The organism is Curtobacterium sp. MCLR17_039, from assembly GCF_003234745.1.
In the GTDB taxonomy this organism is placed as follows: Bacteria; Actinomycetota; Actinomycetes; order Actinomycetales; family Microbacteriaceae; genus Curtobacterium; species Curtobacterium flaccumfaciens.
The window spans coordinates 1-166,878 of record NZ_QKTF01000008.1 but is presented as its reverse complement, the minus strand read 5'-3'; the positions used below and the strand labels follow the sequence as shown (position 1 = coordinate 166,878).

The following is a 166,878-nucleotide window of genomic DNA, read 5'->3' as shown; positions in this document are numbered from 1 at the left end:
GCCCCGGGTCGCACGTCGCCCCGGCCCCCGGTGGCCCCGCCCAGTCGTCCGCGCCGGCGTCGGCGCAGACCGCTCCGGCGTCTGCCCCGTCCGTCCCGGCGTCGGCGCCCGCGGCCGGTGTGCCGCCGTTCCCGCCTGCTTCCGCGACCGAGATCGTCCCCGGCAGCGGTGGGCTCACCCGTCGGCAGATCCGGCAGCTCCGCGCCGCCGAGCGCCAGGCGGTGCAGCCGGTCCCGCTGCAGGACCCCACGCCCCAGTCGTCCGACCGCACCGTCGAGGACGTCCTCGGGTCGGTGGACACGATCGACCCCACCGCCGGGCCGCAGAGTGCTCCGGACGCCGAGGCCGCGCACGACGAGCAGCCCGCTGCCCCGACGGTCCTCGACCAGGCCGCGGTCGCCCAGGCCACCGAGGCCGACGGTTCCCCGGACGCGCTCGAGCCCCTCGACGAAGCCGCCGCGCACGCCGAGGAGCCCCGCCGCCACCGGTCGACGTGGTCGCCGCCCGCCGACGTCACCGATTCCGACACGCCGGCGACCGACGTCCCCGAGTCGGATGCGCCGGTGAACGACGCCCCTGCGGACGAGACGACCGACGTCGCCCCGGCGGACGAGCCGTCCGAGGACGCACCCGCTCCCGCTGCCGGGTCGCAGCCCGCCGTCACGCCGGTGCCGATCCCGACGAACACCGCCGCAGCGACCCCCGCGGTGTTCCCGCTCTCGCTCGACGCCGAGGACGACGACACCAACGAGGTGCCGCTGCCCGAGCCCGCGACCGAGGCCCCGAAGGTCCCCGCCGCGTTCCAGCGTCCGACCGAGCCGAAGCCGGTGACCACGGCCTTCGCGCCGCCCGCCGGCCACTGGTCCCAGCAGGCGCACGACTCGAACGACTCCGAGGTGCACGACGCCGAGACCGGCACCCGTCGCGTCGCGGTGACGAACACGAACGCGATCATCCTGCCGAACTCGGCCCTGGCCGACCCCACCGGCGCCCTGAACGCGACGGGCGAGGTGATCCTGACGGGGTCGATCGACCTGCCGGCATCGCTGTCGTCGACGGGGTCGCACCGGCCGATCGACGGCGCCGAGGTCGACCGCCTGCTCGAGCAGCAGGACGAGCAGCCCGACACCGACGCCAGCCCGGTCCGGGCCAGCCGCGCGGTGTCCAGCCACACCTCGACCCGCCAGGTCGTGCTCGCCGCCGCCAAGCCGAAGGAGTCGCGCACGCCGCTGATCCTCGGTGTCACGGTCGGCGCGGTCGGACTGGCTGCGGCCGGTGTCATCATCACCGCACTGCTCACCACCCACGCGTTCGGCGGCTGACCGCTGCCGTCCCCGACGTCCGTTCTCCACCACCCCGCCGACCCTGGCCTGGCCGCTGTCGGCGGGGTGGCTTATGATCGTGACCCATCAAGCGAACCGGCTGTCCGTCGGTTCGACGACCGGAAGGAATCCGTGACCGCCTCCACTCGCGCACTGGAACTCGTGCAGGCCGCAGCACTCGCGGCCGACGCCAAGCAGGCCGAGGACCTCGTCGCTCTCGACGTGACCGGGCCGTTGCAGCTCACGGACGTGTTCCTGCTCGCAACCGGTCGGAACGAGCGCAACGTGCAGTCCATCGCCGATGCCGTCGAAGAACGCCTCCTCGAGCTCGGTGCCAAGACGCTCCGCCGCGAAGGCCGTACCGAGGGTCGCTGGGTCCTCATCGACTTCGGCGAGATCATCGTGCACGTCTTCCACGACGAAGACCGCCAGTACTACTCGCTCGAGCGTCTCTGGGCCGACTGCCCGACGATCCCGCTCGAGCTCCCGGTGGACCACACCGCCTGATCAGCGACGCGCCCGGGTGACGGCTTCGATTTCGTCGCCCGGCGTTCGCATGGTGTACGCTTCTATGGTGCCTCCGGGGAACCGGTTGGTACGAAAGCAACACGATCTGGGTCTGTGGCGCAGCTGGTAGCGCACCTGCATGGCATGCAGGGGGTCAGGGGTTCGAGTCCCCTCAGATCCACCCTCAACCCCGTCGTTCCTCGGAACGGCGGGGTTTTTCGTGCGCCCGTCAGGCCTCGGCGGCCCGATACGCTGAGCGCATGAGCAACGACGCGCCGCTGTCCGGGTCCCCGCTGACGATCGCCTCCGCCGGGTACACGGCCGACATCGCCACCGTCGGAGCGACACTGCGGACCCTGCGGCACGAGGGCCGAGACCTGGTCGTCCCGTTCGACGCCGACGAGGTCCGCCCGGTCTTCCGCGGTGCCGTCCTGGCCCCGTGGCCGAACCGGATCGTCGACGGCGAGTACTCCTTCGGCGGCGTCGACCACGAGCTGGCCCTCACCGAGCCCGCACGGCACCACGCCCTGCACGGACTCGTCGCGTGGACGGACTTCCGCGTGCAGGAGCAGGCGGACGACCGCGTGGTGCTCGCCACGACCGTGCAGGCGCAGCAGGGCTACCCGTACCGCGTCGAGGTCACCGTGGAGTACCGGCTCGACGCCGAGGGGCTGCACACCACGATCACCGGGACGAACACCGGCGCCGAGGACGCGCCGTGGGGGACCGGCCCGCACCCCTACCTCGTCGCGGGTGCCAGCACCGTCGACGACTGGACCCTGACGCTCCCCGCCGCCCAGGTGCTCGAGGTGACGCCGGACCGGCTCGTCCCGACGGACCTGGTCCCCGTGCACGACGAGTTCGACCTGCGCACGCCCACGCTGATCGGCGACCGGTTCATCGACCACGCCTTCACCGGCTTCGACCGTGACCCCGCCGGCCTCGCCACCATCGCGGTCACGGCGGCGGACGGTCACGGGGTCCGTGCGACCTTCGGGCCGGAGTGCGGCTGGGCCCAGGTGCACACCGCCGACCACGTCGTCCCCGAGTACCACCGCGCCGGTCTCGCCGTCGAGCCGATGACGTGCGCCCCGGACGCCTTCAACGACGGTGAGGACCGCGGCCTCGTGGTGCTCGCGCCCGGTGCCTCGCACGCCGCCGCATGGACGATCGCCGCGATCTGAGCACCCCCGACCCCGGCGTCCGCGTCGAGGTCCGCCGACTCGACCCGGTCCCCGACCTCGCGGCCCTGGCGGCGCAGGTCGCCGGGGACCTGGTGTGGCTCGACTCCGGCCTGCCCGACGGTGCTCCCGCCACGGCTCGGCCCCGGGCCCGCTGGTCCGTGCTGGCGTGGACGGACGGGCCGTTCGCCGCCCGGTTCCGGCACCAGGACCGTCGCGCGCACCTGACGGTCGCCCCGCCCGCCCAGGAGTGGTTCGGGCCCGCCCGATCCGAGGAGCGTCCGGCCTTCGCGGTGCTGGCGGACCTGCTCCGACGCACGCCCAGCCTGCCCGAGCCGGTCGTCGGGTGCGGGTTCGCGCTGGGCTGGGTCGGGTTCCTCGGCTACGAGCTCGGCCGCGAGTCCGGTGGCCCGGACCGCACCGCCGACGGGCACGCCGACGCCGAACTGCGGTTCGTCGACCGAGCCGTCGTCGTCGACCACACCGGTGGCGCCTGGGCGCTCGCGCTCGTCGCCGACGCGGAACCGGCGGCCAGCGCGCGGAACCGCTCGTGGCTCGAGGAGGTGCCCACCCCCGCGACGTCGGTCGGCGTCGTGGACGCGGCCACGGGCCTCCCGGCCGGGGTGTCCACGGCGACCGGACGCGTGACGCGTGCCGCCTACGAGCGGGCGGTCGACGTGTGCCGCGCGGAGATCCGCGAGGGGAACGCGTTCCAGGTCTGCCTCACCACCGCCTTCGCGGTCGGTCAGGAGGCCCGTGGCGGCCCCGGTACGGACCCGCACCTGGGCGAGTACCTGCGGATGCGGGCGTCCGACCCCGTCCCGTTCGGTGCGTTCCTGCGGCTCGGCCCGCTGCGCGTGGCGAGCCGGTCACCGGAGCGGTTCCTGCGGATCGACGCGGCCGGAGCGGTGCTCGCGGAGCCGATCAAGGGCACCCGGCGGCGGCTCGCCGACGCGGTGGCGGACGCGGCCGCGCGGGACGACCTGGCGGCGAGCCCGAAGGACCGCGCCGAGAACGTGATGATCGTCGACCTGCTGCGGAACGACCTGCTGCGGACCGCGGTGCCGGGGTCGGTGCACGTCGAGCGGCTGTGCGCCGTCGAGACGTACGCCAGCGTGCACCAGCTGGTCTCGACGATCGGGGCGGTGCTGCCGCCGGAGACGTCGCGGGCCGACGTGGTGCACGCGGCGTTCCCGCCGGGGTCGATGACCGGGGCGCCGAAGAGCAGTGCCACGGCGATCGCGGACCGGCTCGAGGGGGCGCCGCGCGGGGTGTACTCGGGCGCGATCGGGTACTTCTCGGCGAGCGGGGCGGTCGACCTGTCGGTGGCGATCCGTAGCCTCGTGACCGTGCTCGACGAGTCGGGTGCGGTGCGTTCCCGGACCCTCGGAGCCGGGGGAGCGGTGACCTGGTCGTCGGTGCCCGCGGACGAGGCGGACGAGGTCGAGACCAAGACGCGGTCGGTGCTCGGCGGAGTCGGGTCGGTCGCCAGCTGGTGAGCTGACGCCCTGATCCGAACACGTGTTCGACCAGGACTGTCCACGGATGTCGGACGCGATTGACATCATCGAACACATGTTCGAATATGAGGGCATGCAGACGGCGGCGGCACTCCGGTCGCCCACCCCGGACCGGGGCGGGCGGAGCGGTGCTGCACGCGGTGGCAGCGGTGCGGGCGGTGGCGGTGCGCGCCGTGGACCGGACCACCTGAGCGATGCCCGGGCCGCGCTCGACCGCATCACGTCCCTGCGGTCCCGGGTGGCCGACATGGAGTCCACCCGGGTCGACACCGCCGGGCTCCCCACGGCCCCGGCGCTCGAACCCCTGCTGCCCGGCGGCGCGATCCGGGTCGGTGGCACCTACGCCGTCCCCGAGTCGGTGCTGCTCGCGATCACGATGCTGCAGGCGGCCTCGGCTGCCGGGGCGTGGTGTGCGGTCGTCGGGGTGCCGTCCTTCGGGATCGAAGCCGCCGCCGCCGCGGGGATCGACCTCGAACGGCTCGTCCTCGTCCCCGATCCCGGTGACCAGTGGCTCGCCGTGACGGCGGCGATGGCCGACGTCGCCCAGATCGTCCTCACCCGACCACTCGGCCGGGTCGTGCCGGGCGACGTGGCACGGCTGTCGGCTCGGCTGCGACAGCGCGGTGGCGCACTCGTCGCGCTCGGCTCCTGGCCCGGGGCGGACGTCACGCTGCGGGTCACGTCCTCGACGTGGAGCGGCATCGGTCAGGGCCACGGCCACCTGACGGAGCGCCGGGCCACCGTGACCGCGACCGGGCGTGCCGGCGCGGTGCGTCCGGCGACCGCCGAGCTGCTCCTGCCCGCGGCCGACGGTGCGGTCCGGGCCGCCACACCGGTGCCGACGGTGGGCTCCGGGGACACCCGCGTGCTGCGGCCCGTGGCGGTGGCGTCGTGATCGCGTCCGGGCGCGTCCGGACCGACGCGATCACGCGTGGGGCGGCACTGCCCGAACCACCCCCGACCCGGACGATCGTGCTCTGGTGCCCGGACTGGCCGGTCATCGCGGCGGCTCGGGCCGGTGGCACCCCGCCGGAGCAGCCCCTCGCCCTGACCGCCAAGGGGCTCGTGTTCGCGAGCTCCGCGTCCGCGCGTGAGCAGGGTGTCGTGCGGGGACTCCGTGTGCGTGAGGCCCAGGCACGGTGCCCCGAGCTCCTCGTGCAGCCCTACGACGACGCCCTCGACCACCGCGCCTTCGAGCCCGTCATCCGTGCGGTCGAGGCGGCGGTCCCCGGGGTCGAGGTGCTGCGGCCGGGCACCCTCGCGCTCCGCGCCCGCGGCCCGGCCCGGTACTACGGCGGTGAGCGCGCGGCGGCGGCGACCCTTGCCGGCATCGCGGCCGACCACGGCGCCCCCGCGGTGCGGGCCGGGGTGGCCGACACCCCGTTCGCGGCGGACCAGGCCGCCCGGGCCCGTCCGGTGCGCCCCGGTGAACGGGTGCGGCTCGTGCCCGTCGGGGGATCGGCGGACTTCCTCGCGCACCTGCCGCTCGGTGTGCTCGGCGACCCCGACCTCACGACGGTGCTCGACCGGCTCGGCATCACCACGCTCGGCGACTTCGCGGCACTCGGCGACGAACAGGTGCGGGACCGCTTCGGCGTGGCCGGGGCGTTCCTGCACCGATTGGCCGGGGGCCGCGACCCCCGCGAGATCGCGGCGCGGGAGATCCCGCCGGAACTCCGGGTCGAGGCGTCGTTCGAACCCCCGCTGGACCGTGCCGACCAGATCGCGTTCGCGTTCCGGCGTTCCGCCGACGACTTCGCCGACCGACTCCGGGCCGCGGGGCTCGTGGCGACGACCATCCGCGTGGGGATCATCGACGAGCGCGACATCCTGCTCGAACGGACCTGGGCGCACCCGCGCTGGTTCGACGCTGCCGACGTGGTCGACCGGGTGCGGTGGCAGCTCGCCGGCGGGGTGGACCCCAGCGGGCTCGAGGCGCCGGTCACCTCGGTCGTGCTCGAGCCGGTCGCCGTCGACGACATGGCGAACCACGAGCGCGGGCTGTGGGGCTCCGGCCCGGACGAGCGCGTGCACCACGGCCTCGCCCGGATCCAGGGCATGGTCGGCCACGACGGTGTGGTCAGTCCGCGCATCGGTGGGGGCCGCACCCTGTCCGAGCGCGTGGTGCTCGTGCCGTGGGGCGACGCACCCGCCGGCGGTGAGCGAGCCCTGGCGACCGTCCGCGACCGCCCGTGGCCCGGCAAGCTGCCCGGCCCGCCCCCCGCCACCGTGCTCGAGCGCCCCCGACCGGTCGACGTCGTCGCCGTCGGTGGTGCGAGTGTCGACGTCGACGAGCGCGGCGTGCTGTCCGGCGCACCCGAACGGTTCCGTGCCGAGGGCGACCGGGGCGGCGGCTTCTCGGCCGTGACGGCCTGGGCGGGCCCGTGGCCGCTCGTCGTCCGGTGGTGGGAGTCCGGCGGTCGACGCCTGCACCGGCTGCAGCTCGTCGACGCCGAGGGGCGTGCCTGGTACCTGGTGCTGGCGGACCACCGCTGGTGGGCCGAGGCGATCGCGACGTGACCCCGACCACCACCACCGACAGGAGCGTGACCTGATGGGCTACAGCAACCCACCCATCCCGTGGTCGCAGTTCGAGCGCGCGCTGTCCGACAAGCGGAGCCCGGGCACGGCGCACGACGGCGACGGCGGCGACAGCCCCGCGTGGTCGCGGAAGCGCGAGCCGTACGTCCCGTCACCGCTCGACACCGACGGCGGGCCCGTGGTGCCGTACGCCGAACTGCACGCGCACTCGGCCTTCAGCTTCCTCGACGGCGCCAGTCAGCCCGAGCACCTGTTCGAAGAAGCTGCTCGGCTCCGACTGCACGCCCTCGCGCTCACCGACCACGACGGCTTCTACGGGGCCGCCCGGATGGCCGAGGTCGCCGAGTCGTACCCGCAGGTCGGCACCGTGTTCGGCACCGAGCTGTCCCTGGGGCTGACCGAACCGCAGAACGGTGTGCCCGACCCCGAGGGCTCGCACCTGCTCCTGCTCGCCGACGGTCAGGACGGCTACCACCGGCTCGCCGGCGCGGTGACGAGCGCACACCTGGCCGCCGGGTCCGAGAAGGGCAGCCCGCAGTACGACCTCGACGACCTCGCCGCGCGGGCGGACGGGCACTGGCGCGTCCTCACCGGGTGCCGGAAGGGCTCCGTTCGGCAGGCCCTCGAGCAGGGTGGCGAGCCCGCCGCCGAGACCGCGCTCCGGGTGCTGCTCGACCGGTTCGGCAGCCGCAACGTCGTCGTGGAGCTGCTCGACCACGGCGACCCGCTCGACAGCGCCCGCAACGACGCCCTGGCCGCCCTCGCCGCGAAGCACGCGCTGCCCCTGGTCGCCACCGGCAACGTGCACTACGCCACCCCCGACCGGTTCCCGGTGGCGACCGCGCTCGCGGCGGTGCGTGCCCGCCGCAGCCTCGACGAGATCGACGGCTGGCTGCCGGCCGCCGACACCGCCCACCTGCGCTCCGGCGCCGAGATGGCCAGACGGTTCGGGCGCTACCCCGGCGCGATCGAGCGGACCGTGGAACTCGCCGACGAGCTCGGGTTCCGGCTGAAGACCGTGCAGCCCGGGTTGCCCGACCTCGACGTCCCGGACGGACACACCGCGATGTCGTGGCTCCGCGAGCTCACGTGGACGGGTGCCCGGCGGTTCTACCCCGGCAGCGCCGACGGCGTCGACCCCCGCAAGCGGGAGCGCATCGAGCGGGAGCTGTCCGTGATCGAGGAGAAGAACTTCCCGGGGTACTTCCTGATCGTGCGCGACATGGTGCAGTACGCCCGCGGTCGGGGCATCCTCTGCCAGGGGCGGGGCTCGGCGGCGAACTCGGCGGTCTGCTACCTGCTCGAGATCACCGCGGTGGACTCGATCCGGTACGGATTGCCGTTCGAGCGGTTCCTGTCGGCGATGCGCGACGAGGAACCCGACATCGACGTCGACTTCGACTCGGACCGCCGCGAAGAGGTGATCCAGTACGTGTACGCCAAGTACGGTCGGCACAACGCCGCCCAGGTCGCGAACGTCATCACCTACCGGCCCAAGGGTGCGGTGCGTGACATGGCGAAGGCGCTCGGCCACAGCCCCGGGCAGCAGGACGCCTGGTCGAAGCAGGTCGAGCGGTGGGGCTCGGTGACCGAGAGCCAGGACCACGACATCCCGCCGGCGGTCGTCGGGCTCGCGAGCGACGTCCTCGGGTTCCCGCGGCACCTCGGCATCCACTCCGGCGGCATGGTGCTGACCGACCGCCCGGTGGGCGAGGTCGTGCCGATCGAGCACGCCCGGATGGACGGCCGCACCGTGCTGCAGTGGGACAAGGACGACTGCGCCTACATGGGGCTCGTGAAGTTCGACATGCTCGGGCTCGGCATGCTCGCGGCCCTGCAGTACTCGTTCGACCTGGCGGCAGAGCACTGCGGGGAGCGCTGGGAGATGCACTCCATCCCGAAGGAAGAACAGGGGGTCTACGACCAGCTGTGCCGCGCGGACACGATCGGGGTGTTCCAGGTGGAGTCCCGCGCCCAGATGGGCACCCTGCCCCGACTGCTCCCGCGGCGGTTCTACGACCTGGTGATCGAGGTCGCACTCGTCCGACCCGGGCCGATCCAGGGCGGCGCGGTGCACCCGTACATCCGCCGACGCACGGGCGAGGAACCGATCACCTACATGCACCCGGCGCTCGAACCCGTGCTCGAACGCACCCTCGGGGTCCCGCTGTTCCAGGAACAGCTCATGCAGATGGCGATCGCGGTCGGCAACTGCTCCGGTGACGACGCCGACCTGCTGCGACGAGCGATGGGGTCGAAGCGCGGGCACGAGAAGATCGACCGGCTGCGCGACAAGCTCTACACGGGGATGGCGGACAACGGCATCCACGGTGCGGACGCCGACGCCATCTACGCGAAGATCCAGGCCTTCGCGAACTTCGGCTTCGCGGAGAGCCACTCGATCAGCTTCGCCCTCATCGTCTACGCGAGCGCGTGGATGCGACTGCACTACCCGGGGGCGTTCCTGGCGGCCCTGCTCCGGGCGCAGCCGATGGGGTTCTACTCACCGCAGACCCTGGTCGCCGACGCCCGACGGCACGGCGTCCGCGTGCTGCGACCGGACATCCTGCGGTCCGGGGTCGACGCCACGCTCGAACCGCTGCCGGACGGGGATGCCCCTGCCGGTGACGACGCGTGCCTGGCCACCGAGCAGCCCCCGGTGCTGCCCTTCGACAAGGCGCTCCCCGACGACACCGCGAGCCACCGACGCGACGGTGCCTTCGCCGTGCGGCTCGGGCTCGCCGAGGTCGCGTCCCTCAGCCGGAAGAGCGCCGAGAAGATCGTCGCGGAGCGGGACGCGAACGGCCCCTTCCGCGACATGTCGGACCTGGCCCGACGGGTCGGGCTCACCACGCCGCAGCTCGAGGCACTCGCCGCTGCCGATGCCTTCGCCCCCTTCGACATCGACCGCCGCGGTGCGATGTGGTCGGCTGCCCAGGCGGCCGCCGAGCGCCCGGACCAGTTGCCGGACACGCAGGTGTTCGTGCAGCCGCCGCTGTTCGGGCAGATGACGAGCGGGGACGTGCTCATCGCCGACATGTGGTCGACGGGCATGACGACCGACGACCACCCCGTCCGGCACGTGCGCGACCGCCTCGCCGCCCGCCGGGTGCTCAGCGTGCAGGACACCGCGACCGCCGAGACCGGACGACGGGTCGAGGTCGGCGGGATCGTGACGCACCGGCAGCGTCCGGCGACGGCCTCCGGCATCACCTTCCTGAACGTCGAGGACGAGACCGGGCTGGTCAACGTCATCTGCAGCGTCGGGGTCTGGGGGCGCTTCCGCCGAGTGGCGCGGGAGTCCCCGGCGGTGATCGTCCGGGGCATCCTCGAGCGCTCGCCCGACGGGGTCGTCAACCTGGTGGCGGACCGCATCGAGCACCTGTCGCTGTCCGTCCGCACCCGCTCGCGGGACTTCCAGTGAGCGGTCGTGCTCAGCGCACCTCGGGCAGGCGGATCGTGACCTCGAGTCCACCGGCGGGCACGTTGCGGAGGGACGCCGTGCCTCCCGCCCGTTCCGCCACCGCACGCACGATCGCGAGTCCCAGCCCGGAGCCGCCGGGCAGGGCGCCGACACCGGTCGACGGGTCCGGGTTCGGGCGGGACGTCCGGGCCTCGTCCGGACGCGTGAAGCGGTCGAACGCCACGGGGATGAAGGACTCGGGCACGCCGGGGCCGTCGTCGGTGATCTGCAGGACGCCTTCGCCGCCGGTGCTCCGCCAGGACACGAAGATGCCGCCGCCACGGGGGAGTGCGGCCACGGCGTTGCCCGCGATGTTCGTGACGAGCTGCGCCATCCCACCGGTGTCGATCCGGTACCGCGGTTCGACGGTGCCGCCGCCGATGCCCGGGCCGGAACCGCCGACGGCGACGGGCGGCTCGAGGTCGAAGTCGACGGTGACGTCCTTCGCCGAGGCGATGAGCCGGACACGGTCGACCGCGGCCATCACCTCGTCGCCGAGGTCCGACCACGCGGTCTCGGGGCGTCGGTCGCCGTCCTGTTCACGGCGCTCGGACTCCTCGATCCGCGACAGCGCCAGCAGGTCGTTCGCCAGCCGCGACAACCGCGCGACGCTGTGCTTGGCGCGTTCGATGTGGGCGGCGAGGGCGGCGGCGTCGTTCCCGTCGAGCGAGGCGAGGTCGAGCTGGGTCGTCAGGATCGCCAGGGGTGTCCGGAGCTCGTGGCTGGCGTCCGACACCATCTGGCGTTCGCGCTCGGTCGCCTGCCGGGTCCGGGCGAGGAAGGCGTTGAGCGTGGTCGCCAGGGACGCCAGCTCGTCCTGTGCGGGGCCCACCGGCAGTTCGGCACGCTCCGGGGCGACGGAGAGCCGTTCGGCCTCGCGCCGCATCCGGTTCACCGGCCTCAGTGCGGTGGTCGCGAGCACCCAGGACGCCACGCCGAAGGCGAGCAGGATCGCCAGGCCGGTCAACGACAGGGTCGTCGTGAGGTCGTCGACGACGATGGCCTCGGCCTGCGAGTTGCGGGCGGCCACGACGGTCCAGCGGCCGGCCTCGTTGACGGGGTGCTCCACCACGACGCGGTACTCCGAGCCGGAGACGGTGATGATCGAGGTACCGGCAGGGGTGGACCGCAGACTGCCGAGCGCCTGCTCGACACGGTCGGGCATCGTCGACAGCACGATCTCGCCGGACGGGGACACGACGGCGACGAGCTGCGCGTTGCCCGGCGGCGACAGGTCGGGGTCGCTGTCGACCTCGAGCGTGGCGACGTAGGGGTCGGCGTCGGCGTCGAGCAGCGTGCGCGTCGCACTCGCGACGACGCTCACCACCTGGAACCGCATCACCAGGACGAGCAACAGGATGACGATCGCGGCGATCGCCGTCGAGCCGATCGTGATCCGGGCACGCAGCGACAGCAGACGCAGCGGCCGGATCGGACCGCCGCGTCGGCGGTCCGATCGTGGGGCGTCGTCGGCCCCGTTCACGCCCCGAGCAGATCCAGGCGGTACCCGCGACCGCGGACCGTGGCGATGGCGACGGTGGCCTCGTGCGCGGTGAGCTTCTTGCGGAGGTACGAGATGTACTGCTCGACCACGTTCGGGTCGACGTGCTGCGAACCGTCCCAGACCTCTTCGAGGATCTTCGGGCGGTCGACGACACTGCCGGCGGAGCGGGCGAGCAGTCGGAGCAGGGCGAACTCGGTGGGGCTCACGGCGACGCGCTGCCCCTTGATCGAGATGCGGCGGGCCTCGGAGTCGATCGACACGTCCCCGACCTCGATCGTGCGGGGAGCCCCGGCGGACTCGCGACGGCCGAGCGCACGCAGCCGGGCGGTGAGCTCGGCGAAGGCGAAGGGCTTGGTGAGGTAGTCGTCCGCGCCGGCGTCGAGCCCGAACACGCGGTCGTCGACGGCGTCGCGCGCGGTCACGAGCAGGATCCGCACGGGGTCCTCGCGTTCACGGATCCGCCGCGCGAGCTCGAAGCCGGACATGCCGGGCATCATCACGTCCACGACCGCCAGATCGAACGCCTGCTCGCCGAGGGCGATGAGCGCCTCGACACCGTTCTCGACGGCCGTGACCCGGTACCCCTCGGCCGCGAGTCCGCGTTCCATCAGGGCACGCATCTCGTCGTCGTCCTCGACCACCAACAGCCGCATAGTGGACCTCCTCGGACCCATCGTGGCATCGAACCGGCGCGGAGGGCCGTTCTCCGGGTCCGACTCGCTGAATCTCGTCACAGGACGAAGCAGAACGGTCTGTCCCACGTTCTAGGGACGTGAGCGCCGCTTGCTTCGTTGCTAGGCTCCGGCAGCGGACAGCGCGACCCGATGCGCCGCCCGCACTGGGGGATCATGAACGACTCGATCGACCACCCGGCCATCGTGCGCCTGCGCGCCGAACTGGACGCCGCGTGGAAGGGCATCGGCGCGCTCGCGCAGCTGGAGGACGCTCCGCGCGACCGCGTGGTCGCGGAGCTGCGGACGGCCGTGCCGGACGTGGCGAGCCGTGCTGCACGCGAGGTCGGCACCGAGGCCGTCGTCGCGGAGATCAGCCGGTACGCCGACGCCGGCATCCCGGGCGCGACCGCGACCGACGTCGTCCCGACCGCGGTGATCTGGTCGGACGTCGTCCGGACGGCGTCGGAAGCGGCCTGCGCTGCGCGCTGAAGCGGACCGAGCGGCCTGCGCAGCGCGCTGAACCGGACCGACTAGTCGTCCTCGCCGAGCAGCTCGCCACGCACCCGTCGGATGTCCTCGAGCAGTGCCCCGATGAGCACCCAGTGCCGGGAGTTCGGCCGCACCACCTCGAGCGGCGCGGTGAGCGCCGGCTCCGAGGCCTCCGCCCAGGGCTCCGCGTCCGGTCCGAAGGTGGCGGGGTCCGCTCGGCCGACCCCGTCCACCGGGTCGAGCCGTGTGGATTCGACCCGCGCACTGAGCGACCGGACGTCCGCACCGATCCGTGCCACCTCGGTCGCGATGCCGTGCACCACCGGGTCGTCGCGCAGGTCCGGTGCGGTGTTGTCGCGGATGGCCCGGGTCATCCCGGTGACCCGGGTCACCAGGACGCGCAGGTGGTCGGTGGTCACCACGTCGCGGTCGAGGATCGTCCGGTGCCGGCCGCCGCGCGGGTTCATCGTCAGGGACTCGCGCGCCGACCCCAGGGATGCCTCGGCCTTGGCGTGCTGCTGCCGCAGTGACCGAGCGGCGACGAGCGCCTCGTCCCAGCGCTCGCGGTCCCACCCTTCGGTCAGGCCGATCGCGATCCGCTCGAACGCCACCGCGGTGTCACGGGCGAGCCGGGCGACGGCGAGGTGTGCCGGTTCGAGCAGCACGGGCGGCACGATGAGCGCGTTCACGACCAGGGCCACGATCGCACCGATCACGGTCTCGAGGATCCGGTCGGCGGAGTAGTTCGGCGTCACGACCCCGGCGGTGAGCACGAGCATCCCGCTGATCCCGACCTGGGTGGCCGACGTCGGGGTGAGCCGGAGCGCCCAGGCGATGAGGATCGCGAGCACGATGACGAGCAGCACGACGAACACGCCGTCGCCGAGCAGCAGGTGGAACCCGGTGGCCAGCACGACACCGATCACGACGCCCGCGCTCCGCTCGAGCCCCTTCACGAACGACTGGTTGATGCTCGGCTGCACCACGAGCAGGGCAGCGATCGCCGCGAAGGTGGGGAACGGCCCCTGGATGACCAGTCGGCAGAGGAGCACGGCGGCGACCACCGCGACGGCGGTCTTCACGACCTGCAGGAACGGCGTGCGACTGGAGCTGCGGAGGCGCGCGACCGGGTTCACACGGACCACGGTAGCCACCGGCCGCGCGCCGAGCCGCGCACGAACGCGACGAAACCCGCGCGACACGGTTGACTGATGCCGTGTGGCCCAACCATGAGCGCGTCATCCCGCAGGCCTTCGCCGGCTCCGGGACCTCCGTGGTGGCCGCACGGGCGCACTCCGTCGAGCCCTCGGGCAACGGCTACCTGTACGGCTACGAGGTCGACACGGTGGACCGCAACGGCCAGCGCGCCACGGTCCTGACCTACGTCGACACCGGCGGCACCCACGACCAGAACAGCGCGATCGTCACCGATCCAGCGACGGGCGACCCGGTGTCGGTGTGGGCGTACCCGAACGACCCCGGCCTGCCGGTGCTGCCGCAGGTCACCTACCGCGACGCCGTCGCCGAGCTCCTGACCACGCTCGGCATGCCCGTCACCGACCCGGTGCTCACCGTGGCGGCGTACCGGCCCGGCAAGCGCGCGGTCGTGCGCGTCGACGCCCCCGAGCGCACCCTGTTCCTGAAGATCGTCCGTCCGCACCGGGTCGCACCGATCGTGCAGTCGCACGAGCAGTTCGTCGCGGCCGGTCTGCCCGTGCCGCGCGTGCTGTCCAGCCGTGGCGACGGCCTGCTCGTGCTCGAGCGCATCCGCGGCGTGCCCGCCGGCAGCCGCATCCTCGACATCGCCGACGACCCCCGCTTCGTGGCGTCGCTCGCCGCGCTGAGCGGCCGGGTCGCCACCGTCCCGATGACCCAGCAGGCGCGCGCCGACGCGATGGACCACGCCGACTGGCACCGTCGCACGCTCATCGCCGCCCTGCCGCGCGACGCCGAGGAGATCGACCGCCTGTACGACGCCATCGGCCGCCGCTCCATCGGCTGGTCGAGCTCGACCAAGCAGGTCGTGCACGGCGACCTGCACCTCGAGCAGGTGTTCGTCGACGAGGACGAGCCGTGGCGCATCTCCGGCCTGCTCGACATCGACACCGCGGGCTGGGGCTTCCCGGTCCGTGACGTCGGCGCCGTCGTCGCCCACCTCGTGGTCACCGGGCTCTGGCACCGGTCCCGCGGGGACGCCGAGCGCGGCGCCGCCGCCGAGCGCCTCGCCGACGCGATCGCCCGCGACTGGGTCGCGCGCAACCCGCGCGAGGCCGACCGCATCGGGCCCGCCATCGGCGCCCAGCTGCTCGCCCACGCCGGCGGTCAGGCGACCACCGGCTCCGCCAACGGGATCCAGACCGCCCAGCAGCTCCTCGCCGCGACGCAGGCCGCCCTGGCGGACGCGGCCCCGAGCCTCCCGACCGGTGGTTCGACCCGCCCGCGGTCCGCACCGCAGGTCTGAGAGGCGACCGGAGGACGGACCGGAGGCGCGGGTCGGGCCCGCCACGGGCCTCCCGTCCGCCGTCGCGACGCGCGCGGGCAACGCGTCGGTCGCCTCTGTCGGTGGTCCGGGAGTAAACTGAGCGCGCACGCACCGCGTTCCCGCGTGCCGCGTCGATTCCGGACGCAGCCGTCGATCACTTGATCGACGCGGGGACCGGGCCGTGACCGCCCCGAGGGGGCATCACGTGCGTGTGACGACGCCGGATCCCGGCGCGGACCGTCCGAACCTGCTCCCGGCAGGTGCTCGTGTGGAACGGCTCGCGGGAGTCCACCGGACGTCCCGATGCGGGGACCGGCGATGCGGTGGGCCACGGTGGCCCGCAGCCGAACCGGAGCCGCGCCAGGCCCCGGTGCAGGACTTCCCGCCCCACGGGCGGATCGCCCCGACGTGTGGGCGGAACAGGAGGAGCGTTGGCTCGATCAGGCACCCGGCGTGCTGCCGGCGGGACGCGGACCGCGTCACGTCGCACCAGGCCGCTGGACAACGACGGCGTCATCCCCGTCCTCGCCCGCGCTGTGCGCGAGGTCGAGGCCGCGGCACAGCGCGGACCGCTCAAGGCATCGAACCGGACGAAGTTCCAGGCGGTCGCCCTGCTCATGCGCGAAGAGCGCGCGCGGGTGAAGGCCGACACGGAGCTCACCGACGCGCAGCGCGCCGAGCAGCTCAAGCGGCTCGACGGCGTGGCCACGATCCTGGCGAAGACGGCGGCGCGGGACACCAGCGTCATCCAGCTCCTCGCCGAAGAGGTTCAGGTGTCCGAGGCGACGCGTGCGGTCAAGCGCGACATGATGATCGCCGGTGGCATGGAACTGCAGCCGGAGGACCTCGTCATCGCGTCCGAGCCCGCCGCGGTGGTCGAGACCCCGGTGCGGGCCGTCGTGCCGCAGGCGGTCGTGCAGCGTCAGCTCGCGAACCCGTTCATGCCGCCGGACTTCGCCCTCGCCGACCAGCCCGTCGCGCACCCGCGTCGCCTGGCGAACTGGGAACTGTTCGGACCGCTGTTCAAGTCGTTCGAGTACGGCGCGGGCGGGGGAGCGGCGTCGATGCCGCTGCCGGAGCCCACGACGCTGCACTCGCGCTCGGGCACCACGCTCATGAAGCACCAGGCGGAACTCGTCGCCGCCGCGGCGCAGGGGCACCGCACGTTCCTGCTCGCCGACGAGCCGGGCCTCGGCAAGACCGCACAGTCGCTGCTCGCCGCCGATGCCGCGAACGCGTTCCCGCTGCTCGTCGTCGTGCCGAACGTCGTCAAGACGAACTGGGCGCGTGAAGCCGAGCGCTGGGTGCCGAACCACCGCGCCACGGTGATCCACGGGGACGGCAACGACCTCGACGGGTTCGCCGACATCGTCATCGTGAACTACGAGATCCTCGACCGGCACGCCGGGTGGCTCGGCAACTTCGGGTTCAAGGGGATGGTCGTCGACGAGGCGCACTTCATCAAGAACAAGGACTCGCAGCGCGCCCGGTTCGTGCTGCAGATCGCCGAGCGGATCCGGCAGCGCACCGCGGCGCCGCTGCTCATGGCGCTGACCGGTACCCCGCTGATCAACTCGGTCGAGGACTTCCGCACCATCTGGGAGTACCTCGGCTGGATCGACGACAAGAAGCCGCGCGCGAAGCTCATGAACGAGCTCGAGGAGATCGGTCTGACGCCGGCCGATCCCGGGTTCTTCGTCGAGGCCCGCCGTGCCGTCATCGACCAGGGCATCGTCCGACGCCGCAAGGTCGACGTCGCCGCGGACATCCCGGCCCGCCGGATCGCCGACATCCCCGTCGAGCTCGACGGTGACGAGGGTCGCTCCATCCGCGACGCCGAGCGCGAGCTCACCGCGAAGCTCGTCCGTCGCTACCACCAGGCGCTCGACGCCCGCACCGGGCAGGACCCGGTCGTCGGCATCGACCACAAGCTGGTCCGCCAGGTCGCGCGCTGGGAGCTCGAGGACCAGGATGCCTCGTCGACCGGCGAGAACGTGTTCTCGATGGTCCGTCGCATCGGCCGGGCCAAGGCCCAGCTCGCGGCCGACTACGCGGCACAGCTCGCCTCGAACGTCGGCAAGGTCGTGTTCTTCGCGAAGCACCTCGACGTGATGGACCAGGCGGAAGAGGTGTTCGCCCGTCGCGGCCTGCGCACCGCCACGATCCGCGGCGACCAGACCCCGACGCAGCGCACGGCCGAGATCGACTCGTTTGTGAACGACCCCGACGTCGCCGTCATCGTCTGCTCACTGACCGCCGCCGGTGTCGGGCTGAACCTGCAGGTGTCGTCGAACGTCGTGCTCGCCGAGCTGTCGTGGACGAGCGCGGAGCAGACCCAGGCGATCGACCGTGTGCACCGCATCGGGCAGGAAGAGCCTGTCACCGCGTGGCGCATCATCGCCGCGCAGACGATCGACACCAAGATCGCCGAGCTCATCGACTCGAAGGCGTCCCTGGCCGCCCGCGCGCTCGACGGTTCGGACGAAGAGGTCGTCGACTCCGGTGACATCCAGCTCGACGCGATGGCTGCGCTGCTGACCGAGGCGCTCGGCGGCTAGCGCGGGCGCGTCCGGCGCGGCGCTGACAGCAAAACACCGGTGTTCGCACTCTGAACCGCGTCATGCGCGTGTTCGGAGCGTGAACACCGGTGTTTTGCGGAGGGCCGCCGCTCAGATGCGGGACTGCACCTCGGCCAGGGACGGGTTCGTCGCCGTCGTGCCGTCGGGGAACACGAGCGTCGGCACGGTCTGGTTGCCGCCGTTGACCTCGGCGACGAGCTCGGCGGTGCCCGGGGTCTGCTCGATGTCGACCTCGGTGAAGGGCACCCCGGCCTTCGACATCTGGTTCTTCAGCCGGGCGCAGTAGCCGCACCACGTGGTGGTGAACATCGTGACGCCGCCGGCTTCGGGCGTGAACTGCTCGCGGGTGATCGTGTCGCTCATCCCTGCAGGCTAACCCCGGGTGCGGGGAAACCTCGCAGTGCCTGGTAGACAAGAGCGTGTGAGCCACACGCACCTCGAGATCGAGCGCACCTACGACCTGCCCGAGGGCGGTGCCCTCCCCGACCTCGTCGGCGCGGGCGGCATCCTCCGCACCGAGCACCAGGAGCCGTTCGAACTGGACGCGACCTACTGGGACACCGAGCGGTACGACCTTGTGGCCGCACGGGTGACCGTGCGCCGCCGCACGGGCGGCCCCGACGCCGGCTGGCACATCAAGCGATCGGAGTCGGACACGGTCCGCCACGAGCAGCAGTTCCCCCTGACCGACGACGCCGACACGGTGCCCGACGAGGTCCTCGCCGCGCTCTTCACGGAGCGTCGCGGTCGCGGGCTGCGTCCCGTCGTCCGGATCACCACCACCCGCACCGTCACCCGACTGCTCGACGAGGACGGCGACCAGATCGCCGAGCTCGCCGACGACCAGGTCACCGCCCAGCGCCTCGACGACGATGCTCCGGAGACCCCGCGCACCTGGCGCGAGGTCGAGGTCGAGACCGTCGACGGCGTCGACCCGCAGATCGCCCACGAGCTGTTCGCGGCCCTCGACGGGCGCTTCGCGGCCGTCGGTGCCGGCCCCGCCGCCGTCGCGTCCAAGCTGGCACGCGGGCTTGCAGGAGCACCGGCACCGCGCCTCCAGACCGAGGAGAAGCCGGCCAAGGGCACGACCGCACGCATCCTGGCGAAGCGGGTGCGCAAGCTGCGCGTCGCGCTGCTCGGCCAGGAGGCCCGGCTCCGCTCCGGCGACACGGCCGACCTCCGGCAGGCGGCCGACACCACCCTCGAGATCGCCGCGATCCTGGGCGCCTACCGCCCGGCGTTCCCCGACGGCGAGGCCGTCGACCGCGCCGCCGAGGCGGCGGACGGCCTGGCGGGCGTCACCGCGCGTGCGGCGCTGGCCGAGTACCTGATCGACCGGCTGCCGCGGGCGTCGTCGCCGGCGCAGGACGACCTGGTCGACGCGATGACCCGCGAGCGCATCCTCGCCTCGACCCGGGAACGTCGCGACCAGGCGGTGCGGGACGTCGTCGCGTTCCTGCACGGCGAGCCGTTCCTCGAGCTGCTCGACGCCCTCGACGACGCTGCCGAGCGCCCGGCGCCGACGGCGTGGTCGCTCCGTGCACCGAAGCAGGTCGCGCAGGACGTCGGCGCCGACGTGAAGCCTCGTGTGCGCGAACTCGTCCGGGCCGCCGTGGCCGACGACACCTCGGACACCGCTGCCGAGCGCGAGGCCGCCGACCGGACCACCACCGAGGCCGCGTGGCAGGAGACGATGCGCGCCCGGATGGCGATGGACGTGCTCGGCGACGACGCGTTCCCGCACGCGCTGTGGAAGCGGATCGGCACCGCGGCCGACGTGCTGACCGAACGGGTGCGGTCCCTGCATGCCCTCGACATCCTGCGGGCGAACGCGGCGGTCGCGGAGCGCGGGGGTGAGGGCACGTTCGGGTACGGGGTGCTCGCGGGGGACCGGGTGCGCCTGGCCGAGGAGTCCTACGACGAGGCGGTGCACGCGCTCAACCGCGTGTGAGCGGGGTGCGTGCACCGCGTGCGCCGGGTGCGCCGGGAGCGCCGCTGTTCGCTTGGTGAGCAGAAGAGGTCGGGTCCCGCGTTCGGACCCGACCTCTTCTGCTCCCGAAGTGCGCGGCGCGGCTCAGCCCGCGGCGATCGGGTTGGCGGTCGCGGCGGCGGGCGTCTCGTCGGCGAGCCCGAGCACGTCGAGCAGCCAGGCGAGTTCGAACGCCCGCTCCTTCCACGACGCGTAGCGACCGCTGACACCACCGTGGCCGGCGGACATCTCGGTCTTCAGCAGCACCGGAGCGCCGACCTCGCGGAGCTTCGCGGTCCACTTCGCGGGCTCGACGTAGAGCACGCGGGTGTCGTTGATCGAGGTCACGGCGAGGATCTGCGGGTACTGCACGTCATCGCGGACGTTCTCGTACGGGGTGTACTCGCTCATGTAGCGGTAGACCTCGGCGTCGTGCAGCGGGTCGCCCCACTCGTCCCACTCGATGACGGTGAGGGGCAGGTCCGGGTCGAGGATGCTCGTCAGCGCGTCGACGAACGGCACGGCGGCCAGGATGCCGGCGAACCGCTCGGGTGCGAGGTTGGCGACCGCGCCCATCAAGAGTCCGCCCGCACTGCCGCCCTCGGCCACGAGCCGGTCGGCGCTCGTCCGGCCGGACTCGATCAGGTGCTCGGCGACCGCGACGAAGTCGGTGAACGTGTTCTTCTTCGTCAGGGTCTTGCCGTTCTCGTACCAGTGCCGGCCGAGCTCACCGCCACCACGGACGTGCGCGACGGCGAAGACGACACCGCGGTCGAGCATCGACAGGCGCATGACGCTGAAGCCGGGGTCGATCGAGTGCTCGTACGAGCCGTAGCCGTAGAGGTGCAGCGGTGCCGGGGTACCGTCCTCGACGGCGTCACGACGCCAGACGAGCGAGATCGGCACGCGGGTGCCGTCCGACGCGGTCGCCCAGTCGCGCTCCTGCACGTAGTCGGCCGGGTCGTAGCCGCCGAGCACGGGCTGGCGCTTCAGGACGGTGACCTCGCCGGTGGCCAGGTCGAGGTCGCTGACCTCGGAGGGGGTCACGAACGACGTGTACCCGATGCGGAGCGTCGGCTGCTCCCACTCCGGGTTGCCGCCGAGCCCCGCCGAGAACAGTGCTTCGTCGAAGGGGACCTCGTGCGCGTCGCCGTAGCCGTCGCCCTCGATCGGGATGATCGCGACGCGGGGGAGCGCCTCAGACCGGTACTCCAGGGCGAGGTGTCCGGCGAAGGCGTCGACCGACTCGATGCGGCGCTCGGTGTGGTGCGCCACGACGACGCGGCGGTCCCGCTCGGAGGTCGGGTCGTCGGCGGGGACGTCGACGAGCTCGAAGTTCTCGGCGCCGTCGTTGTGCAGCACCAGGAACCGGTCGCTGCCGCCGACGATGGCGTGCTCGATCTCGTACTCGACGCCCTCGCGGCGGGGCCAGACGACCTGGAACTCACCGGTCGGGTCCGCGGCGTCGAGGACGTGCGCCTCGGACGTGATCTTCGAGCCGAGCTCGATGACGATGTACTGCGAGGAGCGGGTGACACCGACGCCGACCCAGTAACGGTCGTCGGGCTCCTCGAACACCAGGACGTCCTCGGACGCCGCGGTGCCGACCGTGTGGCGCCAGATCTTGTCCGGACGCCAGGACTCGTCGACCGTGGGGTAGAACACGTAGCGCCCGGCCGGGTCGAACGTGGCGCCGGCCCCGGTGTTCGGGATGGCGTCGCCGAGGTCGGTCCCCGAGGCCAGGTCGCGCACGTGCAGGGTGTACCGCTCGTCACCCTCGACGTCGATGCCGTAGACCAGGCGGGTGCCGTCGTCGCTGATGTCATAGGTGCCGAGGGAGAAGAACTCGTGGCCGTCGGCCAGGGCGTTGCCGTCGAGGACCAGCTGCTCGCCGGGGAGCGTCGACTCGCCCTCGACGACGGCGGGCGGGGTCCAGTCGTCGGGGCCGGCGACGGGCACGCGGCAGTGCACGCCGTACTGGCTGCCCTCGGCGGTGCGGGTGAAGTACCACCAGTCGCCCATGCGGACCGGCACCGAGAGGTCGGTCTCCTGCACGCGGCTCTTCACCTCGGCGAAGATGCGGTCCCGCAGCGGCGCGAGGTGCGCGGTGGCGGCGTCGGTGTGGGCGTTCTCGGCTTCGAGGTACGCCAGGGTGTCGGGGGATTCCTTGTCCCGCAGCCACTCGTAGTCGTCGACGAAGTCGATGCCGTGGTGGGTCCGTGTCACGGGCCGCTTGGCGGCGCTGGGCGGGGTGGATGCGGTGTGCTCGTTGCTCACCGTCCCACCCTATTCGCCCGTACCCCCGGTCAGGCCGCCGTGCGCTCGCGGCCGCCCACAGCGGCGTGCACCCGCTGCTCGAACGCCTCGAGCTCGGCGACCACGACGGGTGCGACCCACGCGCGGTCACGGCGACGACCGGTGACCGGACGGAGCACTCCCGCCAGCACCAGGTCGTGCGTGACGCGCTCGACCTCGTCGGCGGTGAGCAGGGTGTCCAGGTGCGCTTCGGTCAGGACGGGGTCGTCGGCGAGTGCACGGCCGACCACGGCGTGCGGACCCGAGGCGCAGGGGCCGGCCGACAGGTCGGCGTCGTGCTCCTTGAGCAGCAGGGCGCTCAGCGTCGCCTCGTCGCACACCGTCCCGATCGCCAGGGCCAGGTCGACCACGAACCCGGTGACCCGGCCGTCGCGGTACTGCTCCAGGTGTCGGAAGTACCGCCGTCGGTCCGCCGCGAGCGCGGCGGACACCGGTGCCGTGACCGTGGTCGTCACCCCGCGTCGCCGGAGCACGGCCCCGATCAGCGCCCGCCCGATCCGACCGTTGCCGTCGGTGAACGGGTGGATCGACTCGAACTGCGCGTGGGCGATCGCGGCCTGGGCGATCGGGTGCAGGTCCACGCGGTGCACGAACGCGAACAGGTCGGCCATCAGCGGTGCCACGAGCTCGGGCGGCGGTGGCACGTGGACGGCGTCGCGGGGCGTGGCGCCGCCGCCGATCCAGTTCTGCACGTCTCGGTACCGGCCGGCGTACCGTCCGTCGACCGGGTCGTCGCGCATCAGCAGGCGGTGTGCCTCGAGCAGGGAGACCTCGGTGACGGTTCCCGAGTCCGCTCCGGACACCAGGTGCTCGACGGCTCCGCCGGCCCGGACGACCGCGGTGGCACCCGCGTTCGCGCGGATGCCGACGAGTGCCCGCGCCAGGTCGTCGATCGACGCGGACTCGTCCTCGATCCGCGACGACGCCAGGGCGTCGGTCCGGGCGAGCACGGACCCGAGCGGTGCGAGCCGCGAGCCGTGGTGGACGTCGAGGGCGCGCAGGGCCGTGGCGCTCCGGTCGAGCAGCGCGACGGTGTCGTCGTCAGGCGTCCACCGAGCCGTCGCGATGGACGGGGGCAGCGACACCTGCACGGTGGTCACCAGCCGGTCGTCGCGGCACCCGCGGACGGTGCTCCGCCACGGTCGCTCGCTGCGTTCGTGTGTGGGCCAGGTGTCGCTCCGGTGTGCCATCCCGCGACGGTAGAACCACCCGGACGCTCGACGCCAGGAATCGGTGTTCCGCCCGCTCGCCGCCGCCGCCGCCCGCCCGCTCGCGCCCTGCCCCCCGCGTACCGTTGGTGCCATGAGCAACTCCTTCGCGATCACCGGTGCCCACGTCGTCCCCGTCTCCGCTCCCGCCTTCGACGGCGGCGCGGTCGTCGTCGAGGACGGCCGGATCACCGCGATCGGTCCGGACGTCTCCCCGCCCGAGGGGATGACGGTCATCGACGCCGCGGGTTCGTGGCTCGTCCCCGGCTTCGTCGAGGCGCACGGCCACGTCGGCATCCACGAGGAGGCCAACGGCGAGGCCGGCAACGACACGAACGAGATGACCGCGCCGAACATGGCCGGCGTCCGGGCGATCGACGCGATCGACATCGACGACGAGGGCTTCCGGGATGCGCTCGCCGGCGGCATCACGAGCATCGTCGTCAAGCCCGGCTCCGGCAACCCGATCGGCGGTCAGAGCGTCGCCATCAAGACCTGGGGCGGCCGCACGATCGACGAGCAGCTCATCTCCGACTCGGTGAGCGTGAAGAGCGCCCTCGGCGAGAACCCGAAGCGCGTCTACGGCGGCAAGGGCCAGACACCCTCGACCCGGCTCGGCGTCGCGAAGATCATCCGCGACGCCTTCGTCGAGGCGCAGAACTACCGGGCCGCCCGTGACGCCGCCGCCGCGAAGGACGAGCCGTTCGCCCGCGACCTGACGAAGGAGACGCTCGTCCGGGTGCTCGACGGCGAGCTCGTCTGGGACCAGCACACGCACCGCCACGACGACATCGCCACCGCGATCCGCCTGTCCGAGGAGTTCGGCTACCGGCTCGTCGTGAACCACGGCACCGAGGCGCACAAGATCGCCGACGTGCTGGCCGCCAAGGACATCCCGGTCATCTACGGCCCGCTGTTCACCAGCCGCTCGAAGGTCGAGCTCCGCGACCGCGGCATCCCGAACCTCGCCGCCATCGCGGCGGCGGGGGTGCGGGTCGCCATCACGACGGACGCGCCGGTCGTGCCGATCAACATGCTCGTCGACCAGGCGACCGCCGCCGTGAAGGAGGGTCTGCCCGCCCAGACCGCGCTCGAGGCGCTCACGGTCAACCCGGCCGAGTTCCTCGGGTTCGGGGACCGCGTCGGTCGCCTGGCCGAGGGCTACGACGCCGACCTCGTGCTCTGGGACGGCGACCCGCTCGACGCGACCAGCCGCGCGACGCGCGTCTGGATCGACGGCAAGTCCGTCTTCACGTGGGCCGACGGAGCCGGCGTCACCACGCCGCGCTGGTAGCGAGCACGACACGGAAGTGGAGGCGCGGTGCCAGCTGGCACCGCGCCTCCAGTCCGTCGTGGGCCCACGCCCATTTCGCGGTGCGCGACACCTCACGCACGCTCCACCCCGTGACGTGTCGCTCAGCGCGAAACGCGCGCGGCACATGCGCCGGGGGCGCGCGTGCTCAGACCTCGCGCGCCAGCAGGAAGTCGTTGATCCGCGTCGTGAGCTCCGCGTCGATCGGCCGCGCGTCGCCGTTCACCGAACGGATCGGCGCAGCCTGCCGCACGCTCGACACGAGCCAGAGCGCGTCCGCCGCCGCCAGGTCAGCGAGCGTGACGAGCTCGTAGGCGGTCTCGATGCCCTCCTGCTCAGCGAAGCGGAACACGTCGGCCTGCGTCGTGCCGGCCAGGATCCCGATGTCGGTGCGCGGCGTGACGAGCCGGTCGCCGACCTTCATGATCAGGTTGGCGCGCGTGCCCTCGAGCACGTAGCCGTCGCTCGAGACGAACAGGGCGTCGTCGGCACCGCGGCGGACGGCCTCGCGCAGGGCGGCCATGTTCACGCCGTACGACAGCGTCTTCGCGCCCTGCAGCAGCCACGGCGAGGTGCGCTCGACGTCGTGCCGGTACCCCCGGTCCAGGACGACGACGGAGATGCCCTCGGTGCGTGCGGCCGTGGAGTCGCCCGACGGCGCGGCGTAGACCCACCCGGTCGGGCGGTCGGTGCCCTCGATGCCGCGGGTCAGGACGGTCTTGGCGAAGGCCTCGCGCACCGGGTCGAGGCGGGCGCAGACGGCCTCGATGGCCTGGCGCCAGGCCTCCGGGTCCGGGGCGGGCAGGTCGAGCATCGCGGCGGAGCGGCCGAAGCGGGCGAGGTGCGCCTCGAGGGCCTGGGGCCGACCGTCGATCACCGTGATCGTCTCGAACACGCCGTCGCCGCGCGTCACGCCGAGGTCCTGCACCTGGACGTGCTCCTCGAGCGGCTTCGCCCAGGTGAAGGCGTCGGCCGCGGGGTCGTGCGGCGCGGCGTCGCGGGAAGGCTGGTTGAGGACGGCGAGCACGGTTTCGGTCATGCATCCATCCAACCGCAGCTCAGCCCGCTTCGGGCAGCGCGCCCAGCAGCTTCCACACGGCGGGCGTCAGCTCGGGGTGCTGCAGCGCGATCCGGCGCAGCCGGTGGTACTCCTCGCCCAGCCTGGTGCCCTGCCCGGACGCCGGGTGGCTCGACCACTGCGCGTGCCGCTTGCCGATCGCCTCGTCCAGGTCGACGGCGTCCGCACGCAGGATCAGCACGACCTGCTCGTCGACGGTGGGGAGCGTCGGCATGAACTCCCACGGGTCCTCACCCTGACGGCTCCGGTGCTCGACGAGCATCGAGATCTCCTCGGCGGCCTCGGCGCGCAGCACTTCGAGGCTGCGCCCGGTCCTGCGGGGCTCAGCCATGGTGCCCCCGCAGCACGCCTGCCATGGGAAAAGCGTACGACACTCCATCGGTCACACTGGACGCGTGACCCTTCGCGACGAGAGCAAGTCCCAGCATCCCCGGGTGGTGGTCGTGTACCTGCTGCGCGACGGCGAGGCAGGCCCCGAGGTGCTGCTGGGGGAGAAGCGCCGTGGCCTCGGCACGGGCCGTCTGGTCGGCCCCGGCGGCAAGCGCGAGCCCGGCGAGTCGGCGGTCGAGACCGCCGTGCGCGAGGTGCGTGAGGAGGTCGGCCTGCGGCTCGACGCGGTCGACCTGGAGGCCCGTGGCACGTTGGACTACCGGTTCCCGTACCGGCCGTCCTGGTCCCAGGTCTCGGACGTCTTCGTCTGCCGCCGCTGGCAGGGAGACCCGTCGGGCTCCGACGAACTCGAGCCGCGGTGGATCCCCGTCGACACCGTGCCCTACGACGCGATGTGGGACGACGCCCGCTACTGGCTGCCGGGGGTGCTCGCCGGGGGCAGCGTCCGCGCGCGGTTCACGTTCGCCGAGGACGACGCGACGGTCGCCGGGTTCACCGGGACGGGCGTCGGCGTGGGCGACTAGCGGCTAGCGCGGCTGCTGGGTGCGGGTACTGCCGGTGCGCGCTTCCTCGGCGGCGGCCATGACGTCGGCGTCGCCGCTCCGGCCGCCCAGGGGCCGCACGAAGAAGTCGATGATGCCGACGACGATCGCGCCGATCATCGAGAACATCGCCCACCCGACGAACAGCCCGGCGGTACCGCGGCCGTCGGCGGGCGCGAGCAGGACGCTCGCGGCGTAGAAGCCGACCGTCAGCACGAGGAACACGACGACGACGGTGATGAGGACGCGGTGCCAGGTGATGCGGGGGTTCATCCGATCAGGATACGCGTCAGCGGCGCCTCACCGGTCCGCGTGCCGGCCGTGCGGCGGCTCGTCCGACGTGTCGGACCGAGCCGGCGCCCTGGAGCCCTCGGAGCGTGGGACGGGACGCGTGCGCGGTCCGGTCCCCGCGCCTCCCCCCACGTGCTCGGCCGTCACGTCGCTCCGCAGGCTCCGCGACGCGCCGGTACCGGCCCGCGTGGGCCCAGGCCGCTGCACCGGGCCGGTGCGGTCCCCGGGGCGCTGCACGGCGATGCGACCGGTCGGCGTCCCGCCGGGCTCCAGGCCGTCGCGACCGCCGGTGAAGACGTCACCGCCGGTGCGGTCGTCCTCCCAGTCGTCGTCCCGCAGCACGCTCAGGGTGCCGGTCTCGGTGGAGGTCAGGCCGTGGCGCTCGAGCTCGGCGTCGCGCTGCCCGCCGAGGAACTCGCGGTTGGCGGTGTTGGCGTCCTGGAACATCGTGGTCCGGCCGGTGACGATCGCCCGGATCCGTCGGCGCTCCCACCACTTCTTGCCGAAGTACATCAGCACCAGGCCGGCCGTGGCGTAGCAGGCCATCGTGATCAGGCCGCGAGCCGGGCCGGGGCCGACGCCGTAGACCTGGTGCTTGATCATGTCGACCATGCTCGAGCCGACGACGACGTTGTTCAGCCAGGCGAAGGGCTCGGGCATGAACCACTTCGGGTAGGCGCCGCCGGACGAGGGCATGGACAGGAAGACGAAGCAGATCATCGCGGGTGCGGCGATGAACCGGCCGACGAAGTAGCTCAGGCCGTTCACCGCCAGGCCGATCGCCACGATCCAGCCCCAGGCGATGAGCACGAGCTGGATCCAGTGCCCGTGGATGGCGCCGAGCACGGGCCCGGCGAGCGTGTTCGTGATGAGCGAGATGACGAGGCCGCCGACGACGATGACCGTCATCCGGGTGCGGTGCCGGAGCGGGCCACCCATGATGCCGATGAACATCGCGACCATGTAGCCGCCGATGCACCACGCGAGCATGACGTACATCGCGACGGTGCCGTACTCGTCCCACGCCGGCAGCGGTGCGAGCTCGGTGACCTTCGGGGTCGCCACGCCCAGGCCGGTCAGCACCGCGGTGAGGGTGGCCGGTACGAGGCTCGCGACCTGGAACTGGTGCGCGCTCGCCTTGAAGAACTCGTTCGCAGCGGGGTCGTACGCGACCGCCATCGAGCCACCCACCACGTCGCGCTTCGCCTGCGCGAGCGAGTCGTACGTGTGGAACACGAACTCGCCGGGCAACGCCTGCTGCACCGCCTGCACGAACGCCGGGTCGCTGCCGATCAGGGCGATCGGGACGTCGTGCGGGTGCGGGGCGTGGAACGCGAAGACGTAGCACAGGCAGAACCCGACGATGAAGAACAGCGGCATCCAGAGCTGCAGGCCGATCAGCTGGAGCGACGGGTGCAGGGTCGAGTACCACCGGCGGTAGGCGCCGTGCTGCTGGGGTGCGGGTACCGGAGCCTGTCGCCGGGGTCCCGAACGCGCGTGCCCGGCGACCTTGCCACCACGACGCGGCTTGGTCCCACGTGCGGAAGGCCGGGTCCCGCGCGGCTTCGGCGGTGTGGGACGGGAACCGCCGGGGCGCTCCGGTCCGTCGTCGTTCCTGGGGACGTCGTTCCGCGGCGTGCTCACTCGGCGCTCTGCTCCTGCTCTCGATCGGAGCGCCAGGATACGCCCGGGGTGCTCAGGAGCGACTGCGCGACGCCTGCGCCGAGTCCATCGCGAGCTCCTCGGCGTCGAGGGTCACGAGCACGCGGCGCATGACCTCCTCGTCGAGGTTCCCCTTCTCCCGCTCCTCGAGCACGATCTCGCGGCGGCGGTCGAGGAGCTCGCGCCGGATGTCCTGGATCTGCGAGCCACGCAGGCGCAGTGCGACGTTCCGCCCCTCGTCCTCTTCTTCTTCGGCGTCCTGACGGAACGTCTCGGCCTGACGCTCGAGTCGCGCCTTCAGCCGGTTGACCACCGAGTCGACGGCCTCCGAGCCGTACTGCTTCGCCCATGCCGGGCGCCGCTTCTCGAGCAGCTCGATCGCGGCCTCGGTGGTGCGCTGGTTGAGTCGCATCTCGCTGCGCACGTCCTCCTCGCCCTCGGCGGGGTCCTGCACCTTGAGCGCGCGGATGACGAACGGCAGGGTGAGTCCCTGCAGCAGCAGGGTGCCGACGGTCACGAAGAAGGCGATGATGAAGATCGTGTCCTGCGCCGGGATCTGCGTCGGGCTCGCGACGACGGAGACCGCAGCCGCCAGGGTCACCACCCCGCGCATGCCCGTCCACGAGATGACGGTGAGCTCTCGCCAGTTGAGCTTCGGCTCCGCGGAACCGCGCATCCACCGAAGCGAGGGGTGCCCGCGGGACAGCTTGATCCGCAGTGGCCGGAGCCACTTCCCGTTGAAGCGGTTGCGCGCGTAGGACTCGAACACGAACAGCGGCCGCACCAGGATCACGACGACGAGCACGACGGCCGCGGCGGTGAGGGTCTGCCCGAGACTCCGCTCGCTCTCGACCAGGTCCTGCACGACGGTGTTGAGCTGCAGGCCGATGAGCGCGAACACGAAGCCCTCGAGGATGACGTCGATGCTCGTCCAGAGCGGACGTTCCTGCAGGCGGGTGGCGTAGCCCTCCTTCGGCGAGTTGTAGCCGATGTACAGGCCGGCCGTGACGACCGCGATGACCCCGGAGCCGGACAGGTCCTCGGCGAGGATGTAGGCGACGAACGGCAGCAGGATGCTCATGATCGTCTCGACCACGGGGTCGTTGATGCGCATCCGGATCCAGTGCACGACGACGCCGAGCACGATGCCGACGACCAGACCGACGCCGATCGCCAGGCCGAAGATGCCGAGGTCCTGCCAGACGGTCAGTGACGTGCCCGCGATGATGAGCGTGAACACCCGCACCAGGGTCAGCGAGGCCGCGTCGTTGATCAGGCTCTCGCCGGACAGCACGGTCATGACGCGGCGGGGGAGTCCGAGCTTCCGGCCGATCGCGGCGGCGGACACCGCGTCCGGTGGGGCGACGATCGCGCCGAGCAGGATCGCCGCCGGCAGCGTCATGTCCGGGATGAGCAGGTACGCCACCCCGCCGACGACCAGGGCGGTGACGATCACCAGGAAGATGCCGAGCCGTCGGATCTGCTTGATCGAGCCGCGGAAGCTCTGCCACGACACGTCGAGGGCCGCCGAGTAGAGCAGCGGCGGCAGGATCACCGTGAGGATGACCTCGGAGTCGATCTCCATCGGCGGCAGCCCGGGCAGGAACGAGGCGGCCAGGGCGACCGCCGTGACGAGCAGCGGAGCGGGGAGCCCCTTGGCCCGGGCGAACCCCGTCACCGCGAGCGATCCGATCAGCAGGATGAGGAGCTCAGCGGTGTCCATGGACGCATTCTCCCATCGGCATGGTTCCGAAGCTGAACGAGTGTGAAGCTGCGGTGAACAACAGGTTGCCGATCAGGTTTGCTCGAAGGGCCGACGCCTGGGACACTTGCCCGCGGTGGACATCACACTCATAGTCGTCCTGGTCATCGCGTTGGCCCTCTTCTTCGACTTCACAAACGGTTTTCACGACACCGCCAACGCGATGGCGACCCCGATCGCGACCGGCGCCATGAAGCCCAAGGTGGCGGTCACCGTCGCTGCGGTGCTCAACCTGGTCGGTGCGTTCCTCAGCACCGCCGTGGCGACGTCGATCTCGCACGGGTTGATCAACGAGGGGCCCGGTGGCGTCGCCATCAGCCCGGAGATGATCTTCGCGGGCCTGATCGGGGCAGTCGTCTGGAACATGATCACGTGGCTCCGAGGGCTGCCGTCATCGTCGTCGCACGCACTGTTCGGCGGGCTCATCGGTGCCGCGATCGTCGGTGCCGGGTTCCAGTCGGTCAACTACGTCGCGCTGCTGACGGTGGTGATCATCCCGGCGTTCGCCTCGCCCGTGATCGCCGCGCTCGTGTCGTTCCTGTCGACGCGCATCGCGTACCGGATCACGAAGCGTCCGGTGTTCCCGAACGAGCGCGGCGGGTTCCGCATCGGGCAGGTCTTCACCAGCTCGATGGTGTCCCTCGCGCACGGCACCAACGACGCGCAGAAGACGATGGGCGTCATCACGCTGACCCTCATCGCCTCGGGCGCGCAGTCGTCGAACCAGGGCGTGCAGTTCTGGGTCGTCGTCGCCTGTGCCCTCGCGATCGCCCTCGGTACCTACACGGGCGGTTGGCGCATCATCCGCACCCTCGGCTCGGGCATCACCGAGATCCGCGCGACGCAGGGCTTCGCCGCCGAGGCCTCGACCGCCGCGACGATCCTCGCCTCCAGCCACCTCGGCTTCGCGCTGTCGACCACGCAGGTGTCCTCGGGCTCCATCATCGGTGCCGGTCTCGGCCGCCGCGGCTCGAAGATCCAGTGGTCGACCGCCGGCAAGATCGTCATCGCCTGGTTCATCACCCTGCCCGCGGCTGCCGCGGTCGGTGCGGTCGCCTCGGGCATCGCCCGCCTCGGCGTCATCGGGCTGGTACTCGACGCCGTGATCGGTGCCGTCGTCATCCTCGGCCTGTACCTGTGGTCGCTCCGCAAGCCGCACGAGCAGGCCTCCGCGATCGAGGTCGACGTCGCCGCGAACGCGGTCCTGACCCGCAAGGAGCTGCGTGACATGCAGCGCAAGAAGCGTGCCGACGCGGTCGCCCAGCGTCGTGCCGAACTGAGCCGCGAGCGCACGCTCCGTCGCATGGCGGCCCGCAAGGGAGGCCGTCGCTGATGGGCATCGACTGGTTTGCATTCCTCACCGTGGCGCTCGTCGCCGTGGTCTCGTCGTGCTTCGTCGTCGCCGTGTACTCGGTCGGCCTCCGTCTCTGGAGCGCCGCCGACACCCGCGAAGGCAAGTTCACCGTGAAGGACGACGGCACGATCGGCCCTGCCACCGCCGGCTTCCCGAACCCGGCCGGAGCCTCGGCAGCGGCACGTGCGCTCCGTGCCGCGGCCATCGCGTGCTTCGTCGTGTGCGGCGCCGTCGTGCTCTACGGCATCTACCTCATCGTCCCGCAGTTCCACTGAAGGGCCCGCTCACCGAGCGAGCAGAAGACGCCGGGCCGCCCTTCGCGACCCGGCGTCCTCTGCTCCCTCGTCGCGCGTGCGCCGCGTGCGCTGCGTGCGCTGCGCTGCGTGCGCTGCGCGAGCGGGCGAAATGCCCGCGTCTTCGCGCCCAGCAACCCCGCCATCTCGCCCGCTCGCGTCCGGGCGTGACCGCGGGTCGGACGGGAGGCCCGTGGCGGCCTGGCACCGCGCCTCCAGGCCGTCGCGGGCGAGCGGGCGAAATGCCGGCGTGCGTTGCCGAGGCGACCGTGGCATTTCGCCCGCTCGCGCGGGCGGCGCGTTCTTGGTGAGCAGAAGATGTCGGGTCGCCGTCTGGGACCCGACATCTTCTGCTCACGAAGTGCGAGCGAGGGCGTCCGGGCGTGCCCGCGGGTCGGACGGGAGGCCCGTGGCGGCCTGGCGCCGCGCCTCCGGGCCGTCGCTTGGCGAGCGGGCGGAATACCGGCGTGCGTTGCCGAGGCGACCGCGGCATTTCGCCCGCTTGCGCGGGCGGCGCGTTCGGTGAGCAGAAGATGTCGGGTCGCCGTCTGGGACCCGACACCTTCTGCTCACGAAGCGACGGGAGGCCCGTGGCGGCCTGGCACCGCGCCTCCAGGCCGTCCCGGGCGAGCGGGCGAAATGCCGGCGTGCGTTGCCGAGGCGACCGCGGCATTCCGCCCGCTCGCGCAGGAACGCGCCGGTCCCACCAGCCCCGGCGCGTTCCCGGACCGGCCGGACGGACGGGACTAGCCTCGACGTGTGACCGGCAACGAGGAGGCACCTGTGACGACGACGACGCGGACCGAGAGCGACTCGCTGGGATCACGGGAGGTCCCGAACGACGCGTACTGGGGCGTCAACACGTTGCGGGCGCTGGAGAACTTCCCGATCACCTCCGTCCCGATCGCCGTGTACCCGGACCTCATCGAGGCGCTCGTCACCGTGAAGCAGGCGGCGGCGCGGGCGAACCGGGCGATCGGTGTCCTCGACGAGGAGCGCGCCGATGCGATCGACCGCGCGGCGCAGGAGGTCCGCGACGGGGCGCTCCGCGAGCAGTTCGTCGTCGATGTCGTGCAGGGCGGCGCCGGGACGAGCACGAACATGAACACGAACGAGGTGCTCGCGAACCGGGCCCTCGAACTCCTCGGGCGTGAGCGGGGCGACTACGGGTACCTGCACCCGATCGACCACGTGAACCGCAGCCAGTCGACGAACGACACGTACCCGACGAGCATCAAGATCGCGATGATCTTCGGGGTCCGTCGTCTGATCGTGCAGCTCGAAGAACTGTCGGCGGCGTTCGCCGAACGGGGCCGCGCCTTCGCCGACGTGTTGAAGGTGGGCCGGACGCAGCTGCAGGACGCCGTGCCGATGACCCTCGGGCAGGAGTTCACCGGGTTCTCGCACACGATCCAGGAGGACGCGGACCTGCTCCGCAAGGTGATGCCGCTGCTCGCCGAGATGAACCTCGGCGCCACGGCGATCGGCACCGGGATCACCGCGGACCCGCTCTACCGCGACGAGGTCCGTCGGCAGCTGCAGGAGGCGAGCGGCATCGACGTCGTCACCGCCCCCGACCTCATCGAGGCGACGAGCGACGCCGGTGCGTTCATGACCCTGTCCGGCACGGTGAAGCGCAGCGCCGCGAAGCTCTCGAAGATCTGCAACGACCTGCGGCTGCTGTCGTCCGGTCCGCAGGCGGGTCTCGGTGAGATCACCCTGCCGGCTCGCCAGGCCGGCTCGTCGATCATGCCGGGCAAGGTCAACCCGGTGATCCCCGAGGTCGTGAACCAGATCGCCTACGCGGTCGCCGGGGCCGACACCACCGTGACGATGGCGGCGGAGAGCGGGCAGCTGCAGCTCAACGCCTTCGAGCCGATCATCGCCCACTCGATCCTGCAGTCGCTGCAGTGGATGTCCCGCGGCTGCGCGACCCTGCGCGAGCACTGCGTCGTCGGCATCGAGGCGAACGAGGCGAAGCTCGCGGCCCAGGTCGACACGAACGTCGGCGTCGTCACCGCGCTCACGCCGTACATCGGGTACGCGGCGGCTGCGTCGATCGCGCACACGGCGCTGACCACCTCGACGCCGATCTCGACGCTCGTCGTGGCCGCGGGGCTGATGGAGGAGGACCAGGTCATGCGGGTGCTCAGCCCGGCACGGCTGTCCGGCATCGAGCTGGCGACGGGTGCGATCCCGATCATCACCGAGGAGATGCTGGACGCCGAGGCGCGCAAGCGCTGACGCGGGGCGTCCGCGCCGACAAGCACGCGCGCCCACGCGCGCGCGCCCACACACACCCGTCAGGGCAGCGGCCGCTCGCCCACCCGCACCTGCTGCGCCATCGCCCGCAGGTGCTCCTCGCCCGGGTTCAGCTCGGCGTCCTCTTCCTCGGCCACCCGTGCGGCCTCGGCCCGCACGTGCTGCGCAGCCGCGATGTCCTGGTCCCGCCAGCGTGCGAGCGTGAAGTTCCGCGTGACGTCCCGCAGCGGCAGCCGGATCGACTCGTCCGCCTCGATGCCGGCGAGCAGCTGCCGCATGCGGATCACCTCGGAGTCGAGCTCCCCGCCGACCACGAGCACGAAGTTCGAGATGTACAGGTACACGAGCAGCAGGATCGCGCCACCGAGCCACCCGTAGGCGCGGTTCCCGCCACCGAGGGTCTCCACGTACAGCGCGAACCCCACCGTGGCGATGGCCCAGGTCACGATCGCGAACGCGGCACCGGCCGACACCCACCGCAGCTGCGGGGTCTTCACGTTCGGCGTCGCGTAGTAGAGCACCGCCACCATCACGACGAGGTCGGCCGCGAGCACCGGCCACTTCACCACGTTCCACACGTCGTCGATCCAGGGCGCCCACCCGAGCTGTCGGATGACGGCCTCGGAGATCGTCGGCGTGCCGAGCAGGATGACGATGGCGACGGCGCCGCCGACCATGACGAGCAGCGTGACGAGGAGCATCATGCTGCGGAACTTCCAGATCCGCCGGCCCTCCTCGACCTCGTAGGCGGTGTTCATCGCCCGCCCGAACGCCGTCGCGTAGCCGGACAGTGACCAGAGCGTCAGCACGACGCCGATCGTGAACCCGAGCCACGGGTTGTCCAGGGTCAGCAGCTGCCGGAGCGGCCCCTCGAGGTGCTCGGCGGTCTCCGGCCGGACGATGAACCCGAGGACCTCGACGATGTCGGTCAGGCTGTCGCCCTTGCGGTCGACGATCGACAGCGCCGACACGACCGCCAGCGCGGTCGGGAACACCGTCAGCAGCGCGAAGAACGTCAGCGACGCGGCCGCGTCGACGACGCGGTGCCGGATGACCGAGTGGTAGGTGCGCCGGACGACGGCGCGGACTCCGGTCCGCTGGAGGTCGCGCGATGCGCTGTCCGGCATGTGTCGTACGGTACCCGACACGTGCGGTCCTGGAGGCCCGTGGCGGCGCCGCCACGGGCCTCCCGACCGCCTGTTGGTCGCGCTGGTGCGCCGGCAAGACACCGGTGTTCACACTCCGCACCGCGGAACGCGTGTGTTCCACACGCGAACACCGGTGTTTTGCAGCCCCGACCCCGACCGCCCGAGGTCAGTTGGCGTGCGGGTGCAGGGCGTCGTAGCGGCGGAACGACGGGACCATCCGGAGGAGCAGCGCGACGAGGCCGATGATGAGCACGCCGCCGATCACCGGCGGGTACGCGATGCCGGCTGCGACGACCAGGCCGGCGTACAGGTCGCCGAGCCGCGGGCCCCCTGTGACGACGACGATGAAGATGCCCTGCAGCCGACCGCGCATGCCGTCTGGCGACGCCGCCTGCAGGATCGTGTTCCGGAACACCGAGCTGACGTTGTCCGCGCCGCCGGCCATCGCCAGGAACAGCGCCGCGAGCCCGAGGGCGGGCAGGATCTCGACGCCGAACGCCTCGCCCGAGCGGCCGCCGAGCACGTGCGCCAGCGCGATGACCACACCGAACGCCGCGATCGCCCCGCCGTACGCCGTGATGGCCCAGCCGACGGCCTCACCCTGGCGTCGGACGTGCCCGAGCGGCCCGGAGAACACGCTCGACAGCAGCGCCCCGATCGCGTACGCGGCGGTCAGGGTACCGACGGTGATCGACCCACCGCCGATGACGAGCGCGCCGATCGCGGGGAACAGCACACGCGGCTGCCCGAAGGTCATCGCGATGATGTCGAGCACGAACGTCATCGTGATGTTGCGCGACTGCCGCAGGAACTTCGCGCCCTCGATGAGCGAACCGAGCCCCGGCCGCAGTGCGTCGTGGTCGGCGGCCATCCGGGGCAGCGTGAACACCCCGAGGAACGCGAACGTGAACAGCACGACGTCGATCGTGTAGGTCGGCGCGAACCCGACGCTCGCGATGAGCACGCCGGCGATCGCCGGGCCCACGGTGACCTGGAACCCGGATGCGATCCCGCCCAGGGCGCTCGCCGCGGGCAGCAGATCGGTACCGACGAGCCGCGGGACGATGGCCGAGCGGGAGGCGTTGCTGACGGTGGCGGCCACCGCGTTGACCGTCGCGAGCACGTAGAGCAGTGCGACGCTGTGCAGGTCGAGCCAGGCGTGCGTGGCGATCAGGGCGACGGCGACCCAGGCGATGATCGACGACACGAGCGCGACGAGGCGTCGGTCGAAGGCGTCCGCGAGCATGCCGCCGTACAGGCCGGCGACGATCATCGGCACGAGCGCGATGACACCCACCAGGGCCACGGCGAACGTCGAGCGGGTGATCTCGTAGACCTCGAGCCCGACGGCGACGGTGGTCATCTGGGTGCCGATGCCGGCGATCGCGGTGCCGGCCCAGAGCCGGGCGAAGGCGGGGGAGCGGCGGAGCGGGGTGAGGTCGGCGAGCAGGCGGCGGCGCGGCGGTGCGGGAGTCGATGGTGTCACGGTGGAACCATTCTGCGGGCTGGACGCTCGTTGCGCGTGCCCGGTGCGCGCTCTGGTTGACTGATCGGCATGACTGACCTGAACAGCAAGCCCGAGTTCGACGCCCCCGAGGGCCCCGCCCCCACCGAGCTCGTCATCACCGACATCGTCGAGGGCTCCGGCGAGGAAGCGTCCGCCGGCTCGACCGTCAAGGTCCACTACGCCGGGGTCGAGTACGAGACCGGCGAGGAGTTCGACAGCTCCTGGAACCGCGGCGAGCCCATCGACTTCCCGCTCGCGGCCCTGGTGCGCGGCTGGCAGGAGGGCATCCCCGGCATGAAGGTCGGCGGTCGCCGCAAGCTCGTCGTCCCGCCGGAGCTCGCCTACGGCCCCGCCGGTGGCGGTCACTTCCTGTCCGGCAAGACCCTGATCTTCGTGATCGACCTGCTCGGGGTCCGCTGATGCAGGTCGGTGCCCCGACGATCGAGCTGAACGACGGCCACCGGTTCCCGGAGCTCGGGCTCGGCACCTACGGCCTGAACGGCGACGAGGGTGCTGCCGCGGTCGGCACAGCGATCGCGAGCGGCTACCGGCTGCTCGACACGGCGCTGAACTACGGCAACGAGGACGCCGTCGGCAAGGCCGTCCGCGAGTCCGAAGTGGCGCGCGAGGACCTCGTCGTCACGTCGAAGCTGCCCGGCCGGCACCACGGCTACGACGAGGCGCACCGCTCGATCGACGAGACCCTCGGCAACCTGGGGCTCGACCACGTCGACCTGTACCTGATCCACTGGCCGAACCCGTCGGTGGACAAGTTCGTCGACACCTGGAAGGCGTTCGTCGACCTCCGCGACAGCGGCAAGGTCCGCTCGATCGGCGTCTCGAACTTCACACCCGAGCACCTCCGCCGGATCGTCGACGCCACCGGGGTCGCCCCGGCCGTCAACCAGGTGGAGCTGCACCCGTACTTCCCCCAGGCGGAACTGCGGAAGGTCCACCAGGAGCTCGGCATCGTGACCGAGAGCTGGAGCCCGCTCGCGAAGCGGTCGGAACTGCTCACCGAGCAGCCGATCGTCGACGCCGCCGCGGCGCACGGTGTGGCCCCCGGCCAGGTCGTGCTGCGCTGGCACGTCCAGCTCGGTGCCGTGCCGGTGCCGAAGTCGGGCGACGCCGCCCGCCAGAAGGAGAACCTCGACGTCTTCGGCTTCGAGCTGACCGACGACGAGGTGCAGGCGATCTCCGCGCTCGAGCGCGGTCGTCTGTGGGACGGCGACCCGGACACGCACGAAGAGATGTGACTCCGACGCGACCCTTCGGGGACAGCGGGGCTCCCGGTGGGCAGTACACTGGTTCCCCCTCTTCCCGAAGGGTTGCGTGTGTCCGAACCGACCGAGATCGACCGTGAACGCGGCTACGTCGACGGCCTCTTCCGTCGTCTCGACGAGCTGACCGCCGAGGCCGAGCAGCGCCTCGCCGAGACCCGCCGACAGGCGGTCGGCGGGAACCACCAGAGCCGCAGCGAGCGCGACGCGTACGCGCGGCTCTACGAGGACACCGTCGCGACGCTCGAGCGGGTGGGGGACCGGCTGGTCTTCGGCCGGCTCGAGGTCGCCGAGCCCGACAACCCCGACGACACCTTCCGGTACATCGGCCGGGTGGGGCTGCGCGACGCCGAGCACCGGCCGCTGCTGCTCGACTGGCGCGTCCCCGGTGCGAGCGCCTTCTACCAGGCCACCGCAGCGCACCCGATGGGCATGCGGTCCCGTCGGCACCTGTCCCTGCAGGGCCGTCGCGTGGTCGGCGTCGAGGACGAGGTGTTCGACGCCTCGCTCTACGACGACGAGCGCACCCACCTGCAGGGCGAGGGGGCGCTGCTCGCCGCGGTGACCGCCGAGCGCACCGGCCGGATGACCGACATCGTCGCGACGATCCAGGGCGAGCAGGACCGCATCATCCGCTCCCCGCTCGAGGGCGTGCTCATCGTGCAGGGCGGCCCCGGCACCGGCAAGACCGCCGTGGCGCTGCACCGGGCCGCCTACCTGCTCTACTCGTACCGCGAGCGGCTGCGGGGCTCCGGCGTGCTCATGGTCGGTCCGTCCCCGGCGTTCCTGACGTACATCGAGCAGGTGCTCCCGTCGCTCGGCGAGACCGGTGTCGTGATGGCGTCGCTCGGCTCGCTCTACCCGGGCGTGCACGCGACGACGCACGACTCCCGCGACGTCGCCGCCGTGAAGGGCGCAGCGCAGATGGCGTCGCTCCTTCGGCGGGCCGTGCGCTCGCGCCAGGTCGTGCCGACCGAGTCGGTCACGCTCGACGTCGAGGGCGAGCGGCTCGTCGTGCCGCCGCAGCTCGTGGCCGACGCCATGAAGCGTGCGCAGGACCGCGGCAAGCCGCACAACGCCGCCCGTGTCACGTTCAACAAGACCGCCCTCGACGCGATGACCCGCCTGCTCGCCGAGCAGCTGCGGGAGCGCGGCACCACGGTGGACGAGGCCGACGAGAAGGTCCTGCGCGAGGACATCCGGAGTTCGTACGACGCCCGCGTGCTGCTCAACACCGCGTGGCTGCCGCTGCCGCCGGAGAAGTTCCTCGAGGACCTCTACGCCCGGCCGAACTGGCTCGCCTCGCTCACCCCCGACTGGACCCCGGAGCGCCGAGCCCTGCTGCAGCGCGCCCGAGGCGCAGCCTGGACCGTCGAGGACGTTCCCCTGCTCGACGAGGCCGCCGAACTGCTCGGCCCGTTCGACCCGACCGGCGGCGCCGCCAAGCGCGCGGCGAAGGCCAGCCGGAACCGTGACATCGAGAACGCCCGCCAGGCCATCGAGAACATGGGTGTCGAGGGCATCGTCAGCGCCGAGCAGGTCGCCGGCTCGTTCGCCGAGGGCGGCGACCCCCGCTCCACCGCCGAGCGCGCCGCCGACGACCGCGAGTGGACCTACGGGCACATCGTCGTCGACGAGGCGCAGGAGCTCTCGCCGATGCAGTGGCGCGTGCTCGCCCGCCGCAACCCGCTGCGCTCGTTCACGATCGTCGGCGACATGGCGCAGGGTTCCTCGCCGGGTGCCGCACGCACCTGGGACGACGTCATCGGAGCGCTCGCGCGTCGCCGACGCGGCCGTGCGCCGCAGGTGCCGCTCGACCACCGCATCGAGCAGCTCACGGTGAACTACCGCACCCCGCGCTCCATCGTCGAGGCCGCCGGGGCCTTCGCGGACAGCGCAGGCCTCACCGTCACGCGCAACGAGGCCGTGCGCGACGGCGACCCGGTCGAGCGTGTCCGCGTCGCCCGGGCCGACCTGCTCGACACCGTCGTGGCGGTCGCCGACGCCGAGCGTGCCCGGATCGGCTCCGGCACCATCGGCGTCATCGTCCCCGAGTCCCAGGTCGACACGATCCGGCAGCGGCTCGCCCGCACCGAGGCGGACGTCCGGGGGCTCGCCTCGCCGAACGCCGGCTCGCTCACGGTGCTGACGGGTGCGGACGCCAAGGGCCTGGAGTTCGACGGTGTGCTGCTCGTCGACCCGGACGGCGTGGGCGCCGACGCCGCCCGTGCCGCCGCCGCGGTGTACGTCGCGATGACGCGTCCGACCCGTCGCCTGACGGTCATCGACGTCGACTGACGGTCGTGCGCGCGTCCCCGCGCGCTTCGTGAGCAGGAACGGTCGGCTCCGTCGGTCCCACGCAACCGTTCCTGCGCACGATCGGTGGGTGGTGGCGTCACCGCGGGGCGGACGGGAGGCCCGGTGCGGGCCCGCCACGGGCCTCCCGGCTCAGGTCGGGTCGCCCTCGGAGCGCACACGCGCGACCAGGTCGGCCCACGGACCGTCGAGGCGGCGACCCGGGATCGTCACGGTGGTGCGCTCGACGGTGATCGTCCAGCTGAAGTCGTCGGGGACGGGCGCTGCCGTCGGCGCCGGGGTGCGCTGCAGCGCATCGACGACCTCGGACCACGCCGTGGGGTCGCTGCTCGTGTCGGTGTCGACCCGCCAGCGCCGTGTGGTGCCGGCGAAGCCCCCGGTGCGGCGGACCTCGATGCGCATGCCCTCGACGCTACGCCCGGGTGGCGCGGTCAGTCGAGCACGCCCACGCGCTGCCAGGCCTGACGCACCGCGGTCTGCTCGGCGGAGTCGTCCCCGAACCGCCGCCCGGCGACGTCGACGGTGACGGTGGCGAAGCCCGCGAAGTCGATCGAGGCAGTCACCTCGGGCGACGTCAGGGCGTCCCACCAGACCGCTCCGGCGCCCAGCCACGCGGGGCCGCCGATCGCCGTGGCCGCCAGGAAGAACGCGTGGTTCGGGATGCCGGAGTTCGTGTGGACCCCGCCGGCGTCGTCCGTGGTGTCGACGAACCCGGCCATGGTCGCCGGTTGCGGGTCCTTCCCGAGCACCGGGTCGTCGTACGCGGTGCCGGGGGCTCGCATCGACCGGAGCGCGTCGCCCTGCACGGCGTCGGTGAACAGCCCCTCGCCGATGAGCCAGCTCGCCTGGTCCGCCGTCTGCCCCGCCGCGTACTGGGCGACCAGGGAGCCGAAGACGTCGCTGATCGACTCGTTGAGGGCGCCCGACTGGCCCTGGTAGGTGAGGTCGGCGGTGTACTGCGTGACGCCGTGCGCGAGCTCGTGGCCGATGACGTCGAGCGCGACGGTGAAGCGGCGGAACACCTCGTCGTCGCCGTCGCCGAACACCATCCGGTTGCCGTCCCAGTAGGCGTTGTCGTAGTCCTGGCCGTAGTGCACGGTCGCGTCGAGGGGGAGCCCCGCGCCGTCGATCGACACCCGGTCGAACACCTCGAGCCAGAAGGCGTGCGTGGCGCCGAGGCCCGCGTACGCCTCGTCGACCGCGGCGTCACCGGAGTCGGCGTCGCCCTCGCGCCGGACGACGGTGCCGGGCAGCGTCGTGGTGCCGTGCGCGTCGGTGATCGTCCGCTGCGGGGAGCGGTCGACGGCGCCGCTGACGCCGCGCGGCGCGACCAGGTGCTCGTGCTTCGGCGCCTGCACGGCGTCGAGCGAGGCCAGTGCGGTGCGTGCCGCCGAGGCTGCCCGCGGGAACGCATCGGCATCGGCGACGGCGCGGAGCAGGTAGGGCGGGACGACGGAGCGGAGGCGGTCGGTCGCGGTCATGCGCACATGCAACCACCGGGCACCGACACGGCCCTGCGCGGGGTGTCTCGTGGCGTGGTCAGTCGCGCTTGCGGTGCTCGACGAGGGCCAGCGCGTACGACTCCCACCACTGGCCGGCCGCGGGGCCGCCGTTGCAGGTGCCGTCGCTGAGCCCCGGCGTCTTCACCCAGAGCAGGGCGTCGAGCCGGGTGCTGCCGCCGGTGACGTGCGGCTCCTGGCCGAGGCCGGCGCCCTCGGGGTTGCACCAGGTTCCCCGCCACCCCTGCCCGTTCCGGGAGACGTCGATGACGAAGTGCGGGTCACCGCCGATCGCGTCGGCGAGCTCGTCGGCGTACGCGCGCTCCTGGTCGACGCGGTAGAAGTTGGACACGTTCGTGAAGAACCCCTGCACCTCGTCGACGCCGGCCTGCCGCAGCCAGTCGGCCATGGTGGCGGTCGGCACACGGTTCTCGTTGCCGCCGTCCAGGTACACGGTGAGCCCGTGGCCGGTCAGCGCGTCGACGGCCTTCCGCAGCAGGGGCACGCGTTCGTCGCGCAGTCGCTCGCAGTTCTGGATCTGGGCGATCGAGTCGGGTTCGACGAGCACGACGGCGTGCGAACCGGCCATTGCACGGACGGCCGACCGGACCCACGGCAGGTAGGCGTCGTCCGCGGTGCCGCCCTTCGAGTAGCTGCCGCAGTCGCGGTCCGGGATGCTGTAGAGGACGAACACGGGGGTGCCGCCACGTTGCTTCGCCGTGCTGACCACCGACCGGATCGTCGAGCGGGTCTCGGCCTGCGAGGTGTTCGTCAGCCAGGTCGCGATCGGCTGGTCGGCGATCACGGCGATCTGCTCGGCGGTCGCGGCGTCGCCGGCGGCCCGTGCCTGTCGCTCGCGGATGCTGGCCTGGTTCACGGCGGTCGGCTGGCGCGCGACCCCGCCCGGGAACGCCTCGGCGGCGGACTTCCGCTCGGCGACGGTGCGCCCGCTGGGGGTGCCGTCGCCGTCCGGCTGGCCGCCGTTCCGCGGGCCGACGACCACGAGCGTCGTGACGACCGCGGCGACGACGACGGCGGCGACGGCGATCCACCCCCACTGCCGCGGGCCGCCGGTGCGACTGCGGCGTGGGGTGCTGGGTGCCTCGTGCTCCGGCATGCTGCGGTGCTCCTGATCTGCCCGTGCGGTGTCGGTGGTGCGGGCACCGATCGCGCCCCGACCCATGCTGGCAGGTGCGGGGGAGTCCTGACCAGCGCCGAGCCCGATCCCCCAGGAGTCGTACCGCCGCCTGACAGGAGCGCTCCAGCGACCGGCCAGGACCGTGCCGCACACTGTCCGGATGTTCCGTCGACTCCTCCTCCTCGCCCTGACCGCGGGCTACGCCTGGGTGATCTGGCGGATGACGCTGACCCCGCAGGTCTTCACCTCGGCCCAGAACTCGCTCGTGCTGCACGCGATCGCCTGGGTGCAGCAGCTGCCGCACGGTGCGTGGTTCACGTACGAGCGCACCGAGTTCCTCGCCAACATCGCCATGTTCGTGCCGGTGGGGGTGCTCGCGGCGCTGTGGCTGCCCCGGCGCTGGTGGATCCTCGGTGCGCTCGTCGCGGTCGCGCTGTCCACGGGCATCGAGTTCGCGCAGGCCACCTACCTGCCGTACCGCGTCGCGGACCCGCGCGACGTGCTGTCGAACGGCCTCGGCGGGCTGCTCGGCGCGACGCTGGTCGGACTCGTCCGCAGTCTGCTGCCGGAGCGTCGCCGCCGACGCCGTCTGCACCCCAGGACCGCCTAGGACTCTGGTAGTCTTGTGCGGTTGCCGTCGAACGGCCGCGGACAAAGAGCGCTCGTGCATCAGGCACGGGCACCGCGCAACGGACAGGAAGGGGATCACCATGGCACTTGACGCACAGGTCAAGCAGGAGATCATCGAAGAGTACGCGACCCACCCGGGCGACACCGGATCCCCCGAGGTCCAGGTCGCCGTTCTGACGCGTCGTATCAACGACCTGAACGAGCACCTCAAGGAGCACAAGCACGACCACCACTCGCGTCGTGGCCTGCTCCTCATGGTCGGTCAGCGTCGCCGTCTCCTCGGCTACCTCTCCGACGTCGACATCGCCCGCTACCGTACGCTCATCGAGCGCCTCGGCCTGCGTCGCTAGTCGACCGACACACGCTTGACCGAACGCCCCGGACCTCTTCGCGAGGACCGGGGCGTTCTTCGTTCCCGGGCCGGTCGACGCTCGGCGAGCCCCGTTCAGTCCGCGCTCCGTCCTCGGTCGGCCACCAGGTCGGTCACGATGCCGGTCACGATGCCGGTCACGACACGTCGCCCGCGCTCGTGCGGCGGTCACAGTTCGTCGGTTACCGCGGTCCCAGGCGACACTTCGTGACCGCTCCGCAGTCAGCACGCGGGGAGTCGTGACCGATCGGCACGCTGCTCGACGGTGGGAATGGTTGCGACGGTGACCCGGTTGGATGCTATGTTCATGCAAACGCATCGAAAGTCGGGAAGCCTCATGACCACCATCGCCGTCGTCTCCGCCGGACTCTCCGAGCCCAGCTCCACCCGCCTGCTCGCCGACCGTCTGGGCGAGGCCGCCGTGGCGTCGCTCGTCGCCGAGGGCACCCCGGCACACGTCGTGCACGTCGAACTCCGGCCGCTCGCGCACGAGATCACCGACGCGATGCTCACCGGCTTCGCTGCCCCGGCGCTCTCCGCAGCGATGGCCGCCGTGGTCGAGGCCGACGCCGTCGTGTTCGTCACGCCGATCTTCACCGCGGGCGTCAGCGGACTGGCGAAGTCGTTCCTGGACGTGCTCGACAAGGACTCGATGGCCGACATGCCCGTCCTGCTCGGGGCCACCGGCGGGACCTCGCGTCACTCGCTCGCGATCGACCACGCCCTGCGGCCCGTCTTCGCGTACCTGCGTGCGGCGATCGTGCCCACCGGGGTCTTCGCCGCGACCGACGACTGGGGGACCGACGGTGACGCGGCCGCCCTGGACGGTCGCATCCGCCGGGCCGGAGCCGACCTGGCCTGGGCGATCCGGGCCTCCAGGCGGGCCCCGCAGGAAGCCGACGCGCTCCCCGCGACACCGGACTTCGCGAGCCTGCTCGGCGGCCTCGGCCACTGACCGACGGTCCCGCCGCCGTCGCCGGGAGCACGCGCTCTTAGACGGACCACAGGGTTCGTACGGTCGGTGCGCGGCGGGTGCGCGGCTGGCTCATCGGTGCCCTCGGGAACCTCGTCATGACGACGAGGAGCACCGATGGACACCAGAGGCAGCGGCAGGCGATCCGCACGGATCACGAGTGCGCTCGTCAGCGTGGGCGGGCTCGTGGTGGCGATGGTCACCGGTGCGGGGCTCTGGCTCGGGCACGAGCAGGCGAGCACGAGCAGCGACACGAGCACGAGCAGCAGTGCCGACACGAGCGACTCGTCGACCCAGCCGACCGACGCCGCGACCGACTCGACGAGCGACTCCGACTCGTCGACCAGCTCCGGCACGACCGGCTCCGGCACGAGCGGCTCCGGCACGAGCGACTCCGGCACGAGTGACTCGGACGCCGGCGTCTCGCAGGGCACCACCGGCGGCGCCTCCGACACCACGACGACGGGGTCGTGACCGTGCGCGCCGCCACCGAGTGGGACCTCTGGACCACCACCGCCCGGGTCGTCCTCGACCACCGGGACCGTCGGCACCTCGCTGCCGCCGAGTCCTGCGTCCGGCAGGTCACCTCCGCCGTCGACGCCGCGTGCAGCCGCTTCCGCGACGACTCCGAACTCACCGCACGCGCCGACGACCTGGTGCGTGGCACCGAGGTGTCGCCGCTCCTCGCCGCGCTGGTGCACCAGGCCCTCGACGCAGCCCGGCTCTCCGACGGTGACGTCGACCCCACCCTCGGGCGCCGGATGGTGTCCCTCGGGTACGACGCCGCCTTCGCCGACGCCCGGCCGGTCCCGTCGCCCGAAGCCCTGTCGCGTGCACTCGACGACCGTCCGGCGTGGCAGCGCATCCTGCTGTCGGGCACGTTCCTGCGCATCCCCGAGGGCGTCACCCTCGACCTCGGTGCCACGGCGAAGGCCGCTGCCGCCGACATGGCCGCGGCGAGCATCACCGCACGGCTCGGCATCGGTGCGCTGGTGTCCCTCGGCGGTGACGTCGCGACCGCCGGCCCGGATCCGTCCGGCGGCTGGCAGGTGCGGGTGGAGGACCTCGAGGGTGACCCGGTCGACCACGTCCGGATCGCCTCGGGGTGGTCCGTGGCCACCTCGAGCACGCAGAAGCGCCGCTGGGAGCAGGACGGCGCCGCCCGGCACCACATCCTCGACCCGCGGTGGGGTCTGCCCGCCGAGCCGGTCTGGCGCACGGTGACCGTCGTCGCCCCGTCGTGCACCACCGCCAACACGATGACGACCGCCGCCGTGGTGCGTGGTCGCGCCGCCGCCGAGTGGCTCCGGCAGTGCGGACGCGCCGCCCGGCTCGTCGCCGCCGACGGCACGGTCGTGCGGCTCGGCGGCTGGCCCGACGACCGATCGGCGGTCGCCTGATGGACACCGCGCTCTGGGTGATCGGCCGGGGGACCGGGGTCACCGCCGTCCTGCTCCTCACCCTCACGGTGCTCCTCGGCATCGTCACCAGGGGCGGACGACCGCTGCCCGGACTGCCCCGGTTCGCCGTGCAGCTCGTGCACCGGGACGTCGCCCTCGCCGCCACCGTGTTCGTTGCGGTGCACGTGGGTTCGTTGCTGCTCGACACCGAGGCCGAGCTGCGCCTCCTCGACACGGTCGTGCCGTTCGTCGGCGCCTACCGGTGGTTCTGGCTGGGGCTCGGCACCCTGGCCGTCGACCTGCTCGTCGTGCTCGTCGTCACCGCACTGCTCCGCCGCGCGATCGGCCCGCGGGTCTTCCGCGCCGTGCACTGGGCGGCCTACGCAATGTGGCCGATCGCCCTGGCCCACGCGGTCGGCACGGGGACCGACGGCACCTCCGTGTGGTTCCTCGTACTCGCCGGCGTCTGCACCGCGGCGGTCGTCGTCGCCGTCGTCTGGCGCTGCACCGCCCGTGTCACCGAGTTCCGTTCCGCGAAGCTGGAGGTCGTCCGATGACCCTGACCCACCCCCGCACCGTCGTCCCGCCCACCGGCACCCGACGGCTCCTGGCCGCACCCGGTCCGACGCGCATCGACCACGAGGACACCTTCGGCCCGCTCCCGCAGCTCGGCCCGTGGGTGATCGACGAACTCGGCCGCGCCGGCGTCGACGGCCGCGGCGGAGCCGGGTTCCCGCTCGCCCGGAAGCTCGCCGCCGTGACCGCCCGCGGCCGCCGTCGGGGTCGGGGTGCGCCCCTCGTGGTCGCGAACGCCGCCGAGGGCGAACCCGCCAGCCGCAAGGACGCCGTCCTGCTCGAGCGCGCACCGCACCTGGTGCTCGACGGCCTCGTCGTCGCGGCCGCCGCGATCGGTGCCTCCGAGGCAGTGCTCGCCACGAGCGACCGACTCACCGGTCCGGTCCGCCGGGCCCTCGCGGAACGCGCCGACCGTGGTGCCGATCGCGGCGGCGACCCCGTGCCGATCAGCCTGCGGGTCCTGCCCCACGCCTCCTTCGTCTCCGGGGAGGCCAGCGCCCTCGCCTCGGCCGTCGCCGGTGGCCGGGGTGTGCCCGAGGACCGCGTGGTGCGGCTCGCCGAACGCGGGCCGAGCGGGCGACCGACCCTGGTGTCGAACGTCGAGACCCTCGCCCAGGCAGCACTCGTCGTGCGCTTCGGGGCGGCGTGGGCGCGGGGCGTCGGCAGCCCGAGTGCCCCCGGCACCCGGCTCGTCACGGTGAGCGACGTGACGGACCCGACCACCGCGGTGGTGCTGGAGACCGCCGGGGGTGCGCCGCTCGGGGAACTGCTGCGGGCCTCCCGGCTGCCCGTGACCGATCCGGCGCACACGCGCGCCGTACTGGTCGGCGGATGGGGCGGGACGTGGCTGCCGGCCGCGGCCCTCGACGCGTCCTTCGACCCCGAGGGACTGGCTCGGTGGGGTGCCGCGCCCGGGGCCGGGGTGCTCGCCGTGCTCGACGACCGGACCTGCCCGATCGCGGTGACGGCCCGGCTGGCGACGGCGCTCGCCGGAGCGTCGGCCGGACGGTGCGGACCCTGCGTGAACGGGCTGCCGCGGATCGCCGACATCGTCGGGGACCTGGCGTCGGGGCGAGCCGGCGTCGGGAGCGTCGCCTCGGGGCGATCCGCCCGTGACCTGGCGGGCGAGGTGCGTCGGGTCGCCGCGCTGGTGGACGGTCGCGGGGCGTGTCACCACCCGGACGGGGTGGCGCGAATGGTGCGGAGCGCGCTCGACGTGTTCCACGACGACGTGCAGGCGCACCTCGGTGGCCGGTGCCTGCTGGAGCGCGGGGGTGCGCGGTGAGCGCGGGCGTCGGCATGGGTGCGGGTGCGGGTGCGGGCGACGTCGCGCTGCACGTCGACTGGACGCGCTGCCGGGGCCGGGGGTTGTGCACGGAACTGTTCTCCGAGCAGCTCGAGCGCGACGAGTGGGGCTACCCGATCGCCCGGGCCGGCGACCCCGGCGACCCCGGCGATCCCGGTGCCCGGGCCGGCGACCCCGGCGACCCCGGTGCCCGGGCCGGCGACCCGGGCGACCCCGGCACCCCCGGTGCCGGCACCCGCGACGTCTCCGTCCGTCCGCACGAGCGGGCCGCTGCGGCCGACGCCGTCGCGATGTGCCCCCTGCAGGCGCTCCGACTGGTGGAGCGGTGAGCAGTCGGAGACCGGCGCCCGGCCGGCCCAGCGCTCAGTACCAGTGCGGGTTGACGCTCATCTCGTGACCCCACGCGCCGCAGGGTGAGCCGTAGGCGCTCTTGATGTACGCGAGCCCCCAGTCGATCTGCGTGTTCGCGTTGGTGCGCCAGTCGGCTCCGGCGACCGCCATCTTCTCGGCCGGCAGCGACTGCGGGATGCCGTAGGCACCGCTCGAGGAGTTGAGGGCGTTCGCCCGCCACCCGGACTCCTGCGTCCAGAGCGACACCAGGCACGAGAACTGGTCGGAGCCCCACCCGTACGACCCGAGCGCGCTCCGTGCGTAGGCCTGTGCGGCCGCGGGGTCCACGGCGACGCCCCCGGTGCTCGGGTAGGACGAGCCGGTGCCGCCGCTGGAAGCGCTGCTGCTGGCGTTCGCGGCGTTCGCGTTCGCCTCGGCCGCCGCCGCTGCGGCCCGCTTGCGCTGCTGTTCCGCCTTCTGCGCGGCGACCCGCTGGCCGAGCTCGTACCCGGCCTCCTGCTTCGCGGTGCTGTCCTTGAGCGACGCGAGCTGCGCGTACAGCTCGTCGCTGTGCTGCTCCGTCGACTCGACGGCGGCGTCCGCCGCCTGTTCCGCCGACTTCGCCGCGGCCGAGCGTTCCTCGGCCGCCTGCGCACGCGTCGCGCGTTCCGTCTCGGCCCGCTCGGCCTGCTCGTGCAGCGAGGACGCCGTGCCGGCCGCGACGGACGCCTCGTCCATCACGCCGGACCAGGTCTCCGACAGCTGGTCGAGCGCGCCGAGCTGGTAGAGCAGCTGGTCCGGGTTCTTCGCGGTCGCGATGCGGGTGGTCATCTGGTTCGTGCTGCCGTCGCGGTACAGGTTCGCGGCCAGTTGGCCGGCCCGCTGCTGGGCCCGGTCCGCCGTCTCGCTCGCGTGCTGCGCCTGGGCCTGGAGGCTCGTGGCGGCCTGGGTGGCCGACGCCAACTCCGACTCGGCCGCGTCCGCCTTCGACGAGGCCACCAGGGCGGCCTGTGACTTCGCGGCTGCTTCGTCCTGCGCCGACTGCAGCGCGGCCTGCACCTTCTGCACCTCGGCGCGCTTCGCGGTCTCGTTGCCCTTGGCGCGCTGGACGTCCTGCCACGTGGGGTACTCGGTGGCGTTCGCGGGGGCAGCGGTCAGGGCCGGGGCGACGAGCGCGCCGACGACCACGGCGGCCGCGACGAGCACGCCCCGCGAGGGGGTGAAGCGCATGTGGGCAGGCTACCGATGTTCACCAGGAGTCCAGCGAGCCGCGCCGCCGACAGCCTGAGGACTGGTAAAGTCCATCGTGTCCGAGGACTCATTCCCCGGACGTCACACACAACACTGCGCAGGCCGGGCACGGAGCTGGTCATCGGTGGTGGCTCGCGGGCCGGAACGGTTTCCCGAGTGCTTCTACTGCTGGCCAGACATGCGTCCGGAACGATCGGCGCGCACGCACCATCGAGTGCCGTCGCCATGGCCTGCCGGAAACACATCAAGGAGGCGCCCTTTTGGAGGGTCCCGAGATCAAGTTCGCCGAAGCTGTCATCGACAACGGCAAGTACGGCAAGCGCACCGTCCGGTTCGAGACCGGTCGGCTCGCACAGCAGGCCCAGGGCGCGGTCGCCGCGTACCTGGACGAGGAAACGATGCTCCTCTCGGCCACCAGCGCCGGCAAGCACCCGCGTGAGGGCTTCGACTTCTTCCCGCTGACCGTCGACGTCGAGGAACGCTCCTACGCCGCCGGCAAGATCCCCGGTTCGTTCTTCCGTCGTGAAGGCCGTCCGTCGACCGAGGCCATCCTCGTCTGCCGTCTCATCGACCGGCCGCTGCGTCCGTCGTTCGTCGACGGCCTCCGCAACGAGGTGCAGATCGTCATCACCGTCCTGAGCATCGCTCCGGACGAGTTCTACGACGCGCTGGCGATCAACGCCGCGTCCGCGTCGACGCAGATCTCCGGTCTGCCGTTCTCCGGCCCGATCGCCGGTGTGCGCCTCGCGCTCATCGGTGACCAGTGGGTCGCGTTCCCGAAGGCCTCGCAGCTCGCCGACGCCGTGTTCGACCTGACCGTCGCCGGTCGTGTCGTCACGGACGAGGCCGGCAACGAGGACGTCGCGATCATGATGGTCGAGGCCGAAGCCACCGAGCACGCCTGGGACCTCATCCAGGGCGGGGCCACCAAGCCCGACGAGGCCATCGTCGCCCAGGGTCTCGAGGCGGCGAAGCCGTTCCTCAAGTCCCTCGTCGACGCGCAGGCCAAGCTCGCCGCGCAGTCGGCCAAGGAGATCCAGGACTTCCCGGTCTTCCCGCCCTACGCGCCCGAGGTCTACTCGGCTGTCGAGGCACTCGCGCTCTCCGAGCTCGGCGACGTCTACAAGATCGCCGCCAAGACCGAGCGTCAGGACGCCGACGACGCGCTCAAGTCGCGCGTCAAGGCCGCCATCGCGGAGCAGGTCACCGCGGGCTCGCTGCCCGAGGTCGCCAACTCGCAGGTCAGCGCCGCCTACAAGTCGGTCACGAAGAAGGTCGTCCGCGGCCGCATCCTGACCGAGCAGATCCGCATGGACGGCCGCGGCCTCGCCGACATCCGTCCGCTCGACGCCGAGGTCGCCGTGATCCCGCGCGTCCACGGTTCGGCGATCTTCCAGCGCGGCGAGACGCAGATCCTCGGCGTCACCACGCTGAACATGCTCAAGATGGAGCAGCAGATCGACTCGCTGTCGCCCGTCACGAAGAAGCGCTACCTGCACCACTACAACTTCCCGCCCTACTCGACCGGTGAGACCGGCCGTGTGGGTTCGCCGAAGCGTCGCGAGATCGGGCACGGCTTCCTCGCCGAGCGCGCCCTCGTGCCGGTGCTGCCGTCGCGTGACGAGTTCCCCTACGCCATCCGTCAGGTCTCCGAGGCGCTCAGCTCCAACGGCTCGACCTCGATGGGTTCCGTCTGCGCCTCGACCCTCTCGCTGCTCAACGCCGGTGTGCCCCTCAAGGCCCCGGTCGCCGGCATCGCGATGGGCCTGGTCTCCGACACCGTCGACGGTCAGACCCGCTACGCGGCCCTGACCGACATCCTCGGCGCGGAAGACGCCCTCGGCGACATGGACTTCAAGGTCGCCGGTACCTCGGAGTTCGTCACCGCGATCCAGCTCGACACCAAGCTCGACGGCATCCCGTCGACGGTGCTCGACGCGGCGCTCAAGCAGGCCAAGGAGGCCCGCTCGGCCATCCTCGGTGTGCTGAACGAGGCTATCGACGCCCCCGACGAGATGGCGGACACCGCTCCTCGCGTCATCTCGGTGCAGATCCCCGTCGACAAGATCGGCGAGCTGATCGGCCCGAAGGGCAAGACGATCAACGGCATCCAGGACACCACCGGTGCCGACATCTCGATCGAGGACAACGGCACCGTCTACATCGGCGCCGTCGACGGTCCGTCGGCCGAGGCCGCTCGTGCCCAGGTCAACGCGATCGCCAACCCGACCAACCCGGAGATCGGGGACCAGTTCCTCGGCACCGTCGTGAAGATCGCCACCTTCGGCGCCTTCGTGTCGCTGCTCCCGGGCCGTGACGGTCTGCTCCACGTCTCCGAGGTGCGCAAGCTCGCCGGCGGCAAGCGTGTCGAGAACGTCGAGGACGTCCTGGGCGTCGGCCAGAAGGTCCTGGTCGAGGTCACCAAGGTGGACGACCGCGGCAAGCTGTCGCTCGCGCCGGTCGTGGCCGACGAGACCGAGGGTGACTCCACCTCGGCCGAGACGGTCCGCGCCCACGCCGAGGACCCGGCCGAGGGCTGATCCTCCTCCGCGTCCTGACGCACGAACGGCCGCCGTCCCTTCCGGGGCGGCGGCCGTTCGCCGTTGCGGGGCGTGTGTGCGTGTTGGCCGCGCGTGCTTTCGCGGCCGGCGACACCTCACGGGCACGGCGCCGCGTGAACTGTCGCTGTGCGCGAAAGACCGCCGCGCCGTGCCGCGTGCCGGTCAGGCCGCGGGGGTCTCCTGCGTGCCCATGAGCTGCGCGCGCCCGAGCAGGTGCCCACGGAGCATGAAGCCCACGACCGCGGGGGTCACGTCGGCGGGGACCTCGAGCACGGGGACGTCGAGGGCGCTCAGCGTGAAGAAGTAGCGGTGCGCACCGTGACCCGCGGGCGGAGCGGCCCCGAGGAACGTGTCCGTGCCGAACTCGTTGCGGCGACGGAGCGCCTCGGCGGGCAGCAGGGCGTCATCGGTACCGGCGCCGGCGGGGAGCGAGGTCGCCGAGCCCGGGATGTCGGTCAGGCTCCAGTGCCAGAAGCCGGAGCCGGTCGGGGCATCGGGGTCGTAGACGGTCAGGACGAAGCTCTTCGTGCCCTCGGGTGCGTCCGACCACTCGAGTGCGGGGGAGCGGTCCTCACCCCCGACGTCGGAGCCGCGTGCCGAGGTGGGCAGCTCGCCTCCGTCGGTGAAGTCGGGGCTCGTCAGGGTGAAGGACGGGACGTCGGGCAGGTTCCAGTTGGGGTCGTTGGCCATGCCCCAAGCCAACACCCGCCGGCTCGGGCTGCGCTCGGTGCGCGAGCGGGGCTGTGGGAGTTCGCACGCGACGGCCTGGAGGCACGGTGCGGGCCCGTCACGGGCCTCCCGTCCGATGGCGCTCGCCTCGACCGCCCCGCTGGAGCGACAGCGTCGGCGACAGCCGGGCGTCAGCCCGCGAGCACCCGGTCGACCACGCGGTTGAGCGCAGCGGTGGCGGCGATCGCGTCACCGGCGTACGCGCCGGCCATCGCACCGTCGCGCGCGAGCATGAGCTCGTCGGCACCGTCCCCGGGAAGGGGATGTCCGGCCTCCTGCAGCAGGGTCGCCAGTCGTTCGGTGTACCACTCGCGGTGCACGGCGACGACCTGGCGGACCGGGTCGCGCGGGTCGTGGTACTCGGCGGCGGCGTGCAGGAACGCACAGCCGCGGAACGCCGGGTCGTTGACGTCGTCGGCCAGTGCGGCGACCCACGCACGGACGGCCCGGTCGGGGGAGCCGGCGTCGGCGATCAGCTGCTCCATCCGCTCCTGCACGCGCTCGTGCTGGGTGCGGATGTAGGCGAGGATCAAGTTGTCCTTCGACCCGTAGTGCTTGTAGAACGTCGCCTTCGTGACGCTCGCCTCGGAGATGAGGCGGTCGACGCCGACGCCGTGGATGCCCTCTTCGTAGAAGAGTCGCGTGGCGGTCTCGAGGACACGGACCTTCGCGCCGCCGGAGCGGGGAGTCGGGGGGACGCTCGACCCGTCCGGCGACGCGAGGTTCGTGCTCGGGCCGGGGAGACGCTGGACGGCCGGTTGGGGGGAATCGACCGTCACAGCGTGTACTCCTCGGACTCATCGGCTCCGCGACCGGAGTGGGGGGACTCGGTGGTCGCGCAGGACTGATGTCCCGAGCCGCCGGATCGGAACTTAGGGGGGCTTTCGATCCGGCGTGGCCAACAGTAGCACAAGGAGGACAGACAGACGAGTCGGTCTGTCCACATTTTCTGTACCCCACTTCGAGTGGCACGCGACCGAGGCCGGGAAACTGGGCAGGAGGCATCGACGGATCAGTAGGCTCGTCTGCGATGAACCAGCCAGTGCCACTGCCGCTCGGGGCCCCGGACACGTCGTTCCTGACGTCCGGCGGGGCCTTCGTCCGTCGCACCGTGCTGCCCTCGGGTGTCCGTGTGCTGACCGAGGCGGTGCCGGGTGCCGCGTCGACGAGCATCGGGTTCTGGGTCGGCGTCGGTTCGCGTGACGAGCGCGACGGGCAGTTCGGGTCGACCCACTTCCTCGAACACCTGCTCTTCAAGGGCACCGAGACCCGATCGGCGCTCGACATCGCCATCGCGTTCGACTCGGTCGGCGGTGAGCACAACGCTGCGACCGCCAAGGAGTACACCTGCTACTACGCACGGGTCCGGGACACCGACGTCCCGATGGCCGTGAACGTCATCGGTGACATGGTCACCGGCTCGGTGCTCGAACCAGACGCCTTCGCCGTCGAGCGCGGGGTCATCCTCGAGGAACTCGCGATGGCCGCCGACGACCCGGCCGACGTCGCGGGCGAGGCGTTCTTCGCCGCGGCCTTCGGTGGACACCCCCTCGGCCGTCCCATCGGCGGGACCCCGGACAGCATCCGTGCGGTCCAGCGCGACGAGGTGCTGGCCCACTACCGCGAGCACTACGCACCGAACGGCATCGTCGTGACCGCCGCCGGTGCCGTCGACCACGACCGGTTCTGCGAACTCGTCGCCGGCGTCTTCCACGACGCCCCCGACGCCGAGCCGCTGCCGCGCCGCACGCCCGAGACCGTGGCCGACCCGGTCGAGGCGAAGCTGTCCGTGGTGCACCGCCCGACCGAGCAGGTCAGCATGCTCCGCGGCTCGCAGGGCCTCGACCTGCGCGACGACCGCCGTCCCTCGCTCAGCGTCCTGAACGCCGTGCTCGGTGGTGGCATGAGCTCGCGCCTGTTCCAGGAAGTGCGCGAGCGCCGCGGTCTGGCCTACGCGGTGTCGTCGTTCGCCCCCGCGTACCTGGACAACGGAGCCTTCGGTGTCTACGCCGGGTGCGCGCCGGACAACGTCGCCGGAGTCATCGACATCGTCGACGCCGAGTTCCGCCGGATGGTCGACCACGGCATCACCGACGACGAGCTCCGACGAGCCAAGGGCCAGATCGAGGGCGCGCTGACGCTCTCGCTCGAGGACTCCGACGCCCGCATGACCCGGCTCGGCCGTTCCGAGCTCGGCACCGGCGAGTACACCGACCTGTCGACGGCGCTCGAGCGTGTCGACGGTGTCACGACCGACGGCGTGCTCGAACTCGCGCGCGACCTGCTGACTCGGCCGACGATCACCTCGGTCGTCGGTGCCGTGCAGCAGGACGAACTCGCCGCGGCCATCGGGATCGGCAGCTGAGCACGGACATGTCGCATTACCTGTACCTCGTCCGGCACGGCGAACACCAGGACGCCGAACACGGCCTGCGGGACGGCAAGCTCTCCGAACGCGGCAAGCGTCAGGCGACCCTGATCGCGGACCGTCTCGGCGGCGTGCCCTTCGACGGCGTGTACCACTCGCCGCTCGAGGCCCCGAGCGAGACCGCCGCGTTCCTGTCGCAGCGCTTGCCGTCGATCCAGCCCGAGCCCTCGACGCTGCTGTTCGACTGCATCCCCTCGGGGCCGACCCCGGACATGCCGCACGCCTACCAGGGCTGGTACGGCGGCATCACCGAAGAGGAGATCGTCGCCGGGCAGGCCCAGATGGGCGACGCCGTGTCGGAGTGGTTCACCCCGGCGCGCGAGGACCGGCACGACCTGCTGATCACCCACAACGCCGTGATCGGCTGGTTCGTGCGCGAGGCGTTCCAGGCCCCCGAGTGGCGCTGGATGGGCACGAACGTCGCCCACACCGCGCTCACGATCATCCGGATCCGGTCGGCGAAGCCCGCCGAGGTCGTCACGCTGAACGACCTGGCCCACCTGCCGGTGGAGCTGCGCACGGGCCTGCCGGTCGACCAGCCCGTCTAGCGGCTGTCCGTCCGGTCCGCGGCGGCGCGGCCGGGAGGCCCGTGGCGGCTCAGACGATCGGCTTGCGGTACCAGGCGGTGGCGTTCGGGTTGTCGTTGAACGGCTCGACCCGCTGGTACCCGCGGCCGCGGTACATCGCGCCCGCCGCCACGAGCGAGTCGTTCGTGTCGAGGACGATGCTCGTCGCACCGAGGTCGGCCCCGGCCCGCTCGAGCAGGTCCATCAAGGCCGTCGCCACGCCCGTGCCGCGCCCGGCCGGCGCCACGAAGACGTGCTTGACCTCGAACCGGACGTCGACGGCACCGGTCGCGTCGACCCCGTCCGCGATCCGACGGAGGCCGCCACAGCCGACCGCGACGCCGTCGTCGTAGGCCACGGCGAACACCCCGTTCGGCGGCGTGAACTCGGCTGCGGGGGTGCGCTTCCGCGAGTACGTGCCCTGCGCGCTCGGGAACGTCGCCTCGCGCTCGTCCAGGTACGCATCGAGCAGCGCGTCGACCTCGGGCAGATCGGCCGGCACGGTCCTGACCTCGACTGACATGCGTCGATCCTAGGATGGACCGCATGGTCACTCCCGTCGCCGTCGTCGGCGCCACCGGTCGTCTCGGGGGCCTCATGGCGTCCGTCGTCGAGGAACTCCCGGAGTTCGAGCTCGTCGCCCGCCTGTCGTCGAAGGACGGCGCGCACGAGGCGCCGCCGTCGGTCTTCGGCGGCGCGGCCCTGGTGGTCGACGTGACGGTGCCGTCGCTCAGCCCGGCGATCGTGGAGAACGCGCTCTCGAGCGGCGCGAACGTGCTCGTCGGCACCTCCGGCTGGTCGCTCGACCGGCTCGCCAAGCTCCGCACCGGGCTGCAGGAACGCCCGGACCAGGGGGTGCTCGTGGTCCCGAACTTCTCGATCGGCTCCGTGCTCGGCACGCACCTGGCGACGATCGCGGCCCCGTGGTTCCCCGCCGCCGAGATCGTCGAGACCCACCACGCCGGCAAGATCGACTCGCCCTCGGGCACCGCGGTGCGCACCGCCGAGCTGATGGCCGACGCGCGGCGCGAGGTCGGTCCCGTGGACGCCCCGCACGTCGACCAGCGCGCCCGCGGCCAGCAGGTCGCCAGCGTGCCCATCCACTCGCTCCGGCTCCCCGGGGTGAAGGCCGTGCAGGACGTGGTGCTGAGCGGCCCCGGCGAGACACTGACGATCCGGCACGACACCAACGACGACGTTGCCTACGTCGCGGGTATCCGTGCCGCGCTGGCGAACGTGGTGTCGGCGCGGGGCCTCACCGTGGGCCTCGGCAGCGTCCTCGGGATCGGCTGAGGCGTCATGACTCGGATGGAGCGGGCCGGACGCACGATCCGCTCGCCGTTCTGGGGTGCGGCGCTGATGGCGGTGCTGCTCGCCCTGTACATCGTGCTCGTCGGGCAGCGCGCCGTCGCCTTCATCGCCACCGGGATCCCGATCGGCATCGGCATCGGCGTCGCGCTGTTCGTCGTCGCCGCGATCGGGGCGCTCCTGCTCGTGCTCGAGTTCCGCTTCGGCATCCGCATCACCCGGCTCGGCGCACGGCTCGAGGCTGAGGGCGGCACCCCGGACGACGTCGTCCCGGTGCGGCCGTCGGGCCGGCCGATCCGCGACGCCGCCGACGAGCTGTTCCCGCGGTACCGCGACGCGGTCGAGCAGGACCCCGCCGACTGGCGTGGCTGGTACCGGCTCGGCGTGGTCTACGACGCCGCCGGTGACCGCAAGCGTGCACGATCGGCGATGCGCACAGCCCTCGCGCGCGCCGCCGACCGCTGACCCCCGGGCCGGAGGCGGATCAGAAGACGGCGTCGATGGCGTCCGCCGCCTGCGTGTACCGGAACGTGTAGCCGGACTCGAGCAGCTTCGTCGGGACCATCCGCTGGCTCGACAGGAGCATGTCGTCGGCGGCGTCCCGCAGCGCCAGGCGCAGGGCGAACTCGGGGATCCGGAAGAGGTACGGGCGGTGCAGGACCTCGGCGACGTGCTTCGTGATGCGGTCGGCGACGACGGGCTCAGGACCCGCCAGGTTCACCGGGCCGGAGACGTCCGGGGCCGCGGTCGCCAGGTGCACGATCGCGCCCACCTCGTCCTCGAGCGCGATCCACGGCCAGTGCTGGCCACCGGTGCCCAGCCGGCTGCCGACGCCGAGCTTGGTCAGCGGGACGAGCGGCGCGAGCGCACCGCCGCCCTTGCCGATGACGATGCCGGTACGGAGCGTGACGACGCGGACCCCGGCGGGAGCGGCGTTCGCGGCGGCCTCCCACGCGGTGCAGACGTCGGCGAGGAATCCCGTGCCCGGGGCGGCGTCGTCCTGCAGCACGTCGGCCGGGCGGTCGCCGTACACGCCCGAGGCCGAGCCCGACAGAAACAGCGCCGGGGGAGTGGCGGCGTGCCGCATCGCCTCGACCAGGGTGTCGGTGGCGTCGATGCGCGAGCTGCGGATCTCCCTGCGGTAGGCGTCCGTCCACGGCAGCTTGCCGATGTTCGCACCGGCCAGGTTGATCACCACGTCGGCGCCGTCGAGGATCGCCGGGTCGAGCGGACGCCGCCCCGGCGCCCAGCGGAACTCGGTCGCGGTGCGCGCTTCGCGGCGGACGAGCGTGGTGACGTGGTGCCCCGCCTCGCGCAGGGCGCGGACGAGGGGCGTTCCGATGAACCCGGACGAGCCGGCCACCAGGATCGAGAGCGGTTGTTCCGTCGTGTCGGGCATGCCCGCAACGCTACTCACACCGACGTAGGCTTCTGTGTGTGACCGACAGCGAGACCGTACAGCCCGACGCCTCCGTCCCGACCCCCTACGAAGACCTGCTCCGCCGGGTCCTGACCGAGGGCTCGCCGAAGGGTGACCGCACCGGCACCGGCACCCGCAGCCTGTTCGGCGCGCAGCTCCGCTACGACCTGTCGAAGGGGTTCCCCCTCGTCAGCACGAAGCGCGTGCACTTCAAGTCGGTCGCGTACGAGCTCCTCTGGTTCCTGCGCGGCGAGGGGAACGCGACCTGGCTGCAGGAGCACGGTGTCCGGATCTGGAACGAGTGGGCGGACGCCGACGGCGACCTCGGCCCGGTGTACGGCGTGCAGTGGCGCTCGTGGCCCACCCCCTCGGGTGAGCACGTCGACCAGATCGCCCAGGTCATCGACCAGATCACGACCAACCCGGACAGCCGCCGGCTCATCGTCTCGGCGTGGAACGTCGCCGACGTGCCGGACATGGCGCTCGCCCCGTGCCACGCGTTCTTCCAGTTCTTCGTCAACGACGGCAAGCTCTCGTGCCAGCTCTACCAGCGGAGCGCCGACATGTTCCTCGGCGTCCCGTTCAACATCGCCTCGTACGCGCTGCTGACCCACATGATCGCGGCGCAGACCGGGCTCGAGGTCGGCGACTTCGTCTGGACCGGCGGTGACTGCCACATCTACGACAACCACGTCGAACAGGTCGAGGAGCAGCTGTCCCGCACGGCGTACCCGATGCCGACGCTCGAACTCGCACCGCGCGACTCGATCGACGACTACGAGTACGAGGACTTCACCGTCGTCGGCTACGAGCACCACCCGGCGATCAAGGCCGCGGTCGCCGTCTGATGATCGGCATGGTCTGGGCCCGCTCGACCACCGGTGTCATCGGTGCCGACGGCGGCATGCCCTGGCACGTGCCCGAAGACCTGGCGCACTTCAAGCAGGTCACCGGCGACGCGACCGTGCTGATGGGCCGACGCACCTGGGAGTCCCTGCCCGAGCGCTTCCGGCCGCTACCCGGTCGGCGCAACGTCGTGCTCACCCGGGACACGACGTGGACGGCCGACGGCGCCGAGGTCGTGCACGACCTGCACGCCGCCCTCGACACCGACGAGACCGTCTGGGTCATCGGCGGCGGCCAGGTGTACGACGCCGCACTCGACGCGGCCGACCACGTCTCCGAGACCCTGATCGACGTCGACGTCGTCGGCGACACCGTCGCACCCACGCTCGGCGAGGCTGCCGGCTGGACGCTCGCCGACGAGGGCCCCTGGCAGGAGTCCCGCACGGGCACCCGCTACCGGTTCCTGGAGTGGCAGCGCCGCGCCTGAGTGCCCGATGTCGCCGGGCGTGACCGGCGGGACGGACGTGATCCGGGCCTCCCGGCCGCGCCGCAGGCGATCCACCGTCCACACGGACGGCGGTCCTCGCGCGCATCCCCGGTACGCTGGTGCCCGTGTCCCCGCGTGAGAATCCCTTCGGTCAGGTCCTCGTCGCCCTCGTGACCCCGTTCGCGGCCGACGGCGAGGTCGACTGGCCCGGCGTCGAGCAGCACATCGACGACTGCATCACCGCCGGCGCCGACGGCATCGTCGTCACCGGCACGACCGGCGAGACGTCGACGCTGACCGACCCGGAGAAGCTCCGTCTGGTCGAGGTCGGCAAGTCCGTCGCCGCCGGCCGCGCGAAGATCATCACGGGCGGTGGCTCGAACGAGACCGCGCACGCGATCCACCTGTACAAGCAGAGCGAGAAGGCCGGCGCGGACGGCGTGATGATCGTCACGCCGTACTACAACAAGCCGACCCAGTCGGGTGTCCTCACCCACTTCCGGATGATCGCGGACGCCACCGACCTGCCGGTGATCCTGTACGACATCCCGGGCCGCACCGGCATCCCGATCACGTACGACACGATCCTGCGTGCGTCGAAGCACCCGAACATCCTCGCCGTGAAGGACGCCAAGGGCGACTTCGCCGAGGTCTCGCGGGTCCTGAACAACACCGACCTCATGTACTTCTCCGGCGACGACACGAACGTGCTCCCGCACCTGTCGATCGGCGCCACCGGCCTGATCGGCGTGACCGCGAACATCACGAGCGCGCCGTACCGCACCATCGTCGACGCCGTGAACCGGGGCGACCTGGCCACCGCGACGGCCGAGCACAAGCGACTCGAGCCGCTCGTCCGCGCCGTGATGACGCACGTTCCGGGTACCGTGGCCGCGAAGTACATCCTGCACGGGCTCGGCCGCATCGGCAGCCCGCGCGTCCGACTGCCGCTCGTCGGCCCCGAGGACTCCGAGGCGTACGCCATCGAGACCTCCCTCGAAGCCGTGCGCGACGTGCCCGGCGCCGACTTCTCGAACTTCCGCCCCGACCGCAACGCGGCGGCCGGCGGTGCACTACCGAAGGTGCCAGGCACCACCCGCTAGCGAACACCGCGGCGCGCAGCACGCGCATCGCCCGAATCCGTAGGACCGAATGCCCACACAGATCTCCGAACCGCAGCCGCTCGAAGCCGGCACCCTCCGCGTCGTCCCCATCGGGGGCCTCGGCGAGATCGGTCGCAACATGACCGTCTACGAGTACGAGGGCAAGCTGCTCATCGTCGACGCCGGCGTGCTGTTCCCCGAGGAGCACCAGCCCGGTGTCGACCTGATCCTGCCGGACTTCTCGCCGATCCGTGACCGCCTCGACGACGTCCTCGGTGTCGTGCTCACGCACGGCCACGAAGACCACATCGGCGCCGTCCCGTACCTGCTCAAGCTCCGCGACGACATCCCGCTGATCGGCTCCACGCTGACCCTCGCGCTGGTCGAGGCGAAGCTCAAGGAACACCGGATCAAGCCGTACACGCTCGTCGTGGCCGAGGACCAGACCGAGCAGATCGGTCCGTTCCACCTCGAGTTCGTCGCCGTGAACCACTCCATCCCGGACGCCCTCGCCGTCGCGATCACGACCCCCGCCGGTCGTGTGCTGCACACGGGTGACTTCAAGATGGACCAGCTCCCGCTGGACGACCGCATCACCGACCTCCGTGCGTTCGCCCGTCTGGGCGAGGCCGGCGTGGACCTGTTCCTGCCGGACTCCACGAACGCCGACGTGCCGGGCTTCACCGCTCCGGAGCGCGACATCGGCCCGGTGCTCGAGAACATCATCATGCGCGCCCGCAAGAAGGTCGTCGTGGCGAGCTTCTCGTCGCACGTGCACCGCGTGCAGCAGGTCCTCGACGCCGCCGCGGCCGCGAACCGTAAGGTCGCGTTCATGGGGCGCTCGATGATCCGCAACATGACGATCGCCGCCGACCTCGGGTACCTGCGGGTGCCGGAGAACGTGCTCATCGACACGAAGAAGGCGAAGAACGTCCCCGACGACCAGATCGTCTACATGTCGACCGGGTCGCAGGGTGAGCCGATGGCCGTCCTGGCCCGCATGGCGAACCTCGAGCACCAGATCGAGATCGGCGAGGGCGACACCGTCATCCTCGCGTCGTCGCTCATCCCGGGCAACGAGAACGCCGTGTACCGCGTCATCGACGGGCTGACCAAGCTCGGTGCGAAGGTCGTGCACAAGGGCAACGCGAAGGTGCACGTCTCCGGACACGCCTCCGCCGGCGAGCTGCTCTACTGCTACAACATCCTGCGGCCGCGCAACGTGCTCCCCGTCCACGGCGAGCACCGCCACCTGTACGCGAACGCCGACCTGGCGATCCAGACGGGTGTCCCGCCGCGCAACGTGATCCTCGGGCAGGACGGCATCGTCGTCGACCTGAAGGACGGCGTCGCGACGGTCGCCGGTCAGCTCGACATCGGCTACGTCTACGTCGACGGCTCCACCGTCGGCGAGATCACCGACGCCGACCTGAAGGACCGCCGCGTCCTGGCGGAAGAGGGCTTCATCTCGATCTTCTGCGCGGTGGACTTCACCACCGGGCAGTGTGTGATCGGCCCGGAGATCCAGTCGCGTGGCTTCGCCGAGGACGACTCCGTGTTCGACGACGTCCGCCCGCAGATCGCCAAGGCGATCTCCGAGGCTGCCGCGAACGGCACGCGCGACTCGCACGCCTTCGCGCAGGTCGTCCGTCGCACGGTCGGTCGCTGGGTGAACACGAAGCACCGTCGTCGTCCGATGATCGTCCCGGTGGTCATCGAGGCGTAGCGTCCGTCCCCGCTCTGGAGGCCCGTCCAGCGTCCGTCACGGACGCTGCGGCGGGCCTTCCTGCGTTTGTCCTGAGCGGGCGTTAGGGTTCTGCCCATGGCCGGAGGCACCAAGTCGACCACGCGCTCGCGCGCGTCCACGTCGTCCCGTGGCAACGGGACGCGCGGTTCGTCGCGCACCCAGGCCACGACGAAGAAGCTGCCGCAGGCTGCGCCCACGCCGGTGTTCCGCGAGCAGAACCCGCTCGTGACCTTCTGGCTCGCGATGGCGCACGGCGTCGGCGCGATGTTCCGGCTGCTCGGCAAGGAGACCCTCGAGAAGGACCAGCGGCGCGACGGGTTCCCGTTCCTGCTGTTCCTGCTGGCCATCGCCGGCGGGGTCGTCGAGTGGCTCAACCCGACCAACAGCGTCTCCGTCGCACTCGACGCGTACACGTTCGGTGGGCTGTTCGGCCGCCTGGCGTTCGCCCTGCCCGTCATCATGATCGTGTTCGCCGGGTGGCTGTTCCGGCACCCGGCCTCGGTGCACGACAACACCCGGATCGGCATCGGCCTGGGCATCCTGATCGTGTCGATCGCCTCGCTCTGCCACGTCTTCGGTGGCCGACCGAGCGCGGCCGACGGCATGCCCGCGCTGGCCGCCGCCGGTGGGGTGCTGGGCTGGGTGGTCATCGGCTGGCTCGTCACGATCGCGACCGCCTGGGTGGCCGTCCCCGTGGCGATCGTGCTGCTCGTGCTGTCGCTCTTCATCATCACCAAGACGCCGCCGAACAAGCTCGGGCGACGCCTGCACGAGCTCTACGCCTACCTGTTCGGCGCGCCGGCCCCCGCAGCAGAACCCGAGGCCGACGCCGCCGCTGCGGCGGAGCCCGCCGCCCGCGCCCGCACGTCGAAGCGCGGCAAGAAGGGCGACGCCGACTTCCAGCTGTTCGACGACCTCGGGTTCGGTGACGAGCAGGCCGCTGCCGACGCCGAAGCCGGTGGCGACAACGTGCCGTGGTGGCGCCGGAACAAGTCCGGGCGCGAAGAGGACCCGGCGTACGACAGCCCGGTGCTGCCGCCGGCCACCGGGGTCGCCCCGGCTGCCGCTGCCGTCGCACCAGCTGCGCCCGTCGTGCCCGCTGCCCCCGCAGTGAGCCCGAACGCCGGTGCCGCCGCCGGGCTCGTCGACCTCACGCCGGCCGAGCCCGCGTCGGTCAACCTCAACGACTCCGTCGAGCAGGACCTGCAGGACGCCGAGCAGGCGCTCCGCGCGTTCGGCACCGACGTCCCCGCGCGGCCGGTGCCGACGGCCGACATCCGTCCCGCGGTGCCCGAGGTGCTGTCCGAGCCCGAGATCGTGGACGAGCCGGAGGACATCGACGCCGCCGCCGAGCTGAGCGCGGCCGCCGCCGGTTCCGACGACGATCCGTCGAAGCCCTACCGACTGCCCGCCGCCACGACGCTGAGCTCCGGAACCCCCTCGGTGGCGCGGAGCCAGGCGAACGACGACATCGTCGCCGCCATCACCGGGGTGCTCACCGAGTTCAAGGTCGACGCGAAGGTCACCGGGTTCTCCCGCGGGCCGACGGTGACCCGGTACGAGATCGAGCTCGGCCCCGGCGTCAAGGTCGAGCGCGTGACGGCCCTGTCGAAGAACCTGTCGTACGCGGTCGCCTCGAACGAGGTCCGCATCCTGTCGCCGATCCCGGGCAAGAGCGCCATCGGCGTCGAGATCCCGAACACCGACCGCGAGATCGTCTCGCTCGGTGACGTGCTGCGCTCGAACGCCGCACGCAAGTCGAAGCACCCGATGACGATCGGCGTCGGCAAGGACGTCGAGGGCGGCTTCGTCGTCGCGAACCTGGCGAAGATGCCGCACCTGCTCGTCGCCGGCTCCACCGGTTCCGGCAAGTCGGTGTTCATCAACTCGATGATCACGTCGCTGCTGATGCGCGCGAAGCCCTCCGAGGTCCGCATGGTCCTGGTCGACCCGAAGCGCGTCGAGCTCTCCATCTACGCCGGTGTCCCGCACCTCATCACACCCATCATCACGAACCCGAAGAAGGCGGCCGAAGCGCTGCAGTGGGTCGTGAAGGAGATGGACATGCGGTACGACGACCTGGCGTCGTTCGGGTTCCGCCACGTCGACGACTTCAACAAGGCGATCGAGAACAACGAGATCGTCCTGCCGGCGGGCAGCGAGCGGAAGCTCAAGCCGTACCCGTACCTGCTCGTCGTCGTCGACGAGCTCGCCGACCTCATGCTCGTGGCACCGCGTGACGTCGAGGAGTCGATCGTCCGCATCACCCAGCTCGCCCGTGCCGCCGGCATCCACCTGGTGCTCGCGACGCAGCGCCCCTCGGTCGACGTCATCACCGGCTTGATCAAGGCGAACGTGCCGTCGCGCATCGCCTTCGCGGTGACGAGCGTCACGGACTCCCGCGTCATCCTCGACCAGCCCGGCGCCGACAAGCTCATCGGTCAGGGCGACGCGCTCTTCCTGCCGATGGGCTCGTCCAAGTCGCTCCGCGTGCAGGGTGCCTGGGTGCAGGAGGGCGAGGTCGCCGAGGTCGTCCAGCACGTCACGCGGCAGGCGCAGCCCGAGTACCGCCAGGACGTCCAGGCCGTGGTCGAGCGCAAGGAGATCGACGCCGACATCGGCGACGACCTCGAACTGCTGCTCGCGGCCGTCGAGCAGGTCGTGTCGACCCAGTTCGGTTCCACGTCGATGCTGCAGCGGAAGCTCCGCGTCGGCTTCGCCAAGGCCGGTCGTCTGATGGACCTGATGGAGTCGCGCGACATCGTCGGGCCGTCCGAGGGTTCGAAAGCCCGCGACGTCCTGGTGACCGCCGACCAGCTGCCCGCGGTGCTCGCGAAGCTCCGCGGCGAGGAGCCGCCCGCCGCGGCCGCTCCGGCAGCGCCGGCCCCGACGCCGTCCGGCGACGGTGACCGCTACGGAGCAGACCCCGTCGGGGACATGACCCGCGGGTACGATGAAGTCCACGACGAGCCCGATGAGGACGCGTGGGGACTGACGGGCAGGGAGTGACGGCGATGACCGCCTCGGACAGCACGAACACCACGCACGGCGCACGGTTCCCGTGGCGCGGGCGGCTGCTGCGCAAGGGCCCCGGCCCGGCGTCGACCGCGAACGTCGCGAACATCATCACGGTGGTGCGCATCCTGATGGCGCCGCTGTTCTTCGTCCTGCTGCTCGCAGACGCCGGCAACGACGGACCCCTTCGCATCTGGGCAGCGGTCGTCTTCGTCGTGGCGATCGTCACGGACAGCGCCGACGGCATCATCGCCCGTCGGCAGAACCTGGTCACGGACTTCGGCAAGCTCGTCGACCCGATCGCCGACAAGGTGCTCATCGGTGGTGCGCTCGTCGCGCTGTCGATCCTGCAGGAACTGCCCTGGTACGTGACCGTGCTGATCATGGTGCGCGAGATCGGCATCACGGTCTTCCGGTTCGCGGTGCTCTCCGACCGGGTGATCCCGGCGAGCCGCGGCGGCAAGATCAAGACCGTGCTGCAGGCCGTCGCCCTGACGGCGGCGCTGTTCCCGTGGTGGAACCTGGTCGGCGACTGGGCGCACTGGGTCAACGGCGTCCTGATGACGGCCGCGTTCCTGGCAACGATCCTGAGCGGGATCGACTACCTCTGGCAGGCATGGAAGCACAACCGCACCACCGCATGACCGGACCCGACCGCTCGACGCAGGCCGCGCCTCCCGTCCCGGTCGCACCGGGACTCATCGCCGAACTGACGGCGCGGGGCGAGACCCTCGCCGTGGCGGAGTCGCTGACCGGCGGCCTCGTGGTCGCGACCCTCGTCGACGTGCCGGGCGCGAGTGCCGTCGTCCGCGGTGGCGTCGTGGCCTACGCGACGCCCGTGAAGCACTCGGTGCTCGGGGTCTCGGCAGAGCTGCTCGAGGCCGAGGGCGCCGTGCACCCCGAGGTCGCCCGGCAGATGGCCGCCGGTGTCCGGATCGCGCTGTCCGTCGACGGGGAACCCGCGACGTGGGGGATCAGCACGACCGGCGTCGCCGGCCCGGATCCGCAGGACGGCAAGCCCGTCGGCACCGTGTACGTGGGGATCGCCTCCGCCGCGGGGGCAGAGGCCTTCGAGCTGCACCTCGACGGTGACCGAGGGGCAATCCGGCACGCCACCGTCTCCGAACTCCTTGCACGGATGTCGTCCGAGGTCCGGGGCCGGGAATAGGTCCCGTTTCCACTGGGTTACATCTCACGAAATCTCCAGCAGTACGGCAGCCAGCCTGGCTAACATGCTGCAACCGGCAACGCTATTGTTGCTGAACCCGAACTCGATCCACCGGACCGAGCGGGCGCGGAGACGACAGAGAGGAGGAGTTCTCATGGTTCTCGTTCGTCAGGAAATCGGCGATGTGCTCCGGGACTTCCGCTTGCAGAAGGGCCGGACCCTCCGTCAGGTCGCGTCCAAGGCCAGTGTCGCGCTCGGGTACCTCAGTGAGGTCGAGCGCGGGCAGAAGGAAGCCAGCTCGGAGATCCTCGCGTCCGTCGCGGATGCTCTGGACACGCCCATCTCGACCATCATGCGCGAAGTGGGCGACCGCCTCGCGATCGTCGAGGGGCTGACCCCCGTCCCCGACACGCTCCCGGACGACCTCGTCGCCGAGTTCGACAACGACCTCGCGGTGCGCTGAGCGCATCGCACCGAACGCCCTCGCCGGTCCTTCCCGGCGGGGGCGTTCTGCGTTCCGGCCCGCGACCACGCGCCTAGGCTGGTCGGATGCGCGTGAGTGAGTTCTGGCGAGCCGTCGACCAGGTGTTCGGTGAGGCCTACGGTTCCGTGGTCACCCGTGACGTCGTGCTCGAAGGGCTCGGCGGTCGCTCCGCCGTGGACGCCCTCGCCGCCGGTGTCGACGCCCGCCGGGTGTGGGACGCGCTGTGTGACTCGCAGGACGTCCCGATGGACCGTCGGCACGGCAAGGGCCTGGCCGAACCCCAGGACTGAGCCGGTTCCGCGGGGCCGATCATCCGAAACTGTGTTCGGCGTGTTGCTCGAACGCGTGTTCGATCGGTGGTAGCTTCCTCCACAGCGGCGTCGCCCGGGTGTTCCATCCACAGATCGCGTGACCGTCGGCAGTGATGTCGGTGGCTCGCCATAGGTTGATGGACATCGGGAACAGCCCGAAGCCTTGTCGCAGAACCATCGGCCTTGCACCATCGGCCGGCGTGGACGCGACAGCCTACAGGCGGCCGAACACGAGCACGAAGGAGCACCCCATGCCATCACCGGCAGACCGCGAGAAGGCCCTCGAGACCGCACTCGCACAGATCGACAGGCAGTTCGGCAAGGGTGCGATCATGCGCCTCGGTTCGGACGAACGCGCCCCCGTCAACGTCATCCAGACCGGGTCGGTGGCGCTGGACGTCGCGCTCGGCATCGGCGGCCTGCCCCGTGGCCGCATCGTCGAGATCTACGGCCCGGAGTCGTCGGGTAAGACGACCCTCACCATCCACGCCATCGCCAACGCCCAGCGCGCCGGTGGCATCGCGGCCTTCATCGACGCCGAGCACGCGCTCGACCCCGAGTACGCCAAGAAGCTCGGTGTCGACATCGACGCCCTGCTCGTGTCGCAGCCCGACACCGCCGAGCAGGCGCTCGAGATCGCGGACATGCTGGTCCGCTCCGGCTCCATCGACCTCATCGTCATCGACTCCGTCGCGGCCCTCGTGCCCCGTGCCGAGATCGAGGGCGAGATGGGCGACTCGCACGTCGGTCTGCAGGCCCGCCTCATGTCCCAGGCCCTGCGAAAGCTCGCCGGTGGCCTGAACCAGACGCAGACCACGATGATCTTCATCAACCAGCTGCGCGAGAAGATCGGCGTGTTCTTCGGTTCGCCCGAGACCACCTCGGGTGGCAAGGCGCTGAAGTTCTACGCGTCCGTCCGTCTCGACATCCGTCGCATCGAAACGCTCAAGAGCGGCACCGACGCGGTGGGCAACCGCACACGCGTCAAGGTCGTCAAGAACAAGATGGCGCCGCCCTTCAAGCAGGCCGAGTTCGACATCCTGTACGGCGTCGGCATCTCGCGCGAAGGCTCGCTGCTCGACTTCGGTGTCGACCACGGCATCGTCAAGAAGTCGGGTGCCTGGTACACCTACGACGGCGACCAGCTCGGGCAGGGCAAGGAGAACTCGCGTTCCTTCCTGATCCAGAACCCCGAGATCGCTGCCGACATCGAAGGCAAGATCCTCGCCAAGCTCGGCGTCGGCGGCGCCAAGGCCGAAGATGCCCCGGTCGAGTCGATCGCGCCGAAGCTCGCGGAGCGCAAGGGCGCGTGAGCACCGACCACGACGACGACGGCCTCGCACCGGTCACCGACCTGTTCGGTGCGAGGTCGCGTCGTCGCGCTCCTGTCACGCCGGTGATGCCCGCCATCCCCGAGCCTCCGGTGTCACCGGACGAACCGCGCGACTCCGACGGCTGGGTCCTGCCCGAGTCCGACGAAGGCCGGGCGGACGAGTTCCCCGCATCGTTCGACGCCGATTCGCCGGTGCCCCTGCACGGTGCCCGGGGGCCGGCAGCGTGGGTGTCGCCCGTGATCGGCGACGGCAGCGGGCGCTCGAGCCGTGCGGAGCAGGACGGCTACGACTCCGAGACCGCTGATGCCACCACCGCGTCGGTGTTCTCCATCGCCGGCGGCGAGGAGATCGACCCGGCCGACGCACCGCGTCCGCTCGATGAACAGCGGGCGGATGCCGAACGGATCAGCCTGCGCGCGCTCGGCCGCAAGGGCGTGAGCGAGTCCGAGATGCGGACCCTGCTGCTGCAGCAGGACCTCGACCCCGACGTGGTCGAGCACGAGATCGAACGGTTGACCCGTGTCGGGCTCCTCGACGACGTCGCCCTCGCCACCGACCTGGTGGACCGACTGCACGCCCGCAAGGGTCTCGGTCGACAAGGTGTCGTGACGGAGCTCCGTCGCCGTGGGATCGACCAGGTGGCGATCGACACCGCACTCGACGAAGCCGCCGACGACGAGGACGACGAGTTCCTCCGTGCGCAAGAGCTCGCAGACAAGCGGGCGCCGCAGATGCGCGGGCTCGACCGGGCCACGGCGGAACGCCGGCTGTCCGGCTTCCTGATGCGCAAGGGCTACAGCTCCGGCGTCGTCCGGATCGCTGTGGCACGTGCCCTCGACGGTGGCGGGAAACGGCCGCAGCCCGGCCGCGGGACCGTACGATTCGAGTAGTCGCTCCGACCTACACTGGAACGACCATGGCCACCGTCGAAGCGCGCCCCCGCACCTACGAAGTCCGCACCTACGGGTGCCAGATGAACGTGCACGACTCCGAGCGGTTGAGCGGGTCGTTGCAGGCCGCGGGCTACACCGCGGCGGACGGTGCGCAGGCCGACGTCGTCGTCATCAACACGTGCGCGGTGCGCGAGAACGCGGACAACCGTCTCTACGGCAACCTCGGGCAGCTCGCGGGGATCAAGCGCGAGCACCCCGGCATGCAGATCGCCGTCGGTGGGTGCCTGGCGCAGAAGGACAAGAACGTCATCCTCGAGAAGGCGCCGTGGGTCGACGTCGTCTTCGGCACGCACAACATGGGGTCCCTGCCGACCCTGCTCGAACGCGCACGGCATAACGACGAGGCGCAGATCGAGATCCTCGAGGCACTCGACGTCTTCCCGTCGACGCTGCCCACCAAGCGCGACTCGACGCACAGCGGGTGGGTCTCGATCTCGGTCGGCTGCAACAACACCTGCACGTTCTGCATCGTCCCCTCGCTCCGCGGCAAGGAGAAGGACCGCCGACCCGGTGACGTCCTGGCCGAGATCCAGGCGCTCGTCGACGACGGCGCGATCGAGGTCACGCTGCTCGGGCAGAACGTGAACTCCTACGGGGTCGAGTTCGGCGACCGACAGGCGTTCGGCAAGCTGCTGCGGGCCACCGGCACCATCGAGGGGCTCGAGCGCGTCCGCTTCACGAGCCCGCACCCGGCGGCCTTCACCGACGACGTCATCGACGCGATGGCCGAGACCCCGAACGTGATGCCCCAGCTGCACATGCCGCTGCAGTCGGGTTCCGACCGGGTGCTCAAGGCGATGCGCCGGAGCTACCGCAGCGAGCGGTTCCTCGGCATCCTCGACCGCGTCCGCGCGAAGATCCCGAACGCGGCGATCTCCACCGACATCATCGTCGGGTTCCCCGGTGAGACCGACGCCGACTTCGAGGACACCCTGCGCGTCGTCGAGCAGGCGCGGTTCGCCTCGGCGTTCACGTTCCAGTACTCGATCCGCCCGGGCACGCCGGCGGCGACGATGGACGACCAGCTGCCGAAGCACATCGTGCAGGAGCGCTACGAGCGACTCGTCGCCCTGCAGGAACGCATCACCGCGGAAGAGAACGCGCTGCAGGTCGGCCGGAGCGTCGAGGTGCTCGTCGCCTCCGGGGAGGGCCGCAAGGACGACGCCACCCGCCGGCTCTCCGGTCGCGCGGAGGACTCCCGGCTCGTGCACTTCACCGTGCCCTCCGGGTCCGAGGTCCCGCGCCCTGGCGACGTGGTCACCGTCGACATCACCCGTGCCGCACCGCACTTCCTGCTCGCCGACGACGACGCTCCGCTGCGCATCCGACGCACCCGGGCCGGTGACGCCTGGGACCGCGCGCAGGCCGAGAGCTGCGGCGTGCCCACGCCCGCTGCCGCCGCCGGCGACGGGCCCCGTCCGGTCTCGCTCGGGCTGCCCACGCTCCGTGTCGGGCGCTGACCTGCCGCCCGCCGGTGCCGGTGCCGGTGCCGGTGCCACTGCGGCTGCCACTGCCGACCTGATCGCGGTGGTCGGGGCGACGGGCACCGGGAAGTCCGACCTCGGCATCGCGATCGCGGAGCGGCTGCGTGCTGCCGGCCGCCCCGCGGAGATCATCAACGCGGACGCCATGCAGCTGTACCGGGGCATGGACATCGGTACCGCGAAGCTCCCGCCGGCCGAACGGCGCGGCATCCCGCACCACGAGCTCGACGTGCTCGACGTCACCGACGAGGCGAGCGTCGCCGCGTACCAGGTCGCCGCCCGGGCCGACGTCGACCGGATCCAGGCCGATGGCGGCGTGGCCGTCCTCGTCGGCGGCAGCGGCCTCTACGTCTCCGCGGTGCTCTTCGACCTGGCGTTCCCGGGCACCGACCCCGCGCTCCGTGCGCAACTCGAGCGCGAGCACGAGGAGCTCGGCCCGGGCATCCTGCTCGAGCGACTCCGCGCCCTCGACCCGTCGGCCGCCGCGACGATCGACGCACGCAACCCACGGCGGTTGATCCGTGCACTCGAGATCGCGAGCCGATCGGAGGTCGTGACCCCGAGCCTCCCGGCCGCGCCCCGCGCCTGGCGACCGTCCCGGATCCTGCACCTGCGGCGTGACCGCGAGCAGCTCGTGTCGGCGCTGCACGAGCGCGCCGCTCGGATGTTCGAGGCCGGACTCGTCGACGAGGTCGCGGCGCTCCGCGAGCAGGGACTCGAGCAGGGCAGGACCGCGCGGGGCGCCATCGGGTACTCGCAGGCGCTCGAGGTGCTCGCCGGCACGTCGACCCGGGAGCAGGCGGTCGAGGCGACCGGCATCGCGACCCGGAAGTACGCCCGGCGGCAGGTGTCGTGGTTCCGCCGGTACGCCGAGGCCGAGACGCTCGACGTCACGGGGGCGGACCGCGGCGACCTGTCGGAACTGGCCCGTAGGATCGTGCCGTGACCGAGCTGCACTTCACCAAGGGCCAGGGGACCGGCAACGACTTCGTCCTGTTCGCCGACCCCGACGCCACCGTCGACCTGACTCCCGAGCGGATCCGCGCCATCGCGGACCGTCGCTTCGGCGTGGGCGGCGACGGCGTGATCCGCGCGGTGCGGTCCGAGGCGATCCCCGAGGGGCGTGCGCTCGTGGCCGTCGAGCCCGAGGCGACCTGGTTCATGGACTACCACAACGCCGACGGCACGGTCGCGGAGATGTGCGGCAACGGCATCCGCGTGTTCGCCCGGTACCTGACCGAGTCCGGCCTGGTCGAGCTCGCTCCCGGCGAGACGCTCACCGTCGGCAGCCGCAAGGGGCTGGTCGACATCCAGCGCACCACGAACGGGTTCGCCGCCGACCTCGGCCGCTGGGGCCTGGGCATCGAGGGCGGTGGTTCCGACGACGTGCTCGTGCGGGCCAAGAACCTCGACGGGGCGCGGCCCGGCATCGGCATCGACGTGGGCAACCCGCACGTGGTCGTCGCCGTCGAGACCGAGGACGAACTGGCCGACCTCGACCTGACCTTCCTGCCGGTGCTCGACCCGGCACCGGAGCACGGTGCGAACGTCGAGTTCGTGCTGCCCGGCGACCCCCTCATCAAGGACGGCGTCGGCGAGATCACGATGCGGGTGCACGAGCGGGGGAGCGGTGAGACGCTCTCGTGCGGTACCGGGGCCGTCGCGGCAGCCCTCGCCACGCGTTACTGGGTCGGTGCGGGGGCGCCGGACACCTGGCGTGTGCGAGTGCCGGGCGGGCTGCTGACGGTGCGGATGACGGCGACCGAGGACGGCGAGCACGTGTCGCTGTCCGGGCCCGCCGAACTCGTGTTCTCGGGCGACCTGACGGTCTGACGCGGGCGCGCTTCGCCCCGTTGCGCTTCGCCCCGTTGCGCTTCGTGAGCAGAAATGGTCGGGTGCCCAGCGGCGACCCGACCATTTCTGCTCACGATGTGCGCGCTCGCGCGGTGCGCTCGCGCGCTGCGCTCGCGCGGTGCGCGCTCGCGCGCTACGCGCTGCGGCGCACCCGCATGACGCGGAAGCCCTTGGCCGTCGACTCGCGGGTGACGGAGAACCCCGAACCGAGCGCACCGACGAGCCACTTCTGCAGCGAGTCGCCCCCGAGGTCCTTCGACACGACGAGCCAGGCGTCGCCCCCGACCTCGAGCCGGGGCAGCCACGTCAGCAGGATCTGGTGCAGCTCGTCCTTGCCGACACGGATCGGCGGGTTCGACCAGATCGTGCGGAAGCGCAGGTCGGCCGGGACGTCGTCGGGCAGCGCGATCGTGACGTTCGACGCCCCGGCAGCAGCCGCGTTGGCGCGCGCGAGCCCGAGCACCCGCTCGTTGACGTCGACGCCCCACACGTGGGCGTCGGGGGACTGCAGGGCCATGGTGATCGCGATCGGGCCCCAGCCGCATCCGATGTCGAGCAGGGCACCGTCGGCAGCCGGTGCCGGCACCGAACCGAGCAGGACCTTCGTGCCGCGGTCGACGCCGTCGGGGCTGAAGACCCCCGCCGCGGTCGACAGGGTGAGGGGCTGACCGGCGAGCGTGACGTGCACCTGGCGCGGCCGGAGTTCGCTCTCGGGGGTGGCCGAGAAGTAGTGGTCGTTCGCCATGGATGAACCGTACCGGCAACCGAGTGTGTCGGAGGGCGTCCGGAGGTAGCCTGTGCACAGGATGACGGATACCCATCAGCAGAACCACCAGACCAACGACGACAGCGCAGACGGTCTCGTCGAGAGGGTGTTGCGCAACGCAGACCACCGCGCAGCATCGTCCATCTTCGCACCCGCCCAGGCCATCCAGACGCAGTCGGTCGACGACCGCAGCTGGACCGGCGACGGTGACCAGTACGACCGTGAGGACCGTGCGGCGTTGCGCCGTGTCGCCGGCCTCTCCACCGAACTCGAGGACGTCACCGAGGTCGAGTACCGCCAGCTGCGGCTCGAGCAGGTCGTCCTCATCGGCGTGTACCCCCAGGGCGACGCGCAGGACGCCGAGAACTCCCTGCGCGAGCTGTCCGCCCTGGCCGAGACGGCCGGCGCGGTCGTGCTCGACGGGCTCCTGCAGCGCCGGCCCCACCCGGACGCCTCGACCTACCTCGGCAAGGGCAAGGCCGAGGAACTCGCGATGATCGTGAAGGCCACCGGCGCCGACACCGTGATCGCGGACACCGAGCTCGCTCCCTCGCAGCGCCGTGCGCTCGAGGATGTCGTGAAGGTCAAGGTGATCGACCGCACGGCCGTGATCCTCGACATCTTCAGCCAGCACGCCAAGAGCCGCGAGGGCAAGGCGCAGGTCGAACTCGCCCAGCTCGAGTACCTGCTGCCGCGACTGCGTGGTTGGGGTGACTCGATGTCCCGGCAGGCCGGTGGCCAGGTCTCCGGCGGTGCGGGCATGGGTTCGCGTGGCCCCGGTGAGACCAAGATCGAGCTGGACCGCCGACGCATCCACACCCGGATGGCCAAGCTCCGCCGCCAGATCGCCGGGTTCCGACCCGCGCGCGAGGCCAAGCGTGCCGAGCGCAACCGCAACGAGGTCCCCAGTGTCGCGATCGCGGGCTACACCAACGCCGGCAAGTCCTCGCTGCTCAACCGGCTGACGAGCGCGGGCGTGCTGGTGCAGAACCAGCTGTTCGCGACGCTGGACGCCACGGTCCGCCGGACCGAGAGCACGAAGGGCCGTGAGTACACGTTCGCCGACACCGTCGGCTTCGTGCGCAACCTGCCGCACCAGCTCGTCGAGGCCTTCCGCTCCACCCTCGAAGAGGTCGGCGACGCCGACGTCATCGTGCACGTGGTCGACGGCTCGCACCCCGACCCCGGGGCGCAGCTGTCCACCGTGCGCGAGGTCATCGGCGACGTCGGTGCGGGTGACATCCCGGAGATCGTCGTCTTCAACAAGGCCGACCTGATCGACGACGCGCAGCGCCTCGTGCTCATCGGACTCGTGCCGGACGCGGTGTTCGTGTCGGCACGCACCGGTGAGGGCATCCCGGAGCTCCTCAGCGTCATCGAGGACCGCCTGCCCGAGCCCGACGTCGACCTGACGATCGTGGTGCCGTACGACCGCGGCGATCTGGTGTCGTCGCTGCACGACACCGGCTCGGTCGAGTCCGTCGACTACGTCGAGGACGGCACGCGCCTGCGGGTGCGCGTCTTCCAGCGGCAGGTCGCCGAGCTCGAGCCCTACGTGGTCACGCCGGTCCCGACGGTCTGACGCCCGGCTCCGGCGGGCGCTGGAGAGCGCTGCCGCGCGGCCTGGAGGCCCGTCACGGGTCCGCCGGACGCCGTCGCGTCAGCGAGACGCCCCGGAACACACGAAACGCCGCCGAATCCGGCGGCGTTTCGTCGTGCTGGGGGCGTCGTACGGTGACGACGGCGTCTCGCGTCAGTGCAGCGCGGTTTGCGGGTCGCGGTCAGAGGGAGCGGAGGACCGCGACGACCTTGCCGAGGACCGAGGCGGCGTCGCCGAGGATCGGCTCGAAGGCGGAGTTGCGCGGCAGCAGCCACGTGTGACCGTCGCGCTGGCGGAAGACCTTGACCGTCGCCTCTTCGTCGAGCATGGCCGCGACGATGTCACCGTTCTCGGCGGTCTGCTGCGACCGGACGACGACCCAGTCGCCGTCGCAGATCGCGGCGTCGATCATCGACTCACCGACGACCTTGAGCATGAAGAGCTCGCCGGTGCCCACGAGCTGTCGGGGGAGCGGGATGATCTCGTCGACGTGCTGCTCGGCGGTGATCGGGACACCGGCGGCGATCCGGCCGACGAGCGGCACGAGCGTGGTGGCGTCGATGTCCGGGCCGCCGACGTCGGTCGACGGCTCGTCGACCAGGACCTCCAGCGCACGCGGACGGTTCGGGTCGCGCCGGATCCAGCCCCCGAGCTCGAGCTGGCCGAGCTGGTGGGAGACGCTGGAGAGCGAGGAGAGTCCGGCGGCGTCGCCGATCTCGCGCATGCTCGGCGGGTAGCCCCGTGAGGCGATCGACGCACGGATCGCGTCGAAGATCGCCTGCTGCTTCGGCGTCAGCGGCTTCTGGCCCCGCAGTTCGTCCACCACGTCGTCTCGCTTTCGTCGGTGCCGGTCCGGCCGCGGCGGGAATGTCGGTGGTCCCCGTCAGGCTTGTCCCAGTCGATCGAAACAGTATCCGACCAGCCAGGGCCGGACAAACACCTGTTCGAGCGTGTCGCAAGAAAACCCCGCAGAAATCCCCTCCCAGGACTTGTGCGTCATCTGATTCGAAACTATGTTCGGTACACGACTTCGGTTCCACCGAACGGGAAGGCAAGAACGACATGAGCACCATCGCCATCGCTGACATCCAGCGCACCGCGGCGCCCGCCGTGCGTACCCGCCTGCGTCTGACGCGTCGCGGCCGCATCGTCTTCACGACGCTCGCCGCGCTCCCGCTCCTCATCGTCGTCGCGCTCGGCGTGCTGAACGGTGGACAGGCCTCCGCCGGTGACGCCACCGCCGGCGGCGCCCGCACCCAGTTCGAGACCGTGACGATCCAGCCGGGCGAGACACTCTGGCAGCTGGCCGAGCAGACGGCCCCCGACTCGGACCCGCGCGACTTCGTGCAGGACGTCGTGAGCCTCAACGCGCTCGACGGCTCCGCGCTGCAGGCCGGCGAAGAGATCTCCATCCCCACCAAGTACACCGACGGCGAGTAGCCACTCGAGCAGCGCCGTCCAGACGGCTGGTCGTCGCACGGTGACAGCGGCCTACGATGGATCGGTGGCATTCACGCTCGAAGACCTCCCGATCCGAGACGACCTGCGCGGGCAGAGCCCCTACGGCGCTCCGCAGAAGCACGTCCGTGTGCAGCTCAACGTCAACGAGAACACGCATCCGGTTCCCGACGACGTCGCTGCGGACATCGTCGAGTCGATCCGGCAGGCCCTGCTGACGGTCAACCGGTACCCGGACCGCGAGTTCACCGAGCTCCGGCAGTCACTTGCCGACTACCTCGGGCACGACCTGACCGCCGAGCAGCTCTGGGCGGCGAACGGGTCCAACGAGGTGTTGCAGCAGCTCCTCCAGGCGTTCGGCGGGCCCGGTCGCTCGGTGCTCGGGTTCCCGCCCACCTACTCGATGCACTCGATCCTCGCGTCGGGCACCGGCACCACGTGGATCCCGGCCCAGCGGGACGACGAGTTCCGCATCTCGCCCGAGACCGTCGTGGCGGCCATCCGTGCGCACCAGCCGGACATCGTGTTCCTGTGCGGGCCGAACAACCCGACGGGCACGCCGCTCGAGATCGAGACGATCGCGGCCGCCTACGACGCGACGGATGGCATCGTGATGGTGGACGAGGCGTACGCCGAGTTCATGCCGTCCGACGCTCCGAGTGCCCTCACGCTGCTGCCCGGTCGCGAGCGCCTCGTGGTCTCCCGCACGATGAGCAAGGCGTTCGCGTTCGCCGGTGCCCGGGTCGGGTACATGGCCGCGCACCCCGCCGTCGTCGACGCCGTCCGGCTGGTCCGGCTGCCCTACCACCTGTCCGCGCTGACCCAGGCGGCGGCGATCGCGGCACTCCGGCACGCCCCCGAGATGCTGGCGATGGTCGATGACATCAAGGGGCAGCGCGACCGCATGGTCACCGAGCTCCAGGCCATGGGGTACCGCACCTACGAGACCTGGTCGAACTTCGTCCTGTTCGGTGGTGTGGCGGACCCGCACGCCGCGTTCGAAGCGCTGCTCGAGCGTGACGTCATCGTGCGCGACCTCGGGATCCCGAACCACCTGCGGGTGAGTGCGGGGACCGAGGCCGAGACGACCGCGTTCCTCGACGCCATGCGGCAGGTCGCCGCCGAGCAGCCGCCGGTTAGGGTTGAGGCATGACCGCCCGCACCGCCTCGATCAGCCGTTCGACGAGCGAATCGAGTGTCGAACTCGAGCTCGACCTGGACGGCACCGGGACCTCGTCGATCTCGACCTCCGTCCCGTTCTTCGACCACATGCTGACCGCGTTCAGCAAGCACTCCCTGATCGACCTGCGCGTGCGCTCCACGGGTGACACCGACATCGACGTGCACCACACGGTCGAGGACACCGGGATCGTGCTCGGACAGGCGATCAAGCAGGCCCTCGGCGACCGCTCCGGCATCGGCCGCTACGGCGACGCCCTCGTGCCGCTCGACGAAGCGCTGGCCCAGGCCGTCGTCGACGTCTCCGGGCGCCCGTTCCTGGTGCACTCCGGCGAGCCCGCGGGCTTCGAGTTCCACCGCATCGGTGGCCACTTCACCGGCTCGATGGTCCGCCACGTGTTCGAGGCGATCACGTTCAACGCCGGCATCACCGTCCACGTCCGCGTGCTCGAGGGCCGCGACCCCCACCACATCGCCGAAGCCGAGTTCAAGGCGTTCGCCCGAGCCATGCGCAAGGCGGTCGAACTGGACCCGCGCGTCGACGGCATCCCCTCGACGAAGGGCGCTCTGTGACCGCCGCCAAGCCGAACGTCGTCGTCCTCGACTACGGGTCGGGCAACGTCCACTCCGCCGCCAAGGCGCTCGAGCGCGCCGGGGCCGAGGTCACCCTGACCTCCGACAAGCAGGCGGCGCTCAAGGCGGACGGCCTGCTCGTCCCCGGTGTCGGGGCGTTCGCCGCCGTGATCGACCAGCTCGAGGGCGTGCAGGGCGGCGAGATCGTCGACCACCGTCTGGCCGGCGGGCGACCCGTGCTCGGCATCTGCGTCGGCATGCAGGTCCTGTTCTCGCGCGGCATCGAGCGTGGTGCCGACGTCGAAGGGCTCGGTCAGTGGCCCGGCACCGTGCAGGAGATCCAGGCCGAGGTGCTGCCGCACATGGGCTGGAACACCGTGCAGGCCCCCGAGGACTCCGTGCTGTTCGACGGGCTGCACGACGAGCGCTTCTACTTCGTGCACTCCTACGGGGTGACCGACTTCCCGCTCGAGGCGTACGGGCCGTTCCGTGCCCCCCGTCTGACGTGGGCCGAGCACGGGCAGCCGTTCATCGCCGCGGTCGAGAACGGACCGCTCACCGCCACGCAGTTCCACCCCGAGAAGTCCGGCGAGCCGGGCATCCGCCTGCTCTCCAACTGGGTGCGTTCGCTCTGAACCCGGCCATTGCCGGGCGCGACGCCCGTGCCGGACGCGCACCGGGCCTCCCGGCCGTCCGCAACCCCTTCTCCACCGCAACGAAACCGACAGGACCATGACCGACCTCACCGACACCCCACCCCTCGTCCTGCTGCCGGCGGTCGACGTCGTCGACGGACAGGCCGTGCGACTCACCCAGGGCGAGGCGGGGAGCGAGACCGGCTACGGCGACCCCGTCGCCGCTGCCCGGACCTGGCGTGACCAGGGCGCTGAGTGGATCCACCTCGTCGACCTCGACGCGGCGTTCGGCCGTGGCGACAACCGCCGGGTGATCGCGCACGCCGTCCGCGAGGTCGAGGGCGTCTCCGTCGAGCTGTCCGGTGGTATCCGTGACGACGCCTCGCTCGAAGCGGCACTGGCGACCGGTGCGGCACGCGTGAACCTCGGGACCGCGGCGCTCGAGAACCCCGACTGGGCCGCCCGTGTGATCGGTGAGTACGGCGAGCAGATCGCCGTCGGGCTGGACGTCCGCGGCACCACGCTCTCGAGCCGCGGCTGGACCGAGGACGCCGGTGACCTGTGGGAGGTGCTCGACCGGCTGGAAGCCGCCGGGTGCGCCCGCTACGTGGTGACCGACGTCACCAAGGACGGCACGCTGCAGGGGCCGAACGTCGAGCTGCTCCGCCAGGTGTGCGACCGGACCGACCAGCCCGTGGTGGCCTCGGGCGGGATCTCCACGCTCGACGACCTCCGTGCGCTCCGCGAACTCGTGCCGTACGGGCTCGAGGGCGCGATCATCGGCAAGGCGCTGTACTCCGGGGCGTTCACGCTGCCGGCCGCACTCGACATCGCCTCCGAGTAACGCTGTGGCGGGCATCTCGAACGGCCGTGGCACCGGGCCCGACGCCGACGACGCGCACACGCCCGGCGGGGCCGCGGACTCGGCGGGCTTCTCGTGGGAAGGCCGCACGTTCGACCACCACGACACCGCGTTCGCCGAGGACGACGGACTCGCCGACCCCGCGGTGGTCGCCGCGATCGGTGCGCTCGCCGGCGGTGCCTCCCAGGCGGCGATCGTCGAGGCACTCCGCACCGCCCGCCTGCTCATCCCGCTCATCGCCGAGGCCGGCGACGTGGGGGAGACCGACGAGGGCAAGCTCGTCGACAAGACCCAGGAACTCTCGATCGTGACGGTCGCCGGTCCGGACGGTCGCAGCGTCATGCCGGCGTTCACCTCGGTCGACGCCATGCACGCGTGGGACCCGGACGCGCGCCCGGTGCCGGTGGAGTCCCGCCGTGTGGCGATGGCCGCGGCGAGCGAGGACACCCAGCTCGTCGTGCTCGACCCGAAGTCGCCGACCGAGTTCGTGCTGCGTCGTCCGGCGGTGTGGGCGCTCGGGCAGGACCTGCCGTGGGCCCCGTGCTTCGAGGACCCCGACGTGGCCCGCGCCTTCGCCGCCTCGGTCGAGGGTGAGTCGAGCGTCGCCCGTGTCGAACTCGCGCCGGGCGACCCGGTCGGCCGGTTCGCCGGGCCGGAGCTGACGGTGGGCCTGGCGCTGCACCCGGGGCTCGACCGAGAGCAGGTCGGCGAGCTCGTCGGTCGGCTGCAGCAGCGGTGGTCGACCGACCCCGTGATCGCCGAGCGGGTCGACAGCATGCGCGTCGCCCTGCGCGCTGCCTGACGAGCAGCAGCGCCCGCGGCCGAGCTGCCAGCCAGCAGCGCAACGGTCCCGCGGCGGTGCGACCCGGCCCAGCCCGAGGTCGCCGGTACGATGACGGGGTGAGCCCGAACCCGACGACCAACCCCACCGGCGCGACCACCCACGGTCCGACGGGGCGTCCCGTCCGGGACTTCCCCGTGCCCGAGGAGCTCGACAGCACCGGACCCGCCCGCATCATCGCGCTCTGCAACCAGAAGGGTGGCGTCGGCAAGACCACGACGGCCATCAACCTGGGCGCCGCGCTCGCCGAGTACGGCCGCAAGGTCCTGGCCGTCGACTTCGACCCGCAGGGCGCGCTGTCCGCCGGCCTCGGGGTCCGGACCCACGACATCCACACCGTGTACGACCTGCTGATGGGTGCCGTGAAGGACCCGAACCAGGTCATCCAGCCGACGAACACCCCCGGCCTCGACGTCATCCCGGCGAACATCGACCTGTCCGCGGCCGAGGTGCACCTGGTCAACGAGGTCGCCCGCGAGCAGATCCTGGCGAGCGTGCTGCGCAAGGTCGCGAACGACTACGACGTGATCCTGGTCGACTGCCAGCCGTCGCTCGGCCTGCTCACCGTGAACGCCCTGACCGCGGCGCACGGCGTGCTCATCCCGCTCGAGTGCGAGTTCTTCGCGCTCCGCGGTGTCGCCCTGCTCATCGAGACGATCGACAAGGTGCGCGACCGCCTCAACCCGGCGCTCAAGCTCGACGGCATCCTGGCGACCATGTACGACTCGCGCACGCTGCACTCCCGCGAGGTCATGGAGCGGGTCGTCGACACCTTCGACGACCGCGTGCTCGACACCGTCATCGGCCGCACCGTGAAGTTCCCGGACGCCACGGTGTCCGCACGCCCGATCACGCAGACCGCGCCGGACCACCCTGCCGCCCACGCCTACCGGCAGCTCGCACGAGAGCTCGTCCAGCGTGGCGCCGTCGTCTGACGCGGGGTTCCGGGTCCGGCTCGCCAACTTCGACGGACCGTTCGACCTCCTGCTGTCGCTCATCACGAAGCACGAGCTCGACATCACCGAGGTGTCGCTCGGTGCCGTGACGGGGGAGTTCATCCAGTACGTCCGGCAGGCCGAGTCCGCCGACGAGCTCGACGAGGCCAGTGAGTTCCTGGTCGTCGCGGCGACCCTGCTCGACCTGAAGATCGTCGGGCTGCTGCCCCAGGGTGAGCTCGTGGACGCCGAGGACGTCGCCCTGCTCGAGGCCCGCGACCTGCTGTTCGCCCGACTGCTGCAGTACCGGGCGTTCAAGCAGGCCGCCGACTGGTTCGGGGAGCGCTGGGGCGTCGAGTCGCGCCGGCACGTCCGCAGCGTCCGGCTCGAGGAGCGGTTCCGTGCGCGGACGCCGGAGCTCGTCTGGACCCTGTCGGTGCAGGACTTCGCAGCACTGGCCGCGCTGGCCTTCGCCCCGCGGGAGATCCCGACCGTCGGCCTCGACCACCTGCACGCCCCGCTCATCAGCATCCGCGAACAGGCCGCGATCGTCGTCTCGATCCTCCGCACCCGTGATGGTGAGGGCGTCTCGTTCCGTGAACTGGTCGCGGGCGTCGACCAGACGGGTATCGTGGTGGCTCGCTTCCTCGCGATCCTCGAGCTGTACCGGAACGCGTCGATCTCGTTCGAGCAGCTCGAGCCGCTCGGGGAGCTGACACTGCGGTGGACCGCCGAGGACTGGTCCGACGAGAGCCTCGCGAACCTGGGAGCCGACTATGACGGATGACGTGCACGACACGTCCAGCGCCGAACCCGGCGGCGCCGACGAGATGGCCGACGCCCGCGCGATCGAGCGCGAGATCCACGAGCGCACCGCATCGCAGGCCCACCCGACCATCCCCATCGACCGCCAGCTCGAGGCCATCCTGATGATCGCCGACCAGCCGCAGTCGCTCGTCGCCCTCGGCGCTGCCGTCGGGTCGCCTGTCCCCGCCGTCCGCCAGGCGATCGACCGCCTGGTCGCCGACTTCGACGGCGTCGACGGCACGATCCGCCGTGGCTTCGAACTGCGCGAGGTCGGTGGCGGCTGGCGCTTCTACGTCCGCGCCGACCTGGACCCCGTGGTCGAGCAGTTCGTCGAGGCCGAGCGTCCCTCGCGGCTGTCGCAGGCCGCGCTCGAGACCCTCGCGGTCGTCGCCTACAAGCAGCCGATCACCCGCTCGCAGATCGCTGCTATCCGCGCCGTCAACGTCGACGGCGTCGTCCGAACCCTGGTGGCACGCGGCCTCATCGAGGAGTCGTTCACCGACGCCGAGACCGGCGCCATCAACTACGTCACGTCCGACCTGCTCCTGCAGCAGCTCGGCATCAACTCGCTCGACGAGCTGCCGCTCATCTCGCCCCTCCTGGACGACGGTGCGGACGGCTTCGAGCAGAACGAAGGGATCCCCGATGGCAGGGTTTGACGACCGGGGGCGCGGCGCGCCCCGAGACCGAGACGACCGCAACGGACGCTCAGGAGGCCCGGACCGCTCGGGCCGCCCGGCCGGCGGACGCGGCGGGGCCGGTTCCAGTGCCGGTGGCCGCTCCGGCGGGTACGGTCGCGACGACCGCGGGGGCGCACGCCCGCCGCGTGACGACGACCGCCGTGGCGGGTACCCGTCGCGTGACGACCGCGGCGGGTACCGCGGGGCCTCGGCTCCGCGTGACGACCGCGGTGGCTACCGGGGTCGCGACGACCGTTCCGGTGGTGGAGACCGTGGTGGCTACCGCGGCAACTCCGCTCCGCGTGACGACCGTGGTGGCTACCGGGGTCGTGACGACCGTGGGGCTTCCGCGCCGCGCGACGACCGCGGTGGCGACCGTGGTGGCTACCGCGGCAACTCGGCTCCGCGTGACGACCGTGGTGGGTACCGGGGTCGTGACGACCGTTCCGGTGGTGGAGACCGTGGTGGCTACCGCGGCAACTCCGCTCCGCGTGACGACCGTGGTGGCTACCGGGGCCGTGACGACCGTGGGGCTTCCGCGCCGCGCGACGACCGCGGTGGCTACCGTGGCTCGGCTCCGCGTGACGACCGTGGTGGGTACCGGGGTCGCGACGACCGCGGGAGCTCCGCACCGCGTGACGACCGCGGTGGCTACCGCGGCCGCGACGACCGTGGGGCTTCGGCTCCGCGCGACGACCGTGGCGGCTACCGGGGTCGCGATGACCGATCCGGCGGCGGCGACCGTGGTGGCTACCGCGGCAACTCGGCCCCGCGCGACGACCGTGGCGGGTACCGGGGCCGTGACGACCGCAGCTCCGCTCCGCGCGACGACCGTGGTGGCTACCGCGGCCGCGACGACCGCAGCTCCGCCCCGCGGGACGACCGTGGTGGCTACCGGGGCCGTGACGACCGTGGTGCTTCGGCCCCGCGCGACGACCGTGGTGGGTACCGCGGCCGCGACGACCGTGGCAGCTCCGCGCCGCGTGATGACCGCCGCACCCCGGACGGCCAGCAGAGCCGCGTCTGGCACAACGGCCGCCGCTACGTCGGCGGCACCACGAGTGTCCGCAACAGCGACCGCACCACGCCGAAGCCGAGCGGGCAGCGCGACGACCGGGGCAACCCGGCCGAGGGCACGCCCGAACGGCCCATCATCGAGGACTGGGACGCGGCGGACGGAACGGCGCCTGCCGGAGCCGAGCCGAGCCTCCAGGCAGAGGGTGAGCGCCTGCAGAAGGTGATCGCCGCTGCCGGCGTGGCATCCCGCCGGGTCGCGGAGAACCTGATCGTCGAGGGCCGCGTGACGGTCAACGGCGAGGTCGTGGACGCCCTCGGGCGTCGTGTCGACCCCGAGAAGGACGCGATCAGCGTCGACGGCGTGCCGGTGCAGATCGACTCGTCGCGGCGCTACATCGTGCTGAACAAGCCGACCGGTGTCGTCTCGAGCCTGCAGGACGAGCGCGGTCGCCGCGACCTGACCGAGTTCGTGGACCGCTACGAGGAGCGCCTGTTCAACGTCGGCCGTCTCGACACCGAGACCTCCGGACTGCTCGTCCTGACGAACGACGGCGACCTGGCACACGTGCTGGCGCACCCGTCGTTCGGCGTGCAGAAGACGTACATCGCGAAGGTCCACGGCAACGTGAACCCCGCCGTGGTGCAGCGCCTGACCGAGGGCGTCGAGCTCGAGGACGGTCCGATCAAGGCCGACAAGGTGCGGTTGCTCGAGTCCTCGCGGGGTGAGTCGCTCGTCGAGATCACGCTGCACTCCGGCCGCAACCGCATCGTCCGTCGCATGCTCGAGGCCGTCGACCACCCGGTCCTCGAACTCGTCCGCCGGTCGTTCGGACCGCTGCACCTGGGCAGCCTGCCGCCGGGCAAGATGCGCGAGCTCGGCACGGTCGAGGTGGGCAAGCTGCTCAGCACCGTCCGTGACGCGAAGCCGTCCGCTCGTGACGACCGCGACGTCGCCCTCGACCAGGACGACGACGAGTACGAGGACGAGTCGGCGGACTGACCGGACCCGACGCTCGGGCATCGACCGATGCCCGAGCGTCGATCGGTAGGCTTGCCCGGTGACCGACGTGACCCCGACCGACATCGTCCGCCGTCTGCGCGGCCCGGTCCGGGTCGTCGGTGCCGGGTTGCTCGGCGCCTCGATCGGTCTCGCCCTGCGCGAGAAGGGTGTGGACGTCGTCCTCGACGACGTCTCGCCCGCCGCGCTGGCGCTCGCCGTGGACTACGGCGCCGGGCGTCGACCGGCTGCCGGCGACCAGCCGGAGCTCGTCGTCGTCGCGGTACCGCCGGACGTCGTCGCGACCGTGGTGGAGCGCGAGCTCGCCGCCCACCCCGACGCCGTGGTGACCGACGTCGCCAGCGTGAAGTCCGGGCCGCTCGCCGCCCTGGTGGCGGCCGGGGCCGACGTCTCCCGCTACATCGGGTCGCACCCGATGGCCGGACGCGAGCGCAGCGGTCCGACCGCCGCCCGCGCCGACCTGTTCGTCGGTCGTCCGTGGGTGATCGCCGGGCACGACGGCATCACGTACCAGCGTGCCGCGGTGGTCGAGGACCTCGCGCTCGACGTCGGCGCCACCGTCGTGCCGATGGACCCGGAGTCGCACGACCTCGCTGTCGCGTACGTCTCGCACGCGCCGCAGCTCGTGTCGACGCTGATGGCCTCGCGCCTGCGGGACGCCCCCGACGGGTCGCTCGGCCTGGCCGGCGGCGGCGTTCGCGACGTCACCCGGATCGCCGCGAGCGACCCGGGGCTCTGGGTGCAGATCATCGGGGCGAACGCCGGGCACATCCGGCCGGTGCTCACCGACCTGCGCGACGACCTGTCCCGCGTGATCGACGCGCTCGGCGACCCGGACGGTGCCGGCTCGCCGCGCACCATCGCCGAGACGATCGCCGACGGCAACCGCGGGGTCGAACGGCTCCCCGGCAAGCACGGCACCACCAAGCGCTTCGCCCAGGTGGTCGTCCTGGTCGACGACACCCCCGGGCAGATCGCCGCACTCCTGACGTTCATCGGGGAGATCGGCATCAACCTCGAGGACATGCGCCTCGAGCACTCACCGGGCGCACAGATCGGCATCGTCGAGGTGTCGGTGCTGCCCGAGCAGGAACAGCGACTCGTCGAGGAACTCGAGGGGCGCGGATGGAGGATCGCAGCAGCATGGGCCTGAACGACGACACGAACGACTCCGGCGTGATCAGTGGACGCGCTCCGGCCGGTGGGACCGACGGGCCCGACTCCGGCTTGCCGACGCCGACCCCGACTCCTGGCGGCGGGGCACGCGGCGGTGCTGAGGGTGGCCCCCTCGGTGGTCCGGCCGGCGGCCTCGGCGAACCCGGCGGGGAGCCCGGTTCGACCAGCGCCCCGATGCCGTCCGGCCTGGCCGACGGCGCCTACGTGGCGAAGATCGTCATCGCGGTCGACGGCCCCGCAGGCAGCGGCAAGTCGAGCGTCTCCCGCGCGGCCGCCCGCGCCCTGGGCTACGGCTACCAGGACACCGGCGCCGCCTACCGTGCTCTCGCGTGGCACGCCCTGCAGCAGCGGGTCGACCTCGACGACGCCGCGGCGATCCTGGCGAGCTGGGACACCTTCGACTACGCCATCGGCACCGACCCCGACGACTACTACGTCAAGGTGGGGGAGACCGACGTGACCGAGGCCATCCGCACCCCCGACGTCACCGGCGCGGTCGCCCACATCGCGAAGCTCCCGGACGTCCGGAAGCGCCTGGTCCAGCTGTTCCGGAACGTGATGCGGAAGACCGACGCCCCGGGCATCATCACCGAGGGCCGGGACATCACCACGGTCGTCGCACCCGACGCCGAGGTCCGGATCCTGCTGACGGCCGACGAGTCCGTTAGAATGGCCCGACGCTCGGCAGAGGTCACGACCCAGTCGGCCGCCGAGACCTCCGCAGCACTCGCTCGTCGCGACGCGGCGGACGCGAAAGTCGTCGACTTCATGAACGCCGCCGACGGCGTCACGACGCTCGACTCCACCGACCTCGACTTCGACCAGACCGTGCAGGCGGTCGTCGACCTGGCCCGCGCGGCCACGCACTGACGCAGACCGGACCGCTTCGGCGGGCCGATCACGCACTGACGCAGACCGGACCGCTTCGGCGGGCCGATCACGCACTGACGCAGACCGGACCGCCTCGGCGGGACGGTCCACCACGGCCGGACCCCCGGCCCCGGCCGGCAACGGCCACCGACACCGCGGCCCCGGCCGCTCGCGAGGAACCCAAGATGGCTCAGCTGGACAACCCGGACAACGACGACTTCCCCCAGTACGACGACGCCCTCGGCGAGCGGCTCGCCGGACTCGACGAGGCCGAGGCCGAGCAGCGCGCGACCGCGCTCCGCGCCGGGCTCGAGGAGTACGACCTCGAAGACGAAGACCTCGCCCTGCTCGAGGCCGGTCAGGTCGGCGAGGACGGCGTCCACTACCTGCCCGCCTACCCGGTGCTCGCGATCGTCGGCCGCCCGAACGTCGGCAAGTCCGCGCTCGTGAACCGCATCCTCGGTCGTCGTGAGGCCGTCGTGCAGGACGTCCCCGGCGTCACCCGCGACCGTGTCAGCTACAAGGCCGACTGGAACGACAAGCGCTTCACCCTCGTCGACACCGGCGGCTGGGAGCCCGGCGCCGAGGGCATCAACGCCTCGGTTGCCGCACAGGCCGAGGTCGCGATCGACCTCGCCGACGCCGTGCTGTTCGTCGTGGACGTCACGGTCGGGATCACCGCCACCGACGAGCACGTCGTCAAGATGCTCCGCGGCACCGACCGCCCCGTCATCGTCGTCGCGAACAAGGCCGACGACGAGCGCCGTGAACTCGACGCCTACGAACTCTGGAACCTGGGACTCGGCGAGCCGCACCCGGTGTCGGCCCTGCACGGACGCGGCGTCGCGGACCTGCTCGACCTGATCATCAAGACGCTGCCCGACACCTCGGCCGTCGCCAAGCAGGAGGTCGGCGGCCCTCGCCGCGTGGCCATCCTCGGCCGCCCGAACGTCGGCAAGAGCTCGCTGCTCAACAAGGCCGCCGGTGAAGAGCGGGTCGTCGTGAACGACATCGCCGGCACCACCCGCGACCCGGTGGACGAGCAGATCGAGCTCGGCGGCAAGGTGTGGCGCTTCGTCGACACCGCCGGCATCCGCAAGCGCGTCCACATGCAGCAGGGCGCCGACTTCTACGCCTCGCTCCGCACCACCGCCGCGCTCGAGAAGGCCGAGGTCGCCGTCGTCGTCCTCGACGTCACCGAGCCGGTGTCCGTGCAGGACCTCCGGATCATCGACCTCGTCCTCGAGTCCGGCCGTGCCCTCGTGCTGGCCTACAACAAGTGGGACCTGCTCGACGACGAGCGACGCCGTTACCTGGAGCGCGAGATCGAGCAGGACCTGGCGCACGTCGCCTGGGCCCCGCGCGTGAACATCTCGGCCCGTACCGGCCGCCACCTCGAGAAGCTCGTGCCGGCGCTCGAGACCGCCCTCGAGTCGTGGGACACCCGCATCCCGACCGGCAAGGTCAACGCCTTCATCGCCGAGCTCGTGCAGGAACACCCCCACCCCGTGCGCGGCGGCAAGCAGCCCCGCATCCTGTTCGGGACCCAGGCGTCGAGCCAGCCGCCGACCTTCGTGCTCTTCACGTCCGCGTTCCTCGACCCGCAGTACCGACGCTTCATCACGCGTCGCCTCCGCGAGGTCTGGGGCTTCTCCGGCACGCCGATCAACGTCAACATGCGGGTGCGCGAGCGCCGGAAGCGCTGAGCCGTCCCACCCGTCACGCAGAACGCGCCTCGATCCGTCGGGGCGCGTTCTGCGCCCGGGCTCCGGTGGGCTGGCTCCCCGTGTTCGGCCTGGAGGCCCGGAGCCGGTCCGTCTCGCCGGTGCGGCATCATAGGGGCGTGCGTACCGGGCCGTGGGCAGCGGACCGACGTCGGCTCGCCCTGGTGGGCGTCCTCGTCGGTGTGGTCGTCGTGGGTTCGGTGTCCCTCTGGACGATCTCGCACACGTCCGACGACGGCGACACGGTCACCCGTGCCGAGCCCGTGCCCTCCGAGCCGGCGCAGTCGCCCGACGTCCGACTGCCGCCGTCCAACGGCCTCGAGGAACCGATCGAGCCCGAACCCGTCCGTCCGGTCGACGGCTCGCCCATCGACCCGTGGTGGCGCCGCGTCCCGCCGGTGTCCGGTGACGTCGTCGGCATCGGGGCTGCGGCCTCCGGGCACGTCCGGATCGCCGCGAACACGAGTGACGAGACGCTCGCGGTGGAGATCGACCACCTGGAGACCGGCGGGGACGGCCCCGTCGACGTCGTGCTGTCCGCGGGAACGGTGCGCGGTGGTTCGAAGCCGGTGTGGACGCCGGCCGGGGAGTCCTACGACCTGTTCCAGGCCGCCGGGGTCGAACAGGGACTGACCGTCGTGCTCAGCGATCCGTGGTCACTGCCCGACGAGGTCCGTTCCCTGGTCCTGCTCGACGCCGACACCGGCACCGTGCTGGGCGGCGCGGCACTCGTCCCGTCGGACTGAGCGCGGCGCGCTGGTAGGGCTGTGCCGGTGTGCTGTGCCGACGCCGTACGACACTGTCGTGGTCGTCCGACGTCGACAGTGTCGTTCCGCATCGGTGCTCGTGGCTGTGCCGCGTCCGCTGCCGCCGCCGGGATGGGGCACGATGTACTGGTGACGCAGCAGAACGACGGACTCGGTGTGCTCGCCGACCGCGTGTGGTGCCGTCTGCGGCTCGACCGGTTGGCCGGAGGCCGGCAGTCCGGGTACGTGATCCGCGAGGACATGCTCGGACACCCGGACACCGTCCGCTCGTTCCGGTGGATCCGGTGGCTGCTCGTCGCCGAGACCGTCGTGGGGCTCACCGCCATCGTGGTCGCCGTGCTGCTGACCCGCGCGGGGGAGTCCCTGTCGTGGGCGGTGTGGTTCCGGTCCACCGTGGTGCTGCTCATCACCCTGACGCTCTACGTGTTCGCCTGGCGGGCGCAGCTCGGGTACTACTGGGCGTACCAGCGGCTGCGGCTGTTCAGCCGGATCTTCCCGATCGTGACGCTGATCGTCGCGGCGATCCCCGGGCTCTACCCGTTCTGGATGGTCATCGAGCAGATCGTGTTCTCGGTGCTCATGGTCGGCATCGGCGACGTGCTGACGAGCGACCACATGCGGGCGACGTTCCCGAAGCCCGCCCGGCGCTGAGGCTCCGGCGGGCGGGTACCGACGCCGAGCGACGATGTCGGTGTCGTACGACGTCGATGGTGTCGCTTCTTGCGGGCGCGGGTTGTTGCGCACGCTCGGGAGCGACGATGTCGGTGTCGTACGACGTCGGCGATGTCGTTCGGCGTCGACGCTCGCGCGGGCGGACCGGCACCACGACAGCACACGCGTCGATCGACTCGTGGACTGTCGCAAAACAGGTGCAGGGGCGGCGCGACCGGGCTACGCCACCGTGGCCAGGGCGAACGGCAGCACGGCGGCGGCCCCGGCGCGCCGGAGCTCCCGGCCTGCCACGGTCATCGTCCACCGGCTGTCGACCAGGTCGTCGACGAGCAGCACCGGGCCCTCGTGCGCCTGCAGGGCTGCGGCGAGCGACGGATCGACCACGTAGGTGTCCCACACGCCGGACAGTCGGTAGGCGCTATTCGTCGCACCGTCGCCGCGCGGGGTCCCGCCAGCGCGGCCGAGCGTGCCGAGGAACTGCAGCCGACCGATCGTGGACAGCGCCTGGGCGAGGGACCCCACGAGCTCGGGCCGTGACCGCGAGGACATCGCCACGACGCCGGTCGGCCGGGTCTCCCACGGCCAGTCCTTGAGCGCCCGGACGCAACCGTCGACGAGCTCGCGCGAGATCGGGGCATCGGGGGTGGACGTCGAGAACAGCGCACGCAGTGGGCCGCCCCAGCCGAGGTCGGTCAGACGGGCCACCGCACGGCCGGGCTGCACGAGCTCGTCCGCGCCGATCTTGCCCCGCACCGAGACCCCGAGCGACGACATCCCCGAGGGCCACTGGGCACGCGGGGCGATCTCGACGCCGACCTTGTCGAGCGCGGCCGCCGCTCCGGACGAGTCGGTGTCGGACACGGCGGTCGGGAACCACGCCCCGGCGCAGTTGTCGCACCGGCCGCAGGGCTCGGCCGAGGGGTCGTCGAGGTCCTGCTGCAGCAGCTGCATGCGGCAGGCCGAGGTGGACTCGTAGTCGAGCATCGACGCGGCCTCGGCAGCGCGGGCCGCTGCGACCCGCTCGTACCGGGGTGCGTCGTACTCCCACGGCTGCCCGGTCGACACCCAGCCACCGGTGACGCGCCGGACGGCGCCGTCGACGTCGAGCACCTTGAGCAGGAGTTCGAGGGTGGAACGCTTGATGTCGACCAGGCCCTCGAGCGCCACGGTCGACATCGCGGTGTCGGTGGACAGGGCGCCGAGCACGGCGGCGGCACGGGCCTCGGTCGGCATCGAGGCGCTGGCGAAGTACTGCCAGATCTCGCGGTCCTCACGCCCGGGCAGGAGCAGGACGTCGGCGTTGTCGGTCGCACGACCCGCACGACCGATCTGCTGGTAGTAGGCGACGGGCGACGAGGGAGCCCCGACGTGCACGACGAAGCCGAGGTCGGGCTTGTCGAACCCCATGCCGAGCGCGCTCGTGGCGACCAGGGCCTTCAGCTCGTTGCCCTTGAGTTGCTGCTCGAGCTGTTCGCGCTCGTCGGTGTCGGTGCGCCCCGTGTAGGCACGGACGGCGTACCCGTTGTCGCGCAGCAGCCGTGCGATGTCCTCGGCCGCCGAGACGGTCAGCGTGTAGATGATGCCGCTGCCGGGTAGGTCGCCGAGGTGCGCGAGGAGCCAGCCGAGCCGCTGCCGGGCATCGGGCAGCGTGAGCACGCCGAGGCGCAGGGACTTGCGAGCCAGGGACCCGCGGATGGTGAACACCGGGTCGGCCGGACCGGCGGTGAGCTGTTCGGCGACGTCCTCGACCACGCGCTCGTTCGCCGTCGCGGTGGTGGCCAGGACGGGGACGCCGTGGGGGAGTGATCGGATGAGCTCTGCCAGTCGGCGGTAGTCCGGCCGGAAGTCGTGGCCCCAGTCCGAGATGCAGTGCGCTTCGTCGACCACGAGCATGCCCATCCGGGCGATCAGGGTCGGCATCTGCTCGTCGCGGAACTTCGGGTTGTTCAGGCGCTCGGGGGAGACGAGGAGCACGTCGACCTCGTCACGGGCGAGGGCGGCCTGGGTCTCGCCCCACTCGTGGGCGTTCGCGGAGTTGATCGACACCGCACGGACACCGGCCCGCGCGGCAGCGGCGACCTGGTCGCGCATCAGGGCGAGCAGCGGCGACACCAGGACGGTCGGGCCGCCCCCGCGTCGGCGCAGCAGCAGCGTCGCGAGGAAGTACACCGCGGACTTGCCCCACCCGGTGCGCTGCACGACCAGAGCGCGCTGCCGGTGCTCGACCAGCGCCGAGATCGCCTCGAGCTGGCCGGGGTGGAACACCGCGTCGGGGCGCCCCGTGAGCGCAGCGAGCGCCTGCTGCGCCTCGGCGGCGATGTCCGCAGAGGGGGAGACGGAAGACGACGCGGTGGACCCGACACCAAGACCAGACATGCCCCCATGCTGTCAGCACCGACCGACGAAACCCGACCCGAGCCTCCTATCTGTGGACAACGCGACGGGGCGCGCTTACTGGTACGTGACCAACGACGGCGTCGGCTGCACGTCCTGCATCGTCTGCGCGGGCGTCAGCATGGGCGTGTCCTCGTCGTAGAAGTTCTTCCAGCCCCAGTGCAGCCCCTCCGGCGCGCCCTGGTGCAGTGCCTTCCACGTCGCCTGCTTGTCCGGCTGCGACCCCTGCCCGTCGACGTGCACGAGCATGTCGAGCTCCGGGTGGGTCTGCAGTGCGGAGCGGTCCTGGATCATCGACAGCCGGAACTGGTGCAGCACCAGGGCCTTCGGCGGCAGCCCCTCCTTCTGCACCAGCGCAGCCAGCCACGAGGAGACCTCGTTCACCTCGGACGCCGAGACACTCCCGATCTGCTTGAGCGGCACCTGGTCCTTCGTCAGCCGCCACTCCGGGTCGAGCGCCAGCCACACGCCCGGCTTCTTCAGCAGCGACTCGTACTTCTTGGCCTGCGACAGGAAGTCCGACCGTCCGGGCTGCAGGTCGATGATGACCGGCATGTCCGCCTCGTGCGCGGCATCGACGTAGGGCTCGAGCGTCGACACCGGCAGCTCCGTCGAGTAGTCGCCGTCGGCGCCGGCGTCCCCGGCGGCGACGGTCGCGATGACCTCCATCGCGGGCGTCACGAGCTCGTCGGACTCGGCCCGGTACGGCTTCGCGACCTGCTCGGCACGGTGCACGGTCTCCTTCGGCCCCTGCTCGCCGAGCACACCCAGCGCAGGCGCCCCGGGAGCCCCGTACAGCGCGACGTACCGGTGCCCGTCGAACGGCCGCTGGCCGCCGTTCCGCAGCTGGAACCCACCCTCGGCAGCCCGGACCGTCCACTCCGGGTCGGGCAGGGCGTCGAACGCCGCGCCGACCAGGACGGTCGGGTGCTTCGCCCGCTCGTGCAGCGCCGTCACCACGTCGGGTGCGGCAGCCGGGTCGGTCACGCCCTCCGGCATGGTCACGACGCGGGCGCCGGCGGCCTTCGCGGTCGCCACGGCAGCAGCGTCCGCACTCGCGTCCGCCACCACCACCGTCGCCTGCCGGGAGGCCCGGGTCGACTCCGGCGCGTCACCGCCGTCCGGCGCCTGCCGCTGTTCGACGTCCGTGTCGACCGACACGTCGCCCTCGGCCTGGTACCAGTCGGCGCCGAGCCGGTCGAGCTCGCGGGCGACGGCAGTGCTCTTGTTCTCGGCCGTCAGCAGCACCGGGACGTGGGCGCTCGCCGCAGCCTTCGCCGCACCACGGATCCCGTCGGTGTCGCCGGCCCGGGCGACGACCGCTCCGGGAGCGCTCGCGAACAGGGCCTTGCTGACGCGGACGGACCGGGCGGCGGCGTCCGAGGCGTCGGCCACCGAGACGGTGTCGGCCGAGGCCTTCGCCAGGGTCGGGCGGCTCGTGTCCGGTCCGCTCGACGTGCACCCGGCGGCTCCGAGCAGCAGCCCGGAGACCGCGATCGCGAACAGGAAGCGAGGGGTGGAACGAGAACGCATCGAGCCACCCTACGAGCCAGACGGAGAGGTCCCTGGGAATCCGACGGGTGTCGTCTCGTAGAAGGGAGGCATGCCCCACCACCCCGACGACCGCCCGCTCATCGGACCGGTCCGGTCGCCCGAGGTGCACTGCATGACGCTCAACGTGCGTCGCCGCGTGCCGCGACAGCCGACACACCCGGACGCCTGGGATCGTCGCCGCGACGCTGTGCTCGCGCTCGTCACGTCCGAAGCGCCCACCGTCCTCGCCGTCCAGGAGGCCCTGCCCACGCAGGCGGACGACCTGACGTCCGGCCTCGGGTCGGGTTGGGAGCCCGTCCTGGCCGGGCGGGGAACGCGCGGCGGTGGCGAACAGGTCGGCCTGTTCCTCGACCGCTCCCGCCTCGACGTCGTCGAGCGCCGCACCTGGGCGCTCTCCCGCACACCCCACCGCCCCGGCTCGCGGTCGTGGGCCACGTCCTTCCCCCGGCACGCCGTCGGAGCCGTCGTGGACGACCGCGCGACCGGCATCAGGTTCCTGGCGATCGCCACCCACCTCGACGTCGCCTCGCCGTGGGCCCGACTGCGGTCCGCCGAACTGCTCGGCCGGATCGTCCGGCAGCGCGGCCTGCCCGCCGTGGTCATGGCCGACTGGAACAGCCCCGCCGGTTCCGCACCATGGCGAGCCCTGGCGGAGGCGGGGGTCGAGGACAGCTGGGGGCGGGCCTCCAGGCAGGTGGGTGAGCCCTACGGGACGTACCCGCACTACGGGAGTCCGCGCGCCGGTGGCCGGCGGATCGACGGGGTGCTCGTGACCTCCGAGGCGGAGGTGGACCGCGTCGCGGTCGACGTGCGGCGGCCGGGCGGCGTGTGGCCGTCCGACCACGCTGCCGTGCACGCGGTCGTGCGGTGGGCGTCGTGATCCGCGCGCTCGGACCGACGTTCCTGCGGCCGCGGTTCCTGGTGGCCGACGTGGTACGGGCGCTGACGCTCGTGAGCGTCGTCGTGGCGAGCGTCGGGTGGGGTGGGACGGCGTTCCCGGTCATGGCGCTGGCGCTGCTCGGCGTCGTGGTGCCGCGGATGCTCGGGCTGCGGCCGGCGTTCGACGTGGCGGTGTGCGTGCTCGTGCTCCTCGCCGGGTGGTCGAGCGTGCTCGAGTGGTACACGACCGTCTTCCTGTGGGACAAGTTCATGCACGTCGTGCTGACGGGGCTGCTCGCGGCGGTGCTCTACGTCATCGGTGCCGATCTGCGGGCGGTACCGGCCCCGCACGCCGAGCGCCGGGTGGTCGTCGCGGTGCTCGCGCTGTGTGCGGGACTCGCGGTCGGGGCGGTCTGGGAGATGGGGGAGTGGCTCGGGCACAACTTCGTCGACTCGAAGATCTTCGTCGGGTACGACGACACGATCGGGGACCTGGCGGCGGACGGGTCCGGCGGGTTGCTCGTCGGGCTCGGGTTGCCGTGGTTGGCGGCGCGGCGCGAGGTGGTGCGGCCGGGCTGAGCGTGTCGTTCGGGTCGCGTTGCTCCGACTCGCCGTGGCACGGAGGGGGTCTGACGTCCGCTATGCTGGACCGGTCGCTCGCGCTCCGGTCGGACGTGGGCGAGGATCCTCCGGGATCCTGAGTTCTCCGGAACTCGCGGGCTGTGGCGCAGCTTGGTAGCGCACTTGACTGGGGGTCAAGGGGTCGCAGGTTCAAATCCTGTCAGCCCGACCGAAGGGGTGTCTTAAGAACTGTCTTAAGAACCCAACAACGAAGAGAGGCTCGCAGCCAACAGGCTGCGAGCCTCTCTTCGTTGTCGTCGGCAGGTTCAGGCCTACTGAGCTGCCACCTTCCGCGACCGTGTGGATCGCTTGGCCTTCTCAGCAGCCGACTTCGGCGCCTTCTCTCGTCGTGCCTTGGCTCGCTCCTGGCGAACCTCGAGGTCCGGCACTCCACTTGGCCGGGTGCCTGTGTAGTCGTTGAAGTCGGCGTGCCGCCGCTCTAAGCGTCCGACACCGGTCCTGAGGTCGGCCGTCTTCCGTAGGCTGGAGTCGTGTCAGACCGCATCTCCTGGGACCGCTACGACGGCGACGCCATTGAGGCGGTCGTCGCGATTTTCCTGCTCCGTATGCACCGACACGGGGAACGCCGGAAGCCTTCCCGCGGGGACAAGGGCATTGACGTGCTCGTCCGCAACGACGACGGCACCTGGACTGTGTATCAGGTCAAGCGGTATACCAAACCGCTCACCTCAAAACAGAAGGACTCGATCGTCGAGTCGTGGCAGCGGCTTCACACCTACGTTCGCAGCCGCGGACTGACGGTGCGTGAATGGATTGTCGTGCGCCCGCGGGACGCCACGACGGAGGAAACGGAATGGTTGGCAGCGCTTACCGCGACCGCCGGCATCCCGTCACAGTGGCTCGGCGAGGCCAATCTCGACGCTTGGGCTACCGAGTTCCCGGAGGTCGTGGACTACTACCTGCGCGGTGGGGAGCAGCGCGCCTTCGAAATGGCGATGCAGCTTTTCAAGGCTGCACGCCTGGAACGCGACGTGCCATCGGATCTCCGTTTCAGCGTCGATGACGCCCGTGACGGACTTACGTCGATCTTCAACGCCGTCAATAAAGCCGATCCGCACTTCGTGTACGAGTTCAGTGTCGGACTGCACCGCGGCAGCCTCCTCGACAACCCGCCGGACGACCCAAACCTGGTGTGGACGTCCGAAGTAGTCCGTAACGATGTGCAGGTACGGACCAACGTCTTCCGGCGGTACGACCTAGCCAACGAAGACAGTCCCCTCGACTTCGAACTGAACGTCGCCTTCCGCCCGCAAGACGAAATGCAGCGGCAGGCGCTGCAAGCGTTCACCGAGTTCGGTACACCGCTGGAGGGCATGCCGGCGGACATCAGTGGCACGCTACCTGGCGCTGACATCGAACGTGAACTCGCATCCGAAATCACCGTGCTCCCAGCAGCGGGTGGCCGCCGCAGCGGCGACTACACACTCGTCGTCGCCGCCAGCGGCGCCGACGCCGTGTCCGGAACAGTGCACATGGACGGTTATATCCGGGCGGAACGCGGCTGGAGCTGGAACGGGAAGGTCGGCGGACGCATCGGCTTCACGGTCTTCGGATCCTACGACCGGTCCCGCCACGGCATCCGAATCGGTCCGTTCACGGTCGAAATGCTCACACCCAACGACGCCCTCCTCATCCTCCGCCTCCAACAGACCCTGTCCGTCGGCGGCGAATTTCGCCTTGAAGTTCCGCACGGACCGCTGGCGCTTTCCATGACCGCCATCGCCGACGAAGCCGACACAGACAACCTGCGCTCCCTGAACGCTGCGATCGACGCGATGCTCGCGCTGCAAGTGATCCAACGCGCCACAATCGAACCGATCAGGGTGCCCGCCCTGGCGACCAGCCTCGCAGACTCCCTGCGCAGCTGGCACCGCGCCGCAGACCTGCTTACTTCCGGAGAACGGACCACCGCCTGGGACCACATCGTCCTCGACTCGGAGTCGCAGCAGACAGCACTTCCCGATCTTCCCGTTGAGCTGCTGGCTGTTGTCGAACTCCGTGTCCGCATCGGCGACAGAGACCTGCGCCTGGGACACATTGTCCAACGGTGCCTAGCCACTACCGCATCACGCCTCGACGACGGTCGACTCAGGTTCGAACCGGGCGAAGACAGAAGAGTCCTGGAACGTCTCACCACCGACGCCGCCGAAGTCGCACTCGCGGGACGCGTCCTCGTCAGACCAGTAACGCCACTGCCGCAGACACCATCAACGACGTGAGTCGGAAAGCCACGGAACCGGTCTTCCGTCCACATTGTGGCGTAAGCCGGCGCGTCTGAGGCGTCCAGCACGCACGCTGGCCGAGCGCGTCAACGTCGGCCGGCATGCGCCCGGGGCGACCCAACTTCCAGCGCCGCGGTGGCGCGTTCGGATGGAAGACGCAGGCCGCGAACGTTGTGACCACTTCTGGGGAGACTCGCGGGTCCAAGTTGGCATCGGCCGCATAGACCAACACAATGAATGAGCAGTCATCACAACGGGGCCAGGGGGTAGGAGACAGATGGCAAACTTTGATGCGTCTGCGTCTGCGCTCGGGTTCCTGCATCAGATCCGGTGGGCGATGATCGAGCTCCTGCTCGCCGCCAAACGCTCACGCGATGAGACCGTCCGAATGACCATCGAAGCGTACGACGACATCGCCCTCACGGACGCTGCAGACCTACCGCTCCACGCAGTGCAGTTGAAACAGCACGCTGGCCACGGCCCGCTCACCGACAACAGCCCCGACCTCTGGAAGACACTCCGAGTGTGGTTGGAGATACCGTCACTGCGTGCCGCCAACGGGCCGATGTTGACACTGGCAACGACCTCCCCGATCGCAGGTGGTAGCGCTGCTTCGGTCCTCACCGCTGACGCGGCGTCGCGTGATGTCGATACCGCGCTGCAGCTGCTGAACGCTGCTGCCGCGGACAGCGTTGCGAAGGCGACAGAAGCCGGGCGAACAGCGTGGAAATCGGCGCCTGAGTCGGTGCGCGCGGCCCTGTTGCAGCGCGTCGTAGTGCTCGGGCAGCAGGCGCACATCAGCGACATCGACGACATCCTCGCCGCCGAATTGCGGCCCTTGGTGCCGAACGAGCACCTGGCCGTCTATCAAGAGCGGCTGTGGGGATGGTGGAACGGTCGCGCTGTGGCCATGCTCCTCGCCAACCAGCGGCAAGAACCTGTGCTCTCCGTCTCCGCCGCCGAGCTGCACGAACGGATGAGGCTGATCCGGGACCAATTCTCCGTTGGAGCGCTCATCGTCGACGCGGACTTCGATCCGGACGAAGACGAGCTCGCCTTCGGGCACGGTCAAGACTTCGTCCGTCAACTGCGATGGGTGAAAGTCGGTGACGCGACACTCCACACCGCCGTCATCGACTACCTTCGCGCCTACGCCCACACCACCAAATGGGTGCAGAACGGCGACCTGTTCGACGAGGACCTCAACCGCTACGAACGGGACCTCAAAGACGAATGGTCGCGTCGCTTCCACGAGATGTTGGAGGACCTCGAAACCGACGGAGTCACCGACCCAGACGCTCGAGCGGTCCGAGGTCGGGAACTGTTTCGCGAACTCGGTCGGTCCGTCGAAGTGCGCATTCGACCCGAGTTCGAAGCCCCGTTCCATGCCCGCGGCACACGCAACGGCATCGCGAACGGTGGGGAGCATGGCTGGCACCCGGACTTCAAAGCAAGGCTCGCCGGCGTCCTCGAGGGTGCGATCTGATGCGGACACCGCTTCCCTCATGGCCGGAACGCGCCCAACCCGCCGCCGACATCCTCAACCCCGCGATCAGCTCTGTCTGCGTCGCTTGGGCCGCGAAACGATACGAGCGCGACACGGACGGCGCCGCGCTTCCGTTCTCACTCTCGTTCCTCGTCGCGCCGCTCGTTCTCCACGAGCCGACGCGTGCGCGACTTCCGCAGAAGGTGACGTCGCACTTCCCGACCTGGGTGACACACAACGCGGAAGTGCTCGCGGGCTTCCCCCGACGCGCGGGTGCTCTCGTCCCGTATGTCCGTGAGGGCATCCGCACTGGTGTGCGTTCCGGGCTCATCACCCTCGATGACGCCGGCGATTTGACCGCCACCATCGCGGCCCACACAACCATCCCGTCCAAGACCGAACTGCGCAGCATCGCCACGTCGTCCGCCCTCGTCGGCGGGTGGTTCGCACGCGCCGGAACCCCCGCAAACGTCTTCACCCAACTTGGAGTGGCACCGTAGTGCAGATACGCAACGTCAGGATCTACAACCCCATCGGCGGCACTCGCGACGTCGAATTCCGACCCGGCGAACTGAACATCATCACCGGCCCGGCCGGGACCGGCAAGAGCGCGCTGCTCACCATCGTCGACTACTGCCTCGGCAGGGACGAACCGACCGTTCCTCGGACCAAGATGTTCTCCTCGATCGACTGGTACGCGGTCATGTGGGAGTTCCCGGACGGCAGTCGCGCCGTCACCGGACGAAGAGCGATGCGCGGCGGCAAGAGCAACTCCCGCGCGATGTTGGAATTCGGTGGCCCAGACATGCGGATGCCAGAACTCCGCGAGCTCCGCGAGAACGTCGACTCTGACGCCCTCCGGATACAACTCGGTGCACGGATCGGACTCGACAACGTCTACCTGGAACCCAACGACTACGGCATCCGCCCCGGCCGCAACGTCGGCCTCGGCACCGCAGCGCTGTTTTGCCTGCAGGAACAGGAAGAGATCGGCACGAAGTCGACGTTGTTCCACCGGCAGGCGGACGACGGTATCAAGATTGACCTCCGCGACACCTTCCCGTTTTTCCTCGGCGCCGTCGACGGGGACCAAGCAAGCAAGCGCGAAGCGCTCCGCGAAGCGAAGCGCACCCTTCGCCGCGCAGAAGCAGCACACGACCGCGCCATCGCAGAAGCAGCCGACCGCAACGCCGTGTTCCGTGACATGCTCGGCGAAGCGCGCGCCGTCGGGCTAGTTCCCGACGAACGGCTCATCGCTGCAGGCGACTACCGAGCCGCAGCGCTGTCAATCGTCTACGACTCGACCACTGCGGCGGACACGGAACCAGTCCCTGCGGACCCGGACGTCGACATTCGGGCGCAAAACCAGCGGCGGCTTTTGCAAGCTGCACAAGAACGTGACCGTGCCGCACTGTCCGTTGCGATCGCGAACCGGGACCTCCTGCTCAACCAGGACACCGGGGAGTCGGAGTACTCCGACTCCCTGCAAGCCGGTGCCGGCCGACTGCAAAGCATCGGGCTGCTTCCCGCCCACGACGGTGACGTGCACACCTGCCCGGTCTGCGCGCAGGACCTTCCGGCTGCGGACGCCAGCATCGAGCAGATGCAGGAGCGGCTGCAGCAACTGCATGAAAGCCTCGAGGACGTGCAGCAGGTGCAGCCACGTCGTGCGCAAGCGGTCCGCCGCCTCGAGGAACGAGTCGTCGAACTCCGCCGTCGCCTCGACTCGACGTCCGCCGCACTCGACGCAGCCGTTCGGCGTGGAGGCGGCGACGGGCCGACCGCTATCTCCGAACGTCAGGCGTTCGTCCGCGGAAGGATGGACGCGATTCTCCGCGACGCGGAAAGCGTCGACGAGGACCGGCTGACGTTCCTTCGCTCCCGGCAGCGGGATGCAGAACGGCAGGTCGCCCGGTTGGATGACGAGCTCAGCAGCGATGAACTCCGTGAACAGACGATGTCCCGCTTGAACATCATCGGCGGCTACTTGGGTGACTACAGCCGCCGGTTCGAGGCGGAGAGCGCGAACCGGCCGATGCGGCTCGACATCAACGCGCTCACCATCGTCGTCGACGAGGAATTTGGACCTGTCGAGCTCACCGGTTTCGGGAGCGGCGCGAACTGGGTCGGGTTCCACGTTGCCGCGCATCTGGCGTTGCATCAATTCTTCGTCAGTCAGAACCGCCCGGTGCCACGATTTCTGATGCTCGATCAACCCAGCCAGGCGCACTTCCAAGGTGATGTGTCCGTGGGTGAGGACGGAAAACGCGACGCTGAAGGCGAGAAGGTGTGGGCCATGTTCAAAACAGTCGCTGACTTCGCCGATGCTCACAGCAAGAAGATGCAAGTGATCGTCATCGATCATGCCCGGTACACGGATCCGTGGTTCACGAGCAAAGTAGTCCATGATTGGCACGACGGCGAGAAGCTTATTCCCGGTGATTGGGCCCAGTACATGCGCACGACCGCCACTGACAACGCCGATGAGTACCCGTCATCGACTCCGTGACCGGTTGACCGTCAGACCTGGTCTGATCCGCCCTAGGTCCGATGGTGAATCTCGACCCACGGAAGGAGGAAAGCGCATGGAGCACCGGCGTATTTTCCGGAGGAACTACGGGGGCGAGCGCTCCAGCTCGCGGTGGAAGCGCGCCGCGCGCCGACACCAGAGCAGCCACGCCGTGTCGGATCGGTGAGCAATTGAGTATGAACCCGGACGCACTGCGGTCTTGAGTGCAGCAGGCAGAGATCGATGGCAGAGGCCGGACGCGCCTCACCGCGGAGAACGCGGGTGCGAGACAGTAGACGACGTCCCAGGGAGGACAGGCCGCACCGGAGAGCCGTCCAAGACCGCGCCGTTCCGGGCCTCGAAGAGTTCTTGACACAGCCCATCGAAGCGTGTGAGAGACCACGACGAAGCCCACCGATGATCTCGGTGGGCTTCGTCGTTTCGGTGGCTGACGTGGGTCGTACGCATAGGGCTCCCTCACTGCGACGATGAGCGGACCATCTATGTGAGACACGACTCTGGTCGACGCTGCGTCCGGTTCGAGTCAACTACGGGAGACCGCGGGGGACCGCCTATCGAGACGGCATCGACTGGGTCCGTAGATGATTGACGGTCAGTGGTAGACGCTACGGTTCACCTATGTCCTTCGCCGAACGTATGGGGTTCACGTCACCGCGGTCCGTAACGCAGACAGACGCGCTCGACACGGAGACCAGGACTGAACTTTGGAACACCGTCTATGTCATCCGCGGACTTACCCGGCAGGATGTGATGGCCTACGACGTCGACACTGCGATCACTGCCGCAATCTGGGCTTGGTACTTCAAGAACGCCCGTGACGAGCAGCCGCGAGACGAAAAGGTTTGGGGGCGGGTCAAGTCGGCCATCATGGACGGTGAGTGGTTCGAAGCCTTGGACTGTATCGAGGCATACGGCAAATACCTGCACCGATTCTCGAACCAGTTCACGTACCAGGTTCCGGACGCTTTCGATGACCTTCTGAATGCCGCCCTCGAACGGTACCTCGTCGGGTACCGACTGATCGAGCGAGAACTCGTTCCCCTTAGTGACGACATGTCGGTCGCCGCGGTAACGGACGCGCTGGATCTCACGGTCCAGCTCACCGGTGCCCGGAACCATCTCCTTCGTGCAACAGAATTGCTTGCCGATCGGCAGACGCCGGACTACCCGAACACCATCAAGGAAGCAATTTCGGCGGTGGAATCCGTTGTGGCGACGGTTACGGGAGAGGGCACGCTCGGCGCGGGGTTGAGGAAACTCAAGGCGGCTGGTATCGAGCTGCACCCCGCGCTGGAGAGCGCCTGGTCAAAGATGTACGGTTGGACGTCTGACGCGCAGGGTATCCGTCACGCGGCTATCGACCAGGCGGATGCCGACCAAAGTCTTGCAAAGTACATGCTCGTCGCGTGCTCCGCATTCGTGTCCTACGTCATGGAAGCCGGCAGGAAGAGCGAGCTAATCTGATCCTCGTTACATCGGCAGGCGAGCGTGAAGCCCGTTAGTACCTCAGGCAGCTTGGTCCTGAGGTCTTATGCGAGCTCGGGCCCGGTCACCATTGGTGACCGGGCCCCGTTCATTAGGAACCCTAGTAGAGGAACAACGTCACGTCGGTTGCGGGTAGATCCTTGGCGCCGGCGACCTTGGCCATACGAATCACGATCCTCGTCAGAGCTTCCGTGCGAGCGCTGACATCGTTCCGCGCCGTCACCATCGTCCGGTAGTTCGTCACAAGCTCATCATCATGTCCAAACAGCACCGGAATCTCATTCAGCGCCCCGGTCACTTCCGCCTGGTTACCGCGGAGACGAATGATTTCTCGAGCGAGCGCGATGCGTGCTTGTCTGACGGTGCGCCGCGACGCGGCAACTTCTTGCAACACGAACACGAGGATGGCGAGCACCCCAGAGAGAGCCCCACCGACGATCGCGCCAATCACTGCGGCCTGTAACTCATCCGACATGAGGTCAAATCTACTATCCCGCCTTCGGACTCGTCTCAATAGCCAGCCGGCTATCGGACAGCCCGGGTCTTCTCTCCGGTGAGCCTGGACTACCCGCTAGCTCAGCCGCTCGTCACTCAGGACAAACCGCCGGATGGTCCTGTTCACCAGAACCCAAATTTTCCGTCGTTCCTTCTCGCTGGGCGCACCGTGGCTGTTGAACCAGTCGAGAAGGAACCGGTAGTCGTTCTCCCCGTTGTTCCTGTTGTAGCCGTTGTCGGGGAACGCGCCGTTCTCCCACAGGTCAGCGAGCAGTGCGCGAGAGAAGTACTCGGTCGTGAGGGCCACGGGCCGCAGGTCGACGTACGCAGCTCGGAGGTCAAACAGCCTCCGGAGGGCAGACGCGCCTTCCGTCAACTCGGGAACCTCGAAGTACTCGACGCACACGCTTCCGATCGGGGATAGCTCGTGGCCAGTGTCGGGATTGCGGATCGCGTAGAGGTAGCGAAGTCCGGTGTTGCCGCACACACAAATGCCAATGCTCGTTGGATCTTCCTCCAGGCCAGCCACTTCCCACTCCTCGACCGCGGCTGCCCAGGTGTTAGCCCGTGATCCAGCGATCACCGTGGCCCTTAAGCTCTGAAAGTTGTGACTGGCCATCTACCCCTCCTCTGGGGAAAGTACTGCTGATGGTGACTCGAACACGAGAGGTGGGGTGTTCGATAGCCGATCGCCTACCGGACGGCCGTGGGCTCGCTGGCCCTTGAGAGCGTCAGAAGTACATGCGCCCCCGCGCGATGTCAGCCTCGGCCTGCCGAAGGGCCTCCGCGACTTCGGGGTCAGTCCCCTCGAACTTCGCCGCCCGAGAGCCAAAGTTCGTGTAGTGGTGCATGACGAACCACAGCACGAGGAGCACCGCCAAGACCAAGCCGGTTCCGATCCACCACCACATGCGGGCAGCGTAAGTGCGACCAACCGCGGAGGCAAGCAAAGCGATGCTCCGTTGAAGGATCGGCTACCGGGACCCGTCCTGTTGCATCTGAACGACCAACGGGCGAACCAGGATGAGAGTGGGTCCGGGCCAGTCAAGTCCGTCGTGCTCTTCCAACGGCACAAAGCCGACGCTGCGGTAGAACGCCCGTGTTTGCGCGTACGGCTCGTTCTCAAAGGACGGCCCGACCGTGTGCACCGACAGCAGGGTGCAACCATCAACCGCTAACCGTGACGCGATGCGCTCGACGAGCAACCGCCCGACACCGGTCCCGCGAGCCTCTGGATGCACCGCGATGAGGTGCAGCTCGGCGGCCTCGCGGAAGTGACGTCGTGTCAGTGCAGCGCCGATAACCCCGTCAGGGGCAACAGCGAGCAGGCTCCCGTAGTCGTCGTTCTCCGCCGCCGCTACGTAGTTGTCGATGGCGTCGACGTCACCAAACCATTCGGGTAGCGCCTCGAGAATCCGGCGCACGTCCTTAGCGCTGCGGTGCTCCACGAGTTCGATTCCCATATGTTGAAGGTTGGCATACGAGTCGGCGCGGTGCGTCCGGAGGTGCATCGGCTACCGGGACGCGATCACGACACAGAGCGCAGCGAGAAAGGCGACACAGAGCGAAGCTGCTCACATCCATCAACCCAGGACCGAGCGGGTTCGGTTTGAAGTCGCAAGTGTCCGGCTGACGGTCGGCTACCGGACGGTGTGAATGACTTCGACACTCATCGAGTGATCTGACGCCCGATACCGGGCGAGCGCGACTGTGGCTTCCGCCATGTCGCCGAATTCAGAGCGCCTGTGTCGTTGGACGTATTCGGCCGCCCGGGGTTCGGGGATTGCTTCCCGGTGGACGCTGATGGAGATGTGTGCGGTGTCGCGGACGAACGCCATCGGCGGCGCGACGCGGTCGTGTAAGTCCGCCGCTGCCTCACGCATCTGTCGCCGGATCGGTACCAGCGTCTCGTTGTCGAAGCCCTGGACGAACACGCCGGACGGCGAGCCGCCGAGCCCAACCAGCCGAACGTTGACGTCCAGCAGATCGCGGGCACGCTCGACCGCGTCGACGTAGTGCTCGATCATTGTCCGCGACCTTGTCGCGGTAGGGCTCCAGGCTTGTGACTGTTAGGTGCAGGTCGGCGGCGTTGTAGATCTGGTGCGTGCCGTCGTAGAGGCTGCCGATTTCAGCGGCGGCCGCGTCCACCGCGTCAGCGACGTGCGCCGGCGGAAGCAGGACGAGGCTGAGACCCCAGCGTGGGTCACCGTCGACGGGCGCGGGATCCACGCGAAGGGTGCCCCTGTCGAAGGACCGGTGCGCTTCATCCCAGAGAGAGTCGTACTTCACGCCGGTTGCCATCGCTTCACGCTATCGGCCTGTCGCTCCGAGGATGAGCTGTACCGATAGCCGATCGGCTGTCGGACAGCGTGATCGGCTTCGACGGGCCAGTCCGTTGCGGCGGTAGAAAGTCTCCGAGGCAGCGCGGTCCGACAGGAACACCTTCGGCCCGTCGAACTCGTCGAAGGCCTGCTGATAACGGAGCCGGTTCCTCCTGGCGGGCCCGAGCATGAAGCGCAGCATCTCGACGCGGACTCGGTCACGAGTGCCTTCCAAGCGTCCAGCACGGTCGGGCTCGAAGAAGGTGCGCCGAAAGTAGCGGACGATGCCCACGGCGGTCGAGACATCCAGCAGCACCAGACCGGTTGCTCGCTGCAACCGGGCTGGCAACCAACGCGAATAGTTGCCCTCGATGACCCACTGATCGGTGCTCATTGCTTCGTTGTGCATGTATTCGAAATCGAGGTCCGGTCGCTCGAGCCAGTCTGTTGCGGGTAGGTGTCGGTACTGGTCGAGGTGCACGACCGGCAGCGAGCGGGCTCGGCCGACAGCGGCCGCAAGGGTCGACTTGCCACTGTTGGACGGCCCGAGGATGCAAATCCGTTGACCGAGCTCGTCGAGGTCCATCGTGCGAGTCTCGCAGGCACACGCAGAGATGTCGGGCCACTCGGGAGAGGAGACCGTTGATGGATCGGCTGCCGGATGGGCAGCGTTATGGTGACCGCGTGAGCACCTTGCTGTCCGTGGCGGATCTGATGCGGCTACTCGACCCCATGTTCACTCCCCGTGAACGGAAAACGCTCACGGTACGGGTCGAGCAGATCGCCGACGGGCACGAGCTCTTCGACTCCGACATCATCGAGAGCGGCTCAACCTGGCTTCGCTGGGCGGTGTTTGGCGAGGACGGGGGCTCCGGATCGTTGCAGCTGGCTCAAGGCACCCGAGAGATGGTGTTGTCTGTCCAAAGTGATCTTCAGGACTTCCTCGCAGAGACCACATTCGCCTGGGGTGAGCTTCGCGAGCCAAAGGACCTGGCCTAGTCAGTACCTGCCTGCCTGACCGGTAAACGATCGGTCAGCGGCCGCGGGTGAACTGCTGCGCGCTCCGCCGGAGCTCCGAACGCAACGCGGTCGTCGAGACGCGGCCGAGACTCGCCATCCTGCGGAGTCACCCGTCGAGCATGAAGGCCCAGCCGATAACGAGGAACCCCGCGATGATCAGAGTCGCGAGTCCCGTCCAGAACCAGGGCGCCCCCGGTCGTCTGGTCATTTGACCTCGTCCGAATCCGTACTCGCGGACCGTCACCACAACTGAACGGAAGAGCAGTCCCGCTCCGATGAGCCCGACGAGCACAAAGGCAGACCAGATCCACCAGGAGAACGTCATGAGTCGAGCATGCCCCACTCGTGACCGCTACCCGGTGTTTGGAGGTGTCGAGCAGAGCCCGTAGGCGTACAGGTTCCACGACGAAAGCCCAGATGATGACCAGGTCGCCGCGAGCAGCACGCCCTTCCCGAGGTGTGCTTGTGGTGCGTGTCCTCATTCACGAGTGCCTCGATCGGTTCTTCTCCACCGGCGAGCTCTGCACCGGATCACGAGAGCTGCTGTCGCCGGATCCACACGGTCACCCCGAGGTGAGCGATGCCGGTCGCAGCGAGACAGACCATGGCCCACCCGACGACGCCGTGCCTGGTGACGACCAAGAAGATCCCGAAGGCGAGAACGAGGCCGACCAGGAGTGCACCGACCAGGAACAGCAGCAGGCTGGTCACGGGGCTGGCGTTCAACGTGAGCTGCGCGTCACGCACCCAGGCCGGGGTCCGCACAAGATTCACGAGGATCGCGACCGTACCCACCAGGACTGCGATGCTCGCTGCGAGCAGACCTGCTTCAGCCATGGCGAGATGGTACCGGCGAAGGTGCACGCTTCGGCTGGTCCGCGGCCTCGAACGCCCCGGCTGACGCTGACAGGATGGGTTCGTGCAGATCGAAGAAGTGGACGAGCGGCACTACGGCACCGAAGGCGAGCGCGATACGTTCGTCGTGCACTTCTTCCATGCACCGAGCGGCGAGACGGTCGCGCCCGACTGGGACGCCACGAGTTGGTCGGTCAGTGTGATCCGCGTCACCGACGCGGCGTACCGTGCGGCGTTTGCAGAGGCCCGACGACTAGCTGCTGGCGAGATTCCGCCGACACTGTTCTCGGTGTCCCTCGAGACCGCGGGGCCGAACGGCCCGGGAATCCTGCGACTGTTCGGGACCGACCTCAACATGGAGGGACTCGAGCTCGAGCCCGATTCACACGCGGCGAAACGGGAGATGTTCGCCGAGTTCTTCAGTCGCGACCGTACTGCGCACGCGTAATCGCGGATCTGGAGCGCAACCGCTGACGGACTGGAGGCCCGGTGCCAACTGGCGCCGTCCCTCCAGGCTCGGCCGTCACCCCGCTGGCGCGGTGCGTCAGCTGCGAGCGCAGGACGGAGCGGTGTCCGTCTAGGATCGGCGCATGGTCGGATCTCACTGCCGGCACGGGTCACCTTGACGGCCAACGCCTCGCTGCTCGGCAGCTACCTCCGGGCGCGACGAGCGGCGCTCAGCCCGTCCGACGTCGGCCTTCCCGCGGACGACCGACGCCGCGTCCAGGGCCTCCGCCGGACCGAGGTCGCGCAGCTCGCCGGCATCAGCACGGAGTACTACGTGCGGCTGGAGCAGGGCCGGGAGCACGTGCCCTCGGCCCAGGTGATCGCGGCCCTGGCGCGCGCCCTGCGACTGGACGCCGACGGCGCGGCGTACCTCAGAGGCGTGGCGGAACCTGCACCGGCACCCGCTGCAACGGCGCGCGGCCGGCAGCCGAGCGGCGACGAACTCCGACGGCTCGTGCGCCGTTGGGACGGCACCCCGGTCTTCGTCGCCGATCGGAACCTCGACATCGTCGCGTCGAACGCACTGTGCGAAGCGATCGGCGGCGGCGTCCTCAGCCGTGGGCAGAACCGGATCGAGTACGTGTTCTCCGAGGCCTGCCGCGCGAAGTACCCGGTCGAGGAATGGCGTGCACGGGCCGCGCAGATCGTCGCCGTCTTCCGGCTCAGCGCCGACCCCGGCGACGACCGGATGCGCGAGGTGCTCAGGGGGCTGATGACGCGCTCCGCCGAGTTCGCGGACCTCTGGGAACGGCACGACGTGGCGATCCTGACCAACGGCACGTTCGTCCAGGACGTGCCGCCGTTCGGGCGGCTCGACTTCGAGTGGGAGCTCCTCGTCGTCCCGGGGACGGACGGACTGACGATCACGCCACTGTTCCCCTCCTCGCCCGAGAGTGTTGCAGCGGTCGCGTTCCTCCAGGCGCAGACGCAGGTGACTCCTCCGTCGCCATCCTGACGTCGATCAACGGCAGAGCGGACGCGGCCCACGCGAGCGAGCGGGCGATGCCCGCAGCCGCAGCCGCAGCCGCATCGCGGTCCGGCGATCGGGGATCTGCAGCGCGACCACGGACAGCCTGGAGGCCCGGTGCCAGCTGGCACCGTCCCTCCAGGCTCGGCCGTCACCCCGCTGGCGCGGTGCGCCGGTACCGGCTGGTGGGGCCCACCTCCCGTCCGTCGGTCATCCGCCCGTGACGGGTGACCGCTCAGGCGGTCTCAGGCACGCGGGCGACGTCGCCGGCTCCGTAGCGTCCACACGAGTCCACCGGCCGCGAGCAGTGCCGCCGCCAGCAGCCCGAGGGGGAGCAGGTTCGCGCCCGTCCAGGCCAGTGCGCCGCCCGGGTCGCTGCCGGCGTCCGCGCCGCCGTTGCCCGGCGCTGCCGCGCCCGGTGCATCGGATCCGTTGTCACCCGGCGTCGGAGCGCCGCTGCCCGGCGTGCCCGCACCCGGCGAGGTGGTCGGCGACGGAGCAGCCGCAGCCACCACGGTGAAAGCGGCCCGAGCCAGGGCCACACCGTCGACCGATGCGGTGACGGTCACCCGACCGGACGCGGTGCCCGGCACCCGCAGGTCGGTCGAGAACGCACCACTCGCGTCGGTGTGCGCGGTGGCACCACCGATGCGTGGCGCGGTCGCCAGCGCCACGTCGGTGTCGGCCGGGAAGCCGGCGCCGGTCACGGTCTGCGTGTCGCCCGCGTCCACCCGAGGCGACTCGACCCGCAGGACCGGCGTCGCCGCCGCCTTGCTGCTGAAGGCGACGACCGTGCGCTTCGTCACGGACCGTTCGGCGACCGGCACGCTGATGGTGCGGGTGTCGGCGTCGTAGGTCCAGGCGGTGTCCGCGATCACCCGGCCGTCGATGGTGACGGTGCGGGGGCGGTCGGCGTTCGTGAACGTCGCCGTCCACGAGCGGTCCTGCACCTGGCCGGCGAAGGAGCCGTCGGCGGGGGCGATGGTGAGCGAGCCGCCGGTCGCCTGCTGCGTGTAGCGGACGGCGGTGGAGGCGCTGCCCGCCGCGGCCTTCGCGGACGCTGTGGCCGTGGTCATCGCGCTCGACTTCGCGGCGCCGTCCGCGGCGCTGTCCTCACCGGCGTCTTCGTGCAGGTCGAACGAACCGTTCGCTCCGGTCGCCACCGTCAGGGTGACGGCGTCGAGCGGTGCTGCGTCGTTCCCGACCTGCTCCGTCCGGGTGGGGACGATGCCGCCGCTCTTCACGAACACCGGCATGCTGTTCAGGTCGGTCGTCACGTCGGCGGTGGTGCCTCCGGCGTGCGTCTTGCCGGTGAACCAGTCGGTCCACGAGCTGCCGGCCGGGAACCAGACGGAGCGGGTCGCCTTGCCGGAGTCGTCGTTCGCGGTGGTGACCGGGGCGACGAGCACGTCCGGGCCGTACAGGTACTCGGACCCGGCCTGGGCGTAGGACTCCTGCGCCTCGGGGTACTGCAGGTAGAGCGGCTGCAGGATCGGGGTGCCCGTCTCGGTGGCCTGGGCGGCGAGCGTGTAGGTCAGGGGGACCAGGGCCTCGCGGAGGTTCAGGAACCGCTTCGCCGACGCCTCGGCAGCGGCCGGGTCCTGCCACGGCAGTCGGTCGCTGTGGTTGCTGTGCAGACGGTCGATCGGCTGGAAGGCGCCGAGCTGCACCCAGCGGGCGTAGAGGTCCTCGGGCAGCTGGGTGGTGCCCTTCTCGGCGCCCTCGATGCCGTACTGCGCACCGTTGTGTCCACCGATGTCGTGGCTGACCGAGGCCAGACCGGTCGCGGCGGACTCACCGGGGGTGTAGCCGACCTCGGCGAGCAGCATGTCCCACGACGACGTGGTGTCGCCGGTGAAGTGCACGGTCGTGCGCTTGTCCGCCCACGGGCCGGTCGGGACCGACTGCGGGTTGCCGTAGCCACCGGCCGTCAGCGAGCCGTACGCCCGCGAGAACGCGAGCCCCCGGCCGCCGAGCGCCTGGTCCGTGTACTCCGCGTACTGCTGGTTGATGAACGCGTCGGGGGTGACGCCGTTCGCGGAGTACTTCGAGTTCTCGCTGCAGCACCAGTCGAGCCACCACATGTCGACGCCCTTCGGCTGCAGCGAGGTGTGCAGGTCGAAGTAGGCCTTGAGCTGGTCGGGGTCGGACCAGTCGAACAGGTACCGGTCGCCGTCGCCCTTGGTGAGCTTGCCCTTCGCGGTGGCCTGGGCCTTCGCGAACCGCGGGTCCTGGCTCGAGATCGACGGGTGGATGTTGAGGGTGTTGTGGATGCCCTCGGCATGCCAGTCGGCCAGCAGGCCGGTCATGTCCGGGATCCGGGACGGGTCGACCGACCAGCCGTTCCACTTGCTGTCACCCTGGTTGGTGGGGCTGCCGATCTTGTAGTCGGTGTCGATCGCCATGACGTCGACGGGGACGTCCTCGTCGTCGAACTGCTTCGCGATCGCCAGGTAGTCGGCCTGTGATCGGTCGTAGTACTCGGAGTACCAGACGCCGTACGCCCAGCGGGGGAGCAGCTTCGTCGGACCGGTCAGGACGGCGAGCTCCTGCAGGGCGTGGCGGTAGTCGCTGCCGTACCCGAAGACGTAGCCGTCCTGGTAGCGCTCGCCGCCGTGGTCGCCGGCGGGGGTGACGGTGTCGGTCGCCTGGTCGTACAGCGCCGAGGCGCTGTCGTCGAGGAGCGACCAGCCGTCCTGGTAGAGCAGACCCGGGTTCGTCTTCACCGATCCGTTGGCGGTGTCGAGGTCGCGTCGGTACCCGCCGAGCGGTGCATGTGCGGCGAGGACCGGCGACGCGGTGTCGACCACGGCGACGGTGTCGAAGTTCACGTTGCAGTTGTTCGCCACGGTCGGGCACCCGATCACGACGTCGTTCGTGCCAGCGGCCAGGTGCACCGGGACGGTGGCGGTGTTCCAGTAGTCCCAGCCGCTCGTCTTCGGGAGCGGCGCAGTGGTCGACTGCTGACCGGTCGGGGCCGCGGTGAGCGCCGGCGCCCCGGCGGAGCCGTTGGCGTAGCGGACCTGCAGGGCGTAGTCGCCCGCGGCCGGCACCCCGGTGACGTGGGTCGTCAGCTGCGCCCCGGCACGCTCGAAACCGGCGACGAAGCCGTCCCCGGCGAAGCCGTTGTGGTTCGTGGCGGTCGTCGCCGAAGCGGTGCGTGCCGAGTCCTCGGCCTGGCACACGGTGCCGAACGCGCAGTCCTCGCCGGTGATCGTGGTCGACGGTGCCGGGTAGGCGGCGCCGGTGCTGACCAGGGCCAGACTGTCGACGTTCACCCGGCCGGAGTCGTCCGCGGTGCGTTCGATGCGCACGCTGTGTTCGCCCGCCGTCAGGTCGAGCGTCGTGGCGGCGGTGGTCTTCCAGTCGTCCCAGTTCGCGCCGGGTGCGAGCCTGATCGTCTTCGCGGCACCGCCGTCGACCCTCACGCTGAGGGTGCGGGTGGCGACCTGGCCGTCGCCGCCCTGCGAGTTCGCGTAGCGCAGGGCCAGGTCGTACGAGCCGGCACGTGCCGCCGTGGTCGTGAAGGTCATCGCGTTGCCGACGGACTCGAAGCCCGCGGCGAACCCGGCTCCGGTGAAGCCCGCGTGGTCCGTCGCGAGGGACAGGCCGGTGAGTCCGAGCGCCTCGGCCTCGCAGAGTGACCCGATCGTGCACGAGGGGGTCGGCGTCGACACCCACGGCGTGCCGGTGACCCGCTGCCCGGAGGCCGTGGTCACGGTGGTCCGCAGGGTGTCCTGCGTGAAGGCCCCCGAGCCCTCCTTGTACCGGACGGTCATCGCCCCCGTGTCGAGGGTCAGCCAGCCGTCCCGCTCGGTCTTCGTGAAGGTCGTGGGTGCGAAGTCGTCGCGGCCGATGACGTTGAAGGTGCTGCCGTCGGTGAACTGCGAGTCACCCGCGTACTCGGTGCGGATCAGGGTGGGGGAGAGCACCTCGAACCGGGCCTGGCCCGAGACGACGGTGCGGTCCGCTGCGGGGCCCGCGGCGGCCGGGATCGCGGCGATCCCGAGCATGCCGAGGGCGGTCGCAGCGACGATGCCCGTCGACAGCGCACGGCGCAGCCCTCGGGATCGGAAGGAGATGGGGCGCAAGTGGGTGCTCCTCGTGGACGTCGTCGTCCATCGGGCCGTGCAACGGCCGTGACCAGCGGGCCGTCCCTGCGGCGGCCCGTTTACAACGCTGTAAACCATACGACCAGGACGGCTTCCGAGGAAGGGGTAGCCGGGGGTCGGCGCGTTTCGCGGCGCGCGCCGCTCCGGTGAGCGGCGTGGTCGCGTCGTCCGCGGCCGTGGACTCGGGCCGATGACGGACTGGAGGCCCGGTGCCAGGTGGCGCCGTGCCTCCAGTCCGGCCGTCACCCCACTGGCGCGGGGCGCCGGTACCGGCTGGTCATGTCGAGAAGCCGCGACTCCGCGTCGGTGTCACTCGGTGCGACGGCGCCCGCGACGCAGCACCAGGGTCCCGGCACCGGCCAGCAGGAGCAGTGTCGCGAGCAACGCCGGTCCGACAGGTGACTCCGCTCCGGTCGCGGCCAGCGTTCCCGTCGCCGTCGTCGGGGTCGTCGGTGTGCCGGCACCCTGGGTCGCCGGTGTCACGGTCGGAGTCGGCGCGGGCTCCGCAGTGGGCGTCGCGGTCGGTCCTGGCGTGGCTGCAGCGATCAGGGGGCTCTCGGTCATCGCCGTGCCGGTCAGGCAGTGCTTGAGCTCGGTCTCCTTCACCCAGTTCGAACCTGCGGCGACTGCACGGCAACCGGACGCGAACGCGATCTCCCGCTCGTTGTAGAGCATGCGCACGAGCGGTGTGTAGGCCGCTCCGGTAGCCGGGTCGATGCCTGCTCGTGACACGACGTCCCACTGCACGTTCGCGGCCATCGGCGTCACCTGGGAGCCTCGCCACGGGTTGGTGGCGTCGTCGTAGACGTCGGCGTCCGAGGTCGGAGCAGCGTTGTCGGGCGCGGCGACGGTGGATCCGGGCAAACGCAGCAGCGCAGCGAACGGGATGATCGTCTCGGCGTGCGCGAAGCGGAAGGTCGCGACCACATCACCACCAGCGACGCGGGCGTCGATCGTGGCGAAGAAGTCGTCGAGCAGGGGCTCGGCGATCGAGTAGGTCTCATCGTGCCCGGCGAGGCTCGGGCCCTTCTCGTAGAAGTCCTCGGCGTCGAGCAGGTACCCGAACCACTCGGCATCCGCCGGCCGGCCAGCGAAGTACTGGGCGAAGTCGAACGCGTGCGGAGCGACGTTCTCCTCTTGCATGTCGGCCGCGATGATGTACAGGTTGTACAGCGACATCGCCGCGTCGACGGTGCTCTTGATCGACTTCTTCGGATCGCCGCAGGCATCGGGATCGGCCTTGGTGTCGGCGCCGGGCGCGCACGCCACCGCGCCGCCCTTCGAGCCGTCGGCAGTGTTGTACCAGGTGTGTGCCTTGTCCGTGCCGATCGCAGCGATGAACCCGGGCGTGAAGATGCCGGAGAGCAGATCGTTCGCCGCTTCGACGGATCGCGGCTTCGCCTCGATGTACTGCAAGGCTGCGGCGATCGTGCCGCCGTCACCGGTCTGCGCGGCGACGTAGTCCTCGTACGCCTGGGCGCGCTCGCGCTCGGGCGACCCCTCGGCCTTGTCGGTGCCGTCCGGGTTCTCGACGTCGTGGAAGTAGAGCAGATCAGGCCGCGGTTCGAGCTTGACGCCCGCGGCGCCGAAGCCCCGCAAGAAGTTCTCGCCCGACTCCGTGGCGCGAGACTCACCCGAGGTCTCGGCGACCACTCGCCCGCCCGTCTTCGCCGCAGCTGCGAACAGCTGCTTGTTGCGCTGCGCGGCTCGCGCTCCGATGCCCTGGTGCTGGGTGGCACCCTGGCCGGTGAGCATGCCGTAGCCGTTCGCGACGTTCGCCGCGGTGATGGCATCGAGGTTCGCGGAGAACTCCTTCCCGATCTCCGGCGTCAGGAACCCGTTCTCGGCCTGCGCGGTCGCGGCGAGACGGTGCAGCAGCGCGTCGTACTTGTACGCGGAGAGCCCCCGGGATCCGTGGCGTGCGACCGACTCCGTGGCGACGGGTGCGTAGCCCGTCGGTGCCGGCGAGTAGGCGTCGATGTCCGACTGGGTGGGGGCGATGTAGGGCTGCTTGCTGCTGTAGAAGCTGGCCTCGGCGGCGTGTGCCGGTGCTCCGAGCATCAGCGAGGCGAGGGCAGCGACGGCGATGCAGGACAGCGCGGTGCGGGTGTTCATGGGGCCTCCGGTATCGGGACCCTCGGGCGGCGGTCCGACAAGCAGAGGTAGCGGCAGCGGGTGAACAGCCCTTGACCTGGGGGTGACCGGATGGTGCTGCCGGCCGCCGCATCCACGCCGTGCGGTTCTCAGCCGGGCAACCTCGACGGCGTCTGTCCACGGAGCCGGTCCGCGGCGTCCGACGCGGCACCGACCATGCGGCGGATGAACGCCGCGTGGTGCTCGAGCTCTGCTGCAGGCACCTCTTGCAGGGCGGCAGCGATCTCGGCGGTCGATCGCTCCGTGAACGCCCGCGCACGTTCCCGTGCCGCCGGTGTCGGACGGAGCGTCACCCGGCGCCGGTCGGTGTGCTCGCGGCTGCGTGCGAGCAGACCGGCCGCCTCCAGGCGGTTCAGCAGCACCGTCACGGAGCCGGAGGTCATACCGATCCGCTGCCCGAGCCGTGCGGGTGACAGCGGGTCTCCGGACGAGTCGGCCCAGAGCACCTGTCCGAGGGCGTTCGCATCCGTGGTCGGCAGGTCGAGCCACGAGGACATCAGCTGGTTGAGCTCGGCGAACGCCACCGCCCACGTCTGGAGCGCTTCCATCACCTCGACCTGGGGTGCGTCCCACTCCATCTCGAACACGTCGTCCATCAGATTCCTTTACTGTGTAGTATCTTTACTGTAAAGCTCGCAACGGAGGAACACCATGGCAAACCGCACCGCTGTCATCTCAGGAGCCAGTATCGCTGGCCTGTCGACCGCCTACTGGCTTCGCCGGACCGGATGGGACGTGACCGTCATCGAACGCGCCGCTGCGTTCCGTGACGGCGGACAGAACGTTGATGTTCGAGGCGTCGCGCGCGACGTGCTTCGCAAGATGGGCTTGTTCGACGCCGTGAAGGCACGGAACACCACCGAGACGGGCACCGTCCTCGTTGACGGGCGCGGGGCCGTCACCGCCGAACTGCCCTCCGACGGGGTCGGCGGTGCGACAGCGGAACTCGAGATCCTGCGCGGTGACCTCGCTCGGACGATCCTCGACAACCTGCCGCCCGGCGTCTCCTTCGTCTACGGGGACACTGTGTCGGACGTCGACGACGACGCTGCGGGAGTCACCGTGACGACCGCGAAGGGGCAGCGCCTCCGCGCGGACCTGTTCGTCATCGCCGAGGGGGTGCGGTCCCGGACCCGTGCGATGGTCTTCGACGAGGACGACGTCGACCAGCGCGACCTCGACGTCACCATGGTCTTCGGGACCATCCCGCGGACCGACGGTGATGACGACCGGTGGCGGTGGCACAACGCCGTCCGCGGACGCCAGGTCCACCTGCGACCCGACCCGTACGGCACCACGCGCGCGATCCTCGCCTACTCTCCCGGGGACGACGTCATCGGTCTGACTCGTGAGCAGACACTGGCGGCGGTGCGGCGCAGGTACGACGGAGTCGGGTGGGAGGCGCCGCGGGTCCTGGACGCGCTCGACACGTCCCCGGACGTCTACATCGACCAGCTCCAGCAGATCCGGATGCGGACCTGGCACCGCGGCCACGTCGTGATGGCCGGTGACGCCGGATGGTGCGTCACGCCGATGGGTGGCGGCGGTGCCTCACTCGCGCTCACCGCCGGGTACGTCCTGGCCGCAGAGGTCGCAGACGCGACGAAGGACCAGGAGGCAGCGCTGACCGCGTACGAGAAGTGGATGCGCCCGCTGGTCGACGATGTGCAGGACCTCCCTCGCGGACTCAAGGCCCTGGCGTACCCGCAGTCCCGACTCGCGCTCGCGCTCCGCGGGCTCCTGAACAAGGTGCTGATGTCACGGCCGCTCCGACCAGTCGCCATGAAGCTCACCCAGGTCGCCGAGACCGATCGCGATTTGCCGGTCCTCCTCGATCGCTGAGTCCTCAGCGCGGCACGGGGCGCGCTCACTGCGCGTGACGTCCGGCAAGCTGGGGGAATGGCCGACACAGTCCCAGGGACCGTCCACTTCCACCAGAAGCACCACGAAGCGATCATCCGCGGCGAGAGGGTCACCACCGTGCGGTGGAACGAGTCCGTGCAGGTCGGCGAAGCGATGTTCGTCTTCGACGATCACTCGACCGCCGAACCGGTGGCCGGCACGATCACCGCCGTGCACCGGTACCGGCTCGACACCCTCACGGCAGAACAGGCGCATCAGCCGCCGGAGACGGACATGCAGCTCTTCGGCCAGCAGCTCCGTTAGAACTACTACCCCGAGATGCCGGACGATGCGATCGTCGAGGTGGCCGAACTCACGACCAGGCCGTCCCGGTAGTCGGTCGGCTGTCGCGCGCGAGCGCCGCCGTCGTCATCGATCTCGGGCGTCCCCGTCGCCGTCGAAGACCTGCCGGTTGCCGGCGATCACCTGCTGGTGTTCCCGCACCCAGTCGGCGAGGGCGAGCGCCACGTACTGCAGCGACCGTCCGAGGTCGGTGAGCTCGTACTCGACGCGGGGCGGCACCTCGGCGTGGACCGTCCGCGAGACGAGCCCGTCGCGCTCGAGTGCGCGCAGCGTCACGGTCAGCATCCGGCGTGAGATGCCGGGGATGACCTCGGCGAGCTCGGTGAACCGCTGCCGCTCGTCGCCGAGCACCCCGATCACCAACAGCGTCCACTTGTCGCCCATCCGGGACAGCAGCGACCGGAAGAGTTCCGGGTCCTCGCTCGTGCAGAGCTCGGCCATCGTGGGCATCGACTGGTGGAGCCTGGCCTGCAACGTCTCCAGCGCGGTCTGGTCCGTCATGGGGTCTCCCGTGGTTACTGCCGGGTAACAGGGGATCGTTTGCGGTAACGGGAACCCGGCGGGCAGGGTTACCCATCGTAACCGAAGCCCGGGTCGCCGACCCGGGAACGATCGAAGGAGTGTCATGATCCCGTTCCGCCTGGACGCCAGCATCCGCACCGACGGCTCCACCAGCCGAGCACTCGGCGACATCGTCGAAACCGAGTGGAGTGCCGTGCACGCGGGCTCCGAGGTGACGCGCCGTCACGTCGGCACCGACCCCGTGCCCGCCGACAGCTGGGCGAACGCCGTCGCCGCCTCCGCGACGCCCGAGTCCGAGCGCACGGCGGCCCAGGTCGCCGCGGTCGACCTGGCCGCCGAGCTGACCGACGAGCTCGCCGGTGCCGACGCGCTGCTGTTCGCCGTGCCGCTCTACAACTTCGGCGTCTCGCAGCACTTCAAGTCCTACGTCGACCTCGTGCTGACCGACCCGCGCATGTCGCCCGGCGCCGTGCCCGCGACCCTTGGCAAGCCGGCCGTCCTCGTGACGGTGCAGGGCGGCAACTACTCCGCCGGCACACCCAGGGAGGGCTGGGACCACGCCACGGCTTGGATGCGCCGCATCCTGGAGGACGTCTGGCAGCTCGACCTCGATGTGGTGACGCGTGAGTTCACGCTCGTCGGGGTGAACCCCGCCCTCGACCAGTTCACCGAGCTGGCCGACGAGTTGCGGGTCCGCGCCGAAGACCAGGCGGGACGGCACGGCCGCACGCTGGCGGCCGTGCCGAAGGCTGCGTGAAGCCGGCGCCTACGACGCGAGCATCTGCGCCACCACCGCGTACAGCTCCTCGGGGCGGCCGGCGAGCATCTGCTTGATCAACGCGGTCTGCTCGTCGACGACGACCTCGTAGTCGCCGCGCTCGACCCCGTCCAGGGTCGCGCGCGCCACGTCCGCCGGGTCGGTCTTGGCCATCGAGATCCCCGCGGTCATGTCGGTGTCGGCCACTCCGAGGTGCACGGACATCACCGTGGTTCCTTGGCCGGCCAGCTCGTGACGCAACGCGTTGCCCATGTTCCACAGGGCGGCCTTCGACACCGCGTAGGCGGAGGCTCCGGGCATGGCGAGCCACGAGGCACCCGAGGCGATGTTCACGATGCCCCCACCGCCGTTCGCCGCCAGGACCGGCGCGAACGCGCGGATCACGGAAAGGGTGCCCCAGACGTTCGTGTCCATGTCGGCGTGCGCTGCGTCCAGATCGCCCAGCAGGGTCGCCGTGGTCGCGATCCCGGCGTTGTTGATCAGGAGATCGACGTCGGTGGCGACCGCGGCGGCCGCTGCGACCGACGCGGGGGAGGTGATGTCGAGGGCGAGGCGCTCGACGCCCTCGAGGTCGATCAGTTCGGGGCGTCGGGCGGTGGCGTAGACCTTCGCCCCGCGTCCGATCAGCTGTGCGGCGAGGTGGCGTCCGATACCGCGGTTCGTTCCGGTGACGAGGGCAGTGGCTCCAGAGAGGTTCATGCCGCTACGGTAGAACCTGACGTCAACGTGAGAATCAAGCCCGAGGGACAGAACGATGCGGATCGGTGAACTCGCAGAACGGGCCGGCGTCAGCGTCCGGTCGCTGCGGTACTACGAGGAACAGGGCCTCCTCGAGTCCGAGCGGACCACGGGCGGACACCGGGAGTACCGCGAGCCCGATGTCGCGCGGGTGCGCTTCATGCAGATGCTCTACGCGGCGGGCATGCCGAGTCGTCGGATCGTCGAGATCCTGCCCTTCCTCGACACCGGGGTCGCGACGCGGACGATGCTCGACCACTTCGACGAGGAGAGCGATCGCATCCGACGCCAGATCGAGGCCCTCGGTGCCACCCACGACCGCCTCGCGCGGCTCCGCGACATCGCGGCGGAGTCCGTCGCGGGGCGGCCGCCGGAGGAGTGCCGCTCGTCGGCGAACGCCGCCGCCGCCTGAGCGCCCCCGACTAGCTGGCGGCGGGCCTGCTGAACAGGTTGACGACGTTGCCGTCCGGGTCGCGGACCAGTGCGGAGCGGTTGCCCCACGGCATCGTGGTCGGCTCCAGGACGACGTCGTCGCTGCCGAGCTGCAGTCCGGCGAACTCGCCGTCGACGTCGGCGACCTCGAACTCGATGAGCACGGAACGGTTCGTGGCCGGCGTCAGCGCGCCGCCGAGCATGGCGACCGTGGCGGTGCTGGCGATCGCGAGGGTCCCACCCGGGCCGCTGAACTGCGCGAAGACCGGTGCGGGGCGCTCGGCCGGCTGGCCGGTGATCCGCTCGTAGAAGGCGACCATGCCTTCGAGGTCGTCGGTGATGATGCGGACGGATGCGAACGACATGGGATTCCTCACGGTGGTGCTGCTGACTCGGAGCGACCAGCTTCACCGGCCGTCGCGACACCGTCCTGTCGGTGTTTCCGGAAACCGACGGCGCAGCTACTCGTCGAGGACCGGCCGGAGTCGTCCGTACTGGATCGCGAGGTCCTCGGATCGCAGGACGCGCTGCGCGGGCCGCTCGTCGGTGACCTCGACGGACAGCATCCGGTCGCCCCGGAACGCCCGCACCCCGTCGCGCATCCGGCACCAGGCGATCAGGTACCACTGACCGTCCTTCCCGATCGACCCCAGCGGTTCGACGTCCCGGACGGACTCCGCTCCGTCGGCGTCCCGGTACCGGAGTCGCACGACTCGATCGGCACGCAGGGCCGCCGCGAACTCGGCCGGGACGACCGTGTCCTCGTCGTCCTCGTCGTCCTCCAGGAAGTGCACCCGGGAGGCCAGCGCGCTGGCTCGTGCGGCATCGCCGGCGGGCATCACCGCGAGCGTCTTCCTGGCGGCGGTGTGCGCCGCGTGCCGGAACGGACTGCGCCCCAGCGAGCCGAGCCCGATCAGCACCGCGAGGGCTTCATCCGGCGTGAAGCCCGCCGGACCGAGCGTCGCGGACGCGTCGATGACGTACCCACCCGTCCGGCCGGGCTCCGCCCAGATGGGCACACCCGACTGCTGCAGCGCGGAGATGTCCCGTTCGATGGTCCGGACCGACACCTCGAACCGCTCCGCGAGACGACGCGCGCTCCGCGGTTGCGGGGAGACGGCGCGCAACTCCTCCACGAGGCCGTAGAGCCGATCGGTGCGATTCACCTGGCCATCTTCGCTGTCGTGCCGAGGGTTCCGTCAGATCCACGCCGTCTCGTCTGCCACGTGCTCGTGGGGCTCGCATCCGTCCGCCTAGGCTGCGGGGGTGTCTGCAGCCCTGACCGTCGAACTCCTCCGGACGTTCGGCGTTGCGATCGAACGCGGGTTGTCCGAACGGGAACTGGCCCGGGCCGAGCGTCGGTACGGCGTCCGGTTCGGCGCGGACCACCGAGCCCTGCTCTCCCTCGCAGTGCCGAGCGGGGACGGCTGGTTCGACTGGCGCGCTCGGAACGACGAACGGCTGCGACGGGCGATCCGGTGGCCGGTCGAGGGTGTCCTGTTCGACGTCCGTCACGACGCCTTCTGGCCCGGGTCGTGGGGCGAGCGACCCAGCGATGAGTCGCAGCGTCTCGAGGTGGCCGAGCGGCACCTGCTGCGGTGGCCGCAGCTGGTGCCGTTGTACTCGCACCGCTACCTGCCTGCCGCGCCGGTCGGCAGCGGGGCGCCCGTCTTCTCGGTGTACCAGACGGACGTGGTCATCTACGGCGATGATCTCGTCGACTACGTCAAGCGAGAGTTCCGGCCGGATCGTACCGAGCGGGAGACCAGCGTCGGGATGCACGACCTGGAGCCGTGGACGCTGCTCGCCTTCGGCGAGGACGTGCCCTGAACGCAACGAGCGGATCGGGCTGCCGGCGGTTCTGAACGCAACGGCTGACGGACTGGAGGCACGGTGCCAGCCGGCACCGCGCCTCCAGTCCGTCCCTGGGTCGCGCCCAGGGCGTGTCAGGACTCCGACAGGAATCCGGCGCGGAGCGTGAGGGCTCCGTCAGGGAAGCGCTCGCGCCGTCGGCGGTCCGGCATGATCGGCAGGTTGCCCGTACGCACCACGGAACCAGGAGGACACCGGTGGCCCTCATCGACAACGGCATCTACGTCAACGGAACGCGGACGGACTCGCCCGCGGACCTCGGACGCACGTACGAAGCGCTCGACGCCGCCGGGAGGGGCGCGATGGCCTGGATCGGGCTGTTCCGACCGACCGCCACCGAACTGGCGTCCGTCGCCGACGAGTTCGGGCTGCACCCGCTCGCCGTCGAGGACGCGCACAAGGGGCACCAGCGGGCGAAGCTCGAGCGCTACGGCGACACCCTGTTCGTGGTGCTGCGACCCGCCTGGTACGACGAGGACGAGGAGACGGTCGAGTTCGGTGAGGTGCACCTGTTCACCGGGCGCGACTTCGTCGTCACCGTCCGGCAGGCGGAACGGCCGAACCTCGCCGACGTGCGGAAGCGACTCGAAGCCGACCCGGACGCCCTGGGGCGCGGGTCCGAGGCGGTGCTCTGCGCGGTCCTCGACGAGGTCATCGACAGCTACGCCCCGGTCGTCGCCGGGCTGCAGGACGACATCGACGACATCGAGGACGACCTGTTCGACGGCGACGTCGACCCGGCGTCCTCGCGGCGGATCTACCAGCTGCTCAGCGAGGTCATCGGGTTCCAGCGTGCCATCGGCCCGCTGCCCGGGATGCTCAACGCGTTGCTGCGGGGTGCCGAGAAGTACGGCACGGACACCGAGGTGCAGAACCAGCTGCGGAACGTCCTCGACCACGCGATCCGCGTCACCGAGCGGGTGGACACGTTCCGGACGCTGCTCGAGAACGCCCTCACGCTGCACTCGACCCTGGTGACGCAGGAGCAGAACGACGCGATGCGCCGGATGACCAGCGCGAGCCTGGCGCAGGGGGAGGAGAGCCGGCGGCTGGCTCGGGCGTCGATGGAGCAGGGCGAAGAGGTGAAGAAGATCTCGTCGTGGGCAGCCATCCTGTTCGCTCCCACGTTGGTGGCGTCGATCTACGGCATGAACTTCGAGCACATGCCCGAGCTGCGGTGGGCGTGGGGGTACCCCGCGGCGATCGTCGCGATGGTCCTGCTGGCGGTCGTGCTGTGGGCGGTGTTCAAGCGGCGGCACTGGCTCTGAGCGTGCGTGACGACGGACTGGAGGCGCGGTGCCAGCTGGCACCGTGCCTCCAGTCCGTCCGCTGGTCGCGTCGCGCGAACGACGCCGGCTTGTTCACCCAACCGACGCATGCGCGTGGCAGGGTGGTCCGGGGCATCGTCGCCCGCAGCCCAGCCAGCCGCCAGCGGAGCACGATGCCAACACCCGACCTGATGATCGTCACGGACCTCGACGGGACGTTCCTCGACCACCACGACTACTCGTTCGACGCGGCCCTGCCGATGTTGGAACAGCTGCGGGCGGACGACGTCCCCGTGGTGTTCTGCAGCAGCAAGACGCGTGCCGAGATCACGGCGCTGCAGGCGCGCACCGGGCTCGACGGGCACGCGTTCGTGGCGGAGAACGGCGCGGTCGTGGTCGGATCGGCGGGCGAGGTGCTGGTCGGACCGGTCGACGGCGACCTCGAGCGGTTGCACGCCGAACTCGCCCGCGTCCGCCGGGCACTGCATCTGCGGTTCGAGACCTTCGGTGGCGTGACCGACGCGGTCGTCGCCGCGTGGACGGGGCTCGACTTCGAAGCGGCCGGACGCGCGCAGCAGCGCGAGGCGTCCGAGGTGCTGCTCTGGCACGCCGAGGACGACGACCGGGCCGACGCGTTCCGCGCGGCGCTCGCCGCGGTCGGCCTCGACCTGGTGCGGGGCGGCCGGTTCTGGCACGTGCTGCCGGCGGGCCGCGACAAGGGCGCGGCGGTCCGGACGCTGATCGCCGACCGCGAGCGTCGGACGGGGACTGTCCCGCGCACGATCGGACTCGGTGACGGCCCGAACGACACCGCGTTGCTCGACGCGGTCGACTTCGCCGTCGTGGTCCGCGGGCACGGCCCGGCACCCGGACCACTCGCGGACGACCGCCCCGAGCGCGTCCACCGCACGACCGCCCCCGGCCCGCAGGGCTGGACCGAGGGCCTCACCCGGTTCACCACCCCGTCCGTCAGGAGCCACCGATGAGCGACTTCCACCAGAACGGCGTCATCACGACGTTCCACGACCTCGGTCGCCGCAGCACCGCGAGCCTCGAGGAGGACCTGCGGGGCTTCGCCGAGAAACGCCCGATGAGCCTGATCCTGCCGGCGCTGTACTCCGAGCTCGAGCGCCCGGCCCTGTCGCGGATCGTCGACGAGCTGGCCGAGGCCGACTGGCTCAGCGAGATCGTGATCGGGCTCGACCGGGCCGACCGCTCGCAGTTCGAGCACGCCCGCGAGTTCTTCTCGCGGCTGCCGCAGCGGCACCGGATCCTGTGGAACGACGGGCCGCGGCTGCGCGAGCTCGACGCCGAACTGGAGCGCGCGGGACTGGCACCGGGGGAGCCCGGCAAGGGCCGGAACGTCTGGTACTGCACCGGGTACGCCCTGGCGTCGGAGCGGGCGGACTGCATCGCCCTGCACGACTGCGACATCACCACCTACGAGCGGGGCATGCTCGCGCGGCTGTTCTACCCGGTCGCGAACCCCGCGTTCGACTACGAGTTCTCGAAGGGCTACTACGCCCGCGTCGCCGACGGTCGGATCAACGGCCGCGCCGCGCGGCTGCTCGTCGGGCCGCTGCTCCGCTCGCTCCGCCAGGTCTACGGGGAGTCCGAGTACCTGGAGTACCTGAGCAGCTTCCGGTACCCGCTGTCCGGCGAGTTCGCGATGCGTGCCCACGTGCTGAACGGCCTGAAGATCCCCGGTGACTGGGGACTCGAGATCGGCATGCTGTCCGAGGTGTACCGCGACTACGCGACCCGGCAGGTGTGCCAGGTGGAGATCGCCGACGCGTACGACCACAAGCACCAGCCCCTCGCCGAGGCCGACGGCACCGGCGGCCTCGCCCGGATGGGCAACGACATCGTGCAGTCGCTGCTCCGGAAGCTCGCGACCATGGGCGTCCCGCTCACGTCCGACTCGTTCCGCGTGCTCAAGGCGACGTACTACCGGAACGCGCTCGACATCGTCGAGGTGTACCGGCACGAAGCCGAGATGAGCGGGCTCGCGTTCGACCAGCACGCCGAGGAAGCCGCGGTGGAGCTCTTCACCAAGGCGATCCTCGACGCCGGCGGCGCCTTCACGGCGCGGCCGAACGACAAGCCGTTCATCCCGAGCTGGAGCCGGGTGCGCTCAGCGGTGCCGGACGTGCTCGACCGGCTGCGGGACGCGGTGGAGGCGGACCAGCAGGACTGACGGGGTCACTCGACCCGGTGACGGCATCGAGGATGCCGTCACCGACCGGACCGGCGGAGGGCGTCGAGGGGGACCCATCCTGGCTGCGAGCGTTGCCATGATCGGAAACGGTCGATGCGACCCTGCGCGGCCGCCACGGCAGGCCGAGCCCGTCGGATCACTCGGCCCCGCAGGACGAGGAAGCCCGAGCCCACGAGGACGAAGAAGCCCGCCAGAGCCAGCCCCGTCAGGCGGATCGGGCCGACTACTGACCAGCCGATCGAGACGCCGCCGAGCGCACACAGCACGCACCCCCAGAACAACAGTCGGCTCGCGGTGTGCCGGAAGGTCCGGATGAGCCGTTCATCGTGTTCGATCGTCGGCGTGCTGCCGGGCTCTGACTCTGCGAACCCCACCCGGAGCCGCATCACGAGCCCCAGATGACGTACGCGACGACCCCGAGGACGACCACACCGCCGATGGGGACGAAGAAGATCCAGTCGTTCCGGATCGGCGCGCTACCCGGTCGATGGTCTCGCTGGAACGGGGCGACCGGGTTGCCGCTGACCCCGGGGAGGAAGTCGGTCGAGTGCTGTCGGACCGGTTCTTCGGGACGCTGGTCGTGCATGTGACCCCCCAGAGTCGACGGGTGCTGATGACCCTCGCGTTGATCTTGCCCGACATCGAGCGCCGTGACCACCACCGGTGCAATCGGCCGACTCGTCATCCGTGCTGCGGGTCCCACCCGTCGGATCTCGGCGCCCAGCCGAGTTCCGGACCCAGCCGCTCGGCGATGTCCGTGATGATCTGGGCGTAGTCGTCGGGCTCGAACGAGAACGGGAGCGCGAAGGCGACCTCGGTGACCGCCTGGTAGCCGACGTCGGCACGGAGCCGGTCCGCGATCTCGGCCGACGTGCCCACCAGGTCGGCGGCGAAGAGCATCCCGGCGGGGCCCTGCGGCACGCCGACGCGACCCGAGCGGCTGTCGACGTAGGCGCGGTAGCGGGCCTCTTGCTCGGCGGTCGCGGTGTCGGTCGGGATGACGACCAGGCCCTGCGAGACGCGGGCGGCAGCGGGGTCGGGGTGGACGTCGAGGTAGGCGTCGATCTGAGCGCGCTGGTTCGTGGCGAAGTCGATGCCGTTCTCACTGCGGGTGACGCTCGAGGTGAGCAGGTGGAAGCCGTTCTCACCCGCCCACACGGCCGACTTCGTGCTGCCGGTGCCGTACCAGATCCGTTCGGCCAGGCCGGCGCTGTGCGGCTGGACGGTGCTCGCGAACTCCTCGATGCCGCGGCGTTCGACGGTCTCGGTGGCCGTCACCGGGTCACCGCGCACCAGGTCGCGGAAGCGCAGGAGGCGGTCGTTGCCGAGGTCCTCGTGCTCCAGGGTGTCGGGGTAGATCGCGTCGCGGTACAGGTCGAAGTTCATCGGGGTGCCGACCGAGAACCCGGGGTTCAGGCGGCCGCCGAGCAGGACGTCGACCGTGCTGAGGTCCTCCGCGAGGCGGAACGGGTTCTCCGCGCCGATCGGGGTGACGGCGGTGCCGAGGTCGATGCGCGAGGTGCGCTGCGAGGCGGCGGCCAGCAGCGCGACAGGGGAGGAGATGCCGTGCTGCAGGTGCCGGTGGCGCAGCCAGGCGCTGTCGAAGCCCAGGGCCTCGGCGCGCTCGATCACGCGCAGGGTGTCCTCGTGGCCCTCGGACGGTCGTGCGGGGTCGAACGACCCGATCGTCAGGAAGCCGAGCCGGTGCAGGGGAGTTCCGTCGAGGGGCATGGGTCGATCGTGCCAGATGCGTCGTGCCGTTCGTCCGTTGATGACCGTTCCGCAGCCGCCGGCTCAGGCACCGGTCTCCTTGATCAGGGCCTCGACGTTGTTGCCGTCCGGGTCGGACACGAACGCGGTGTACGCGCCGTACTCCGGCCAGTAGCGCGGCTCGTGCCGTGACACCCCGCCGGCGGCGACGGCTTCGCGGTGGAAGGCGTCGACCTCGCTCCGTGACCCGGCCTCGAACGCCAGGTGGAGTCCGCGCGTCGTCGCCTCGGGGGTCCGGGCGGTCTCGAGCGAGACGCTCGGGGTGTCGTCCCCGTGCTGCCAGAACTCGGCGACGGCGTCCGTGCGGTAGCCCGCTCCGATGCCGAGGGGCGCGAGGGCGGCGGTGTAGAACGCGTCGCTCGCGGCGAAGTCGCTGGCGAAGACGCCCAGGTGGTGGATGAGGTGACGACCCGGCATGGGACGACCCTAGGCCGCCGTCACGGCATCCGTCCGGGCAGCGTCCCGGTCCCGCTGGCAGGCTGGATCCGTGCACATCACCCTGGACTCCGCGACCGACATCGTCATCTCCGGCATCCGTTTCCCGGAGGGGAACCGCTGGCACGACGGGCGGCTCTGGTACTCGGACATGCACACCGGCGAGGTGTTCTCGGTCGACCCGTCCTCGACCGACGGCCCCCGGCTCGAGGCCACGGTCGACGGGCAGTCGTCGGGGCTCGGGTGGCTCGCCGACGGGCGGTTGATCGTCAGTTCGATGGAATCTCGCACGGTCGTCGCCGTCGACCCGGACGGCAGCACCTCGGTGTTCGCCGACCTGTCCACCATCGAGTCGTCGCTCGTGAACGACCTGGTCGTCGACGCCCAGACCGGCCGGACCTACATCGGTGCCTTCGGCTACGACCTGTACGCGGGCGAGGAACTGCGCCCCGGCCCGCTCTACGTGATCGACCCTGACGGCTCGGTCCGCCTCGCCGCCGAGGGCCTGGTGTTCCCGAACAGCGCCAACATCCTGCCCGGCACCCGGACCCTGGTGGTCAGCGAGACGTGGGGTGGGCGCCTCACCGCCTTCGACATCGAGGACGACGGCTCGCTGATCGGACGTCGCGAGTGGGCAGCCCTGCCCGGCGGTGTGACCCCGGACGGCAGCACCGTCGACCGTGACGGCGCGATCTGGGTCTGCTCGGTCGACACGGGGGAGTTCCTGCGGGTCGTCGAGGGCGGCGAGGTGACGGACCGCATCGACGCACCCGGGGACTGCGCGATCGACTGTGCGCTCGGTGGCGAGGACGGTCGCACCCTCTACCTGGCGACCGCCGACAGCTACGACCCGGCCGTGACGGCGCAGACGCGTGCCGGCCGGATCAGTTCGGTCCGGGTCGAGGTGCCGGGGTGGTGAACCCGAGCGACCTCGCCGAGGCGACACGTCGTGCGGAGTACCTCGTCGAGCACGGGCCGACCATGGGCGTCATGTCGCAGCAGGCGGGACTCGCCGCAATGTCGGTTCTCTGGGTGGCCGCCACTGCCCCCGCCGCCTTCCGGCTCACAACGCTGGTCTGGTTCCTCCTCGCCGTCGCCGGAACGGTCGTTTCGGTGGCCGCATGGGTCCGTGCTCGACGCCACCGCAGGCTGCTGCCCTACCTCGTCGAGACGCCGGAACAGCCGCTCGGCGCGCTCACCCCGGCGGAGCGCAAGTCCGTGACCCGACAGGTCGGCGGGCGGGCACCGGTGGCGCCCGAGGCCGTGCCGCTCGTGCGGGCGATGCTCGCGTGGCAGCGGCTGTCGACGCGGATGGCCATCACGCCCCTGATCGGTATGGGCCTGAGCCTCCTCGCCTTCGCGGGGTCCACACTGGCCACGCCGGGTCCGTGGCGCTGGCTGTTCGTCGTGCTGATCGTCTGTACTGCAGCGTTCGTCACCGTGCTGTCGATGATCGAGAAGCGGCGGCGTGAGCGGGTCGTGGCCGAGATCGATCGGGCAGGGGTGCCCGTCTCCTGACCTCGGGCACGTCGCCTTCACCGCGTTAGCGTGGTGCGGGGAGGCCGAGATGGACAGTCCGGGTTGGTGGGCGGCGATCGGGTGCGCCGTGCTCGTGCTCATCGTCGACGCGGCGATCTGGGGCATCGTGTCGATCGCTGCAGACGGCCTGGGGCGGAACCGCGCAGCGGGCATCCGGCTGCCGTCACTCATGCGGAGCGACGCGGCCTGGCGCGCTGGGCACCTCGCCGCGCACCGGGTCATGCGGCCGTTGCTGATCACGTCCGCGATCGTGGCGATCGTCTCCGTCCCGGCGCAGCTCACCCCGGTCCTCTACGTTGTGCTGCTCGGCCTGTCACTGGTGAGCACGCTGGCCGCGCTCGTCGCCGGTGCGGTGTCGGCGTCACGCGCTGCGAACAGCGTTCCTCGCGACGGGTGATCGGAGGGGTCATGCTGGTCTCGTGCAGCGAATCGGTCTGAAGGACCCTGAAGGCGTTCGGTTCGTCCCGCCCGTCGGATCTGGGACCGGCGTCCTTGTGCTCGCTGGGTCGAGCGGGCGGGTCGACGAGGACCGCGCGCGGGTCTTCGCCGGACTCGGGCACATCGCTGAGTCGATCCGGTGGTTCGGAGGAGCCGGCCAGCAACCGGGACCGTGGGCCGTCCCGCTCGAGCTCTTCCTCGCCCGCATCGACGAACTCGAGCGGAGCTGCGACCGTGTCTGGCTCGTCGGGACCTCCCTCGGCGCCGAGGCCGCGCTGGTCCTCGGCGCGCACCGCCCCTCGGTCGCGGGCGTCATCGCGTTCGCACCCACCGACGTGGTGTGGCCCTGGCCGGACGGCGGGGGCGTGGAACGATCGCACTGGACCCTCGACGGATCGCCACTGCCGCACGTGCCGTTGGCGTGGGACACCTGGCGGCGGGAAGAACCACCGCGCTTCCGATCGCTCTACGAGCGTTCGTTCGAGGCCGCCCCGGACCGGGTTCGGGCAGCGGCGGTACCCGTCGAGCGGATACAGCAGCTCGTCCTGATCGCCGGTGAGGACGACCAGGTCTGGCCGAGCGCCCAGAGCGCTCGCCGCATCGCAGCTCGGCGGGCCGCGGCCGGGCACACCACGACCGTGGTCGTCCATCGGGATGCAGGGCACCGGGTGGTCCTGCCGACCGAGCCAGTCGTGGTCGGTGGGACCGAGATGGCGCGCGGCGGTACCGCAGCCGCCGACGCTGCGCTCGGGGCGATGGCACTCGAGGCGATCCGGGCCGCCTTGGCCCTCGACTGCATCAGTCCCTCAAGCTGACCCGGGGGCCGCCCGCTGCCGCTCGGTGCGAGGTTGCACTCCTGGTGCGAGGCATCGAGGGTCGCACCAGGTGCGCAACCTCGCACCAGACGACACGGACGCCAGGCGACACGGACGCCAGACGACACGCGCACCAGACGACACGGACACCAGGCGACACGGACCCCGCGCCCCCGCGTCACCCGCACCCCTCCGGGTACGGCAGACTGCACGGACAAGCATCCAGGAGTGATCGTCATGTTCGTCGCCGCCATCGTCTTCCTCGTCATCGCGCTCGTCGCGCTCTTCTTCCGAACACGCACCTACTCCACCCCCGCACGCCCGGCCACACCCGGTCGCGAGGCACGCCCCGCCGTCCCGACCCGCCGCCCGAACCTCATCGCGACGTGGACCGCGGCCGCCGCCGGCGTCCTGTTCGTCGGCCTCACGCTCGGCAGCACCCTGTACGCGCAGGACACGGGTGAGTCGAAGGTGCAGGTGGACATCTCCGGCAACATCGTCGGGCAGAGCACGGACTCCGGGTTCCACTTCAAGGCGCCGTGGGCCACGCTGCACACGTTCAACATCCGCAACCAGACCGTCACCTACATCAACGCGGTCAACGGCTCCGACTCGGACAACAACGGCAACGTCCGCTCCGGCCCGTACGTCACGGTGCAGGACCAGGACGGCGTCTCGTCGAACGTCAGCCTCAACCTGCAGTACAGCATCGACGCGAAGTCGGTCACCGACATCTACCGGTCGTACAAGACCGAGGAGAACTTCAAGACGCAGTTCATCGGCAACTCGGTGCGCAGCGTCGTGCGCCAGGTGCCGAACGACTTCACCACCATCGAGCTCATCACCAAGCGCGGCACCGTCGAGAAGGCGATGATCCAGGCGCTCGAGAAGCGGTGGAAGGGCTCGGGCGTGCACGTCGACAACTTCGCCCTGCAGGAGATCACGCCGCCGAAGTCGGTCATCGACGCCTACGCCACCGCGCAGCAGGCGCAGATCCAGGTCACGAAGGAGCGCGCGCTCCTGGACGCCAAGAAGGTGCAGGCGCAGCAGCAGGTCGCCGAGGCACAGGGTCAGGCCGACGCCAACGAGGTCCTCAACGAGCACCCGCTCTCCGACGCCGCCCTCAAGCAGCGCGAGATCGAGGCGCTCAAGAGCGCCGGCGACAACGGCTCGCTCATCGTCGTGCCGCAGGGCACGGACAACATCCTCAGCCTGCCGGGGACCTCGGGTTCGAAGAGCAAGTAGCGCGCGCCGAGACGCCGCCCAGTCGCCGAGACGCCTCCGTTTTCGGAGGCGTCTCGCGCACGGGGCGGCGTCGGGAGAACACGACGGCGTCTTCCGGATCCGAGACGCGCACCGCGACGGACGGGAGGCACGGTGCCAGCTGGCACCGTGCCTCCTGTCCGTCGCGGTGGCGGGGTCCAGGGCCCCGCTCAGGCTGCGCCGTGACTGGCGCGGCTGCGCCGCGAGAGCGAGTCGATGATGACGGCCAGCAGCAGGACCGCGCCGGTGATCATGTAGCGGATCGACGAGTCGAGGCTCAGCAGGGTGAGCCCGTTCGAGATCGACTGGATCACGATGATGCCGAGCAGCGCCGACCAGGCGCTGCCACGGCCACCGAACAGGCTGGTCCCGCCGATGACGGCTGCGGCGATCGCGTTGAGGTTCGTGTCTCCGGCGCCGGAGGACAGGCTCGCCGAGTTGAGGCGGGCGGCGGCGAGGATGCCGCCGACGGTGGCGAAGAGCGAGGTCAGCATGAACACCGAGATGTAGATGCGGTTCACCCGGATGCCGGAGCGCCGTGCTGCCTCGACGTTGCCGCCGACCGCGAAGACCGAGCGGCCCCAGCGGGTGCGCTTGAGCACGAAGTTCATCAGCACGACCAGCACGACGAAGAACACGAACGAGGTGCCGGTGCCGAAGTCGCGCGACAGGTACCAGACCATCAGCGCGAGGCCGAGGAACAGGGCGACGGCCTTCACGACGGTCAGGGACATCGCTCCGGTCGACAGTCCGGCACGACGGCGACGGGCAGCACGGCGGACCTCAGTGAAGAAGAGGCCGCCGGCGGCCAGGACGGCCAGCAGGTACGCGAGCCACGGCGGCAGGTACGAGGCCGAGGCGAACTGCACGATCGGTGAGTCGTACGGCAGGTTGATCGAGCCGTTCGGCCCGAGGATGAGCAGCTGCAGCCCGAGGAACCCGAGCAGACCGGCGAGGGTGATGACGAAGCTCGGCACCCCGAAGCGGGTGAACAGCAGGCCGTAGAGCAGGCCTGCGGCGGCACCGACGGCCAGGGCGACGGTGAGCACGAGCCACAGCGGCCAGCCGAGCGTCGTGAGGCCCTGGCCGAGGATCGCGGCGGAGAGTCCGCTGACGCTTCCGACGGACAGGTCGATCTCGCCGAGCAGCAGCACGAGGACGATGCCGATCGCGATGGTGCCGACCGCGGCGCACTGCAGGGCGAGGTTGACCAGGTTGCCCGGGGACAGGAAGTCGGGGGAGAGCGCCTGGAACACCGCCCAGATGACGATGAGCCCGACGACCACCGGCAGCGAACCGATGTCACCGCCGCGCACGCGGCGGACGAACGCCTTCGCCGCGCCGCCGATCCCCTGGTCGCGCAGGAGCCGCTCGTCCTGCAGGTCCGCGGCCGAAGGAGTCGGGGTCGCTGCGGTGAGGGTCTCGTCGGTCTTGCTCATGCGGAGGTCTCCTGCTCGGTGCGGGCGGCGGCGCGACGGGTGACGGCGTTGTCGGTGGCACCGGTGATGGCCGCGATGATCTCCTCGTAGGAGACGTCGTCGATGCGGAAGGTGCCGTTGTTGCGGCCGAGTCGCAGGACCGCGACCCGGTCGGCGACCGCCTGCACGTCCGCGAGGTTGTGGCTGATGAGGACGACGCCGAGTCCGCGCTCGCGCAGGCGTTCGACGAGGTTCAGGACCTCGGCGGTCTGTGCGACACCGAGTGCGGCGGTGGGCTCGTCGAGGACGACCACCTGCGGGTCGCCGATCAGCGAGCGGGCGATCGCCACGGTCTGCCGCTGCCCACCGGACAGCGACGCGATCGGGATCCGTACCGACGGGATCCGGGCGGCGAGCTGCTGGAGGAGCTCCCACGATCGGCGCTCCATCTCCTCTTCGTCGAGGAACGGGTGGGCGATCTCGCGCCCGAGGAACAGGTTCGAGACCACGTCGAGGTTGTCGGCGAGGGCGAGGTCCTGGAACACCGTGGCGATGCCGAGGGTCTGGGCCGCCGCGGGGTTCGGGACGCTGACCTCGTCGCCGCCGAAGGTGATCGTGCCGCCGTCGGGCGTGTAGACCCCGGCGAGGATCTTCACGAACGTCGACTTGCCGGCGCCGTTGTCGCCGACGATGGCGACCACCTCGCCCGGGTATACGTCGAAGTCGATGTCGCTGAGGGCCTGGACGGCGCCGAACCGCTTGGTGATCCCGCGCAGGGACATCACCGGGTCGGCGGAGGGGTGTGCTGCTGGTGACGCGTTGCTCACGGGTGTCGTGCTCACGGGTGTCGTCCTCGATCGGTGAGGCCCGCCCGGTCCGCAGTCGGACCGGGCGGGCAGAGGGGGTCGGACCTACTTGATGCCGGCGCTGTCGCAGGCTGCCTTGTACTGCGCGGTGCAGATCTTCGACACCTCGTACAGGCCGTCCTTGACGACCGTCGACTGGACGTTGTCCGTGGTGACGGCGACCGGGTCGAGCAGCGTCGACTGGACGCTGGCGCCCCCGGCGGTGTCGACGGTGGTGTCGCCCTTCGGCGTCTCACCCTTCGCGAACTGGATCGCCAGGTCGGCGGCCTTCGACGCCTCGGGCTTGAAGGCCTTGTAGACGGTCATGTACTGCTCACCTGCGAGGATCCGCTGGATGCCCGCGAGCGAGGCGTCCTGCCCGGTGACGGGCGGGAGCTCGGTGACACCGGCCGACTTCAGGGCCGCGATGACGCCGCCGCCGGTGTCGTCGTTCGCCGCGTAGACGCCGGTGATCTCGTCCTTGCCGAGCTTGCTGATCTGGCCGGCTGCCCAGTCCTGCGCCTTGGCGGGGTCCCATCCGGGGGTGTCGTACTCGGCGAGCACCTTGTAGCCGCTGTCGTCGATGACCGAGTGCGCGCCCTTCTTGAACTGCGAGGCGTTGTTGTCGGTGGGGGAGCCGTTCACCATGATGATGCCCGAGCCCTCCGGGACCTTCTTCGCCTTGAGGGCGTCGACCAGGGCCTGGCCCTGCAGCTCACCGACCTTCTCGTTGTCGAACGAGATGTAGTAGCTCAGGTCGGGGCTGTTGATGAGCCGGTCGTAGGAGATCACCGGCACCTTCTTGGCCTTCGCCTGCTGGACGATGGACGCTGCGGCCTCGCCGTCGAACGGGTCGAGGACCAGGACCTTGACGCCCTGCGTGAGCATCGACTGGGCCTGCTGCAGCTGCTTCGACGCGTCGCCGTCGGCGTTCGCGTAGATGACCGAGCAGCCGCTGCACTGCTTCTTCACCTCGGCGGTGAAGAGCGGGCGGTCGGCGCTGGCGTAGCGGGCGGTGACGGAGTCGGGCAGGAGCAGGCCGATCTTGGCCTTCGACGCGTCCCCGCCGCCTCCGCCGGAACCGGTCCCGGCATCCGCGCCGTTGGAACAGCCCGCCAGGGTGGTGATCGCGAGCAGCAGGGCGCTGACGCCCAGCATCGCTCGTGTGGTGGATTTCTTCATTGAAACGTCCTCCAACAGTGGACCGCCCCCATCGGCGGTGCCCTGAGTGTGACAGCGAGCGTTCTTGGCTGCAAGAGTTGAACGCAAGGACCGCGCGCCGTGACGAAAACGTTATCCGGCGGGCGCGGGGCGCCCCGGCTCGCCCGCGCCTATCGTGCGCGCGTCACGTCGACGGCTTCGATCGCCAGGGCCAGCGCGCCGGTCACCGAGGCCTTCTCGCCGAGCTGCCCCTGCACCACGTCCGGCGTGCCGTCCACGTCGACGATCAACGAGGACTCGAGGGCGTGCCGCATCGGGCCGAGCAGGAGTTCCCCGGCCCGTGCGAACTCGCCCGTGACCACCACCCGCTCCGGGTCGAGGACGTTGCAGAGCCCCACCGCCGCCGCACCTATGGCCCGCCCGGCGTCGGCCACGGCGCGCATGCAGACCTGGTCGCCGCCCATCGCGCGCAGGATCAGGTCCGCCAGCTTGAGGGTGCCGACCTCGTCGCGGACGCCCTCGAGCACGGCGGGTGCGCCGGCGATCGCCTCGAGGCACCCGCGGTTGCCGCAACGGCACAGGGGTCCGTTCGGCAGGACGGGGGTGTGCCCGAACTCGCCGGCGATGCCGTGGTGCCCACGGAACAGGTGCCCGCCCAGCACGAGTCCGGCGCCGATGCCGTTGCCGACGTCGAGCGTCACCACGGTGTCGCGGCCGCGGGCCGCCCCGGTCCGGTGTTCCGCCAGGGCGGCGAGGTTGGCCGAGTTGTCGACCTGCACGGGCTTGTCCATCCGCCGGGCGAGCGACTGGCCGAGCGCGATGCCGTCCCAACCCCGCAGGATCCCGCCGCGCGCCGTCATCCCGGTGCGGGCGTCGATCGGGGCGGCCACGGCGAGGCCGACGGCGAGCACCTCGTCCATCGACGACTCGATGGACTCCACCATGTCCAGCACGAGCAGCGCGGTCTTGTCGAGCTCGGCGTCGGCGCGGTGGTCACGGGCCAGGGGCATGTGCCGCTCGGCCAGGACGGCGCCGTTCAGGTCCGACAGCGCCAGCCGCAGGTGCCGCGGCGAGACGTGCACCCCGGCGACCAGCCCGAGGCCGTGCGGCAGGGTCACGCGGAGCGCCCGACGGCCGCTCGAGGTGCTCGGCGTCGCGTGCAGGGCACCGGTCGCGACGAGTTCCTTGACGATGTTCGAGACGGTCGCGGGGGAGAGTCCGGTCACCCCGGCGAGCTCGACCTGCGTCAGCCCGCCGTGTCGCTTCACCGCGCTGACGACCCGGCCCCGGTTGGCTTCACGCAGTGAAGCTTGGTTTCCCGGACTGCGGCGCGGCTCTGACACGGGGACAGCGTAACGGGCGGGTCCGGAACGCTCGCCGTGACGGACTGGAGGCACGGTGGCAGCTGGCACCGCGCCTCCAGGCCGTGGGTGGTCGCGTCCACCGCCCGCACCCGTCGTCAGACGCGTTGCGCCGTCCGGTCGAGGCGCGGGGTCGGGACGCCCAGGGCGGCGGCGGTGCGCCGGACGTCCTCGAGGACCGCCAGGGGTTCCGCGGCGGTCGGGTCGTCGTGCGCGGCGAGGCTCGCCCGCGCGATCGGGACGAGCGCCGTGGCCGCGGCCACCACGGCCGCCGTCACCCCCGGGCGTCGGACGGGCAGCGCCGTGGAGCGGTGCCGAGCGAGGTCGACGCCCCGTGCCTGCAGGACCGGGAGGAGTTCCCGACCGATCAGGAACGCCTCGCGGAGCGCGTGTCCGTCCCCGACCATCGTCGCCAGGCCGCCGCTCTGCAGCGCCCGCGCGAACATGCCGGCGTCGAGCACGAAGTGCAGCCACAGCCACCCCCGGATGTCGTCCTCGTCCTGCACGGTGAACCCCGACTGCTGGAACACCGACCGCACCAGCTCCCGCCGATCCGGATCCGCGCCCGTCGTCCCGAGCCGGACCGAACGGAGGACGGCACCGTGCAGGACCCCGTCGGCGTCGAACCCGCCGCCGGCGCCCGGGAACCCGAACAGCACCCGGTCCGCGGCGAGCGGTGCGACCGCGGCGAGGGGTTCGTCCCACACGTTGCCGAGGACCAGCACCGTGGCGTCGCCGATGCGGGGCGCCAGGGTGGCCACGGCCTCCTGCAGTCGGTGGTGGCCGACGCTGAGGACGACGAGGTCGTAGGCGTCGTCCGTGTCGATCGACTCGACCAGTCGCGTCGGCGACGTCGATCGGATCCGCCGACCCAGGGGTCCGCGGCGGCCGTCGATGACGTCGGTCTGCACGCTGTTGCCGTACTCGGCAGCGCGCCCGGGCCGCACCAGGTGGTCGACCTGGTGCCCGGAGTGCTGGAAGGCCTGGCCGTAGATCGTGGCGATGACGCCCCGTCCGAGCATGAGGATCCGCATCAGGCACCTGTCCGCTAGTCTGGAGACGATCTCCACTTGGAAGATATGGAGATTGTTTCCACTTGTCAAGGAGGCTCCGTGCCGGTCGAGGAACCCCTGCCTGCCGCGAAGCCGATGCGCGCCGACGCCCGTCGGAACCGCGACGCGATCGTGGCCGCTGCCCGGACGGCGTTCGAGCGTGACGAGCAGCTGCGCTTCGACGACTTCGCCGGACGCGCCGGCGTCGGTGTCGGCACGCTCTACCGACACTTCCCGACGCGTGAAGCGCTGGCGGCGGCGGTCTACCGGGGCGAGGTCGACGTCCTCTGCCAGCGTGCTCGTGACTCGACGCGGCCAGCGGCTGAGAGCCTCGACGACTTCCTGCGCGGTTTCGTGGAGTACGTGGTCGACCACGCGGCGCTCGCCCGCACCCTCGCCGCCGTGGTCGACGCCACCACGCAGGCCGAGGGTGGGGGCGACCTGGAGCGGACACTCGCCGAGCTGATGGCGCGCGCGGCAGGTGACGGGACGATCCGGTCCGACGTCGCCCCCGGGACGGTGCTCATGCTGCTGCACGGCATCGGGGCCGGGATCGATCGCCCGGGGTGGGCGACGGAAGCCCGTGCTGCCGCCGACCTGGTCTCCCGAGGGCTCCGGGCCCGCTGATCCGTCAGCGCGGTCGCGCCACCGGAGTGGTGTGGGCGCGGAGCAGGACGGCCACACTCGCGGCCGCAGCCAGTACGACGAGTGACCACGCCACCGCGGCCACCGTGCCGGCGGGGTGGGCGACCGACTGTCCGACCGCGGCCTGCACGGTGAGGAGCACGGTGCCCGCCGCCCACGTGACCGCGACGACGACCACGATCCGGACCTGCGTGGTCGGGTGTGCCAGCCACGGCAGGTGCCGACCGGCGGCGGCGACGAGGAGTGCCACCAGCGGGAGCACCTGCAGGGCGTGCATGCCGACGAAGTGGGCGACCCGGTAGTCACCGCCGACGGTGCTCCACCCGAGCAGCGGCACCCCGGGGCCGCCGTCCGCGATCCCCACCGTGTGGGCGCCGACGATCCCGTCCGGGGCGGTGAGCTGGGTGGGGGTCGGGCCGGTCATCAGGAACGCGACCCCGATGCCGAGGAGCGCGATGACGGCACCGGCGCGGACGGCGACCGTCAGTGCCGGGGTGGGCAGGCGCAGGAAGAACAGTGCGATCGAGGTGACGAAGGTGGAGAGGTAGAGCGTCGTGATCGCGACCGCCATCACCGCCCACACCACCACGTGCACGCTGTTCGACACGTTGAAGTGACTCGTCGTGCCGGTCGCGGCGGCCCACACGATGAGCACCTGTTCGACCACCAGGGCCACGGCCACCACGGTGCCGAGTCGGCGAGCGAGCGTCCGCCACTTCGGCAGGTGGGCGATGAGCCACGCCCAGGTGACGGCGTAGAGCAGGATCGACAGCGAGAACTTCAGGGGCTTCATCCACGCCGGTGCCCCGAGGATGGTCCGGGGATCCACGACGAGTCCGACGAGACAGACCGCGGTGGACACGACCATCAGGCCGGCCACGGCCATGAGCGCCGGGTGCCACGCGACCGCTCGACGGACGGCGGCGATCACCGGGCCACGCTCCGGGCGTGCAGCAGGGCGGCGGCCACGACGTCGGCGGTGGGGGTCGGTTGCACGCCGAAGGTCTGCTCGAACGCTGACGAGTCGAAGACGTAGGGGTCGGTGTACTGGTACCGCAGCTCGAGCGTCTCCCGGGCGGACGTGGTGAAGAGCGCACCGACGCGCAGCGTGGCCGACGACATCACGGCGGTGTCGGCGGCGGGGACCCCGGCGAGCTCGACGTACTGCCGACCGGTCAGCGCCGGAGCGGTCGGCAGGTGCCAGGTCCGGCCCGTCGCACGGTCGTCGGTACCGAGGGTCACGAGCGCGTCGCCGATGTCGGTCGTGGCGGTGAGGGAGTGCGGTTGGTCGGCGTCGAGCAGCCAGGTCGGGCGTTTGCCGGCGGCGATCCGGTCGACGACGAAACCGTTGAACACGCTCGTCGTCGCGCCGGGGCCGGTGAAGTCGGCGCTCCGCCCGACGGTGACGGCCAGTCCGCGGTCGGCCGCGGTCCGCAGCTGCTCGAGGGCCGCCGCGCGCACCGCACCCTTCCGACCGGCGGGGTTGATCGGGGTCGCCTCGGTCATCGGCCCGGACACGCGGCCGTAGGCGTAGACGTTGTCGAGGTACACCAGGTGGGTGCCCTCGGCCAGTGCTGCTCCGACGGTGTTGTCGACGATCCTCGGCCACTGGTCCGCCCAGACCCCCGACGAGTACGGCAGGCCGGCGACGAGGTACGCGACGTCGGCGCCGTGCAGCACGCGGCGGACGGCGGTGGGGTCGAGCAGGTCGGCGATGACGTGGTCGGTGCGGGCGTTGCCGCTCTCGCTCTCGTTGTTGCCTGCCGTTGCTGTTGTCGACGGGCGCCGGCCGACGGACACGGCGTCGACGTCGTGCTCACGCAGTGCACGGAGTGTCTCGCGCCCGACGACACCGTTGCCGCCCAGGACGACGTGCAGCGGAGCGGTCATGCGCCGGCTTCGTCCGTGTCGGCGACGGGGAACAGGTCGTGGGTGGCGTCCTGCTGCGCCAGGCGCCGGAGTCCCGCGAAGAGCGGATCGCCGAGGACGGTCCCGATCACCATCAGCTCCGCCATCGCGGTCCGGCCGTCGCGGTGCTGCAGTGCTGCGACGTCGGCCCGTGCCGCGCTCGCCGCTGCCGACACGTAGGCGTCGAGGTAGTCGTCCGGAGCGTCGAACCCGATGGTGCGCAGTCCGTCGAGCGCCCGGGCCGCGGTCTCGAGTCCCGGGTTGTCCGACGTCGCGCACCAGCCGGCGGCCGACACCCGTTCCTCGATCCGGGCGCGGGCCTCCGGGGTCGCCTCGGACTCGGGGGAGCGCGGGGTGGTCATGGCGTACTGGGCGACGGCGAAGACCTCGGCCAGTGGTGCGGTCTCGGCGTCGAGCACGGCCAGGACCTGCTTCGTCACGGCGACCGAGAGCCCGCCGGTCTCCAGGAGTGCCCGGACGAGCCGGACTCGTTCGACGTGCCGGTCGTCGTAGGCGGTCTGGTTCGGCGCCGACTTCTCGCCGGGGGGCAGGAGGCCTTCGCGTTGGTAGTACTTGACGGCGGTGACCGGCGTGGACGCCGCTCGGGCAAGTTCAGATATTCGCACTATCGGAGAGTAGCAGTATCTGTTCTGCTGGACAAGTGCTCCGCGACCCTCATCGCCAGGTGAGGGTGTGTCAACCTGCCAGTCCGCCTGTGCCTCCGCGCAGACCGGCACGCGGGGCATTGTCATGTCATACTCAGCGAAGCAGCACGACCGGCCGTCGGCGGGTCCCTGCTCGCAGGGCTTCGTCTCCTGCACTTGCCGCTCCCAGCAGGTCGAGCACCACGTTCTCCGGTCGATGCGCCGCGCCCTTCCCCGGGCACGGCTGCCAGCAGCTCATCGAGCTGTCCGCCCGACGTGGTCGACGCAGATCCGACGTTCGACGTCGCAGAGAGCACACCATGAAGAAGATCATCACCGCCTCGATCATCGGCGCAGCGGGCGTCGCCCTCCTGCTCGGAGGCGCCGGCACCTTCGCGCTCTGGAACTCGAGCGCCGAGACCGCCGGGGGCACCATCGTCGCCGGCGCACTCTCGATCAAGCCGACCACACAGGCGGCGAGCTGGACCGTCAACGGTGGGTCGCCGCTCTCGACACTGGACGGCTACCCGATCGTGCCGGGCGACGTCGTCACCTACTCGCAGGACATGGTCGTCACCGCGAACGGCAAGGGCTTGAAGGCCACCCTGGCCGTGGACCCGGCATCGGTCGAGGCCACCTCGACGTCGGCTCCGGCAGACGTCGCACTGGCGAAGTACCTGTCGGCGAACGCGGTGCTCACCGCGTCCGGTGACGGGGTCTCCGGTGCCGCTGCGCCGTACACGGTGACCGGGCAGACCGGCTCGCAGCAGGACGTCCGCGTCGGCGTGACCATCGCCTTCCCGAAGAGCACCACCCCCGGTGTCGAGGACGGCACGCAGAACGGGTCGGTCGACCTCGACGCCATCGCCGTGACCCTGACCCAGGCATGAGCCGCCGGCGCCGAGGTGGCGCGATGACCGGATGGGCGACGGCGACGTTGCTCGCCGCCGCCGCGGTGGGGATCGTCGCGGTCGTCGCCGTCTCCACCGACGGCGGCACGTTCGCACTCCTCAGCGCCCGGTCCTCGACCGAGCCCGCGACGATCACCGCCGGGTCCGCGGACCTGTCGCTGAGCAGCCTCGCGCTGCCGTCCGCACCGCTGTACCCGGGAGCCACCGAGTTCGGCGTGGTCACCGCGACGAACACGGGCGACGTCCCCCTCGACCTCGGCATCGCGATGGGTCGTGCCGGCGCGGCGACGTCGGCTTCCGGCGTCCGCAGTGACCTGCGGGTGACCGTCGGTGTTGCGACGTCGGCGGCCGTGTGCCGGGCCGGCAGCGTGCGCCCCACGTGGTCCGGCACGCTCGACTCGACCTCGCCGATGTCCGCGGGCATCGCACTGCCCGCGGGCGCCGCCGTCGTCCTCTGCCTCGCCGTCGCGATTCCGGCCGACGCAGCCGCGTCGCAGCAGGGCCTCTCCACCGACTTCACCACGACCGTCAGCGGGACGCAGGCAGGATCATGACCGACCCCACGCCACGTCGACGCGTGCTCCTGCTCGGAGCGACGGCCGCCGCGGTCGTCGCGCTCGAGCTCGTGAGTGGCGGGACGGCGTGGGCCACGTGGACCGCCCCGGCACAGTCCGTCCGGGCTGCCGCGACGACCGGCTCCGTCTCGGTCGGCATCCGCGGGGTCGAGGACCTCGCCACCACGTACTCCTCGGCCGCGCTGTCCCACACGGCGCTCGTCACGGTCTCGAACTCGGGGTCCGTCCCCGCCACCACCTCGCTCTCGCTCGCAGCGACCGCCGGGTCAGCGGTGTCGAGCGCCGTCCGGGTCGACGTCTGGCAGTCCACGAACGCCAACCCCTGCTCCGGCGTTCCGTCGAGTGCCGCGGTCACCGGTTCGGGCACAACGATCGCACCCGTGGTCGCCACCCTCGCCGCCGGCGCGAGCCGTTCGACCTGTGTGCGGACGTCGGTCAGCCAGGGCCAGCGCTTCGACCTCTCCGGGGGCTCGACCACCCTCGACGCGACCGTCACCGCCCGCCAGGGCACCTGGACCGGCACGGCGCACGCCCGCGCGGCCCAGAGCGTCGCCGACACCGTCACGCCGTCCGTGCCGTCGAAGACCGCCGAGACCGACAGCAGCATCACGGTCACCTGGGCGGCGCCCGCGGACACCAGCGGCATCGGGTCCTACGCCGTGTACCGGGACGGCGTCCTGGTCAGCGTGACGTCGGCTTCCGTCCGGTCCTTCACCGACACCGGTCTGCAGGTCTCGAAGTACTACGCGTACACGGTGCGAGCGGTCGCCAGCGGAACGGGCGGCCACGCGTCGCCGTCGTCTCCCGGCATCCAGCACGCCACCGGGTGGTACACGTCGACGAGCCGGTACGTCCTGCGGAACGACGCAACCGGCACCTGCGTCGCGAGTGGTGGGTCGGCCTCCGGCTCGCCGATCACCACGACGTCCTGCACGACCAGCGCGACACAGACGTGGCGCTTCACGCCCGAGGACGCCTGGCTCCGGATCACGTCTCCGTCGAACCCGTCGCTGTACTGGGACGCCCCGAGTGACCGCTCCGCCCTGCTCCGTCCCGACAACGACATCAGCGCCCAGAAGTGGACGGCCGAAGCGGTCGGCGCGGGCAGTGGGCTCTTCCGGTTCCGCAACCGGAACGACCTCTGCCTGACGGCGTCGAACGGGTCCGCCACCACCAACCCGATGACCGTCGCCGACTGCAGCACGTCCGGACTCCAGCTGTTCTCCCTCCGGGCCACGTCGTGACGACCGCAGTGCCGCAGGCGAAGCCGGAGCTGGAGTCGCAGCCGCAGCCGCGGGGTGCCCGCTGGTCGAGCGCGCTCCGGCTGCTGGGGCAGACGGCCGCGGTCCTGCTCCTGATCGTCGTGGTCGGGCTCGCGGCGCTGGCGATCCTGGTGCCGCGGATCACCGGTTCGGTGCCGCTCACCGTGCTGACGAGCTCGATGGAGCCGGGGATGCCACCGGGCACGCTGGCGGTCGTCCGCCCGGTGGACCCCGCGGACATCGGTGTCGGCGACATCGTCACCTACCAGATCCGGGTCGACCGGCCCGGCGTGATCTCGCACCGGGTGGTCGCCGTCGCGATCGGGGCCGACGGCCGCCGCCTGTTCACGTTCAAGGGCGACAACAACTCCGCCGTCGATCCCGAACGGGTCGTCGCCGCGCAGGTCATGGGCCGGGTCTGGTACTCGATCCCCGGCCTGGGGTTCGTGAACACCGCCGTCGCGGGCGACGCGCGCGCCTGGCTCGTACCGACCCTGGGCGGCGTGATGATCGGCTACGCCCTGCTGCTGGTGATCCGATCGGTCGCCGTCAGCGGAGTCCGCGGAACGTCGCACGGACGTCGTCGACGAGCAGCTCCGGCTGTTCGAGCATCGCGAAGTGCCCGCCGCGCGCGACCTCGTTGAAGAACACCAGGTCGGTGTACCGGCGCGCTGCCCAGCGGCGCGACCGGCGGACGTACTCGCCCGGCATGATGCTCAGGCCGACGGGCAGGGTCAGCGGCTCCTCGACGGTGCCCGGGCTGGCCCAGCCGGTGCGGGTCGCCTCCCAGTAGATGCGCGCCGCGGACGCGGCGGTGTTCGGCAGCCAGTACAGCATCACGTCGTCGAGGATCTCGTCGAGCGGGAAGAGCCGCTCGACATCGCCGTGTTCGTCGTGCGAGCCGCCGACGTCCTGGAACATCGCGTAGATCCACGACGCCAGCCCGACGGGGGAGTCCGCCAACGAGTACCCGATGGTCTGTGGGCGGGTCGACATCTGCTGCGAGTAGGCCGACAGCTCCTGCCAGTAGTGGCCGCTCTCCTGCAGCATGACCTGTTCGTCGGGGGAGGCGTTCCGGGCCTCGTCGTCCGTCGGCATGAACAGCGCCATGTTGAGGTGGATCCCGGCGAGTCCGATGTCCCGGGCGGCCTGCAGGGCTGCGAGCTCCGCGGTGACGGTGGCGCCGAGGTCACCGCCCTGGGCGAACCAGTCCGTGTACCCGAGCCGGGACATCAGCACCGACCAGGCCCTCGCGGTCCGGGCGGTGTTCCACCCGGTGGTCGTCGGCTTCCCGGAGAAGCCGAACCCGGGCAGGCTCGGGATCACGACGTGGAACGCGTCCGCCGCGTCGCCGCCGTGCGCCACCGGGTCGGTGAGCGGGCCGATCGCGTGGCGGAACTCCAGGACGGAACCGGGCCAGCCGTGGGTGAGCAGGAGCGGGCGGGCACCGGGGACGGCGGACCGGACGTGCAGGAAGTGGATCTCGAGCCCGTCGATCCGGGTCGTGTGCTGGCCCCAGCCGTTCAGCAGTGCCTCGGTCCGGCGCCAGTCGTACTCCGTCGTCCAGTGTTCGACGAGGGCGCGGACCTTCTCGAGTCGGGGTCCCTGCGAGGTGTCCTCGACGGTTTCGGCATCGGGCCAGCGGGTCGCCAGCAGTCGGCGGCGCAGGTCGTCGAGCTCCGCCTGGGGGACGTCGAGGGTGAACGGGGTGATGGCTGCGGTGTCCGACATGGGGTCCTCGTTGCTCGGTGTCAGGGCGGCTGTCCGTCTTGATCGCAGATGATCTTTGCACAAGACGATCTTGTTCCGGTACGGTCTCCGGTATGGACAGTCCGACGCCGACCGATGCACTCCCCGAGATCGACTGGGGTGCCGAGGGCATCGAATCCGAACTCGGGTGGGCGCTGCCGCTGGCGCTCCAGGGCTTCACGCGGCTGGGCAGTGAGGCGGTCGCCGACGTGCCGGGTGGTCCCCGTGGCTACCAGGTGCTCGTCGCGACCACCACCGAGGAGCCGTCGTCGCAACTCGGACTCGCGCAGCGCCTCGGGATCGACAAGACCCAGATGACCTACATCGTCGACGCGCTCGAGGCGGGCGGGTTCGTCGAACGTCGCCCCGCCCCGACGGACCGGCGGGTGCGGCAGGTCCACCCCACCGACGCCGGCCGTGCCCTGCTCGCCCGGACACGGTCCGCCCTGCGCGGCGCCGAGGGCGTGCTCATGCGGCACCTCGACGACGACGAGCAGACGACGCTGCGCCGGCTGCTGGCCCGCGTCGCGCTCACCGCCGGGCTCGGCGCCGCCGGACCGGACCAGGCGGACCCCACGTTCCAACACCCCCTCGCCGTCCCGGAGCGATCCCGACGGCGCACCGCGACGACCACGTCGACCACCACTGCAGTGAGGCCCCGCCCATGACCACCACCATCCTCGTCGCCGGCGCCACCGGCGACCTCGGGCACCGCATCGTCCGCGAGCTCACCCAGCACGACGTGCGGGTCCGGGTCCTCACCCGGCCCGGCAGCAGGACCGCCGCAGAACGCTTCGGCGACGACGCCCGTGTCGACGTCGTCGCCGCCGAGTACGGCGACCACGACGCCCTGACCCGGGCCGTCAGCGGGGCCGACGTCGTGGTCTCCGCCGTGAGCGGGACACGTCCGGTGATCGTCGACGCCCAGCGCGCGCTGCTCGCGGCGACCGTGGCGGCGGGCGTCCGGCGGTTCATCCCGTCCGACTACTCGGCCGACTACCGGCGGATCGCACCAGGCACCAACCGCAACTTCGAGCTGCGGCGCGAGTTCGCCGCCGACCTCGACGCGGCCCCGGTGCAGGCGACCTCGATCCTGACCGGCATGTTCACCGACCTGCTGACCGGCGAGGCCCCGATGATCCTGTCCGGCCGTCGGCTCGTGCTGTTCTGGTCGTCGGCGGACCAGGTGCTCGATTTCACCACGAAGGACGACGTCGCCCGGGTCACGGCCCTCGCCGCCCTGGACGACGATGCTCCGCGGGTGATCGAGATGGCGGGCGACCAGGTCACCGCCCGCGACGTCGCACGCACCATGAGCGAGCTGACGGGGGAGCGCTTCCGGCTGCAGTGGGCCGGCACGACCGGGACCCTGTCCGCGATGAGCGCCGTCGGCCGGCGCCTGTCGAAGAACCCCGACGAGACGTTCCCGGCATGGCAGGGGATGCAGTACTTCGTGAGCATGTTCAGCGGGCAGGCGCAGCTGCACCACGTCGACAACGACCGCTACGGCGTGCAGTCGTGGACGAGTGTCCGTGACGTGCTCCGCGCACACCTCAGTGGGCAGGGCCACCCGGCGACGGACTGACGGGCGCGGTGTGCGGTCGTCGGCGGCGGAACAGGAACGCGAGCCCGACGACGACGGCCGGCACCAGCGCGAGCGCGGCGAGCCAGACGAGGACGTCCCACTCCGGTGAGAGCGGCACACCGAGCGCACTCGACGAGGTCCGCCAGACCTGGTTGCCGGGCCCCTCGTGCTCGTCGGCCCCGGCGACCGGGAACAGCAGCGCCGTCACGATCGTCCAGCCCACCAGCACAGCGACGGCGATCAGCGTCCACGGCCGCGGAGCGGACGGGGCGGACACCTGTGTCACCGGACCGCGGCACGCGAGCGCTCGGCCCGGGCGTCCCACCACGTCGCGACCAAGGCCGCTGCCCCCAGCGCGAGCCCGACGACGCCTGATCCGAGACACGGGATGAGGACGAGGCCGAGGCCGATGTTCGCGCCGCCGCCCTCCGGGCCGTAGAACGCGTCGTACATCAGGGCGCCGACGCCGAGGAACCCCACGGCGAGGAGCACGGTGCTGATCCAGTGGAGCGTGCGAGCTGTGGCCATGGTGGTCGTTCCCCTCGGGATTGCGGTTGACGAATCCTCGCACGGCCGTTCCACCGCACATTCCCGGAGCGGCATCAGTCCCTCGGCACGCGGCCAAACCGGACCGCCCGGACGATCCGCCACACGCAGACCGCGGGCACGACGGCGCCAGTGGCTCGACCATGCCGCACGCCGGACTGGAGGCCCGGTGCCAGCTGGCACCGGGCCTCCAGTCCGTCAGTGACCTGCGGGAGGTGGCGGTCAGGCGGTCAGCAACGTGTAGACCTTCGCGATGACATCGCCCTCGATGAAGCAGATGTCCATGCCGGACACGACGGGCGGTGCTCCGTCGGGGCCGAAGTGCCAGGCGAGGTACCCCATCCCGTGGTTCTCGTAGACCGGGCCGGCCGGCGAGAACACGAACCCGCGGGCCTCGTCGAGCAGGCGCTGCGCCTTGGCGTGCAGGGCCTCGTGGCCGGTGACGACCTCGTCAGGGTCCAGGAAGACGACGTCCGGGGCGTAGGTCCGCTCGATCGCGGCGCGGCGGCGCTCCGGGTCCCGTTCCCCGAACACCTCGAACAGGTTGGCGTGCATGAGCGATTCGAGCGGTTGCGACATCGTGGCTCCGTCGGTAGTCGGCTGTTCGGTCAAGTGTGCGGCAAACACGGGTTCGCTGCGACGGATCGTCGGCCGGACCCGGCCCGACCCGACGGGATTCGACCGACCCGCGACACGCGCGTTGGCACGGCGTCGGGCCGGGCCCTACCGTTGGCCCCATGACGACCATCGGACTCCGCCGGATGGTGCCGCGCGACCCCGACCAGCGACACCGGGCGGCGAGCCCCCTCGAGCTCCTGTTCGACCTGGTGTTCGTCGTCGCGGTGGGCTTCGCCGCCACGAACCTGCACGAGATCGAGCTCGAGGGACACGTCACCTCCGCCGTCCTGGCCTACGGGCTGGTGTTCTTCTCGATCTGGTGGGCCTGGATGAACTTCACGTGGTTCGCCACGTCGTTCGACACCGACGACTGGCTCTACCGCGTGATGACCTTCGTGCAGATGGCCGGGGTGCTCGTCCTCGCCGCCGGGGTGCACGCGGCCATGGTCGAGAACGACTTCACGATCGGCATCATCGGCTACGTCGTCATGCGGCTGGCCCTGGTCGGGCAGTGGATCCGCGCCGCCGCGTCCTCCACCCGCTACCGCCGGACCGCCACCCTGCACGCCGTCGGCATCACGGTCGTGCAGGTGCTCTGGGTGGTCTCCCTGGCCCTGCCCGACGACGTCTGGTCCTACGCGGCGCCGTTCCTCGTGCTCGCCGAGCTGTCCGTGCCGATCTGGGCGCAGACCTCGACGGGGACGGCCCCCTGGCACACCCGGCACCTGGCCGAGCGGTTCTCCCTGTTCACCCTCATCGTCCTGGGCGAGGGATTGGTGGCCTCGGCCGGCGCGGTGATCGACGCCGTCGCGCACACCGAGCACCTCGGAGCCCTGCTGGCGCTCGCGGGCTGCGGGCTGGTGATCACCGTCGGCATGTGGTGGATCTACTTCTCCCGCGAGCAGCACGCGCACATCCGCTCGCTGCCCACCGCGCTCGTGTTCGGCTACGGCCACTACTTCGTCTTCGCCGCCGCCGGTGCCCTGCCGGCCGGCATCGAGGTCGCGGTCAGCGCCGACGCCGGACACGTCGAGCTGTCGTCCGCCTCGGTCGCGGCGACCGTCGCTGTGCCGGTCGCCGTGTTCGTGCTGTCGATCTGGGCGCTCGCGATCCGGCCGTCGCTGTCGGCACGGGCCAATGCCGTCGTGGTGGCCCTGGTGCTCGTGGTCCTCGCGTCGATCGCGGTGCCGGCGGTGTCGCTGCCGGTCACGGCGCTCGCCGTGGTGGCGGTCGTCGTGACCCTCGAGGTGGCGTCCGCACGGACCGACACCTGACGGACGACGGACGGGAGGCACGGTGCCAGCTGGCACCGTGCCTCCCGCCCGTCAGGTGGTCGCGTCGACGGCCCGTGCGCGGTTCCGTCTCCGGTGCGAGGGCACGTTCGTCGCACCGAACACGGAACCTCGCACCACACGGCGCGCGTGGCGCCTGCCGCGCCGCGCCGAGCGCCGCGTCAGCGTTCGGGCTGCTCCGTCGCGGGCCCGTCGTCCGACGTCGGACGCGCGTCGAGGCTCGGGTCGACCGCCGGGTCGGCCGAGACCGACGACGGCCGCACCGGGAAGTCGTCGAGCGCGCCGGCCTCCACCGTCGGCGACGTGGTTCCGCGGCCACCGCGCACGCGGTTCTTCACCGCGGCCCACGGACGGCCGAGGCCGGACCGTGCCGGACGCTCGTTCGGCGCCTCGACCTCGAGGCCGTAGTAGGCGCCGACGTGCTCGAGCAGGACCTCGCGCTCGGCCTTGTCGTAGGCGCGGCGCTCGCGGGTGAAGGCGATGATCGTCGACCAACAGGTGAGCAACAGGACGATGCTGAACGGCAACGCGGTCGTGATCGCCGCCGTCTTCAGGGCGTTCAGTCCACCGCTGAGCAGCAGGGCGACGGCGAGCAGCGCAGCGACACCGGCGAAGAAGACCCGCAGCCAGTTCTTCGGCTCGATGTCACCGCCCGACGCGATCATCGCCATCACGAGCGACCCCGAGTCCGACGAGGTCACGAAGAACACGCCGATGAGCAGGATCGCGCCGTAGGTCAGGACCATGCCGGCGGGCAGGTCGCCGAGGACCGTGAACAGCGACCCCTCGATGTCGACCGAGCCGTCGGAGCCGATCAGGCCGCCCGAGCCGTCGGTCTGGCGGTGGATCGCGGTGCCGCCGAGGACGGCGAACCACAGGAACGTGAGCGCGGTCGGCACGAGCAGCACACCGAACACGAACTGTCGGACGGTGCGGCCCTTGGAGATGCGGGCGATGAAGACACCGACGAACGGCGCCCACGACATCCACCAGCCCCAGTAGAAGGTGGTCCAGGCGCCCTGCCAGGCCTCGCCCTCGGCGCCCTGCTGGGCGGTGACGTTGAACGACAGGCCGACGATGTTCTGCAGGTAGGAGCCGATCGACTGCACGAAGTCACGGAGCAGGAACTGCGTCGGGCCGACGATGAGCACGAAGAGCAGCAGTGCGGCGGCGAGCAGCAGGTTGAAGTTCGACAGGATCTTCATGCCCTTGGTCACGCCGGTGACGAGCGACACGATCGTGACGGCGGTGATCACCGCGATGATCGCGATCTGGCTGACGATGCTGCTGTCGGCGATGCCGGCGCTCTCGAGTCCGGCGCCGATCTGGATCACCCCGAGGCCGAGCGAGGTCGCGACGCCGAACAGCGTGCCGACCAGGGCGATCACGTCGATCAGGTTGCCCCAGCCGCCGCGCACGCGGTTGCCGAGCAGCGGTTCGAGGGCCCAGCGGATCGAGACCGGGCGACCCCGGCGGTGGATCGCGTACGCCAGGGCCAGGCCGAGGACGACGTAGATCGCCCACGCGTGCAGGCCCCAGTGCAGGAACGTCTGGGTCAGTGCCTGCTGCGCGAGCTCCTTCTCGGTGCCGGTGACGCCGGGGCGCGGGGAGGCGAAGTGGCTGAGGGGCTCGGAGACGCCGTAGAAGACGAGGCCGATGCCCATGCCGGCGGCGAAGAGCAGTGCGAACCACGAACCGGTCGAGAACTCGGGCTCGTCCTGGTCCTTGCCGAGCTTGATGTCACCGAAGCGGCTGAAGCCGACGAACAGCGAGAAGCCGACGAAGAACGCGGCGATCAGCACGTAGTACCAGCTGAAGTTCTTGACGATGCCGTCCTGCAGACCGAGGAACAGCGCCTCGGCGGTGGAGGGGGAGATCAGGGTGAAGGCCACGAACCCCAGCACGATGACGGCGGCGGGCCAGAACACCCACCGCCGCAACTGCGGCGTCGTGGTCACGGGTCCGGGCAGGGGAGGAGTGGTGCTTGCCATGCAGTCCATGGTGCCTGCTCGCGATCCTGTGTGTTCGCCCAGGCGTGTCGTGGTTCAGAAGTCGCGCGCAGACTCCGTGGGGTTCCCCCGGCCGACCCGTCCGAGGTGGAGTCTCCGCGACAGCCGGATGACGGGACGGATGAGCAGCTGGATGCTCCCGATCAGGAACAGCCACGTGCCGGCCGTCGTGGTGCTCTCGGAGAAGAAGAGGACGCTGCCGACGATGAACCAGAGCGCGACCATCACGTCGTTGATGATGCTGATCGTCTCGTAGACCCCGCGGATGCGGAGCTCCTCGTGCCCCACCCGGAGTGCGATGTCCCGTTCGTCCTCAGCCATCAGACGATCCTGCCAGCTCCGTGCCGTGTCCGTCCCAGCGGCCGTGCTCGTGCCGAGGGCACGGCACGCTCCGTGCGAGGTTCCCCACTCCGTGCGGCGCTGCGGGCGCCGCACGGAGTGCGCAACCTCGCACCAGGCGGCGGCTCGCGGCCGTGGACGCGCGGTACGGCGGCCGGGAGGCGCGGGGCGGGCTGGCACCGTGCCTCCCGTCCGTGCGGCGCACCGCCCACTGCCACATGCGATTACAACGTTGACGTGCGCTTTACAGCGCTGTAAACAGGAGCCTGCGCGACGATGCGCGACGAGGGAGAGACCCGATGGTGGGAAGCAGGACCGCAACACTCCAGGCGGCGGTGAGCCGGCGGGGGTTCCTCGCGGGCGCGGCCGGTGGCATCGCACTCGGCACGATGGCGCTCGCCGGGTGCGCGACCCCGGGGCGTGCCGCCGGTGGTGCCACGACGCTCCGCTTCTACGAGCAGAAGCAGGAGGTCATCGCGTACTTCGACAAGCTGCTGCGGGAGTTCGAGGGGGAGCACACCGGCATCTCGGTCGTGCACGACAGCACGGCGGCCATCGCCCCGCAGTTCGTGCGCGGCGAACCGGCGGACGTCGGGTGCTTCAACGACAACCTCGAGCTCGCCCGGTACATCTCGCGCGGCGTGCTCAGCGACCTCAGCGACCTGCCGTCGGCAGCGCGGGTCCGACCGGACATCGACACCCTGACGAACCAGTACGCGAAGTTCGAGGACCGCACGAGCGTGCTGCCGTACTCGCTCGCGGCGGCCGGGGTGATCTACAACAAACGGATCTTCGCCGAGCACGACCTGCCGGTCCCGACGACGTGGGACGAGTTCGTCGAGGTCTGCCGCACACTGCAGAAGGCCGGCATCACGCCGATCTACGCCACCGACCGGGACACCTGGACGCTCTGGCAGGGCCTGTTCGACTACTCGGTGGGCAGCCTCGTCGACACCGGCTCGTTCTTCCGCAAGATGAAGGCCCTCGGCGCCGACGTCGGCCCGGACTCCGAGGTGTCGTTCGAGAAGGACTTCGCGGTGCCGATGGAGCGCGCGAAGACCATCTCGTCGTTCTTCAACCGCGACCACGCCACCCGGGCCTACGCCGACGGCAACCTGGCGTTCGGCAAGGGCGAGGCCGCGATGTACCTGCAGGGCCCGTGGGCGCTCGGGCAGATCGCGCTGATCGACGACAAGCTGCCCGTCGGCACCTTCGCCCTGCCGGTGTCGAACGACCCGGCCGACCGCAAGGCCCGGGTCAACATCGACCTCGGGCTCTGGATCCCCACGGCGTCCGAGCACCCGGAGCAGGCGAAGGAGCTCGTCGAGTTCCTCATGCAGCCCGACGTCATCGACGCCTACAACCGCGACAACCTGGCGTACTCGCCCCGCATCGACGCACCACCGCAGCAGGACGAGCGCCTCGCCGGCCTGCAGCAGTACGTCGACGACGCGGCGTTCTACCAGGGCGCCGGCACCTTCATCCCCACGTCGATCCCGCTCGGCAACTACCTGCAGTCGGCGATCCGGAGCGGGGACTTCACCTCGATGCTGCAGCGGCTCGACTCGGACTGGCGGCGGCTCGCCGGCCGTTCCGCGACGGTCTGAGCCGGACCAGGACACAGGAGTCACCATGACCATGCAGACCCCGCTCTCCCGCGACACCGACCCGGAGACCTCCGGACCGGCGACCGACGCAGCCCGCACGCACCGGCGTGTGGGTTCCCGCGGTGTCGGTTCACTCAGCCGCACCGAGGGCATGTACTACCTGTTCCTCGTGCCGGCCCTCGTGCTGTTCACGGCGTTCGTCGTCGCCCCCGCCTGCGTCGGCGTCTTCTACAGCTTCACCGACTACCTGGGGTTTGGGCAGTGGGACTTCATCGGCGCCGAGAACTACAGGGCGCTCGTCTCCGACCCGGCGATCCTGGCGTCGTACGGCTTCACGCTCGGCTTCGCGGCCGTCACCGTCGTCGTCACGCAGGTCGTCGCGCTGTCCCTGGCGATCGCCCTGGCGAAGAAGATCCGGTTCGCCGCCGGGTTGCGGTCGGTGTTCGTCATCCCGATGGTGATCTCGGGGATCATCGTCGCCTACGTGTTCAACTTCCTGTTCTCGAACACCGTGCCGGCCCTGGCCACGAGCGTCGGCTTCGGCCCGCTCGAGCAGAGCATCCTCGGCGACCCGAACCTCGCCTGGCTCGCGATCGTGATCGTGTCCGCCTGGCAGACCGTGCCCGGCGCGCTCCTCATCTACACGGCGGGCCTGACGTCGATCCCCGAGGAGCTGTACGAGGCCAGTGCGCTCGACGGTGCGACCGGCTGGAAGCAGCTCCGCTCGATCACGCTCCCGCTGCTCGGCGGCTTCATCGTCATCAACACCGTGCTCGGCGTGAAGGGCTACCTCGGCGCCTACGACGTGATCGTCGGTCTGACCAACGGCGGCCCCGGCAGCGCGACGAGCAGCGTCGCGATGACCATCTTCGGCGGCTTCACCGGCGGCGACTACGCCTACCAGATGGCGAACGCGACCGTGTTCTTCATCATCACCGTCCTCATCTCCGTGCTGCAGCTCGCGGCGACCCGCGGAAGGAACCTGCGACTCGCATGACCGCCATCGACACACGACCCCCGACCGACACCCGCGCCGTGACCACCGGCGGCACCGGTCGCTCCGGCCGCGGCCACCGCCGACGACTGGGCGGCACGAACTGGACGCTGACCGTGGTCCTCGGCCTCGCGTCGCTGACCGTGCTCATCCCGCTGTACGTGACGCTCTCGATGGCGTTCAAGACGACCGAGCAGTCCGTCGACGGCAACGCGCTCTCGCTGCCGTTCCCGTTCAACCCCGGGTCCTTCGCCGAGGCCTGGCAGCTGACCCGGTTCCCGGTGTCCTTCTCGGTGTCCCTGGGCGTCGCGGCGCTCACCGTCGTCGCGACGCTGCTGCTCAGTTCGTTCGCCTCGTACGCGATCGTCCGGAACTGGCACAAGCGGTTCTTCCGGTACTCGTTCGTCTACCTGCTCGCGGCGATGTTCCTGCCGTTCCCGGTGGTGGCGCTGCCGCAGATCAAGCTGACCGCCGAGATCGGCCTCGACAACCCGATCGGCGTCGGGATCCTGCACGCCATGTTCCAACTGTCGTTCAGCGTGCTGCTCTACTCGGCGTACCTGCGGTCGATCCCGGTCGAACTCGAGGAGAGCGCCCGCATCGACGGGGCGTCCACGTGGCAGATCTTCTGGCGGATCATCCTGCCGCTCCTCGGCCCGATGAACGCGACGGTCGGCATCTTCGCGTTCCTGGCATCGTGGAACGACTTCATGATGCCGTCGCTCATCACGGCGGATCCGGGGTTGCAGACCCTGCCCGTGGTGCAGAACATCTTCCAGAGTCAGTTCGGCACCAACTACAACGTCGCCTTCGCCTCGTACCTGATGGCGATGGCGCCCACGATCATCGTCTACCTGTTCGCGCAGCGTTGGGTCATCAGCGGCGTGACGCAGGGTGCGGTCAAGAGCTGAGAGGCACCACGTGAGTAGCAGCACCACCGGCAGCAGCACCACCGGCAGCAGCACCACCGGCAGCAGCACCACCGGCACCACCGGGGCGGTCCTCCCCACCATCCGTCCGTTCCCGGGTTCGGACCCGGTCGCCGACCCCGCAGCCGTCGTCACCGGCGACCACTGGCGCATCACCGTGCTCGACGCCGGGGCGTTCCGCATCGAGTGGAGCGACGACGGCGGGTTCGAGGACCGCGCATCGACCTTCGCGATGCGCCGCCGCCTGCCTGTGCCGGCGTTCACCGTGGAGCGGACGGCCGTCGCCGACGGCACCGGCACCGCCGCCGGCGTCGTCGTCACCACGGACCGCGCCCGCCTGCGCTACGACGGCCGTCCCTTCAGCCCGAGCGGCCTGGTCGTCGAGACCACCGGCCCGGACGCCAACCGCTGGCGCTGGGGGCAGGAGCCGCGCGACCTCGGCGGCACCGGCCGCACCCTCGACGACGTCGACGGCCGGATGCCGCTCGAACCGGGGATCCTGGCCCGCGACGGCATCACCGCGCTCGACGACAGCGAGTCGTTCCTGTTCGCCGACGACGGCTGGATCGGCACGCGGGTCCCCGGGCGCCGCGACGTCACGGTCTTCGCGTACGGCCGCGACTACGACGCTGCGCTCCGCACGTACCACGCCGTCTCCGGGCCGCCCTCACGGATGCCGCGGTGGGCACTCGGCAACTGGTGGAGCCGGTACCACCCGTACAGCGACACCTCGTACCTCGAGCTGCTCGACCGCTTCGCCGACGAACACCTGCCGTTCTCGGTCGCCGTCATCGACATGGACTGGCACCGGGTGGACTCCGTCCCGCCGCGCTTCGGCAACGGGTGGACGGGGTACTCGTGGGAGCCGTCGCTGTTCCCGGACCCGCGGGCGTTCCTCGCCGAGCTGCACCGCCGGGGGATGCGCACGACGCTGAACCTGCACCCGGCCGACGGCGTGCGGGCGTTCGAGGACGCCTACCCCGCGGTGGCCCGGGCGATGGGCGTCGACCCGGAGTCCGAGCAGCCGATCCCGTTCGACCCGACGGACCGCCGGTTCCTGCGGGCCTACTTCGAACAGCTGCACCGCCCGCTCGAGGAGCAGGGCGTCGACTTCTGGTGGATCGACTGGCAGCAGGGTCGTGAGACGGAGCTGCCCGGGGTCGACCCGCTGTGGCTGCTCAACCACTTCCACCTGCTCGACTCGGCGCGGCACGCAGCATCGGGGGACGCCGACGCAAGGGGTGACGACGGCGCGGAGACGGCCACTGCCACGGCCGAAGATGGGGCCCCGGCCCCGGCCCCGGTCGACGGCATGACCTTCTCGCGCTACGCCGGCCCCGGCAGCCACCGGTACGCCGTCGGGTTCTCCGGCGATGCCGTCGTGTCGTGGGCGTCCCTGGCGTTCCAGCCCGAGTTCACCGCCACCGCCGCGAACATCGGCTACCCCTGGTGGAGCCATGACATCGGCGGCCACACCCGTGGCGTCCGCGACGACGAGCTCGCCACCCGCTGGGTGCAGTTCGGGGTGTTCTCACCGATCATGCGCCTGCACTCCGCGAACAACCCGTTCATCCGCAAGGAGCCGTGGGTGTTCCCCGCCGAGGCCCGCGCCGCGATGGGCGAGGCACTCCGCTTCCGTCACCGCCTGGTGCCGTACCTGCACACCATGAACCACGGCACCGCCGAGGGCACCGCGCTGGTCCGGCCGATGTACCACCTGGAGCCGCGCCGCGACGAGGCGTACCGGGTGCCGAACACCTACGCGTTCGGTTCGGAGCTGCTCGTCGCCCCGATCGTGACGCCGCGCGACCCGGTCAGCCGGCACGGGGTCGCCCGGGCCTGGCTGCCGCCGGGCACCTGGACCGACGTCTTCACCGGCACGGTGTACGCGGGCGACCGGTTCGTGGACCTGCACCGCACGCTCGACACGGTGCCGGTCCTGCTGCGCGCCGGTGGGATCCTGCCGCTCGCGGCGGCCGACCAGCTCGACGCCACCGTCAACCCGACGGCGTTCGAGGTCCTCGTCGCGCCGGGTGCGCCCGGCGAGTTCACCCTGGTCGAGGACCACGAGGGCGAGGGCAGCCGCACCGCCCGGACCCGCCTGACCTGGGACCCAGCGCACGCCGAGTTCCGGGTGCACGCCACCACCGGGGCCCTCGACGTCGTTCCCGCCCACCGCGACTGGCGGATCACGTTCCTCGCCGCGCCGGCCGACGGGCAGCCGACGTCGGCACGTGCGGCCGACCGGTTCTCGGTCGACCTGTCCGTCGACTCGGCGTCGGGCGGATCGGTCACGCTGGTCGGCGCTCCGGTCGTCGGCGTCGACGCGCGGGAGGCCGTGCGGCGGGTCCTCGAGGGCGCGCAGGCCGGCAACCCGGAGAAGCTCGAGGCGTGGGAGGTCGTGGCGAAGGACCTGCCGCGTGCGGACCGCATCGTCGAGCTCGGCACCGTCGGGCTGCCCGACGCCCTGCGGGACGTCGTCGTCGAGCTGCTCGGCAGCGTGCACCCGGGGGAGTCGGCTCCCGCAGGCCGCTGACGGCAATCGACGGGGGAAAAGGCGGACGGGAGGCCCGTGGCGGCACCGCCACGGGCCTCCCGTCCGCCGTTCACGCGCTCTGGTGCGCCGCCCGGTCGGACGTGCCGTCCGCGTACGGCGCGCTCTCGCCGACGAGCAGGCGGTGGCCGACCGTGACCAACCGGCCGGGGACGTCGGAGCCGTCCATCCGCTCGACCAGCAGGTCGAGCGCGGTGTCGGCGAGGGCAACCGTGTCGGGCGCGACGGAGGTCAGGCTCGGCACCAGGCTCGACCCGAGTCCGACCGCGTCCCACCCGACGACGGCGACGTCGCCGGGGGCGTCCAGGCCGCGCAGGCGCATCGCCCGGAGCGCCCCGAGCGCGGCCAGGTCGTCGCGGCAGAGCAGACCGTCGACGCGGAGTCCGGCGTCGAGCGCGGCGCCCAAGGCGACCTCGGCGCCGGCGGCGTCGCCGACCTCGCGGGGGACCAGCAACGCGTCGTCGAGCGGCAGGCCCGCGGCGACGAGTCCGGCGCGGTAGCCGTCCAGACGCAGTCCGGACGTGCGCGACGACGGGCCGGTCTCGTGCCCGAAGAACCCGATGCGGCGGCAGCCGAGCGCCACCAGGTGCGCGACGGCCTCGGTGGCGGCCCTGGCGTTGTCGATCACGACCTGGTCGGCGTGCGGGGGCCGGACGTCCTCGCCGAGGAACACCACAGCGGTGTCCCCGCGGATCCGGTCGATCGCCTCGGGCGTGAGCACCTGCGGGTGGATCACGACCCCGTCGACCACACCGGCCTCGCGTCCCCGCACCGCTGAGCGTTCACCGTCGGGGTCGCCGCCGGTCTCCTCGAGCAGGAGCTGGTAGCCGCGGTCGGCGCACACCCGCGAGAACACGTGGGCCAGTTCGGCGAAGTACGGACGCCGCAGGTCGGGGAACGCGAAGGCGAGCATGTTCGAGCGTCCGGTCGCCAGGGACCGGCCCGAGACGTTCGGGCGGTAGCCCAGCTCGTCGATGGCGGCCTGCACCCGGCTGCGCATCGGGTCGCTGACGTGCTGGTAGCCGCGGACGACGTTGGACACGGTCTTCATCGAGACGCCGGCGTGCGCGGCGACGTCCTGCAGCGTGACCTTGCCCATCCGCTCACCGTAGCGGGCGGAGGGTCACCGGACCCGGCGGACCGGCCGGGGTCGTCAGGGGACGAGTCGGCGCTGCACGATCGCGCGGGCGACCTCGGAGAGCGGCTCGTGGTGCTCGAGTGCGTACCCGCGGATCACCGCGAAGGCGTCCTCGATCGAGACTCCGCGCAGGTACGACACGACGCCCTTGGCCTGCTCGATGACCTCGCGCGACCCGATGGTCCGCTGCAGCTGCGCGCGGACGACCTCGTGCTCGCGCAGGGACCGTTCGTGCAGGATGCCGATCGTCGCCACGTCCGCCAGGGCCCGGGCGACGCGCAGGTCCGACTCCGCGAGGGCACCGACGCCGGCTCCGAACAGGTTGAGCGTGCCGATGACGTTGCTCCCCAGCCGGAGCGGGACGGCGTGCACGGACCGGAACCCGAGCGCGAGCGCACCCGTGCGGAACATCGCCCAATCCGCCGGGGCGACCTCGATGTCCGGGCACGTCACGACCCGTCCGGTCGCGAACGAGGTCATGCAGGGGCCGGCCTCGGCGTCGAGCTGCAGGACCTCGACGAGCCGGGTCGCCTCGGAGGTGGAGGCCACGACCTCGAGCTCCTGGTCGTCGTTCGCCAGGAGGATGCCCGCGGCGTCGATGCCGAGCACGTCGGCGCAGGTCTCGACCAGGGTCTGCAGCAGTTCCACGACGTCGTAGGCGTCCACCAGGGTGTCGGCGAGCGACGTGAACGTCTCCAGGATCCGGGCTTCTCGGCCTGCCGTCGTCACTGGACCTCCTCGATCAGGTCGCCTCGCTTCTCGAACCGGACCGTGCCGTCGAGGATCTCCTCCGCCACCCGCCGCATCGTCGTCCGACGCGCGAAGGCGTGGCCCTGCAACAGCAGGTAGGCGTCCTCGGGGCTGATGTCGAGCTGCGCGAGCACGACCCCGGTGGCCTGGTGCACCACGCGCCGCGACGACGGGCTCCGATCCAGCAGGGCGTCGTCCTCGTCCGCGATGGAGCGGAGCGCCCGGCGCAGGACCCGGCGGCTGACGGCCGAGGCGAGGGTCATCGCCTGCCGCACCGTGCCGTCCTCGATCGTGGCGGGCTGCGGCACGTACACGTCGACCGCGCCGAGCGGGAACGGCCCGAACGCGACCGGGAACGCGAAGACCGCGCCGACGGGTTCGTTCCGGACGGCTTCGTTGAAGGCGGGCCACGCGGCGTTCGGTCGACGGACGACGTCGGTCTCCAGCACCGGGGCGTCGTTCGCCAGCGCGGTCCAGCAGGGTCCTTCGGACAGGTCGAACTGGATCTCGTCGACGCGGGTGGCGACGTCGTCGGTCGCGGACACGGTCTCGCTCGGGCACAGTTCACCGAACGTCGAGATCGAGACACCGCCCATCGGCAGCGCGAGCGCGAACGGCCGACTGAGTTCGTCGTCGGCGATCTCTGCCGACCGGAGCGCACGGAGTGCACGCTCGAATGCGTCATCCATGGGCGCCTTCCCTGCCGTCTCTCGATCCTACGCGCTGGTCGGTGTCGGACGATCCGGACGGCGCAGGCACGTTCGGCGGTGGGCCGGCGCGCCAGGCCGGCAGCTCTGCGGGCGGGTACGACCCCTGCTCGTCCTGCACCCGGAGCATCGCATCGAGGGCGACGAGGCTCACGCCCGGAGTCTCACGCACCACCGTCCGCACCGCGTTGCCGAGCAGGAACGCCATCAGGTCCTCGCTGCCCCCATCCGGTCGGTAATCACGCCACGGCCCGGCCCCCGCGCGTTGCAGGGCACCGGCGAGCACCGCCTTCGCGTCGTCGACGTCGACCTCGCAGTCGAGCACCAGGCGGAAGCGTCGCTGGCTCCGGTTCGACAGGCTCGGTGCGCCGTCCTCGTCGTCCTCGGGCACGAAGGAGCGCAGCGCCGACGACGGCGCGATGCCGTACGCCGCGCGGAACGCCGCAGCCATCCGGCCCGCGTTGCTGAACTGCCAGCGCTCGGCGATCTCCGCGATGGTCCGCCGGTCCGGCGCACCGGACGCCGCCTGCAGGTCACGACGGACCCCCTCGAGGCGCACGGCGCGCAGGAAGGTTCCCGGGGACTGCCCGATCTCGGCCTGGAACCGCTTCTGCAGGCTCCGCGGCGACAGCTGCACGGCCGCGGCGACGTCGGCGACGGTGATGTGGGTCGCCGCCTGCTCGTGGACGAACCGCATCGCATCCCGGACCGCACTCGAGAGTCGGGGCGGGCCGTCCTGGGTCGCGCTGCTCCCGTCGCTCATGTGCCGACCGTACGGGACCCGCCGATGGCGCGCTCCCAGGGCTCCGATCGAGGCCGCGCATGATCCACCTTGCGCGGTCCGAAGTCAACCCCTGACATGACCGGAATCGTCCTGTCGATACTGAAAGTGTCTCGTGCACCGTCGTCGAAATCGGTGCGCCACATCGAACCGACAGGGAGGGAGCGATGGGACACCGCCAGGGATCCACGACCGTGATGACCGAGGCCGCCGTCTGGCAGCAGGTCGTCCACACCGATCGGATCCGTGCGCTCGCCGCGACGGACCCGACGGACATCCGAGTCCAGCCGGTCGACGCCGGGTGCTGGCGGGTCGTCGACGCCGCGGCCGCCTGGGGGGACCCGGACATGCTCCTCGGCTTCATCGAGCGCACGGTGGACGGTTTCGACTGCACGCTCATGGCGGCGCTGCACGAGCACGACCGGCGAGCGAGCCTGCAGGACGCCCGCGCCTGGTTCGAACACCGCTGCGGACAGCACGTCGACGAGGCACCGTGCTGACCGCGGTCCACGGGACCGACGCCGCCCGGACCGTCACCGCGAGGATCGACGCGCAGCGACGCCGCACCGAACGATCCGGTACCGACCGGGCCTTCGCCGCACGCGTGCTCGCCCAGGCCGGGCACGGCCGTGACGTGCGGTTCGACGTCGAGGACGACGCCTTCCGGCTGCCGTTCCGGTTCCGCTACCGGACCCGACGGGACGGTTGCGTGAGCCTCGTCACGGCATCGGCGACCTCCGGCTTCTCCGGGGTCTTCGAGCCCATCGACCGCATCGTCGTCGGGTGGTCGAGCACCGGCGGTGTCCGCATCGCCGTCGAGGACGTCGTCGTCGTCGAGACCCGCCCGGGCACGCCCGTCCTGATGCCGACGTCCGGGGAGTTCTCGGTGCGCGCTCCGAAGGGCACGCTGCAGCTCGTGAGCATCGACCGGTCGCTCCTCGACCAGGTGCGCTCGTCGCTGGGAGCAGCGTCCGAACTGCCGACGCGGGGTGCTGAGCCCGCCGTCGCGGCCCTCGAACACCTGCGCCGGTGCGTCGAGCAGGTGGCCGTCACCGCGACACGCGACGGGTTCACCTCCGGCGCCCGGACCGGTGCGCAGGTCGCGCTGGTCGAGGCCGTGCTCGGAGCCTTCGGGGTGCGGACGCCCGCGGTCCTCCGCCGTGCGGTGACGCCGTCGACGGTCGAGCTCGCCGAGGCCTACCTCGAAGGACACTGCGAGCGGACGTTGTGCCTGGCCGACATCTGCGATGCCGTGGGCGTGAGCCCGCGGACCCTGCAGACGTCCTTCATGCGGGAACACGGCGTCTCGCCGATGACGTTCCTGCTGCGGATGCGGCTCGACCGGGTGCACGCGGTGCTGGAGTCCGGCAGCCGGCACGAGACCAGTGTGAGCGAGGCCGCGATGGCCTGGGGCTTCCGGCACCTGGGGCGGTTCTCGGGGACGTACTTCCGTCGGTTCGGGGAATACCCGGGGCAGACGTTGCGTGCATCGTCCGGTCGGTGCGCGGACGGTCCGGAGCGCCACGCGGGCTGAGTTCGTGCACGACGCAACGTGTTCTGGACACCACGGTGAACACGCAAGTTCGGCCCCTAGGGTCGCCGCAAGCGCAATCGCGTGAACTCCCTCGAACCGGTTGAAGGACCGCTCCGTACCGGAAGGCGGTCCACATGACCACCACTCCGCTCGCTCCGGGTTACACCCGCACTCGTCCCGCTACGGGTGCCCGCAAGGGCACCTCGACCTACTCCGCGCTCCTGGCGCAGGTGAAGGAGAACGGCCTCCTGCGCCGTCGTACCGGTTTCTACTGGGCACTGTTCGGCGCACTCGTCGGCAGCCTCGCCCTCACCTGGGTCGCGTTCGCGTTCCTCGGCGACTCGTGGTTCCAACTCATCGTGGCCGGGGCGCTGGGTGTGCTGTTCACACAGTTCGCGTTCCTGTCGCACGAGGCTGCGCACCGTCAGGTGTTCGAGTCCCAGAAGTGGAACGACCGCGCGGGCCGCTGGCTCGGCACGTTCCTCGTGGGCCTCAGCTACTCGTGGTGGATGAACAAGCACACGCGTCACCACGGCAACCCGAACACCGTCGGCAAGGACCCGGACATCGCCCCCGACGGCATCCGGTTCCTGCCGGAGGACGCCGCCGCCGTCAAGGGCGGCGCGATGAAGACCTTCATGCGCTTCCAGGGGTGGCTCTTCTTCCCCCTCCTCACGCTCGAGGGCCTGAACCTGCACCGCTACGCCGTGATGTCGATCGTCACCGGCAACGGCACCAAGGCCGACAAGAAGCACCGCCTCATCGAGGGCGCCCTGCTCGTGGCGCGTTTCGCGATCTACCTGACCGTCGTGTTCTGGTTCCTGCCGTTCGGGATGGCGTGCGCGTTCCTCGGGGTGCAACTGGCCGTGTTCGGCGTGATGATGGGTGCTTCGTTCGCCCCGAACCACAAGGGCATGCCGACCATCGCGCACGACGCCAAGGTCGACTTCTTCTCCCGCCAGGTGCGCACTTCGCGCAACATCCGTGGCGGCTGGTGGGTGTCGTTCCTGATGGGCGGGCTGAACTACCAGGTCGAGCACCACCTGTTCCCGTCGATGCCGCGTCCGGCGCTGAAGCAGGCCCGCCTGCTCGTCCGTGATCACTGCGACACCCTCGACGTGCCCTACACCGAGACCACGCTGCTGCGTTCCTACGGCATCGTCGTCCGGTACCTCAACCGCGTCGGCCTCGCCGCCCGCGACCCCTTCGCGTGCCCCATGGTCGCGCAGCTGCGCATCCACTGACGCCGTGCTGACCGCCATGCCGACGGGCACCGTCAAGTGGTTCGACCACAGCAAGGGGTTCGGCTTCATCCACCCCGACGACGGGTCCCAGGACCTGTTCGCGCACTTCTCCAGCATCGTCGCGGCGACCGGCTCCCCGCCGCTCGCCCAGGACGACCACGTGCAGTACGAGATCGGGCCCGGCAAGAAGGGCCCGCAGGCGGACAACATCTCGATCATCCGCTGATCGGCACCACCACGAGCAACGCCCCGACCGGTCCGGTCGGGGCGTTGCTCGTTGCGCGAGTGGCCGCGGCCGACCGAGTCTCGCCCTGCCGGACGGACGGCGGCTCCCGGTACCCGCAACGTGTCGGCGGAACCGATTCTCGGCAGCGGCCCGCGCCCCCGCCTGCGGGCTGGGCTGTGTTTCGCGCTGAGCGACAGTTCTCGCGAACGTGAGTGCGTGAGGTGTCGCCCAGCCCGTGACAACGGCGGCCGCCGGCCCGGCGCGTGACGAGACGGACGGGAGGCCCGGTGCCAGCTGGCACCGGGCCTCCCGTCCGCCTGTTCTTTCCCATCGCGCGCGCGTTGGTTCGCAAGAACGGGCGTACCTGGTCGAAAGAACTCACCAGGTACGCCCGGTTCCACCAGGTACGCCCGGTTCTGCCAGGTACGCGCGGTTCCACCAGGTACGCCCGGTTCCACCAGGTACGCCCGGTTCCACCAGACGCACGACGCTCGGCGTGCAACGCAAGTCGGCCCGGGCCGCGCTGCTGCGTGGTCCGGGCCGAATGGGGTGGTGCGGGGTGTTACTTGATCTGGGCGGTGATGGTGGCGGTGCCGACGAGGAGGCCGCGCTTGACGGCGTCGGTGCCGAAGGTCTTGTTCAGCAGGCCGGCGGCGTCTTCGGAGATGTGGACGGTGGTGCCGGTGAGGATGGCGTTGTCGCCCTCGAGCTGGAGGGGCTTGAGGGAGCCGCCGTGCAGCTCGAACAGGAACGCGTTGGCCGCGGCGACCTTGCC

The 166,878-nt window shown here is 71.0% G+C and carries 162 protein-coding genes, 2 tRNA genes and 1 pseudogene; 103 read left to right on the top strand and 62 right to left on the bottom strand.

The features are described from left to right. From DEJ00_RS18545 to DEJ00_RS11865, 8 genes are all read left to right on the top strand, one after another. A partial coding sequence (locus DEJ00_RS18545; RefSeq protein WP_181440166.1) for a hypothetical protein occupies window positions 1-1,322 on the top strand: 1,322 nt, incomplete at its 5' end. A gap of 132 nt (window positions 1,323-1,454) precedes the next feature. Continuing rightward, window positions 1,455-1,829 carry a ribosome silencing factor gene (rsfS, locus tag DEJ00_RS11895; protein WP_027464721.1) on the top strand — a complete coding sequence of 125 codons (375 nt, stop codon included), beginning with the start codon at window positions 1,455-1,457 and terminating at the stop codon, window positions 1,827-1,829. 108 nt (window positions 1,830-1,937) lie between these two features. Then, a tRNA-Ala gene (locus DEJ00_RS11890) sits at window positions 1,938-2,010 on the top strand. 79 nt (window positions 2,011-2,089) lie between these two features. Next, the gene (locus DEJ00_RS11885; RefSeq protein ID WP_111057477.1) at window positions 2,090-3,013 is read left to right on the top strand and encodes an aldose 1-epimerase family protein; all 924 of its coding nucleotides are present in this window, start codon (window positions 2,090-2,092) and stop codon (window positions 3,011-3,013) included. Further along, window positions 2,992-4,509 carry an anthranilate synthase component I family protein gene (locus DEJ00_RS11880; protein ID WP_111057476.1) on the top strand — a complete coding sequence of 506 codons (1,518 nt, stop codon included), beginning with the start codon at window positions 2,992-2,994 and terminating at the stop codon, window positions 4,507-4,509. The genes DEJ00_RS11885 and DEJ00_RS11880 overlap by 22 nt, the downstream gene beginning before the upstream one ends. A 46-nt stretch (window positions 4,510-4,555) precedes the next feature. After that, window positions 4,556-5,425, top strand: a complete 870-nt coding sequence (locus DEJ00_RS11875) for a hypothetical protein (RefSeq protein WP_051596529.1) — start codon at window positions 4,556-4,558, stop codon at window positions 5,423-5,425. Then, window positions 5,422-7,050 (top strand): DNA polymerase Y family protein, encoded by a 1,629-nt coding sequence (locus DEJ00_RS11870; RefSeq protein WP_111057475.1) that lies wholly within the window; start codon window positions 5,422-5,424, stop codon window positions 7,048-7,050. Before DEJ00_RS11875 ends, DEJ00_RS11870 begins: the two co-directional genes overlap by 4 nt. 34 nt (window positions 7,051-7,084) lie before the next feature. After that, window positions 7,085-10,495, top strand: coding sequence for an error-prone DNA polymerase (locus DEJ00_RS11865; RefSeq protein ID WP_071245024.1), 3,411 nt, complete (start codon window positions 7,085-7,087; stop codon window positions 10,493-10,495). Window positions 10,496-10,505: 10 nt separating this feature from the next. Here the strand turns inward: DEJ00_RS11865 and DEJ00_RS11860 are convergent, their stop codons facing one another. Together DEJ00_RS11860 and DEJ00_RS11855 are read right to left on the bottom strand one after the other, a co-directional pair. Beyond that, window positions 10,506-12,017, bottom strand: a complete 1,512-nt coding sequence (locus DEJ00_RS11860) for a cell wall metabolism sensor histidine kinase WalK (protein ID WP_051596530.1) — start codon at window positions 12,015-12,017, stop codon at window positions 10,506-10,508. Further along, the gene (locus tag DEJ00_RS11855; RefSeq protein ID WP_017885962.1) at window positions 12,014-12,691 is read right to left on the bottom strand and encodes a response regulator transcription factor; all 678 of its coding nucleotides are present in this window, start codon (window positions 12,689-12,691) and stop codon (window positions 12,014-12,016) included. Before DEJ00_RS11855 ends, DEJ00_RS11860 begins: the two co-directional genes overlap by 4 nt. Window positions 12,692-12,886: 195 nt before the next feature. Between DEJ00_RS11855 and DEJ00_RS11850 the strand changes: the two genes are divergently transcribed. Further along, complete coding sequence (locus DEJ00_RS11850; protein WP_110864838.1) at window positions 12,887-13,201, top strand: hypothetical protein; 315 nt, start codon at window positions 12,887-12,889, stop codon at window positions 13,199-13,201. Between the two features lie 41 nt (window positions 13,202-13,242). Here the strand turns inward: DEJ00_RS11850 and DEJ00_RS11845 are convergent, their stop codons facing one another. After that, a complete protein-coding gene (locus tag DEJ00_RS11845; RefSeq protein ID WP_111057474.1) occupies window positions 13,243-14,337 on the bottom strand; it encodes an aromatic acid exporter family protein in 1,095 nt (364 codons plus the stop codon). Window positions 14,338-14,417: 80 nt separating this feature from the next. Between DEJ00_RS11845 and DEJ00_RS11840 the strand changes: the two genes are divergently transcribed. Both DEJ00_RS11840 and DEJ00_RS11835 read left to right on the top strand, forming a co-directional pair. Beyond that, window positions 14,418-15,662, top strand: coding sequence for a phosphotransferase enzyme family protein (locus tag DEJ00_RS11840; protein ID WP_071405569.1), 1,245 nt, complete (start codon window positions 14,418-14,420; stop codon window positions 15,660-15,662). A gap of 452 nt (window positions 15,663-16,114) precedes the next feature. Then, window positions 16,115-18,241 (top strand): DEAD/DEAH box helicase, encoded by a 2,127-nt coding sequence (locus DEJ00_RS11835; protein ID WP_071245021.1) that lies wholly within the window; start codon window positions 16,115-16,117, stop codon window positions 18,239-18,241. Between the two features lie 111 nt (window positions 18,242-18,352). On the opposite strand, the gene DEJ00_RS11830 is transcribed toward DEJ00_RS11835, so the two are convergent. Further along, window positions 18,353-18,625 (bottom strand): mycoredoxin, encoded by a 273-nt coding sequence (locus DEJ00_RS11830; protein ID WP_027464730.1) that lies wholly within the window; start codon window positions 18,623-18,625, stop codon window positions 18,353-18,355. Window positions 18,626-18,683: 58 nt separating this feature from the next. Between DEJ00_RS11830 and DEJ00_RS11825 the strand changes: the two genes are divergently transcribed. Then, complete coding sequence (locus DEJ00_RS11825) at window positions 18,684-20,213, top strand: CYTH domain-containing protein (RefSeq protein WP_181440165.1); 1,530 nt, start codon at window positions 18,684-18,686, stop codon at window positions 20,211-20,213. Window positions 20,214-20,336: 123 nt separating this feature from the next. Here the strand turns inward: DEJ00_RS11825 and DEJ00_RS11820 are convergent, their stop codons facing one another. Together DEJ00_RS11820 and DEJ00_RS11815 are read right to left on the bottom strand one after the other, a co-directional pair. After that, entirely contained in the window at window positions 20,337-22,508 is a 2,172-nt protein-coding gene (locus DEJ00_RS11820) for a S9 family peptidase (RefSeq protein ID WP_111057472.1), read from the bottom strand. Between the two features lie 29 nt (window positions 22,509-22,537). Continuing rightward, window positions 22,538-23,737, bottom strand: a complete 1,200-nt coding sequence (locus tag DEJ00_RS11815; RefSeq protein ID WP_181440164.1) for a Fic family protein — start codon at window positions 23,735-23,737, stop codon at window positions 22,538-22,540. Between the two features lie 112 nt (window positions 23,738-23,849). Between DEJ00_RS11815 and DEJ00_RS11810 the strand changes: the two genes are divergently transcribed. Next, entirely contained in the window at window positions 23,850-25,049 is a 1,200-nt protein-coding gene (locus tag DEJ00_RS11810) for an amidohydrolase (protein WP_111057470.1), read from the top strand. Between the two features lie 166 nt (window positions 25,050-25,215). Here the strand turns inward: DEJ00_RS11810 and DEJ00_RS11805 are convergent, their stop codons facing one another. Both DEJ00_RS11805 and DEJ00_RS11800 read right to left on the bottom strand, forming a co-directional pair. After that, on the bottom strand, window positions 25,216-26,106 hold the full coding sequence (locus tag DEJ00_RS11805) for an aminodeoxychorismate lyase (RefSeq protein WP_111057469.1): 891 nt from the start codon (window positions 26,104-26,106) through the stop codon (window positions 25,216-25,218). Window positions 26,107-26,125: 19 nt separating this feature from the next. Beyond that, complete coding sequence (locus DEJ00_RS11800) at window positions 26,126-26,476, bottom strand: tryptophan synthase subunit alpha (protein ID WP_027464736.1); 351 nt, start codon at window positions 26,474-26,476, stop codon at window positions 26,126-26,128. 64 nt (window positions 26,477-26,540) lie between these two features. Between DEJ00_RS11800 and DEJ00_RS11795 the strand changes: the two genes are divergently transcribed. After that, window positions 26,541-27,059 (top strand): 8-oxo-dGTP diphosphatase, encoded by a 519-nt coding sequence (locus tag DEJ00_RS11795; RefSeq protein WP_175474970.1) that lies wholly within the window; start codon window positions 26,541-26,543, stop codon window positions 27,057-27,059. 3 nt (window positions 27,060-27,062) lie between these two features. Here the strand turns inward: DEJ00_RS11795 and DEJ00_RS11790 are convergent, their stop codons facing one another. Genes DEJ00_RS11790 through DEJ00_RS11780 form a run of 3 tightly spaced genes read right to left on the bottom strand, consistent with a single transcriptional unit; the run spans window position 27,063 to window position 30,753 of the window. After that, window positions 27,063-27,350 (bottom strand): hypothetical protein, encoded by a 288-nt coding sequence (locus tag DEJ00_RS11790; protein ID WP_027464737.1) that lies wholly within the window; start codon window positions 27,348-27,350, stop codon window positions 27,063-27,065. Window positions 27,351-27,377: 27 nt separating this feature from the next. Next, window positions 27,378-29,012: an ABC transporter permease gene (locus DEJ00_RS11785; protein WP_111057468.1), complete on the bottom strand. Its 1,635-nt coding sequence runs from the start codon at window positions 29,010-29,012 to the stop codon at window positions 27,378-27,380. 52 nt (window positions 29,013-29,064) lie between these two features. Continuing rightward, window positions 29,065-30,753, bottom strand: coding sequence for a sodium:proton antiporter (locus DEJ00_RS11780; RefSeq protein ID WP_111057467.1), 1,689 nt, complete (start codon window positions 30,751-30,753; stop codon window positions 29,065-29,067). Window positions 30,754-30,868: 115 nt separating this feature from the next. Here DEJ00_RS11780 and DEJ00_RS11775 point away from each other — a divergent pair, with 115 nt between their 5' ends. The 3 genes from DEJ00_RS11775 to DEJ00_RS11765 all read left to right on the top strand — a co-directional run bounded on the left by DEJ00_RS11775 (window position 30,869) and on the right by DEJ00_RS11765 (window position 34,683). Next, entirely contained in the window at window positions 30,869-32,125 is a 1,257-nt protein-coding gene (locus DEJ00_RS11775) for an inorganic phosphate transporter (RefSeq protein ID WP_035807670.1), read from the top strand. Beyond that, window positions 32,125-32,421, top strand: coding sequence for a hypothetical protein (locus DEJ00_RS11770; RefSeq protein ID WP_027464739.1), 297 nt, complete (start codon window positions 32,125-32,127; stop codon window positions 32,419-32,421). The genes DEJ00_RS11775 and DEJ00_RS11770 overlap by 1 nt, the downstream gene beginning before the upstream one ends. Window positions 32,422-33,222: 801 nt before the next feature. After that, window positions 33,223-34,683, top strand: coding sequence for an aspartate ammonia-lyase (locus DEJ00_RS11765; RefSeq protein ID WP_232749784.1), 1,461 nt, complete (start codon window positions 33,223-33,225; stop codon window positions 34,681-34,683). A gap of 59 nt (window positions 34,684-34,742) precedes the next feature. Here the strand turns inward: DEJ00_RS11765 and DEJ00_RS11760 are convergent, their stop codons facing one another. Together DEJ00_RS11760 and DEJ00_RS11755 are read right to left on the bottom strand one after the other, a co-directional pair. Continuing rightward, on the bottom strand, window positions 34,743-35,828 hold the full coding sequence (locus DEJ00_RS11760) for a YihY/virulence factor BrkB family protein (protein ID WP_111057465.1): 1,086 nt from the start codon (window positions 35,826-35,828) through the stop codon (window positions 34,743-34,745). A gap of 187 nt (window positions 35,829-36,015) precedes the next feature. Next, complete coding sequence (locus DEJ00_RS11755) at window positions 36,016-37,335, bottom strand: MFS transporter (RefSeq protein WP_111057464.1); 1,320 nt, start codon at window positions 37,333-37,335, stop codon at window positions 36,016-36,018. A gap of 69 nt (window positions 37,336-37,404) precedes the next feature. On the opposite strand from DEJ00_RS11755, the gene DEJ00_RS11750 reads away from it, so the two are divergent. From DEJ00_RS11750 to DEJ00_RS11740, 3 genes are all read left to right on the top strand, one after another. Continuing rightward, on the top strand, window positions 37,405-37,776 hold the full coding sequence (locus DEJ00_RS11750; protein ID WP_173035534.1) for an FKBP-type peptidyl-prolyl cis-trans isomerase: 372 nt from the start codon (window positions 37,405-37,407) through the stop codon (window positions 37,774-37,776). Continuing rightward, window positions 37,776-38,612 (top strand): aldo/keto reductase, encoded by an 837-nt coding sequence (locus DEJ00_RS11745; protein WP_027464743.1) that lies wholly within the window; start codon window positions 37,776-37,778, stop codon window positions 38,610-38,612. The genes DEJ00_RS11750 and DEJ00_RS11745 overlap by 1 nt, the downstream gene beginning before the upstream one ends. Window positions 38,613-38,690: 78 nt before the next feature. After that, window positions 38,691-40,934 (top strand): ATP-binding domain-containing protein, encoded by a 2,244-nt coding sequence (locus tag DEJ00_RS11740; protein ID WP_231495616.1) that lies wholly within the window; start codon window positions 38,691-38,693, stop codon window positions 40,932-40,934. Window positions 40,935-41,084: 150 nt separating this feature from the next. Here the strand turns inward: DEJ00_RS11740 and DEJ00_RS11735 are convergent, their stop codons facing one another. From DEJ00_RS11735 to DEJ00_RS11725, 3 genes are read right to left on the bottom strand one after another with little or no spacing between them, the layout of a single operon-like run. After that, on the bottom strand, window positions 41,085-41,354 hold the full coding sequence (locus DEJ00_RS11735) for a protealysin inhibitor emfourin (RefSeq protein WP_071245009.1): 270 nt from the start codon (window positions 41,352-41,354) through the stop codon (window positions 41,085-41,087). A 29-nt stretch (window positions 41,355-41,383) separates the two neighbouring features. Then, window positions 41,384-42,433, bottom strand: coding sequence for a M4 family metallopeptidase (locus tag DEJ00_RS11730; RefSeq protein WP_111057463.1), 1,050 nt, complete (start codon window positions 42,431-42,433; stop codon window positions 41,384-41,386). 58 nt (window positions 42,434-42,491) lie between these two features. After that, complete coding sequence (locus DEJ00_RS11725) at window positions 42,492-43,568, bottom strand: glycoside hydrolase family 6 protein (RefSeq protein ID WP_181440163.1); 1,077 nt, start codon at window positions 43,566-43,568, stop codon at window positions 42,492-42,494. Between the two features lie 181 nt (window positions 43,569-43,749). Here DEJ00_RS11725 and DEJ00_RS11720 point away from each other — a divergent pair, with 181 nt between their 5' ends. The 8 genes from DEJ00_RS11720 (at window position 43,750) to DEJ00_RS11685 (ending at window position 49,173) form a co-directional block, all read left to right on the top strand. Beyond that, entirely contained in the window at window positions 43,750-44,199 is a 450-nt protein-coding gene (locus DEJ00_RS11720; RefSeq protein ID WP_035807673.1) for a VanZ family protein, read from the top strand. 100 nt (window positions 44,200-44,299) lie between these two features. Continuing rightward, on the top strand, window positions 44,300-44,569 hold the full coding sequence (gene rpsO, locus DEJ00_RS11715) for a 30S ribosomal protein S15 (protein ID WP_017885935.1): 270 nt from the start codon (window positions 44,300-44,302) through the stop codon (window positions 44,567-44,569). A gap of 357 nt (window positions 44,570-44,926) precedes the next feature. After that, window positions 44,927-45,544 (top strand): CE1759 family FMN reductase, encoded by a 618-nt coding sequence (locus DEJ00_RS11710; RefSeq protein ID WP_071245007.1) that lies wholly within the window; start codon window positions 44,927-44,929, stop codon window positions 45,542-45,544. 135 nt (window positions 45,545-45,679) lie between these two features. Continuing rightward, window positions 45,680-46,036, top strand: a complete 357-nt coding sequence (locus DEJ00_RS11705; protein ID WP_146247952.1) for a hypothetical protein — start codon at window positions 45,680-45,682, stop codon at window positions 46,034-46,036. After that, window positions 46,033-46,962, top strand: coding sequence for an FAD:protein FMN transferase (locus DEJ00_RS11700; protein ID WP_111057460.1), 930 nt, complete (start codon window positions 46,033-46,035; stop codon window positions 46,960-46,962). The genes DEJ00_RS11705 and DEJ00_RS11700 overlap by 4 nt, the downstream gene beginning before the upstream one ends. Beyond that, window positions 46,962-47,519, top strand: a complete 558-nt coding sequence (locus DEJ00_RS11695; RefSeq protein WP_035807679.1) for a ferric reductase-like transmembrane domain-containing protein — start codon at window positions 46,962-46,964, stop codon at window positions 47,517-47,519. The genes DEJ00_RS11700 and DEJ00_RS11695 overlap by 1 nt, the downstream gene beginning before the upstream one ends. Then, a complete protein-coding gene (locus DEJ00_RS11690) occupies window positions 47,516-48,823 on the top strand; it encodes an NADH-ubiquinone oxidoreductase-F iron-sulfur binding region domain-containing protein (protein WP_111057459.1) in 1,308 nt (435 codons plus the stop codon). The genes DEJ00_RS11695 and DEJ00_RS11690 overlap by 4 nt, the downstream gene beginning before the upstream one ends. Continuing rightward, window positions 48,820-49,173, top strand: coding sequence for a ferredoxin (locus tag DEJ00_RS11685; protein WP_146247951.1), 354 nt, complete (start codon window positions 48,820-48,822; stop codon window positions 49,171-49,173). Before DEJ00_RS11690 ends, DEJ00_RS11685 begins: the two co-directional genes overlap by 4 nt. 34 nt (window positions 49,174-49,207) lie before the next feature. On the opposite strand, the gene DEJ00_RS11680 is transcribed toward DEJ00_RS11685, so the two are convergent. After that, complete coding sequence (locus DEJ00_RS11680; protein WP_111057458.1) at window positions 49,208-50,404, bottom strand: hypothetical protein; 1,197 nt, start codon at window positions 50,402-50,404, stop codon at window positions 49,208-49,210. 281 nt (window positions 50,405-50,685) lie between these two features. Here DEJ00_RS11680 and DEJ00_RS11675 point away from each other — a divergent pair, with 281 nt between their 5' ends. Next, complete coding sequence (locus DEJ00_RS11675) at window positions 50,686-52,965, top strand: polyribonucleotide nucleotidyltransferase (RefSeq protein ID WP_017885932.1); 2,280 nt, start codon at window positions 50,686-50,688, stop codon at window positions 52,963-52,965. 183 nt (window positions 52,966-53,148) lie between these two features. Here DEJ00_RS11675 and DEJ00_RS11670 read toward each other — a convergent pair whose 3' ends face one another. Both DEJ00_RS11670 and DEJ00_RS11665 read right to left on the bottom strand, forming a co-directional pair. Then, a complete protein-coding gene (locus DEJ00_RS11670; RefSeq protein ID WP_111057457.1) occupies window positions 53,149-53,676 on the bottom strand; it encodes a YbhB/YbcL family Raf kinase inhibitor-like protein in 528 nt (175 codons plus the stop codon). Window positions 53,677-53,846: 170 nt separating this feature from the next. Then, complete coding sequence (locus tag DEJ00_RS11665) at window positions 53,847-54,494, bottom strand: TetR/AcrR family transcriptional regulator (protein WP_111057456.1); 648 nt, start codon at window positions 54,492-54,494, stop codon at window positions 53,847-53,849. 251 nt (window positions 54,495-54,745) lie between these two features. Here DEJ00_RS11665 and DEJ00_RS11660 point away from each other — a divergent pair, with 251 nt between their 5' ends. Further along, window positions 54,746-56,080, top strand: coding sequence for a pitrilysin family protein (locus tag DEJ00_RS11660; RefSeq protein WP_071245003.1), 1,335 nt, complete (start codon window positions 54,746-54,748; stop codon window positions 56,078-56,080). Between the two features lie 8 nt (window positions 56,081-56,088). Continuing rightward, window positions 56,089-56,691, top strand: coding sequence for a histidine phosphatase family protein (locus tag DEJ00_RS11655; RefSeq protein WP_027464756.1), 603 nt, complete (start codon window positions 56,089-56,091; stop codon window positions 56,689-56,691). Window positions 56,692-56,740: 49 nt separating this feature from the next. On the opposite strand, the gene DEJ00_RS11650 is transcribed toward DEJ00_RS11655, so the two are convergent. Beyond that, a complete protein-coding gene (locus tag DEJ00_RS11650; RefSeq protein ID WP_111057455.1) occupies window positions 56,741-57,232 on the bottom strand; it encodes a GNAT family N-acetyltransferase in 492 nt (163 codons plus the stop codon). A 23-nt stretch (window positions 57,233-57,255) separates the two neighbouring features. Here DEJ00_RS11650 and DEJ00_RS11645 point away from each other — a divergent pair, with 23 nt between their 5' ends. Both DEJ00_RS11645 and DEJ00_RS11640 read left to right on the top strand, forming a co-directional pair. Continuing rightward, window positions 57,256-58,002 carry a 4-hydroxy-tetrahydrodipicolinate reductase gene (locus DEJ00_RS11645; RefSeq protein WP_258373664.1) on the top strand — a complete coding sequence of 249 codons (747 nt, stop codon included), beginning with the start codon at window positions 57,256-57,258 and terminating at the stop codon, window positions 58,000-58,002. 15 nt (window positions 58,003-58,017) lie between these two features. Next, window positions 58,018-58,482, top strand: coding sequence for a tetratricopeptide repeat protein (locus tag DEJ00_RS11640; protein ID WP_111057453.1), 465 nt, complete (start codon window positions 58,018-58,020; stop codon window positions 58,480-58,482). 19 nt (window positions 58,483-58,501) lie between these two features. Here the strand turns inward: DEJ00_RS11640 and DEJ00_RS11635 are convergent, their stop codons facing one another. Then, window positions 58,502-59,416, bottom strand: coding sequence for a TIGR01777 family oxidoreductase (locus DEJ00_RS11635; RefSeq protein WP_071245000.1), 915 nt, complete (start codon window positions 59,414-59,416; stop codon window positions 58,502-58,504). A gap of 38 nt (window positions 59,417-59,454) precedes the next feature. Here DEJ00_RS11635 and DEJ00_RS11630 point away from each other — a divergent pair, with 38 nt between their 5' ends. The 14 genes from DEJ00_RS11630 (at window position 59,455) to dapF (ending at window position 74,202) form a co-directional block, all read left to right on the top strand. Beyond that, the gene (locus DEJ00_RS11630) at window positions 59,455-60,285 is read left to right on the top strand and encodes a thymidylate synthase (protein WP_111057452.1); all 831 of its coding nucleotides are present in this window, start codon (window positions 59,455-59,457) and stop codon (window positions 60,283-60,285) included. After that, complete coding sequence (locus tag DEJ00_RS11625; protein ID WP_111057451.1) at window positions 60,285-60,770, top strand: dihydrofolate reductase; 486 nt, start codon at window positions 60,285-60,287, stop codon at window positions 60,768-60,770. Before DEJ00_RS11630 ends, DEJ00_RS11625 begins: the two co-directional genes overlap by 1 nt. A gap of 125 nt (window positions 60,771-60,895) precedes the next feature. Further along, complete coding sequence (dapA, locus tag DEJ00_RS11620) at window positions 60,896-61,873, top strand: 4-hydroxy-tetrahydrodipicolinate synthase (protein WP_110864825.1); 978 nt, start codon at window positions 60,896-60,898, stop codon at window positions 61,871-61,873. A 49-nt stretch (window positions 61,874-61,922) separates the two neighbouring features. Continuing rightward, complete coding sequence (locus DEJ00_RS11615; RefSeq protein WP_027464761.1) at window positions 61,923-63,599, top strand: ribonuclease J; 1,677 nt, start codon at window positions 61,923-61,925, stop codon at window positions 63,597-63,599. A 96-nt stretch (window positions 63,600-63,695) separates the two neighbouring features. Next, window positions 63,696-66,629 (top strand): DNA translocase FtsK, encoded by a 2,934-nt coding sequence (locus DEJ00_RS11610; RefSeq protein WP_111057450.1) that lies wholly within the window; start codon window positions 63,696-63,698, stop codon window positions 66,627-66,629. 5 nt (window positions 66,630-66,634) lie between these two features. After that, window positions 66,635-67,279 carry a CDP-diacylglycerol--glycerol-3-phosphate 3-phosphatidyltransferase gene (gene pgsA, locus DEJ00_RS11605; RefSeq protein WP_181440162.1) on the top strand — a complete coding sequence of 215 codons (645 nt, stop codon included), beginning with the start codon at window positions 66,635-66,637 and terminating at the stop codon, window positions 67,277-67,279. Next, on the top strand, window positions 67,276-67,803 hold the full coding sequence (locus DEJ00_RS11600) for a CinA family protein (RefSeq protein ID WP_110864739.1): 528 nt from the start codon (window positions 67,276-67,278) through the stop codon (window positions 67,801-67,803). The genes pgsA and DEJ00_RS11600 overlap by 4 nt, the downstream gene beginning before the upstream one ends. Window positions 67,804-67,957: 154 nt before the next feature. After that, window positions 67,958-68,266 carry a helix-turn-helix domain-containing protein gene (locus DEJ00_RS11595; protein ID WP_027464765.1) on the top strand — a complete coding sequence of 103 codons (309 nt, stop codon included), beginning with the start codon at window positions 67,958-67,960 and terminating at the stop codon, window positions 68,264-68,266. Between the two features lie 86 nt (window positions 68,267-68,352). Beyond that, window positions 68,353-68,577 (top strand): DUF3046 domain-containing protein, encoded by a 225-nt coding sequence (locus tag DEJ00_RS11590; RefSeq protein ID WP_027464766.1) that lies wholly within the window; start codon window positions 68,353-68,355, stop codon window positions 68,575-68,577. Between the two features lie 272 nt (window positions 68,578-68,849). After that, window positions 68,850-69,911, top strand: coding sequence for a recombinase RecA (recA, locus tag DEJ00_RS11585; protein WP_027464767.1), 1,062 nt, complete (start codon window positions 68,850-68,852; stop codon window positions 69,909-69,911). Then, the gene (locus DEJ00_RS11580; RefSeq protein ID WP_111057448.1) at window positions 69,908-70,822 is read left to right on the top strand and encodes a regulatory protein RecX; all 915 of its coding nucleotides are present in this window, start codon (window positions 69,908-69,910) and stop codon (window positions 70,820-70,822) included. The genes recA and DEJ00_RS11580 overlap by 4 nt, the downstream gene beginning before the upstream one ends. Before the next feature lie 26 nt (window positions 70,823-70,848). Then, window positions 70,849-72,345, top strand: a complete 1,497-nt coding sequence (miaB, locus tag DEJ00_RS11575) for a tRNA (N6-isopentenyl adenosine(37)-C2)-methylthiotransferase MiaB (RefSeq protein WP_027464768.1) — start codon at window positions 70,849-70,851, stop codon at window positions 72,343-72,345. A 1-nt stretch (window position 72,346) separates the two neighbouring features. Next, window positions 72,347-73,315 (top strand): tRNA (adenosine(37)-N6)-dimethylallyltransferase MiaA, encoded by a 969-nt coding sequence (miaA, locus tag DEJ00_RS11570; protein ID WP_111057489.1) that lies wholly within the window; start codon window positions 72,347-72,349, stop codon window positions 73,313-73,315. Next, window positions 73,312-74,202, top strand: coding sequence for a diaminopimelate epimerase (gene dapF, locus DEJ00_RS11565; protein WP_027464770.1), 891 nt, complete (start codon window positions 73,312-73,314; stop codon window positions 74,200-74,202). The genes miaA and dapF overlap by 4 nt, the downstream gene beginning before the upstream one ends. A gap of 154 nt (window positions 74,203-74,356) precedes the next feature. On the opposite strand, the gene DEJ00_RS11560 is transcribed toward dapF, so the two are convergent. Further along, window positions 74,357-74,968 carry a class I SAM-dependent methyltransferase gene (locus DEJ00_RS11560; protein WP_111057447.1) on the bottom strand — a complete coding sequence of 204 codons (612 nt, stop codon included), beginning with the start codon at window positions 74,966-74,968 and terminating at the stop codon, window positions 74,357-74,359. A 61-nt stretch (window positions 74,969-75,029) separates the two neighbouring features. On the opposite strand from DEJ00_RS11560, the gene hflX reads away from it, so the two are divergent. Continuing rightward, window positions 75,030-76,571, top strand: a complete 1,542-nt coding sequence (hflX, locus tag DEJ00_RS11555) for a GTPase HflX (protein ID WP_111057446.1) — start codon at window positions 75,030-75,032, stop codon at window positions 76,569-76,571. Window positions 76,572-76,770: 199 nt separating this feature from the next. Here the strand turns inward: hflX and lexA are convergent, their stop codons facing one another. Further along, window positions 76,771-77,415 carry a transcriptional repressor LexA gene (lexA, locus tag DEJ00_RS11550; protein ID WP_111057445.1) on the bottom strand — a complete coding sequence of 215 codons (645 nt, stop codon included), beginning with the start codon at window positions 77,413-77,415 and terminating at the stop codon, window positions 76,771-76,773. Between the two features lie 236 nt (window positions 77,416-77,651). Between lexA and DEJ00_RS11545 the strand changes: the two genes are divergently transcribed. From DEJ00_RS11545 to DEJ00_RS11475, 15 genes are all read left to right on the top strand, one after another. Then, window positions 77,652-78,029, top strand: a complete 378-nt coding sequence (locus DEJ00_RS11545; protein WP_111057444.1) for a LysM peptidoglycan-binding domain-containing protein — start codon at window positions 77,652-77,654, stop codon at window positions 78,027-78,029. Window positions 78,030-78,093: 64 nt separating this feature from the next. Continuing rightward, window positions 78,094-79,200, top strand: a complete 1,107-nt coding sequence (locus DEJ00_RS11540) for a histidinol-phosphate transaminase (protein WP_111057443.1) — start codon at window positions 78,094-78,096, stop codon at window positions 79,198-79,200. Beyond that, window positions 79,197-79,799, top strand: coding sequence for an imidazoleglycerol-phosphate dehydratase HisB (hisB, locus tag DEJ00_RS11535; RefSeq protein WP_027464776.1), 603 nt, complete (start codon window positions 79,197-79,199; stop codon window positions 79,797-79,799). Before DEJ00_RS11540 ends, hisB begins: the two co-directional genes overlap by 4 nt. Further along, on the top strand, window positions 79,796-80,434 hold the full coding sequence (hisH, locus tag DEJ00_RS11530) for an imidazole glycerol phosphate synthase subunit HisH (RefSeq protein ID WP_071405609.1): 639 nt from the start codon (window positions 79,796-79,798) through the stop codon (window positions 80,432-80,434). Before hisB ends, hisH begins: the two co-directional genes overlap by 4 nt. Window positions 80,435-80,531: 97 nt before the next feature. Then, entirely contained in the window at window positions 80,532-81,278 is a 747-nt protein-coding gene (gene priA, locus DEJ00_RS11525) for a bifunctional 1-(5-phosphoribosyl)-5-((5-phosphoribosylamino)methylideneamino)imidazole-4-carboxamide isomerase/phosphoribosylanthranilate isomerase PriA (protein WP_017885902.1), read from the top strand. A 4-nt stretch (window positions 81,279-81,282) separates the two neighbouring features. Next, entirely contained in the window at window positions 81,283-82,098 is an 816-nt protein-coding gene (locus DEJ00_RS11520) for an SseB family protein (RefSeq protein ID WP_111057442.1), read from the top strand. A 98-nt stretch (window positions 82,099-82,196) separates the two neighbouring features. Continuing rightward, window positions 82,197-83,072, top strand: a complete 876-nt coding sequence (locus DEJ00_RS11515; RefSeq protein WP_111057441.1) for a ParA family protein — start codon at window positions 82,197-82,199, stop codon at window positions 83,070-83,072. Further along, window positions 83,056-83,859: a ScpA family protein gene (locus tag DEJ00_RS11510; protein WP_258373660.1), complete on the top strand. Its 804-nt coding sequence runs from the start codon at window positions 83,056-83,058 to the stop codon at window positions 83,857-83,859. The genes DEJ00_RS11515 and DEJ00_RS11510 overlap by 17 nt, the downstream gene beginning before the upstream one ends. After that, window positions 83,849-84,538 (top strand): SMC-Scp complex subunit ScpB, encoded by a 690-nt coding sequence (scpB, locus tag DEJ00_RS11505; RefSeq protein WP_232749807.1) that lies wholly within the window; start codon window positions 83,849-83,851, stop codon window positions 84,536-84,538. The genes DEJ00_RS11510 and scpB overlap by 11 nt, the downstream gene beginning before the upstream one ends. Before the next feature lie 1,249 nt (window positions 84,539-85,787). Next, the gene (locus DEJ00_RS18810; protein WP_231495626.1) at window positions 85,788-86,576 is read left to right on the top strand and encodes a pseudouridine synthase; all 789 of its coding nucleotides are present in this window, start codon (window positions 85,788-85,790) and stop codon (window positions 86,574-86,576) included. A 58-nt stretch (window positions 86,577-86,634) separates the two neighbouring features. Continuing rightward, entirely contained in the window at window positions 86,635-87,747 is a 1,113-nt protein-coding gene (locus DEJ00_RS11495) for a prephenate dehydrogenase (protein WP_111057438.1), read from the top strand. A gap of 197 nt (window positions 87,748-87,944) precedes the next feature. Continuing rightward, complete coding sequence (gene cmk, locus DEJ00_RS11490) at window positions 87,945-88,640, top strand: (d)CMP kinase (RefSeq protein ID WP_051596569.1); 696 nt, start codon at window positions 87,945-87,947, stop codon at window positions 88,638-88,640. 185 nt (window positions 88,641-88,825) lie between these two features. Continuing rightward, window positions 88,826-90,346, top strand: coding sequence for a ribosome biogenesis GTPase Der (der, locus tag DEJ00_RS11485; RefSeq protein WP_027464783.1), 1,521 nt, complete (start codon window positions 88,826-88,828; stop codon window positions 90,344-90,346). A gap of 137 nt (window positions 90,347-90,483) precedes the next feature. Further along, on the top strand, window positions 90,484-91,110 hold the full coding sequence (locus DEJ00_RS11480; RefSeq protein WP_146247950.1) for a hypothetical protein: 627 nt from the start codon (window positions 90,484-90,486) through the stop codon (window positions 91,108-91,110). A 150-nt stretch (window positions 91,111-91,260) separates the two neighbouring features. Continuing rightward, window positions 91,261-91,782 (top strand): hypothetical protein, encoded by a 522-nt coding sequence (locus DEJ00_RS11475; RefSeq protein ID WP_111057436.1) that lies wholly within the window; start codon window positions 91,261-91,263, stop codon window positions 91,780-91,782. A gap of 240 nt (window positions 91,783-92,022) precedes the next feature. Here DEJ00_RS11475 and DEJ00_RS11470 read toward each other — a convergent pair whose 3' ends face one another. Together DEJ00_RS11470 and DEJ00_RS11465 are read right to left on the bottom strand one after the other, a co-directional pair. Continuing rightward, the gene (locus DEJ00_RS11470) at window positions 92,023-94,179 is read right to left on the bottom strand and encodes an ATP-dependent DNA helicase RecQ (protein WP_258373656.1); all 2,157 of its coding nucleotides are present in this window, start codon (window positions 94,177-94,179) and stop codon (window positions 92,023-92,025) included. Window positions 94,180-94,254: 75 nt separating this feature from the next. Continuing rightward, window positions 94,255-95,730, bottom strand: a complete 1,476-nt coding sequence (locus DEJ00_RS11465; RefSeq protein WP_111057435.1) for a hypothetical protein — start codon at window positions 95,728-95,730, stop codon at window positions 94,255-94,257. A 70-nt stretch (window positions 95,731-95,800) separates the two neighbouring features. On the opposite strand from DEJ00_RS11465, the gene DEJ00_RS11460 reads away from it, so the two are divergent. The 8 genes from DEJ00_RS11460 (at window position 95,801) to DEJ00_RS11430 (ending at window position 104,974) form a co-directional block, all read left to right on the top strand. Next, on the top strand, window positions 95,801-96,631 hold the full coding sequence (locus tag DEJ00_RS11460; RefSeq protein ID WP_111057434.1) for an endonuclease/exonuclease/phosphatase family protein: 831 nt from the start codon (window positions 95,801-95,803) through the stop codon (window positions 96,629-96,631). Continuing rightward, the gene (locus tag DEJ00_RS11455) at window positions 96,628-97,209 is read left to right on the top strand and encodes a hypothetical protein (protein WP_146247949.1); all 582 of its coding nucleotides are present in this window, start codon (window positions 96,628-96,630) and stop codon (window positions 97,207-97,209) included. The genes DEJ00_RS11460 and DEJ00_RS11455 overlap by 4 nt, the downstream gene beginning before the upstream one ends. A gap of 137 nt (window positions 97,210-97,346) precedes the next feature. Then, window positions 97,347-97,420 (top strand) — tRNA-Pro (locus tag DEJ00_RS11450). Between the two features lie 322 nt (window positions 97,421-97,742). Continuing rightward, window positions 97,743-99,491 carry a hypothetical protein gene (locus DEJ00_RS11445; RefSeq protein WP_111057432.1) on the top strand — a complete coding sequence of 583 codons (1,749 nt, stop codon included), beginning with the start codon at window positions 97,743-97,745 and terminating at the stop codon, window positions 99,489-99,491. A gap of 280 nt (window positions 99,492-99,771) precedes the next feature. Further along, window positions 99,772-100,980 carry an ABC-three component system protein gene (locus tag DEJ00_RS11440; RefSeq protein ID WP_111057431.1) on the top strand — a complete coding sequence of 403 codons (1,209 nt, stop codon included), beginning with the start codon at window positions 99,772-99,774 and terminating at the stop codon, window positions 100,978-100,980. Continuing rightward, window positions 100,980-101,480 carry a three component ABC system middle component gene (locus DEJ00_RS18285; RefSeq protein WP_146247948.1) on the top strand — a complete coding sequence of 167 codons (501 nt, stop codon included), beginning with the start codon at window positions 100,980-100,982 and terminating at the stop codon, window positions 101,478-101,480. The genes DEJ00_RS11440 and DEJ00_RS18285 overlap by 1 nt, the downstream gene beginning before the upstream one ends. Beyond that, window positions 101,480-103,489, top strand: coding sequence for a DUF3732 domain-containing protein (locus DEJ00_RS11435; RefSeq protein ID WP_181440161.1), 2,010 nt, complete (start codon window positions 101,480-101,482; stop codon window positions 103,487-103,489). Before DEJ00_RS18285 ends, DEJ00_RS11435 begins: the two co-directional genes overlap by 1 nt. Before the next feature lie 639 nt (window positions 103,490-104,128). Further along, window positions 104,129-104,974 carry an AbiJ-NTD4 domain-containing protein gene (locus tag DEJ00_RS11430; RefSeq protein WP_111057429.1) on the top strand — a complete coding sequence of 282 codons (846 nt, stop codon included), beginning with the start codon at window positions 104,129-104,131 and terminating at the stop codon, window positions 104,972-104,974. Between the two features lie 121 nt (window positions 104,975-105,095). On the opposite strand, the gene DEJ00_RS11425 is transcribed toward DEJ00_RS11430, so the two are convergent. The 6 genes from DEJ00_RS11425 to DEJ00_RS11400 form a co-directional block, all read right to left on the bottom strand. Then, the gene (locus DEJ00_RS11425) at window positions 105,096-105,470 is read right to left on the bottom strand and encodes a hypothetical protein (RefSeq protein WP_111057428.1); all 375 of its coding nucleotides are present in this window, start codon (window positions 105,468-105,470) and stop codon (window positions 105,096-105,098) included. 96 nt (window positions 105,471-105,566) lie between these two features. Then, a complete protein-coding gene (locus tag DEJ00_RS11420) occupies window positions 105,567-106,109 on the bottom strand; it encodes a hypothetical protein (protein ID WP_146247947.1) in 543 nt (180 codons plus the stop codon). Between the two features lie 112 nt (window positions 106,110-106,221). Continuing rightward, a complete protein-coding gene (locus DEJ00_RS11415) occupies window positions 106,222-106,401 on the bottom strand; it encodes a hypothetical protein (protein WP_111057426.1) in 180 nt (59 codons plus the stop codon). A gap of 63 nt (window positions 106,402-106,464) precedes the next feature. After that, window positions 106,465-106,953 (bottom strand): N-acetyltransferase, encoded by a 489-nt coding sequence (locus tag DEJ00_RS11410; protein ID WP_111057486.1) that lies wholly within the window; start codon window positions 106,951-106,953, stop codon window positions 106,465-106,467. Window positions 106,954-107,130: 177 nt separating this feature from the next. Continuing rightward, window positions 107,131-107,517: a hypothetical protein gene (locus tag DEJ00_RS11405; protein WP_111057425.1), complete on the bottom strand. Its 387-nt coding sequence runs from the start codon at window positions 107,515-107,517 to the stop codon at window positions 107,131-107,133. Window positions 107,518-107,800: 283 nt separating this feature from the next. Beyond that, a complete protein-coding gene (locus tag DEJ00_RS11400; RefSeq protein WP_181440160.1) occupies window positions 107,801-108,397 on the bottom strand; it encodes an AAA family ATPase in 597 nt (198 codons plus the stop codon). A 98-nt stretch (window positions 108,398-108,495) separates the two neighbouring features. Between DEJ00_RS11400 and DEJ00_RS11395 the strand changes: the two genes are divergently transcribed. Then, entirely contained in the window at window positions 108,496-108,810 is a 315-nt protein-coding gene (locus DEJ00_RS11395; protein WP_111057424.1) for a hypothetical protein, read from the top strand. A 127-nt stretch (window positions 108,811-108,937) separates the two neighbouring features. Here DEJ00_RS11395 and DEJ00_RS11390 read toward each other — a convergent pair whose 3' ends face one another. Further along, window positions 108,938-109,156, bottom strand: coding sequence for a hypothetical protein (locus tag DEJ00_RS11390; protein ID WP_056072658.1), 219 nt, complete (start codon window positions 109,154-109,156; stop codon window positions 108,938-108,940). A 206-nt stretch (window positions 109,157-109,362) separates the two neighbouring features. Then, the gene (locus DEJ00_RS11385) at window positions 109,363-109,668 is read right to left on the bottom strand and encodes a hypothetical protein (protein WP_146247946.1); all 306 of its coding nucleotides are present in this window, start codon (window positions 109,666-109,668) and stop codon (window positions 109,363-109,365) included. Between the two features lie 82 nt (window positions 109,669-109,750). Between DEJ00_RS11385 and DEJ00_RS11380 the strand changes: the two genes are divergently transcribed. Together DEJ00_RS11380 and DEJ00_RS11375 are read left to right on the top strand one after the other, a co-directional pair. Further along, window positions 109,751-110,134 (top strand): hypothetical protein, encoded by a 384-nt coding sequence (locus DEJ00_RS11380; protein WP_111057422.1) that lies wholly within the window; start codon window positions 109,751-109,753, stop codon window positions 110,132-110,134. A gap of 174 nt (window positions 110,135-110,308) precedes the next feature. Next, window positions 110,309-111,148 (top strand): helix-turn-helix domain-containing protein, encoded by an 840-nt coding sequence (locus tag DEJ00_RS11375; RefSeq protein ID WP_181440159.1) that lies wholly within the window; start codon window positions 110,309-110,311, stop codon window positions 111,146-111,148. Between the two features lie 257 nt (window positions 111,149-111,405). On the opposite strand, the gene DEJ00_RS11370 is transcribed toward DEJ00_RS11375, so the two are convergent. From DEJ00_RS11370 to DEJ00_RS11360, 3 genes are all read right to left on the bottom strand, one after another. Continuing rightward, entirely contained in the window at window positions 111,406-115,251 is a 3,846-nt protein-coding gene (locus tag DEJ00_RS11370; RefSeq protein WP_220038866.1) for a TIM-barrel domain-containing protein, read from the bottom strand. 330 nt (window positions 115,252-115,581) lie between these two features. Then, on the bottom strand, window positions 115,582-117,387 hold the full coding sequence (locus DEJ00_RS11365) for a histidine-type phosphatase (protein WP_111057420.1): 1,806 nt from the start codon (window positions 117,385-117,387) through the stop codon (window positions 115,582-115,584). A 128-nt stretch (window positions 117,388-117,515) separates the two neighbouring features. Then, window positions 117,516-118,022: a MarR family winged helix-turn-helix transcriptional regulator gene (locus tag DEJ00_RS11360; protein ID WP_111057419.1), complete on the bottom strand. Its 507-nt coding sequence runs from the start codon at window positions 118,020-118,022 to the stop codon at window positions 117,516-117,518. Window positions 118,023-118,077: 55 nt separating this feature from the next. On the opposite strand from DEJ00_RS11360, the gene DEJ00_RS11355 reads away from it, so the two are divergent. Both DEJ00_RS11355 and DEJ00_RS11350 read left to right on the top strand, forming a co-directional pair. Then, window positions 118,078-119,268: an FAD-dependent monooxygenase gene (locus tag DEJ00_RS11355; RefSeq protein WP_111057418.1), complete on the top strand. Its 1,191-nt coding sequence runs from the start codon at window positions 118,078-118,080 to the stop codon at window positions 119,266-119,268. Between the two features lie 57 nt (window positions 119,269-119,325). Then, on the top strand, window positions 119,326-119,592 hold the full coding sequence (locus DEJ00_RS11350) for an ASCH domain-containing protein (RefSeq protein WP_111057417.1): 267 nt from the start codon (window positions 119,326-119,328) through the stop codon (window positions 119,590-119,592). Window positions 119,593-119,697: 105 nt separating this feature from the next. On the opposite strand, the gene DEJ00_RS11345 is transcribed toward DEJ00_RS11350, so the two are convergent. Beyond that, window positions 119,698-120,132 carry a helix-turn-helix domain-containing protein gene (locus DEJ00_RS11345; RefSeq protein WP_308203004.1) on the bottom strand — a complete coding sequence of 145 codons (435 nt, stop codon included), beginning with the start codon at window positions 120,130-120,132 and terminating at the stop codon, window positions 119,698-119,700. A 124-nt stretch (window positions 120,133-120,256) separates the two neighbouring features. On the opposite strand from DEJ00_RS11345, the gene DEJ00_RS11340 reads away from it, so the two are divergent. After that, window positions 120,257-120,910 (top strand): FMN-dependent NADH-azoreductase, encoded by a 654-nt coding sequence (locus tag DEJ00_RS11340; protein ID WP_111057416.1) that lies wholly within the window; start codon window positions 120,257-120,259, stop codon window positions 120,908-120,910. 9 nt (window positions 120,911-120,919) lie between these two features. Here DEJ00_RS11340 and DEJ00_RS11335 read toward each other — a convergent pair whose 3' ends face one another. Next, entirely contained in the window at window positions 120,920-121,630 is a 711-nt protein-coding gene (locus tag DEJ00_RS11335; RefSeq protein WP_111057415.1) for an SDR family oxidoreductase, read from the bottom strand. Between the two features lie 55 nt (window positions 121,631-121,685). Here DEJ00_RS11335 and DEJ00_RS11330 point away from each other — a divergent pair, with 55 nt between their 5' ends. Continuing rightward, window positions 121,686-122,081 (top strand): MerR family transcriptional regulator, encoded by a 396-nt coding sequence (locus tag DEJ00_RS11330; RefSeq protein ID WP_027464801.1) that lies wholly within the window; start codon window positions 121,686-121,688, stop codon window positions 122,079-122,081. A gap of 10 nt (window positions 122,082-122,091) precedes the next feature. Here the strand turns inward: DEJ00_RS11330 and DEJ00_RS11325 are convergent, their stop codons facing one another. Continuing rightward, window positions 122,092-122,466: a VOC family protein gene (locus tag DEJ00_RS11325; RefSeq protein WP_111057414.1), complete on the bottom strand. Its 375-nt coding sequence runs from the start codon at window positions 122,464-122,466 to the stop codon at window positions 122,092-122,094. A gap of 96 nt (window positions 122,467-122,562) precedes the next feature. After that, a complete protein-coding gene (locus DEJ00_RS11320; RefSeq protein ID WP_111057413.1) occupies window positions 122,563-123,267 on the bottom strand; it encodes a YafY family protein in 705 nt (234 codons plus the stop codon). Window positions 123,268-123,367: 100 nt separating this feature from the next. On the opposite strand from DEJ00_RS11320, the gene DEJ00_RS11315 reads away from it, so the two are divergent. The 4 genes from DEJ00_RS11315 to DEJ00_RS11300 all read left to right on the top strand — a co-directional run bounded on the left by DEJ00_RS11315 (window position 123,368) and on the right by DEJ00_RS11300 (window position 127,438). Then, window positions 123,368-123,931 (top strand): hypothetical protein, encoded by a 564-nt coding sequence (locus tag DEJ00_RS11315; protein WP_111057412.1) that lies wholly within the window; start codon window positions 123,368-123,370, stop codon window positions 123,929-123,931. Window positions 123,932-124,170: 239 nt separating this feature from the next. Beyond that, window positions 124,171-125,241, top strand: a complete 1,071-nt coding sequence (locus DEJ00_RS11310; protein ID WP_111057411.1) for a magnesium and cobalt transport protein CorA — start codon at window positions 124,171-124,173, stop codon at window positions 125,239-125,241. A 173-nt stretch (window positions 125,242-125,414) separates the two neighbouring features. Further along, entirely contained in the window at window positions 125,415-126,227 is an 813-nt protein-coding gene (locus DEJ00_RS11305) for an HAD-IIB family hydrolase (protein WP_111057483.1), read from the top strand. Then, window positions 126,224-127,438, top strand: coding sequence for a glycosyl transferase (locus DEJ00_RS11300; protein WP_027464806.1), 1,215 nt, complete (start codon window positions 126,224-126,226; stop codon window positions 127,436-127,438). Before DEJ00_RS11305 ends, DEJ00_RS11300 begins: the two co-directional genes overlap by 4 nt. Window positions 127,439-127,844: 406 nt before the next feature. On the opposite strand, the gene DEJ00_RS11290 is transcribed toward DEJ00_RS11300, so the two are convergent. From DEJ00_RS11290 to DEJ00_RS11280, 3 genes are all read right to left on the bottom strand, one after another. Next, entirely contained in the window at window positions 127,845-128,045 is a 201-nt protein-coding gene (locus tag DEJ00_RS11290; RefSeq protein WP_111057409.1) for a hypothetical protein, read from the bottom strand. A gap of 95 nt (window positions 128,046-128,140) precedes the next feature. Further along, window positions 128,141-129,190, bottom strand: a complete 1,050-nt coding sequence (locus DEJ00_RS11285) for an LLM class flavin-dependent oxidoreductase (RefSeq protein ID WP_111057408.1) — start codon at window positions 129,188-129,190, stop codon at window positions 128,141-128,143. 63 nt (window positions 129,191-129,253) lie between these two features. Next, window positions 129,254-129,646 (bottom strand): VOC family protein, encoded by a 393-nt coding sequence (locus DEJ00_RS11280; RefSeq protein WP_111057407.1) that lies wholly within the window; start codon window positions 129,644-129,646, stop codon window positions 129,254-129,256. A gap of 70 nt (window positions 129,647-129,716) precedes the next feature. Here DEJ00_RS11280 and DEJ00_RS11275 point away from each other — a divergent pair, with 70 nt between their 5' ends. From DEJ00_RS11275 to DEJ00_RS11255, 5 genes are all read left to right on the top strand, one after another. Beyond that, window positions 129,717-130,583, top strand: coding sequence for an SMP-30/gluconolactonase/LRE family protein (locus DEJ00_RS11275; RefSeq protein ID WP_111057406.1), 867 nt, complete (start codon window positions 129,717-129,719; stop codon window positions 130,581-130,583). A 71-nt stretch (window positions 130,584-130,654) separates the two neighbouring features. Further along, the gene (locus DEJ00_RS11270) at window positions 130,655-131,182 is read left to right on the top strand and encodes a hypothetical protein (protein ID WP_146247945.1); all 528 of its coding nucleotides are present in this window, start codon (window positions 130,655-130,657) and stop codon (window positions 131,180-131,182) included. Between the two features lie 49 nt (window positions 131,183-131,231). Beyond that, window positions 131,232-131,600 carry an SdpI family protein gene (locus tag DEJ00_RS11265; protein ID WP_111057404.1) on the top strand — a complete coding sequence of 123 codons (369 nt, stop codon included), beginning with the start codon at window positions 131,232-131,234 and terminating at the stop codon, window positions 131,598-131,600. Window positions 131,601-131,697: 97 nt separating this feature from the next. Further along, window positions 131,698-132,456 carry an acyl-CoA thioester hydrolase/BAAT C-terminal domain-containing protein gene (locus DEJ00_RS11260; RefSeq protein ID WP_181440158.1) on the top strand — a complete coding sequence of 253 codons (759 nt, stop codon included), beginning with the start codon at window positions 131,698-131,700 and terminating at the stop codon, window positions 132,454-132,456. A 237-nt stretch (window positions 132,457-132,693) separates the two neighbouring features. Continuing rightward, on the top strand, window positions 132,694-133,701 hold the full coding sequence (locus DEJ00_RS11255) for an SPFH domain-containing protein (protein ID WP_214523964.1): 1,008 nt from the start codon (window positions 132,694-132,696) through the stop codon (window positions 133,699-133,701). A gap of 188 nt (window positions 133,702-133,889) precedes the next feature. Here DEJ00_RS11255 and DEJ00_RS11250 read toward each other — a convergent pair whose 3' ends face one another. From DEJ00_RS11250 to DEJ00_RS11230, 5 genes are all read right to left on the bottom strand, one after another. Continuing rightward, a complete protein-coding gene (locus DEJ00_RS11250) occupies window positions 133,890-135,158 on the bottom strand; it encodes a sugar ABC transporter permease (protein ID WP_035807698.1) in 1,269 nt (422 codons plus the stop codon). Further along, window positions 135,155-135,919 carry an ATP-binding cassette domain-containing protein gene (locus tag DEJ00_RS11245; protein WP_110864792.1) on the bottom strand — a complete coding sequence of 255 codons (765 nt, stop codon included), beginning with the start codon at window positions 135,917-135,919 and terminating at the stop codon, window positions 135,155-135,157. The genes DEJ00_RS11250 and DEJ00_RS11245 overlap by 4 nt, the downstream gene beginning before the upstream one ends. A 129-nt stretch (window positions 135,920-136,048) precedes the next feature. Further along, window positions 136,049-137,164, bottom strand: a complete 1,116-nt coding sequence (locus DEJ00_RS11240; protein ID WP_071246748.1) for a sugar ABC transporter substrate-binding protein — start codon at window positions 137,162-137,164, stop codon at window positions 136,049-136,051. A 149-nt stretch (window positions 137,165-137,313) separates the two neighbouring features. Next, window positions 137,314-138,486 (bottom strand): ROK family transcriptional regulator, encoded by a 1,173-nt coding sequence (locus DEJ00_RS11235; RefSeq protein WP_111057402.1) that lies wholly within the window; start codon window positions 138,484-138,486, stop codon window positions 137,314-137,316. A gap of 116 nt (window positions 138,487-138,602) precedes the next feature. Next, on the bottom strand, window positions 138,603-139,538 hold the full coding sequence (locus tag DEJ00_RS11230) for a ketopantoate reductase family protein (RefSeq protein WP_111057401.1): 936 nt from the start codon (window positions 139,536-139,538) through the stop codon (window positions 138,603-138,605). Window positions 139,539-139,616: 78 nt separating this feature from the next. Here DEJ00_RS11230 and DEJ00_RS11225 point away from each other — a divergent pair, with 78 nt between their 5' ends. Further along, window positions 139,617-140,183, top strand: coding sequence for a TetR/AcrR family transcriptional regulator (locus DEJ00_RS11225; RefSeq protein ID WP_083404335.1), 567 nt, complete (start codon window positions 139,617-139,619; stop codon window positions 140,181-140,183). 4 nt (window positions 140,184-140,187) lie between these two features. Here the strand turns inward: DEJ00_RS11225 and DEJ00_RS11220 are convergent, their stop codons facing one another. Genes DEJ00_RS11220 through DEJ00_RS11210 form a run of 3 tightly spaced genes read right to left on the bottom strand, consistent with a single transcriptional unit; the run spans window position 140,188 to window position 142,735 of the window. Then, a complete protein-coding gene (locus DEJ00_RS11220; protein ID WP_258373653.1) occupies window positions 140,188-141,132 on the bottom strand; it encodes a hypothetical protein in 945 nt (314 codons plus the stop codon). After that, the gene (locus DEJ00_RS11215) at window positions 141,129-142,091 is read right to left on the bottom strand and encodes an NAD-dependent epimerase/dehydratase family protein (protein WP_111057400.1); all 963 of its coding nucleotides are present in this window, start codon (window positions 142,089-142,091) and stop codon (window positions 141,129-141,131) included. Before DEJ00_RS11215 ends, DEJ00_RS11220 begins: the two co-directional genes overlap by 4 nt. Next, window positions 142,088-142,735, bottom strand: a complete 648-nt coding sequence (locus DEJ00_RS11210; protein WP_111057399.1) for a MerR family transcriptional regulator — start codon at window positions 142,733-142,735, stop codon at window positions 142,088-142,090. The genes DEJ00_RS11215 and DEJ00_RS11210 overlap by 4 nt, the downstream gene beginning before the upstream one ends. A gap of 338 nt (window positions 142,736-143,073) precedes the next feature. Between DEJ00_RS11210 and DEJ00_RS11205 the strand changes: the two genes are divergently transcribed. The 4 genes from DEJ00_RS11205 to DEJ00_RS11190 are packed head-to-tail and all read left to right on the top strand — an operon-like array spanning window position 143,074 to window position 146,145. Continuing rightward, complete coding sequence (locus tag DEJ00_RS11205) at window positions 143,074-143,643, top strand: alternate-type signal peptide domain-containing protein (RefSeq protein ID WP_111033128.1); 570 nt, start codon at window positions 143,074-143,076, stop codon at window positions 143,641-143,643. Window positions 143,644-143,666: 23 nt separating this feature from the next. Next, window positions 143,667-144,218: a hypothetical protein gene (locus tag DEJ00_RS11200; RefSeq protein WP_111057398.1), complete on the top strand. Its 552-nt coding sequence runs from the start codon at window positions 143,667-143,669 to the stop codon at window positions 144,216-144,218. Beyond that, complete coding sequence (locus DEJ00_RS11195; protein ID WP_111057397.1) at window positions 144,215-145,483, top strand: RICIN domain-containing protein; 1,269 nt, start codon at window positions 144,215-144,217, stop codon at window positions 145,481-145,483. Before DEJ00_RS11200 ends, DEJ00_RS11195 begins: the two co-directional genes overlap by 4 nt. Further along, window positions 145,480-146,145, top strand: coding sequence for a signal peptidase I (locus tag DEJ00_RS11190; RefSeq protein ID WP_181440157.1), 666 nt, complete (start codon window positions 145,480-145,482; stop codon window positions 146,143-146,145). Before DEJ00_RS11195 ends, DEJ00_RS11190 begins: the two co-directional genes overlap by 4 nt. Here DEJ00_RS11190 and DEJ00_RS11185 read toward each other — a convergent pair. Next, window positions 146,051-147,232 (bottom strand): epoxide hydrolase family protein, encoded by a 1,182-nt coding sequence (locus DEJ00_RS11185; RefSeq protein ID WP_111057395.1) that lies wholly within the window; start codon window positions 147,230-147,232, stop codon window positions 146,051-146,053. The two genes, DEJ00_RS11190 and DEJ00_RS11185, sit on opposite strands and share 95 nt — an antisense overlap. A 92-nt stretch (window positions 147,233-147,324) precedes the next feature. Here DEJ00_RS11185 and DEJ00_RS11180 point away from each other — a divergent pair, with 92 nt between their 5' ends. After that, on the top strand, window positions 147,325-147,918 hold the full coding sequence (locus DEJ00_RS11180; RefSeq protein WP_111057394.1) for a MarR family winged helix-turn-helix transcriptional regulator: 594 nt from the start codon (window positions 147,325-147,327) through the stop codon (window positions 147,916-147,918). Then, complete coding sequence (locus tag DEJ00_RS11175) at window positions 147,915-148,835, top strand: NmrA family NAD(P)-binding protein (RefSeq protein ID WP_111057393.1); 921 nt, start codon at window positions 147,915-147,917, stop codon at window positions 148,833-148,835. Before DEJ00_RS11180 ends, DEJ00_RS11175 begins: the two co-directional genes overlap by 4 nt. On the opposite strand, the gene DEJ00_RS11170 is transcribed toward DEJ00_RS11175, so the two are convergent. The 3 genes from DEJ00_RS11170 to DEJ00_RS11160 form a co-directional block, all read right to left on the bottom strand. Next, window positions 148,804-149,112 carry a hypothetical protein gene (locus tag DEJ00_RS11170; RefSeq protein WP_111057392.1) on the bottom strand — a complete coding sequence of 103 codons (309 nt, stop codon included), beginning with the start codon at window positions 149,110-149,112 and terminating at the stop codon, window positions 148,804-148,806. The two genes, DEJ00_RS11175 and DEJ00_RS11170, sit on opposite strands and share 32 nt — an antisense overlap. A 5-nt stretch (window positions 149,113-149,117) precedes the next feature. Further along, window positions 149,118-149,363 carry a hypothetical protein gene (locus DEJ00_RS11165; RefSeq protein ID WP_111057391.1) on the bottom strand — a complete coding sequence of 82 codons (246 nt, stop codon included), beginning with the start codon at window positions 149,361-149,363 and terminating at the stop codon, window positions 149,118-149,120. A 240-nt stretch (window positions 149,364-149,603) separates the two neighbouring features. Next, window positions 149,604-149,960: a nuclear transport factor 2 family protein gene (locus DEJ00_RS11160; protein ID WP_258373652.1), complete on the bottom strand. Its 357-nt coding sequence runs from the start codon at window positions 149,958-149,960 to the stop codon at window positions 149,604-149,606. 158 nt (window positions 149,961-150,118) lie between these two features. Here DEJ00_RS11160 and DEJ00_RS11155 point away from each other — a divergent pair, with 158 nt between their 5' ends. After that, window positions 150,119-151,273 carry a low temperature requirement protein A gene (locus DEJ00_RS11155; protein WP_173035392.1) on the top strand — a complete coding sequence of 385 codons (1,155 nt, stop codon included), beginning with the start codon at window positions 150,119-150,121 and terminating at the stop codon, window positions 151,271-151,273. Window positions 151,274-151,452: 179 nt separating this feature from the next. Here the strand turns inward: DEJ00_RS11155 and DEJ00_RS11150 are convergent, their stop codons facing one another. Continuing rightward, window positions 151,453-153,282: a BCCT family transporter gene (locus DEJ00_RS11150; RefSeq protein WP_258373651.1), complete on the bottom strand. Its 1,830-nt coding sequence runs from the start codon at window positions 153,280-153,282 to the stop codon at window positions 151,453-151,455. A 54-nt stretch (window positions 153,283-153,336) separates the two neighbouring features. Then, entirely contained in the window at window positions 153,337-153,621 is a 285-nt protein-coding gene (locus tag DEJ00_RS11145) for a YrhK family protein (RefSeq protein WP_027464831.1), read from the bottom strand. 353 nt (window positions 153,622-153,974) lie between these two features. On the opposite strand from DEJ00_RS11145, the gene DEJ00_RS11140 reads away from it, so the two are divergent. From DEJ00_RS11140 to DEJ00_RS11125, 4 genes are read left to right on the top strand one after another with little or no spacing between them, the layout of a single operon-like run. After that, the gene (locus DEJ00_RS11140; RefSeq protein ID WP_111057390.1) at window positions 153,975-155,246 is read left to right on the top strand and encodes an ABC transporter substrate-binding protein; all 1,272 of its coding nucleotides are present in this window, start codon (window positions 153,975-153,977) and stop codon (window positions 155,244-155,246) included. Window positions 155,247-155,271: 25 nt separating this feature from the next. Further along, complete coding sequence (locus DEJ00_RS11135; protein ID WP_111057389.1) at window positions 155,272-156,243, top strand: carbohydrate ABC transporter permease; 972 nt, start codon at window positions 155,272-155,274, stop codon at window positions 156,241-156,243. Beyond that, a complete protein-coding gene (locus DEJ00_RS11130; RefSeq protein ID WP_111057388.1) occupies window positions 156,240-157,151 on the top strand; it encodes a carbohydrate ABC transporter permease in 912 nt (303 codons plus the stop codon). Before DEJ00_RS11135 ends, DEJ00_RS11130 begins: the two co-directional genes overlap by 4 nt. 10 nt (window positions 157,152-157,161) lie before the next feature. Then, window positions 157,162-159,705 (top strand): TIM-barrel domain-containing protein, encoded by a 2,544-nt coding sequence (locus tag DEJ00_RS11125; protein WP_111057387.1) that lies wholly within the window; start codon window positions 157,162-157,164, stop codon window positions 159,703-159,705. 70 nt (window positions 159,706-159,775) lie between these two features. Here DEJ00_RS11125 and DEJ00_RS11120 read toward each other — a convergent pair whose 3' ends face one another. Genes DEJ00_RS11120 through DEJ00_RS11105 form a run of 4 tightly spaced genes read right to left on the bottom strand, consistent with a single transcriptional unit; the run spans window position 159,776 to window position 163,081 of the window. Further along, entirely contained in the window at window positions 159,776-160,822 is a 1,047-nt protein-coding gene (locus DEJ00_RS11120; RefSeq protein ID WP_111057386.1) for a LacI family DNA-binding transcriptional regulator, read from the bottom strand. 54 nt (window positions 160,823-160,876) lie between these two features. Continuing rightward, on the bottom strand, window positions 160,877-161,590 hold the full coding sequence (locus DEJ00_RS11115) for a GAF and ANTAR domain-containing protein (RefSeq protein ID WP_111057385.1): 714 nt from the start codon (window positions 161,588-161,590) through the stop codon (window positions 160,877-160,879). Beyond that, window positions 161,587-162,300 (bottom strand): GAF and ANTAR domain-containing protein, encoded by a 714-nt coding sequence (locus DEJ00_RS11110; protein ID WP_111057384.1) that lies wholly within the window; start codon window positions 162,298-162,300, stop codon window positions 161,587-161,589. The genes DEJ00_RS11115 and DEJ00_RS11110 overlap by 4 nt, the downstream gene beginning before the upstream one ends. Continuing rightward, window positions 162,293-163,081, bottom strand: a complete 789-nt coding sequence (locus DEJ00_RS11105) for a helix-turn-helix transcriptional regulator (RefSeq protein ID WP_111057383.1) — start codon at window positions 163,079-163,081, stop codon at window positions 162,293-162,295. The genes DEJ00_RS11110 and DEJ00_RS11105 overlap by 8 nt, the downstream gene beginning before the upstream one ends. Before the next feature lie 185 nt (window positions 163,082-163,266). Here DEJ00_RS11105 and DEJ00_RS11100 point away from each other — a divergent pair, with 185 nt between their 5' ends. From DEJ00_RS11100 to DEJ00_RS11085, 4 genes are all read left to right on the top strand, one after another. Continuing rightward, complete coding sequence (locus DEJ00_RS11100) at window positions 163,267-163,599, top strand: hypothetical protein (RefSeq protein WP_111057382.1); 333 nt, start codon at window positions 163,267-163,269, stop codon at window positions 163,597-163,599. Further along, entirely contained in the window at window positions 163,593-164,633 is a 1,041-nt protein-coding gene (locus tag DEJ00_RS11095; RefSeq protein ID WP_111057381.1) for an AraC family transcriptional regulator, read from the top strand. Before DEJ00_RS11100 ends, DEJ00_RS11095 begins: the two co-directional genes overlap by 7 nt. Before the next feature lie 134 nt (window positions 164,634-164,767). Further along, the gene (locus DEJ00_RS11090) at window positions 164,768-165,877 is read left to right on the top strand and encodes an acyl-CoA desaturase (protein ID WP_110864824.1); all 1,110 of its coding nucleotides are present in this window, start codon (window positions 164,768-164,770) and stop codon (window positions 165,875-165,877) included. Window positions 165,878-165,881: 4 nt separating this feature from the next. Further along, the gene (locus DEJ00_RS11085; protein WP_307858961.1) at window positions 165,882-166,103 is read left to right on the top strand and encodes a cold-shock protein; all 222 of its coding nucleotides are present in this window, start codon (window positions 165,882-165,884) and stop codon (window positions 166,101-166,103) included. A gap of 562 nt (window positions 166,104-166,665) precedes the next feature. Here the strand turns inward: DEJ00_RS11085 and DEJ00_RS18540 are convergent. Then, window positions 166,666-166,878: pseudogene (locus DEJ00_RS18540) on the bottom strand (hypothetical protein); the annotation flags it as partial.

Bases quoted from the DNA above. Each gene is read 5' to 3' on its own strand.
- DEJ00_RS11135 (WP_111057389.1), top strand. From the start codon at position 155,272: ATGACCATGCAGACCCCGCTCTCCCGCGACACCGACCCGGAGACCTCC.
- DEJ00_RS11880 (WP_111057476.1), top strand. From the start codon at position 2,992: ATGGACGATCGCCGCGATCTGAGCACCCCCGACCCCGGCGTCCGCGTC.
- DEJ00_RS11335 (WP_111057415.1), bottom strand. From the start codon at position 121,630: ATGAACCTCTCTGGAGCCACTGCCCTCGTCACCGGAACGAACCGCGGT.
- DEJ00_RS11595 (WP_027464765.1), top strand. From the start codon at position 67,958: ATGGTTCTCGTTCGTCAGGAAATCGGCGATGTGCTCCGGGACTTCCGC.
- DEJ00_RS11780 (WP_111057467.1), bottom strand. From the start codon at position 30,753: ATGGACACCGCTGAGCTCCTCATCCTGCTGATCGGATCGCTCGCGGTG.
- DEJ00_RS11120 (WP_111057386.1), bottom strand. From the start codon at position 160,822: ATGGGCAAGGTCACGCTGCAGGACGTCGCCGCGCACGCCGGCGTCTCG.
- DEJ00_RS11355 (WP_111057418.1), top strand. From the start codon at position 118,078: ATGGCAAACCGCACCGCTGTCATCTCAGGAGCCAGTATCGCTGGCCTG.
- DEJ00_RS11330 (WP_027464801.1), top strand. From the start codon at position 121,686: ATGCGGATCGGTGAACTCGCAGAACGGGCCGGCGTCAGCGTCCGGTCG.
- DEJ00_RS11725 (WP_181440163.1), bottom strand. From the start codon at position 43,568: ATGCCGGAGCACGAGGCACCCAGCACCCCACGCCGCAGTCGCACCGGC.
- DEJ00_RS11815 (WP_181440164.1), bottom strand. From the start codon at position 23,737: ATGGCACACCGGAGCGACACCTGGCCCACACACGAACGCAGCGAGCGA.
- DEJ00_RS11865 (WP_071245024.1), top strand. From the start codon at position 7,085: ATGGGCTACAGCAACCCACCCATCCCGTGGTCGCAGTTCGAGCGCGCG.
- DEJ00_RS11385 (WP_146247946.1), bottom strand. From the start codon at position 109,668: ATGGCTGAAGCAGGTCTGCTCGCAGCGAGCATCGCAGTCCTGGTGGGT.
- DEJ00_RS11215 (WP_111057400.1), bottom strand. From the start codon at position 142,091: ATGACCGCTCCGCTGCACGTCGTCCTGGGCGGCAACGGTGTCGTCGGG.
- DEJ00_RS11150 (WP_258373651.1), bottom strand. From the start codon at position 153,282: ATGGCAAGCACCACTCCTCCCCTGCCCGGACCCGTGACCACGACGCCG.
- DEJ00_RS11300 (WP_027464806.1), top strand. From the start codon at position 126,224: ATGAGCGACTTCCACCAGAACGGCGTCATCACGACGTTCCACGACCTC.
- DEJ00_RS11345 (WP_308203004.1), bottom strand. From the start codon at position 120,132: ATGACGGACCAGACCGCGCTGGAGACGTTGCAGGCCAGGCTCCACCAG.
- DEJ00_RS11470 (WP_258373656.1), bottom strand. From the start codon at position 94,179: ATGTCTGGTCTTGGTGTCGGGTCCACCGCGTCGTCTTCCGTCTCCCCC.
- DEJ00_RS11290 (WP_111057409.1), bottom strand. From the start codon at position 128,045: ATGCACGACCAGCGTCCCGAAGAACCGGTCCGACAGCACTCGACCGAC.
- DEJ00_RS11105 (WP_111057383.1), bottom strand. From the start codon at position 163,081: ATGAGCGACGGGAGCAGCGCGACCCAGGACGGCCCGCCCCGACTCTCG.
- DEJ00_RS18285 (WP_146247948.1), top strand. From the start codon at position 100,980: ATGCGGACACCGCTTCCCTCATGGCCGGAACGCGCCCAACCCGCCGCC.
- DEJ00_RS11760 (WP_111057465.1), bottom strand. From the start codon at position 35,828: ATGCCGGACAGCGCATCGCGCGACCTCCAGCGGACCGGAGTCCGCGCC.
- DEJ00_RS11655 (WP_027464756.1), top strand. From the start codon at position 56,089: ATGTCGCATTACCTGTACCTCGTCCGGCACGGCGAACACCAGGACGCC.
- DEJ00_RS11255 (WP_214523964.1), top strand. From the start codon at position 132,694: ATGTTCGTCGCCGCCATCGTCTTCCTCGTCATCGCGCTCGTCGCGCTC.
- DEJ00_RS11360 (WP_111057419.1), bottom strand. From the start codon at position 118,022: ATGGACGACGTGTTCGAGATGGAGTGGGACGCACCCCAGGTCGAGGTG.
- rpsO (WP_017885935.1), top strand. From the start codon at position 44,300: ATGGCACTTGACGCACAGGTCAAGCAGGAGATCATCGAAGAGTACGCG.
- DEJ00_RS11735 (WP_071245009.1), bottom strand. From the start codon at position 41,354: ATGCGCATCGAGGTCCGCCGCACCGGGGGCTTCGCCGGCACCACACGG.
- DEJ00_RS11670 (WP_111057457.1), bottom strand. From the start codon at position 53,676: ATGGCCAACGACCCCAACTGGAACCTGCCCGACGTCCCGTCCTTCACC.
- DEJ00_RS11090 (WP_110864824.1), top strand. From the start codon at position 164,768: ATGACCACCACTCCGCTCGCTCCGGGTTACACCCGCACTCGTCCCGCT.
- DEJ00_RS11250 (WP_035807698.1), bottom strand. From the start codon at position 135,158: ATGAGCAAGACCGACGAGACCCTCACCGCAGCGACCCCGACTCCTTCG.
- DEJ00_RS11750 (WP_173035534.1), top strand. From the start codon at position 37,405: ATGACTGACCTGAACAGCAAGCCCGAGTTCGACGCCCCCGAGGGCCCC.
- DEJ00_RS11770 (WP_027464739.1), top strand. From the start codon at position 32,125: ATGGGCATCGACTGGTTTGCATTCCTCACCGTGGCGCTCGTCGCCGTG.
- DEJ00_RS11730 (WP_111057463.1), bottom strand. From the start codon at position 42,433: ATGACCGCGACCGACCGCCTCCGCTCCGTCGTCCCGCCCTACCTGCTC.
- DEJ00_RS11635 (WP_071245000.1), bottom strand. From the start codon at position 59,416: ATGCCCGACACGACGGAACAACCGCTCTCGATCCTGGTGGCCGGCTCG.
- DEJ00_RS11145 (WP_027464831.1), bottom strand. From the start codon at position 153,621: ATGGCTGAGGACGAACGGGACATCGCACTCCGGGTGGGGCACGAGGAG.
- DEJ00_RS11680 (WP_111057458.1), bottom strand. From the start codon at position 50,404: ATGCGCTTCACCCCCTCGCGGGGCGTGCTCGTCGCGGCCGCCGTGGTC.
- DEJ00_RS11205 (WP_111033128.1), top strand. From the start codon at position 143,074: ATGAAGAAGATCATCACCGCCTCGATCATCGGCGCAGCGGGCGTCGCC.
- DEJ00_RS11650 (WP_111057455.1), bottom strand. From the start codon at position 57,232: ATGTCAGTCGAGGTCAGGACCGTGCCGGCCGATCTGCCCGAGGTCGAC.
- DEJ00_RS11340 (WP_111057416.1), top strand. From the start codon at position 120,257: ATGATCCCGTTCCGCCTGGACGCCAGCATCCGCACCGACGGCTCCACC.
- DEJ00_RS11625 (WP_111057451.1), top strand. From the start codon at position 60,285: ATGATCGGCATGGTCTGGGCCCGCTCGACCACCGGTGTCATCGGTGCC.
- DEJ00_RS11240 (WP_071246748.1), bottom strand. From the start codon at position 137,164: ATGAAGAAATCCACCACACGAGCGATGCTGGGCGTCAGCGCCCTGCTG.
- DEJ00_RS11405 (WP_111057425.1), bottom strand. From the start codon at position 107,517: ATGATCGAGCACTACGTCGACGCGGTCGAGCGTGCCCGCGATCTGCTG.
- DEJ00_RS11185 (WP_111057395.1), bottom strand. From the start codon at position 147,232: ATGTCGGACACCGCAGCCATCACCCCGTTCACCCTCGACGTCCCCCAG.
- DEJ00_RS11695 (WP_035807679.1), top strand. From the start codon at position 46,962: ATGGACACCGCGCTCTGGGTGATCGGCCGGGGGACCGGGGTCACCGCC.
- DEJ00_RS11830 (WP_027464730.1), bottom strand. From the start codon at position 18,625: ATGAGCGACACGATCACCCGCGAGCAGTTCACGCCCGAAGCCGGCGGC.
- DEJ00_RS11175 (WP_111057393.1), top strand. From the start codon at position 147,915: ATGACCACCACCATCCTCGTCGCCGGCGCCACCGGCGACCTCGGGCAC.
- DEJ00_RS11100 (WP_111057382.1), top strand. From the start codon at position 163,267: ATGGGACACCGCCAGGGATCCACGACCGTGATGACCGAGGCCGCCGTC.
- DEJ00_RS11230 (WP_111057401.1), bottom strand. From the start codon at position 139,538: ATGCGGATCCTCATGCTCGGACGGGGCGTCATCGCCACGATCTACGGC.
- DEJ00_RS11420 (WP_146247947.1), bottom strand. From the start codon at position 106,109: ATGGCCAGTCACAACTTTCAGAGCTTAAGGGCCACGGTGATCGCTGGA.
- DEJ00_RS11305 (WP_111057483.1), top strand. From the start codon at position 125,415: ATGCCAACACCCGACCTGATGATCGTCACGGACCTCGACGGGACGTTC.
- DEJ00_RS11130 (WP_111057388.1), top strand. From the start codon at position 156,240: ATGACCGCCATCGACACACGACCCCCGACCGACACCCGCGCCGTGACC.
- DEJ00_RS11610 (WP_111057450.1), top strand. From the start codon at position 63,696: ATGGCCGGAGGCACCAAGTCGACCACGCGCTCGCGCGCGTCCACGTCG.
- DEJ00_RS11465 (WP_111057435.1), bottom strand. From the start codon at position 95,730: ATGCGTTCTCGTTCCACCCCTCGCTTCCTGTTCGCGATCGCGGTCTCC.
- DEJ00_RS11640 (WP_111057453.1), top strand. From the start codon at position 58,018: ATGGAGCGGGCCGGACGCACGATCCGCTCGCCGTTCTGGGGTGCGGCG.
- DEJ00_RS11705 (WP_146247952.1), top strand. From the start codon at position 45,680: ATGGACACCAGAGGCAGCGGCAGGCGATCCGCACGGATCACGAGTGCG.
- DEJ00_RS11155 (WP_173035392.1), top strand. From the start codon at position 150,119: ATGACGACCATCGGACTCCGCCGGATGGTGCCGCGCGACCCCGACCAG.
- cmk (WP_051596569.1), top strand. From the start codon at position 87,945: ATGCCGTCCGGCCTGGCCGACGGCGCCTACGTGGCGAAGATCGTCATC.
- DEJ00_RS11110 (WP_111057384.1), bottom strand. From the start codon at position 162,300: ATGGATGACGCATTCGAGCGTGCACTCCGTGCGCTCCGGTCGGCAGAG.
- DEJ00_RS11590 (WP_027464766.1), top strand. From the start codon at position 68,353: ATGCGCGTGAGTGAGTTCTGGCGAGCCGTCGACCAGGTGTTCGGTGAG.
- hisB (WP_027464776.1), top strand. From the start codon at position 79,197: ATGACCGCCCGCACCGCCTCGATCAGCCGTTCGACGAGCGAATCGAGT.
- DEJ00_RS11710 (WP_071245007.1), top strand. From the start codon at position 44,927: ATGACCACCATCGCCGTCGTCTCCGCCGGACTCTCCGAGCCCAGCTCC.
- DEJ00_RS11875 (WP_051596529.1), top strand. From the start codon at position 4,556: ATGTCGGACGCGATTGACATCATCGAACACATGTTCGAATATGAGGGC.
- DEJ00_RS11615 (WP_027464761.1), top strand. From the start codon at position 61,923: ATGCCCACACAGATCTCCGAACCGCAGCCGCTCGAAGCCGGCACCCTC.
- priA (WP_017885902.1), top strand. From the start codon at position 80,532: ATGACCGACCTCACCGACACCCCACCCCTCGTCCTGCTGCCGGCGGTC.
- DEJ00_RS11400 (WP_181440160.1), bottom strand. From the start codon at position 108,397: ATGGACCTCGACGAGCTCGGTCAACGGATTTGCATCCTCGGGCCGTCC.
- DEJ00_RS11690 (WP_111057459.1), top strand. From the start codon at position 47,516: ATGACCCTGACCCACCCCCGCACCGTCGTCCCGCCCACCGGCACCCGA.
- recA (WP_027464767.1), top strand. From the start codon at position 68,850: ATGCCATCACCGGCAGACCGCGAGAAGGCCCTCGAGACCGCACTCGCA.
- DEJ00_RS11410 (WP_111057486.1), bottom strand. From the start codon at position 106,953: ATGGGAATCGAACTCGTGGAGCACCGCAGCGCTAAGGACGTGCGCCGG.
- DEJ00_RS11195 (WP_111057397.1), top strand. From the start codon at position 144,215: ATGACCGACCCCACGCCACGTCGACGCGTGCTCCTGCTCGGAGCGACG.
- miaB (WP_027464768.1), top strand. From the start codon at position 70,849: ATGGCCACCGTCGAAGCGCGCCCCCGCACCTACGAAGTCCGCACCTAC.
- DEJ00_RS11800 (WP_027464736.1), bottom strand. From the start codon at position 26,476: ATGGCTGAGCCCCGCAGGACCGGGCGCAGCCTCGAAGTGCTGCGCGCC.
- DEJ00_RS11180 (WP_111057394.1), top strand. From the start codon at position 147,325: ATGGACAGTCCGACGCCGACCGATGCACTCCCCGAGATCGACTGGGGT.
- DEJ00_RS11440 (WP_111057431.1), top strand. From the start codon at position 99,772: ATGGCAAACTTTGATGCGTCTGCGTCTGCGCTCGGGTTCCTGCATCAG.
- DEJ00_RS11160 (WP_258373652.1), bottom strand. From the start codon at position 149,960: ATGTCGCAACCGCTCGAATCGCTCATGCACGCCAACCTGTTCGAGGTG.
- DEJ00_RS11285 (WP_111057408.1), bottom strand. From the start codon at position 129,190: ATGCCCCTCGACGGAACTCCCCTGCACCGGCTCGGCTTCCTGACGATC.
- DEJ00_RS11390 (WP_056072658.1), bottom strand. From the start codon at position 109,156: ATGACGTTCTCCTGGTGGATCTGGTCTGCCTTTGTGCTCGTCGGGCTC.
- DEJ00_RS11280 (WP_111057407.1), bottom strand. From the start codon at position 129,646: ATGCCGGGTCGTCACCTCATCCACCACCTGGGCGTCTTCGCCAGCGAC.
- DEJ00_RS11200 (WP_111057398.1), top strand. From the start codon at position 143,667: ATGACCGGATGGGCGACGGCGACGTTGCTCGCCGCCGCCGCGGTGGGG.
- DEJ00_RS11270 (WP_146247945.1), top strand. From the start codon at position 130,655: ATGTCGCAGCAGGCGGGACTCGCCGCAATGTCGGTTCTCTGGGTGGCC.
- DEJ00_RS11885 (WP_111057477.1), top strand. From the start codon at position 2,090: ATGAGCAACGACGCGCCGCTGTCCGGGTCCCCGCTGACGATCGCCTCC.
- pgsA (WP_181440162.1), top strand. From the start codon at position 66,635: ATGACCGCCTCGGACAGCACGAACACCACGCACGGCGCACGGTTCCCG.
- DEJ00_RS11560 (WP_111057447.1), bottom strand. From the start codon at position 74,968: ATGGCGAACGACCACTACTTCTCGGCCACCCCCGAGAGCGAACTCCGG.
- DEJ00_RS11425 (WP_111057428.1), bottom strand. From the start codon at position 105,470: ATGTCGGATGAGTTACAGGCCGCAGTGATTGGCGCGATCGTCGGTGGG.
- DEJ00_RS11745 (WP_027464743.1), top strand. From the start codon at position 37,776: ATGCAGGTCGGTGCCCCGACGATCGAGCTGAACGACGGCCACCGGTTC.
- DEJ00_RS11350 (WP_111057417.1), top strand. From the start codon at position 119,326: ATGGCCGACACAGTCCCAGGGACCGTCCACTTCCACCAGAAGCACCAC.
- DEJ00_RS11850 (WP_110864838.1), top strand. From the start codon at position 12,887: ATGAACGACTCGATCGACCACCCGGCCATCGTGCGCCTGCGCGCCGAA.
- DEJ00_RS11790 (WP_027464737.1), bottom strand. From the start codon at position 27,350: ATGAACCCCCGCATCACCTGGCACCGCGTCCTCATCACCGTCGTCGTC.
- DEJ00_RS11720 (WP_035807673.1), top strand. From the start codon at position 43,750: ATGTTCCGTCGACTCCTCCTCCTCGCCCTGACCGCGGGCTACGCCTGG.
- DEJ00_RS11545 (WP_111057444.1), top strand. From the start codon at position 77,652: ATGAGCACCATCGCCATCGCTGACATCCAGCGCACCGCGGCGCCCGCC.
- DEJ00_RS11460 (WP_111057434.1), top strand. From the start codon at position 95,801: ATGCCCCACCACCCCGACGACCGCCCGCTCATCGGACCGGTCCGGTCG.
- DEJ00_RS11325 (WP_111057414.1), bottom strand. From the start codon at position 122,466: ATGTCGTTCGCATCCGTCCGCATCATCACCGACGACCTCGAAGGCATG.
- DEJ00_RS11645 (WP_258373664.1), top strand. From the start codon at position 57,256: ATGGTCACTCCCGTCGCCGTCGTCGGCGCCACCGGTCGTCTCGGGGGC.
- DEJ00_RS11600 (WP_110864739.1), top strand. From the start codon at position 67,276: ATGACCGGACCCGACCGCTCGACGCAGGCCGCGCCTCCCGTCCCGGTC.
- der (WP_027464783.1), top strand. From the start codon at position 88,826: ATGGCTCAGCTGGACAACCCGGACAACGACGACTTCCCCCAGTACGAC.
- DEJ00_RS11415 (WP_111057426.1), bottom strand. From the start codon at position 106,401: ATGTGGTGGTGGATCGGAACCGGCTTGGTCTTGGCGGTGCTCCTCGTG.
- DEJ00_RS11265 (WP_111057404.1), top strand. From the start codon at position 131,232: ATGGACAGTCCGGGTTGGTGGGCGGCGATCGGGTGCGCCGTGCTCGTG.
- DEJ00_RS11165 (WP_111057391.1), bottom strand. From the start codon at position 149,363: ATGGCCACAGCTCGCACGCTCCACTGGATCAGCACCGTGCTCCTCGCC.
- DEJ00_RS11365 (WP_111057420.1), bottom strand. From the start codon at position 117,387: ATGAACACCCGCACCGCGCTGTCCTGCATCGCCGTCGCTGCCCTCGCC.
- DEJ00_RS11810 (WP_111057470.1), top strand. From the start codon at position 23,850: ATGAGCAACTCCTTCGCGATCACCGGTGCCCACGTCGTCCCCGTCTCC.
- DEJ00_RS11245 (WP_110864792.1), bottom strand. From the start codon at position 135,919: ATGTCCCTGCGCGGGATCACCAAGCGGTTCGGCGCCGTCCAGGCCCTC.
- hflX (WP_111057446.1), top strand. From the start codon at position 75,030: ATGACGGATACCCATCAGCAGAACCACCAGACCAACGACGACAGCGCA.
- DEJ00_RS11855 (WP_017885962.1), bottom strand. From the start codon at position 12,691: ATGCGGCTGTTGGTGGTCGAGGACGACGACGAGATGCGTGCCCTGATG.
- scpB (WP_232749807.1), top strand. From the start codon at position 83,849: ATGACGGATGACGTGCACGACACGTCCAGCGCCGAACCCGGCGGCGCC.
- DEJ00_RS11805 (WP_111057469.1), bottom strand. From the start codon at position 26,106: ATGACCGAAACCGTGCTCGCCGTCCTCAACCAGCCTTCCCGCGACGCC.
- DEJ00_RS11430 (WP_111057429.1), top strand. From the start codon at position 104,129: ATGTCCTTCGCCGAACGTATGGGGTTCACGTCACCGCGGTCCGTAACG.
- DEJ00_RS11660 (WP_071245003.1), top strand. From the start codon at position 54,746: ATGAACCAGCCAGTGCCACTGCCGCTCGGGGCCCCGGACACGTCGTTC.